The organism is Bacteriovorax sp. PP10, assembly GCF_035013165.1.
GTDB classification, from domain to species: domain Bacteria; phylum Bdellovibrionota; class Bacteriovoracia; order Bacteriovoracales; family Bacteriovoracaceae; genus Bacteriovorax; species Bacteriovorax antarcticus.
Genome location: NZ_JAYGJQ010000002.1, coordinates 1,319,642 through 1,550,327 on the forward strand (window position 1 = coordinate 1,319,642; position 230,686 = coordinate 1,550,327).

The following is a 230,686-nucleotide window of genomic DNA, read 5'->3' on the forward strand; positions in this document are numbered from 1 at the left end:
CTTGATTCACCTAGTGCTCTTAGTGTTCCGATCTCACCAGTTCTTTCTACGACAGTCATACTGACCGTGTTTAAAATTCCCAGGAACGTCAGTGCTAAAAGAATGGCTTCGATTAAACTGTTTTGAACTCCGTAGAACTTATCAACCTGACGAAAGAGAACGGCAAGTTCGCGCCATGATCTGGCAAAAAGATTTGGCTGAGAGGCCTTAAGCTCAGTATTAATTTTCTTAAGACTCGCTTCGGCCATATCAAGTTCTTTGAATTTTAAAACGGCGATATCCACCGCCTTTGTATCAAGAACTTCCTGAGTGACAGATAGAGGAAGGTACATAACTTGAGAGTCAATTTCATCGATACCGGCAGAGAAAACACCCGACACCGTTAAATCCATGGCATTCATGACACCATCAATTGTGTTGGTTAAAACCGTGATGTTATCACCAGGGTTGACGTTCATTTGTTTGGCCAGGAGTTTTCCGACAACGACTTCTTTAGATCCACTGTCATCAAAGAATCTTCCTTGAGTCAGAAGCATGCTTTTTTTGAACTCAGGTTCGCCAACAGGATCAACTCCGATAATTTTTCCACCAACAGAAAGGTCACCATTACTGATCAAACCGAAAAAACTAAGTCGTCCACTAAGGTGTTCAACCTGAGGGAATTTGCTTTTTAAATCGCCTAAGTCATTTAGTAAAAAAAGTCTTTCAGCTCTCGGCTCTTTTCCTGGGCTCCAGTATTTCTGGGCAGCGATCTGCATATTTCCGTACTGATTTTCTGCTGCAATAAATTTTAAAGCAGCAAGAGAGTAGGCAGAGAATCCTTGAAAGAGAATCATCGCAGCGACAGCACCGGCAATCATACTGATTGAAAGTAAACTTCTTAAGCGGTGACGGGTAATATTTCTAATGGCCAGTTTGAGTCTCATCATAAACATTACACACCTCCATTAAGACTAGACTGCAAACTATCACTTAGGATGTGTCCATCTGAGATCTTAATCTGGCGGTGAGTTTTAGAGATTAAATCCTGGTCGTGAGAGCAAAGCATAACTGTTACTCTTAAATCTCTTTGCAGCCCTTGAAGTAAATCAAAAATTTCTTCTGAGGTTTTTGTATCAAGGTTGGCCGTCGGTTCATCTGCAAGAATTAAAGTAGGGTCTTTAACAATCGCTCTGGCAATTGCCACGCGCTGGCGTTGTCCACCTGAGAGTTGTCCCGGTCTTCTATGAGAAAATCCATCGAGACCTACGCGCTTTAGTGCCTGGTGTGCGCGCTCAAGTCTTTCAGCTTCAGGGATATTTAAAAGCATAAGAGGGTACTCAACATTTTCAAGAGCACTTAAGAGTGGCAGAAGGTTGAATGATTGGAAAATAAAACCAATCTCCTGAGCTCGTATTAGAGAGAGTTGTTTATCACTTAAGTCTTTAATGTTGATGTTCTTAATAAAAAGATCACCTTTTGTTGGAGGGTCAATTAGACCGGCCACATTTAAAAGACTGGTTTTTCCACTTCCTGATTTGCCGGATAAACCGATAAATTCTCCTTTATGGATACTGAAATTAATTTTTTCAAGGGCCACGAAATCAACTCCATCAGAGGAGTGGATCTTGTGAATATTTTGAAAGCGTAGGACTGCTTCAGAGAGTTTTTCCATGGAAATCCTTATAATTGAAAATAATTCTTTATTCCAAAAAAGACATTGCTGATATTTTTAATTTTACTTAGCTGTGAATTTTGATCTCCCCAGTAAGTTTCTGCACCCACTCGAACTTCAAGAGTCGAGTTAACCGGCCATGTAAATAAGCTTTGAACCGCATGTCCATTTTCATTAAACTCGTGAGTGTAAGATAGATCAATGGTTTTTTCTGAGCCTAAGTCATATGAAACTTTTGCGATTGAGTAAGTTTGATTTTTTTCTCTGAAGGCCTGAGGCAGATCTTTTGATAATCTCGACGTTGCCAGAACCAGAACACCTGAAAAACTACTGTAAGTTGGAGTGTCGAGGCTTAGCACCACATTAGTCATATCAACTGGTGTATTGAGCAATGAAAATCCACTAACTGAATTAATTTTTTTATCTTGAGTATGAACGATGTCAGTTCTAAAAACAAAGTTATCGTAAAGAGTGCTGGCAACAGAGATTCCTGCTGTCTTAACTCTTGAATGGGTTTCATCCAGTTCGACATTTGTTAATGAGGCAGATTTTAAAACATAACTTGCATCACGGTCTAAGTAAGAAAAATAAAAAATTGAAGCGTCTATTCCCCAAAAGCTAGTTGAGAATTTTCCACCGTACTCATGCTTTTTGAAAAAATCAGGAGTGTCTTCCGTGTTGGTTTTTATATTAGTCTGAGGTAAAACCCCTCGGGTAAATAAATCGACGGGAAGTGCTCTGGAGAATCTTGGCTCGGGAGAGTAGATTAACTGCAACGACCCATTCTCAAAAAAGTATTTAAAGTTCACGAGAAACAAGGGAAGTCTAGAATCAGCGTAATCTGTGTAAAAAGTTTCTCGTAAATCCTTCGGGTTCACAATGTCAGCATAGTTAAAACCAAAAGCTTCGCCCCATCCGACATCCTGGTAACCAGTCTGCAGAACCCACGATGAACTTTTATACTTAAGATAGTTATCGCCCAGATAGATTTCACGGGTATTTTTATCGTCAGTAGACTGATTCTTTGAAACATCAGTGTAAAGTGATGAGTAAGTAAAACGCACCTGATTAACCAGGACAAAATCATTAGTGAATTTTGATTCCTGTTCTAGTTGAGCACGTGCTCTGGAGCCAAAGTTCTCTTCAGCATCGGCCGTATAATAATTCCCCTTAGCAGACAGGTATCCACGCACAGATGTATCAATACTCGCGTGAAGTGAGAAGGGTAGACACAGTGATAGTAGGGTTAGTTTCTTAATCAAAATTCTAACCTGTCTTTATTGAATAAACTTTCATCGAATTTTTGAGGTTTATGATCTGAAAAAACCATCACAGAAAATTTATCTTTTTGAAGATAATCACGAATCGTCACTTTAGTCGCGCGGCTCGCTCCCTGGATTTGTTTAAAGTCAGAGAACTCAGCACTCTTTAGTGCTTTACCTGAAAGAGCGTAGAACGTCGCTTCGATTGGCGTAAAGTCTTTTTTTGCCACGAGGTACTCAATGCGGCCGTAAGTGACTTTTTTATTTTTAGCTTTTAGTTCTAGCTTATAAACATCATCAGTGCCTTTTTTCTCAGTTGCAAGAATTGTGGCCTCATAATCTTCAGCGTAATTTGTTCTGGCGATATCGCCGTTGGCCACTTCACCTGTAAGTTTTTGCTCAAGAGAGATGCGTAGGGGCTTTTTAATATTTGGAGTGTAAAGCCAGATATCATAATCCTTCATCAAAAGCTTTCTTCCGCGAGCTCGCTCTGGCTCTGTCTGGTTTGTTAGTGAAGCATTAACGTCTTTAAAGTTAACCTGGTACACTTCGCGTTTATTATCCTGGTTCGTGATTGTGACATTGAAAGAGTGAGAGATATTTCCAAGTCCACGACGTAAATCTGCTTTTTTTACGATTTCATTGGGATCAAGATCCGCTGAGAAAAGTTTAAAACTCACAAGAAAAGAAGCCAATAAGACTTTCGAATACTTCATAAACCCACCTTTAATATAGATAGATTTATTTTAATGCAAAAGTTCAAGTATCAAAAGGAGGAATATAGTACAGGAGCAGTTTGGTCGGATTAGGCCTCTGTTTGATTAATTCCGCTTGGTGGAGATTCAGTTGCAGGAAAAATATTTCAATGATGAGAAATGCTGGACTTTTTTCATCGTCATATTGTTTGAGCATTAGATTTTGTGTTGATATTTTCTTCGGCCAATCTTGAGGCAATAATTTTTTTGAAGAATTTTTTATTACATAACTTATTGTCTTAACAATTTTAGTACGCGTGAGTAGTTGAGGAAATTAAAAATAAGACAATAGTAATAATTGAGATTGCATTTAGTTTGTTTATTTTTTTATCGTTTCTATTTAAATTTATTTTTCATAAATAATAATTACATTATTTTCATAATATTAACTTATGTTTATTTATTCTATTCCGAATTGGAGGACGTAAATAATTAGAAGGAGGATGAATGAAAAATTGGAGTTTAAGCGCAAAAATTTACTTTGTAGTTTTTATTATGTCGATAGGGCTTTGTACTGTTTCAGTGATTGGTATTTATCAAATGAGAAATATCAATACAATCTTAGAAGTCATCACGAAAGAAAGAATGCAGAATCTTATAAAAACTCACAATATCATGAGTCACTTTTACATTCAGATCATTAATGAAAGAAATTATATTCTTCAGGAATCAGTAGAAGCAAGAAAGACGAATAAAGGTTTTATTGAAAAAAGACATGGTGAACTTCAGGATATGATCGAGGCCAGAAAATTAACTTCAAGCCCTGAAGGCCTGAAAAATATCGTAGAATTCAAAAGTGTTTATGAGAAATGGGCGAAATTCAATCAGAATATTCAGGAGCTTGTTGACACCGGACACACTAAAGAAGCGGCAGTACTAGTTGCAGAAACGGGCCGCAAACTTCGTCTAGAAGGAGAAGAAATCCTACATCGTATTAATGTGCGCGATACAGAAAGGATGGCCGAGGAAACACAACTTGCAGCTGACACATATGCAGAAGCTAAGTTTATGGTCACTATTTCAAGTATCCTTGCACTTGCTCTAGGTCTGGGGTTAGCTGTGGCCACACTTCGAAAAGTCACACGTACAATTGATGAAGTTATCAATAATCTTTCTGATAACTCACAACAAGTGACTTCAGCAGCAGGGCAAATTGCCGCTTCATCAGAAGAATTATCTCAGGCCGTTACAGAACAGGCGTCTTCATTGGAGGAAACGGCTTCATCGATTGAAGAAATGAGTTCAATGGTTCAAAAGAATGCTGACAACTCAAGACAGGCCACTGAGATTGCTGATGGAAGTATGAAAAGTGCTACGAAGGGCCAGAAAGTTGTAGTGAATATGATTCATGCGATTGATGACATTAATAATAGTAATAAAAATATTATGACTCAAATTAATCATAGTAATGACCAGATTTCTGAAATCGTAAATGTGATTAAAGAAATCGAAACAAAAACAAAAGTCATTAATGATATCGTTTTTCAAACCAAACTTCTTTCTTTTAATGCCTCAGTAGAAGCAGCACGAGCAGGGGATCAGGGAAAGGGATTCGCTGTTGTTGCTGAAGAAGTAGGGAATCTTGCTCAAATGAGTGGGAATGCTGCTAATGAAATTTCTATGATGCTTGAAAGTAGCATTCATAAAGTAGAAGCTATCGTAAGGGACACAAAAGAAAAAGTAGAAGTGCTTATTAAAGATGGTTCAATGAAAGTTGAAGTTGGAACTCAAATTGCAAAAGAATGTGGTGAGGTTCTGGAAGAAATCGTAAAGAATAATGCTCAAGTGACAAAGATGACGGATGAAATTTCGACTGCATGCCAGGAGCAATCTCTGGGAGTTCAAGAAATCACTCGCGCTATGAACCAATTGGATCAAGTCACTCAAACCAATTCGACGACATCGGAAGAAACTGCGAGTGCAGCAGAGCAACTTTCAGCACAGGCCGTTTCTTTAAAAGGTGTGGTTGAATTACTAGTACTGACAATTAAAGGCGGAGAGAATGATCAGGCCAGAAGTATGGCCATGCCTATAAGAAAAGATCATACTGAAAATGTTGTTGCTTTTAAGGCCCCTGTTAAAAAAGTACCAACAGTGAAAAAAGCAACAACGACTCCGAAGCCACTGACAACTCAGTATAAGAAAGCTTCGGGTATGGAAGGAAGTCAGATCCCAATGGGAAATGACTCTCGATTTGAAGAAGTGTAATGGGATTATTCGAAAATAAAATTTTAACCGACGAAGATTTTCTCTACTTTAAAGAGAAAATCTTTGTCTCTTCAGGAATTAATCTTAATCTTTCCAAGAAGACGCTGGTTCAATCTCGATTGAATGCTCACCTTGATAGACTCAAGATTCCCACTTTTCATGAGTACCGCTCTTACCTGGAATCAAGGCCTGCCAATGATCCAGAGGTGCAAAGTTTTATTAATTTGCTGACAACTAATAAGACGGAGTGGTTTCGAGAGAATGAACACTTTGTTTATCTGGTTAATAAGTTTATTCCTGTGTGGAAAAAGCAAGGCAAGAAAAAACTGAAGGTTTGGAGTGCGGCCAGTTCAAGTGGAGAAGAGGCCTACACGCTTGCTGTGATTTTAAAAAACCTTCTGGATAAAACCGGGATTGATTTTGAAATCATTGGATCAGACATTGATACGAATGTTTTAGAGTTTGCTAAAAATGGCGTTTATAAAAAAGATCAACTTATCAATATTCCCAATGAGTATCATCGCTACTTTGACTTAGGAACTCAAGACATCAAAGAGTGGATGAAGATTAATAAAGCAATTAACCTCATGTGAGCTTCGAGCAATTCAACTTAAAAAATGGGAATTATCAGGATCTCAATAGGTCCTTTGATTTAATATTCTGCCGGAATGTGATGATTTATTTTACCCCTGAGACGATTGCGCAAATCGCGGAAGGTCTTTTTCAAAATGCAGCACCAGAGGCCGTTTTAATTATTTCTCATTCGGAGTCATTGCAAAACTTGAAGACGAATTGGAAAGTGAAGGGGCCGTCGATTTATACTAAAGGGCAGTTGTTTTTATAAGTAGGGCGGAAGTGATCCGCCCTTTTTTATTTGAGATTTAAATTTACACGTTTAATATCGGCCACTACCCAAAGAAGATCTCCCGCCTTTAAAACCATTCCAGAGTCTGGATTTAAAAAACGCTTTCCTTCTCTTTCAACTCCGACAATTAACCCTTCGATGCTTTCTCTGATTCCACAATCGCGGATTGTTTTTTCAATATAAGGAGAAAATTTTGAAAGGTGAAAACTCTCTAAACCATAATTAGCATGCTCTGGTGGCTCGGCATGAAAGTCTGTGGCCTCGATGACTCTCTTAGCTTCAGCTAACTCTGTATCGGATCCAATCAGGTAAAGATGATCATACGACATCAGTAAATGGTCTCTGCCTGGTGCCATGATCTTTTTATGCCCACGCTCAATCAGAGCGATCGTCACACCAAATTTTTCTTTTAGTTCTGACTCTTGCAATGTTTTCCCAATTATAATCGAGTTGGGTGAAACAATAAATTCCACCATCGCTGCATCCCATGGAGCAAGCTGGGGCTTTCTTTTTTGCAATTCAAGCTCTTCTCTTTCTTTTTCATTTAAGTTGTACATGAAGCGCTCTTCAATTGAATGATAGAAAGGCTCGATATATTTTCTAAGAACAATTGAAAGGATCACAATCACGATCAGCGCATATAAGTAAGAACTATGCATTGTCGTGAATCGACTGATCAATCCCAAAAGCAGTAAGAGCCCAAGGATGACTCTTGCGATTGTGACTCCGACCAGAAGGCCGCGAAGTTTGATAACATTCGCAGGGCTATTGGTTGAAGACTGAGCTGGAGCTCCAAAAATAATCGCCCATAAAAAAGGAGCGGCAATGACGATTGAGATAATCGCCCCAATTCCGGGAATGACTCTTGATTGAGTATTTAAATCGAAAACAAAATTTAAAATAACATGCTCGGTGAAAAGAGCGATGGCCACAACGACTGTGACGTTAAGAAGAATACGAATCCCGTAAGCTTCCCATAAAAGTCCAAAGACACCGACTTCACTTTTAGTTACAAATGTTGTTTCATAATGAGTTAGCTGCTCTTTGAATCCTTGTGGGATTCGTCCACTTATGACTTCATAAATTCGTTGGGAATTTCTGATTAAGTAAGGTGTCGTAAAAGTGGTGATTGCTGAAACGGCCACGGCTATTGGATAAAGAAAATCGCTGGTCACTTTTAACGTCACACCAAGAGTGGCAATAATGAATGAGAATTCCCCAATCTGCGCCAAACTCATGCCGGCATACATTGAAGTCTTTAAAGATTGTCCTGATAACAAAGCACCGATCGTTGTACTGAAAACTTTTCCAAGAATCGTGACTAGAGTGATGATAAGAATAATGTCTGCATACTCATACAGCGACTGAGGGTTAATCATCATTCCCACTGAAACGAAGAAGACCGCTGAAAAAAGATCTTTAATCGGATTAAGCAGATGCTCAATGTTTTTTCCTTCTTTGGTCTCCGCTAAAATAGACCCCATGATGAAAGCACCAAGCGGAGCAGAGAAGCCCACGTTCGTTGCGATAATAACCATCAGTAAACAAAGTCCAAGGGAGACGACAACTGTGGTCTCAGGGTTAAGCAGTTTTCTGATGGCATTTAAGAAAATAGGAATCAGATAAATTCCAACCAAAAACCAGATGGTAAGAAAGAAGCCTAATTTGAAAGTGGCCGACGCTAGTTCTGAACCAGACAGGGCATTAGAAACACCAACTGTTGTCAAAAGAACTAAAAGTAAAATTGCAATTAAGTCTTCAACAATTAAAATACCAAAAACTAAAGAAACAAATTTCTTTCCCTTAAGTCCTAATTCATCAAAGGCGCGCACGATAATCGTCGTTGAGGAAATTGAAAGAACTCCTCCAAGGTATAAACTGTCGATGCTATTCCAGCCAATAACTTTTCCGGTTAAAAAGCCAAGCCCGAGCATAAAGACGGCTTCAATGAAGGCCGTGATGCCGGCGCTTTTTCCAACGCGAGAAAGTTTTTTGAAACTAAATTCGAGTCCTAGACCAAAAAGTAAAAAGATCACCCCGATCTCGGCCCAGATGTGAACTGATTGAGTGTCTTGTACGTGAATGAAAAATGGAAAGTGTGGGCCTAGGAAAAATCCAGCTATTAAGTATCCTAAAACAACTGGCTGCTTGAGACGCTTAAACAAAAGAGTTACACAGGCCGCAGTGATAAGAATAAAGCCTAAGTCTCGGATTAGATCGGGAAGATGGTTCATAGATATCTTTGGTAAATTGTGAACGAAAACAAAGTAATGTCATCAAAACGCTAACTGAAAAATGTTGTTTTTTCAATACTTCCCGATGATATGAAAGGTGTTGTAAGAATGTATTGAATTTAATTTAAAAATAAAAAAAATCTTATCTAGTTACTCTAGTAATACGAACCTCAATGTTGTTTCTGACATTGGAAGTATTTGACTAAAATTTTTCGATTGCTCCTTTATTAAAATGGATTATGCTTTTAATAACTTTTTAGAAGGGGATTATATGAAAAAGTTATTAGGATTATTAATGGTTGTTCTTATCGCAACTTCTTGTTCATCAATCGAAAACGCTACTGAAAAATACAAAACACCAGACGCTCCAGACGCTGGTCTTGCTCCAGGGGAAAAGTCTAATTATTTAGAAAGCAGTAAGACAGAGACTCCAGCGCCAACTGAAACGAAGGCACCAGCTAAGAAAAAGAAAAAAGCAGCTAAGAAGTAAGTATTTGAGATTATAGCAGAGTTGCGATGTCGGGTATTTCTCGCGTTGCAACTCTATTAAATAATCCATTTAGGCCTTATAATTCTAGATAGATTATAAAGCTAAAAATGGATACGTATGAAATCATTATTTCTCTCTCTTTTGTTTATATGTACAGCAGGCCATGCTCAGTCGGGACCTCAATCAAAACTTATTACACCAGAACAATTGAAGGCCATTGAAGAGCAAGTCGATCGTGAACTTCTATCAAACAAACTTGATAACAAAAAAAAGCTAATCGCCAACTTACTTGCAGGAAGAGAATTTTATCAATACCGCTTTTTTGATAAATCTAAAAAGTATTATCAATCTGCTAAGACCATTGAAGTTAGAGAAAATAAAAGTGAAGCCTATATTAATTTAATGGCCATCGCTCTTTTATCAAAAGATAAAAAAGAATTGCAGACCGCTTATGCGGAAGCTGTTCAATATTTTAAAATGAATCCTGATTATTCTTCTGAGAGCACTCAGTATTATCTGCAGGCCATTGAAGGGCATTTAACTGGTAAAAGTAAAGAAGCCGTTAAGGGGTTCTATGGACAATTTGTCAGTGAGGCCAATTTGATTGAATTGGTGAAGAGCAAGCAATATGCTGAAGCTTTAAGTAAACTAAACCCTGAGAGAATGGGCGGCCCTGATAATACAAATCTAGAAACTATCATTTATGACTTACTCAATGTAAAACTCAATAAGACGAAAGTTCTTGCGTGTAATGAGGAGTATAAAAAGTACCCGAATGCTTACACCTATAGCATTCTCATTTGCGGCCTATTAAACGATTACGTGAATACATCAAAATTTAATCCTGAAAGACTTAAGCGTGCTGAAAAGTATTTTACTGAAGAAGCTCCTGATAAGTCCTACATGCTGGAACTTGTAAAGGAGATGAAATAATGAATAGAAATCTTCTTCTGATCGCAATGCTTTTACTTTTTTCTGCTTGTGAATCACAGTTGGGAACGACGATCACTGGGGCATTTTCAAATATTGTTTCGGGAAAATTTACTTCGTCATCAAGTGGTGATGAAGCTTATAGCGAAATGAAAAGTAAAATGCATTCAAAAGAGTCTTTCGAATCAGTAACTCCTACATGTGTTCCTGTGAGAAGTATTGATCCTATTTTAAGTACGAATACCAAAAATATGTCTCAAATTAAAGATAAGCTTTGTTCATGTTCTCCATGGGGAACATGTGATGCGAAGTCTTGTAGTTGTGAAAAATTATGCCCTAATGACTTTAGTATTTTTAAACCTGTAAAAGAGCTGGATGCACCGGAAGATACGTTATCTTTTACTAATTACAATAATAAGTTTTCAAGCGGGCTGACTTATAAGGGCTACTGTTGGGGGATTTCACTTCTTACTCAGCGATTTAATCGCATGGCCTCTTTCTCGCCAAAAAAATCCAAACAATTTACAACTGCTGGTCAGGATTCTAACAGAATCAGATTTTATAAAGGCATCATTAATCGCATAAATAATAATGAAGTCGTAGATATTCCAGGATTTGCCAACTTAAAAGAATTTTCTGAGGACCCGGAAGTAAAAGATCTTTTAGAAGATTCAGTTAAAGATCTTTGGTCGGAAAATGCCATGAGCTCACAGGGACTAGCAATGGTCGCAAGTGCTAAAACACCAGAAAAAGATGAACTTAATAAAATGTATGATGATATTGAATTTAGATTAAAAAATAATTTATCTCCATCCATCGTTTACAATCTTAGTGATGATAGAACAGACGCTCACGTTTTACTGGTAAGTGCTTCAGGAGTCAGGGCCGAAACAGGAGAGCGCTATTTATGTTTAAGAGACAATACATTTGTAGCGTCTATGAGCCAAAACTGTAATCTCAAAATGATTATCAAAAAAGATGGAACTCTCGTCCGTGAAATGGGCGATAATAAGTTGATAGACCCTAAAACTAAATTACCAGTGATCCCTCTAAAAGTAGGGAAGGTTGCGCTTGCTCATTCTGAAAATACAAACACAATGGAGCAAATCAGCAACCTTCGCGACAAATGTAGAAATGATAAGAACTGTAATGCCTCTGGAAATGACGTCAATAAAATTATTAAAGGGCGACATTAATTTTTTATTTTAAATTTTTATTTACGAAATCCCAGTTTGCTAACGCCCAAAATCCATTGATAAATTTAGGACGCTCATTTCTATAGTCAATGTAGTAAGCGTGCTCCCACACATCAACTGTTAAAAGAGGAGTGGCACCCGTTGTAAGCGGAGTCTGAGCATTGCTTGTATTAACGATAGCAAGTTTCCCATCTTTATTTTTTACAAGCCAAGTCCATCCAGCACCAAAATTTGCGACTGCTGATTTTGTGAACTCTTCTTTAAACTTTTCAAAGCTTCCCCATTCTTTAGTGATTGCTTCTAGAGCAGCACCAGTGGCCTCTCCGCCGCCTTTAGGGCTTAGTGAGTTCCAGAAGAATGTATGGTTCCAGATCTGAGCAGAGTTATTAAAAATCGGCCCTTCAGAGCTTAGGATGATTTCTTCAAGAGACATATTTTCATGTTTTGTTCCCTTGATGAGATTGTTTAAATTATTAACGTAAGCATTATGGTGTTTACCGTGGTGGTACTCTAGAGTTTCTTGTGACATATGTGGGACAAGAGCGTCTTTTGCGAATGGTAATTCTGGTAGTGTAAAAGTCATTGATTTCTCCTTGTGAACTTTGGTTAGCTCTAAGGTAACTGATCAATTGAATGCTTTCACTCAATTGTTAAATTATTAGATCTTTGCTAAGATAATAACAAGGAAGATATTATATGGACAAAGAGTTTGAGATACTTTCGCATAATCTGGCACATAATTTAATGGAGTTAAGGCAACGACGCGGACTCACGCAAGAAGCACTTGCGAAGTTAGTAGGATTGCCCAGGTCAACTATTGCCAATCTTGAATCAGGATTAGGTAATCCTTCATTAACCAATCTCGCAAGACTTTCATCAGCTTTGCACATTCCTATTGATAATCTTCTAACTCCTCAAGAAGTTGTCTGTAAATTTATTCCTGCATCTGAAATTCCTGTTCAGGTAAGAAGTCAGGGGGCCGTGCAAATTTATAAACTTCTGCCCGACTCACTTCCTAATATGGAAATTGACCGTATTGAAATCGAACCAGATGCACAAATGAAAGGGACACCTCATTCATCGGGAACGAAAGAATACTTTCATTGCATTCAAGGTGAGATGATGGTGAATGTTTTAGGGAATTCGTACGTGGTCAAAAAAGGGGATGTTTTAGCATTTCCAGGTGAGGCCAATCACAGTTATATCAATAAAGGCAGATCAAATGCGATAGGAATGAGCATCGTAGTGCTCAATCCTATCAGCGTATAAAAAATTATTTAATGAATCTATCAATAGACCATCTTCCAGCTCCACGAGCAAGGAAGACTAAAGAGATCACCAGATAGATTAGACCAAGCTCTTTCACATTAACTGGGTCAGCAGCATGTGCTCCAAACACTGCAACTAACATTGTAAAAGCAATTACAAATGCACTTGGGCGAGTTAAGAAACCAACGGCAAGGAAAACTCCTCCTACTAATTCAGCAAGACCCGCAAGCCATGCAAATAAAGAGGGAGCAGGGAAACCAAGGCCTGTCACTCCAGCGATTAAATCTGCACTTGGTGGAACTTTTCCGCTACCATGAAGGACTGCCAGTAAAAGACCCGCGACAACTCTTAGAGCTGTTATTGTTGCTTCGTTGAAAAGTGAATTTTCTTGAGTTGTTTTAAACATTAGCTTCTTAATCACTGATGACTCCTGTGGGGGGTGAATTTTTTTTGATCAATATCAAAGAATTTTTGATAAAATAATTTAGTAATAAGGTTAACTTGATTTCAGGAAATAAGAAATGCAAAAAGCTCTACTCATTCACAATCCACGTTGTTCAAAATCAAGAGGCGCAAAAGAAATTTTAGAAGAGCGTGGTATCGAATTTGATACTATTGATTATGTAAAAGATGGACTTAAAGAAAAATTACTTTCACACCTGCCAAAGCTTTTAGGAATTCCTTACGAGCAAATGGTGCGTAGTAAAGATGAAACTTATAAAGACTTGAAGCTTGCGGATAAAAAATTATCAAATAAAGAGTGGATTAAAGTGTTAATGGAAAATCCTATTTTACTTGAAAGACCTATCTTTATTAATGGCGATAGGGCCGTGATCGGAAGACCCCCGGAACTTGTGCTCGATCTTATTTAGCTGGTGCCACTCTAGCACTGGGGCCATTACTACATTCTGAGATTAATTTTTTGTTTACATTATTCCATTCACTTGACGCGTTTAAAAACTCAAAAATGAATGGCATACCAATTGCGTATGATACTCCTGCCAAAACTAAAAAGTAGTCAAAGGGGGACGAAATGGTATCAAAAGCACACATGCTGCTTGCGATTTTAATAATGTCATTATTAAACATCGCTGGAGCAGAAACATCAAAGTCATTTAAGTTCGAAAATCAAAGAGAAGAAATTTTTGATTTAGAAAACTGGTTAAAAGAAACTCGTTACAAAACAGAAACTCAGGATGCTACTTGCTATCGTCAAGAGCCTTATATTGAAAATGTGTGTAGAGATGTGACTCGTTACCGTCAACAATGCCGTACAGAACCAGGACGTCAGGACTGTCGTACAGTCTACGATCAAGTTTGTCGTACTGAAAATAGTTATGAAAATGAATGCCACTATGAAAGAGGACCACAAAGCTGCCGCGTAGTTGTTCGTTACAGACAAGAGTGCTCGCAAACTGGTGGAGGACAACAATGTCGTACAGAACCAGGAAGAGTTGAGTGTCACCGCGCTCCAAATGGAGAGAATAAGTGTGAAAAAATTCCACCAAGAGAAGTGTGTTCAGGTACTCCAAGTAGACAAGAATGCAGACAAGTTCCTTACGAAGAAAGAGAGTGTTCAGATGGACCTTCTCGTCAGGTATGCAACCAGGTAAACCGTCCACACCAAGTGTGTGAGAGCCGTCCTCGTCAACAGTGTGAGTGGATTCCAGCTCAACAGGTTTGTGAGCAAGTTCCTTACTCAGTTAATGAATGTAAAGATGAAACTCTTTATAACCAAATACCATATGCATGTAAAAAAGATGTTCAAGTTCCATACGTAGTAACACTAAGAACTCACCAGGCAAACGTTCAGGTTCTTTTTGATGCTAAATCAGCTGATGCTGCTTCAACTTTTAGAGTTGGATTAAGCGAAAATGGTGAAATGGAAATCGTAGGTAAAGAAGAAGCAGGAAGTAATGCAGTTGCTTTCGTAAAAAGAGATGTGAAGAATGCCCTTCAAGGTGACATCAACACAATCAAAGCTATCTACAAAGTTGCTCTATATAATAAAGCAGATCTTTTCAGCGTAAGCTCAAAAGGAATTACAAATGTAGACCTGAATAAACGTTCACTATCATTTGTAGTTAACGGAAAATTCGATAAAGCAAGATCAACACTTGCAGTAAGCATTGCTAAAAAAGATGAGTCGAAGTTTAACAAAGTTTTAAAACCAGCTCAGTTCACAGCGAAGTTTGATGGAACAGTGACAAGAGTAGATGTAGATCTGGAAAGCCTAGGAGCGCCAAAATTAGGTGGACTATTCAATAAGACTCACACTGTAAGCTTAAAGTTAAAAATGGATTATAGCGACGTTGGCGACCTTCTCCTTCCAAAGTTAGGAGAGTTATCGACATCGACAACTGTTGAAGCAGAGGTAGATTAATTACCCCCGGGCCGAAAGGTCTCGTGATGTCAGTAATGACCAAAAAGAAGGGCCGCTGTAAAGCGGCCCTTTTTATTTTAAATTTTTCCAGTTCTTAATAAGATTTCGAAGAGCTTCTGGTTTGTTGATTGGTTCCGGAAGATTATTATGTGTAACAGAGTTAATTCCATGGCAGCTGGCACAGGTTCTAATCTCTCCTGGAGCAAAACTAACCCAGACCCGCTCTCTTACTACTGCTTTCCCATCAGGATCAACCAGCTGCCAGCTTAAGGCCCTTCCGGCCGGAACAAAAGCGGCCATGGAACCATCGAGACCTAATTCAACATTTCCTTTATCAGTATAAAATTTTTCAATATCAGGATGAGTTAAAGTATTTCTTACGGGACGAGAATAAACTCTGCGTCCGGATTGTTTTAAATAGCTTCTGGTTAGTTCACCTTGAAAAAATTGCAGCTTTGAAATGTCATAAATTTTTCCACCGGTAGGAACGTTTTGTGTCCCGCCTGGAATGCGTAAATTAAAAGGCTGACTAACATCAGCGCGGTCTCTCATGGTGACATTTCTTGAAACAATCAAAGCGAGTTTTTTCTCCATCATCCATTTTTTTAATTCCTGCTCATCGACACCTTCTTCATCCAGTACTGATTTCTCAATAGGATTAGTCGCCATCATCTTAGCAATTGGACGCGGACGTGGACGAAGCTCGACCGCATCAACTTCATTTAAAGGCCCTAAGTACTCTTTTGGTTTTTCGGCATCAGTCCACCAGCGGATGTGTTTAACGATTCCACCCGTAAAAGGCGCACCGGCAATCATGTCTGCACCAAGAGGGTTAGGTATTAATTTTTTTAATTGGAAGATGTATCTGGGTCTAGTGGTTCCAGGGTCTATTGAATCGTCTTCATTCAAACGATACTCCGGAGTGTGGCTCACCAGAATTGTTCGATCAGTTAATCTGAGTGGATTTCTATAATGACCAGTCATGCTTGGAAGTTTTTCTGTCGTGCGATCCGGATAATAATCAAGAGTTGGATTGGTATAATCTGTCATCACAACTGTCTCTGGATTTTTTCCAGGAGGAAGATTGAACTCAACAATTCTTCCAGCAGTCTCACGCCCAAACTCCATGGCATAAGTTCCCATATAAGTTCCAGGATTATCGATATCTTCTTTTAACTGGAAGATTCCGGCATTGCCTGCAAAAGTTTCACGCATTTTTATATTGGCACTATACAGGGGAAGGCGATCAGTTAAGTTAGGGTCATCTAAAAAAACCGGCGGCATATAAGATCCACCGAACTCATGACGGCCGACGTGATTCATTGTTTCTTCTTCGGAGCCATCTTCATTAATCTGCCAGACAAAAAACTGGTTTAAGTTATTGATGGATTCATTGGGATCTTTAGTTGGATCTTTGATTGATCTTGCTTCAGGAAACAATTCATAGAGCACGCCATTTTTATCTGCAATGAGTTTTCCATTTTCATCAAACTCGGGGAAGCTCGTTTGTTTTGCATCAGGATTTTCATTTGGAAAATCAAAGGCCTTATATTTACCGTTATCATAGCGATCAGCATCGGCCTGCTGGTCACGTTTTAAGTGATCCCATTTAGTAAAAAGAATTCTTCCAAAACTATCGACATATAAATCAAATGACCCGCTTGGTGCATGTTGAATCATCGAGACCTTTTTAGCATTAAGGTCAATCTTCCAGATTCCCGTATTGGTAGGAGTTGACTCATACTCATCGAGTTGAGGGTAGGTGTGTTTCATGTCGTATAACGGAGCATCTGAAACAAAAAAGATATCGTCGTTAGCGCCGTAGACCGGTGAGAAGTTATTATACTTTGAAGACTGATAAGGAATTTTTCTAATCGTCACGACATCGTTTTCACCAAGCCCGAAGGCCTCATAAATTTGCCAGCGCCTTTCAGCTGCTCTATCAAAGCGCTCTTTGGGGCCACCGACGAGCATAGAAAAAATAACTTTATTTCCACTCCAGTGGACAGTAGGCTGCCTGACCGCAATAGGCTTTTTTCCTTCCTGTATGCCGCTACTCTTAACTCCGTATCCTGCAGATTCTGTAAGATTTTTTAAAGCGCCACTTGGGTAACGGATATATAAATCGCCTCCGGGGATAGAGTCGACAATGGATGTACCATGATTACCAAAAGCATTTAACTGTCCTTGCATGCTGACCACTGGAACTGTGGTGACAAAGACAATAGGGTTGCTGGTAATGATGATGGGATAAATGACGTTACCAATTTTGGGGCCGGTAGTTTCAGAGCTGTCGGGTCCACTACAAGCTGTGAAAATTATGAAAATAAAAAACCATGAATGTGTTATCATTTTGTGTATCATGCAATGTTTTTTATAGAGGAACTCCTTCACGATGAAAAGGCAGGATGCGTGGCAGAATATATTTAGAAAGGATACTAATGAGTAATTATTTTAAGGGTGACGAAAGATTGGAAACTTTTTTTGGAACTGGTGGTCTCATGAGAATGGGAGATATCACGAAATTAAATGTGCCGGATTTTGAAGTTTTAAGAAATCAAATTGTTTCTCATCAGTGGGATAAGGCGCTTGAGTATTTTAATTTTTTCTACACTCAAAATACTGGGATGATTCAACTTTTAATGGAATCTTTTCTTTCAATGCCTAAATTCTATGCAGAACTGACAAGTGTCGAAAACGAAAAATTACTAAGAAAAAAAGCGATTACTGATTACCAAACTCTGATTGACTTACTGAGGGACTCTTATCGAAATAAAGATGATCAAAATATTTTAGTTCAAGTTAAAAATTATTTTTCTGAAGAAAACTTACATTCACAAAATGCCGCAAAAATTTTGGGTGAAATGGAAATAACATTCAATAAAACATGTCAGGCCTTAAAAGCAAATGATGAATCAAAAGCACTTCATCTCGTTATTAATTACCATCACCAGGTATTAATTTACCATGATGCTTTAATCACTTTCTCATACTCTTACCCAACGACAGTTTTACAAGAGAGTGGTGAAGAAATCGCTCTTAGTGTTTGCAATGGAAGCATTGCACGCAATCCGATGTGGAATGGAATGTGGGAGCTGACAAAAATACTGACGCCAACTGACCTCGCAGCTTTTCTGGCCGAACATTTGCGCTTTCACTTTTCAGGTGCAGGCCGTGGAGGCCAGACTCAAATTGTTGAAGACGATAAAAAGATCCGCTTAATTTTTGATCCATGCGGAAGTGGTGGGGCCTTAAGAAGAAGGTTGAAAGATGATGTTGTTAATCTTCAGGAGAAACACCAACTGGGTTGGAATAAATGTGGTGAAGTGAATCTCTATTGCTCTCATTGTGCTTTAAATGAAAAAAAATCTATCGAGATGTTCGGTTATCCTAAACTTGTTGTAGAGTTTCAGGCCGATGAAAATAAACCTTGTGGATGGACCATGTATAAAGATGCAGCGGATGTTCCGGCAGAAGTTTACACTCGTTTGGGACTTAAAAAGTGAGTTATCTCTCGGCCAGTGAATCAAAAACAGTTCTTAAAATTTATGTTCAGCCAGGGGCCAGTAAAAATGAATTTGTGGGCCTCTACGGCGTCCCTCCAAGACTTAAACTTAAAATCAAGGCCCAACCACAAGATGGGGAGGCCAATGCTGAAGTCATTACTTTTTTGGCCAAAAGTCTTGGGATCAGTAAAAGCAAAGTGGAAATTTTTAGAGGGCACACGTCCAGACAAAAAGATGTACTCATCGATATGGAACTGAGTGCTGTGATGAAAATTATTCCAGAGTAAAACACTCCAAAAACACTATATACGTCTACTTATAAAACCGACAATCCCGCTCAGTGATCGAAATCTAATTTTATTTAATTTTACCAATCTTGAACCGATAAAGACTGGTAATAAAGGTTTGATTTAAAACTTGGGGACAATTGTGAAGACACTTTTAATTTTAGCTATTGGTTTGCTGCCATGTGTGGGGTTTGCAGAAATTCCAAAATGTTCAGCACAAAAAGTAAATATCATTGGAAAGTATGGTGAGAAAGGGGAAGTCTCTTCACCCATTCTTGATACATGGTCTGAAGTTTCGGGGAATCTGACTGCTTTTGAAATCAGAGCGAAGGAAGCTTTCACTAAAGCATTACTGGTTTTAAAGTCGGCCGATAATATCGTTCTTTTTAAATTAGAAATTCCAATAAAAAAGAATAGAGGAAGTGATTTTGACTTAATCGCTGAAATCAAAAAACAAAAAATTCAAGTTAAATCATTGGATCTGCAATTATATTCAGGAAATACAGCTCATGAATTCTGTCATGAGGAGACTGTAGTGACAGAAGTAGATGGTACGGGAGCGAGAGAGGTAAAAAATGATAAAGCAGTTAAATAAGTTTTTTTATTTGATCCTTATTCTTATGAGTTTCTCAGCCCCTGTGCATGCAGAAATTTCTTTTTCTTCAGGGTGGCAGTCGCTTCTGCGATTTCTTCACTTAGATATCAAAAAAGAAGTGAATAGTTATGTAACTCCGCCAGAGCGTCAGTGTACTGATCAAAATGTCGGAAGAGCTATTGCCAACACTCCACCGCCTGAACCACCGACAATGCCGGAAGAGCCGATCCTTACGGGTGCTGCTTCTGACGATGGTGCTTCATCGATGAGAGAAAAGATTATGGAAAACTACACCAAACTTGGTGGTGACCCGATTGCATTAGAGCAGTCTCTTTGTTTTTTTGATAAAAATAAAGGAGTCAAATTTAAAGCAGCAGGGGATCCAAGCCGTTCTGGTGGGATTAGTATCGATAACCAACGCTACATTACGATCAACGATTTAAACGTAACAATGTCTAAGTCACGCATGTTTGTAATTGATATGGAAACCGGAAAAGTGAATACTTATTTTTCTGCTCATGGATATGGCGGAAAAAAAGGTGTACCTGAAAGTGACATGATGGCCGAAGGTGTATCAAACGTAGATGGAAGTAATGCTTCTCCTCGTGGATTTTTTATTACTGGAACCAGAAGAGAAGGATCATCTGATCCACGCTGGAAGTTTTCAATGAAACTTCACGGTCTTCAGCAAGGGGTTAATGATAAATCGTTTTCAAGAGCGATTATTATGCACCCATTTCCTAAAATGCCGGAGGAGTCAGCTTCATCAGATGATCCGAATGTTTCAGGAGCGATCAGGTCAGAAGGACCATTTTCTTTAAGCCAAGGTTGTACGATGCTTTCGGAAAATTACGCCAGCGATATTATAAATAAAATTAAGACACCTTCAAATTCAAAAGGTGGAAGCCTTTATTACAACTATTCAGCAGAAGAAAAGTCCAGAGGGGCTTCATATTGTGGTGATGAAGGACTCATGAAGAAGTAGTCCTTAAATAAAGTAAGTTTGCTCAGTTATTATAAAAAAGAACCGATTAGAATAAAGTGAAAAGTTTAATCGTTGCGCTAATCATTTTTTCAACATCTGTCTTCGCTGAAACAGCGTTAACGAATCGTTTACGTAAAAATGATACGTACGATAAATTGTATTCAAAAATTGATACAACTTCATCAGACTCTAATGTCAGTGATTTTTCATCAAAAGTGACAGCTGCTTTTGAGGCGCAAAAAGAACTGGAATCAACAGAAAGTTCAAGAGCAAAATTATATTACCAGGAGGATGTTGATGCCAAACCCTGCGCAAGCTGCCCAAAATACCTGGATCTTGTTCTTCAGGTAAATCAGATTGTTGAAAAAACCAAAGATACTTCCGTTCAGAATGCTAACGAAAAGATGGTCGCGCTGACGAAGTTAAAATTTTTATACTACACTGTTAAATCGACTGATGAAGATAACAATGTAACTTGTAAAACCTACAATCCAATGCTCCCAAGTGAAAAGAAAAGTTATGAAAGAGGATCTCTTTCACTGGCCGCCGAGCAGGCCCTGGCCCTTCCTGATGTCAATAGTGTTCAGCTCTATGAAGGCAAAGGAAAAGAAGTTCATTACTTTTATAAAGGTGAAGGAAATGAAGCTGACAATGTCGTTGAAGTTGTTATCATGCCTGATGGGAAATCAATTATAAAATATTACAAATATGACAATGGATTAAATCTTCCAACAATGGGAGAGGCCCAGTTTAAAAAAATGAATTCCAGAGGCGACAATTATATTGATCTCACACCAACGGTGAAAACTGAGCACTTTGTTTTACCTACAGATATTGGTTTTGGTTCAATGGGAACAAAATATTCAATTAGTGATGACCTGGATTTAAGAAATAAAACAGAATTTGGTTTCAATAAACAAGGGACCAACGTAAGTGTTCTGGATAAAAGTGGTAATAAGTATTTAATCATTGAAGGTGAGAATATTACCGACGGTAAAAAAACAGTAGATGCCGTTGTTAATTACGATTTCGACTTATCTTCAGATTCAAAATTAAAACTTGGAACGAGTGTTGGTAATACAACTGAGACAGTGAGTGAAGATCTCTCAGATGGTGTGACTAATAAACAGTCTGTCAGAATGGGGATCACCGATCACAATAATGAGTATATTAAAGTCAGAACTTATGTTGATGATAAAGGTGTTTCATCTGTGGGTGTAGGAAATAAGTATAAAGTGGGTGAAGGCTCAGTGGGCGCTGACGTTGAAGTGGGACGCGATGGCTCAAAAAAATACTCGGTGGATGTTTTTGACCAGAATTATTTAAGCTCTGCTGGTTTTAGTTATGAACAAAGTATTTATAATGAAAGAAGTGTTGGAGTGAATGTTGGTGCCAATCTCGATCCTGAGAAGTCTTTGCGTTTAAGTACAGGATTTACAAGATCAGATACAGAGGGTTCAGCTGTCAAAGTCAATTTACAAAAGAAAATCAATGAAAACACTTCCATGGTCTTATCACTCGGAAAAAGTGAAAAAGAAGGGGCGAGTGTCCTTTATCAATTCGAAACGAAATTCTAATCTTATTTAAAGTAACGATCATTAATGTCCTGAATAACACCTTCTTTGCGAAGTTGCCTTAAGGTCTTTGAGAATTCCTGAGCGAACTTTTTATGATCGGGGCGGGCCTTAGAGAAGGCCACGTAAGAGGGAGTCTCAGATAAGACGTAAACGATTTCTAAGTCCTTCGAGTGCCCTAGCTTGGTACTTATGAATTTAAAGGCCTCTTCTGAGGCCGCTGCGACGTCCATTCGGATCTGGCCTTGGTGAGTCAGCTTGTTGATTTGCATTTCTTCTGTGCGGCTTATATCAACTTTGAGGTTGCTTTTGTAATTGTCAAACAAAGGCCCATAAGAGTATTGGTCGTTGATTCCTACAATATAATTTTGTAGATCACTCATTTTTTTGATTTTGATATTTCTTGCCTTGCGGGCAAAGATCACATTGCGGGTCTGGCTTAGGGGTTCTGTGGGAAAGTAAAGAAACTCTTCGCGCTCGCGCGTTTTGAGTGGAGGGAAGATGGCATCGACTTTTCCATTTTTAACCATGGAGACAGCACGCGGCCATGGGTATTGAACAAAGACAGGCTCAATTTTCATGCGTTTGCAGACGGCAGTAATAATGTCGATATATGTTCCGCGCAGTAGACCATTTTCCATGAAAACTTTAGGTGGGAGATTTTCAGGAGAGGCAAAAGTCATTTTTTCAGTAGAGTTTACAACTGGAAATAAGGTCAGTAATAAAAGCACCAGTATAAGAAAAATATTTTTAAAAGTTCTCGTCATTCTTAACTACTAATCCCGTTTTATATAAACCTTTATTCTAGTGAAGAATGGGGTCATATCCAATAAAAGATTCTAATAAGTTTATGAGTTTGACCACCTAACTACTTTGATTTTTTTTGTCTAAATTTTAGACACCCATGAAAAATTCATTCACTCCTTTGCTCTCAAGACCTCAATATGAAAAGAGTCTTTGTTGGAGAGAATATTGCTTTTAAAGCTCTAAATAAGTTTATTTAGGAGCTTGATAATGAGACATGGTTTGAATGTATCTTTATTACTGTCAGTTTTAATTATTACCGGTTGTGGTGGTAAGAAGAGCTCTGCTCCAAAACAAATGAGTGAGGCGTATAAGCTTGATAATTATTACGCTGTTGAAAATCCAAGTACATTAGACTACGAAAAAATAAAACAACTTCCTGAGACGGTTGACCTGAAAGATATGATGACACCGGTAAAAGATCAGGATGAAAGAGGGACATGCTCTTTCTTTGCAGGAATATCACTTGTTGAATCTGCTATTAAAAGCAAAATGAATGTAGAAGTTAATCTTTCGGAAGAGTATTTAAATTATGCCCTTAAATCAAAGCGTAAGGCCACAGGCGAAGGTGCATGGCCGGAGCAGAGTCTTTTTCAGGCGATCGATAATAAAGCAGGCTTTCTTCTAGAGCGTGACTGGCCTTATCAGCCATTATGGTTTGGGATAAAAGCACCATGTATTGATGTTAAAATGGATAATAAAGCTCCATCAGAATGTTATTCACATAATTCACCCCCCGAAGACATTCTGGCAAAAAAGATCTCAGGTGAAAATTTTGAACTTGAATATAACTCAGAGATTACGACCACTGACATTATTGGATCTCTTGCCTTGAATAAGAAGCCAATGGCCATTGTCGTTCCAGTCAATGCCAAAGGATGGAAAGATGATGGGACAGTTTCATATACTCAAGAATTAAAACAAGAATGTATTAATGATGGAAGTAAGTGTGGAACACACGTTATTGTCTTAACTGGTTATGATATCCCCAAAAAAGTTTTTTTCTTCAGAAATAGCTGGAATAAAAAATGGGGTAAAGATGGTTATGGAGAAATCCCATTTGATGTGATCGACAGAAATGCAGAGTTAGCAGTGACTATAGTGACTCTTAAATCAGATATTACACTGCCAGCTGATCATGCAAAAAATTATCTGGAGCTGGAGAACTTCAAGGTTTCTTCAAAAGAAGAAAAAGATCAATCTGTAACAATTAAAACATCGGCCCTGATTAGAAATAGTGGCGCTAATACGATCAAGTACGGATCGTCATTAATGGAAGTCGCTCCTGGTGTAACAGGGGAGATTAACGATAAAAATACAGAATACTTTGAGATGAGTGATGAAGATCATAAGTTATATGATGTCTGGGGAGTTTCAAACGGCACATTCATTTTTGCCGACTTAAAAACGCTAGATAAAACATGGTCTTTTGACGAAGGCGAAACTTATGTGGCCGCTACAAACTTAATGACATCCACTTCAGTAAAAAAGAGCTCAAGACTTTATTTCAGGACTTCACTTTATATGTATACGGATGACCAAAAATATAAAGTGCTTAAAAGATATTTCCATCCATTTAATTATAACTAAACGGTTTTGGCCCTCTTAGAAATAAGAGGGCCTTTTTATTTTAAAGAGTAATTTCTGCGCTAACCGGGCAATGATCAGAGATATGTTCATTGTAGTAAGCAAGATTTAGTAGCCCTTCACCTGTTGTACTTTCAGCATTACACATTTCAAAAATCTTTACAGGCTTCGTCGCTTTCATCGAATCACTAACGAAGAAGTGATCAAACTGACCTTGTCCGTAGCTGCTTCTGAAAGTGAAGAGGTCGTTACTTAATAATTTAACATTCAATTGACCTTGATTGAAGGCCTTCAGGATAAGGTCTTTATCGTTTTCAGTTTCTTTATTTAAAGGACTAAAATACGTATTAAAGTCACCGGCGATAACCACAGGAAGATTAGAGTGAACTTTCTTTAAGTAATCAGCAATGATTGCGGCCTGATCAAGTCTCGTTTTACTGTACTCTGGAGATGCTTTTAAGTGCACTCCTACAAGTCTGAATAATGCTTTTCCTTCTTTGTCAGTCACGATTGCCGTCACTGCCGGTCTGAGACTTCCTTTAGCGCCCGCTACTTCATCAATAATGTCGTTATCATCACTTGGCTCTCTTACAAATTTAAATCTGTCAGAGTGGCAAATTACAACGTGCTGGTGGCCTTCATAAGGAGCTTCGTAACTTAAGCATTCCCAGTTTGCGGGAAGGATATTTTTAATTTTTGAAGTGTTAACAATTTCTTCAAACACAATCAGGTCTGAAGCAGGAATAGATTTTTTTAAGAAGTCTTGAAGGTATGGATCGCGCCTTTCATCTTCGTGATAAGCGTAAAATTTAATATTGAAACTAGTAATGGTAAAAGTGGTTTTTGTTTCCTTAGCTTCAATGCCAGAAATAAAAAACATAAGTATCAGAACGATGCATGTTCTCAAAGGTATCATATCCGTGACTCCTTAATTATTGTAGGACAAGGAGAACATACATCTTTTAGATGAGTCAAATATAAAAATGAGATGTGAGAGTTGGAAAGAAAAATTAACCGCATCCTAACATTTGGATGCGGCCAATTTAATTATTGAACGGGGATAAGCTTTAAAATTTCTTCTGCGTCATTGTGAGAAGCTTCAACAAAGCGGGCCATTAAATCTGCAAGTGTGTTGGCCTTTGCGCCCATCGTTTCAGGAGTAGAGTTGCTGCTTAGGTATTCAAATACATCTTGAATAACATCATTTTTATTTCTCGTTCCAACGATGGCCTGAATATCTGCGATTAAGCGTTTTCCATCAGGAGTTCCCATTTCATAAGTGTGGATTGCTCTTTGTAATTTTTGGCGGTCTTTGCGTGTGATACCAATTCCACTTCTTTGTGGCCCATCTGGTTTATTGTTAGGGCTCGGAGCAAACCATCCATTCAAGTCACTTTCGATTTGAACTCCACCAGTCACAACTTTGCTGGTTTTTGCACTAACCGCAGAAATGAAAGTCACAGCAGCAAGGTCAATTTCCCAAGGGTGATTTCCTTGTTGAAGATTAACCATCAAGTGACGGTCAGCTTCAGCTGTATAGACCGTGAAGAAATCCGAAAGAACTGATTGTCCAAAATCTGAAACTTGCGCCCATCCAGAAGTGTCGCTGTTGGCCAGTGCCAGAATAATCGCGCGGTAGAATGGCTTTAAGTCTTTTGTTGCAAGCAGATATTTTCTTAGGTCTCTTAAGTATTCCGGGTCCGTTGCATCGGCCGCACCATGAGCAGGAGAGGAAGCAAAACTTCTTCCGCTCATAACTTCTTCATGAGGCTTCGTTTTACCTGTTTTATAAAGTACGTGGTAGTTGTAGTTGTTATCATCAAGCTTAACCTTTACACCAATCCCGCCAGTAAGAGCGTAGAGTGTGGCCAGGTCAAATGGAGCAGCGTTGATTTTTGCTTCTTTAAGCGCCAGGGACATATCGTTTTTTGTGTACCATGTTTTATCTTCACGTTGAAAATAAGTCAGCGAGTCGACAGTCGAGCGAGGCTTGATCTTTTTTAGAGTGTTGTAAACTTTTTCGATTTCATGATTTTCCAATCCACCTTCATAAGCTTTTTTCGTGCGATTCCATTTCGCTCCTTTATAGCTGCGAAGAGTTTTGAGATCCAGATGTTCAGATTGTGTTAGGAAAGCATTTGCCCCGATATTATCAAAGCCGCCGCCGCCACCATTTGATGAGTCACTTAGTTTATCAAGAGTGGGTTTAATTTTAGCTTTTAAAAAGCTGGTATAAGTTTTACCAAGATTGGTTCTTAAATCAAAAGTCGCAGCAGCAGGGTACTCGATACCAGCGTTTGAACTGGCAACCGTACGGACTGTTGAGGTATCAACTTGTGGAGCATTAACACTGGTATTACTAGGCCCCGTAGAGCAAGCTGTCGTGATCGCGAGCAGGATGAGTGAAAAAATTAATTGTCTTTTGTGAAGCATAATCGCGGGCCCCTTTTTTGGTTTGATCAACTTCATAAAGGATATCAATTGACTCATAAATCACAATGGTTGAAAAAAACTTCCCTGGATCAAAAAGATCGGATATTCAAGGTAAGTTATTGTTTTGATCTCAATTTTACGAGGCCTTTAAATAGATAATAAAAATATTATTTTAGAAGTGCTGCTAATTTCCAAATTTTCATCAAAAAAATCAGATTGTCTTACATCTCATAGTTTCTTAGGCCTTTTATAAAATTATATGGTTTAAATTTCCTATAATTTAAAAGGGCCTCTTGAATGAAATTTAATCCAAAGTTCGCGATCTTTTTCATTGTCACTCTTCTTGCCATCAGTGGATGCACCAAACCTGTTAATCTTATTGGTTCAGTCACTAATAAGCAGGTTATGGATCAAGATGATGTCGAAGAGAAAAGCGGCGACCAGTTAATTGTCATTCCAGAAGAACTCGACCGCCCGATCATTGAAGCGATTAAATCTGCCAGACATACGATTGATTTATCCAATTACCATTTATCAAACAGGTCAGTGGTCAGTGCTCTTATTGAATCTGCTAATACTGGAGTTCACATCAGAGTGATTTTAGACAATGGGGTTCTTACTGGTTCATCGACTGCAAAAAAAATCGTTAATAATTTAATTCAAAATAATATTCAGGTAAAACCCAGTTCAAAGTTTTTTTCCATCACTCACCAAAAGAGTTTTGTGGTCGATAATAAAACCGTTTTAATTTCTACGATCAATCTGGTGACCACTCTGGCGACAACCAGAGATTTTGGTCTGATTACTCATGATAAAAATGTCATCCAGGAAGTGAATGCTGTTTTTCAGGCCGATTGGGAAAATGCAGATACAGAAGGTGGAGTGACGCCGGAACTCAGTCAGGAAAGGCTGGTATGGAGTCCTATCAACTCACTTCCTAAGCTAGTCACATTAATCTCGTCTGCTAAAGTTGATATTAAAGTGATGGTAGAAAATTTAGGCAGCACTGAAATTCTTAAGGCCTTAATTGACCAGTCTAAAGCAGGCATCACTATTAAAGTTCTCACTCCGGGATGTATTGTTGGAAACGCAATGAGAAATAGACCTTTCATTAAGCAGCTTCAAGACAACAACATTGAAAATAAAGTGTCTCAAGCGGCACCTGATGCTGATCATCCCTATATTCACGCCAAAATGATCTTAGTAGATAATGAATCTTTCTTTATAGGTTCTGAAAATTTTTCTTTCAACTCATTAATGAAAGCAAGAGAGCTCGGGATTATTACAACGGACTTTGAAAATTCTAAAAAGATTTCTCAAGTCTTTGACCACGATTGGGGGAATTCTTTATCTCCAGAGCAGGTCACGGCCGAAGATTGTCAGAAAGCGAGCTGGAAGCCGACTCCACCACAGACACCTTAAAAATCTTATTTCCAAATGCCTTCAATCACTGGTGCTTTTGCATCTTCTCTTCCAAGATTGCCAATACCAAACTCATCTTCAATCATTTTTAACAAGGCCGTATGATTCATGGGCTGGGTATTTTGTGTTCCGGCCTTTATTTTTGCCCCTACAAGAACAGTGTAAACCTGATTAGTCTTTGAAGTGCCTCCACTTTCATCAAACGTAATAATGAAAAGGACGTCACCTAGTTTACTTGGATTTGAGATAAGCGAGCCAAATGTTTTATTTAACCATTTACCAGCGAAATCTACGCCAGTGTCATGACCGTCATTCTTCACATTAGGTATGTACATCGAAAACTCTGGCAGGCCTCCACTATTATAGTCAGAAAAGAAATTTGTTTCATCTTCGATATTCAAACATCTAGCGGAGTCTTGTGTGACATCAAGAAAGCTCATGAAAGGCACGTGCCTGCGAGCATACGGTCCTGAAGATTTTCCGATAAAACATTTACCAGGATAATTTTCAGCATAAACTTTCCATTTCATATGCGCTTTTTCCAGCAGGTCACCAACGTGAGTGTCTTGCAGGTTAACAACACTATCGTTGGTAACATTGAGTTTAGATCCTGCAATCATTGCAATGTAGTTACCTTGTGAAGGATGCGCTTCTGCAGTTAGATTTGTTAGTAGCACAGAGTTTTTAGTGAGTGCGCTGAAGTCAGCTTGTGCCAGTGCCTTTTCATAATCCATATTTTCAAAAACAACCCAGACAACTTTTTTGAAGTGATCTCCGGTTGATACCGTCTGTGCTGATAGCGATGAGCTCACAATGATCAATGTTAAAAAAGATGCGAAATATTGTTTCATATTTTCTCCCTAGGTTAATGCGCCTAACTTAGTGAGAATCGTCTGACCTGACAATGGGAATTCCAGCTTATTGCAAAATTGTAATGACCCTGCAAAATTTTCCCCTATGAAACCCATCTAAACTCCTCCTGTATTAGCTAAGTCTTAGCTTTTCTAATGTTTCTGCAAAGAGATTGTCAGAAGTTCCGCATGATCCAAATATCCATTCAGAACTATGTTATTTTTATAATAACAATCCATGGAAGGAGTGATGATGAAACTAGTTAGTTTGATGATTTTTTTGAGTCTATTTAATACTGCTTATGCTCAGTATGATTTCCTGGATGCGGGGGATGCTATTGGGCCATACCCGGCCAAAGGGTCTGTGGAAGCAAAAGAAGAGATTGAGCAGATGCTTTATTTTCAAGAGCACAGGACACAGGCCGATTGTGATGCCGCTGATCTTCAGGCATCAGCAAACTTAGAAACTTTGTTTGGTGGATCTTTAAGTGATGCTGAAATTAAAAAAGTAAAAAAGAAATTGAGGCTAGTTACAATTAAATCTGGAGTAGAGATCTATTTTACGAAAAGAGAATTTAAAAGACCAAGACCTTATCTTTCTCATCCCGAAATTAAGCCTTGTATCGAATTAGAAAAAAGTACATCTTATCCAAGTGGACATACAACTCTGGCGAGATTGTATGCAAGACTGCTTGCGGTTATTTATCCAGAAAGAGCAGATGTTTTTCAAGAGCTTGGTGATCAGGCCGCACTTAACAGAGTGATCGGTGGAGTCCATCATCCAAGTGATATTATCGCAGGAAAGAAGTTAGGTGATCTTCTTGCAGATGAGTATCTTTCAGATTCAAAATTTAAAAGAGAACTGGAAAAATTAGGTAAGAAGTAATCATTGGTTGACTAACTTTTTTCTTGCAAAGATAAATATGCTCAGTTCACTGATTCCAACAGAGACAAGTGTTGCTAATATACAGATGGCAATATCTATTGGGTGCATAAATGAGAAACTGAGCAGGGTTCTTGCCGAAGGAATATAAAGGGCAGCAATAAGCAGTAAGAGCGAAGTGATAATTATCCAGATGACAATTTTGTTTGGTTTTTTTGTCAAATTATTCAAGATAGAAACATTAGGTCCTCTATTTAAAAAGATTAAGAATGTATTAGATAGTATCAGTGTTGTCATAACTAAAGTTCTTGCATCGGCTTCGCCTTGATGCCTCCATAATGAAATTAAATAAACAACCGCGAGTGATAGAAATAAAATCGTTCCTTTCATAAAACTTGCATACCATAAATCGAAATTAAATAAAATTTCATCAGAAGGTCTTGGGGCCTGTTTCATTATATCGAATGGAGGATCATCGCCTTCAAATGCAATTGAAGAGGCGGGCTCAATGATTAAATGTAGAAATGCAATATGGGCTGGAAGTAAGACAAGGGGGAGATTAAAAATGACGGGGAGTACAGACATTCCTGCAATTGGTATATGTATTGAAAAAAGATAAATAAGAGCATTTTTTATATTTAGATAAACTTTTCGTCCGCATTTTATTGATTCAACAATTGAAGAAAAATCATCATTAAGTAATACGATATCAGAGGCTTCCCGGGCCACGTCGGTCCCTTTTTCACCCATCGCAATTCCAATGTGCGCACTACGAAGTGCTGGTGCATCGTTCACTCCGTCACCAGTCATCGCAACGATATCTTTATTCTTTTTAAATATCTCCACTAATCTTAACTTTTGCTCTGGCATGATTCTGGAAAAGACAGAAACATTTTTTATTAGTTCACATAGCTCAGTGTCTGGGATTTTATCCAGCTGGACACCTGTTATAACGTTATCCGGGTCATGAAGACCAATTTGTCTGGCAATGCTCTTAGCGGTCACTGGATGGTCTCCAGTGAGCATGACGACTCTTATCCCGGCATTTTTGCATTCTGCAATTGATTCTTTGATACCTGGCCTTATAGGGTCTGCAATACCTACTAGTCCTAGAAATTTAAATTCAAAATCATGTTGAATCGCTGGAAGTTTTTTATCAGGTGTATAGGATTTTGCCACCCCCAAAATTCTTAAACCATTTGAGGCCATATCGTCGGAGAGTTTTTGTATTTTATTTTTGTCTCCTTCATTCATATGGCATAAATCGATTATTGCCTCAGGAGAACCTTTGACTCCAATAACAAATCCATTGCTATCTTTCCCCTTCCACGCATGAGTGACGGAAAGCAGTTGGGTTGTTAGGGGGTATTCTTTTTCAAGATCCCAGTCATGGTGTAAATGTTCAGTGTCTTTTAAATATTTATTACCAGTAGATGAAAAAGCAATTTCCATCGGATCGAAGGGGTCTTTGCGACTGGCAAGTATTCCATACTCTAAAACTTCATGGAAGATTTCTGGCAATTGAGTTTCAAGATGTTCGGATAGGTCTATAGTTTGATCATTTGAGTATATTTTTTGTATGGCCATTTTATTCATTGTCAGTGTACCAGTTTTATCTACACACAGGACATTGATTGAGCCAAGGTTTTCAATGGATGAGATTTTTCTTGTTAAAACTTTATATTTTGAAAGCCTCCATGCGGCCATAGCAAAGTAAATGGTTAGGACTGCAGGTAATTCATTAGGAAGTATCGCCATCGCAAGTGAGATGCCCAGGAGTGGCCCTTTTATCCAGTCATGATTACTTAATGAGTAAATTATAATAACAAGTGCACAGAGTCCTAAAGCTATAAAAGAGAGCTTTTTAACCAGTAGACTGGTTTCTATCTCCAATCTGGAATGGTTAGATTCATCTTTGTCAATAATTTTGCCAATTCTTCCCAGGAAGGTATTTTGACCAATTGAATGAACAATCGCAATTGCATGCCCATTTACAATCGTTGTACCTGATAATAATTCTTCGGCAACTTCTTTTTTTACAGGAACTGATTCCCCGGTAAGGATTGATTCGTCAACTTCAACATTGATAGAGCTAATGAGGTGAGAATCAGCTGGGATATAATCGCCTTCATTTAAATAGACGATATCACCTGGGACGATATCGGTACCCGCAATGCGCTTTTGTTGACCATCTCTTAATGTCAAAGCTCTGGGATTTGAAATTGATTTCAGGGCCTCAATCGCATTTCCTGTTTTTTTCTCTTGGAAGATCGTAATTATGATAATTAAAAAAAAGAAAGCCAAAAGCATGGCCGCTTCACTGTGATCACCCAGAAAAAAGTATATACAACCACAAATGAACAGCAGATAGACCATGGGGTCTTTGAAGAGTTCTAAAAGATAGTTGTAAATTCTTTTGGGTTTTTGAGAGCGGAGTTCATTTTTACCGTGAATTTTTTTAAGTGCCAACACTTCAGAAGTCGTTAATCCGCCTTTAGAAAGAAAATCTTTCGCTGATTTTAAATCAAATGGAAGATCGTTGCTTTGATTTTTCATTTCATAATCATTTAAATCAAATTGAAAACTTTTTATAGTTTTCTTCAAATTTGTGTTTTAGGGATAAAGCAGCTTTGTTGTACTCAAATTTATCACTCCATAGTTGTTCAGCGCTTAGGTATACAGGGTCTACGTTGTCGAGTTCTATTGGAGTTTGGAGATTAAATATTTCATTCAGCTGAAAATTATTATCCTTAACGCCTTTTTGGATTGATCGAATACAGTTTCTAGTCAGCTCAAGTGGGTAGCGCGTACCTTTTCCATAAGGGCCCCCATACCAGCCAGTGTTGACTAACCAGACTTTAATGGGATTTTTTTCTAAGAATATTTTTAATAAGTCAGCATATTCCTGTGCTCGTCTCATCATAAAAGGAGCACCAAAACAATGTGAAAACGCAACTTCAATTTCTTTAAGTCCGATCTCTGTTCCAGCTAGTTTGGCCGTGTAACCAGTCAGAAAATAAAAAATTGCCTGTTCTGAAGTTAGTAAGCTGATAGCGGGTAAAACACCAAGGGCATCTGCACTAAGAAAAAAAATATTAGACGGTAAGGGGCCTCTGGAATCTATCGAGCAATTTTCAAGAGCTTTAAGAGAGTATGTAGACCTGCCATTTTCAGTTATGCTTTTATCTTTGAATAATGGTTTTCTAGTTAATTCGTCCAGGACTACATTTTCAAGTAAAGTTTTAAATCGATTAGAAGCTTTAAAAATCTCGGGCTCATTTTCTAAATTCAGGCCATAAGTTTTAGCATAACAGCCACCTTCGAAATTAAAAATTCCTGACTCTGATAGACCATGCTCATCGTCGCCAATGATGTTAAGTCCAATATCTGTGGAGAGAGTCGTTTTGCCAGTCCCTGACAATCCAAAAAATAAAGAGGTTTCTCCGTCATATGTCTGGTTTGCACCAGTATGCATGGGAAGGACATTAAGTTCAGGCAATAAAGTGTTTAATACAGAGAATATTGATTTTTTAATTTCTCCAGCATAGCCAGTACCAGCTATGATAATTTCTTTTGTGGAAAAATTGATAGCTATAACCGTTGTGGATCTTACTGGGTATTTAGTATTATCTACTAGAAAATCGGGGTCATGGTAAATTGTAAAACTCCCTAGAGGGTAGTCAAATTGCTCATTTCTAAAGATATTAGTGCAAAAAAGAGCATGTGCAGCTGATGGGGTAATTAGGATTACTTCTAGCGCATAAGCTGGATCAGCAGATGCACTTTTAGTTGTTACAAAGGTTAAACGGATTCCCTGATTAAATTTTTCAAGCATTTCAAGTTTGATAGAATTAAAATCTTCATTTGTCATCTTACGAATGTTATTTTTCCAGTCTATGACTTTTTCAGAATAGGGTTCAAGGACAACATATTTGTCATTGGCCGCTCTACCGGTAAAATTTCCGGTCTTTATTACTAAAGCGCCATCTTTGCTTAATTTATTTTCAGAATCTTGCTGTAGAGAGTATTCGACTAGCATGGCCTCGGGAAGATTGAGTTTAATTTTTGCCGACTCAGATAGACCAAAATTTAAACTATCAAGCATATTATCTCCACTGACATTAATGTAACCCAAATAAATCCTAGCGTACTAGAAACGAGACTTGCATGATCTTTATCATCATATAAATTAATTTTACCTCAAGAAGGTTTTTTAGTGCTGATATGGCCCATGTTTTTAAGAATAAGTTAGGCATATAGTTAACTGGGATTAAAAGAAATGGATCAATAGAATGAAAATAAAAAAAATGCAAAGCTCTAATGTTATCAAGTCAAACGGTGATATTGAGCGTTTTTCAATGAGAAAATTTAACAAATCGCTTAGGAGAACAGGTCTTGATTCAATGTATTGTAATCAAATTTCCAAGGCCGTCGCAGATAAAATACACCCAGGGATAAGAACTAAAGATATTTATAATGAAACATTTAAACTTATTAAGAAAACATCGGTCATTGCGGCCGTTCATTATTCTTTAAAAAAAGCAATTTTAGAGCTTGGTCCAACTGGATTTATATTTGAATTATTTGTAGCGAGATATTTTGAGTGTATCGGTTATAAAACATATGTTGGAACAACTTTACAGGGACAGTTTGTTAAGCATGAAGTTGATGTCGTCGCTGTAAAAAATAATTATATGGTTTGTGTTGAATGCAAATTTCATAATATGGTTCGAACTAAGAATGATATAAAAATAGTTCTCTATGTAAAATCCAGATGGGATGACTTGAAAAAGGGGCCAGATGGTAAATACTTAAGAGAGTTTTATGTTGCCACGAATACATCTTTTACAGGAGATGCTCTGATTTATTCTAATGGAATTGGTTTAAAACTTTTAGGGGTCAATGCACCTGAAGATGAATCATTTCTTGATAAAATCAAAAAGCATAAACTATATCCGATTACGTCTTTAAAAAGATTAAAAAAAATATATTGTCAGGAGCTTATTAGAGAAAAATTAATTTTGTGCTCAGATCTTTTAGATAAAAGAGCAATTCTTAAGAAGATAGGAATGAGCGATGAAGAAATTAGAAATTTATATACAGATATCAATAAATTAATGGAATGAATTATATGGAAATAGAATTTTTAGGTGCAATTGAAGGAGTGACAGGCTCTATGACACTATTGAGTGTTCCGGAAGGGAAGCTGTTAATTGATTGTGGCATGTTTCAAGGAGAAGAGGAAAATATTAAGAAAAATATTTCACCACTTCATTTTAACAGTAAAGATATAGATGCAATCATATTAACACATGCTCACCTTGACCATTCCGGATTTATACCAAGGTTAATTAAAGAAGGGTTTCGAGGAAGTATATATTCGACTAAGCCTACCATGAAGCTGGCACAAATTATAATGCTTGATAGTGCAAAACTTATTGGGCATGAAAATAATCCATTACATTCAATGTATGATTTGGAAGATGCAGTTAAGGCCAGCTCCTTTTTTAAAATAAAAAAATATAATGAGGCATTTGAAGTATTAGGACTTCAAATTGAACTGATTCCTGCTGGGCATATACTTGGAGCAGCTTCAGTTGTGATTAAAGGTAAAAAAACAATTGTGTTTTCTGGAGACTTGGGTCGATTTGATGATCCTATTATAAAGGAGCCTTCTTTTTGCCCTGAAGCCGACATGGTTGTTATTGAGTCTACTTATGGTGGTAAGAATAGAAGTGGGGATATCGAGCAAGAGTTAGGGCGTTTTTTAAAGTTAGTTAAAGAGGGGGCAAGGGTAGGTATTATTGCAAGTTTTGCAGTTGCGAGAGGTCAACTTCTTATCGCAATGATTTCGGAGTATTTTACTAAATATCCTGAAGAGAAAATAAGAGTCGTTATTGATAGTCCAATGATGGTTAGTGCGAATAAAGTTTATAGAGAATTTGCTGACTCAACTCGAATGCCACTGGTCTTAAATAATGCTCTCAGTGAAATTGAAGTCATAGACAATGAAAGAGAGTGGGTTTCTTTGCAGAAAATAGATGGGCCACTCGTCATTATTAGTTCAAGTGGAATGGTCTCAGGAGGAAGAATATGGAGGCATTTGGAGAATTGGCAACGTGATAGTAATGCAATACTTTTTTTGCCTGGATATCAAGGAGCAGGTACAGCGGGCAGACTTCTAGCGGAAGGTAAGAGGATTATTTTTAGCGAAGAAGGGGTTAAGATCCATTGGCATGGGGAGGTTATGACCTCAGATGCATTTTCATCTCATGCAGATCAAGAAGAACTTTTGTATTGGTTAAAAGACTTGAAGAAAGAAACGGCAATATACTTGAACCATGGAGAGGAAAAATCAAAGGAGATTTTAATGAAGCTTCTTAAAGAAAAAAAATATACAAATGTCTACATTGCAGGAAATGAGAAAGTAAAACTTTATTAATAACCAATTAACTCATAATCTTATTTACGAGATCAATTGCTATTTGTGTCTTGGTTAGAAAATTATCATAACTTTCAATGTCCACATACATCGGATGATCTTTCCAGATATCAGCGATCTTATTATCAATTTCTCTAGCTGTTAAAGCATTTTCAATTCGAAGTGGATTGATGTTATTATACCCTTGAGTTTCAGTTGGTGTCCGTAAATGAATAATAGCAGCATATTTGGATAGTTCTTTTGATAAGCTTGTGTGATTCATTTTCCAGAAGAGGTCTTCATCATAGGGCCAATAGGCAAGACCATCTAGAGTTCCACGATCACAGAGAGCAAAATTCCATTTATTCTCTTCTTTGACTAGAGTTTCCATTTCATTTTGTACATTAAAAATGGCCCTTTGAGCTGAGGCCCGACCAGATTTACTTGGAAGTCTCCAAAATCCACCAGTGAACAAAATAGACGCAGCTTCTGGTAAAATTGTAGTATTCAGCAGATTCATTTTTTTGATCATTTCGAGGACTGCTGTTTTTCCTGCTCCAGGACCACCTGTAATGACTACGTATTTAATATTAAAATCCATAATTTTTTCTTCTTAAGACAAATGGAAATACTTATCAAAGTAATCTTTAGAAAATTTTAATATTTCGGATCTTCGAGGATGAGATCTCATTGGTATTGTTGAAACTATCTTATGTGCCAATTTCTCATGATTATGTGATTCACAATGATGTTTAAATTCATCTTTGGCCGTTCCTGGTCCGAGAATGAGAACGTGATCTGGGTTGCCTAGTTCGTTTGCGATAGCATGATAAAACATTTTCTGATGCTCTTTTCCATGTGTAAACTTTCTTGGAGACTCAATTTTCTTCGTATCTGCTTTTTTTGTGAAATATTTTTCAAACACTTTATGTTGCGATGAAAATTCGTAAATATAGGCCTGTTGATGATCTATCCAAATTGTTTTGTAAGTCATAAAATCTCCTTAAAAGTTACATACCTTTTACCATGTTATGAAAAAAGATATCATCAAATTGAGTTTTTTGTAATTTCTCCATTGGAGCGATTACATCTCTTGCCTTAGCAATTGAGGCAAAACCATTATCTATTCTATCTTGATCAAGTTTTAACAATCTCTTTTTTAAAATTTGATATTCTTTTTGATCCATCTTTGGTTTTAATATTGTTTGAATCATAACAATTTTAGTTTTTTCAATTTCATCTGTGATTCGAGTGTATTTATCCCTATTGTTTTCTTCTATTATTAAAAGTTTTTCTTTTTGAGTTGGAGTTAGTTCAGCAGAGCTTAGTATCAATTCTCTCGGAGTAATAACAACTTCTTCATGGTATTGAGTTGGGACATTTTGTATTTCGGCCACAACCTTTTTTTTAGCTATACTGTTTTCAGCACACCCCGTAGTGAGGATGAGTAGCAATATAGTCGGAATAAAAATAAGTCTCATGCTGTTCTCCTGATTTTATATTATTTCAAATATCAAACTCGATCACTGATTTTAATCATCTTAATAATATATTAAATTCAGTGTTTCTAGTCTTCGTGACGATAATAAGTGGAGCTATTTAGAATTGTTTTTGCAAATAAAGCAGTAAACATTGCAAACAATGCCATGCCTGTAAGCATTAGAATGATGCCGAGAACTTTTCCTTGAATTGTAACTGGAGTAATGTCCCCATATCCGGTTGTGGTTGCTGTTGCCATTCCCCACCATAGAGCATCCAAATAACTATGAATTTTAACATTGTGATTTAATTCAAAAAAATAAAATGCCAGACTGAAAGTACCTATCATTACGTTACCTAATATTGTAAGTAATGCGAAAACAGGACTCTTGATGAGTATAAAGATTTCTGCGAGAAAAAAATTTAGACTCATAAGAATTAATCTGTGCTTTTTTTCTTTTGTAGCGTTTTTCATTATTACCCTATTGGGAATATTAAAATTTAAACGATTGCTCATTTAAAATTACAACATTGGGATTTTGTCACGATATGGTTATGAAAGAACATGATTTATATTAGATAATTCATTTTTTGTTTTATAAGTATTACTCAGCATATAATCTAACCTCAATTTAAAACTATGATATTTATTACATCTTTATAACGTGTATATGATTGGTTCAATTATGTGTTGGAGGATTTATGAGTAATGCCAATTTCGAAACTTCTAGTTTGGTATCTCCAAAATTAAGTTTTGTTGTAGAGGATTCAGAAAAAAAAGCGAAGGATCTCTTGCATGCTATAGACGAATCTTCGATAGTTGCTTTTGCTGATCTATCTGGAGAAATTAATTATGTTAACGATAAGTTTTGTGAAATATCAGGATATCGCAGAGAGGAGCTAATTGGCAGACAACATAATATTATTAATTCAGGATATCACTCAAAAGAGTTTTTCGTCGATTTATGGAAGACCATTAGGTTGGGGAAAATTTGGAAGGGTGAAATTAAAAACAAGGCGAAGGATGGCAGTTATTACTGGGTCTTTACAACGATCGTTCCAATTTTAGATGAGAGCGGGAGACCTCGTGAATTTTTGTCAATCCGTTACGATATAACTGAAAAAAAGAGATTAGAAGACGAGAATATAAAAAATATTCAAGAAATTCTTGAAACTAAAATAAATCAAGAAACGAGTGAGCGATTTGTATCATCTCTCACTCATGATATGCGGACTCCTCTGACTGCTGCAAAACTATCAGCACAAATGATTTTAAGAAATATGGATAATCGCGAATCAGTAAAAAAATTTGCTTCAATGATTATAAATAATCTGAATCGAACGGATGAGATGATTATTGATCTTCTGAATGCAACCAAAATTAGGGCCGGGCAAAAAATAGATGTTCAGATGGAGTTATGTGATGCCAACGATATTGCAAAAAAAACAATCGACGAACTCGTTGCAGTATATGGGGAACGATTCGAGTTATATATTCATGGAGATGGAGTTGGTGTCTGGTCATCATCAGGAATTAAGAGAATTATAGAAAATTTATGCATCAATGCAATTAAGTATGGCGATAACCGAAAAATAAAAGTTGCTATTATCACTGATGCAAAGGAATTGAAGATTCAGGTTCAGAATTGGGGGGAGATTATAAAAAAAGATGAGGCGTCTAACTTATTTAATTATCTTCAAAGAACTTTTTCAGCGCAAAAAAGTCATAAGAAAGGCTGGGGGATTGGGCTTACAATTGTTAAAGGAATGGCAGAATCACATCATGGAGATGTTGTCGTTACGAGTACCCACGAAAATGGTACAATCTTTACAGTAAGGCTTCCGAAGCAGACAGCAAGTGATATAACTTAAGTCATAAAGTAAATTGTTAGTGAAGTGGTTGAGAAAGTTAGTTTCAGAATAGTTCTATATAATCCTATGTAGTGCATATAATTCATATTCAGTCTTATTTGATAAATCTTTTTTAGATCCCTCCAATATATATAAAATATTTTTCTGAAATATGACAATTGTTATATTGAAAATAAAATATCTAAGATATTTGTTATGGCAACTGCAGGTTTGCAGTTGGGATTAATGTTTTCTTGGATTGAGATATGATCATTGTGAGAGGACTTAAAGATAAAAGATAAACCTGTTTATCAGGGCATATTTATAAATCATTATCCAAACAATTAATAATAAGAGTTTGGTATCAAGGAGGACCTATGCATTTAACGCCGTTTAAGCACAGAAACAAAGCACCAGTGACTTATAATCCCAGATTCGGTTCGGATTTGAGTACTTTACAAAGAGAAATGAATTCTTTGATGAACAACTTTTTTGATTTGGGGGAGTTTTCATCACCTTTAAATTTCTCCTCGAGTGTTTATCCCACAATAGATATCAAAGAGGACGAAAACAAATATTTAATAGATGCAGATGTTCCTGGTATGAGTGATAAAGATATCAATCTAGATGTCCGTAATAATATTCTAACGATTAGTGGAAAAGTAGATACTGAAACCAAGGATGAGAATAAAGGGTATGTCTGCGTCGAGCGTAGTCACGAATCTTTTAGTCGAGATATTTATCTAGCAAGTGATGTTGATATGGATAGTGTAAAGGCCGAATTAAAAAATGGAGTTTTGCATATTGAAATGAATAAAAGTGAGTTGGCAAAGAAGAACCATAAGAAAATTGCGATTAAGCATTAGTAAGTTTTTAATGGGCCAGTATTGCCTTTGGCAGTCCTGGCCTTTGTTTTGTCATTCTTTCAAATGATAAAAAAGGGCGTTTTCTAAGTATGGAGTCTTTATAAATCAGACTACATTTAAAAAAAGTTTGAACGTCTTTAGCTTAAGCATTTTTGGTATAGGGACTATTATTGGAGCAGGAATTTATTCTGTTACGGGTATAGCTTATGGCCATGCGGGCGGGACATTGTGGATTAGTTTTATCCTGGCAGGCTTCGCTGCAGTTTGTACTGCTTTTTCCTATTGTGAATTATCAACTATGTATCCGTCGGCCGGCGCAGAGTATATCTATATTCGTAATGCTTTTCCAAAAATTCCTTATTTGAGTTTTATCATGGCCATGATGTTATTTTTTGGAGGCGCAGCTATTTCATCAACAGTTGCACTTGCATTTGCTGGATATTTGCAATTTTTTATTAATGTCCCTATCTATTTGGTTGCAATTGGCCTGATGCTAATTTGTACTTTGATTAATAATTATGGAATTGAACAATCCAATCGGGTTAATATACTTTTTACCTTTATTGAATTAATAGGAATTTTATTAATTATTTGGGTTGGTTTTAATTTGAATGGCCCTGTCTCCAAACCAATATTTAATATCCACAAAGGTACTTTAATTGCAACATCACTCATCTTTTTTATCTATCTGGGATTTGAAGAAATTGTTAATCTCTCTGAAGAGGCCCGGGATCCAAGCAGAGATATTCCCAAGGCCATTTTTTTTAGCCTTGGTATAACGACTGTACTTTATTTGGCCGTGAGTTTTGCCGTCATAAGATTAATAAGGCCTGAAGTCCTTGTATTGAGCCGTTCTCCACTTGCGGATGCTGTTAGCAATGCTGCTCCTTCATTGAGTAGAGTTATGGCAGGCATCGCCTTATTTTCAACTGCGAATACTGTTCTAATTACGATGTTAGTTTTATCACGAATGGTTTTTAGTATGGGACGCGAAGGGGATTTGCCACGTTTCTTAGGGAAAGTTCATAGTTCCCATATGATCCCTCATATTGCCTCATTTTTTGTCTTGGTTATTTCTTGCGGTTTTCTGTATTTAAAAAATCTTGAAATGCTTGTTAGCTTTTCATCATTTGCAACTTTGGTGGCATTCATATCAGTCAATATAGTGCTGATAGTACTTCGTTATACTAAATCCCATTTAAAACGTCCTTATTTAATTCCCCTTAATATAGGATCATTCCCATTAATATCATTTTTAGGTATTCTTATTTGTCTTGTAATGTGTATGCAATTTGAAGTCATAATCTATGTGACTGCACTTTTGATTGTTCTCATTAGCTCAGGCTATTATTGGGGAATAAGACTCTATGCTAATTTAAAAAAATAGGATTTATGTATTAATTATTTTTTGCCATAGATATTAATTCTTTTTCCTTGAGGATGTAGACTATTTTTTGACCTGAAATAATTCCCATTTTTTTTAGCTCAGAAAATGCACGTATGGCCGTTTCAGGGGCCGTCCCTATTAGCATCGCCAGTTCTTCCCGGTTTAGATTCAAGTCTATCTTCCATTTTTCATTCTCATACGAACCTACATTTTTTTTGAAATCTAGCAGAAGCTCAGATAAGCGTTCAATAACTTTCTTTTGATGACAAGAGCAAATATGTTCTTCAGCTTTTTTTAATACATCGAGCGTTTTTTTTAATAGATTCAGACCGATGTTTCTATTGTTAATAAGTTTGCTAAATGATTTTTTATCAATGTAGCAAACTACAGCATCTGAAATTGCAATGCCCGTTTTATCAAACTCATTATTCTCCAATAATATGTCCTCTCCAATTATATCTCCAGCATTTGCAATTCTTAAAATTGTTTCGTTGCCATTGTTGTTAGATTTTACGACCTTGATATTTCCTTTTTTAATGCAGTAAATTCCATTGAGAGTCGCATTCTGAGTAAATAGACTTTGTCCTTTTTTTAAATATAGCTGCCTTTTTTGTATTGGATAATCACCTGGCCCCGAATTATGCTGATTACAAAATATGCTTTTTTTTAGCGCTGGACAATTTTGACAACTTTCCATTTATTTCTCCGGTTGTGCTTAGTTCCGTTATATTTTATATAAGATATAAATGTCTCCTTCACCTTAAGTTAATTTAATTTTAATAATTTATGATTATTGTCATTTCTCTATCCATGAAAAATGTGCAAGCTTTATTTAATTATAATAACACTAGGTGAATAATGAAAAATTTAAAATTAGATTATCAAAAAAATGAAGAGTTTAAGAAAGGTGTGGCATGTGCTTTGGCCGTTAATGTTAAGTTGAATGATGCTAAGTTGAAAGTTAAAACTATTTTGCGTAAAAAAAATAAAGCAGTAGTTGTTCCAACTTCTGCATCAATTAGAGATGATCAGGGGCCGGAATAGATAATTTTTACCCAGCTGATTAAGTAAGTGAGTAAAAGTAAGTTTATTGCAATGAAGATTGTTTCAAATGAGTGCAGCCAAACACCATAATATAACATGAGAGAAGCAAGTGTTTTACATAACAGAAATAGGATTTCTTGATTTTCTTCTTTGGGAGCAATAAAGGAGAATTTATTTTTATTAAATATTAGTGATGTCGTAAATGAAAGAATTCTAAATAAAACCCAGGCACTAATCGCCCAAAATATTTTATTTTCCCAAATGTAATATATAAAAATACAAAAACCTAATATGTCGATTGATAGACTCGAAAAAATTATACGGTTTGAAGTGGAAATATTGTGAATAGTATAAAATTTATTAATATTTACATTCATAATGTTTTCTTCCATTTAATTGTCAGGATTCTGTTGATAGATTTGGATTCACTTTTTTCCACCCACATAAATGTCCAAGAAAAATGATACTTACACTGAATAATAAAGCTTCTACCGAGTGGTTCCATACGCCTATAAGATATATTCCAAAACCAAATAATTGGATTAGTAAATTTACAGGATGTAGATGCAATAGCGCTATTTTTCCAATAAGAGTATGAGCAATATTGTCAGTGTTAACATTATAAACGGATACAAATGAAAGTGTTTTTGTTAGAAGCAATACAATTAAAGCATATGGCCATAAGTGGTACCATAAATAATATGTAATCCAAACAATTCCAATGATTTCAAAAATTATTGAAATAGGGTGAGATTTTTTTAAAATATAAGTTTCGATTAGGTTATAATTTTTGAAGCTAGAAATTTTATAATCACGAATTAATGTATAGTTCATTTTCTTTTCTCCCTTGTCTCGCTTTGTTGTCTACAGCGCTTGCTCCATTAAATAGTAATTAATTTATTGATTTATAAATATGATCGAAGTCATTTTTTTAAGTTCTTTAAGTGCTAACTGTAGTGAGGCAGTTGAGATTTATTTTGTTGTTACCGGCAGACCAGCATCTACCCACGAACTAAATGCCCCCAAACTTAAAACTTTATGCCCCAGTTTTTCAACCTCAATACCAACGAGCTGGGCCCTTCTTCCTGAAGCACAATAGACAACAATTGTTTTATCTTTTGGAATTGCGCTTATCTCTTTTTCGAATAGAGCGCGATTATGATTCATCACAGACATTGGTAATAGCAATGCCCCTTGGATAATTCCAAAGGATGTTTCTTCTGGTTCTCGGACATCGATGACAATGGCCTGCTTGTTGTCTAGTAGCATTTTAGTTTTAATCGGATCAATCTTTTCGATTGCCGCAGCGAAGGCAAGTGAAATAAAAAGTAGTATAGATATGATTTTAATAAATACTCCATTTGGTTAAATGTCTCATCTATAGAGATGCATAACTAATGCCGAATAAAAAATAATTATCAATCTGACATTTGTCATTTGGGAAGGTCGTGATTCAAGGTAATTTGAAATGAGAATCAATTTTAATTAAGGAGAGCAAATGAAAAATACACTAAAAAAACCATTAAGATCACTTAAAGCAAAAATTTTTAGAGATGAAACGGAAGCCGATAAAAAGAAGAAGAATTCATTGATTGATAAATCATTTGATAGTGCTTATTCAGGATCTTCGTATAATGCAAAAGGGAATCCTGATCACGGAAAAATTAAATCTAATAAAAAAAGAAGATAGTTTTCTTGTCGATAATTATATTGATTTAATATTTATACGTTTGGAGGCAAGAATGTCACTACAAATGGAAGTCGATACGGACTTAAAAGAGATTAACAATTCTAATGATATATTTACGGTAATAAAAAAAAGACATTCAGTAAGATCTTATACTAAAAAAATGGTTTCAGAAGGACTTATCAAGATGCTAATTGAGCTCGCAACTCGTGCGCCAAGCTCGATGAATCGTCAGCCTTGGGGGTTTATAATTGTTTCAAATTCACAATTGTTAGAAAAGATTTCTCTAAAATCTAAAGCTCATTTTTTAAATTCATTAGATAAAAATGAACATAAAATAGGCGAACTGAAACCTCTTCTAGAAAATGAAGAATTTAATATATTTTATAATGCTCCAGTTCTTATCATTATATGTGCACGTGAAGATGAGAATATTTCAATGAAAGAGGAGACTAGTCCAGAGGCCGATTGCTTCTTGGCCGGTGAAAATCTTATGCTGGCTGCAATTGGAATGGGGTTAGGAACCTGTCCTATTGGGTTATCGTTGCCTGTCCTTCGAACAAATGAAATAAGAACGACATTAGATATTCCTAAGGGCTATTTGCCCGTTCTGCCTATCGTTGTTGGTTATCCATCTGATAACGAGAGTTATGTTGAGAGACAGCGTCCATTAATTAAATGGATTCATTAACTGTCCTCTTACCGAGTTTAAATTTTGAAAAACTATTTAGTTTTACCTGTCATTTATTCTCTTTTTTTTCTTCTGATACTTATTGATGTTTGGGTAAGCTTTTATCAATTTATATGCTTCCCGGTGTATAAAATTGAAAAAGTCTCTCGCGTGCACTATATCTTCTTTGATAGAGGTCGTTTGCCGTATCTTAGTTATTTTGAAAAAATAAATTGCAATTACTGTGCTTATGCTAATGGCCTGATTGCTTATATTCGAGAAATTGCTTCGCGGACTGAACAATATTTTTGCCCTATAAAGCATCTTCAAAAAATTATTGATCATCACAATTATTACAAAAATTTTTCTGAATTTGGTGATGAGAAGAGTTACAGAGAAAATTCGCAGGAATTGCGTAATTATTTAAAGGGTAAAAAATAATTACAAGAAATGAATGCAATGTAGGTATATTAGGAATGTCTTTGGAAAAAAGGCAAAAAAAAACCTTCTTATTTCTAAGAAGGTTTTTATAACCAAATGTGGTGCCCGAGGACAGAATCGAACTGCCGACACAGGGATTTTCAGTCCCTTGCTCTACCGACTGAGCTACCCGGGCAAGACCATTTTTTGGAGTCTAAAAAATAAGTGATCTGAGTGATTTCGTCAAATGATTTTTAACAAAACTCTTCATATTATTGTAATTAAATTGATTTTTTAATGTTTTCAGATTCCGGACAAAGGATATCACGAGCTGTGTTAAATGTACGTAAAGGTCTCATTCCCCCAATGAAAAGGAGATTTTTTAAAGCAATTTTTCTAAGTTATTTCACAAAAAATAAAGGCATCGTTCCTAAACTTGAAAACACTAGAGTAAGAGACAATACACCATCTTTTTTGTAAAATGCCGGCATGAAGATTTTAAAAGACTATCTCCCTTACTCCGACCAAAAAACCAACGTCATGTATTTCCTTCCGGATCTTACGGAAGAAGTAAAACCAACTTTCGTTGTGATGACCCACGGATATACTGCTGATAAAAGTTCAATCATTAATTGGGCCATTCGTTTAAGTGAAGTAGGCGTCTCGTGCGCGCTATTTGATATCCCCGGGCACTATCAGGGAAATTACTCCGAGGTGAACGACTTCGAATATTTTAAGTCTCATGCTCATGAATTATTTTTCGAGGCCTTTAAAGGGCTAACCAGCGCTTTTAAAGAAGAGTTTCCGCTAAACGAACACTTCCTTGAACCAGCGAATATGAAACTGGCCCTTGCGGGTCACTCATTAGGGGCGATGCTTTCATTAAAAGCAATCACCATGAAAGAATTTGAACTTTATGAAAAACGCGCTATCGGTGTCGGTCTGGGAATGGCACCAAAAGGTGTGGTCCATTTATTTGATACTCCTTTTTATAAATCTACTTTAAAAGTGCGCGAGCAATTAGTGTCTCCGGAATTAAAACCAGACAATGTTTTCCCTTGGATTAAGGACGAAAAAAATAATATCGAAATTACGAATCAGGAAATTCATTTAATCAGCGGTGACGACGATCTTGTTGTTGGCGGTGATGGAATGGAGCGCTTTATGGAAGCGCTGATCGCTAAAGGAAATATTGTGACAATGGAAAAACCATCAAGACTTCCTCACCACGAGCCTGCTTTGGGGGCGGCCCACGTTAAAAAATATTTAAAGAAGATCAACTGGATCTAATCCAAGATAAGATTTACGTTATTTCAACTGATCATGGCGTGAGTTCAATAACTTATCCTGTGAAATTATTTCATCCTCACTTTCTTAGTGAATATTAAATGTTAATTTGCGGCCAATCACGACCTAAACAGGAGATTCGCATGAAGATATTCGCTGCACTTTTAATTTCTACACTTAGTTTTTCAACATACGCTGGTACTTGCCAACTTTACCAAGTAACTGGTGGAGCAACTGACCTTGATCCAGTTCTTACAGAAAGAGTGGAAAGAGAAGTTTTAAATCCAAAAGGATATGACTTAGTTAAAGTTGAAAAATTAACTCCAGAACTTCCATACGCTCTAGGATTCAGAACAATCATTATTACTTCTGAGTCAGCTAAGAAAACGGCCAAGACAACTCTAACTTTTGCTAAGTATTTAAAGAAAGCGAAAGGGGCGGATCAGGTTTACACTTATTCTGCAGACAAGAGCTTCCGTCATGCTGCTCAAGATAAGTTAATTGAATCAATGGTGGCAAAGCTTCCAGTTTGTTCTAACGATTAATTTAGACCTTTTTGGATAAAAAAAATCCCCTTCTCAATAGGCTAAAGAAGGGGATCATCCTAGGAGTCACATGCGTGGTCTAGAAAAGTGCTCTTAAACTTTTCCAGTACGCATAGCTTTTGATACACATTTTTTAAGATCTTTCTTTGAAAGCTCAGCGCCTTTAGTTGTCAGGCAAAGTTCACGAGCTTCTTCTTTAGAGATTTTAGCTGTTTTTTTATGTGATACTTTTTTTGCTTGAGCAACGTTTAAAGAAAGTAATAAAGCAGATGCTAGAAGGACATGTTTCATCGTAAAACTCCATTTTCATGATTAGTTCACAGCATAACATTCGCTCTAAAATAATTGTAGAACTACAAAATAAAATTTTCCTTATCTTTAAATGACGCGAATTAAGTCGTTAAATTTTTTGTAAATTTAATAGTGATAACTGTGCCATTTGCCCCTGATTGAATATCAAGATTCCAGTTATAGATTTTTGTAATTGTGTTAATCCACGCTAGTCCTAAACCAGAGCGTTTGTGTTTTAACTGTGGAAGTTGTGGCCCGCAATTAAAAGGCTGGCCGATCCTTTCAATAACTTCAGCGGGGATTCCGCTGCCTGAGTCAGAAACTCTTAGCATGTTGTCAAAAGTTTCAATCAAAACTTTTGAATCACTCGGCGAATAATTTAGCGCATTAGTTAAAAGATTATTAATGAGCTGCTGAAGATGTTGTGGATTAGAGATCACCATAAAATCTTCTTTAGTTTTATAGATCAGTCTTCCCGGATAAATCCTCTCCAGTCCTTCACATTGAGTCTCAATTGAGTGGGCGATTCTAAGTGCGAAGAGATTATCTTTTTGCTGAGTATTCTCAACACTGGCCCATTCAAGAAACTGTGAGACGATGATGGAGATGCGATCGATTTGATCTTTCATCGAATTAATCAGAGTTTTATCTTTTAAGTCTTCATCGGATAGCGATTCAACATCAAAGCTCAAAATAGAAAGTGGTGTCTTGATTTCATGAGCAAGCTGGTAAGTCCAGGGTTTGGTCATTTTGTAATTGATGTTAATTCTCTCGAGCAAATTGTTAGTGTTTTCAACCAAGGTAGAGAATTCATCATTGTTCATGATGGATTTTTTTGTGTACTTAAAAAGTTTTTTCGGAAGACTGGGAACAGGTTTTAATTCCTGCATATCATGGGTTGCCAATTGTAAATGATTGGCCATCAGCTTAAGAGGATTTAAAAGATAATTTGTCAGCGCCAATGAAAAAATAAAAATAGGGATGATGGTAATAAGTAAGTAGATCACCAGTTTATTAGACATCAACCCCCAGTCAAAAAGACTTGGATCAAGAACGGCCCCAATTTGCAGAGTTCTTCCCGGGCGCTTCGGAAGTTTTAAATTTAAAATACGGACAGTTTGATCTTTGACATCATAACTATAAGTCTGCGGCGATCTCGGTGGGTCAATATCCATTAAAGAGGCACTACCTGATTTAAAAAGAATTTCATCATTATCATTTCTGATAATAAAAACTTTCCCGATTCGATCACTTCCTAATTCTTCAGAAATCAATTGTTCAGCTTCAGAGAAATTAATTTTCTTAATATCTGAGAGTTCAGAGTTAACTAAGGTAATGGCACTGTCTCTTAACTGCAAATCTAAAAGCTCAAGCCTGGAAGCATTGAGGTAATAAGAAAAAGAAATAGAAAGAGAAATTCCTACAGCACTTAATGAAAAAAGAAGAATGAGAAAAAATCTAGATTTCAATCCAGTATCCTACGTAACGGGTATTTTTAATTTGAGCTTTCGCTCCGGCCTGTTCAAGCTTACGTCTTAAGCTGTTAACCGTCGACTCAACCACATTCGTTTCATTTTCCAGCGAGAATCCCCAGATGGATTCAATCAACTGATTTTTACTATAGATTTTTCCGATACTCGAGCAAAGGGCATGTAAAACTAAGAATTCTTTGGCCGTTAAATTTAAGACCGTGCCTGCAACAGAGACACTTCGTTGAATTAAATCCAGTGAAATATTGGCCACTTCATAATTTAAATTGGTAGCGGCAGATCCTGATCTTCTGACTAAGGCCTTAAGTCTTGCCTGGAACTCCGTCGTCTCAAAAGGTTTAGCGAGATAGTCGTCAGCACCACGGTCAATAAGTTTTGCTTTTTCCAAAGAAGAATCGATGGCCGATAAAATAATGATCTTTAAAGCAGGGTATTGCATACGCAATGAGGCCACATAATCGGCCGAATCCGAGCCACTCATCATGCGATCGAGGACCACAATATCAAATTGTATTTTACTTGAAGACAGAGTCTCCAGGAGGTCGGGAATATTATGAACGACTACCGGACTCCAGTTTAACTCTTCAACTAAGAGTTTTACTTTTCCAGCAATAGTGGGTTCATCTTCAGCGATCAAGATATGAAATATTTTATCCATGCATAGATGGTAGTCATAAAGATGAGAGAGGGCAATTTGAAGTGTGAAAATGAGGGCGATTTAAGATAAAATTAATTATATCCTCGAGTGAAAAAGCAGATATCTGATTGATTTATTTGTTTTTGAAAAAATTGGTGGTCTCTAAAAAAAATACATTGAAAAGCATTTTTTTCCGATCTGATTTATAGTGAGGTTAACGAAGCCCTTCGTACACCTCATAAACACTAGTGGGTCAGTTACCCCAAGAATTGGCCCACTAGTGTGTTTTACTTTTTACTTAGAAAGCCAGACTTTAGAATCGCAGTACTCAAGATCACCATCCATCATTTCGGCCATCAGTTCATAAACAGGTTTACCGTTTAAAACTTTGCGATTGTAAATTAAGATCATTCCATTTCCACCACCAACACCAATGTTTAAGCGGAATAGATCAAGACCTTTGAATGTTGTGCTTTCAATTTTATCTGCCGTAAAATCGTCAATCCCGATTGGCATTTCAGATCCAGTGCGAAGTCCACCAGCGTCTGTCAGTGCAGTTTCAAGTACCGCTGTCTTTTTTAAGAATTCTTCTCTTGATAGTCTTCCATAATCAGAATCAAAATATTCAACCAGAGTTTCTTTATCCAGGTAATTGATTCCAACTTTATCCGGGTGGATTGAGCATTTACCAACATAAACAACTGATCCGTCTGCTTGCTCTTTATAGACGTCGTCAGCTTTTTCAGTTCTCGCCATATTTTTTGCATTCGCTGTGAATGAAAGTAGTAAAGAAAGAAGAATAAGTGATTTTTTCATATGTGCCCCTCTAATAATTTTTTATTAAAGGGGTTATAGTTCGATAGATGTGGAAAGTATTATACAATTATTAGATGTATTCTATTTAGAAGAGAGGATTAGTGTCCTTCAAAAGAACAAAGACAGAAAACCTTATGGCCCAAGTTCTGAATTTTCTTTGCTCCACCCAACTCTGGAAGATCAACGACAAAAGCAGTCTCGACAATTGTCCCACCAGCTTTTTCAATTAACGTAATAGCACCGATTGCAGTTCCACCAGTTGCAATTAAATCGTCGATTAGAAGAATCTTTGATCCTGAAGCAAACGAGTCTTCGTGAATTTCAATTGTGTCTGAACCGTACTCAAGATCGTAACTTTGAGTGATTGTTTTACCTGGCAGTTTTCCTTTTTTCCTAACAGGAATGAATCCTTTGTTAAGAGCGTAGGCAAGAGCAGCACCTAAAATAAACCCGCGGGCCTCAATTCCTGCGATATAGTCGATGTCAGTATTTTTGTATTTTTCAACCAACATATTAATTGTTGTTTGAAATCCTTTTGGATCTTTAAGGAGAGTAGTGATATCGCGAAACATGATCCCGTCTTTAGGATAATTAGGGATTGTTCTGATTAGTTTCGTGATATCACTCATGGTCTTCTCCGTATAGGATAGGCCGAACTCTTAAGTTCGCAGTCAAAATGCTAGCGCATTTTGTCGGCCTATTTTTTAGTTTTTAGCGTTACAGTCAATTGAACATCATCATTGATCATTTTGTCACCTAGACCTTGAAAGAATTTTCCAGATCCGTACTTAACGTCATATTTTGTTCTATCGAAAGAAATAACTGCAACTGCACCATCTCTAGTCACTTCAACGCTGAAAGTTTCACCATCTTTTAATGGAAGTGGGTGAGTTTGCCCTTTAATTGTAAGGTCACCAGTTACAGCGTACACGTCACCTTTAACTTTTTTAACAGTCTTAGTTACAAGTCTAGCTGTTTTGAATTTAGCTGTAGCAAAGAAATCGTCGCTGTTCATGTGAGTTACAAATTTTTTGTTGTATTCAGCATCTGTAAGGTCAGTGTTATTGATTGTTGTCATATCGATAGTGATGTCTGCACCTTTGAATTCTGCACCATCAAAGTTCATTGTTCCGTTTGCAATTTTTACTTCACCAGTATGTTGACCAGTTACCTTTTTACCAACGTAAACGATTTTAGAAGCAGCAGGGTCTACCTGAAGCGTTTCAACTTTAGCGAAAGCTGAAACTGAAGATAAAAGAGCAGAAGCAATAATCAATTGTTTTAACATACGTCCTCCTAAGGATCTGATTAAATATTCTTGTCAAAAATCCTAACTTAGGTTTGTATAAAAACAAATTATAATTTATTGATTAATTCAATAAATATAAATGATCATGTTGGTCTCAAAGTAACTAATAAGTATCCACGGAGATTTCTTCCAATGACACTAGAACAGCTTCTAACAATTGATGCCATTGTAAAAGAGGGAAGTTTTAAGGCCGCGGCCGACTACCTTCATAAAAGCCAGCCATCAATCAGCATGGCCGTCAAAAAACTTGAAGAAGAGTATCAGATCAATTTGTTCTCTCGCGATGAATACCGCCCAAGTTTAACGGCAGATGGAAGAGTCTTTTACGATAAAGCAAAACTACTTATTCGTGAGTTCAGAGAGCTCGAAGCTCTCGCCGAGCAAATGAGTAAGGGAGTGGAAAGCGAAATCCGTGTCAGTATCGACGCCGTTAGTCCGGTATCACTTGTTCTAAAGTTCCTTAAAGACTTTTTCTCTAAGCACCCGGCTACCCGCCTGACTTTGAAGTTTGAAGTGCTCTCTGGGACGATTGAGAGGCTTATAGATGGAGATGTGAACATTGCCATTACTCCGAAGCCGCAGGTTGAGTACACTTTTGATTCAAGAAGCATTACGATGACGAAAATGATCACCGTGATTAGCACTCAGTTAATTAAAGATGAAGAAAAAGTCACTGATGTTTTTTTGCGCTCACATAACCAGATTATTCTGGCCGATTCGGCGAGAAGAATTGCAAAAATAAACAGCGGCGTTCTGGCCGGATCAAAAAGTTTAACTGTCACTGATATGGGATTTAAAAAAGAATTGATCATGCAAGGACTCGGATGGGGTGGACTTCCCTATGGATTAGTGAAAGATGAACTTGCTTCTAAAAAACTCACACGCATTGAAACTGCATTGATAAAAGACCGCGATATTGAGATTTTCATTGTGAGAGATGCCAGTAAACCGATGGGGCCAGTGATGAAAGAATTGTGGGAGAGAGCAGAAGAAGGGGCGATTGGTTAAATTTAAAATGATAAAAAAATCGACGCTTCAAAATCCGTTTTTACGCGTCGACCATCAACGTGTATATCCGTTTGTCTCTATGGGTAAATACTAGGGGGTGATTGGATTTTTTAATAGAGGTTTTTTCTTACAATTCATTACTATTTTCTGACACCTGAGTGATAGAAATCAGGCCATGCTGCAAGTGCTCGTAACTGCTCAAAATAAAATTTTCTATATCCGTCATTCTAGTCAACTACTTCTTATCAATAATAGTCTGATAAACAAATTCGCCATTAAGAGCACGTATTATAAACTCAGAATATTTAGAAACGAATACGGGATTTTCACGTTTACTTTTTTCCATAAAATTTCTAATCGCTGTAATGCTTAAAAGAACATCTTTCAACATCCTACTTTTTACTAAGCTTCCCAATACTGATTTTGGTTTTACGTATGAACGGTATCTCATTAGCGTTTTTCCCTCGTAAAATTGGAAATAAACACTGCCTTTAACATCTTCTGCAGAGCTTGACTCCAGCATATACCACTGAACTTCATAATCATTTTTGTGCTTAAAAAGTTTTGCACCATGAATGTAGTGAGCATTGGAAATAGGAAAGGGCATATGCAGTTCGTAATCTGTGAGAACCTCAGTCGCTGTGAGATGTTTAACAGGTGTCGATTTGATGACGTTGGGAACATAATCTTTTTGAGCATCGTAAGCTGCAAAGACTCCGGCCGCTTCCAGAGGACTTACTCCGACGATGGCGTAATAAGTGATTTCCGGCCAGACTGAACCCGGGAGTTCACGGGTTTTGAGGACAAACTCGTGAGCTGTGATAGCTTTTAGATCGGCCGGACTCAGTTCTGTCTCAAGATTCTGCGCCCATACATAAGTCGTGGAGAATAAAGTAACCAGAATAGTAAAAAAGTAAGTCTTCATGCACACCTTAATTTACAGGATTGAGAATTTATTATAATAAATGCATATGAAAAAGCATACAGGCGAGTCAATCAGGATTTTCAAAAATCCAATTTTAGAATCTTTCACTCACGTTCATCCGATCGTGCCACTATTATTGTGGACACCGGTTATTATGTTTCTTCTTTACCGTGGTGCCACAGTTTACAGCATAAGTGCAATTGAATTCGGTGGACTCTTTGTCTTTGGATTAATTCTTTGGACGTTTATGGAATACATGCTTCACCGTTTTGTTTTTCACTGGGACGCTAAAAGTGCAGCTGGTAAATACTTCGTGTTTTTATTCCACGGTCTTCACCACGATGACCCTCAAGATCCAACTCGTTTAGTAATGCCACCAGTTCCTGCTGTTTTAATTTTCATGGTTCTTTGGGCGTTTTTCGCTTTGATGTTCCCGGAAAAATACCTGGGCGTTATCATGGCCTTCTTCATGGTGGGCTACCTTTGTTACGACTACATTCACTATGCAACTCACCACTTTGCGATGACCTCAAAAGTTGGAAAGTACCTTAGAAAATACCACCTACAACACCACTATTCAGGTGAGCGCAGTAAGTACGGTGTAAGCAATCCTCTTTGGGATTATATTTTTAGAACAACGACAGGACCGAAGGACACTCACTAGAAAATGAAAAGATTTTTATTTATCTCTCTCGTCTCTTTGTTTTTTAGTAAAAATATTTCTGCCGCTGACCTCGATATGCAGACTTCCTGGAGTGGGTTAACGTCGTCACTGACTTATCTTTACCAAGGCTCTTACTTACAGTTCACTGAAAAAAACAATCTCTATTACGCAGCGGCGGCAGCACCTTCGCTTTGGTATTCATTTGAAGAAGACAAGCGAATTTCGGCAAACGCCAGAGCCAAAAATATTCCCAAGTATATGCAGATTTCCAGCGACCTGGCACCGGTCCTGAGTTTCCCGATTATCCCCATCGCTTTTTTTAGTTACGGTGTGAAAAAGGACGACGACCGTGCGGTACAGTTTGCAAAAGAAAGTTTTGCAACAATGTATCTGGCACTTCTTGAGTCTGCGGCCCTAAGTGTTATTCACATTCACGAGCGACCGGATAAAGAAAAACTCTCACAATGGGAGACTAATTTCAGAGGATCATCGTCGTTTCCTTCGGGGCACGTAATTCCATACGCCACTTTTGCGCTTAAAACATTTCAGTTTTACGGGCCTTATTACGCAATTGTCCCGTCGGCCCTGTTTGTTGCTACGTCAATCCAAAGAGTCAGAGATGGTAAGCATTATCTTTCGGATATTGTCGGGGGATTCTTTTTAACCGCCTTTGCTTCGGAAGGGGTAAGAAAAGCAGCTGATTACAAGGGAAACAATGTCGTTTACCGCTCGTTATTTGAACATAACTTCAGAGTAGGTTACACAGCTTACGAAGGTGCTATCGGTCCTCGCATCACGATGGACTGGTAAAACCAAAAAGATTTACGAGATCTTTTTGTTTTCTTGATTTTCGCTTCTTAGCAATCAATGTTATTTTAGATGCCTCATGACAAAAGACAAAAGCTATTTTGATCGCTTCAGTATCACACAGGAAATTACCATCGCAGTAGTTGCTGTGATCTTTTTGATGATTTCTGTTTTAGGGGTCATCGTGGCCAAGGCCCTGATCAAAAATAATGAAGAGAAAATTGCCTGGCAGAAAAAAACCAATCTACAAATTGCGACAAGCTTGCTTGCTGATCCTATCTGGACTGTTGATACTAACAATATCAAAAACGCAGCTTCGACTTTCGTAAAAGACGACAATCAAATTATCGCCGTAAGAGTTCTTGATGAGTACGGAGACATCCTGGTTGAAAACCGCGACTCTTCAATGCCTACCGGGAATTTCAAAGACCTCTTAAAAGTAAAAAACAGATTCTTAGATACGGGTGCCATTCGCCGTAACAACGAAAAAATCGGAACGGTTGAATTTATTTATTCAACTCAAAAGTTTAACGATGAGTTGAGCTGGCTGATTATTAAACTGGGTATTTCTTTTTTAGTGGTAGGTTTAAGTTTTGGGGCCCTGATTTTATGGCGCATGAAAAAAACCATCACCGAGCCGGTTAACCGTATCGTTGAGACTTCTAAAAAAATTGCCGAAGGAAATTATCAGTTCCAGGTTCCTGAAGAAAACGTTATTGAGTTTCAACTTATCGCTGAAGCATCAAGTGCGGCCGTTCGTGCGATTAACGAACGTGACCTGGAACTAAAAAGACAAATCGCCAAGGCCGAACAGGCGACAAAAGCAAAATCAAATTTCGTATCGACAATGAGTCACGAGATCAGAACACCGTTAAATGCCATTATTGGTTTAACAGAATTAACCCTTGATTCAGATCTAAGTGGCGAGCAAAGAGACAATCTGGAGACAGCTAAGCTTTCTGCAGACTCGTTACTATCTATTATCAACGACATTTTGGATTTTTCTAAAATTGAAGCGGGGAAACTTGAACTTGAAATGGTGGACTTTGATCTGATTGCCCTTTTAGAAGAGTGTGAAAAAATCCTGGCCTTGTCTGCTAAAAAGAAAAATCTTAATTTTAGATTCCACTATCGCACTGAAGATAATTACTTCTTCAGAGGCGATCCACATAGACTTAAGCAGATTCTTCTTAACATCATCAACAATGCGATTAAATTTACCTCAGAACAAGGGGAAGTTAATGTGCACTTATCAGTCATACATAGAGAAAATGGTTTTGCCCTTATTCGTTTTGAGATTCAGGATACGGGGATCGGAATTGATAAAACGAAAAGAGATAATTTATTCGAGGCCTTCAGTCAGGAAGATCAGTCTACAACCAGAAAATTTGGTGGAACAGGTTTGGGTCTTTCAATTTCTAAAAAACTTATCGACTTAATGGGTGGAACGATTGGAGTGGAGAGTGAAGTAGATGTCGGAAGTACTTTTTGGTTTCAGTTGCGTCTAGCAATTGGAGACAAAAAAAGATGAAGATTGTCATCGTTTTGTTGTTGAGTGCATTTTGTTTTGCCACTCAAGCAGAATCTTTAAGAATCGCGACAGGTGAGTACGTCCCTTATACTGGGGAAAATATTCCGAATCAAGGAATAAGCAGTATGGTCGTCAGGGCCGTATTTAAAGAACTCAAACAAGACATTCATCTTGAATTCATGCCATGGAAGCGAGTGATGATGCTGGTTGAAAACGGGACCGTCGATGGGTCATACCCCTGGAGTGCTAATAGTGAACGCTTGAAGAATTATTACTTTTCAACACCTATTCATCAATACCGTATTTTTTCTTTCACTAAAAAAGGCAACGAATTTAATACTGCAAAGAGTTTAACTGGGAAAACAATCTGCATTCCCGATGGTTGGGACAAGTCCCCTTTTAATTCTTTGATAGAAAAATCGAAGATGAAAGTATTCAGTCCAGGAACAGTTGAGTCGTGTTTTGGGATGTTGGCACTCGGACGAGTGGATATTATTTTTATCAATGAGCTGGTTGGTAAGTATGTTGTGGATAAGCTTTTTGGAAAGAAATCTCCTCTAGTGGCCAGTGAAAAAGATTATCTACGTGAGGGCAACGAGTTGCACTTCATGGTTTCTAGGAAGTCACCGAATGGGAAAAAAATCATTAGTGATTTCAATCGCGGTTTGGAAAGAATAAAAGCGAATGGAGTTTATGATGCTATTGTTAGTGTTATATCCACTTGCGTGACTTGTAATCAATTAGGGTCATTGTAATCGTTCGTTCCAGGTCATAGTTATAAACCTGTCCCAACTCTTTCTCACTTTTACTTCCATCACATGTCCAGTTTGTTGCTGCCAATTCATGGTACTTGTCTGGAGTCAGGCGAAGATTGTGCGGAAATAACCTGTAGAAGAAATTTAAAACCATTGCCAGTAAGCGCACTAAAATAAGTGGAAGTGGAAGATAGAGAATCCAATTTTTCTTCAACTGCTTTTTAATTTCACTGATCAATTGTTCAAAAGAAACCACCTGCGGGTTAGCACTAAAGAAGATCCCTTTCTTTTTTTGAACAGCAACGAGAACAATTGTTTCAACCAAATCAAACACGCAAACAAAACTATAAAGTTTCGTTTTTGAGTTTTGTCCTGGAAGCAAAATCACTCCACCTTGAACCATCTTGAAAATATCCAGCACGGCCGGATCGCGGGGACCGATAACCATCGGAGGTTTAATCACTGACAGCTGCCACGAAGTGGGTGCATTCATTGCTAAAAGTTCTTCAGCTTTTTTCTTAGATCGCCCGTAAACGCTTACAGGAAAATCCATATCAAGTTCAGAGCGCGATGATGTCCCAAGGCTAGGCCCTGAAGCAGCGAGCGACGAAATCAAAATGAAATGAAGATTGATAAAACGTTGCTTTAAATTTTTAACCAGGTTTTCAGTTCCACCGGCATTCACGCGGTAGAACTCAGAAGGCGAATAAGTGTGAACGATTCCTGCCGTATGTATGCACGTCTCCAGGTCTGCTGGAAGAGACTCAACCCATGAGAGAATCTCTTGATCAAGATCACCTTTGATCACAGTTAAACGAGAATTCTCGGCCACCGTAAATTTATGAGGAGATCTGACTAAGGCAAATACATCGTGCCCGTCTTTAAGAAGTTTTTCACATAAGTGAGAACCCACAAAACCATTGGCACCAGTGATTAGAATTTTCATTTTTAAAGGGCCTTTTCAACCAGACGGTAGCGCTTGTAAGCTTCTCCTGACATTCTGATTAACGGCTTATTCATTTCGAGATTGCTCTCTAAAATCCAGCTAAGCTCGACATCTTTAATTTGAGGAGTTTTTAAAAGAGTTTTTTGCGTGTTTCTATAAAGAAGAGTTTCAAGTCCCATTTTACGGTATTCTTTTTTAATACCCATCATGATGACTCGAGCGCGTGTGATGCGTTTTTTAGGTGTCATCAATTTATAAATCGCCATTGGACTTAGGTTTCCGCTCGGGATGGTCTTGAAGATCTGGTTTAAATCCGGAATCGTTAAGATGAATCCTGCTTCAACACCATCAACCATGGCGAACTGAATAAGTTCCGGGTTAATGATCGACTTCATATCTTTGGCCGTATGTGCAAATTCTTCCTTCGACATCGGAACAAATCCCCAATTAGATTCCCAGGCAGAGTTGTAGATATCAAAAATAATATCCAGTTCAGCATTCCAGTTTTTTAAATTAACTGTTCTGTAAGTGACTCTTACTTTCTTCTCAGCACGTTCAGCAATATCTAAAATGAGTTTTGGTAAAACATTATGCGGATTAAAATTATAAGCAAGTAAGTCCATTGCTTTGACGAAACCTTTATTTGTTAAAAGAGTTTCATAATAAGCAGGATTATACGTCATCATCACTTGAGGAGCGTCGTCGTATTTATCAACTAAAAGTCCGCACTCATAATTCGTTCCCGGATTCATCGGGCCTTGAATAGAAGTCATGCCTTGAGCTTTTAAATAAACAGCTGCCGTATCAATTAAGGCATCTGAAATTTTTTGATCGTTAATCACTTCGTACAAACCGAAGTGACCAACTTTATTATTTTCGTATTTATTATATGAGAAATTGTGGATGGCCATGATTCGGCCGACAACGACATTGTCTTTAATAGCGAGCCACGCTTTCACGTGGGCCGTTTTATAAAATGGATGTTTAGCAATGTTTAGAAGATCATTCACGGCCATCTTTAAAGGAGCTACCCAGTGTGGATCATTTTTATAAATGCTCCAGGGTAATTCAACAAAGGCCTTTTTGTCTTTTTTGTTATTGAGGTCAATTTCTTTAATTGAAAAGCTCATAACAAAACCTGATCCCTAGTGTAGATGCGATGGAATTTCGAAAACTTTTTTAGCTTCAGCGAATACTTCAAGAACTTTCGTTAAGTCAGCTCTGTCGTGAGATGCCATGTAGCTTGTTCTGATTAGCGCTTCCCCTTTAGGTACTGCAGGTGGAAGAACCGGAGTAGCAAAGACTCCTTTAGACTCAAGATATTTTGTCATCTTAACCGCTTTCATATCGTCACCAACAAATAGTGGGATGATAGGCGTTTGAGATCCGTAAGTATAAAATCCTAATTCCTGGAAACCTTTTCTCATGAACTCAACGTTCGACCAAAGGTTAGCTAGGATTGAATCATCTGAAGTCACTACGTCGATACAAGCTGAAACAGTCGCAACTGCAGCAGGTGGCATAGAAGCAGAGAACATGAACGAGCGAGCAGAGTGACGAACGTAATCGATTGCGTCTGCTGATCCAGAGATAACTCCACCAATAGATGCGAAAGATTTAGAGAACGTTCCCATGTTGAAATCAACGTCTTTTGTTACGTCGAAGTGGTTCATAGTTCCGCGTCCCTGATGCCCCATAACTCCAAGTCCGTGAGCATCGTCAACGTAAACGTATGCGCCGTACTTTTTAGCAAGAGCAACGATTTCCGGAAGACGAAGAATATCACCAGTCATTGAGAAAACACCGTCAGCTACGATGATCACGCGGTTAAAGCGTGAAACGTTACTTTCTAGTAATTCTTCTAATGAAGACATGTCATTGTGTTTGTATTTAAAAGTTGTACCGATTGCTAGTCTTGAAGCATCGATAATAGAAGCGTGGTTTTCAGAGTCAAAAAGCATTAAATCTTTTGGACCGCAGATAGCTGAAAGCGCACCAAGGTTTGCTTGCATACCTGTTGAGAATACGATCGCTTTTTCGTGACCTAAGTACTCAGCAAGTTTTACATCTAGTTCGTCGTGGATATTAAGGTTACCGTTTAAGAAACGTGAACCCGTACAACCTGTACCGTATTTTTCGATCGCTTTAATAGCGGCTTCTTTAACAAGTGGGTGGTGAGTAAGGCCCAGGTAATTGTTAGATCCGATCATGATTTGCTTCTGACCTTTTACAGTCACAGTCGAAGCTGCCGTTTCTTCAATAGCTCTAAAGAAGAAGTATAAATCATTGTCGCGAAGTAAGTTCGCACGCTCAATGATCTTGCTATCAGAGAAAGGCTTTCTCATAGCACGTTTAATAGTAGAGTCCATTTCTTGGCCTTGAAGAGTTTCTTGTGTGTTGTGTTTCATAGGACGCAAAATTACTCCTATAGACCGGTATCGTCAATTATTTATGACCATATATGAAAATTATACCGAACTAAATTGGCGTAAGAAGTAACCAAAGCACTTGATAACATTGAGTGTAAATTTAAGGAGTAGGCCATTAGGCCTTTTTGGAAAGGATCGTGTCGAACTTCTTTTTCATCTCTTCACCACGGGCCTCTGTGGAGATTTTTATGTAAAGCTCGTCCTCAGTTTTACGTGGCAGGTCTTTAAAGGCGATACCGATTTTGGTGCGTCCATCGGACATCGGGATATGGGCCGCAATCTGGGCGATGGGTACATGATAATTTTTGCGGTCAAAGCGCAGGGTGCACTCAGTATAAAGTTTTCCTTTCGGGAAGCGCTCACATTCAGCTGCTTCAACGATAAAACTCGTTCCACTGATAGAAATATCTAAAGCATCAAAAACTTGTTCATCAATTTTGAATTGAATAGGGATCACGTCGCTGGCATTCAAGCGGAAGTTTCCACGGGCCTGGCTCTTATAGATCTCTTGCTGAATTTCGATGGTGTAACTTAGGTCTTCAGGGTGAAATTTTAAACGTCCACCAGTGAAGTAATTGATCTTGTCTTCGACAGGAATTTTTACCAGGACTTGTTTTCCGGCCTTCGTGCTACCCGTGATTTTAGTCATGAGTTTACCGGTAGGGCGCAGTTTTATAATCCTAGGATGAGCGAAATACTCTACGGCTTCATAAATTTCTGCCAGCTCTTCATCTTCGCCTTTTTCCCACACAGTTAGTGGAGGTGAAGACTCAAGAGTACAGTGCATTAACATGCTCTCCACGAATTCTTCGTGAGACGCAACTTGGAAGTAATGCTTTTTGTTTGGGTCTTTTTTCTCGGTCATACCTTATTAATCGGTACTTAGGTCCTTTTACTTTAATCTCAAAGCTAATGGCCTGAAAATACTGTGACGAAGCCCGAGACACTTTGTATAATTGCCCCCTATGGAAAATTCAAGTTTCAATCTCGATAAAATGGAAGTCGAACTTATAGACGGTAAGGCCATCTATAAACTTCAAACGAATTCAGGCCTAATCATCATGAATGATTTGATCGGAAAGACTTTTAAGATTCACTCCGGAAAGGAAATCAACTGCTGCAACTGCGGGAAGAAGACCGCTAAGAGCTACTCAGGTGGTTACTGTTATCCTTGCTCATTAAAGCTTGCTGAATGCGATATGTGCATTCTTAAACCTGAGCTTTGCCACTTCGACAAAGGAACGTGCAGACAGCCTGATTGGGGGCTACAACATTGTATGATCCCTCATTATGTCTACCTGGCGAATTCTTCAGGACTCAAAGTCGGGATCACTAGAACGTCTCAGATTCCTACCCGCTGGATTGACCAAGGTGCAATTCAGGCCTTGCCTATATTAAAAGTAGGAACTCGTTATATGTCAGGAGTTTTTGAGAAGCTCTTGAGTACTGAGATCAATGATAAAACTGACTGGAGAAAAATGCTCAAGGGCGATCCGGATGAGATTGATCTCGAGGCAAAACGCGATGAGCTCTTTGAACTCTTCGGCGAAGATCTGGACGATTTAGAAAACCGCTTCGGTAGCGACAAGGTTTCTATCCTTGAGAGCGAGCTGGTTGTGGACATTAAGTACCCGGTTGAGGTTTACCCTGAAAAGGTGGCTTCGGTATCACTCGACAAAGCGGAGGTGGTAGGTGGTAGACTGCAAGGTATTAAGGGGCAGTACTTAATTTTTGATGTTGGTGTTATTAATATTAGAAGCCATACTGGCCATAAAGTTCATCTAGAACTGTAAATTATATTCGAGGAAAAAACTCATGAAAACAGATGCTCCAAAAGTGATTAAATTAAGTGAATACAAACAACCAGACTATTTGGTTGAGACGATTGATTTAACATTTCATTTAGATTCTACAAAAACTCTAGTTCAATCGAAGATGACAGTTTCAAAAAATACAACTGATGCAGCTCCTTTAGTTTTAAACGGAGAAGAGCTGATTTTAAAATCAGTAAAAATTAACGGTGAGGCATTCACTGATTACAAGCACGATGAAGAAGTTCACACGTTAACTTTAAATAGAGTTCCAGCTGGAAGCTTCACGCTTGAAATTGAAAACGAAATTAATCCTGAAGCTAACAAGACTCTTGATGGTCTATATAAATCAGGAACAATCTTCTGTACTCAAAACGAGCCGGAAGGATTCAGAAGAATCACTTTCTATGTTGACCGTCCAGACAACATGGCAAAATTCACGACGAAAATTATTGCTGATAAAAAACTTTACCCAATTCTTCTTTCTAACGGTAACCCGATCGCTAAAGGTGACCTTGATGGCGGAAAACATTTCGTGACTTGGGAAGATCCATTTAAAAAACCTTCTTACCTGTACGCTTTGGTAGCTGGGGATTTAGGATTCATTAAAGATACATACAAAACAACTTCAGGACGCAACGTTGCTCTAGAAATCTATTGCGATAAAGGAAATGAAGATAAGTGCCACCATGCTATGGAGTCGCTGAAAAAATCGATGAAGTGGGATGAAGATCGTTTTGGTCTTGAGTACGATCTGGATATTTATATGATCGTTGCTGTTGATGCTTTCAACATGGGAGCAATGGAGAATAAAGGTTTAAACATCTTTAACTCTGCTTACGTTTTAGCTGATCAAAAAAGTGCGACTGATGGAAACTTCTATGGAATCGAATCAGTAATTGGCCATGAATACTTTCACAACTGGACAGGTAACAGAATCACTTGCCGTGACTGGTTCCAGTTAACACTTAAAGAAGGATTAACAGTTTTCAGAGATCAGGAATTCTCTGCTGACATGAACTCAAGAAGTGTTGAGAGAATTCAATCAGTGCTTGGTCTTCGTGCTTCTCAGTTTGCTGAAGATGCAGGCCCTACATCTCACCCGATTAAGCCCGCGACATACATGGAAATTAATAACTTCTATACAGCTACTATTTATGAAAAAGGTGCTGAAGTTATTCGTATGATCCAGACTCTTTTAGGAGTGGATGGATTCAGACGTGGTATGGATAAATATTTTGAGTTATTCGACGGACAAGCAGTTCGTACAGAAGACTTTATTCATGCAATGAGTGTTGCAAACGATAATTTTGACTTTACTCAGTTTAAAAACTGGTACGGACAAAACGGAACGCCATTACTGAAATCAACTTCGAAGTATGATGAAGCTAATAAGCGTTTAACTTTAACATTGACTCAGTCGTTCCCGGCAAACGCTCCAAAGGATGCGAAGCCATACCATATGCCAGTAAGAGTAGGGTTAATTGGAGCTGACGGAAAAGACGTTGCTTCAAAAGTTTTAGAATTAAAAACACCAACTCAAGACTTCGTGTTTGAGAATATTTCTTCGAAGCCAATCACTTCTGTGAACCGTGATTTCTCGGCACCGGTTAAATTAACAACTGACTTAAGTTTTGATGACCAGTTATTCTTAATGGCCCACGATTCAGATTCGTTTAACCGTTTTGAAGCAGCTCAGGTTGTAGCTCAAAAACTTATGCTTGATTTGATTCAAGATGCTCACGCTAAAAAACCACTTGAGTTGAACGCCAAATACGTTGCTGCTTTTGGGAAAGTTTTAGCTGATACAACTATCGATGAAGCTTTCAAAGCATTGTCGATGACAATTCCAAGTGAAGGAATTCTTCACCAGGAATTAGCTGAAATTTACTACCCTGAAACAGAAGCTGTAAGAGATTTCGTGATGAAAACTTTAGCGACTGCTCACCAGGATATTTTATTAAAACTTTTCACTTCAATTGATCAAAAGGGAGAGTATAAACTTGACCCGAAAGCAATGGGACAAAGAGATTTAAAAATTAAAGCTCTTAATCTTTTATCAATGGTTGATGGAGATAAATATAAAACTCTGGCATTCGATCACTTCAAGAGTGCAACGAACATGACAGATGAAATCGGAGCATTGAGTGTTTTAATTAACTCAAACTCTAGCTTCAAAGCAGAAGCACTTAAGTCGTTCTATACAAAATGGAAGAGCGAAACTCTTGTTATGCAAAAATGGTTATCGGTGCAAGCAGTTGCATCTGATGATTCAGCTTACGATAATATCCTGGCACTTGAAAAAGACAGCATCTACGATCGTACGATTCCAAATCTTGTAAGAGCTCTGCTTGGACAATTTGCAGCGAACAACAAAGTTCAATTCAATCATCCATCGGGACGTGGTTATAAATTAGTAGCAGATCGTATGTTAGAGCTTGATAAGTTAAATCCTCAAGTCGCTTCTCGTCTTGCTTCTGGATTTAAAGACTACAGTCGTATTCCGAAAGATCTTCAAGCGAAGATGAAACCGGAACTAGATCGTATTATCAAAACTGATGGTCTATCTAAAAACGTTTACGAAATTGTTTCTAAGATTTTAGCTTAAAAAATAATGACCACTGTTATATTCCAAAAGAGATAACAGTGGTTTTCTTAACAAAAGTAAACCATTATCAATTGTTCAAAACTTGTTCAATAGTTAATAAGTAGATCAAATTAACTCCTAATTAACTAAATATTCACTTAATTAACTCATTTTAAAGGCAGATTTGAGACGTAGAGGTCTTAAATAATTTTCTAAGTTATTGGTTTCTGACTGCCGATAAGCAGGTGGGTACTTATACCTTAGAATGAGATTTAGATGAGATACGCAATTTCAATTTTAGTATTAGGGTTTATTGTTTCAGGATGTGTTCCTGCTGCTAGTAAACTTTCTATTAGTGGAAACAAGAAGGACTCAAAACAAGCTTTAACTGCGAGCGTTTCATCAGTTCATTTTATCAATAATCAACTCGTCATCAATGGAGCAGGTCTTGTTAATGTTCAAAATGTAAAAGTCAGCGGGCATTCGCTTTCTGAAAATTTTACGATTGAATCACAGACTGCCACAAAAATTATCGCCAATTCAATTCATGGTTTTTCTTTTGATGTTTCAAAAGTTTTTGATCTTATTTTATCAGACGCAAGTGCCAGTGCGACTTTCGCCATTGATTTTTCATTATGTAATGCAAGTTTAGGAACAGCGGGATTTGATTGCACAACACCGTCTAATAATGATGTCCTTAGTTTTGATACAGCATCTAATAAATGGATTCCTAAAGCGCTTAGTGGTTTAAGTTATAGAGGTGTCTGGGATGCCAATACAACTGAGCCCGTCTCAACGATTGTCGGACAATACTACATTGTAGATACGGCCAATCTTCCAACTTATAAAGTCGGTGACTGGATTGTGTGGAATGGAAGTGCTTACGATATCGTGGCCCAGTCTGCTGTGGCCGGTGTGCCAACAGTCTTTAGTCGAACAGGGGCGATTGTAGCGACGGAAGGTGATTATAAGTTAGATCAATTATTTGATGTTGATTTAACAGTCGCACCGACAGCAGGACAAGTTTTAAAATTTAATGGTACGAAATGGATCGCTGATACTGATACGGCCGGTGCTGCTGGTGGAGCAGGGTCGGTGACAACAACTGAGCTTGCCGATGGATCAGTGACCGGTACAAAAATTGCCAATACGACTATTACAAATGCAAATATTTCAGCAACGGCCGCTATTGATTACTCGAAATTAAATATTTCTGCGGGGGCCATTCCTTATGCAAAATTAAGTATTGCGAACGGAGATATCCCTTATGCAAAACTAAACGTTGCTAACGGAGATATTCCTTACGCAAAATTAAATATTGCTGATGGTGATATTCCTGCCGCTAAAATCGCGGGCCTTCCTTCTGCTGCGGCCATTTTAGCTACGACAATTACAGATGGTGATACAACTCATGCACCGGATGGAAATGTTGTGTTCGATACACTTGCGACGAAATTAGATAAGACTGGTGGAACAATCTCTACGATCTTAAATGTACCTACACCGGTTTTAAATACTGAAGCGACGACCAAGCTTTATGTTGATACTGCAGATAACTTAAAAGCGAATAAAGCCGGGGATACGTTCTCTGGTATATTGACACTGGATAATGATTTAAAAATTAAAGGTGGATCAAATTACGTAACAGTGAAAGGAAATGCGGCCAGTGCGGCCTATACTTTAACATTACCTATTAATGCCGGTGCTTCAAATCAGGTGTTAACAACCAATGGATCAGGAGTTCTTTCCTGGTCTAATACAAGTGCCGTGGTGAGTACTTTAGATGCCGCTAATATTTCTACAGGAACTGTAAGCAATGCTGAGTTTAACTGGCTCGATGGAGTGACGAGCTCTATTCAAGATCAATTAAATGCAAAAGAGGCGAGTCTTCCAACTGGTGGAACAACTGCACAGTATTTTGCCGGTGATAAAACTCTTCAGACATTAAATACGGCAGCGGTACCGGAGAGCGGAACAAATTATTATTTTACAGACATAAGAACGAGAGCTGCGACGCTAACAGGATTGTCATCGGCCTCAGGGTCTATAGCAGGAACTGATACTGTTCTTAGTGCTTTTGGAAAACTGCTAGGAACTCAAGGGGATTATGTTTCGAAGTCTGGCAATACAACTGTTTTAGGAAAAATTACAATTGATAATACAGTTGGTGAGCTACATGTTCCAACTCTTCCTACTGTCGGAGCGGATCTTACTCAGGCAGCAAGCGCTGGTTATGTTCAAAATGTTTTAGGAGCTGTAGGTCAGTGGATAAAAACAGCTTCTGATCTTGGGTACACGGCCGGGAATGTGGGAATTGGTGTAGCTGTTCCAGGGGCGAAGTTGCATGTTATGAATGGTGCAACTGCATTTGAAAAAACGAGTGCTGATACTTCAGGTCCAACTTTTAGTTTTTGGAAACATAGAAATTATGCGGCCACTGTCAGTGGTGATGAATTAGGATTTATTTCTTTTTTTGGTCATGATGGAACTGGCCTTGCCCGTTCTGCTTTTATCTTAGGTAAAACGGATGGAGCTCCAGCAGCAGGATCTGTTCCTGGGAGTCTTGGGTTTTATACGACGACAGCAGGAAGTGCTGACAGTACTGAAAAAATGCATATCTCTGCAAATGGAAATGTGGGTATTGGAAAGCCATCGCCAGGCAGTGCTCTTGATGTTGCAGGACAGATTACTGCTGATGCATTTCTTCTTAGAGGAGAAATGTACACCTTTGGATGGGATGCTACTGTCTATACAGGTTCAAGCTCTTCCATGGGAATTCCCCAGGGCCCAGGTGTTCATATAACGAACGCTAATACGGCGGATGGTACTGTGAGTATGTTTACTGGTGCCAGTCTAAATACCTTAGGTGTCACTCAAACGTTTTATATGGGTAGTGTGGCAAACACTGCAGGTTATGCTCCGACAATTGTTTTTGGTCAAAGAACTGGTAATACGGCCTACAATGAAAGAATGAGAATCGACGCTTCTGGAAATGTAGGAATTGGAACATCAAATCCTCAAGCAGCACTGACGGTTGCTGGTACTATTGCCAGTACGCCTCCGGCACCATTTGCAGGAGCAGCAGTTGATCTTTCAAAAAGTAATACGCAAGTTTTAACCAATGTTGGGCAAGCGGCGATTACTTTATCGAATATGGTTCACGGTGGATCTTATACTTTAATTATTCAAGATACGACTTCAAGAACTTATACTTTCACTGGATGCACGACGAGTAAATTTCAACCGGCCAATATTCCAACGATAGCGGCAACTCATACTATATATAACATCATGACTGTTTATAATGGAACAAACTATGACTGTTATATAACGTGGTCATCAGGTTATAATTAAGATGAAGTCTTTTCTTTTTTTACTCTTATTTATTTCTTCTATAAATTTTGCCGATGCGCAAATGTTCAATCAAATGACTGGCCTTCTCACGCAGACAAAAAAAACTCGCTGTGGAAGCTTTTCTTCTAATTGGACACCTGGAATGAATAGCAACATCGTTGGGTATTGGAAAATGGATGGGGCCTTAGGAGCTGCTGCAGACCTCTCGTCCGTTCCTGCAACGACTGGTAGTAATGGTACAATTCATGGAACGACTGGCTCATATGTGGCCGGGGCTATTTCTCAGGCATTAAATACGACTGGAGCAAGTACTTATGTAGAGGTTCCTGCTTATGCTGGGATTAATGATCTTGCGACCATGACATTAATGACCTGGATTAAAGTTTCTGCTAACACTGCTGGTGGGCTTTTTTATAAAAGTGATAACAATACTAGCCAAGGCTGGTACTTTTTTATCAACTCTGGAGATTATAGATTATTTTTTAATGCTGTCGCTGGAACTAACTTGAAATATAAAACTCATAACGATACTTCTTTGATCGCTGGTACCTGGGCACAAATCGTCTTAACATGGGATGGAGTTGTGACATCATTCTCTGGTGTTCATATCTATGTTAATGGTGTGGAATGGGGAACTGCTGGTTCTGGGTTCACTCAAAATGGCGCCGGGGCACACAATTCAGATGCGGCCCAAAAGCTTTTTCTTGGCTACGGTGGCAGTGGAGTTCCGGCCCATTTTACAGGTGCTATGGATGAAACCGCAATTTGGAACAGGGTCTTGAATGCAGCAGAAGTCGCACATCTTTATAAAAATCAAAAGTGTAATTAAGTAAGGGCAGGACTTGGCTTCTATGAACTTCAGACAAAAAATCCTTTTTAAAATAATGAACTTCTGGCCACCATTTTTGGGAGCAGGAATTCATATTGATCATATTTCAAAAGATTTTTTAGAAATTGATGTTTCGTTGAAGCTGCGATTCTGGAATCGAAATTACGTAGGAACTGCTTACGGAGGATCTCTCTATTCGATGTCAGACCCCTTTTATATGCTCATGCTGATCAATTTGTTAGGGAAGGGCTATATTGTCTGGGATAAGGGCGCTACGATACGTTTTAAGCGTCCAGGAACGTCTAAGGTGTATGCTCAGTTTAGATTAACGAATGAGCAGTTGAATGCTTTTAAAGAAGAACTGAAAGGTAAAAATAGAATCGAACCTGTTCTCACTGTTTATATAAAAGATGAAGAAGGCGAGGTTATCGCTGAAGTGGATAAGGTTCTATATATTAAAAAGAAGCTATAGCTTAAATCGAATTTTTCTTTAGCTTTATTATTCCAATCGATAGTGAACCAACAAAGTTCGGTACTGTTCAGTTCGTGTTCCAGAAGCTAGACAATCTCTTTAGTAATGTAAAAGAACACAATAAGTTGTCACTTTTTCCACTTCATAGACTTGTATAAGTAGTTAAGTACTTACAATTAAATACCGATAAATTAATTAGTTTTAATCAACATAAACTGGTTATGAATGAAAATTTATTGGTGCTTTTTTTTATTGATCCTTTTCATTTTTGCCGGTTGTGTACCGGGCAAAAGTGATTTGGCCGTTAGTATAAATAAGAAAAGTAACGCCTCAACAACTAGTGCCAGTGTCTCTTCAGTTCAAATCATTAACAATCAATTAATCATCAATGGTATCAGTCTTGCGAAAGTTTCAAATGTTAAAGTAAGTGGCCATTCACTCAATGAAAACTTCTCTATTGAATCACAGACTGCTACAAAAATTATCGCCAATTCAGTTCATGCTTTTTCTTTTGATGTTTCAAAAGTATTCAGCTTAATTTTATCGGACGCTAATGCCAGTGCAACTTTTCAAATTGATTTTTCATTATGTAATGCAACTTTAGGTGGAGCAGGTTTTGATTGCTCAGCTCCGGCCAATAATGATGTACTGGTTTATGATCAGACATCAAATACATGGATGCCTCGTGCACTTGCAGGAATTAGTTATAAAGGGACATGGGATGCTAATACGTCTGAGCCAACATCTACAATTGTCGGCCAGTACTATATTGTTAATGTGGCAAACCCTCCAACGTATAATATCGGTGACTGGATTATCTGGGATGGGAGCGCGTACGATCATGTGGCCCAGTCTACAGCGGGTGGAGTCTCAACTATTTTTGGAAGAAGTGGGGCAGTGGTTGCTGTAGAAGGTGATTACAGTCTTGATAAATTACTTGATGTCGATTTAACAGTCGCTCCGACGGTAGGACAAGTTTTAAAATACGATGGAGTGAAGTGGATTGCTGATAATGATATCGCAGGAGCATCAGGTGGAGCTGGATCAGTCACAACAACTGAGCTGGCCGATGGATCAGTGACAAATATTAAAATTGCAGATGTTGCTGCTACTAAAATTACAGGCGCTATCACCAGCGCTCAAATTACAGATGGGGCCATTGTCAATGCTGACATCAATGCGGCAGCAGCGATTGATTATTCAAAATTAAACATTCCAGCAGGTAGTATTCCTTACGCAAAATTATTGATTGCGGATGGTGATATTCCTGCAGCTAAAATTACAGGACTTCCTTCTGCTGCGGCCATATTAGCAACGGCAATCACTGATGGTGATACAACTCATGCACCAGATGGGAATGTGGTTTTTGATACACTTGCGACGAAATTAGATAAAACAGGTGGAACAATTTTAACAATCTTAAATGTTCCAACTCCAGTTCTGGGAACAGAGGCCACAACAAAAGATTATGTTGATACAGCTGATAATTTAAGACTGCTAAAGGCCGGCGGAGTTATGTCTGGAATTTTAACTCTGGACAGTGATTTAAAAATTAAAGGCGGAAGTAATTACGTTACTATCAGAGGGCATGCGACTAGTGATGCTTATACTCTGGTTTTACCTATCGATGCAGGAGCTAACAATCAAGTCCTGACGACGAATGGTTCAGGTGTTTTAACATGGACGACTCCGGCGTCAGGAGCAGTGGCATTAACAGGTGACGTCGGTGGGACTTCAGGTGCAACTGCCATTGGTACAGGTAAAGTCACGGCAACACATATTCTTGATGGAACAATTATTAATGCTGACATTAATGCTGCAGCGGCAATTGATTACTCAAAACTCAATGTTCCGGCAGCAGCGATTCCGTTAACAGCATTGAATGCAACTGGAACAAAAGATTCAACGAAATATTTAAAAGGTGATAATACGTGGGCCACTTTAACGACTGATGTGCTGGGAACGGCGCTGACAGGATTAACGCTCACGAATGCAGCAATCACTGCAAGTGATACAGTCATTTCAGCATTTGGAAAATTACAAAAACAAGTGACAGATTTTTCCGGGGCCACAATGAGTGGAGACCTTACAGGAACTCTGCCAAGTCCTACAGTTGCAAAAATTAGAGGTGTCACTGTCTCAGCAGCGGCCCCAACTGATGGACACTTTTTTAAGTACACGACAGCAGGAACTAACTGGATATCTTCATTTGTGACGGCGACGGATTTAAAATCAACGGCCTTAGGAAATTTATTTCCAGGGACAGGATGTGCTGCCAATCAGACATTGTATTATTCAGTTGTAGGTGATGCTTTTTCTTGCGTGAATATTGATTCACTTGATGGAGATAAAATTACCACAGGGACAATTGCAGCGGCAAGACTTCCAGCTAGTGCAAGCTACTGGGGAGCAGCGACAGGTGGGATTAATTATGCTGGTGGAAAAGTAGGTATAGGAACAGCTTCTCCAATGATGCCGCTTCATATCCATACGGCGGCAGGAGCAGATCCAAATATTCTTTTCACCGATGGAGATCTATCGCATCCATTCTCAGTTTTTAGTTCAGTGATTCCAACTACGGCTTCGGGCTACATCGGTAACATTAATGGAACTGGCGGTGGGTTAGGTTTAACTGGAGTTACGTCAAATGCTACGACAAGCGGAGTGGGGTTGATTGCTTACTTAGGTTCAACGGCACCAACTGCTTCTGCCTTTTATTTACAAGCTACCAAGTCTAACGGTAGTGGTAATATTGCTGCGCTTGGAAGTAATGAAACTGTGCTAAATGTGACAAATGCGGGTACTTCAGTTCTTACAGTTATGGGCTCAGGCAATGTCGGGATTGGAACATCAACACCTAACGCTTATTTAAATATCGCTGGAAATAAATCTCAGGCCTCATGGACAACGACGGGAGCAAATTTTGCAATCAGTGCAAATACATTAACCGATACGTCGGGAAGTGGAACAATTGCGACTCGTGCAGTTTCTTCTATTGGGATTCCTACACTTGCTTCTTCAAGCGCAACAACTTTAACTACAGCTTCTAATTTATATATTGCAGGAGCACCAGCTGCTGGAACAAATACAACTATTACGAAGGCCCTTGCTCTACAAGTTGCGGCCGGTGATACAAGTTTTGCAGGTAACGTCGGGATTGGAACAACTACTCCAATCGGAAAATTAAGTATCGAAGGAACAGGCGCAGTTGGGATGCAGATCAAATCAACAGGTGCTTCTGCTATTGATACAATGAATTTAATTAATGATTACAATGCGCTTGGAAATTTTTGGTTTGCTAGAGGGACTTCTGCATCAGCAGCTCCTGCCGCTACAGATAAATTGATGAATTTAACGAATGAAGGAATTCTTGAAATCTATGGACAGCAAGTAAATGGGGTGACAGATAAATCAGGTGTTCTTTCTTTAAAGACATCACCATCGGGTGTTAACGGAACAAAGAATGAAGTTTCAATGGGGTTCTATGCTGATCGTACCAGCTTAAATACGATGTCAGGATATTTTGGATACGAAAGCGGAACAACATTTGATATGACAATGATGAACTCAAAGAATGGAAACATTATTTTGGGAACTAATAATACAGAAAAGGTAAGAATTACTTCTGCTGGATATGTGGGAATTGGAAATAATAATCCAACGAAAGCTCTAAGCGTTAATGGCGATATAGAAGCGCTTACTTTAACGGCCAATACACTTTCAGGAGCAGCTATTAATGCAGGAATTTCAAATGTTTCATCGGGAAATTCCGGGTGGGTTCTTGGTGGTTTTAGAAACACTGCGGCCGATGGTTATTCTGGATTTCAAATGCTTGATGATGGTGGTGGAACTAAAGGTTTTATGGGCTTTTCTAACTCTGGAGCAACTTATCTTCCGAACTCTATTTTTTATACATCAGAAGGAGCGGGAGTTCCCGTCATTTTAGCAGCTAATAAAATTGAAAGAGTAAGAGTTACTGATACAGGAGTTGGGATCAACGGTAGCAACAGCACTTATATGTTTTATGTAAATGGGACAGCAGGGGGAACGAGCGCTTACGTGAACGCCTCAGATCGTCGTTTGAAAAAAGATATAACAACGATTCCAAATGCATTGGAAAAAATTAGTCAGATCAGAGGGGTCACTTATAACTGGAATCACGATGTTCATCCAGAACTGGTTTTAGGCCATAGAGAAGAGATGGGAGTTATCGCTCAGGAAATTGAAAAAGTTTTTCCAGATGCGGTGACAGAAGATAAAACCAACGGGATTAAGTCAGTGGCCTACACTATGTTAATTGCTCCGCTTATTGAGGCAGTTAAGACTCTTAGTAAGTTGGTAACGGATCTTTTCAGTACTACAGAAAAGAACACGAGAGAGATCGCTTCAGTTAAATCTGAGCTGAGTGCCAAAGATCAGGAAATTAAAAAACTGCAGCGAGAAAATGCTGAGATGAAAGTCCGTTTGGATAGAATGGAAAAAATGTTAATGAAGAAATAGATTTCGTTTTATAAACTCTTAGCGCATTCACCTTTTTTCTCTAGATTGATCCCTGTGTCTTTTGGATTCATAGGATCGGGTAGGCGGAATTCAGTCTTGATAATTTTCTCAGCAAAACCTTTTGTTCCATCAAATTTCTTATTTAAAAGAGCTGTGACTGTGACGGGCCTATTACTAAAGGCCGCTAGTTGAGACGACTCAGGAATTGTCGTGGTAATTTTTAACTCAGACTTGGTCTTTTCATTCACAACGATTGTGATTCCATCTTTTAAAGGACGGATAACGCCTTTTATTGTGTACTCTCCGCATTCGCTTAATTCGTTAGCGTGAAGGGTTGTAGAGACAAAAAATAGGAGAAAGAAAAATTTCATAAATTGAGTTCCTAAAAAACAATCTGAGCGCAGGCATCATTAGAATTTCCATTTTGCTTCTTACGGTAAAGCTCGTTATAGAATTTCTTTTCCTGCAACGTAATACTGAAGACTGCCTGATAGTTATCTTCCATTTGGGCAATGAGTTTTTTACTCGTTTCATCAAGTTTACTCATCGACGGATATTTTCTAAGTATTTCGGCCTTTTTTAATTTAACCTGATTCCATTTTTCAATAATGGCCGCATAATCTGCCTTCTCTTTAGCGTTTTTTGTTTTTTTTGATTGCTCTTGAAAGTATTTAATTGTTCCATCCGGGTCAGATGTTGCAATCAGTTTCCAGCTGAGTTGTAGTGGATTTGAATCTGGGCCACTTTTTTTCTCGATAAAAGTTTCAACAGTATCCGCAAGAGATCCACCCATTTGATTCAAGGTCTTGATCATTTCATCTTGCTGAGCTTTGTATTGTGATATTAATCTTTTTAACTCTTGACCGCTGTAGCCGTTTTTTGTTCCATTGGCAGCGGCCTCTAATGCATTAATTTTCGCAATCAATTCGTTGAACTGATTTTCTCTCTGACAAATGAGTTGATCGCTTGAATTGGTTTTAATGTAATTAGTAAGCTTGTCTGAAATAGGGCTCTTGTAATACATGTAAGGAGTGATGGCCTTATAAACTTCACTGTCAATTTCAGTGCCAGCAGGTGTAGAGATCATTGGGTAACCATTATCTCTTGCGTTTAAGCGCGCTTCTAAAAAGGCCTGCTCAAGGTTTACACCTGGTTTAAAGCTGTTCCATAACTGGCCATTAAAAGTCCCAGCACCCGCGAAGCCATAATGCTGAGGCCCTGTAGAAGTCACAATGCATGTATTGGGAGCATTTTGTTTAAGTGCCTGCGTATTTCCTGAGTGGCAACTCATATCGATAATGCCGAGCTTGATTCCTTTTTGATTTGTTAATTTAACAATTTCTTGAAGATCATCTAAGCTGACAGTGTCTGAACCTGACAGATTGTTAAAATCTGTAATACCTCGATTAGGTGTTTTTTTTGCAGAGTTGACAGCGATTTGGTGAGTGAGTGATTTATCTGATTTTTCCGCACCATGAGTGTCGATAACAATAACTAACTGATCACCAGAAGCAATTTCACCGGACATAATTTTTGCTTTATAGTCCGCTATCATTTTTTTATAAGTTTGTTCATTGAAGGGAGTCGTAGGAGCAGTTGGTCTTGAAAAATTTGTTGCAATGATTGTTTCTGTTTCAGAGTGTCCGCCATTGAATGCAACTTGATACTTCCACTGATTACTTGCTTGCAGATTTTTACCTAGCATCTCTGCCGTACTATCAAAAATAGTTTTAGGCCCATCAGGATCGCCACTACCGCCCATAAGAACCATATGGTTTGCTGCAAATAGAGTTGATGATGAAAATGCGAGAACTGCCAATGTCAGATTTTTAATTATCATTAGATTATTTAAACATGAATTGGGTATTTCGTTCAAGAAAAGGGCATTATGCAAAAGCTTCCTAGCAGTGATAATTCTAAGTTCTGAATATTACGTGATGATTTCTAGTACTTTTCAAGCGTTTCTGCATTCCTAGATTTTTGTAAAAAATTATCCAGGCCATCCAAAGGGGTCTCTTTTTTCTGCTCACATTTATTTTTCTTGGCCACTTCACTGGCACGAAGAAGTGTCAGTGCGTGTTGTTTTAGTGACTCACATCGTATTTGAAATTCTGCAACTGTATTGAGTTTTAATGAATCGGTACCTGCTGCAAAATCAGAGCATTCTTTATAAATTTGATCAACCAGCATTTTAGGTTCTATATCTTCCCAACAAATCTTGTTAAAAAAACTCTCCATTTTATTCTGAAAAAGTTCGTGGGAGAGTTTATTTAAAGTGACATCAAACTCTAAGAGAGCTTTTCGGCTCGGCCTTTCACATATTGGTTGATTTGTAATTACGATCGCAAAACTATTAAACGAAATAAATAATGTAATGAATGTTAAAATCTTTTTCATACAAAATCCTATTTGCTTAATGTGCTTGTTGGGGGAGGAGGTAAGCGCTTTTCACCACTCACTTCTTTAATTTTATCTCGTCCTGAACTGTCGACGACTTCAACCTTATCGCACCTTGGAGTTGTGACCAGTCCTGCAATGTAAACTCGAATAAATTGAGCATTCTCTTTGCAGAATCTAGATAAAAGAGAGTAGGTGTGGCCGATGCCTTTATCAATGTCTTTGGCCGGCAGAGATTCGTTACATTCTTTTATAAATGTTTCTAAAATTTCATCAGCATCTACTTTAGAGGTATTGCAAATAGGATTCATTTTCGCTTGCATTTCTGTACTCATCCGAGCAAGTTCTTTATTTGTTATTTCTTCTGATTCTTTTTGTGTCAGAACATCATTGGCAGGAACAGAATCTGTTGTTGTAAACGGGTTTGAAAAAGTTAAATACTTATTTGTTGAAATATCAATACAAACATCATTGAATGCAAAAGCATTCACCGAAAAAATAAGCGAGATTAATGTCATCAAAAATTTCATAACGACCTTTGATCTCTTGATCAATAATGTGTTTTTTTGTTTATCGGACATATAATTCATTTACGTTAGTACGATGAGAATAGGGGTCAAAGCTTTGATTAAGTTGTTGAAATTGAGACTGGCATGTCGTTTCGTGAAGTATGTTTGTCGGGTATCTTTTTTAATAGAAACCCCTCGGAAAAAGCTTTCGCTTTTAGGGAGGGGTGAGAAATAGCAACTTATTGAAGTAGAGATTTACCAGTCGATTTTAAGTCATCACAAGCAGTAGCAATTCTTTCAGTCATGCCTTTTTCTGCAATTTTTCCCCATTCACGTGGGTCGTAATGTTTCTTCGATCCAACTTCTCCATCGATCTTTAAAACTTTGTCGTAATTTTTCATCATGTAATCAACAACAGGTCTTGTGTAAGCGTATTGAGTGTCAGTATCGATATTCATTTTTACAACTCCGTATCCAAGTGTTTCATGAATTTCATGAAGCTCAGACCCAGATCCACCGTGGAACACGAGGTAGTGTTCTGCTTCTTTACCAAATTCTTTTGCAACAGCAGCTTGTCCGTCACGAAGAATCGTTGGTTTTAATTTTACGTTACCTGGCTTGTAAACTCCGTGAACGTTACCAAAAGTTGCAGCGTACATAAATGTCCCGATAGGGCGAAGGACTTTTGCGATTTCTACCATCTCTGCAGATGAAGTATAAAGTTTATCAGCAGGAGCATGCTCATTGCTGTGTCCATCTTCCTCACCACCAACAACACCAGTTTCAACTTCTAGAATTAAATCTGATTTAACAAATCTTTCTAAAAGCTCTTTTGATTTTTTAATGTTTTCAGCAAGAGGAAGTTCTGATCCATCAAACATATGTGAATTAAATAAATTTGGAAGTCCTGCTGCTCTTCTTTTTTCTGTTTCAGCAACTAATGGAAGCATGAAAGAGTCCACGTATTGAGGGTGGCAATGGTCAGTGTGAAGTGCGATTAATACATTGTATTTCTCGGCCATTAAATGGACATGTTGAGCAATAGAAATGGCACCTAGGGCCATATCTCCCACAGATCCAGAAGCGAATTTTCCACCGCCAGTAGACACTTGAATGATACCATCAGACTTTTTATCTGCGAAGGCCTTCAGTGCAGCGTTAGCAGTAGACATTGATGTTACGTTAATAGCTGGAAAAGCATATCCGCCCTTCTTCGCACTCTCTAGCATTTGTTTATATTGTTTAGGTGTCGCTACAGGCATAAAAATCTCCTTACACAAGACGTTAAAAAAATTATCCAAATTGTAGAATGAAATCTTTTTTGTTACTATCTAATTTCTTATATTTTTTATGACTTGGGGTATCTATGCTGAAAAAAGTAGAAAAGAAGTACTCGGCCAAAAAAACGCCGAAAGCTGAACTAAAAAAATGGTATGAATTAATGACTCTTGGGCGCTTACTAGATGAACGTGCGCCAAATTATTTAAAGCAAGCAGTTGGATGGTCTTACCATGCACCGTATGCTGGACATGATGGAATTCAATTAGCAATCGGACAAACTTTTGTAAGAGGAGAAGATCATCTTTTCCCATACTACCGCGATATGCTAACTGCAGTGTCTGCTGGTGTTAACGCTGAAGAAATTATCTTAAACGGTATTTCAAAAGCAACTGACTTAGCATCTGGTGGACGTCACATGTCTAACCACTTTGCCAAACCAGAATGGAACATTCACAACGTATCATCGTGTACTGGTAACCACACACTTCACGCTGTTGGTGTTGCTCGTGCAATGAAGAGATATAAGCACAAAGGTGTTGCGATTTCTTCTCAAGGTGAGTCTTCTGTATCAGAAGGTTACGTTTACGAAGCAATCAACGGAGCTTCTGTTGAAAAACTTCCAGTTGTTTTCGTTTTCCAAGATAATGGCTACGGGATTTCGGTTCCAAAGCGTGATCAAACGGCAAACGAGCGAGTTGCTGATAACTTCACAGGATTTTTAAACCTAACAATTATTCACTGTGACGGAAAAGATGTTTTCGATTCTATGTCAGCAATGGATGAAGCTAGAAAAATCGCGATTGAAAAAAGTGAACCAGTAATCGTTCACGCTGACTGCGTTCGTATTGGAAATCACTCGAACTCAGACAAACACGAATGGTATAGAGATGACGCTGAAATTGCAGCTGCAAAAGCGCAAGATCCATACCCACGTTTTAGAAAAGAACTTTTAGATGCAAAAGTTTTCACAGAAGCTGAACTAGCTGCTGTTGATGAAGCGATGAAAAAAGAAGTGCTTGATGCCCATACAAAAGCAATGAAAGCACCAAACCCGGATCCAGCTTCTATTTATGATTTCTTATATGCTGAAGCTCACGTTTCAACAAAATACCCACAAGGTACGCATAACGAAACTAGTGAACCAGTAAAGTTCATTGATTCAATCAATGGAACTCTTAAAGCTGAATTCCGTCACAACCCAAATACTTTTATCTGGGGTCAGGATATGGCCAACAAAGAAAAAGGTGGGATTTTCAACGTATCAAAAGGGATGCAACAAGAATTCGGAATTGACCGCGTATTCAACGGGCCAATCGCTGAAGACTTTATCCTTGGAACGGCAAACGGTTTCTCTCGTTTTAGAGATGATATCCGCGTGTGTGTTGAAGGTGCAGAATTCGCTGACTACTTCTGGCCAGCTATGGAACAATACATCGAAATGTCTCACGACTACTGGAGATCTAACGGAGCGTTCTCACCGAACGTTGTTATCCGTCTAGCTTCTGGTGGATATATCGGTGGTGGTCTTTACCACTCACAAAACCTTGAAGGATCTCTAGCTGCTATTCCAGGTATCAGAATCGTTGTTCCAGCTTTCGCTGACGACGCTGCTGGATTACTTAGAACTGCTTTCAGATCAAAAGGACCAACTCTTTTCCTGGAGCCAAAAGCTCTATACAACTCAAAGTCAGCAATGACTCCTGTGCCTGAAGATTTCGAAGTACCATTCGGAGTTGCTCGTACAAGAAAAGAGGGGAAAGACCTTACAGTATTAACTTACGGAAACACTGTTCATATGTGTCTTGAAGCTGCTAACAGATTAGAAGCTGAAGGGTTCAATGTTGAAGTTATCGATTTACGTTCAATCGTTCCTCTAGACGTTGATTCAATCGTTAAGTCTGTTAAGAAAACAGGTCGCTGCCTAATCGTTCACGAAGATAAAGTTTTCGGTGGATTCGGTGGAGAGCTTGTTGGTGTTGTTAACGAAAAAGCATTCGAATACCTTGATGCTCCAGTGAAACGTATTGGTTCAACTAATACTCCAGTTGGATTCAACCGTATTCTTGAAAAAGCAATCCTTCCAAATACAGATCGTATTTATACTGGAATGCTAGACTTACTAAAATACTAAGTTACTGTTCAAGAGGCCGCTTTTTGCGGCCTCTTTTTTTTCCTGATTAATCTCCTTAAATTGCCTCTCGTACAAAAATCATTGTGTGCTATTCTTGTTTAGTTAGAAAATATTTTAATTCTGGACTGCCTATGAGTAGAACTCTTGTCGTTTGTGATAATGAATTTTTGAGTGTGTTGTACGTGATGAACCTTGAGGTTTATCTTGCCACTTCTGTGGAGCTTGTAACTTCTGCAGAGGCCGCTATTGCTGTTCACAAAAAGAAGAAGAACTTTGATCTGATCATCTCACTCGATATAATTAATAAGCAAGATGCCTTCCAGGAAATAAACGCGTACCGTGGATCATATGGTGTGAAGACCCCACTTATTAAAGTAGGAGCGGATGCAGACCAAGATATCGATGCTAAAACATTTGCTGTTTCTTCTCGCTATAATATCCAATCACTTTTAAAAAAATCTGCTTCTATTTTGAATGTTACGGCCAAGCAAATGGCAGAGCTACAAATGGGAGACTATTATCCTATTTCGATGACTCCAATTGAAGGGCTCTCGAAAGCTCCATGCAATCTTTATTACGAAGTGAACTCGCAAAAGAAAATGTTGGCACGTACTGATGATGCCATCGAAGAAAGTTTGAAAAATATTAAATCCCTCGGTGTTGATCAGGTTTATGTAAAGAGCTCTGACCGTCTGGTTATCGTCAATAATGTTTCTATTAAGTTAATTGAAAAAATTACTTTAACCCTAAAGAATTTATCAGGTGAATCCACAGAAAAGAAAGTTGAAGTGTTGAATGATGGTTATGAATTTGCCATGGCCAATTTATTTTCCAGTGAGGAAGTGAAGCAGGAAATGGCAGAGATTGCAACGGCCTCTTCTAAAGTTATGACTGAAGTTGTGAAAGAGAATATCCAACTAAAAGGCCTTATTTCTACACTGATGAATAATAAAAGTGGTTATATTTTTATCCACTCGATGATTACGAGTTATGTGGCCAATCATATTATTAAGAATGTGACTTGGGGTGGAGACGGGCAGGCGGATAAGATTAACTTTGTTTTATTTTTTCATGATATTTACTTAGCACCTTTGTATTTGAAATACCCTGATTTGAAATTTGAGAAATCCCTTTTAAATAGTCCGTTATTGAATGAAAAAGAAAAAGATATAGTTATGAACCATGCCCGCCTTGCTGCTGAGTTGGTTGTGGCCTATAAGCGCTGTCCGATGGGCGCAGACATCTTGATTAAACATCACCATGGGATGAAGAAAGGTTCGGGCTTTGCCAGTAAGTACCCAGAGGATCTTTCACCGTTGTCGAAAGTCTTGTTGGTTGCAGAAGCGTTTGTGGAATTGTTTGTTGAGATTACAGATAAGAAAGAGAAACCTGAGATGAAATTGATAATACCTAAGTTGATTGAGGAGTTTAGTTCTCCGTCTTATATGAAAATCGTACAGACGTTAGTGAATATGCCAATCTAAAAAATAAAACAGGAAGGCCCATCTATGATAAATGGGGCTTCTTGTTTTAAGTATTAAAATCTAGATTATTTTTAATAATATAACTTATTGGCAAGTTACAATTTGTATTTCGCCACAGCCGAAAGCGACCTGAGTCTCGTGTAAAGCACTGTACTTAGCTTCAGTTAAATTTCTTCCTGTACCACCACGCGTGTATCTATTATCTACACCATCGAAACCAACACAGGCAGCTACACAGTAATTTGAGTTTTTTTGTGAAGTAACTGTAGCGGATTCTACAATTATAGGTCCTCTTCCTCCACATCCAAAATTTAATTGAACATTATAAAGTGCACTGGTTTCGGCTTCAAGTTTCGTCCAACCTACACCATATGCAATAGCTTTTAAATTTGCTCTACCGGTCATATCCTTACAAGCAGCATAACTGAATACGAAGGGCCCTGGATCCTCTGAAGAGAAAGATGGTTGGATCGTTGTAATGGCAAGAACTAATAATAAACTCTTCATAAAAACTCCTTAGACATTAGTGAATATGCCAATCTAGAAGACCCACGATGACCCACATCAAATGATGTGAGTTATCGTAAGCGTATAAGCAGATCTTTTTTATTTTAGTTCAGCATCACTACAAGTCACTTCACCTTTGAATACGAAAGGCTTTTGAAGTTTAACTTCTACATCACTCTGTAAGTTTTTACCTTTTTGATCTGAAACGAGCTGAGTGAAAGCAATCTTTTTTTCCAATATTGCTCCATAGTCCCCAGATTCATTCCCTGTTAGAACACCAGCTATTTTGCCTTTCTTGTTTTGAGAAAAATCATTAACGACCGCAAGGAAATTTTCTTGGATTGTCTCGTTAATCTTAACTTCTATATTTTGAGCATCCGTAAGTTTTATTGCGATTGATTGGTCAGTTGAGACAACACCGAATTCTGCTGCATTCCAAATGTTTCCTACGCCGACACAATTTAATGTTTTTAATTCCTGGCCTTGAGACTGGGCAAAAAGTGGGAGAGACATTGTGGCCATTAGTGAGCAAAGGAAAAAATACTTTTTCATATGGATCTCCATGAGGTTTGTGATCCTATGGTGACATGCCTAAAATATTTAAGGTGGATTGTGTAAAAGTAACAGGAGTGTGGAAACCATTAATATTATGAAATATAGCTTCAAAAATAAAAAAACCACACCAGAAGATGCGGTTTTTTTATGTTACTTCGACTTGTGAGTATAAGATCCATCCCAATTCGGCGCCGGTGGAACTTCAATAAAGTCCGCACACATCTTCAGCATCCTCTCAAAACTTGGATCTTCAGGAAACTTCTGCGCAAGTGATTTAAAGTTTGCAGCAGCATCAATAAACTTCTGACTTAAATACATCTGGAAAGACTGCTCATACATCTCCAGAGCTTCACGCTCATTAATCAGTGGGTGAGTCGAGTGCAGAACTTCATAAATCGTTACCGCGTTTTCTTTCCCTTTAACTTTTACTTTATCCAGAGTTCTAAATGTGAACTCCTTTTGAAGATCAGCAGGAATTGAATTTTTTGTGTACTCTGAAATATTTAACTGAACACCATAGTACTTACAAAGCGACTCAAGACGAGCACCAAGGTTCATGTTGTCACCTAAGGCCGTATAAGAAAAAATCTGATTCGATCCCATGTTTCCAACTGAGCACTCACCAGTGTTTAAACCGATACCGTGTTTGAATTGTGGGAATCCGTCGCGCTCGAATTCAACGTTGATGGCCGGAAGCCTGTCGATCATCTGCAAGGCACCTTTAACGGCCCAATACGGGTGATTTTCAAGGTCAACGGGTGCTCCCCAGTAAGCAACCATGGCGTCACCGATATACTTATCTAGTGTTCCGTTATGCTCGAAGAGTGTATCCGTCATCATCGTCATGTACTTGTTCAAACATAGAGTCAGCTGTTCGGGAGTCAGGCGTTCTGAGATGCTGGTAAAGTCACGAACGTCAGAGAAGAAAACGGTAATATTCTTTTTCTCACCACCAAGACGAACTTTGTCCGGGTTTTTAAGAAGGTCGTTAACGATTGAAGGAGCAAGGTAGCGAGAGAATGTCCCGCGGATCTTTTTCTTTTCTTTATTAGAAGCGTAGAAATGCAGAAAGGTTGACCAGGAGTAACAGGCCAGTACGGAGAAGAGACAAAAGAATAACCGGGTATTGTAGCCCCTAGGTATGAAATAATAAGTATCGAGATAGAAGAGACCTGTAAGAATTAGAATGACTGCAAAGAAGTCGAAGATAGGGTTTCCTAAAAGCATGACACAAATAATGGCAACACTTCCACCAATTAACATGACCCATGAGATTTTCGCTGATTCATCTTCTGAAACTAAAAACTTTCCTTCAAGCAGCATGTGAACCATGTTCATGTGGAAAATGATCCCAGGAAGAATTGGATCAACAGGTGTATTTCTTAAATCGTTAGCACCGTAGGCAGTTGATCCGACAAAAACCAGTTTATCTTGAAAAACTTTTTTCATCTCAGCATCGTTGTCTTTTGCTTCAAGAATTTCCCAGACTGCTTTTGCAGGGAAGTGATCAAGACCTCCAAACCATCTAACTTTTGCTTCTCCATTATAGTTTACAAAAAGATTTCCTTTTTTTGTTTTAATAGAGGCCGATTCAGGAGAAGGGATGTTGATAACAACTTTGTCGCCAGAAAACATTTCATAGGCCTGAAGGGCAAATGAAGGGAAGTATAAAGACGTAAGGTTCGCAGTCACAGGATAGTGTCGAAAGACTCCATCAGTGTCTGCTTCGGCTTCAATGTGGGCAAGACCCGTTTCTGCATTTGTTAAAACTTCAATTGGGAAAACTTTTTTCTCTGCTACATACTCCTGAAGATTACTTCCTTCGGCCTGTCTGGCATCCATCATATAGTTTAGTAATGGATCAGGAGCATCTTTGAAATAATTGGCTTCATCTTCTGAGTCTTTATCTTTTTTCCCTACAGAAAAAGGCAGGATAATTTTGCGGCCAGGAGTGGATTGAAATTTTTTAAAAGTTTCAGCAAGAAGTAAGTCGGGAGACTCAGCATTACAAGCGAGTTCTGGTTCTGAAAAGAAAACGTCGAATGCCACAACTTTAGCACCAAATGTATCCAGCTTATTAACCAGTTTTACCAGTTCGTTTCTGCTCCAAGGCCAGCGTCCGATTTTTGAAAGAGATTTATCATCAATAGCAGCTAGAACCAGACGGTTGTCTTTTTTATCTCTATCAATCGTCAGTTTCATTCTTAAATCGAAAAAACGATCTTCGAAAAATGAAGCGTAATTGTAAATAAAAGACTGATTGGCAAAAGCATTAATCTCTCTGGCATTAGTAGAGAGGAAAATGCTGGCTGCACTGAACATGATAATCGCTAAAATTCCCAGGTACTGGAAGATTCTAAAAAGCATGATTTACACTCCACTAAAAACTATAGCGATACTCTGTTGTGAAAACACTTTTTGTATAAGCGTAGTTAGGATCGTCTGATGAACTCTTAGTGAAGTCATAGTTAATACTAATTTTGCTCTTATCACTTAAATCTTTTGCCAGATCAATTGAAGGATTCAATGAAACTTCCGTTCCACGAGTGGTTCTTTGATCAAGAGTGTCTGTCATCGTTGTTGCTAGTGCCAGTCCCAATGTATAAGTCGGTCTGATTTCCGGGATGATGTAGTCCAGGCGAAATAGGAATGTATTGGTGTTAGTTGCTGTATTGTTAAAGTTGTCGATAAAATCCGCTTCAAACATCGCGACAATTAAATGCTGGATAGGTAAGAAGATGGTCTGGTCTGCGCTGAATGCCGTCGTATGGTTACTGATGGCCTCGCTAGCACCAACGTAATTTTTTCTTTTCAATTTAAACGTTGTATCACCAAAATCGAAATAACTAAAACTCTCCCCGAAAGTGAAAGTTGTGGCCTTTGCATAAAATTCTTTTTTCTTTTGTGCCTGCCAGTCTTTGTTAGTTTTCGAGTAATCAATATCAAATAGGAAACTTGCAGGAAGCTCTCTTATTTTGTGCTCATATTTATTTTTAAGAGCGAAGTTCATCACGAAAGAGTCGTTTTGATAAACTTCCGGCTCTGTTCTGTCAGAGTGCTGAGTATAAGTCAGTCTGGCCTCAGGTGAGATGATATAGCGTTTATTGATAATGAAATCATAATTACCGTAAGCTTCGGTTTCAAAAATAAAAGAAGCTTTCTTCGTTTGTTGAACGTTGTTTTCTTCGTTCACCAAAGAGATGTTGTCGTCGTGACGAATCTTTTGAGATACATAAGCATTGTAGCGCTTAGGGTTTACTCTTCTGCCGTTAGCAAGCAGGTTAGGATCGAGGTTAAACTCTACCATCACTTCTGAAATCCTGTGATCGATGTCTGTCGCAAGAGATGACCTTTTATCCAGGTTATAAGCAGAGTTCATCATAGGTAGAATGAATTTTTCCACACGACGTTGCAGATCTTCTGGTTGAGCTGATTTTTCACGGGCAATCGAAAGCAGGGTTTCACCTAATTGAAACTGTGCAATTTGTTTCATCTTGTCGTCTGATGCTTTATCTTTGATGGCCTTGATGAAATATACTTTGGCCACTTCATGTTCTTCTAAAATTTGTGAAATGTGAGCGACATAATAAAGCGAAGCGGGACCATTGAATTTATTATTTGCAGAAGTCTTGAAAGCTTCACGCGCTTTTTTTAATTCATTGGCAGCGTAGAGTGCTTGCCCGTATTCGTAGTAGAGGTCGCTGCTGGTATTTTTTTCACGAATAGCAACTGCAAAGTTAGCAGCGGCCTTATCGTATTCCTGCATCTTAGAATAAGTTAAACCAAGCAGGTAAGACTTAGTTCCCAGTGTGCTGTCTTTCATGTTGTTTAAGGCTTCAAGTGCTTTCGGATATTGTCCGGCCTTAAAACTTTTGTAGAATTCTTCCTGAGTGTTGGCGAAGGCGCTTGAACTCATAAGAATAAGCGCAGCAGAAGCTGTGATCGATAAACGATTGAGAATCATTGTTACATCCCTATAACAAAAAAAGCACCCACTAGGGGTGCTTTAGTAATTTGTGTTCTCAATAATTATAAGTGATATTTAATTACTGTGCATTGAAAATAAATTTTACCTTACTGCTGGTAGGGACTGTAACCCCACGGTCAGTAGCCGTCTGTTTTGCTGCGGCATTTTTTTCAAGAACCGCAGCTGCTTTAGCGGCCAGATCAGCGGCAACGTTAGGTGGAAGAGTTGTTGTCGGCGGTGCTGAGCTTGCTGGAGCTCTTGAAGGTGGTGCTACCGGCTCAGCATGTGTATCGGCGAAAACCTTGGCTTCACCACTAAGTACTACTGGAACTTTGATGTCTGCAGCTGGAGCAGTACTTGCCGGCGCTCTTCCATCTGTCCCTTCAGTCGTAGTTGCACTCACATCTCCTTCTTTTTTAGGAGCATCTTCTTTCTTTTGTTCTTCTTTTTTATCTTCCTTCGCAGGCTCTTGAGCTTTCTTAAAAGCATCAGCATCTACTACGGTAAACTTACCATCGGCACCTAATTCAAGACCAGCTGGTGCTTTATATTCCCCAGTAACTTTATCGATTTTACCAAACGTTTCCGGAACAACATAAGTTCCAGAGTTGCTATCAAACACAGCATTGGTTGGAGGAGGGATGATGTTAACAGTGTTAAGGTCGATAATACTTCCCGCTGGAAGTTTATATTCACCAGTATCATTGTTAAAAAATCCTTCAGGTGCTGCTGCTTTCTCACTAAAATTTGTTGGCATTGCTTTTACAGAAATACCCATTTTAGAAACTTCTTTATCTAAATCAGGAGACGTATTAGAAAACGCTGCCCCTTCTGCTCCAGGAGGAATCGGGTTTCTAAATTGTTTTCCACTATCTGTTTCAGATGATTCTTTAATCCCAGTCTCGTTACCTTCAAGAGCTTCAATTTGTTTTGTCCCAAGTTTTGTAGGAACCATTGCTCTTTCGGCCACGTTTGAGTTAACGGCAGAAACTTGTCCTTGTGTGACGAATACGGCCTTGTCACTTGAGACCACTCGCTCAAGATTTTGTTGGTCAAATTTATTTTCTCTAATGTCCTTTCCAATGTGGGCCATGGCCACTTTACCTTCGAAAGTAATTAAAGATGTGTTTTGGTTGTCTGGATTGTAGTTAACCTGGAAATCAGTTCCACGAATACCCATCGCTGCAGTTTTTGTTTTGATATAGAGTTTACTTTTACTCTTATCATCCATTTCCATATAGTCTTTTGTAACCTGTGATCTGATTTGTCCTTTCACCAGTGTGATAATCCCAGCTTCTTTTTTAGGAAAAGCGTTGATGATCATTTGTGAATTTGGCCCTAAGTTCATTTGTGATTTATCAATGAAGAGAAGCTTCACGAAACTTTTTTCTGCAGTTTGAACGACAGCACCTTCTGGGATTGATTGATCAGCTTTTACATCAATGATGGTTCCATCAAGAAGTTTTGCTTTAACCATTCCTCGCATGACCACAACCTTCGCAACGTTTTCTGCTGCAAAAGAGTTGAAGGCAATAAAAGTGACAGTCAGGGTAGTAAATAATTGCGATTTGAGTTTCATAAAAATCCTTCATTTAAAGGCGCTTATCAGTCATCTCATCGTTAATTATAGGTTACTTCTTTAGGAGAGTTTTACTTTACGCCAACCCATTAATATTGGGAGAAACAATAAAAAATGCCTTTAAATAATGGCCATAAAAATTGCTAAGAAGATTTTAAAAGACTGAAATTAGAGGAGACGAAAAGTCAGGTATTTAACTACTTTGAGACCCATATTAAAAAAGGGCCATTCCCGCACGAACGATAATGTACTGGCCGGAGAAATCGTTTGAATCACCTTCGGATAGAGTGATGACATTTGCTGAATTGCTGGCATCTAAAATAGAAACTTTGTAAGAGTGCATGTAGCTGTAACCAACTTCTAAAAAGATAGGGTGCATTTCTTTGAATGGTTTAATTTCTTCGAAACCAATAAAAAGTGATCCACCGTAATTTTCAAAACTCACTCTTTTTTTATCGTTAAATCCACCAGTGGTTATTGGATGTCTAAAGACAAATGTTTGCAGTGACCATGATGGGCCGAAACCAAAGTAGATGTTTGCTAAATTTAAAATCGAATAGGGTGTGTAGTATTTTATCTGTGGGCCGATACTGACAAGTCGGAAGTGACCACCACCTCTGATTGTATTGCTGCTGTTGTAATTAAAACTTACATCAGTGAAGCCTCCGAAGATCACATCGCCGGCCATGGCGAATTCCCAGTTGTCATAGCGGTATCCAATACTGGTTACAAACCCCAGACCGACGGTCTTGGTTTCATCTTCAGGGTTTCCATCGTCTTCGATTTCGGTATGGTCGATCAGGCGGTCAGTGTGAATTTGAGTCAGGTTGAATGATAGTCCCGCGCGTAGTGTGAATTTATCTGAAGAAAAAATATCAGCACTGGCCGTATTAACCAAAATGAAACTTAAAATAAAAAAGAGAATGAAGTTTTTCATCAGAACATCAACTCCACTTTTACCATGGCGCCTTTATCTTCCGGTTCAAACTTGGGAATGATTAAGGTTCTGCCTTCGTACAAAGGAAGAAGTGTGGCCGGGTTGATAAGGTGTCCGACAATTTTTCCGGCCGTAGTTCCAGAATTAAGAAGAGACATTGAAAAGCTTTCAATTCCAAGTCCCAAAACTGTTCCCAGGATAGGAGTCATATAAAGATCCTGCACGCTGGCAGGTTCAGTTAAAATTTCGACAGTCAGTTCAAAAAGAGTTGAGCTGATTGTGGTTAAACCTAAAGCACTCATGCGCGAGTAACCTTGAGCTCGGTATAAAAGAAAAAGTTGTGATCCACTGATCGGGTGCACGAAAAAATTCCAGACCGGCTCATCTTTATCAAATACGAGCTTCCCGAAATTATTTTTGTATTGATTAACACCATCATGAACTTTGAAAACTTTTGGTTGAATCAGCGGATAGAAAACCCAGGTAAGACCGTAAACGACCCCGACATTTGTAACTGTTTCTTGAACACTGTGAGTTCGCTCAGTGTAGCCGTAATGATAAAGGTTTGTGCGACGTCCGCTGACCGGATCCACAATGACGTCGTTATCAATGTAAGGTTTTGCATCACTATTATCGGCCGTTTCCGCACGAACTTGACTGACTTCAGTCAGTGAAAATAAAAGCATCAGCGTAAGGACAAACTTAGTCATATATGGTATTAATTATTATCTTTTTAGGGCCTTATATTTATAGTCCAGTTTTAACACATGGACCCCTCGAATGAAAAGAAGACATGGGAATAATTATGCAAGATTTAGAGACTAAAAAAGTTGAGTTTCATCGTTATGTGAGAGCACTTCAAGACGAAATTACTATGGCACTTTTTGATGTCGATCCTAAATTAAACTTAGAAGAAGACAAATGGGAACGCCTTGATCATACAGGGAACCCCGGAGGCGGCGGGATCACTCGCGCTTTTACAGGAGAGATCATTGAAAATGCTGGAGTGAACACTTCAATGGTTTTTGGTGCCATCGATCCGGCCTTTGCTGGTAAACTCGGAGGAACCGGGGACCAGATGTGGGCCGCAGGTATCTCACTTATCATTCACCCAAGGAACCCACGTGTTCCTACTGTTCACGCAAATTTTAGAATGATCCACGCTGGTGAAAAATTCTGGTTTGGCGGTGGGGCAGACTTAACTCCATACTACCCGCACGTCGAAGACTTCCAGTATTTTCACGATACATGGAGAGAGGCGATTACTCCTTATGGGCATTATGAAGAGTGGAAAAAAACGTGTGACAGCTACTTTGTGAACACTCACAGAAATAATGAAATGAGAGGAGTCGGAGGTTTTTTCTACGACCATTTTAATACGACAGATATCGACGCTGATCTTGAAATGGTAAAAGACATTTCATCAAACTTCATTGATTCTTATTTCCCGATTGTTGAAAAAAGAAAGGATGAAGCTTTCGATGCCGAAGACGAAGACTTCCAACTTCATAGACGTGGCCGTTATGTTGAATTCAATTTACTTCACGACCGTGGGACAATGTTTGGTTTAAAAACCAATGGAAGAACGGATTCAATTCTCATTTCTCTTCCAGCTCGCGCGAAGTTCTCATACAAGTACAAACCAAAGGCCGGTTCAGTTCACGAAAAGATGATGGAGTACTATTATCCTCGTGAGTGGAATTAAGAGATGTTTATAAACATTCTTCTCTTAGTTTTCGCTACTGCAATCTGGGGATACGGATTTGTCGCGACCAGATGGACGCTGGTTGCTCTTGATCCTTATTGGGCCAATGCTCTTCGCTTTGCCGTTGCAGGAATTTGCTCAACACCCTTTTTACTTTATAAAAAATCATTCACGAGAAAAGATAATATCCTTAAAAAAGCTTTTATCAGTTCGATCTTTTTATTCGGGATCATGCTTTTTCAAACCATTGGTTTGAGTCTTACGACTGTGGCAAAAAGTGGATTCATCACAACTTTATACACGCTTTTTATTCCGGTCATCACGATGATCGCTTTCAAAAAAAGATACCGTCCGACATTCTGGCTTCTGCTTCTTCTGGCGATGTTTGGAATGGCCTTAATGTCTAACCTGGAAATCAAAGATTTAAATCTTGGAGACTTCTACACGCTGATATGCGCAGTCTTTGGTGCCTTACATATTATTTACGTAGGGAGAGTGGCCAATCATATCGAGTCACCGGTTGAGTTTAATTTTCTTCAGAACTTTTTTGTGGCCCTGATGTCGCTTGCAGTCGCTTTTATCATGAAGGGCAGTGTGGACTTGAGTGTGGTCATGGATCCAGCTCACAACGTGCTTATCGGCCTTCTCTATCTGGGAATTTTCTCCAGCATGATTTCTTTTACCGCTCAGATTGTTGCCCAGAAAAAAATCCCGGATCATATCGCTGGATTGATTTTTTTAATGGAAGCTCCATTTGCCGCAATGTTTGGTTATATCGTTTTTAGTGAGGCATTGAATGTGATGAATCTGCTAGGGGCGGGAGTGATTATGGTGTCGGTAATCTTGGTTCCAATTCTCGGAAGAGAAGTGACCGCGAGGCTTAAAGCACCAAGCAGTCACTAAGATTATCGTGTAAACCTAACTCTTGAAAAAGTAAGTTCATCTCATTCATCATTCAAACCTAGTAAAAATGCTACGCATTTTTTAGGTTTACTGATTAAATTTTTTGTACACGTTCATGATCTGAGACTTAACTTGTCCTTTCATATCTAACATAAGAAGAACACCTGAGTTTTCTCCGTTAGTATCAGCTCCAACGATAGAAACTGTACCTGCTCTTTTGTCACCAATGTAGTATCTAAAAGATGCGATTGCTCCATCAACACCAACTTTAGTTGGAAGGAAGATACCAAAAACATCTTTACCAACAAATAGGCTCATGTTGTGGAATTTTTCAATTGAGAAAGCTACAGCAGGAAGAGATCCTGAAGTAATCCCTGGAAGGTTTCTTCCACCAGGAAGTTTCGCTGGAGGAAGAGCATCTAATCCACCATCAACGATATCTTTTAATGAAATAGAAACTGACATTAAAGTTCCTGCAGATTCTAGATCTGGAGAAATTTCAATGTATGAGTATTTATATTTTGGAATGTTGTAACGAAGACCACCGTCTAATTGAACGTTATCAAAAACCGCAGAGATCATCAGGTTGTCCTGAAGAAGAGATACTGTCGGCCCTTTCACACCAGCGATCTGGATATTTGTTGCATCGTTTTTACCACATGAAGTAGTAAAACCTAGAGTCATAATAGTTGCAGCTGTTAATACTGACGTTTTCCATTTTGATAACATAAAAATGTTCCCCTGTTAGTTTGAGTTCGGATATTTTTATGTCCATTCGGAAATGGTTTTAAAAAAATTAGGATCTATTTTCGATTGAAAATTTAATTTTTATGAATTCGATGATTTCTTCATCGTTTAGGTTCGGATGTTGAGTTTTTTGATCAGCGATGATCGACTCAATTTTACTAAGAATAACTAACAGGGGATTACAATTTTGAATGATCATTAAGATCCTCCTGTTAGTATTGTAGATTAAATGTTTGAGTAGTCAAACTCTATTTCAGGGAGTTTTGGGAAAATAAGATAAGTGCATGAATATGCAAGAGAAAAGGAGGGCCTGAATTTTAGAATTCAGGCGCAATATAAACTTCAATCTCTGGGTTCAATTCATCACGTAGGATGGCCTTAATCGCCTCAAGAGTCCCCGTTGTCGAGCTTGGGCATGTCCCACAGGCCCCTTGGTACTTAACCATCAGAATGTTGTCTTGATAAGTTAGTGCCTGGATATCTCCACCGTCTCCTTGAAGACCGGGGCGAATAGTTTTATCAAGAATCGCTTCGATCTGTTGAAGCTCAGGAGATAGATTTTTTCTTCTGTCTGCTTCAGGATTTGGATCGTTGTAGTTTGGATTGTGAGTCGGCATAAATTCTTTTAATGCTTTCATTACACCCGTTTCAACACTGTTCCAGTCTTCGTAAGAAAACTTTGTAATAGCGATAACGTTTTCAAAAAAGTGTAGTTGATCAATTCCTCTTACCTTGAATAACTCAAGAGCAAGTTGGTTTTCTCCACATTCACTTGGTGACTTGTATGTTGAATTTCCTTCCATCTTCACTGGAATGTTCATGATGAACTTCAGTGCATTTGGGTTCGGTGTAGGTTGAATGTCGATATCAAGTTCAGTTTCCATAATGGCTTCACTCATATAATTGTCCTTTTAATTATAATAAAAATTCTTTTGCTTTCTTTATAGCTGCAATAAACGTGTCGACGTCTTCTTTCGTGTTGTAGAAAGTAAAACTTGCGCGAGCACAGGCCGTAATTCCAAAACGCTTCATAAGAGGTTGAGTACAATGGTGACCAGTTCTGATTGCTACACCTTGTTTATCTAAAAGTGTTCCCAGGTCGTGAGGGTGAACACCATCAATAACAAAAGACAGTACACCTGATTTTTCTTTTGCTTCACCGATAAGTCTTACACCGCTGATCTTTTTAAGTTCGCTTGTCGCGTACTCAAGGAGCTCAGTTTCATAAAAGTTAACTGCATCCAGACCAATTGATAATAAATAATCAATCGCTGATTTGAAGGCGATCACTTCAGCAATTGCTGGAGTTCCTGCTTCAAATTTATTGGGAAGAATATTGTAAGTTGTTTTTTCAAACGTCACTTCAGAAATCATCGCTCCACCACCTTGGTAGGGAGGCATTGCATTTAACAGGTCTTCTTTTCCGTATAAAATTCCCAGACCGTTTGGCCCGTAGATTTTATGAGCAGAAAAAACCATGAAGTCACAGTCTAAATCCTGGACATCAACTTTTTGATGAGCAATTGATTGAGCAGCATCAAGCGCAAACTTAGAACCGTTTGCGTGAGCAAGTGCGGCCATTTCTTTTACCGGGTTTGTAGTCCCCAGAGTATTTGAAGTATGAACGACTGATACGATTTTCGTTTTAGGAGTTAAAAGTTTTTTATACTCATCCAGAGAAATTTCACCAGCATCATTGATCGGAATCATGACAACTTTAGCGCCTTTTTTCTCGGCAATCATTTGCCATGGAACGATATTTGAATGGTGTTCCATTTGAGAAAGAAGAATTTCATCTCCCGCTTTTAAGTATTGTTCTCCAAAAGAGTTTGCCAGCAGGTTGATCCCGTCAGTTGTTCCTTTCGTGTAAATAACTTCGTGAACATGTGCCGCGTTGATTAAATGTTGAACAGTCACTCTCGTTTCTTCGAATGCGCGAGTCCCCATTTCTGAAAGCGTGTGCACGCCACGGTGAACGTTCGCCACATCCTGACTTAAGTGTTTTGTCATCTCATCGATCACAACTTGAGGCTTCAGTGTTGTCGCCGCATTGTCGAGATAGACTAAAGGTTTATCATTCACAGTCGTACTTAACTGTGGAAAGTCCTTTCTGATTTTTGCAACGTCTAGTGTAGATTTCATAAATTCATCTCACTTAAGGCCGTTCTTTCAAAGTTTTCTTCAAGCACTTTTAAAGCACGTTCTTGAATAGGTTTGCTCTCAATTAAATAAAGAACGTCGGCCGCGAATCCGTGGCATAACATTCTTTTTGCTTTATCTTTTTTGATCCCGCGAGACTCAAGATAGAATTCTTCTTCCTGAGATAATTGTCCGACAGTTGCTCCGTGAGCACATTTAACATCGTCAGCAGCTACTAAAAGTTGTGGGCGAGTGTCGATATGAGCTTTTTTCGAAAGCATTAAATTCTTATTTAACTGGTTAGAGTTAACTAACTGAGCGTCTTTGGCGATGATGATTTTCCCAGTGAAAGCACCGTGAGACTCTCCAGCTAAGATCCCTTTGAATAATTGATCAGAGTTAGTATGAGCGGCATCGTGGTGAATATTTGAGAAGATGTCAGCGTGCTCAGATTTTGTTAAAGCGTAAAGGCCGTTAACGTGAGCTTCTCCACCAGTTCCTACAATGTGCACGTCGATATTGTGACGAGCTACTAAAATTCCCAGGTCAATAGTCATTGATTTAAACTGAGCATCTTTTTCAACTGTGGCAGAAGTTAATCCGATATGAGTTGAAGCGATGGCTTCGTTTTGGAATTTTACGTGTTCAACAAAAGCATTCTCTAACACATCAAAGTGAATCGAGCTGTTTGTTGTATATTGGAATAATAAGTTCTGAGTCGAAGTGAAAAACTCAGCGATAGAAACTTTAGAAAATGGTTCTGCCACAACAGTGATGCGTGGAGAGACGATTTTATTAACACCAGCATCATCCACTAAGTGAACAATTGTGATCGGGAAGTCTATAACCGTGTTCTTTTTAATTTTTAAGAAAAGAGGTGATAGGGCCACACTAAAGTTAAGTGCATCGAAAGTATCGAAGAACTTCTCACTTGGTCTTTGCTGATCAATCACAATTCCTTCCGGAAGAACTGATTGATGACGGTTGAAGACTCCGTTATTTAGAATAATCATCCCTCGGCGGTCGATCACTTCTTTCGGAAGGTCATGAACGATTTCACTGGCACGAGTGAAAAAGCGTGGAGAAAGATTCTTAGAAATATTTGTGTAAATCCAGTCTTCGTGTTTTTTTGTAGGGATCCCCAGTGTCTTGAATTGTTCAAGAGCATTTTTCATCGCCTGATTGTAACTGGCACCAAGTTCTGTCGTTGCCGTATAAACGTCAGCAGAATTTTTCACTAGTTCATTTAATAATACGTTTTCCATATATTCTCTTTAAGCTACTTTAGATTTTATTTGCGTGTTCTTTAATCAGCCACTCGTAACCTTTTTCTTCAAGTTCAAGTGCGAGCTCCTTTCCACCAGATCTAATAATTTGTCCTTGGTATAAAACATGGACGTGATCTGGAACGATGAAGTCTAGTAAGCGTTGGTAGTGAGTTACTAAAATAGTTGCATTGAAGCGCGATCTAAGAGCGTTCACACCTTTTGCTACGATTTTTAGAGCATCGATATCAAGACCAGAGTCTGTTTCATCTAATAGGGCAAGACGTGGGTTTAAAACTGCCATCTGAAGGATTTCATTTTTCTTTTTTTCTCCACCTGAGAATCCAGTGTTTACCGGACGGTCAAGGAAAGCTTCGTTCATTTCTAAAAGATCTAGCTTTGGTTTTAAGAACTTTCTGAAGTCTTCAGCGTTCATTTCCGGAGCACCGTTGTACTTACAAGTTTCATTGAATGATTCAAGTAAGAAAGTGAAGTTTGAAACACCTGGGATTTCTACCGGGTATTGGAAACCTAAAAAGATTCCGCTTTTTGCGCGCTCATCAGCTTCTAGTTCAAAAAGGTTTTTATCTTTTGCATTGATTTTGTAAGTGATCGTTCCTTCCGAAACTTCGTACGAAGGGTGTCCTGCAATCACTTTTGAAAGTGTACTTTTCCCAGAACCGTTAGGTCCCATGATCGCGTGCACTTCACCGGCCTTAACTGTTAAGTTAATTCCTTTTAAGATTTCTTTGTCGCCGATTTTGGCGTGGAGATTTTTAATTTCAATCATAATGATCCTTTTACCCGATGCTATTTTCTAATTTCATTTCAATAAGTTTTACTGCTTCTACCGAGAACTCTAGAGGAAGTTCTTTAAAAACGTCCTTGCAGAATCCGTTAACGATCATTGAGATACATTTCTCTTCTGAAAGTCCACGAGACTGAAGATAAAATAATTGCTCTTCAGAAATACGTGAAGTCGAAGCTTCGTGTTCAACAACTGCTGTATTATTTTTTACGTCAATGTATGGGAACGTGTTCGCGCGAGCTTTCGCTCCGATTAACATCGAGTCACACTGAGAGTAGTTACGAGCACCAGTTGCACTAGCGTTGATTTTTACAAGTCCACGGTAGTTGTTTTCTGATTGCTCGGCAGAGATCCCTTTAGAGATGATTGTCGACTTGGTATTTTTACCAATGTGAACCATCTTTGTTCCAGTATCTGCTTGCATGAAGTTGTTAGTTAGAGCAACTGAGTAGAATGCTCCTTCAGATCCATCTCCAATTAAATTACAAGAAGGGTATTTCCAAGTGATGGCTGAACCAGCTTCAACTTGCGTCCATGAAATTTTTGAATTCTTTCCAAGACAGTTTCCGCGTTTTGTAACGAAGTTATAAATTCCTCCCACACCTTTTTTATCGCCGGCGTACCAGTTTTGAACTGTAGAGTATTTAATCTCAGCGTTGTCCATTGCGATTAACTCAACGATAGCAGCGTGAAGTTGATTTTCATCTCTTTGCGGAGCTGTACAACCTTCAAGGTAGTTTACGAATGAGCCTTCTTCAGCAACGATCAGTGTTCTTTCGAACTGTCCTGTTTCTTTGGCGTTGATTCTGAAATACGTCGATAGATCCAGCGGACATCTCACACCTTTTGGGATGTAGACGAATGACCCGTCAGAAAATACAGCAGCATTTAGAGCAGCGTAAAAGTTATCAGAGTGGGGAACAACTGTTCCCAAATATTTCTTCACTAGTTCAGGACGCTCTTTAACAGCTTCTGAAATAGAGCAGAAGATAACTCCAACTTTTTCCAGTTCTTCTCTGTGAGTTGTCGCGACCGAAACTGAATCAAATACCGCATCAACAGCAACACCGGAAATACGTTTTTGCTCGTTAAGTGGAATTCCAAGTTTTGCGAAAGTTGCTAGAAGTTCAGGATCGATTTCATTAAGATCGGCCAGGGCCTCTTTTTTCTTCGGTGCTGAATAATAGTAAAGATCTTCGTAATCGATTTCTGGAATATCAAGCTTTGCCCATTTAGGGTGCTTCATTGTTTTCCAATGGCGGAATGCTTTCAAACGGAAATCCAGAAGCCATTCAGGCTCCTCTTTTTTCGCTGAAATCATGCGAACGATATCTTCGTTCAGACCCTTCGGAAAACTTTCCGTTTCGATGTCTGTGAAGAATCCATATTTGTAGTCAGAATTTAAAATATCTGTGCTCATGCGTGCACCTCTAAAATTTTAGCCTGGTTGAACTCAGTACCTTGAAGGAGTTCAGCAAGCGTTAAGTTTTCTAAAAAAGCGTTTAGTTTGCGGTTTAGGTTTTCAACCGGAGTTGAGATGTTACATTTTCCTAAAAGCTCGCAAGTTCCTTTGTGGTTAGTGCAAACGCGACCGATTTCTTCGCGGCCTTCGATCATTTGAACTAGTTCCATATATGTAATAGCGTCTAAATTTTTGTTAAGAGAGTATCCACCTTTAATTCCTTTTACAGATTTTAAGATGTCGTGACTGTTCATCACTTGCATCACTTTTGCTGTCGTATCAAAGGGCGTTTGAAACACGTCACAGATTTCCCTAGCAGACACAAGTGCTGCATGATCATTTTTGTCGGCCATGAATTTCAAGGCCATCAGTGCGTATTCAACTTTCTTATTAATTTTAAGCATGACAGTTTCCTCTTAGTATCGTTTTTGAGTCCACTATTTCCATTATTCAATTGTCCGCTGTATAGGCCCACCATATCCCAATATACGCCAAAAATAAACCTATTTATGATTTGAGGGCATTTTTCCTTTTGGATCTTAACGAAATGCTCCAAAAAACCGATACAGTTGTGAATGAAAAACATGGGTATCATGAAACTCAAAATGAATTATTTAGTCATAGCAATTCTGGCACTTTCCATTGGGAAGGTGTGGGGAAATTGCCCGGAATTTGAGACGGCGCTTGAAAAAGCGATGGCGAAGGTTACAGCGAGGGAAGCAAGTAAGAGTGTTGACGCCGACTGGAATACTCCTGAAGCGAATGCTTTTAAGCTTAAATACAACACCGAAGTCAGAGGGGCGGCAGATAACCGCAAGTTTATGACTTTGATGGAGCAGGATAAAAAACTAGGCAACCGCGATGTTTTGTATTTTGACGTAGAAAATTCTGTGCAAAAAAAGCTCAATGACTCCATTGTCGGTGACAAGGAAATGGTCGATGCCATCAATAATTCTTTCATGGCAAAATTCAATAAAAACCTGAGTGCCAGTCCGGAAATTATGAAAAGACTGGAAGGGCAGTATCAGGATTTTAAGCCGATTCGCTTAAGGCTAAAACTACAGGCCGGCGATGACCGTGCTTTATTAGAAAAAAAGTTAGATGAAATTTACAGAAAGACTAATGCTGAATTTGTGGCCGAGTTTGAGTCGAGTGGAATGACAAAATTAATTCCACCAAGAACAGATGAAGTAGTTGATCCGAGTAACTGGTTTTTATCTGGTTCCGGAGAAAATGCACTGGAGGCCAACATGGCCGCTCGTGGAGCAAGAAGTGCTGGCTTTGCACCTGGACAAGCAAAAACATTAGGGTTCAAAGAACAGGTTGATACCATCCATGCAGACTTAAATTCAATTGAAGGTCTCAGGTTATCACTCGTCCAAAATGAAGCGCTTTTAAAAAGCGGAATCATGCTTAAAACCTCTACGGGCGAAATTGTTCCGTCCAGAGATATGATTGGCGTTTTAAGAAAAATTAAAATGGCCGATTGTCAGAGTGTTGCCGAATACAATGCCAAAATAAGGGCCAAAGTGAAGACGCTTTTTAAATCGGATATCAGCGATAAAAACATTGAAGAGCTGACAGTTTACTTTAAAAAAATAGACTCCATTTCGCCGCCACTATTCCAACGTCAACGTACGGTGATTAATCTTGGCGAAGCAAAAGGCGGAATTGTTTCAGTGGATTTTTCGGGAGTCGGAGTTGATAATGCTTTTGAGCAAATGCGCGCACTCTCAGCAGTGAATTATGCTCAACAAGACAAACGACTCTTGATTAAAGATGCCTTTGAAAAAGTTCAAAATAATGTTGATAAGGTGACAGATGACCTGAATATGGCCAAACGTGCTTTTAATAAGGCCAGCAATGAAAATAATTCGACGAAGTTCTCCGGAGATGACGGAATTCTGATGCCAAATACCAAGTGGGAGAAGGCAAAAAAACAAGAATTGTTAAGAGAGCTCTCAAGAACATCTGATCCTTCTAAGTTTCGTGTGACGTTTGTAAGGACAGAATTCGATAGTGGGGTTAGTATTCCGGCAATGGAGAGATCATCGCGGGTCGTGCGAGCTGAAACGATCGAAAAAAGTCTGAGAGATACAGTTGTTGGTGCAACCAAGATTGACAGCAGCAGGGCCCGAAAAATGATTTTTGCCATTGATTCAATTCCTTCAGTGACAGGCGGAAGATTCAACCTGATCATAGGTGGAGAGAAACCCACAGCTGCAGAATTGAAAATGATTGAAGCAGCTTTTAAAAAATTAATGGATAAAAAAGATGGCGAAGTTTTCGGTGAGATTATTGAAGCCTACTAATTGGAAAAATATATGATAGTGGTCGGCGAACTTCGCGATAAAAAAATGATTGATCTGATGAGAGACGAGCTTTTCGCTATGGGGATTAGTGCAGCTTCTCATTACGATGAAAAAAACGATATCTACTTTCTGACAGTGGAGGATCAAGCTGATCTGGCCCGCGCTCAGGATTATTATCGTGTAAAACTTGGCTTCAGAAAGCCTATCGAAGTTGACGCTGAATGGATTAAAATTAAGACTCTTCCCAGAGGAGAGACGACATTTGCCATTTTAATTGCCTGCGTGGTTCTCTTTGGACTCAGTTATCTCGATATGGGAAAACGGCTGCAAGATTTGCTCTTTATGGGCTCACCTGAAACAGGTTTTTTATACGAGATTTTGCACGGGCAATTGTGGAGATTAATCACTCCGATTTTTATCCATTTATCTATCCTGCACATTTTATTTAATATGCTTTGGTTTAAAGACCTGGGGTATTTAATTGAATTTAAATTTGGAAGAAAAGACTTGCTCACTCTCATTGGCATAAGTGGAGTGCTTTCAAACTTACTTCAGTACTGTATCAGCGGCCCGCAATTTGGTGGGATGTCAGGTGTGCTCTATGCAATGCTTGGCTACGTTTGGGTCTATAAAAAGATCCATGACGAGTTTGATTACGCTCTCCCGGCAAGAGATATCACCATTATGGTGGGATGGCTTTTACTGTGTCTGACAGGCTTCCTGGGACCTATTGCTAACGGGGCCCATGCCGGTGGATTATTCGTCGGGATGTTATACGCCGTGTATAAGGCGCCCGAGAAGTGGGGAAGGCTGCATTTTAAGTATTTTTCGCTCGCTTTTATCTTTTTAGCTTTCACAATTGGCGTCGAAGGGTTAAAGCTCGGTGGACGTTATTTTATATTACTTTGGATGTAAGGATTAGGGACAATGGCAAACGCACGCGTAACAGAATTAACAAACTCATTTAAGGAAAAAACTCCTAAACAAATGAGAACGATCAGAAACAGTTTAAACAACCGTATCAAATCGTTTGAAGATGAAATGAAATTTGGAAAATCGCTTCCAAAACTAACAGCTTCACATATGTTTTTTGAACTTGAACTAAAAGATCTTAACGAGCTTAAAGAATCAGCGATGAAAAAAATCAGAACTGATGAAAAAGCAGAAAAGGCAAAAGCATAATAATGATGAAGAATGTTTTTACTTTCATTCTTCTTTCGATTTCAGTGAAAGCATTCGCTGAAGAGGCCGCGCCGGTAGTGATACCCGCGGCCAAGTTGAATGAAGAATTAATAGAAACAAGAAAATCTAATTATCAGCTTACTAACCGCTACAAAGGCGGCCCTTACTTGGTCTATGACTGTGAGGGAGAGTTCTATGCTTGTGTCGACGTGGATGGCAGTGAGAAATGCCGTGAGAAGCGCGATGAGAGTATCAATAAAAAAGAAACACGACTTCCGTGTGCACCACTAAAAAAATTCGAAGATAAAAAGACCTGTCTGCAAAAGAACTATGAAGTTCTGGAGTCGCTGGCCGTTAAAAGGTTTTGTTTTCCGAAATAGCTAACTCCTCATTTTTTACTTGAGTCGCCGTCATTTCAAAAAACTGCGTGCTCAGGCAATACACAGCATCTTTATTTGGAAAGCTTTCAAACTCCTTCATTAAATCTCTTCTGAAGTGCTTAATTCTCTCTTTGGCCTTACTCAACTGCTCTTTGTTAAGCCCAAAAACAGCAATTGAAAAATCGCGGTTTGAGACATCCTGAGCGCGTAGTTCAAGCGCGGCCTTCTTGAGAATTTGTTCGTTGAGCTGCTTTACACTTTCTGTCGGAATATCCATGGCCGACTCACGATTAGCGTCACTGATAAAAAAACCGTTAGAATGAGGAGTCGCACTAATAACTTTCATTTCAAGCAGTTCATTAATCGAATCCTCGGTAATTTCTAATGAAAGGCCTAATCTTTGAGCAAGCTCTTCAGTAGAAAGATTATGTTGGATTGCAATGAGTTCAATTAAGGCCAGGTGGTACCAGTTAGAAATTTTACTACATTCAATTTCAGTGTATTTATCAAAAAAGTCTGTGATTTGATTTTGTGATTTCTCTCTTTGGGCCGGGCTTCTGTCGTGTTCGGCCTGAACTAAGTTAATAAAAAAGCCCTTATCCTTTTCATTTAATTGTAAAACTTCTGCGATCTCAATGGCCCGCTTAACAGAAATACCAATTTTTCCTTTTAAGATTTCAGAAAACCTTGAAGCAGGAATATTGAGTTGACGGGCAAAAGCACTCATTGTGTAAGCAGGGTTTCTTGCCTGGCGGGCCTCAAGAATACTATTAAGATAACCTTCAAAAGTTTTAAAATTTTTCATAGTTTATTGGTATTGATATCCACATTTAAGTATTGGCGTATTTGTATCATCGTTAATATTGAAACCTGCGAGTGTCGATTGAAGCCGTTTTGACTGCTGTAATCTTGAATTAAGTACTGTTAGCGCTTTTTCTTCATCATGTGAAAGAATCAGATTTTTTATATCATCCGAGATCAAGCATTGAGGTAAAACATTAACGTTACCTGTAGTGTAATTAAGAAGTGCGATGTAGCTATATTTAAAAGACTCATTTTTTGTTGGAGCAATTATTAAGCTTGAGGCAAACGCATAGGCATGGTCTTGGGGGGAACCAAAAAAATCAGTGTAATAGCTTAAATAAAGTTTTGAAAGGATCAGAATGGATTCTCGAGAAATTATTTGTGAGAGAACAGGGGCCGCAGGGTTAGTCTTTTTATACAGCTCAACTTCTTTCGTTATGACAGCATTTAAACCCCATGTCCTGTTATGATAAATTTTTTCTAATAAGGAGTAGAATTCAAAAATAGAGTTAGCACTATTTTCTTCTAAGTACTGTTGAAAAGCGTATTCAAGTCTAAGCATTTCTTTGAGTGATTTTACGTTTGCCGAAAGCCACATTGACTCATGAAAAAGAATGGCCATTTTCTCAATCGGTTTTAATAAAAAGAAATCGGGTAAAAGCAGTGTCTGTTGGGTCTGAGTATTTGTAATCGCAAAAAGAGTAATATCTTTAAGATCAAGTCCTGTCGCTTTTTGATACTCTTCTTTAATCTTATCAAGAGTTTCTTTAGAGTTTTGATCTGTTGCTCTGAAGTATTTTCTCGAAATTGAAGGAGCAATGTTTTGAAGTATTGAAAACTTTGTTTGTGAGTCAATTTTCAGTTTATAAATTTCTTGATTGAGCATCTGAATTTCATCAAGGCCTTCAATTGGATCAGGATCAATTTTAATTTTTGCACTAAAGAATGTGGCAACTGTTCCGTTGACACTTAATCCGCCGCCGCCATTTTGAATGTCGGTCCCAGCAAAGCCACAAAGAGCGTAAAAACTCACGAAGAAGAAGCTAAATAAAATTTTCATAGAATTAATCTAGCTTGAGAGATTTGAAGTGTTAAGTACAAAAACCATGAGAGTTTAATTTACTGCCTTAAAGGCAACTGTACCTCGAGGATGTAAGTATAATCTTACAGATAGGCGCTTATGTATATTGATGTATTAGAATTGGCGGAATGCTTCCTTCTTCAATTATATATGAGACGAGTGGCCCTTTATCATTTCGTTTTATTAATCTTAGAATTAAGCTTCGTACAAATCTCTTCTAATTCCTTAAATTCATCATTCTTTCTAAGTTTAAAATCTCGGGTCGTACCATCAAGACTCTCGTTGAGGTATTTTTCTAAAGCATATATTGGGCCAGCGACTCTGTGAGAGAGAATGACTCCTGTGATAAAACCAGTAAGTGCTAAAAAGAGTAATATGATAAAACCACAAATAAAGTAGTAAGAGATGAGGGAGCTATTAGAATCTTCTTTGAAAAAAGCAAAACCAAAAACAATGAAAACAACTCCCACCATGAAATTCATCATTCCCAGAAGAAGTCCTGAGCGTAGCTGAAGGCCTGGTTTGATTAAAATTTTATTCCTAAAATCCTGCGTCGGCCACCAGTGGACAGAGTCTTGATAGATTCCATAGGCAATGAAGGCGTATCCCAACCATTGAAATAAATCGGCAAGATTATAAAAGGGAGACATTCTACTAATGAAATGAAAACTAAAAAAATCGACGACAGCAAAACCGATCAGGCGATCAGTGACATTGCCGACAATTCCTCCAGCTAGTAGGGATAGACCCATACGTAGCCATTTTGAATGTATTGGAGCAACGGCAAGGATTAAGATATAAAAACTCAAAATCACCGCCCCCATGGTTGCGAGGATGGTGGTTTTCACATGGTCTGGAAGGTGAGAAAGCCATCCCATCATGATACCGTGGTTATAAACTAAATCGAATTTTAAAAAAGTAACCGAGAACGAATCCTGGAGTGTTTCGGCCCAATTCTTAGAGAGACGATCCAGACCCCAGACAAAGATAAAGGGTAGGAAGGCGTATAAAAGCTCATTTTTAGCACGGTCTTTTAGATGTAATAACTTTAATGAATTCATAGTTAAGGTATCGGTCGGTGGGCCATCGTTGTTGAATTATTATGAGTGCCAACAATCAGTGGGGGGCTCAATTAAATATGTATAATCATGTATATCTTTTAATGTCTTAATTTCATTTAAAGCTCTTTTTTATCGTCAAAACATCAATAAAAAAATTCACATCTCCGATAGAATGGCTCAACAGGAAAAAATTGCAGAATAGTTGGAGCTTAAATGAACAAAAATAAAAAATTATGCATGATTGGATTCGCCGTAACGGGTGGAGTTCTGTTTACTGCTTTTCAAAATTTTACTGATGTTACGAATCCAGGTGCTAAGGCCTGTTCAGTTGCTAAAGTGAATGAACTACTTGAACCAGCAACTGATACAAAGTGGATTGTAAAACTTAATTGTTCAACAAAACTTCCTGCAGCTCAACAGATTACAAAGCAGATTATTTATGAAGGAAAGGCCGCTTCGGGGGCAACCCTGGATTGTGCTGGTAGCACGATTTATAAAGCTGGTGCAGATGCACTGGTTATCCGTTCTAAAGTTGTGATGAAAGATAATGTGAAAACATGGGAGCGCCCTGAAAATGTAACAGTAAAAAACTGTAACATTCAAGGGGGAGTGAGAATTTACGGTATGGCAAAAAATGGTGAAGGATTAGACTTGAGAGAGTCTTCGCGCCAGGATGCAAATCATTCAAAAAGAGCGAAAGATAATGCCCCTAAAAATATTATGCTCCATAAAATTAAAATCGCTAGTGAAGGACGTATCGCTCTGTATATATCACCGGGGGTAACTTTTGTAACATTACAGAATTCTTCTATTTCCGGAAATTCTCCACTTGCAGTGTATCTTGATGCTGAATCAGCAAATAATTCTTTTTTAAATAATTCGATCAATACTGTAACTGAAAAACGTGAGTTGTTTGCGATTGATGGTTCGGCCAATAATATTATTCAGGGAAATAAATTCTCAAGCTTAAGTAACGGTGGAATTTATGTTTACAGAAACTGTGGAGAAGGTGGGACTATCCGCCATCAAACACCTTCGGGAAACAAAATTCAGGATAATATTTTCTATTACAATAAATACAAAGGTGGAAATCCTTCAATTTTATTAGGATCAAGAAATGGTAATAGAAAATACTGTGATCTTGACAATGGCTTTCCTTGGGGAAGTAGTGTGAACGACGGCGACTATGCTAGAAATAATATAGTTACAGGAAACAAAATTTACGTGAGAAGTGTTAACGATATGATTGTTTCAAATCACTCGAGCAACCAAGTCAATACAAACTATACTGTGACTGCTGCAACAGTAAATAGTGTAGGTGCACCACCTGTTGTAACTAAGCCCATCGTAACGTCACCAGGGAATTCATGTCAGGCGATTTCAAAATCATGTGGATACGATATGGGCCTTTACCGTGATGGACAAAGAGGAGGCGTAAAAGGGTATTTAAAACGCGATAATAAATGTAATTATTCTGTAAGAGTCACTGCAAGTAAAAATGGCGCAGACTCTGGTTTTATCAATGCTAAATCTGTTCAAGTGGTTGGTGATCGTGGATACCGTTATACGGCGAAGATTGCGAATAATGAATTTGTGGTAACGTCATCTGCTGGTCAGGAAGTTTGTCAGATCAATCTATAAGTATTTTTCTAAGTCCGGGGTAAAACTCGGACTTAGATATTTTTATACATCAAAACATGCATCCCAATTCCTTCAATTTCAAACGGCTCAGCACTGAACGTTTTGAATCCTACTTTTTCGTAAAATCCAATCGCTGTTACACGGGCATTACACCACAATAACGTGCAAAAGTTTTGTTTGATAACCGGGAAGGCCATATTCAGAAGTTCTGAACTTAAACCTTGTCCCTGGAATTCCGGGAGAGTGGCCATACCACGAAGTTGGTATTGGTGAAGGTCGGGAAAGTTTGTATTTCTGTCGTAGTAAAAACTTGCAACAGAAACTAATTGAGATTCAATGAAAGCACCAAGGTGAAATGAAATATCTTCATCTTCATCGTGTTCAAACTTTGATTTTTTTAGATCATGGTCCGGAGTCAACACCTGTTGCCTGATCGGATATGTATCTGATGCATTTAATCTTAAAACTTTCATATTAAAATTTTATAATATGCTTTTATGGCATTGTCATTTTTTGTTTTGTTTAATGACTTAACGTGTTTGAGAGTCTAAATAATCTTTCCATGGTCATTTTTGCTAATGTTTGAGAAAAGAATTCAAAGACTACATTGGGAAAACCTGTGTGTTTACCACTCCAGTCCGCTTTACTATAAAACAGACAGCGATTATCAATTTTTTCGACGTATATTGTACCCTTTAAATCTTTTAAAATTCCTTCCTCAAATACGAAGGGATAAGCACCTTCTTTTGTAATGCGCGGAAGTTTAAAAATAAGGCGCATATCATAGGGAAGAAGCACGTGTGAGAGCAGGAAATTAATCTCTTGTTTTTGCTCGTCATATTGGCTCGATTTCACGAAATCTAAGAATTGAGAGTAACTCTCGTACAGAGAGAGTTTTTTTAAGGCATAATCACAGCTTTTTTGATGAAAACCGGCGATTGAAAAATGCAGTTCCTGAATCTCCTCAGTTTTTGGGCCTTTTCCTAAAACCAAGCTTTTAACTTTTGATTCGGAGAATATTTCGTCCGCGAAAATTTTTTCTTTTAATTTTTTTTTATACGGCAAAACGTTATGATTTTGATCCGCTCCGTAGAGGGAAAACGAGACTATCGACGTCAAAATTAACAAGAAGCATAATTGAGTTTTACGACGCATTGTACCTTTTCTAAGACCCGGTGTGGTCTTTAACCTAGTGATCGAAAGTGACTATTATTTCCCAATATTTAGAGATTGAAAAGGATGCATAATGAGTAGTGTAGGCCCGGTTGTCAGAAAAGGCAGCACCAAAGACGCCTTAATTGAAAGTAAAGATCAGCGCTGGCACGTTAGAAATCGTGTTACGTTGGTGTTCGGCAGTAACGATGTAGAAGATTTAGAAGCTTATATCTATAAACCTAATGGTATTGAGTTCAAAACTATTAAGTTTCACCAAGCAAAATCAAAGGCCGTTGAAGAGATTTTAGATAACAGTATCGACGAGTACTATCGTGGACATGTTACTGAAATTCATACGACGCTTTCACCTGATAAAAAGACGGTAACTGTTACTGATAACGGAATTGGTTTTCCGGTTGATAAAGTAGCGCAAGTTTACACGGAATTTAGAACAGGTTCGAAATTCAAAGACGAAGAAACAGATGAGAAAGGGTTTTTATTCAGAACATTAGGACAAAACGGTCTTGGTGCAGCTGCGACTTGTTTAACTTCTGACTCATTCGTTGCCACTGTAAAGCACTACAATTCGAAGATGGAACAAACTTACGAATTTATCAATGGTGCACTTACAACAAAAAAGACAAAACCAAAGCCTTTCAAAGGCGCTTCTGGTGTAAGTGTTACGTTAACTCTTTCGAAAGAAGTTTATAAAAACAACGAAATTTCAGAAGATTTACTAAGAAAACGTATCATCGATTTAGCTTATAACAACCCGGGATTAACGTTCTATTTTAACGGTGAAAAATACCTGTTTAAGAAAGGACTTTTTGAGCTTGCTCAAAGAATTGATGCCGCTTCTGCTCAGCTACTTGGTGAAGACGTCTATATTTACGAAACAGAGAACGCAAAAGGTAAAAAAGTTAAAGGGAAAATCGATTTTCACTTATCTTTGACCCTTGATAAACGCTCAGAAGAGCGCGAAAAGTTCATTTCTTTCGTGAATAGTACACCTACTTTTGACGGTGGATTCCACCACGATAGAGTGAAGAGAATTTTCATTAACACTGTTAAAGAAAAGATCGAACGTGCAGCTAAAAAAGAGAAAATTTCTGTCGTTGATAACGATGTTCTAACGGGAATTACATTTGTAATGGGAATTACAATGCCAAATCCACGTTTCGAATCGCAAACGAAGAGAAAATTGGTTCGTGACTTAAACCTTGAAAAAGGAATTGAGTCATTCATGGCCGACAATATCGAGAAATTCCTTAGAAAAAATAAGGAATTCCTAGAGCTAGTTGTTGAACGTGCTAAGTCTCGTCACCGTTTCCAGGAGCTAAAAGACGCTTCTTTAAAAGGTAAAAAAGCTAAAAAAATGAGAGTTGAAAAACTCCTTGATGCTAACGAAAGAAAGGACAGAAATCTTTGTACACTCTTCATTTGTGAAGGGGATTCAGCGATTGGTGGACTTCGTTCTGCCCGAAATAAATTATACCAAGGTGGTATCGCCCTTAAAGGGAAACCGATGAACGTTATGCAAGCGTCGATCAACGACGTTCTTAACAATCAAGAGTTCATGGATATCATGTCGTCGATTGGTTTAACTATCGGTCAAAAAGCAGAAATCGATTCTCTTCGTTATTCGAAGATCGTTTTCCTTGCTGACTCTGACGTCGATGGTGGTCACATCAACACACTTTTAGTGAACTTCTTCTTCACGTTCTGGCCGGAAATGTTCGAGCAAGGTGCAATTCAATTTGCAAAAGCTCCACTGTTCGAGGTTATCACTGATAAAGAAACACTATTCGTAGAAAGTGAAGATCAACTTGAAAAACTGAAGAAATCGTCAGTGAAAATCAAGGAAATCCAAAGAAACAAGGGACTAGGAGAGATGTCTCCTGAGGCCTTCAAGCACACACTTAACCGTGAAGAGTTTACGAAAATTAACGTAGACAATCTCTCAGCTGCTAAGCACATGCTGGATGTTTGTTTTGGTAAAGATACAAATTTAAGAAAAGAACTTTTACTTGATACGGACTCTACAGGTTTTGGTGATGGGGAAGAAATTCCTGATCACAATGCTAAAAAATCGACAGCGAAAGTTGCGAAGTCTACGGCAAAAGCAAAACCAGTACAGAAAGCTACTAAAAAGAAAAAATAAGAATTAAGAAGGATTGAACTAGATGGAAGAAAGATATCTTCATTCACTTGATACCGTTTCTCTTACAGAAGTTGTAAAAGAAGAATACAGAAACTACCAGATTTATACTCTGATGGACCGTGCGATTCCATACCTGCAAGATGGTTTGAAGCCGGGACAAAGAAGAATTCTTTTTACGTTATGGAAAAACCAATCGAAAGGTTTAATGAAAGTTTCATCGGCTACCGGGTTAGTATTAACTCTGCATCCGCATGGACCTGCTTCAGTTGAATCAGCGATTGTTAACATGGCCCAGGATTATACTTTCTCGAACAACTATCCTTTGATTGATAAGAAAGGATATTTCGGAGAGAGAATGGAAACTGCTCCGGCAGCTTCTCGTTATATCGAATGTAAACTTGGGAAAGTTGCGGACTTTTTATTGTTCGACGACATGAACCAGGTTGATATGGTTCCGAACTATGATGAAAAAGTTATGGAGCCGGTTTGTCTGCTTCCAAAACTTCCGATCATGTTGCTTAACGGAGCTGAAGGTATTGGAACAGGATTCTCTTCTGTTATTCCAAGCTTCCACCACTCGGATTTAATTAATTCAATTATTCAATTCGTAGAAACTGGAAAAGCAAAAAAACTTAGATCATATGTTCACAATTATAAAAATAAAATTGAAACAGATGAGAAAGGCCGTCTTGTCTTCAGCATGAGATTTGAAGAAATTCACGGATCAATCTACATTACAGAAATTCCTCGCGGATACGATGCAACGAAGATCTACCGTTACTTAACGAAATACATTGATGAAGATTATATCAAAGACTTCATCGACTCTTCAGTTAACAATGATATCAAGATCGAGTTGATTTTCAAAAAAGGGCAACAGCCAAAGCTGAAAGATGTTATCGAGAAAATGGGCCAGAACTCTACAATGGTTCCAAACTACACGCTGATCTCTGAGCGCGGGGTAAGAATTTTCTCTGCACCGGAAGAAATCATTGAGATCTTCGGAGCAAAAAGATTAGAAGTTGTTAAGCGTCGTTATGAATTGATGGTTGAAGATCTTGAAAGAAAGATTCGCCAGAACAATGAAATCATCCGCTTCATCAAAGATAAAGAATACGAAGTGGCGACAAAGTCAGCTAACAGAAAAACTTACGTTGAGTATCTTGATAAAAAGAAATTCACGTTTGCTGAGTACCTGGCCGACATGCCAATTTATCGTATGACGAAAGAAGAAGTTGAAAAACGCATGTTGATGGTTAAGGACGATACGAAGTCGATGGCCGATTACGACAAGATCGCGAAGTCTAAAAACCTGGTTGAAAAGAAATTGATCGAAGAATTACGCGAAGTAGATGAAAAACTAAGTGCGTGGATTAAGCAAAAAGACTCTGAGAAGATTAATTTGCAGAAAAAGATCGAAAAAGAGACGATTAAAAAGAAGGTAAAGCGTAAATAACCGAGTAAATAACTCTGCTAAACGTAATTGCTTGAATATTTTTATAGATAAAAATAACCTTCTTTGTTAACCTATGAATATAAGGTTTAAAGGCGCACTTTAATTTTCATGGAGGAAGATAATGAGTCTTACGAAGGCCGATATCGTTGAGCGAGTATACAAAGAAGCTGGTTTCTCAAAGAAAGAAGCAGCAGATCTAGTTGATCTTGTTTTTAAAGTTATCAAAGACACTCTTTCTAAGGGTGAGAAAGTAAAAATATCCGGCTTCGGAAATTTTTCTATCAGAGACAAAGCAACACGTGTAGGGAGAAATCCACAGACAGGTGAAGCGATGGATATTTCTGCTAGAAGAGTTCTGACATTTAAGCCTTCACAAGTGCTTAAAGAAGATGTCACAATCAGATATGCACATCGCCTTGATGAAAAAGGTAACGAGAACAAATCTCTTCCACCAAAAGAAGGAACTGCGAGAGCTCTAAGCTCTTTCATGTCGAATACTGATGATGGTGAAGACGATGTAGATTTTTCTCCGGAAGATGAAGATAACGATTAGACTTTAGTTTTAGACTGAAGCGGAAACAGGAAAAGTTGATGTTTGGACCAATTGAAATTCCCAACAAATCTTCCTTCAAGATCAATGAAGTTTGTGCGCTCACTGGTGTAAAATCTTACGTTTTACGTTTTTGGGAGTCAGAGTTTACAGAAATTGCTCCGATGACTTCTTCTTCAGGACAAAAGCTTTACGAACATCGCGATATCGAAGCGATCCTTCTGATAAAAAAATTACTATTTGAAGAAAAAATGACAATAGAGCGCGCGAAGGCAGAGATGAAAATTCTTATGCCTCGCGAGTTTCTTGTTGAACAAGGTTTTGCTGAAAACTTTTCTTTCGAAGACGATGGAAGAGATGACGGCAGAATTGATGAAGATGAATTTTTAGGGACCTCTGAAGTCGAGCTACCGGAAATTCCTGCCTACCCAAGTCGCGAATCAATGACAAAAAGAGTGTTGATTGAGTCTGACTTCCAAAAACTTATGCTGGCAAAATCTAAATTGGTGGAAATTCTAAATATCACCGAAAGTTTGCATCATAAGAATCACTGGAGCTAAATCCAGCTTTCCTTTTAAGTGCGTATCGATGATTTTCTTGTTGGGAGCAATAAGAGAGAGCATTTTTGCGTAATAATCTTTAACGATCTTATCCGTATTCGATAATTTTAAATCTTTTGATAATTTTGCGAATTGCTCTAAACCTTTAAGAGTTTCTTTATAAGACTCTTCGGGGAAGTGTAGCCACGGATTTACATCCAGCTCGTGTTCACTTAATTCACTTTCTGCTAATTCACTTAAGTCATCGATCAATTGAAAATTTACGCCTAGAAGCCTTGAATACTTCCATAGCTTCTTTTCACGACTGTAGTCGGACTTTGGGTTGGCAATAATTGCACTTCCTAAAATCGCCACTTGAATCAGTCTGGCCGTCTTTAGTTCATGAGTGCGCAGAGTGTTTTGGAAATTCTCGGTCATCTCGTGAGCTAGATCCATCACCTGACCGTGGATTAATCCTTTCGGTCCAAGTGCCCAGCTGAATAATCTAAAAAGATCCTGAGATCTCGGGTGATTTATTTTTGAAAGTAGTTGATAAGAAATATTTAGTAGGCCATCTCCTGCGAGTAACGCCTGCCATTCGCCGAAGGCAATATGCGTGCACGGCTTTCCACGTCTTGTAAGGTCATTATCCATGCAGGGAAGATCATCATGAAGCAAAGTGTATGTGTGATGAAATTCAACGCCAGAAGAGAGTTTAGAGTGGTTAGAATTTAAATCTAAGTGAGATGTCTGATACAGTTCAGGATTCAAATCTTGAAAGACAGACCAGACCAGGTGCGGACGAAATAATTTCCCGCCAGGAAGAGATGCGTAAAGATACACATCCAAAACTTTATGGTTAGGTAGGTTTCTGACCAGGTGATGGGTCAGCATCTTTTCGATTTGTGCTGATTGCATAATTTTCAACTAGAGTGACTTAGAGTATCTGAGGTGCCCCAGGATTTCTCAGTGGCCCGTTAATCTTCACTTGATAATTACCACTTGTGTTACTTTCAGGCAAGAATAGTTTAATGAACGAGAAGTTCAGAAGAATGTACTGCGAAAGTTTCAGATTACCGTTGAGATTCAGGTTCGAACTCATGAAGTCACTTTCATTGATTTTCATAATGCCTTTCAGGTTTAATTCGATCGGTGCATTGGCCTTTCCGATTTGAATTCTATCTACTGAAAGTGTTTGAGCGTCAGAGAAGTGAGCTGAAATTCTAAGAGTTTCAAGGTTGAGCTGAGTGAGCTCAAACCCTTTGATGTTTTGTGATGGCAGAGAAAAGTTTTTTGAAACGATATCGAGATCGCCGTCAACAATAGCTCCTGACTTGAATTCAAAAAATCCTTCGATACTTAACTGGCCTGAGATCGGAGAAAGATTGGCCTCAGTCATCGGTGCAAAGATTTGTGTATCAACAACGGTCTTTTCAATTTTTACATTTTGAGAAAAAAGAGAGATGACAGGGTATAAATTGATATACGATTTTCCGCTTGTTGCTTCGATATGCAGTCTTAATCCTACTGGGTAGAAACTAGGTGAGTGAAAACCCACTTTGATATCCCTGAATTCAAGACGATTGTTGAATTGTCCAAAACACGCGCCCATGATCACTGGCTTTTTCATTGTCAGTTTAGGCATGAAGTAAGAAAGCTCGGCGCGCTCGAATTGAATCGGGCATGCCTGGTTATTTCCAAGAGTTGTTTGAAGGTATTTATTCACGCGGTCTTCAAGAGAGAAGTTCACTAAAAAACCAAGAATTAAAAGCACGATCCCGATTAAAACGAGACGAGGCTTCGTCCAGTATTTTGGAGCGTATGTTTCTTCGTTGATTTCGTTATATTGAATGCGTTTTCTTTTCATTGTTTTTTATAGCTCTGGAGTTATTGCGTTTTGTCCCATGTGCATTAGGGAGATAGTACCTTGAAGCAAGTTGTTTTCTTGATTTTTAGTCAGGTCAACTTTAATAATCTTTAAACGTTCACGCTCAACCAGAGTTCTCATAAAAGATGAGAAGTCATTAGTTCCAAAGTTTCTAAAATTAAGGTCCGCCTCAACTTTTGCAACTGTTGATGAAGTCGAAGTCGAGTGAAAATTACTCACTGTAACTTTTTCCTGATCAATCGCATTTTGTGAAAGGATATTTCTGATCCTATTGTCTAAATCTTCCTGGCTGCTGATGGCCGTAGGAGAGAGATAGTTTGTACTGATGTTAGTAAGCGCACTCTGGTTTCCTTCATAGAGAGCGATCTGTTCGATAATTTGCTTTTTGATATCCAGAGTCTTTTTCGTTTGAGAGTTTCCCCACCAAAGAACAAGTACGAAAATAAAAGGCAATAAGATAAAAGCAAACGTTGTTAACTGGGCCACAAGTTTTTGTTGTGACTCTTCTAAGTTTGAAAGCCCATCATTGAATTTTTGAAAGACACCATCATTTTTCAAGAGATCGAGTTTCTTGAAAATAAAATCGTCAATTTTAATAAAGATGTTAGAAGCCTTTTCCATTATTGTCGGTCCTCAAATTGAATGCTTAAAGTTTTTTGACCTGTTTGGTATGAAACTTTTAATCCAGGTAGTCCTGAGCCGCGAAGAACCGTGCTCATCTTTTCCAGTTCGGCAGCATCTTCAGCTTGGAACAAGGCCGTCACTTCATAACCATTGCTGGTAAATTTCTCAAGGCTCACTAATGGGTTATTGCTGATAGTTTTACTTAAAACTCCCAGCGGGCGAAGAGCGTTGACTGATTGAGAAGAGAGAATTGAGCTCACTTCATCTTTCACGATTTTATTTTTCTTTTTCATTAAGCTTAAAATCCTGTTGGGATTTTTTTCATAAGCTTTTCTATCAGGAGTGCTGATGTTGAGGTTTGATCTCTTCATCAAGGCCTTAATCTTTGTATCTGTTGTCGTGTTTTGTTTTTGTAAGAAGATAAATCTCTCGCCAGCTAATCCTAAGATTAAAAGAAGGGCGATAAAAGTTGTTCTTACCCAGATAAACACGGCCGAGTGAATCGAGATGAAAGCATTTGAAGCTGTCTGGAATTTACCCGATAAAAAGTTAATGATCGACGATGGAATCTTTTGAGAGACGGCCATCATCTTTGCCATATAGAAATTTTTATCTGTCGCTGTGTAGTCGTTTTTTAAATCAAGAATCGGAGGGAGTGTCTCCACTTTGATTCCAGTATGGTAGTGAATAAAATTATCAAGGTTATTGATGTTGCTTGATCCACCGAAGATATAAAACTTATCGATGTTCGTTCCGAATTTTACACGGTGACCGATTTCCCAGCGTCTTAAATCTAAAATAAACGGATTAAAGATCTGCTTCATTAAAAGAGCGAACCCTTTTTGTTCTGCTGATACGTCATCCAGTTGATCATCGTTCAACATGAAAGCGTTTGCATGTTTATAGATAATCGCATTTTCCATTGAGATTTGATAAGTCTTAGAGATAACTTCATTGATCGCAAGTCCCGCCACATACGAAGTGTGGTTGGAAACAATCTGGCGGTCCTGAACAAAATAAACTTTTGTCGTCTTATGGCCGAAGTCGATAATGCAGCAAGTGTCGTTCATTTTGATATGATCGATATAGGCCTGCATGATTGAAACTTCACTCGTCAAAATTGAAGGCTGAGCTTCTTTATTTTCAAAGTATCCAAAAAAATCTTTGAAGACACTTAGTTGAGTGATGTTACTTAAAACAGAAAAACTGCTGTTTTTCTTATTAATGCGCGAACTAAAGTGAGCATTGTTAAGAGCGTATGGAAGATTCTCTTCCAATTGGAAAGGAATGATCAATTCTGTTTTTCTTTTTGATGTACCAGGAATTTCCAGGTAACGAGTGGTAAGCATCTCGTTAGGCATTTGGAAAATGATTTTGATATCACTGGGTTTCTTCTGAATATAATTAATTATAATTTCTTTCTGCAGATCAATGATGCTGCTGATGTTGGGGTAATGTGGTTTTACTTCATCAAGAATGATTTCCTGTTTTTCAACCAGTACATAATTTTTTCGCTCAGGTCTTACTTCAATAAACTTAACTGAGTACGACCCGATATCAATGGCCAATATATTCATATCTTTAAGTTTATCTAGAAAGGTGATTTCCGCATAGGGAAATATATTACCAGTTGGGTATTAAACGCGATGACCGACTATTCTAGTCGCATTTCAATGACTCTTGGAAGAAGAAGTTCAACCGGCTGAGGTTTATCTTCTTTATCAGCACCTGGCTTTCCACCTTCAGGAGTTGTAACACCTGGTTCGTCCGGAGCAGTAGTACCCGGTGTTCCAGGAGTTTTCGGCTTTACCGGAGTAGGTTTGATTGGCAAATCGATATAGGCAACGACATTGTAAACGGCATTGTTGAAGACTCCACGGCTGTTTACCTTGTAGAGTTTCCCGGCCGTATCAATTGTCAGTCCCGCTTGTTTGAGTTCAGTCATGCGTTCCTGGTATTCAGTGTCGCTGACAATATTTAAAGTAGAGACCACAACATTTTTGAAGTCTTCAGCATTTTTAAATTTATTTGCTTTAATTTTTTTATCAGGATCCCCATCGCGGTACTTAAAAAATTCTTCCACCTGAACATCGTTAACTGAAGGAAACAGGATTTTTAAATCCTGGATCGTTAATTCGTTAATTGAAATAACATTCACTTCGTGAACACTCATGCGGTCTTTAATCAGGTCAACTAAAGCATCATCCCATGAAGGCAGAAGATAAAGCTCATCAATAGACGCAAGAGGTCCGTGCTTCGCCGTAATATTTTTTTGCGAAAACTTAGACTCAATTTCGGGTTTCTGGCTGTCATTGAATTGAGCAGAGTCGTTCACGTAATACTTTAATTCTTTAACCAGGTAGGCCGGGTCAACGTTTGAGTACTTCGAGTGGAAGTCTTCATCCACATCACTTTTATCTTTTAGAAGTCGCTGAAGTGTCTCAGTGATTTTCTTTTCAATAATGACGTCAGCGCGTTCACCTTTTTTCTTGTCTGCTGGAGTTCCCGGTGTCGTAGGCGTTTTATCATCTTCTTCATCATCTGGTTCTTCAAAGGCAGCATCTTTCTGTTGGTCTAGACCAGGTTTAGTGGCCTTAAGGCGAAGTCCATTGGGATTTAAAAATCCTGAAATTTTAGTGAAGGTGACAGAAACTTCACCGCGGAACATGGTTTTTTTATTGAATTCTTCCAGTGCCGTTTTCTGGATAATACCGGCCCCTTTAGGAGCGGGAATAGGGTACATGAAAGGCTGGATAATAATGGCCTCAAGATCTGAAGTAGGAAAAGCACTCTTGATGCTTTCGTCTTTTTCGATCTTGTTTCTTCCTTCCTGATACATGCGAAGTTTTGCCAAAGCAAAGTTCAATCCTGATTCAGCATTTAGTCTCGCCTGGATTTTATCCTGTTGATTATAAACTTTGATCTTGTTGAGTTTGGTTTCAAAAGTAAAATCGGCCAGGAGGAAAGTTAATAGAGCGATAACACCCATAACCATCATAAGGGCCATACCACTATCAGAGTTTAGTGTTTTTTGAAAAAATGTACGACTAGATTTACTAATCATCTTCTTCCTCTGCTGGGTTAATCGGCGTATTGGGATTAGGTGTTCCCGGAGGCTGAGTTCCGCCGCCGTAAGCACCACCGGCTGCGCCTGTTGCCAGGTCATCTTGTTTTGTATTGAAGTACGGATAAAGAACGCGGAAAGCTTTTTCAATTTTCTGTTCATTATTGTCGTCATCAATCCACGTTATATTGACTTTCAAAGAGCGGATAAGATTTTTATTCTCATTGAGCTCTTGAAGAGACGTCGTGTATTTTTTAGAGCGTTCATCCCAGAAAGAAAATTCCAGATTCTTGATTCTCTCCATCACTACTTGAAACTTTGGTTTTGACCAGTCTTGAGTAGGATTGAAAATATCAGTAGCAATCGTCTGGCGGACTAATTCATAAAGGCCGGCAGTTTTATCATCAGGATTATCCGGATCCGGCTCCATCGAGCGCATCGAGTATTTTACCCATGCAAAACGTGACTCTTTGGTATCGGCCATCTTGCGACGGTTGGCCAGAGTTAGAAAAATGATTGTCGATTTATCTTCCGATTTAAATTGCGGGATAAGCGCACCCGTATTGGCCTTGCCATCAAAAGCTCCATTGGCATTTGAAGTATTGTCGGCGTAAATATCAGAGCTCGATCCATTGGCCGTAGGGGCCAGTTTAGAAGAAGCAAAAAGTGGGTTATAGATTTGTGAAATATCAGTATCAAGTCTTCCAATCGCGGTAAGCGTTTGAACAGTCTGGCGGTCTTCTTTAACAACGCGGTCTTTGGTGTCGGTATTCGTATTCACCATTCTAAAAGTGGCGTAAGAAATAAAAGATAGGATGGTAATTGAAATCATGACTTCAATTAATGTGAAGCCTTCCTGATCTGAAAATTTTGGATGAAGATTAGAATGTTCCAATTTTTACATCCGCGGCCGGATTATAAATCCAGGCATCTAAGACAAGAGTCTTACTTGTCGTTTTATTTTTTACCGTGACTTCAACCTGCCAGATCATCTTCTCCATATTTTCTTTGAAGACAGCAAAGATCCTTTTTTCCATCGCCGCTTGTTGGTTGTCTTCATCAGTGGGAGACTCTCCAGCGGTTTCAGCAATTTTAGTCATGTCCGGAACGAAGAATTTTTTATACTCAACGATGGTTTGATAGTTCGGATTATTTTCAATGTCTTTTGTTTCTTTAGTTAAAGTCAGTGAGTCGGCAAGAGTCGGAGGATTGGTGATGATGTCGTTGATTTTATTTTCAGCAAAATCTTTGAGTAAAATATCTTCTTTTAAATTTCCGGAGTCGAGTAGGTTGTAGCCGAAGCCCGTGACAAAAACTGTCGAGAAAATAGCAAAAATAGCGATCGCAATCATAACTTCCATTAACGTGAAGCCGGATTGATTCCCTTTTAAAAATTTAGGAGCTACTTGTCTTTTAGCCATGTCTCAAAAATCTCTTTTGCCTTTTCTGCCTGCAAATCACTTAGTTCTCTGGTCCCAACTGGGACAATCTTAAACTTCTTTTTTTCAATTTTAGAATTGAATGGGTTTATCTCCAGGGAGATAACCTCTTCATCATTGGCAAGTATGATCAGAGCGTCGTCTTTTTCTCCTGTAGGGAAGGAGTAAACCGATACATCCCCAGTGGACATAAACTTCTCAGAACTAGCGTTACCAACACCTAATATTTTAACATTATCTGAGACTTCTGTGTTGGAATCTTGAAACTCCTGCACTTTATTGAATTTCAAATTGATTTCTTTGGTCTGCTTTGCGGCCTTTTCTTCTTCTTCTTTGGTAAGAATTTTGATGGCCGTATCGCTTTCAGGAGGAAGAATAAATGAATCACTCGGCCCATATTCAATGGCGTATTCTTGAGGGGCCTTATTTAACATGAAGTGGAGTCTGACGACAGCGTTTCTTAGAGCAGCTTCATCACTCATAAAGCGAACGGCCCGCTCTAGATTATTACTTTCCTTTTCCAGGTCTGCACCAGTATTAAAAGTATCGGACATGGCCATGGTAAGAACGAACAGAATCAAAACAAAGGCGATCAAGATCTCAATGAGCGTGAAGCCTTTGTTTGATTTTAAAAGTTTTGGTTGAATAAAATTACTCAGCAGCTGGCGCTTCTGCACCAGCTTCAGCTCCTGATCCACCACCAGCAGCAGCGCCACCTTTTCCAGCTTTCAGATAAATATCTGAGTCTGTTCCTTCTCCGCCTGCTTCTCCATCCGGCCCATAAGAGTAGATGTTGAAAGTTTTACCGTCAGATTCGTAAATGAAGTCATTATCCCATGGATCCTTAGGTACTGATTCACCATCGATGAATCCGTTAGCAGGATAATCTTTACACTCACGACCACCAGTTGGTTTTGTCATTAGAGACTCAAGACCTTGTTCAGTTGTTGGGTAAAAACCACATTTTCTTCTGAACTCTTTTAAACGGGCATCAAGACCATTCATTTGAATTTTTGTTGATTTAACTTGTCCTTCATTTAGTGTGTCCATAAAGCGACCAACTACGAATGTACCTGCAACAGCAAGTAGAGTAAGGGCAATTAAGATTTCAATAAGTGAGAAACCTTTTTGATTTTGAACGAGAGCTTTTTCAAAAGACGTGTTTTCCATTGGATCTCCGAAAGGAATTTAAATTTATCTATTTAGATTTTACTTTGTCACATTGTTAAGATCAATAAGGGGAACTACTACCGAGAAGATAATAAATGCCACTACAAGTCCCATAACAACCATCATTATAGGTTCTAACACTGATGTTAGTCCACTAAGTTTTGTATTGACCTGATCTTCATAATTTTCTGCGACAATCTGAAGCATTGGCTCCAATTCACCCGACTTTTCCCCAAGTTTAATCATGTGAGTAACCATTGGAGGAAAGAGTTCTGATCTGATTAACGGGCCTGTGAGCGAAGCTCCTTCGGAGACGCTCTGACGAGAGTCTTCAATGGCCTTTTTCATGTGAACGTTTGAAATTAAATTTGAAACAATTTTCATTGAGACAAGAATTGGAACACCTGACTGAAGTAGTGTGGCAAGTGTTGAGCAAAAACGGCTGACATTGATCATCGTGACAATTTCAGCAACCACCGGCACTTTTAAAACGAAAGCGTCGTATTTTGATCTTCCTGATGGTGTGGCCTTCCATTTTTTAAATGACTGCCATCCAAGGACAGCGGCAATAATTAATAACCACCAGTAGCTAATTAAGAAGTTTGATATCCAAATACAAATTTGAGTCTGCAGAGGGAGAGTCTTTTTCATACTGATGAAAATTTTTGTAATTTTCGGGATTACAAAAACGAAAATGATCCCGATCATCCCACCACCGGCACCCATCATAACAACAGGGTAGGTCATGGCACTCTTAATTTTATTTCGTAGTTTCAACTGGCCTTCGGTAAAGTCGGCAAGTTTTAATAAAACGACTTCCAGTGTCCCCGAAGTTTCACCGGCATCAACCATGTTCACATAAACGTTATCAAAAATTTTCGGGTAATCACCAAGAGCTTTCGCTAAAGATGATCCTTCGTTAACTTTTTGGCGGATTTCTGAAAGGGTAATTTTTAAATTCGGATTTTCTGTCTGATCAACTAGGGCAGTGAATGCTTCTACAACTTGAATTTTTGCACGCAATAGCGTGGCAAGCTGTCTAGTCATTAAAGAGAGGTCATCAATCGATACAGCACTACCAAAACTAAAGCTGGCATTCTTTTTTACTGACCCGGAAGTCTGCTCACTGATTTCTGTCAGCATAATGCCCATAGAGCGCACGCGAGATTTAGCAGCGACCAGACCTTCAGAATTCACTGTGCCTTTAACTTCGCTTCCTGACTTATCGAGACCTTTATAATTATAAATTGCCATTAGTGTTGAACGTCCTCATCTTCTTCGTTAATCGCGCGAACCATTTCTTCTACTGAAGTAATCCCTCTGAAAACTTTTTCCAGGGCATCCTGACGAAGAGATTTCATTCCGTTTTTCATCGCCATTTTCTTAACAGTGTTTGCGTCTGCTTTCTTTAAAATAAGCGGGCGGATGTCATCGGTCAAAATTAAAAGTTCAGACACGACAGTCATACTTCCGTAACCCATGTAGTTACATTTCGCACAGCCTTTTGGTTTGTACAAAGTAGCACCTGGTGGAATTGAATGTACATCGAGCATTTGGAAATCGTATTCAGTTGGTTCGTAAGACTCTTTACATTCATTACATAAAGTTCTGATCAATCGCTGAGCAAGAACTGCAGCAAGTGAAGAAGCAATTAAGAACGGCTGAACTCCCATATCAATTAAACGGTTGGGAGCAGATGAAGCGTCATTCGTGTGAATCGTAGATAGTACAAAGTGACCTGTAAGAGACGCTTGAATCGCCATCTCGGCAGTTTCTAAATCTCGTGTTTCCCCGACCATGATAACGTCCGGGTTTTGACGAAGAATAGAGCGTAGTGCTTTCGCGAATGTCAGGTCAATTTTATGGTTAACCTGGATTTGTGAAATACCTTGCAGCTCATACTCGACCGGATCTTCAACTGTGATAATCATTTTATCAGGAGTATTGATACGATCTAACATGGCAAAGAGAGTTGTCGTCTTCCCGTGACCAGTAGGCCCTGAAACGTAAACGACTCCGTGCTTTCTTTTTGATAATTCATCCAGAGCTTTTAAGTTCGCTCCATGGAATCCTAAGTTTTCCAGAGTTAAAATGTTGTTGGACTTTTCTAGAACCCTCATTACGATACGTTCACCGTTTTGAATCGGAACAACAGAAACCCTGATATCGATATCTTTTCCGGCCATCTTAATCTTGATACGTCCATCCTGTGGAAGACGTTTCTCGGCGATGTCCATAGACTTTGTCATAACTTTTAGACGTGATGTAACAGAAGCTTGAGTTTTAATCGGCTGGCGTAAAATTTCACGCATAACTCGGTTAACACGGAAGCGGTACACAACTTCTTTTTCATAAGGCTCGATGTGAATATCTGAGGCACGCTCTTTAATCGCGCGGAAGATAATCGAGTTAACAAAACGAATAACTGGTGCTTCATCAGCTCCAGCTTCAAGAATATCAATTGGCCCGTCTAGATCTAAGTTTTCATCGAAGTCACCTTCGATATTGTCTACAACGTTTCTATTGGCACGTTCGTAAATGCGGTTAATCGCATCCTGAACTTTAAGAGGTGATGAGACCACCATCTTAACTTCTTTCTTAAAAATTTCCTGGATGTCGTTGATAGCATCGAAGTTGAACGGGTCAGTCACTAAAAGAGTGATCGAGTAATCAGTTTCTAAAATCGGCAGGACCTCGTGAGTCTTGGCGTAGTTGATACTGATGTTCATCGTCAGGTTCGGGTCGATTTCATCGAGTTTTAATTCTGTCACATAGGGGATGTCCACCTGATGACAGATTACTTTGATAATATCGTGAGGATGAATATAGTTTTTCCTCAGGAGAATTTCTCCCAGGAGCATTCCTGATTCCTGCTGAATCTCCAGCGCTTCATCTAACTGGTCTGTAGTCAGCGAAGTGTGTTTCAAAAGCAGCTGGCCGATTTTTTCTTTCTGGCCTTCGACTTTTTCCATCATGTGATCAGTTATTTTCACTCAATAATCCTTAGTCTTTTTTTTACTGTACTGTACTTGCCGTTTCTTTAGCTTCAGATTTTTTTACAATCTCAACGTAATCAGGAGTCGAGTCTACAGCATCAATTGAGTTAGAAGCTGAGTCCAGGCCATTGATTGCATCGTTTCTTGATTTGTACTTATCCGATTCAGTTCTATCGTATAACGGTCCTTCTTCCTGTTTTTTTGCCTTGTCGTATAGACCTTTAACAGTTGTAGCAAATCCATCATCATCACCAACCATATTCTTTAAGTGGGCCTGACGACGGTTAAGAAGGTCTTTTACATTTTCCGGGTTTGTCTTTTCATACGACGCCAGAATTTTTGGTGTCATGAAGAAGAGTAGGTTAACTTTTTCTACTGTCTTCGTTGTGTTTTTAAACAACCACCCTAGTACCGGAATATCTCCCAATAATGGAACCTTGCTGACTGTTCTTGATTCTTTATCGCGCATTAAACCACCCATCGCGATGGTGTCTTTATCACGAACAACAACTGTCGTCTGGATTTGTCTTAGAACAGTCCCCACACCACCCTGAGTAGAACTTAACTCTCTACCAGAGAAATCTACAATCTTCTGATCGATTTTAAGTTTAACAAAGCGAGTGACCTTGTTGATCTGTGGAGTGATTTTTAAAGAAAGAGAAACTTTTTGCATCTTAATAGAGTTCGTAGTCGAACCGTTTGTTGCACTTGTTGTTTCAGTCGTAGGAACTTCTTCCCCTGACTCGAAAGCACCTTCAACGTTATCCATTGTTAAGATTTGTGGAGTCGCCAGAACGTTTGTCGAGTTTTGTGTCGCAATCGCTGTGATTAAAGCGTTAACAGAGTTTACTTGTAGAGGTGTTCCACCGGCCGGGTTTGGAAGTTCAACTTTTCTTCCAATACCACCACCAACAAATAAACCTGAAAGGTTTGTAATATTGTTTGTCATAAGAGAAAGAAGGTCGTTTGTTTTTCCGTAACCAGCTTTTTGAGATCCACCAGAACCATAAGCACCAATTAAGCTAATTCCGAATCCATTTGTTTTACCAACATTTGTTTCCATCATTAGACCTTCAACATAAACCTGGTCACGTGGAATATCCAGCTGAGCGATAACTGCTTTTACAGTTTCATAGTCAGTAGGTGAAGCCGTTACAACAAGCGCGTTGTTGTCTTTATCAGAAGTGATTTTTACTTCGCTGTTAAATAATGTCGCAGTTGTAGCAGTGCCACCAACCGGACTTGTAAAACGAGTTAATCCTCCAGCACCACCAGATCTTGGTGCATTTCCTACCAGAGAAGAAAGTGTTTTAGAAAGGGCCTCAGAGTCACCGTAGTTCAGATAATAAACGTGAATTTGTCCAGAGCCAGCAGCTACAACTTTTACGTCTAGTTTTTCAATCAGTCCTCTTAGTTCGCGTGCCCCTTCAGAGTTTGCCATAGCGATAATTGAATTCGTTCTTGGCTCAGCAATGATACGTGAAATATTTGATTGAGAAGTTGATCCTGTTCCACCAGCAACACTGCCAGTTCTCGCAGCACCCGCAGCTCCAGCTCCACCTTTAAGAATTTTATCTAATAGGGTAGCGATCTCTTGCGCAGAAGAATTTCTTACTTTAATAATTTGCAGAGACTCTTCGTGACCTGGGATATCGATGAACTTAATAAGCTTCATTAAACGATTGATGTGCGTTCCAGTTTCCTGAACGATAACCGTGTTCGTTTGCTTGATCTCGATAATTCTTCCGTAACGAGACATGAAAGGTCTAAATGAGTTCGCTACTTCTCTAGAGTTTACATACTTCAGAGGGATAATCTGCATCACGTAGTTTTCAGTATTAGGAGTGTATGTTCCCGTATACATCGTCGTTGGAGAGTATCTGATATCGCGGTTATTAACGATTGTGTAGAATGCCCCTGATTTCACCAGAGAGTATCCGTTGATTGAAAGAGCTTGAAGGTAAGCTTTCCACGCATCTCCAATCGTAATTGGAGTAGGGCTGGAAATCGAAATCTTTCCTTTGATATCCTTATCAAGGATTAAGTTTAATCCCGTAAGTTTTTGCATGTGTTTTGTTAAATCAAGGATTGAAACGTTTGGAAAATCAAATGATGTTACAACTTCAGGGCCGAATGCTGTTTCTGGATTTAAGTTAACAAACTTTTTATCTGACTTGTTAGGGTTAGCTGATCTAACACTTTTTCTTCCGAAAGTATCAGCTCCACTACCGCCAGATGATCCTGGAATATCAGCGCTCTCGCTGTCGTCACCACCACCAGCAGCAATACCTTCATCGTCATCACCTTCAAAGTTGGTAGTGTCTTGAGCAGAAGTGTTGTTTAAAAGTGAGCTCGCCGATTTGCCAGTATCTGGAATAGAGATATCAGCAGGAGTGTTGAGCTTTCCAGGTACACCTGCACGGGGCCTGCTAAACTTAGTTTTGCTCTTATACTTATCAAACTGAGCTCTTACCTCAGGAGATAATCCCGCTGATAATAGCAAAGTGGCCGTAAGTACTTTAGAGAGGTAAACATTTTTTTTCATTTTTTTTCGTCCAAATAAATATTTTTATTCAAAGCCGTATTCTAAATTTTCGTTCATTCCATTACGTTTTAAACCAATTTGAAAAGCATCGATGTCTTTAATTCTTCCCATTAAAGTCATAAGCTCATTCAGGTTTTCAATCTTCTTACCGTTGATGCTGGTAATGATGTCATCGTTTTGGATATTAAGTTGAGAGTAGATACTTCCCGGCACAACTTCAGTCATCTTAAATGAAAGAGACCCATCCGGATTTGTGATCTGGATTGCTTTTGCCTGAGTTAAGACTTCACTCATGTTGCTGATCATCTTGTCTCTGAACTGGCGCTTAATCTTAAAGTTGTTCCCGGCATTTTTAATCATCGGGTTTGTGCTCTTAAAGAAAGACTTAGCTTGTTTCTTAGACATGATCTGGATATTTGGCATTTGCGCCGGAGCTTCTTCATCTTCACTTGCGATATACTCGCAGTCACCTGTCGTCAGGTTCTTTAAAATAATCTTCATGCGGTTAATTTTTGAAACTTCTACCGCGTTGTTGATTTGTTCACCTTCACGAACATTGACCAGGTCACTTGATCCACGCACCTGAACAGAGGCCACCGACTTCACCGAGTCTTGTAAAACGATTGTGTCTAATAACTTTAGAGGTTCAGCTGTTGGTTTTTCAGCATCAAGACAAATGATACTGGCGATATCTTTTTGTTCTTTTTTCGTTTCGTTTCTATCGCTTTCTTTAATGTTGAAAAGGTTTGTCGAAGAAATTCGGTTAATATCCTGAAGCGTGGTATCTGTTTTTTCAATCGGCATTGTAATGTTGCTCTTTACAGTCGTTACAACTGGAGTAGAGCGCCCTAAAAAGAGTGCAGTCCCTTTACCGATTAAATAAGTAAACGTTACAACTAAAAGGATAATAAATACGCCGTGAACTTTTCCTCTTGTATAAGGTGAGAAAAGTTTTAAAACAAAGTCGTTCCAGCTGAATTTATCCAGCGATTTCATTGGAGAACCAGAAAAACGATCTTTGAGATTTGGCCTGTCAAATGAATCAGTTGAGTCGTATGATTTTCCAAATTTTGGAAACTTAATTTTAAAGCGTGATTTCGTTTTTTCAGGCGGAGTAGTAGGAGACGCGCTTTTTCCCATTTCCTCGAAAGTCATATTTGTATCAGTTGCGTCTTCACCAAGATTGTCGTTAATCAGGTGCTGATTTTCTTCTCTGAACTTATCTAAGTTGAAGTTACTAAGGGTTTTTTCAGCAAAGTCTTCAGGGTTATCGTCAGAGAAACCTTCTTCTTCAAGAATTTGTGATTTAGTTAAGGTCGCATCTTCTGAGTGTTTTGTACGAGGCATTTCTTGAAATGCAAAGTTCTCCTCCTCTTCATTAGAGGAGTCATCATTAAGATCATCGACCTGTGATTCAATATCATCAGATTTTGTTTTCTTAAACCTATCAAGGAATTTAAAATTGAAATTAAATTTTTTCATACTTGTTTCACATCCGTTTGAAACAACGCCAGTAGATCTTTCAAATTCACCTTCCATGGTGGATCAAAATTATTCTTATTCTTCTATTCTAAGAAGTTAGCGGACTCATAGCAATAAGATTCTTTAATCCGACAAAAAAAATTGGTTTTTTGATTTCATTTCTCTTTTTGTAAAGTTTGAGTATCCTAGTACATGTATTCTCTTTAACTCAGATAAAATTAAAAGGTGATCAAAAATGGCAAGTAATCCAAACGGTAATTTTGAATCAGTAGTGGGTTCTTTCTTCTTTGGAGAAATGAACGAAAGTCTGGTTTTCCCTTATCCACAATTCTCAGACTCTCAAGTTGAAATGGCAAAAGAGATGACTGCAGCAGTTGACCAATTTGCTAAGGATAACTTCCATAGTGAGAAATTTGATAATGAAGGAAAGCTTCCAGAATCTATCATTAAAGGACTTTCTGAAATGGGTCTTATGGGGCTTGGAGTTCCGGAAGAGCTAGGTGGATTAGGATTAGACTACTCATTATACTGCCGCGTATTTGGACAGCTGGCGAGTAAAGATAGTGCGATCGCGACAATGGCCGGAGCACACCAATCGATCGGGTATAGAGCATTACTTAACGAAGGGAACGACGAACAAAAAAAGAAGTGGCTTCCGAGATTAGCATCTGGTGAAGTGATTGCTGCTTTTTGTTTAACTGAACCAGGATCTGGGTCAGACGCTTATTCAATCAAAACGAAAGCCGTCGACAATAAGGATGGTACATACACTATCACTGGTCAGAAATTATGGATTACTAACGCAGGTCTTGCAGGATTTTATTCTGTTTTTGCAAAAACTGAGCACATGATTGACGGAAAAAGTGTGGAAAAAATTTCCTGCTTTATCGTTGAAGGTGGAATGCCGGGACTGTCTTTCGGTGAAAAAGAAAACAAAATGGGAATTCGTGCCAGTGAAACTCGCGCGGTTTATTTCGATAAAGTTGTTGTTCCAAAAGAAAATATTCTTGGTGAATTAGGAAAAGGATTTAAGATCGCGATGAACGTTCTTAACTCTGGACGACTGTCTCTAGGAGCAGGTTGTGCGACAGGAATGAAAATGATTCTTGATCTTGCTACTAACCACGCAGCTAACAGAAAACAATTCGACCGTCCGATTGCTGAGTTTGGATTAATTCAGGAAAAATTAACAAAGATGGCAGCTTCTACTTATGCAGTAGAAAGTATCGTTTACCTTACGACTGGAAACATGATTAAAGGAATGAACGACTACTATATGGAAACTGCTGTATGTAAAGTTTATGGTTCAGAAAATCTTTGGTCATGTATCGACATGGCAATGCAAATTGCTGCCGGTAACGGTTACATGAAAGAGTATCCTTATGAGCGTTTAATGAGAGACGTTCGTATCAATATGATCTTCGAAGGAACGAATGAGATTCTTCGTTGTCTACTTGCTCTATCAGGAGTGAGAGGTCCATCTGAAGATATGAAAGAACTTGGAAAAATTTCTGATGTATCTTCAGCACTAAAAGCACCGATTAAGTCACTTGGGGTTTATACAAAATTTGCCCGCAAGAGAATGTCTAATATGATGGGATCAAAACAGATTACAAAAGCTCACCCTGAACTAAAAGAGCAAGCTGCGAAGTTCTCTTCAATGCTGGGAAGATTTGCGATCGCAGTAGAAGATTCATTAATTAGATACGGTAAAAAAATTATTGATAACGAAATCCCTCAAGGACGCCTTGCTGATATGGCGATCGAGCTTTACGTTATCCTTGCTTGTATCTCTAGAACGACAGCTATTTTAAATGGAACAAAGGCGACTCAGGAACAAAAAGACCAGGCCCTTCGTTTAACAAAATACATCTGTAACGATTCAGGAAGAAAGATTAAGAGAAACCTTAAAGCAATGTCTAAGAACAATGACAAAGCTGTAGCTAAAATTTCTGAATCAGTCGTAAAAACTGGCGGGTACGGATTTGATATTATCGATTTCTAAAAAACATTCATTTTTACTGGCACTCCTGATTGTACTATCAGGATGTGCCGATAAAAAAATCAGACCTATCGTTGACGTTGGCGGCCCTCGCGAACAGTCGATTCCTTATGATATTAACCCTGTTAAAGCTTCCGGAAATTATGCAGGTGTCTTCGTCGATAAGACTGAAGAGTATGGACTCAAAGGCATTCAGGCCGTTCATATGTATGCTGTAGATGTTAATAACGATGGTGCCACTGACCTGGTGGTATTGGATGACTTTCTAGCATCTCCAAAATTTTACTTCTTCAATAAAAAAGAAAAAAAATTCCAATTAGGGCCAAGTCCATTTAGTGAACTTGTCCGTGCCAGTTATTTAAATTTCATCGACCTTGATCACGATGGTGTCCTGGATGTGATCGTTGGAAACTTAAATCAAAAAAGTGAAGTCACTCAATACCCCGCAAGAGTTTTTAAGGGGATTGTAGCTGGTGGAAAAGTTTCCTATGTTCAAAAGGCCACACTGCCAACAGGAATTCTTCCAACGGCGAGCATTGTTCCTTTTGATTTTAATCTTGATGGTGAAATTGACTTGTATCTTGCTAATTGGTTTTCTCAAAAAGATCTTAATCCCAAACCCGTACCTGATAGTTTATTGCAGGGAAAGGGTTTTGAATTCACCAATATCAGCACTCAGCTGCAAGGTGAGTATGAAGTGAGTCGCAGTGACAAAGGTTATCCAAATGCCACTCCAACTTTTGGAGCAAGTGTTTGTGATGTCGATAAAAACGGCCTGCCAGACATTATGACGAATAACTCTAATGGTTATTACAATAAGTTGTGGCTCAACGTTGATGGAAAAAATTTCACTAACTACGGGACCATTACAGGGTACGCTGCTGACGGTGAGGGAACTGCAGAAACAAAAGGTGGAGGAAACTCTTTTTTTAGTTTGTGTGGTGATTATAACAACGACGGTTTTGTCGATATCGTAGTTGGTAATCTTGCAAAAGACAGCGATGCTGAAACTCATGACAAATCTGCTATCCTCACAGGCTCTACAGGGACATTCCCACCTAAATTTTACCGCACTGAAATCTTCCCAGAAGAAAAAACGGATAACTGGTCAGAAGGCAATAGAAGAGGGATCTGGCTTGATTACAATCTTGATGGACGCATTGATTTATTAATCGCCAACTCAGGATTTCCTCCTTCATCGAGAATGTTATTTTACGAACAACAGGCCGATCATGAATACATAGACCGCGCTCGCGAAATGGGAGTCAACCTGATGAACCCATCGGGAATGGTGTCTATTGATTTGAATGGCGATGGTGTGATGGATTTTATTTCGGGACAAAGCAAAGTGCGCGCAGGAGATATCAGCAGCCATGTTTATGTTTTTGAAAATCAAACGAAACGCCAAGGCAGAGGATCAATTCGTTTTCATCTTCAAGGTAAAAAAAGTAACTATCACGGGATTTCTTCAACGCTAACTTTTAGAACGACGAAAGTGGCGCGTTTTGGTGAAGCTAATTACGCTTACGGATCTCTTCCGTCACAAAATGAAGAAGGCGTATATTTTGCGTTCGGCACTGAGACTCCAAAAAATGTCGAAGTGAGATGGAGTATTGGAAACAGCGATCGCTTAGGAAGGATTTCACCACTGGTAAAAACCTATAACTTACAAAAACTCTCAGGAAAAGGTAAGCATCTGGAACTAAACCTTTGTGAAGATGGAAGAGTGTTACCGAAATCAAAAAAATGCTATTAATTCGTAACTAAAATCATCCGATGAAATGGGTATGAAAACACTTCTACTCATTATTGTTTCCTTATCATTTTTCAGCTGCTCAACGCCTCCCAAGGTGATGGAGTCGGGTGATCGAGAACCCGCAAGTTTTCAATCATGCCTTGAGGCCATGGGCCAGATCATGAACTACAAACCATTCTATGGCCCTGGAGCGAATGTTTTTTCCAAGGCAAAAAACTACGCTGAACTAGAAGCTCTTTATGGTGGAGAGAATTTAATCGAGATTCAACGAAGAATGTCGGACTCTGAAATCCTGGCCAACAATGCAAACGTTAAAAAAATCGCCTTAGAGTCTTATGAGGTTCAAGCGATTCCAGGCAAGAACACAAAAGTCACAACGGCAGACACGAATGTTATTTATAATGCGACTTCAAATTCACAGGTTAATAAAAATCATTATTGTTATGATACAAAAGGCACGATTGGATTTTGTTTCGGTAGAGCAACGATCACTCACATGGAAGCTATCGTAAGAGACATTCATCCTGATTTAGTAAAAAAGATCTGGATAGCCGGCGACATGGGCGTGTGGGGTCACCACGTGGCCACAATGCTCTACACTGAAAAAGGCTGGATGGTTTTAGACACAAACATCGGACATGCTGTGCCGGTAGATTACTGGATCGAGTACTACATGCCTCAAAAGCAAAAAGGCGCCAAAGAGATTATGGTTTTTATCACTCAGGCCGGACGTTTTGGCCCGTATGATAACCGTCCCTACAATGCGGTTGATTTATTCAATACCCAAAGTGAAGACTTCAATAAGGCCGCTGACTACTTCAATGGTTATTTCCACGACTATTTTAACAGTCTGGATAACGTAAGAAGTAAGCCTTTGTTCCAACAATAATGTCGTTTTATTTCTTTTTTACAATGTCACATAATGCCTGAATTCGTTCGGGCATTTTTTTGTAATTAAGTGTCGAAAGATAAATTTGTGACGACGGCAGTCCCGGAAACTCCTGAACTTTTAGCTGGTCTTCTTTTCTGATCAAATGATCAGGAACAACCGCGATACCCACATCATTTTTTACCAGAGAGATGATTGAAGAAAATGAATCCACCATAACGATTGATTCACTCTTTGTTTTAGACAATTTAAACAAATGATCGTTATTAGAAAAAACAACCCATCTGCTTTCATTTAATTTTTTACGATTGATTTCATTCTTAGAAATAAGAACCAGTTTTTCTTCAAACAATTTTAGTGAAGTCACGAGTTCTGATTGAATGTTTTCCACACCGAAAATCACGTCGAATTTGCTTTCTTCGATTCCTGATTTTAATTCCGGCATATCTGCGACGTGAACAGTGACGTCACGTTTTTGATTTTTTAAATAATCAGTAAGCAGTGGTGTGAACCAGTTTTTAAGAAGTCCTTCAAGGATTCCGATTGAAAGTGGAAGCTGGTCTTCACGTTGAAAAATTTGAAGAGATGTTTTCTCAAAGCTTTGTGAAGCCTGATAAAGCTCTTTTCCTTTTTCAGAGAGAATAACTTTCTTGCTTGATCTGATGATCAACTCTTCTTGAAGTGAGTCTTCCAGAAGTTTAATCTGGCGGCTGACAGCTGATTGAGCAATATTTAATTCTTCGGCCGCTTTTGAGAAGCTTGAGTATTTGGCCGTTAACATGAAAGCTTTTAAGTAACGGAAGTCGAGCATCTTAGATTCCTTCTTTTACAGGTGGCGTTTTTTCAGGATTTGCTCTCCAGAATTTTCCTTTAAATTCAGACTGTGAGTGATTTGTAATAACAAACCCTTCAGCATCCTGATTAAAATCCTGAATGAAATCTACAGAAGCTTCCTGTAAATAGAAGGCAGCAAATGGATCGATGACGACAAAAATATCGTCTTCAGTATTTGCGATACGAACTTGAAAATCTTCATCTTGAAGGTCAGTAAAACCTGCTGCGTATGTAAAACCTTCGCAGCCTTTTCCACTAACTACGATACGAAAATATTTACCCGCCAAGGTAAAGTCATTATCGATAATTAGCTTCAATTGAGAAAGGGCGCGTTCAGTAAACATGATCACAGGTGGTAAAACCAGGTCTTTGTTAACGGTATTTTGTTTAAAGGCCATGTGAAAATCCCATGCGGAAGTATGTCGTTAGTGTTATTGTTGATGAGTCCAAGTACTATCCAACCAAAAAAGAATTTACAAGTCAAAAAAGGAATTATTTTATGAAACTGACATATAAATTAATTATCGAAACACCTTCGACGCACCAAGTTCGTGTCATCATTACCGGAAAAAAAGAAAGTTCAGAAAACGTTTTAGATTTTTTTCTACCGCGTTGGTCTCCAGGATCTTATTTAATGCGCGAGTATTCTCGTCATTTATCTAATATTGTTGCGACGACTGCTACAGGAGAGAGACTCTTTCTTGAACAAACAGATATTTCAACATTTCATATTGACTGGAAAAAGAGTGAGCTAAAAAATTCCAATAAGGATGCTGATTTCTTTACAATTTCTTACAACGTTTTTTGCCATGAGCTAACTGTCCGTACATCACACGTTGATGATTCACATGCATTCTTACATCTTCCAACATTGCTAATGGGAGTGCAAGGAATTGACATTGTTAACCCAACTATTGAATTAGCTTTTCCTGCATCATGGTCAAAAGTGACGACTGGATTAAAAGATATTTCTGAAAAAAGAGAAGTGTTTTTATATGAAGCTAAAAACTACGACGACCTGATTGATTCACCGATTGAAATTGGTTGTCAGGAAACTGATGGTTTCGCTATCGATGGAATTCCACACGATGTCGTATTCTACGGAGCTCAATTACCACACAAAGAAAATATTAAAGAAGATACGAAAAAAATCGTCGATCATATTGCAAAGTTCATGGGTGGATTTCCTTATGAAAAATACTCATTCATCACGCACTTTGTGCCAGGACTTTACGGCGGATTAGAACACCACAATTCAACGGCCCTACAATTTTGCCCGACACAAATTACAAACCGCAAAGGTTACATCAATTACCTGGCGTTAGTTTCACACGAATACTTCCACACATGGAACGTAAAACGTATCCGCCCGTTCGAGCTTGGACCGTTTAATTATTTAAGAGAGGCGACATCTAAACTTCTGTGGCTTGCTGAAGGATTAACTTCTTTAATGGATGAATTATTTATCTATAGAGCAGGGATGATTACTCTTGAAGAATACTTAGAAATGCAAAGAGATAACTTAAACCGTTATTACTCAGTACCGGGAAGAAAATTTCATTCACTAGATGATTCATCTTTTAATTCATGGATTAAATTATACCGTCCGGATGAAAACACAAATAACTCAAGCATCAGTTACTACTTAAAAGGTGGAATTGTTTTCTTTGCTTTAAATATTTTACTGGCAAAGAAAAACAAAAGTATCAACGACGTTTTAAGTGCTCTTTGGAGTGACTACCAGGCCAATCCTGGACGCGGTGTAAATGGTGAGCAGGTTTATAAAATTATAGAAGATGTTGGTGGAGCTGAAATCCGTGAAAAATTCGAAGTGATGACTTCAACGACTGAAGAGTTGGATCTTGAATCGATCTGTCTTGAGGCCGGATTAAAACTAGAGTGGGACAATTCAGACGTTCCTTGGTTAGGTCTGGATGTTGAGCATAGTGGAGACCGCGTGATTGTCCGCACTGTTATTTTAGATGGGCCTGCCTATAAAGCGGGAATCAATGCAGGGGATGAGATCATCGCTGTTAATGGAATGCGTATTCTAAAAGACCGCTACTCTGAATTTGCAAAATTTATGAGAGTCAATGAGACATACACAGTAACGATTTCAAGACTAGCGTCGCTTGCGACTGTGAACTTAAATGTAGGTGTAACTCCAGCGAAAATTCGCGCTATTTCAGTGGTGAATAAAGATCTTGCCGTAAAAGTATTAAATCCTTCAAAGTAAAAAAGTAAGGCGCCTTCGGGCGCCTTTTTTATTTATGAGATCTTTGAATAACTTTCCTGAATAAACTGACAGATAGAAGTCGATAGTTTTTTTGAGTCTGTACGCCTTCTAAGCCACCATACACACATTTTCCTATCCATTTCGATCTCACGCTCCACTTCGACGATTTGTTTGCTCTTGATCAAATCAAGCACCAGAATTTTTGGAACAATACTCCAGCCAATTTCGTGCAAAACGGCCGAGCGGTTGGCAATTAAATTATTCACAGTAAGGGCCGTGACTTTTCCCAATGCAGCTGCATCGAGATGAAAGATATCAGGATTAATTTTATCGTGTCTGACAAAAGGTTTTTTTAACAGTTCATCAAAACTTAATTTGTGTCCTTTAGATTTCCAACTAGCAGGTGCAACAACGGCCCACTCTTCTTTAAAGAGTGACCGGTGAGCAATCGCCGGGTCTTCAGGAGGATGGCAAACAATAACGAAATCGCATGCCCCTTCAGTTAAGTGAGTCTCAAAATTTTTATCAGGAGTCGTGAGCTGAAAATTAATATTAGGGCCAAGCTTCTTTTTTAAGTCCGATAAGTTGGGAATAAGAAACTCTTCAGCAAGCCACATAGTCGAAGCAATGCGTACCGAAGTATTTCCAACCAGCACTTTTTTTTGAGTGGCGATACTTTCTTCCAGCCATCCCACTAAATTAGAGCCAGCTTCTGTGAGTCCCCATTTGCCTTTAATCTTTTGAAGCAGTCCATGCTCTTCAGATATGCGCTGGGTTTTTCTCTGCAATCCGGCCGGATCACAATTAAGTAGTCTGGCAGCTTCACGCAGGGAAGTCGCGTCTTTATAGGCGCGGAGAATAAGACAGTCATCGGGAGAAATAATAAATTGTTCCATGTTGATATTTATCCATCTTAATGTTGATATTCGTCAACATACATTTTTTGTCATTTGCGGGATGTTCAATGGACTTGTATTCCCAATAGGAGAGGATGTATGAAATTTCTAGTAATTATGGCCTTGGTAATGACTCAAAATTTAATGGCCGAAACTTTTAATCCTAAGTATTTTGCCAACGAAGCAGTTCAGAGACTGGCACCAGAGGCCTTTGCGCTTCGGCCGGAAGCTGCAGCTTTTCATTCGGTCTCTGGGAAAATCTCTCTTAAAGAAAGACAGGCACTCATTAAACTTATTAATGAAAATCCAGAATTAAAAGCGGAAATTGTGAATTTTAAAAATTTGGATTGGGAGAAAAAAGAAAAAGTGTTAAAGACGGTCTTTGCTCTTGAAGTGAAAGCGCTAAAGATTCAGGCCCCGATTTTAATCATCGATTCGAAACGTATCAAAGGCGAAGCGTACTTTGACTTTGATATTCATAACCCCACTCCAGGAACTGTTATTATCAATCCTGAGGCGATTGCCAAAGATTCTAATCCCTATACGGCACTACTATTGTTAGTACACGAAACAAGGCATTCTGCTCAGTTTCAATTGGCCTTCATGTCTGACAATTCGGATAACCCGATGGCCAAATCCTATAAAGCGGCCTTCATTGCTCAGAAAGAACACGCTACCGAAATTGTTTCGTTCTGCGACTTCTTAACACTCATTAATGAGTATGAAGCGTTTCAGTTTGGAAACTACGTTATTTCTTCTTTAGTGAGCGGAGATGTCGACACATTAGGAATGGGAACTTATGCCAGCCAATTCAATCAAGATTTCACATTGAAAATTGATTTAGGGAAACTTTTTAAGGACTATGAAGGTGGGGAAAATAAAGAAACGATTCTTAACACTTTTAATGGTTTAGAGAAGGCCCAGTATGACATTCTTATAAAGTAAAAAGACCTTTTTCGAAGCGTCGTTTTGCCTCTTTTGACTTGCTGAGTTTAACATTTTTTGGCATAACAAGTTTTACAAACCAATTTTGTCAGGAATTCAAACTAATGCTACCAGAAGAAATGCAAGCGACGCTCGGAACTTTAATTCTCTTCATCGCGATGATTACTATGATGTGCCTGAGAACTCTCTAATCTCTTTAGAAAAAATTACGACAAATTATCTTTATCAAGCAGCAGTTTAACTTTACAATCTCTTCGTGCCAAAAATTTATGGTAGTTAGGGGAGAATGTATGACAATGACTGATCTCAAAGAATCTGTATCGAGTTTACGTAACCGCGCGACTAGTAGAAATCCAAGAAAATTCACTGTTCCTCTGGACAACATGGGACAAACAAAACGTGTAAGTGAATACTACGGCGAACTTACGTTTGATTTCAAAACGTCAGAAGATATTTCTGATACGACAAAAAGAGAAATCATTAAAGCACTTGATGAAGGTCGCGGGATTAAAAAAGAACACGCTGAAGCCGTGGCCAAAGCTGTTACTGATTGGGCCGTTTCAAACGGGGCCACACATTTTTGCCACTGGTTCCAGCCATTAACTGGTGGAACAGCAGAAAAGCACGATGCCTTTTTCTCTTTCAATAAAGAAGGAAAAGCAATCGAGCGTTTATCAGCTTCTCAACTTATGCAAGGTGAGCCTGATGCTTCTTCATTTCCAAATGGTGGATCACGTTCAACTTTCGAAGCACGCGGATATACAACTTGGGATTTAACTTCCCCAATGTTTTTAATTGAAACAGTTAACGGAAGAACTCTCTACATTCCAACTGCTTTCGTTTCATACTTAGGCGAGTCGCTAGATATTAAAACTCCTCTTTTAAAATCTATTTCGGCACTAGGCCCTGCTGCTACAAAATTTTTAAAACTTGCTGGTCACACTCAGTCTTCATCAGTGCACGTTACGTGTGGTGCTGAACAAGAGTACTTTTTAATTGATAAAGCTTTTTACTATGCAAGACCTGACCTTGTTATGACTGGTAGAACTCTTTTTGGAGCTCTAACAACTCGTAACCAACAGTTAGAAGATCACTACTTCGGTCTGGTTCCTGATCGTGTTCTTGCTTTCATGCAAGAGTTTGACTACGAACTTCACCGCTTAGGAATTCCTTCTAAAACTCGTCACAACGAAGTTGCTCCAGGGCAATTTGAAATGGCGCCAATTTTTACAGAAGCTAACGTTGCTTCAGACAACAATCAAATCGTTATGACTACGATGAGAAGAATTGCTGAAAAACACGACATGATGGTTCTTCTTCATGAGAAACCATTTGCAGGAATCAACGGTTCTGGTAAACACGTAAACTGGTCAATGAGTGATGACACTGGATTAAATCTTTTAGAGCCAGGGTCAGAGCCACAATCAAACCTACGTTTCCTTGCAACGGTTGCTATCATTGTTGAAGCACTTCATAGATATGCAAACCCTCTAAGAATGGCGATCTCTGGAGCAGGTAACGATCACCGCTTAGGAGCTAACGAAGCCCCTCCAAGCATCATCTCTGCTTACCTTGGAGATACAATTGATAAAATTTTCCATGCCATCATGGAAGACAAGTCTTTCGAGCCAACATCAAACAACGTTCTTAATCTTGGAACTAATCAATTAGCGCACCTTTTAAAAGATAACACTGATAGAAACAGAACTTCTCCATTTGCTTTCACTGGAAACAAATTTGAATTCCGTGCTGTTGGATCAAGCCATGCTATTGGTTTACCAATGACAATCTTAAACGCAGCTGTCACAGATATTTTTATTGAGGCCAACTCATTCCTTGAAACTGAACAAGGTAGAGGTCAAACTGTTGATCAATCTTTAATGAGCTTGATTAAAAAATTCATGACGACTTCACAAAAAGCAGTCTTCAATGGTGACGGTTATTCGAAAGAATGGGTAGCTGAAGCAGCTCGTAGAGGACTACCAAATCTTCGTACGACACCAGAAGCTCTAAAGACGATGACAGACAAGAATGCTTATAGCTTCCTTGTTAGAAATGGAATCTTCCACGAATCAGAAATCGAAACTCGCTACAACATTCTTCTAGAGAGATACATCAAGATCAGAGAAATTGAATTTGAAACAATGATCGATATGATTCACCAATTCGTGATTCCGTCAGGACTTGAATACAAAACAATGCTGACAAAAATTATTAAAGGGCAAAAAGAAATGGGAGTTCCTGCTTCAAATTTCGAAATGGACGCTTATAAAAAAGTATCCGCGAAAATTGATGAGGTCTATGTTCTTGCTGCTAATCTTTATAAAGAACTAGGTGAAGACCATTCTAATCACCAAAAGTACGCAGAGAAAATTGCGACTGAACTTATGACGACTGTAACAACTATGGCCGGAATCTGTAATGAACTTGAAGACCTGATTCCTAATCAGTTCTATACACTTCCAAAGTACTACGACATGCTTTTCTTAAGATAATTTTTATTCTTCAAAGGCCGCCTTCGGGTGGCCTTTTTTATTACGGGAGTTTTTACAATGATTCATGCGGGTGGATGCCATTGCGGTAAGGTGAGATTTGAAGTTGATATGGAACTAAACAAGGCGATGGCCTGCGACTGTACTATTTGTACAAAAAGAGGAAGCTTGCTTGCTTTCGTTCCAACAACAAAATTTAATGTTTTGTCTGGGGAAGAGGATTTAAAAGTTTATCTTTTTAATAAAAAAGTTATTGAGCATAAGTTTTGTACGACATGTGGGATTCTGCCATTTGGGTTGGGAGCTGCACCGGATGGGACGAAGATGGCCGCGATTAATGTGAGATGCCTGGATGGTTTCACGATGGATCAGGTGACGGTTTTTAATCATAAGCACGATCACTAGTCATAACTTCTACATAACTTAAATTTGAGTTATGTAGAAGTATCATGTTGTTTATTTCAATTTACGCCAAAGATAAGTGAACTCCAAGGCCCCTTTTAAAATCCCTTGCTCTAAATTGGCCGCACCACCGTGTCCACCTTCAGTATTTTCATAATAAAAAAGTGGGTGACCTTGCTCTCTCATTTTCGCTACCATTTTTCTAGAATGGGCCGGATGAACGCGGTCATCTTTTGTACTAGTATAAAAGAAAACTTCGGGGTATTTCACGTCAGCTTTCACATTTTGATAAGGAGAGTATTTTAAAATCGCTTCACGCATTTTTGGATCTTCAGGATTACCGTATTCATCCATCCAACTCGCACCAGCTAAAAGTTTATGGTAACGAAGCATATCTAGTAGAGGGACTTCACAAACAACAGCATTGAAGAGATCAGGTCTTTGAATGAATGTTCCACCAACAAGCAGACCACCATTTGATCCACCCATGATTCCTAAGTGAGCTGGAGTCGTGACTTTATTTTTAATCAGGTCATTTGCAATAGCGATAAAGTCATCAAAAACGATTTGGTGATTTTCTTTAACTGCGGCCATGTGCCATGCTGGTCCGAATTCACCGCCGCCTCTGATATTGCTCATGATGTACACGCCACCTCTTTCTAACCAGCTTTTACCAATACCACCTAAGTAGTAAGGTTGCATCGAGACTTCAAAGCCTCCGTAACCGTAAAGAAGAGTAGGATTTTTACCATTATATTTCATGTCTTTTTTATGAATGATGAAATAAGGGATCATGACCCCATCAGTGCTTTTTACGAATCTTTGTTCACTGATAATATTCTTGCTATCGAATTTCTCAGGAGCTGTTTTGATTTTTGTAAGCTTAAGTGGAACCGCGTTTGTGTTACCAATGTACATTGATGTTGGCGTAATGAAATCATTGTAAGTCACAGAGAAGTTATCATTATCGATTTCAGTCGACATGACAGAGGCCACACCATTTTTTCCTAAATCAATATTTTGAAGTACCCAGTTGTGTGGTTCTTTGAAAGTCACCTTAACAACTTTGCCCTGGATGTTATCAATGATATTTAAAAGAATATGATTTTTAGTTGTTTCTAGAGATTCTAAGAATACTTTATCAGTTGAGCCAAAGATTAATTCTAAATCCGCCAATGTTGAATCAGTAATTTTATCAAAAGGAAGAGCTACTAAGCTTCCGGCCTTAAAGATTTGTTTTTCAGTTTTTAATTCTTTTTTTAGAATGAATAAAACATATCCTTTGAAGTACCCATAAAAATCTGATTCAGTTGGCATTTGAATCAAAGTTTTTACACCATTTTCAAAAGACCATATTTTTGTCTGAAAGAAAGAAATTCTCTCTGATAAGAAATGGTATTTTCCTGTCTGCGTGTGCTCAACGTAGGCAGAAGCTGACTGCTCATTTTTATCTACTTCAAAGATAACAGGTGCCTCACTTAACTTTTGTCCACGCTTTAAGTATTTTACAGTTCGTGCGTAACCAGCATTTGTAAGAGAGTCAGGGCCATTATCTGTGGCCACATAAATTGAATCCTGGTCAATCCATTTCACGTTTGATTTCGCTTCAGGCAGCTCAAATCCATTACGAACAAAAGCTTTTTCTTTAAGATCAAATTCACGTACGACACTTGCATCTTTTCCACCGCGGGATAAAAAGATAAGGCATCTTTCATATCTTGGAGGAAGGCACTGAGATCCATGCCATACCCAGTTGTCATTTTCTTTTTTAGATAATTCATCCAGGTCCAGAATGACTTCCCATTTAGGATTCGTTTTTCTGTACTGACTTAAAGTTGCTCTTCTCCATAATCCTCTTGCATTTTTTTCATCACGCCAGAAATTATAAAAATAACCTTTCATCGGATTGGCCCATGGGATGCGGTCTTTGGCGTAGGCAAGCTTTCTGATGTCTGCTTCAATGGATTTATAGTGAGGGTCATTCTGTAATACTGATAAGGTCTTCTCGTTTTCAGCTTTGGCGAATTCAAGTGACTTCGGCGACTCAACATCCTCTAGCCATAGATAAGGATCATCAGCAGTTGTATTTGAAACTTTCTGTGAAGAGCATGAAGCAGCAAATAATGTAACCGCGACTAAAATAAAATATTTAAGCACTTTAGAACTCCAAGTAATGAATGTAGGTAATAGGGTAGCCGGATTATTTATGAAGGGCAAGAATGCCGAGGTTTCTTGGTGAGAGAGCTTCATCAAAATACTGGTGTAGTGAAACTTCGTAACCATGCTCTTCGAGATAAAGACAACGATCGACTTGTAAATAAACTTCGAGAGCGCGTCCTAGTTGCCAACGAATGATGTTGCACAGGAACATAACACGAAGTTCTCTTTGAAGAGCGGGGTCATCGTAAAAGTTATCGAAATACTCGTCGCTGAAATTGTGTTCAAGGTTTAAGTGTTTCAATTTATCTGAGATGTAGAAATGAAAAGGCTTCCAGTACATACTCAGATGGCATTCACCCACATCGGTATATGTTTTATTGTTGAAGTGTCTCATTAAGAATAAGTGCAGGGCATATCTGTAATTTTTCACTCGCTCTTTGGTTTGATAAGTGTCGAAAGTCATCTCTGCGTGAGAGCGAGTGGCAAGTGTTAATCCAAAAAGATTAAGCACTGGGAATTTATTTTCTTTATAAAAATTTGAGAGAGGAAAATCTTTTTCAGATTTCATTTTATGATAACAACAACCAAAACTTAAAAGACCCTTCGTTTGATAATCGATAGTCGCTTCAATTAGAGTGTTTGCTAGTGGACCACAAGTATGAAGCCCAAGCCCCAGTGAGTTTTCATGGAACACTTTTTTAAGATCGGCGCTGTCTTCATCCTTACCAAAAGTTAAATTCATAAAGACTACATTTTCTGCACCATCAAGTTTTCTAAACTTTTGCAGGCGCATTTTTCCAATTTCCTGGAACTCAACATTTTGATCAATAGAAACTGAAGGAATCTGATGATAGTGAGAAAGCACTCGAGAAAGATGGCCAACGCCACCACCAATATCAACCACGCGATCAAATTTTAATTCATCACGGACTCTTTTTAAGACGGGAACAATTTTTTGAATCTCATGACGCTTTTTCTTTTTCACACCCTGGAAGGCCCAGTCTTCCAAAGGGAGTTCGGGAGAAAAGGGAATGTTCGGAATATCTGTCAGGTCTTTGATGGCCTGCATGAATGCTTCAAAGCTTGAGTCTTTTAACTTTTCAACTGGTCTTTTGCAGTCCACATCAAAAAGTTCCTGCTCGTTGAGCGAGTCAAGAAGAGTTATCCACTCATTGGGATAATCATTAATTGTTTCGGGGTATTCATTCATGATTTCCTCAATCCAGATAGGCGAGTATTTTGAGATGAATTCCGATAAAGCTAGCGCGTGACTTTTAAAGTTCATTGACTATACTTTTAGCATGTTTAATTTAAAAAATAAAAGAATTGCAGTTTACGGGATGGGAGTTTCTGGACTTTCGGCCCTTCGTTTTATTAAGGCATTAGAAGGAGAGATTATCGCCATTAATGGTGGTGAGCTTTCAACTTGGGCAAAGTCGCCTGGTGTATTAGATTTTGTGTCAGCTGATCAATGTTTTTCTGAAAACGATGCAAGCTTACCAGCTAAATTAAATTCGGTTGATATTGTCATTTTGAGTCCAGGAATTCCTCGCGACCATAAACTTTTAAAACCATTACTTGAAAAAAATATCCCGATCTGGGGAGAGATTGAATTAGCTTACCGCTACCTTGAAGCCAATAATTCACTAGGCCCTTTAATCGGTATCACCGGAACAAATGGAAAGACGACGACGACAACTTTCTTAGGAGAGATGATCGAAGGTGACAACAAATCTGTATTTGTTGGTGGAAACATCGGTGTTCCATTTTGTGATTATGCTTTTGATATTTATTCAAAGAAAAAGAAAGCTGATTTTATTTTACTAGAGCTTTCAAGTTTTCAATTAGAGTCGATCGATCATTTTCATGTGAACATCGCGATCATTTTAAATCTTTATCAAAATCATGGTGAGCGCTATGAGCATATTGAAGATTACGGAAGATCAAAATTCTTCATTACAAATAAATTCACGAAAGATGATGTTCTGATTTACCCGGAAGATTTCGCTATCATTAAAAATTGGGCAGAAACTCAAACGGGAAAAAAGATTGCCATCAATACTACAAAACCAGAAATTTCAATGGATACAAATTCGTTTAAACTTCCAGGGATTCACAATCTGGTAAACCTTGCTTTCATTATTAAAGCAGCAGAAACAATTGGCCTAACGAAAGAAGCGATTCAAAAATCAATCAACACTTTCAAAGGTGTTCACCATAGAATCGAATATGTCGATGGTGTAAAAGGACTTCCAAAATTCAAAGCATTCAACGACGCTAAAAGTACAAACTGGGATGCAACTATCACAGCTGTTAAAGCGATGGAAGATTTCAAACTTCCGATTCATTTAATCATCGGTGGAAAAAAGCGTGGGCATGGAGATTCAATCTTGCCTCACATGGATTTCTTAAAAACTCATGTCGATACATTTTATCTGATTGGTGAAATGGCAGCGGAAATTGAAGGAGAGATCAAAGGACTGGTTCAATATAAGAACACTGGGACTTTGGAGGAAACTTTGAAGATTATGAGAGCGAAATTTGGCAACGCAGAGGGAGTCTTACTCTTTTCACCGGGCTTTCCATCATTTGATCAATTCCAAAACTATGCACAGCGTGGTGAGCATTTCGTAAAACTTTTAACGACGTGAGTATTTAGCGGATAGCTCTTTTCGTTAAATCTACACTCGCAACCGATCTTTCATTGGCATTATTTGTTGCATGAAAGCGAAGATTATCGATGATTCCAACTTTAAAAAGGAACAGTCCGATAATTATGTAAACTGGATTGAGTTTTGATTTCATATGCTCTCTGTCTTGGGTTATAATGATGACGCTTCATCGGCATTTAAATGAAAAAACTTAAGTAAAAAGGTATAGTTTATGGCAAAAACAGGATTCATCTCGAAAGAGCAATTAAAATCAAACATTAACGCTTTGAAATCATTCATGAAATCAAAGAAGCTTGATAGCTTCTATATCTCTAGCGCGGACATTTTTCTTAATGAATATGTACCTCTGGAAGACTGCCACCGTTATTACGTATCAGGTTTCACGGGGTCTACAGCTGAGTTAATTGTTCCAGTTGAAGGCAAAGCGATCCTATTCGTTGATGGCCGTTATTATGAACAAGCTGATCTTGAAATTGATCCATCACTAGTGCATGTTTTTAAAGTTCCTTATGGAACTGGATTAAGACAAGCAATGAGAGAAGTGATCACGGCGAAAAACTTCAAGCACATGGGTGTTGAAGGGGATCGTATTGAACTTTCTTTATATAATGACTTCGGAACAATGTTAAAAATTCTTCCATTCAACAACTCTGAGCTTTCAAAAGTGTTAGAGTTTAAAACGTTAAGTGTTGAAAAGAAACTTCATGAAATTCCATTGTCGCTTGTTGGTGAATCAACAAAAAGCAAACTTGCTCGCATTGTAAAACCAGGTGAAGCTTTTTTCGTAAGCGCACTTGACTCGATCGCGTGGCTTACAAACATGCGCCGTTATGAAATGCCTAATCAATCAACATTCAGAGCAAAAGCGCTACTTATAAATGAGCGCGTTTATTTACTAATGGAAAATGTTGAAGGCGATATTAAGAATGAATCAGTTGAAATTAATGTCGGGAAATTTTCTGAACTGGAAAAATTCTTAAACCTGATAAGTGAATATGAACAAGAATGGTTAAGTAAAGCAGGAGTTAAAGCTCCTAAAATTGAAAAAGTTTTCTATTCATCAAATTCAACAAACGCAGCAGACTTTTTAAAACTGGGCGCTCATTTTGGTGAAGAAAAGTTAGTTAACAAACCAGAAGGTCTTGTTCCATTCCATTCTTTAAAAAACAAAGCAGAGCTAGAAGCAATGCTTGATTCATTTAACAATGGGGACAAGGCGATTTTCGAAACCATTTCATGGGTAAAAGAAAGTGTAAAAAATGGTGTGAAGTTTTCAGAACTTGATTTCTATAACAAGACAAATGAGTTTTACCAAAAGAACGGTGCCCTTGAGCAAAGTTTCAATACAATCTCAGCGATCGGTGCTAACGCATCTATCATGCACTTTAGTAGCCCAAGTGCAGACGTTATGTGTGAACCTGACCAGCTACTTCTTCTTGATTCAGGTGGATACTTTGAATCAGGATACGCAACAGATACGACTAGATCATTCTTAAGTGGCGGAACTGCAAATGCTCGTCAGAAAGAAATGTATACATTGGTATTGAAATCTATCCTTGCTGTTCAAAACGCTGTGTTCCCTGATGGGTCATGGGGATCAGTAGTTGATGGTGTGGCAAGACAACCCATCTTCAAAGCAGGATTCAACTACAATCACGGTACAGGCCATGGTGTTGGGATTAACGTTCACGAAGGTGGATTCCGTTTATCAACAACATCGAACATTCCATTGAGAGAAAATGTCGTAGGGTCTATTGAGCCAGGAATTTACATTCCAGGTTTCGGTGGAGTTCGTTTAGAAAACGTTGCCGTTGTTGAACGTCACCCTGAGCATAAGAGCATGCTTCACTTTAGAACGATGGTGTATATTGGGTTTGATCACGATATGATTAACTTTGATATGTTAAGTGAAGAAGAGGAAAACTGGCTTGAGAATTACGAGCAGGAATGTGCTAAACGTGGAAGAAGTTTCAAATACACTAAAAAATAAGAAATAAAAAATGCAGCTTCGGCTGCATTTTTTTTATGCTTGAATTTGTTTTGATCCTTTTCTTTTTCGATAAATTTCGGCCAGTCCAATAATCGAAAATCCAATGAATAACCCCGGCCAAGATCCGTTTTTACCACCGGACATATCAACCGTTCCACAACCACTTATAGGTTGTTGCTTCGGATACAGATAACTGATCCCATCAATATCATCACGGCCTAAGGCCTTTCTTTGAGACACTGTCGCATAGTACATTAATGAATCCTGCACAGGCGAGTGTCCAAGTCCAAATGCATGGCCGATCTCATGAGCAAGAATCGCAACTTTTGCATCATCAGATTTGGTGTCAAATTGTGTGTCAGCTTTATCGTTAATTAAAACTAAAGACCCAACAATTCTCGTTCCAGCGATATTATTTGGAATTGTAATTCCTAGAATTGATGATGACGGAAAGTTTGTGGCATTCAGGTTACAAGAAATGAGAATATCACTATCAACAGCAAGAACCGGATTCGGGTCACAGTTTGTTGAAGCAGTACAAATAGAATCAGAGTGAAAACGGGCATCGACGTTAATGACACTTCCTTTTCTAAGTTTCAATCGACTGGTTGGAGATTTATTCCAGAAATTATCAACGGCCTTACCGACAAGCTCTAACAACTCAGCATCAGTGATTCCAATGTTAGTACATCCACTGGCCACGTTAACTTTCACTTCATCTTCAGTGAAGACCAGCTTTGCAGTATTGTTTAATGTGAAAGCATTCGCTTTAAAAGATAGAAGTAGAATGAAGAGCGAAAAAAGTGTTCTCATAGAACTTCTCCAAAATGGTAAGAGATAGTTGCACCCACGCTGACAGCGCGATCCTCAGATTTAAGTGCGTTGAAGACATAAGTGTAAAGTTCACCAGACCAGTCTTGATTGAAGTCCAGGCCTAGTCCCAGGTTCACGATAAAGTTGCGAGAGTAAACCGCCTCTTTAGGAAGTGGGAAAGAGTCAGTGCTATTGCCGTTATTTAATTCTTCTTCTCCACCAGGCCCTGAGATTCTTGTGAAGTAGAAACCAACGCCACCAAGAAGGTTTACGTAGCTTGTTTTATACTTCATATTGGCCAGAGCGAAAAACGTCATGCGCTTGATGTTGTCATCAGCGCCGGACTTAGGCATTGTAAGGCCAATTTGCGGTGAAAGAGCGAACTTGTGAGTAAGGTAGTAGTCGAGACTGCCTGAGAGAGTTGGGAGGAAGCTACAACCGTTTTTAGTACCCTCGTCATCTGTCTGGTATGTGCCAATATACTCACACAGATTTCCCAGTGAGATACTAAGATCACTGGTGTTAACTCGTGACTTTATTTTTTTTGCGGCCGCTTCGGCGTTAAAAGAAAAAGTGAATGCAACGAGCAAGGTAAAGATACTGATCTTAATGGTCGGGTAATTTATTTTATTCATAATCGTTTAGTATTCTTTCGTATCTTGGGCCATAATGTCTATGTAAATTTGCTTTCGAGTTCATTAATCCCATTCCAAGGAAATGTTATGTTTGATAGTTTCGAAATCCCAAAAGAACTTATTCCAGCTGACCCGCGTTTTGGCTCAGGACCGTCATTGGTTCCGACTGAATTCCTAGAGAAACTTGCTAAGACTGGCCATGAATTTATGGGAACAAGCCATAGAAAAGCTGGTGTAAAAAATGTTGTAAAAGAAATTCAAGAAGGACTTAAAAAATATTTCAACGTTCCGTCAGACTATTTAGTAGTACTTGGGAATGGTGGAGCAACTCTATTATTTGATATGATCGCTCTTGGATTAGTAGAGAAAAAAGCGACTCACTACACATGTGGAGAGTTTTCTGAGAAATGGTACAAGTCGACAAAACTTGTTCCGTGGCTTGCTGCTGAAAACGTAAGTGTTCCATTCGGAAAAGGAATTAACGGTAAAGCAGTTGCAGGATCAGATTTAATTGCAGTGACATTAAATGAAACATCTACTGGAGTTCAGCTTTCAGAACTTCCAATTGTAGACGCAAATACTCTTCTGGCGGTTGATGCAACTTCAGGAGCAGGTCAGTGTCCATGTGATGTTTCAAAAACAGATGTGTTCTTCTTTGCTCCACAAAAAGTTTTCGCAAGTGATGGGGGATTATGGATTGCCATCATGTCACCAAAAGCTCTTGCTCGCGCAGCTAAAATCGCTGGAGACAAGTCTCGTTATATTCCAGAAATCATGAGCTGGACTCATGCGATTTCTAACTCTGAACAAAACCAAACTTACAATACACCAGCGCTTGCAACACTCTTCATTATGAATGAGCAAGTTAAGAGAATGAACGAGCAAGGTTATGCAGAAATTCAAAAACTTTCTCAAAAGAAAGCTGATCTTCTGTACTCATGGGCAGAATCGAAGCCATACCTTTCTTGTTACATCGAAGAAAAACAATTCAGATCAATTGCAGTAGCGACAATCGACGTTGATGCAAAAGTAAATGTTGATGATGTGATTAAATTCTTAGAAAAGAAAAAAGCAGTTTACGGAATTGATGGGTATAGAAAATTAGGAAGAAACCAATTCAGAATTTCTATGTTCCACAATATCAGTTATTCCGATTTGGATAAGTTAACAAAGCTTCTGTCTATGATGATCGAATCTAAACTTTAGTATTCTATTTTACTTTTAGTACGGTATCCTTCCTTGAGGTGCCGTACTACTTTTCTTAGACAAAAAACCTCATTTACCTCTAATTTCTGGCATTAATTGCCTAAACCATTTCTTACTTAGTGTTTACAAATGTTTAATAATCAAGTGTCGAAAAGCTTACAGGGATTTGTCCCTTAAGATGAGACTGTGATGAAAAGGTGTTTTTTATTTTTATTAACGCTACTTAGCCTTGTCAGCTGTATTGCTGAAAAGGGTGAGATTGCTATTAATATAAAAAGAAAAGCAACAGCTGGATCATCACCTTCAAGTATCACTAGTGCGAGTGTTTCGTCTGTCCAGGTAATCAATAACCAATTGGTCATTAACGGAGCAGGGCTTAGTGATGTTTCAAGTGTTGTCGTAAATGGAAATGCACTTAATGAAAATTTTTCCATTGAAACAAAGACAGCAACAACAATTATCGCCAATTCAATCCGCGCATTTAATTTTGATGTTTCAAAAGTTTTCAATCTAATTTTATCTGATGCTAGTGCCAGTGCGACTTTCTCTATTGATTTCTCACTTTGTAATGCAACTTTAAATGGCAAAGGGTTTAACTGTGCGACTCCAGTATCTGACAAAGATGTTTTATCTTACGATGCTGTTTCAGGAAAATGGAAGCCTCGTCCTGCCTCAGGACTAAATTACCTTGGAACCTTTGATGCTTCATCAAACCCGGCATCAGGGCCTGCTATAGGGACGTCTGGGGCCTATTACGTCATCAGTGATGATGGTCTTATCGGTGCAGTTAGTTTTTCAGCAGGTGACTGGTTAGTTTCAAATGGATCTGCATGGCAAAAAATTGATAACTCTACGGCCGTCCTTTCTGTCTTTGGCCGCAGCGGCGCCATCACTGCTCAAGAGGGTGATTACAATTTAAATCTTTTAACTGATGTAAATATCCCGACAACTCCAGCGACTGGAAAAGTTTTAAAGTTTGATGGAACTCATTGGGTGGCCGGAGATGATTTATCCGGTGGAGGAGCAGGCTCTGTTACGACGTCGGCCATTGCTGATGGGTCCGTGACAGATGCAAAGATTGTAACTGTGGCCGCTTCAAAGATTACTGGGGCAATTTCAAGTGCTCAAATTGCAGATGGCTCAATTGTAAATGCTGATATCAATGCAGCAGCAGCGATTGATTATTCAAAATTAAACATTCCGGCAGCAAGTATTCCATACGCGAAATTAAATATCGCCGATGGTGATATCCCTGCGGCTAAAATTAGTGGACTAACTTCGGCAACTTCAGTGCTTGCGACTACTATAGTAGATGCTGATTCAACACATGCTCCAGATGGAAATGCAGTGTTTGATGCTCTTGGATTAAAGTTAAATCTGACAGGTGGGACACTTTCAATTGGAACAATTAGTGGGGTGCCAACTCCAACGAACAGTGATGATGTGGCCAACAAAGGCTACACTGATACACGTGATGCTCTAAAGCTTACTAAGGCCGGCGATACAATGTCTGGTGTTTTAACATTAGATAGTGATTTAAAAATTAAAGGTGGATCAAATTATGTGACAGTAAAGGGTCATGCAACGAGTACTGCCTATGATTTAGTTTTACCGGCCAATAAAGGAACTAGTGGTTATGTCTTATCAACCGATGGAAATGGAAACACTTCATGGGTAGATGTTACGTCAGCTGTGACAAGCTTAGATACTGATGATGTGGCGGAAGCATCAAGACTTTATTTTACAGAAGCAAGAGTTTTAGGAACAGACCTCGCTGGATTAAATACCGGTGTGGGCGGTGCCATTGCGGCCGCTGATACAGTTCTTGGGGCAATGGGAAAATTGCAGTATCAAGTGACTGATTTAAAATCCAAAGGTCAGTGGGATAAAAACGTAAATGATATTTCTTATGGAGCAGGTAATGTTGAGATCAACACAAAGCTGCGCTTAAAAGATACGGGAAGTAATTTTGTTGAATTGAAAGCTCCGGCGACAGTGACAACAACATACACTCTTACATTGCCAGCTAATGACGGAAACGTTAATCAAGTTTTAAGAACTGATGGAGCTGGTGTACTAACTTGGGTAGACGTGACAGATGCTTCTGTGCAAGCTTTTGCAAAAGCAGCTCTTCCAACATGTGCCGGCGGTGAAGTTTTAAAATCAAATGGAACAAGTTTTTCTTGTGTGGCCGATAACGCTGGCGCAGGAGCATTTAGTGGAACTGCTAGTAAAGCTGTTGTAACAAATGTTGGCGGAACATTAGATGTAAGTGCCACAACTTCAACAGAGCTTGGATATGTGAGTGGTGTGACTAGTTCTATTCAAACTCAATTAAATAATAAAGAAGCAGCGATCACCGCAGGAACTGCACTTCAGTACTTAAATGGACTAAAGAATTTTGTTACTTTAGATACACTTGCTGTTCCTGAAAATACCAGATTATATTTTACTGAATCAAGAGTTCTTTCAACAGACCTGAGTGGATTTGTGGCCAGCAATTCTGCCATCACCGCGGCCGACTCAGTTTTATCTGGATTTGAAAAATCTCAAGGACAAATTACCAATTTAAATAATGTAAAGGCCAACGTCGCTGGGGATACTTTCACAGGTGATGTAACTTTTAATACTCAAGTCAGATTAAAGGATGGAGCAGCAGGAGCGTACGTGACGCTAAAAGCTCCAGCAACAGGTACCGTTTCACATACACTGACTCTTCCTGGAACAGTCGGAACCAACGGACAAGTTTTAAGCATGACGGGAACAGCAGGTGTTCTGGCATGGACAACTCCATCAAGTTCATCTGCGCCGAATGGAGCTGCCGGTGGAGATTTAAGTGGATCTTATCCGAATCCAACAATAACCGGTTTAGATGCAACGAAGCTTGCAACTGGATTGGTAGATAATACTGAATTAAATTATCTCGATGGTGTGACGTCATCAATTCAAACTCAATTGACTGGTAAACAATCATCAGATGCAACTCTTACAGCTCTAGCTGGATTTAATACCAACGGTATCATGGTTCAAACGGCAGCAGATACATTTGTTGGAAGAAGTATTGCTGGAACGGCCAATAGAGTTGCCGTGACAAATGGAGATGGAGTTGCTGGAAATCCGACTGTAAATATTTCAACGACACTACTGCCTTCACCAGTTGTCGGTGATGTCGGGAAATTTTTAAAAGTAACAGCGGCCGATACGTCGGTGTGGACGGCACTTGGTTTATCAGACATTACGACAGCACTGGGATTTACTCCAGTCAGTAAAGCGGGTGATTCACTAACAAGCGGTACATTTACTTTTAGTGGTGCTGCTCTTTTAAGAACACTGGATCCTGTAGGCCCTACCGATGTGGCCAATAAACAATACGTCGATAGCTATGGGCAATGGTCTAAGACCGGAAGTGATCTTTATCGATTGACTGGTAACGTGGGAATTGGAACAGCAACTCCTGGAGTCGCTCTGGATGTTGTAGGTACAACAAGCACAACTAAATTACTGGCAGGTGATGGAGCTTTTAATGCACCTTCAATTACATTTGCAAGTAATCCTAATACAGGTTTATCTACCGACGGAAATTTAAGATTTTCAGTGTCTGGTGGATTAAAGATGATACTAACTGGTTCGGCCCTTGATTTCAATGCAGGTGGTGCAGGACCAAAAATACAACAGACAGGCGGAAATGCGGCCTTGCCTTCTTATGCATTTAACTCTGACGCTGATACCGGAATGTTTAATCCAAATTCTAGTGGTGGAAGTAATGAGCTTGGATTTTCAACGGCAGGTGTAGAGAGAATTCGTATCGACCCTACAGGACTGGTTGGAGTTGGAACAACTACACCAAAATCTAAATTAGACGTTAATGGAGCAGTTCGTGTGGGTGTTGATGCAACAGCATGTTCGGCAACGATTGCAGGAGCGATGAGATTTAACACTCCCAACGTAGAGTTTTGTAACGGAACTGCCTGGGCAGCATTTGGAACGAGTGGAGCAGCTGTTGCATCTTCTCAAATTACAGATGGAACGATTACCGATGCAGATGTAAATGCAGGTGCGAACATTACAGCAACTAAATTAGGAACTGGTGCAGTTGATAATACAGAATTTAATTATCTCGATGGTGTGACGTCATCAATTCAAACTCAGTTGACTGGTAAACAAGCATCTGATGCTACTCTTACAGCACTTGCAGCTTACAACACGAACGGAATTTTAGTTCAAACAGCTGCTGATACTTTTGTTGGTAGAAGTATTGCGGGTACAGCAAATAGAGTTGCTGTGACAAATGGTGATGGAATTTCTGGTAACCCAACAATTAACGTTTCAACAACGCTTCTTCCATCTCCTGTTGTAGGAGATGTTGGTAAATATTTAAAAGCGACAGCGGCCGATACATCAGTATGGACGGCCCTTTCATCTTCAGACATCACAACTGCTTTAGGATTTACTCCTATAAATAAAGCAGGTGACTCACTAACAACAGGAACGATTACTTTAAGTGGTTCGGCCGTTTTAAGATCTCCTGATCCAGTTGGATTAACGGATGTGGCAAACAAGCAGTACGTTGATAGTTATGGGCAATGGACAAAAAGTGGAAGTGATATTTATCGCTCTGGTGGGAAAGTCGCTATCGGTACAACAACACCAGTTGGAACACTTAGTGTTGAGGCGACACTACCTTCCATTCAGATGAAAAAGTCCGGGGCCGCTGCAATTGATACAATCAACTTTGTTAACGATATGGATGCAACTGGAATTTTTTGGATATCAAAAGGTGCAGCAGTCACTGTTCCTACAAGTCCTAATAAACTTATCTCTATTACTAATGAAGGTAACGTTGAAATTTATGGGCAGCAAACCAATGCCACAACAGATGCTTCCGGTGTTTTAGCTCTTAAGACTCAGGCATCTGGAGATGGTGGAACTAAAAATGAAGTATCTATGGAGTTCTATGCTGACCGCACGAACTTAAATACAATGTCTGGTTATCTTGGATTTGAAGGTGGAACCGCATTCGATATGTCTTTAGTAAATACAAAAACCGGCAATTTAATTTTTGGTACTGACAATGCAGAAAAAATGAGAATTTCATCTACTGGATTCGTTGGTATTGGATCAAATAATCCAACATCTAATTTGTATCTTATTAGAACAGCGGCCACAACTCCTCTTGCTACGTTTAATGATAATACAGCTGCAAATAATTTTAGTGATGTTGAAGTTGAAGCTTTTCGACCAGGTGTCATTCTACGAGATAAATCAACTTCTGCTGATGATTTCAGAATTGGTGCAGACGAAGGTAAACTTACTTTCTCAGCAGACTTAAATGATGATGCTTCCAAGGGGGCTGATTCAAATTACAATGATTCGACCATGATGACGATTATGTCATCTGGAAATGTGGGAATTGGTACAAATGTACCTGCAGCGACTTTACATGTTCAGGGTACATACCAATACAATGAAGGTGGCTCTAGTTATTCTGGTTGGGGAGCTTCGGGGCCAAGTAATGCTCTGTCAGTTAATGACTTAGACTACAATAGGGCCGCTGGAAATTCGATCTACAGGATTAATAATCATACAGGTATTTCAATGTCTGCCCACACATCTTATGGTGGGATTCGTTTTTACAATCAAGGGTACGATGCAGGACAGACTAACCCTTATCTAACAACCTTGCTGAGTCCGCCGTCACTGGTTATGGCGCTGACAAATGGAAGAGCAGGAGTAGGGACAACTGCACCTTTAGCAAAATTACAAGTTAATGGGACTACAACTGCTGTTGGGTTTGAGGGAGTTGGAATGGCCATACAGGATACACAAACTGTTGATGGTGGATGGGCCCGTGGATTGGGAATAGGGATGAATAATAAAAACTTTGCAAGGATAGGAGTTTTAGGTGGCCGAACTTCTGGCGTAGATTCATTAGGCTATCTTTATTTCAGCGTTGATGAAAATACCGTTTCCCCATGGACAGCAAATGCGATGGTTATTAAAGCTAATGGGTTCGTCGGTATTGGGACTACTTCTCCTGATGATAGATTTGTCGTTAATAATGGATCAACTATCGGGCGCTATACAGCTGCAGGCTGGACTCATTCATCAGATGTCAGGCTTAAGCATGATATAAAAACATTAGATAATTCACTTGAAAAAATTCTTAAACTTCGTGGTGTGAATTATGTATTAAATGCTGATCCTGAAAAATCAAAGCAAATCGGATTTATCGCACAGGAAGTTGAACCACTATTTCCTGAAGTCGTTAAAACTGATAAAGATGGATATAAGTCCATGGTTTATTCAAACTTAATTGCTCCTTTAGTAGAAGCATTTAAAGATCTTTATAAAAAGATAACAGAGTCCTTTATTAAAACTGAAAACAACACCAGAGCAATCGCTTCAATAGATCTAAAAGTTAAAAAATTAGAAGAAGAAAATGCAGTGAAGGCAAAAGAAATGGCAGCGTTAAAAAAAGAAAATGCGGCCCTTAAAAATGACTTGCAAGAAATTAAAAAACATCTAAAAATGAAGTAGAGTGATCATATCACTTCGCTTTTTTATCTATAATTTTTTTATCTAATATTGCATGTAAATGCTCTTTCATTTCCAGCTCATTATCTCGATTTTTTATTCTCACTTTCTGAATAATCTTACGATCTTTTTTTCCTTTTTTCATTTGACCTCCACTTAGGTAATTGCATCTCATATGCCAGCATATTTGGGACAATTTGACTCAAAAAGACCGCTTTTTCATTGGTATTTACCTTGCAGTCTAAAATGCAGGCGGGAACTTTTCACTTCTGCCAGGGAGTTACTTATGAAAATGCTACTACTATTCTTGAGTCTTGCAATGTTGTATTCCGCTGCTCAAGCACCATTCAGAATTAAAACAGCAACTATTTATCAAGGAAATGTCATTGATGTTCTAGATCCGAGCAGACCTAGAATCGCTTAAATATAGTTGATCTTTAACATTCAAGAGGAGTATATGAAAAACCTATTCATCTTAGTTCTCGCAACCTTTCAACTGAACGCATTCGCGGCTTTCCAGGAAAACCTTCTGGATGATTTGGACCCGAGGTCCCCGGATATTGAAGAAAGGTTACAAGAGTTTGATGAAGCGTATTTCAAGATGACTGGAAAATCTCCTTTTGTTGAATCAACCGAAAAAGGCGATTGTTATAGAAATGCTTGCCCGATATGGGCGAGAGTCAATCTTGCCGAACAATTCATGTATATTTATATTGATGGAGAGTTGAAATATCTCTGGCTCACATCAACCGGAAAACCTGGCTACAGAACCCCTTATCTTGACGAAAATCCCAACGGAAGAATTTATGATCGCTACACATCAACTGCTTATCCAGGAGGCGACTACAACGGACTAGGTAATATGCCTTATGCCGTCTTCATTAGAGGTGGTTACGCCATCCATGGAACCGGTCAATCAAACTGGCCTAATCTCGGTAAAACAGCTTCACATGGCTGTATTAGACTTCATCCAGATAATGCTTTTATATTTAATAGATTTGTAAGAGCTGTTGGTGTCGCCCAAGCTTGGGTGAGTGTCGAATAATATACTAGGGCCGTCTAAACTTTGGACGGCCATCCAATCTAATTAGCTAAAATCAAAAGATACTTTCTTGGTCTCATACTTGCTCTCTTAGTCTCTAATATATGAGGCACAAGTTTATGAGAAGAATAAATTCTTTATTTTTGATGATGGCGATTTTCGCATTATCTACTCAACAGGTTTTTGCCTGGGGTAGTACAGGGCATGCGTCTATTCCAAAACCAACTCAAGCTCAAATTGATGCTCAAATCAAACAAACAATCACGGATTCAGAAGGTAATACATTTAAAGTCGCGCTAATTGAGTACAAGAATCAGAATGATGAAATGGAAGTACGTATAGAAGCATCTGCGATACCACGCTTTGCTTCGAAAATAAATCCACTACTTGGTTTTGGTCGTGACTTAGATGGGAACGGAAAAATTGATATTTGGTTTTTAGTCACTCAAAACGGACTGGACCTGGTTGAGAAAGAAGGAAAAGATTCGAAAGGTAGAGATGTCCTTGGCGACATCTTAGTTGAAAAATACCGTTCAACTTTTTTCATGTACGTAAACGCTGCTACGACAAGTATCTTTAGTTATCTACTAATGTCATTCGACGCGAGTATTACTTCTTACGAAGACTACTACCGCGATTGGATGGACTTAGAACAAGTACGTCTTACATTTGAAAAAGATCAAAAGAATTTAGGTTCAACATACACACGTGATCAAATCGCTTTTCAATACGAACTAAGAGAGATTGGATTAAAAGAAATGAACGATCGCATGGCCCGCTTTGAAAAAGCAACATTTTGGGGATACGCCCTTGCTGATCTTGGTTTATGGGTTACTGGCGGAATCATCTTTAAGTGGGGAGCAAAAATCCTCGCAAAGATCGGAGCTGTAACTTCGGAAACTGCTTTTGCTACTGCAGTAAAAGACTCATTCTTTGGTTTTTTTGAAAAACAAAAGGCAGCAGTGGAGAGTCGTTTAGTTGCTTTAAAGGGCAAAATACCAAAACCTAGAACACGCAAAGAAATTGCTGCGGAAATGTCTGCTGTTACACTTACAAAAGAAACATATAAACAAGCTATAACAAGCACGATTAAAGCTCAGCAGTCGAAAAGTAGACTTCATGCTGCTTTAAAGAAAGTTTTAAAAATACCAAAAGATGTATTCCTTGGTGCAAAATCTGAATGGCAATACATTGCCTTGAACTCAGGTGTGCAAATATTATCAGAAGGTGTTGCTAGATATGACGACATCTATGATGCAAACCCTGCTGTTATGGCAGAAAATCTGTTAACGAATCCTGAAGTTATCGAGAACGTTGGCTTCATGTCAGCTGATACGATTTTAATGACAGGTGTATCGAAAAGTTTAAAGACAACAAAAGCAAGATTCATGGCCAGTGGAGCGATTGCTTTAACAAATTCTTCTATTATGAACTTTGCAATTAAAGACAGCGCGGACTTAACTCGTGTTGCTTTTGATACAGGCTGGGAAACAATTATTGGTAACGGTCAGGTTCAGCTTGATTTAAAAGCGCTGGAGTATTTTGAAAAGATGGCGCAGAAAAAAGGAAATCCTAAGATTAAGTTAGTTGGATACGTGATTGCTCTTGTTGATATGGGAGTAGGGTATGTGACTTATTCGAAAGCGACGACGAAGCTTGATGAGTATGAAGCGAAGAAGCAAGCTGAGAAAGATAAAGAAAAGAATGAACCTAAAATTATGTTAGTTCCGGTATTGGCGGAACAATAGATTTCTTAATGGAGAGGGCCCTAACCCTCTCCATTTTTATTTTAACCCGGTTTTTTTACTAAGTGATACTTTATTTAAAACTTCCAATTTCCTTCAATCATTGCCGGCATAAAGTAAAACGCTCCGATGAATGAATTTTTATCTTTGAAATACGTTCCAAAACATAATTTTTTAGAAAGATTTTCGTCGATGATAATTAAGGGCTCATCATATGAAAAATCATAAGCTGGTTTAAAACTATTAAAAGAATTAACAGTAAATTCTTTTGTCGTTAAAATATATTCTTTGATTTTAGCATCATCTAATTCTAAATTCTTAATTATCAGACCTTCGTTTTTTCTCTCAGTTTTTTTCTTTCTGTAATCTCTTACTAAGGCACAAAATAATGCTTTTATTCCCTGGTTGGATTTGAGCATTTCGGGGGTCGTCTTCTTTAAATACTTTGCTACAAGATAATCTTCATCTTTAACTAAAGGCTTAATTTCAAAGTATTCTTGAAATTTTGTAGCAGTAATTTCGTATTCTTTATTAGAACCATCTTTTAAAACATAAAATTGATTTCTTTGATTTTCAGGGATGAGAAAATCAACAATTTTGAATTTTGCGCCAGCTTCAATAGTGTTAAATTTAGTCGCTATCTTAAAATTAGCTGGTAAATCATTTGAAATGGAAAATAATTTTCTGCTAAATATATCAAATTCTTTAATGAATAAGCGATTGCTTTCTTTTCTTGTAAGATTGTTCATTTCGTTATCTAAAAACGTTCCTCCTGAAGAGAAATTCTCTACGATTAAAAGCCTTTGCTGTGCGACTACTTCTTTTCCAACTTTATTTCTGTCATCAGCAAATTTGTTTGCAGCTTCTTTTTCTTTTGTTTTTTGACTGATACGATGTTGAATTTCAGACCGCATTAGTGATAATTCACGCGAAGTCTTTTCAAAGTTTTCTTGTGATCTTTGTATTCTTTGATCGAGTGTCATAGAGTTTGCGGTTGCCTCTGATATGAAGAGAGTTAACATACAAACTAAAGACATTCTCAAGAATTTGATATTTTTACACATTTTTTCCAACTTTTTAACTTATTCCTATCGTAATTTTTTAAAATCAATATACTACTATCATGAAATCAAAAAAAATTATTGCAATCTTTTTCTTAGGATTTGTTACAAATTTATTTGCCAATGACTGTGCAAAACTATTATTGGAATCGAATTCAAAAAATCTTAACAAAGTTATTAGTTGTGGTTTTTCATGCAATAAAGATGAAGAATGCGAAGAGGCCAATGTCTGTAATGATGCATATGCCGTTAATAAAAATTATACTCCTGTCTTAAAAAAATACTTAGAGCAGTTTTATGAGATGGGATGTGTTAGTCGAGGTCAGTGGTATAGTGCAGAGAGGGTTTGTTTTGAAGCTAAATGTATTGCTAATAAATGCATAAGAAAAAGTACATCGTGCAGTGTGAAAGTAGCAAATGAACCTGTACCTAATTTCGGGGGACAGGTCATCAATTTACCTATTGATAACAAGCCTAAGAACTACATTTATCCACACTTTAAGAAAGATCAAAAATGTGTAATAGAGTTAAGTGATCTTGATAAAATGATCCCAATCGTGAAAGTAGAGCCAACAGATTCATCCTATAAGACTCTTATCGCATTGGCCTATGCTGAAGAGCAAATAGCTAAAAAAAATAATGACGATAAAGTTTACTGTGCGACTGTTCATCTTATAAAAACACCAGTTACTTTAACAAATGGTAATTTAACATTTAAGGAGTTATATCCCGATGTCTATAATAAAACATTATCCTATTTGATTAAGTTTTTTTCTTATAGTCCAGTCATAAACAAAGAAATATTTTCTAATGCTGTTGATGGAGAGTGGTATGGATTCTTGATGAGGTTTAATGGAGAAATCAAGTTTCTCAATGTGCTTCCAGAGCATATTCTGAAACCTATCTATACTTCTAAATCTTCTATTAAATGGAATGAAGAAGAGGCCCTGTTTTACATTAATAATATCTTTTTAAAAGGAATCCAGGTCCGGCCGCCTCTTAATTTGGGAACATGGCTTGAAAAGAGTCCAGATTTTTACAAGAAAAATGTTATACCAATAATCAGCAGTACAGATATAAAAGTAAATGATTCATTTGATTCATATTCATTTGCACCTTCGTTCTTAACTAAAAATTTAATAAGCCAAAATCAAGAAGAGTTAATAAAAGTATTGAATTCAGAAGGCGATACTAAAATTAAATGCTACACAGGTATTCAGGTTATAAAATATTATTCAGTTTCTACAAAACAAAAAAGTTATTTGAGCCTTGAGAACAGTAAGTCTCCATGTATAAAAAAGATTGCTGAAAACATTAGTTCTTTGACTCGTGTTGAGAATAATGGTTGTTCATCTTTTTCATTTGGTACATTTAATTTATCAACTGAACATTTTGCACAGTTAAAGTTCATTACTGATTCATGCTATCTTCAATGCAACGTGAAGGAAGATTGCAACTATATTCAAAAAGATTGTTTTTCCAATGTTCCAGTCAATAAGAATTCAATGCAATCTCAGCTGAAATTACTAGAAGGTACTATTAGTAAATGTGATAAAAAATTTCCTTCATCTATACAGATGGATTGCGTTTCGAATTATTGTCGAGAAGTCGTTACGAAATGCGAATATAATGACTTTAAAAACGAAATAAGTTCATTTGTTAAGCTTAATTCAATGGATACTTGTAACTCCAATGAAGATTGTATCGTCTTCTCGTACACAACGAATAATATTAAGCCAATTTATTTAAGTTTTAATAAGAATATTCCTGAAGGGCAAAATCAAATTTGGAAATTTGCCAATAAAATAGGATTTAAATGTGATGATCAAGGGACGCCACCATGGCAAACTTCGGCACGAAGTGTTTTGTATGTGCCACCACCAAAATCTGCCTGTACACAAAATAAATGTATGTTAATTAATCTTTGATGTGGAAAGTTTTATGAAAAATGAATTATTAGGTTTTGCCTTGTTGCTTAGTGTCAATACATATGCCGCAGACTTTAGTGAAGAACTTAAAAAACTTACTAGCGATTTGAATTTTATAAAAGCATCAGGAAATCTTAAAGATTCACTTAGTAATTTTGTAAAAAATAAAAATACTAATTTGGATAAAGATCTATATCAAAAAATTCATAATAATAATTTATGCACATTATCTTTTGTAACTTTAGACGAATTACCCAAATACACCATTGTTGTGAGTTTAATTCAGGAAAACCTCATGGATTTAAAAGACTTTGAACAAAGATGGGAGATGATTGAAGAACTGAAAAGTGCAGATAAAGAACTAGATACTTCAATAGTGACAAATAGAGAAAAATTACGGACCTACTGTACATTTAAAGTTGAAGCGAAGAGCTTAGAAAATATGTCTTCTAAAGAAAAAGAAAATAGTCAGATTGTTAATGAAGACTATGCTGCACTAATGAAAGCAAAGTCTAGTGGCCACCCTGATCTCGTTAAAATAATTGGTGAAACTGAAAGTATTTTAGAGAGAAAAATTCAAACAGAGACTAATGCCGTAGGTGAGCTTTACAAGAAGTTAGTATTTACAGCATTTTCTCAGATGTTTTCGATGCAAGATATAATGGTGAGAGCTAAACTCGATACTGTTTTAGTTGGAGATTGTTTAAAATTAGCTGAAACTATTTATGAAAAACAATGTGCATCTAAAGCAACCTATGTGGATTTTCCAGGTATCGGTTTAAAAAGAAGAGCTTGCTTTAGTGAAAACGTACAGTTATTTCAACCTAAATGTAAGTATGAAAAATTCTAAAGATTAATAAGGAAATGTAATAAATCACCAATACACTTTTTTATATTTGATGAAGCAATAAAGGTATCTTGGAAGCATTTTTACGGAAAATTATGGATATTGGGAATACAGGAATTTCAATCGCATTATGAAAACTATCTAAAATCTCATCAAGATAAAATGCGATAAGAAAATTGTGAAAGAAAAGAAATTTTCACAATGTATTCAAAATTTTTGTAATTAATATTTAAAATAAGTTCTAAGAAAGAAAGTGGGCGAGGACTAATCCTCCCCACCCGTATCATCACTCGAATCATCTTTCTGATAATTAGCAAAAAACTCTTTCTTATAATCCAAGAATCTATCTTCAAGAATCGCCTTACGCGCTCCTTCAGCTAAACCTTTATAAAATTGAATATTATGCGTAGTCGCAAGAACCTGCCCCAAAATCTCATTCGAATCAAATAAATGTTTCAAATAAGCACGAGTAAAGTTCGTACAAGTATAACAAGGACAAGAGTGATCAATAGGATAAAAATCACGTCTATAATTTCTATGGCGAATTCTAATCTTCCCACGTGAAGTGAACAGCGTCCCACCACGAGCAAACTTAGTTGGAATGATACAGTCACTCATATCAATTCCATTTTCCCATAACATGAAAAGGTCTTCCGGATTACCAATCCCCATCGCGTAACGAGGTTTGTTCTCTGGCATTAACGGAGCAGCGTAAGAAACAATCTTCTCCATCCACTCAGCACCTTCACCAACTGATACACCACCGATCGCGTAACCTGGAAGGTCGCGCTTCACTAGTTCATCAATACATTCTTTACGAAGGTCATTATATGTTGATCCTTGGATGATTCCGAAAAGCGCTTGCTTTGGGTTCGTCCAAGTTTCGATACAACGGTCAAGCCATCTGTGAGTACGGTCCATTGACGTTTTTGTGTACTCGCGAGTTGCTGGGTAAGGGATACATTCATCGAAGGCCATCATGATATCTGATCCAAGGTTTTGTTGGATCGTGATTGATGTCTCAGGAGATAGAAGAATTTTTTTACCTTTTTGATCGGCGAATTCTGCTCCTTCTTCTTTGATGCTTTTTTTCTGTAGTGAGAAAACCTGGAATCCACCTGAGTCAGTAAGAATCGGGCGAGGCCAGTTCATGAACTTATGTAGTCCACCAGCTTTTTTGATCAGGTCTGAACCTGGTGTCATGTGAAGGTGGTACGTGTTTGAAAGAATAATTTTTGTATCCATTTCTTCAAGAACTTTTGGTTGAAGCGCTTTAATCGCTCCGTGAGTTCCTACAGGCATGAATACGGGAGTTTCAATAACACCATGTGGAGTTGTAATCGTTCCGGCGCGGGCCTTACAATTTTTATCAACGTGGTCTAGTTTAAATTGAAAATGTTCTTTGACTTGGTCTTGAATGCGGTCACTCATCGTTTCTCTCCAGGTTTTTCCATTGGCGCGAGTTGGTTTTTAATGTCGTTAAAAGATTTATAAACATTTTTGTTTTTTATAAACTTTTGAACCGCTTCTATATTTCTTATGACAGCGAGCTTCGCTTTATCAGTCAGGTCAACTTCGGCGTGTATTATCTTAACGTTAGAGAGACTATTAGCAATGCCGACGTAATAAGTCAAAAAGGTTTGTTCATCACCGTGTAAAAATGCATCCTGTGCTTCAAGCAAGGTTACGTTTTGGTTGTTAGGCTTCAGAGGATTGTTGTCTTGGATGAGTTTAGTAAAAACAGACTGCTCGAAGACAGTAACCAGAGAACCACGATGAATAGAATCAGCTACAAAGCGTCTCATGCGTTCAGGGCCGAAGAGATAAAAGAAATCTTGTTGAGTGCTGCTTAAAAATAGAACTGGAGTTTCCGGTAAGTAGGTTTTTAAAACCATATCGTTTTTAAGGTTACTGTTCATCAAAGATTCTTTTACGAGAACACCACTTCCAAAAAATGGGCCTAGGGCCTTAGCACTTTCTTTTAAATTGATTGGAGAGAGTAGAAGTACACTTTCAACCAAGGCCTTCTTTTCTTTTAATGTCGAATCAAGGAGAGGGGATTTATGAAGAGTGCTGTAAAGAGGATTCCCGTACTCAAGTTGCTCTTCAAGACTTTCATAGCTGATGTCATCAACCTCTTCAACAATGAGCGATTCGCCGGCCTTTAAATCGATTAATTGAAAAGCTCTCTTTGTCGCATTCACGACTGTCGGTAAGAGATAATACCTGAAAGGAAGCTCTGCTGAGAGGCTTACGTTTAAATCTTTTGAGTAACTCATGATCGTTCTTGTATGAAGCTCTTTTAGGCCTCGCTGGTCGTTAGTGACTAGAGTTAAATTTGAGTTGTAAGGTGAGGGAAGTAAAAAAGGTGCAATCAAAATGAAAAGTAAAATGATGATGATTCCAACTTTTCTAATACCTTTAAAAAGCAGAGTGTTTTTCACTGAGTTTTGAGCAGGAAGAAGAAAAAGTGAATAAACAAAAGTTTTCATTCTGAAGAACAGGAGTTTTCCAAAAGTGTTATCCGGATTGTTTCTTAATCCTAAAATTGATTGACCGAAAGTTGTTCCGAACACTAATGTCTGAGCAAAACTTAAGAGATACCAAGCGACGAAAAAACTAAAAAATGAATGAGTATTATGAGGAAATACCAATGAAGAAAAATAATTAAAAATGCTAAGAGCAAAGCTGTCAGCAAAAACTAAAGGCAGGCCTACAACTAAAATTAAATAAGTGATAAAAGCATCAACGACAAGAGTGTAGAGCTTGATGACCCATAAAGAGAGAAGTGATCCTCGATCCATTTTCTCAACGATATTGGGGCGAACGTGAATTTGCCTTTTCATTGAGCCGGTTGGATTGTCTTTGTATAGGATGCTGTCTTTTTCTGCTTCAGGTGTGAGTTCGCTCATTGAATTAAAGATCACTGGCTTTATTTTTTGAGTTTCATGGACGTGAACCAACTCACTTCTGATAATGATCTCTGCACCAGTTAACTGAATTTTGTCTCCAGGTTCCAAAAGATAGGTCTTGTTTTCTTCCAGCGGTAGGGAATTCAGGAAGGTTTGATTGGTATTTCCGAGATAATGGAGAGCAAGATTTTCCCCTTTTTTCTCGAAAACCAAGTGGCGATTTTTTATTTTATTCCCTAAGAGTACCAAATCATTTCTGGGGTCCATACCCGCAGTTATGGAGTCGACCACATCGATTTTCATCGGAGTCTGGTTTTCTAGGCGTACATCTAAGCGGTATTGATTTGTTGATTGATTCATTCTGATAACATTATTGAAAAATTCTCGGGGTCTTGCAATCAAAAGATAAAGTGTACGGCATCCCTCGGGCATAATGCTCTTTACAATTTTTTACCCTTTAATAAGATAGGTGTAATAGGAAATTTACTTCGAAAATCAAGGAAGATTGAAAAATGAAATCAACGAGAGCTCTTGCACTAGGTTCTTTACTCGTATTTTCTTCAGCGCATGCTTATGACGTTGTTGAAAGATACAAAATTATCGACGATAAAATGAAAACGGAAGCGATGTTAAGACCTATCGGACATGATTTCTTCTTTGATGTGTCTGCGGCCATGAACAAAAACCTTACGGAAGTTATTGATGATGTTAGTAAGGCGTCTAAGTATCAGGGCGATGATAATGCTAAGTTAGCAGAGGCTAACCGCGTTCTAACAAAATACGATAAGACTGAGCAGACTGTAAAAATCAATCTTGGATTGGGATTTCCACTGCCATCTTTCTCGGCCTGGGACGTAAAATTCAAACCAAATTTCAGAGCACTTGTGGATGTTGGAGCGAATATTGGTATTAGAAATCAAAAATTAACGAATCAAGACTTAATTGACCTATTCCGTGATCAAGTTCCAGCAGAACTTCAAAGCTTTATTTTAACTATTGATCTTGTAGCGAACGCTAATGCAGACTTAAAAACTTTATGTCTTGCTAAATTCCCGGACACAAACTCTGCTCCAAATATTTATTGTACAAGTTTAGAAGATGGGAAATATAAAATCCCGGATAATACAAATCCAACAATGACTCTTCTTGCAAAGGCAGACGCGAAAGTTGGTTTTTTTAACGACTATACTTACGGCGAACACTTCTTTGGTAACTTCAACCTATACGGAATGGGAAGGGCCGATCTTTACCAATTCGTAACTGGAACTCAGATCGCTAAAGGGGATTCAATTGATTCTCCAAAAAAGATGAACACTGAAATGACTCTTCAAGCGGACTACCGTTTAGGGTACAGAAACACAAACTACAGCATCTTCGGAAGTGTGGAAGAGTTAAAATTAACTAAGCTAAGCGACGCAAAAGAAGGCTCAAAAGAGCATACTTACGGATATGACCCTTTAATGAGACTCCATGCAGACGCGACTTTTAGAGCAAACGCGTTCTCAATCCAGCCTTTCGTTGGTGTGCATAAGAGATCGGGATACGGTTTTGGGGATGGCGCATACCTGGGGACAATGGTCGGAGCTTACGTGTGGGGAGACAGAATGGGGCTTCAACTACGCGGAATGGTCGATAAACAATACTTAACTATCAGCCCAAGAGTGAAATTATGGCTAATGCAGCTAGAATACTCGCTTAAAAAGCCACTTAAGGCCGAAGTTGACGATGTTAAGCTTACAGCTATCCATAGTTTAGATTTCCGCATTTTCTTTTAATAGCATATCTCTCGTGGTAGGCTAGCAATAATTAATTATTACTAGCTTACCTCATGAGACCACTATGAACTTTGACAAAATCTTATCTCACCCTTCAGTCCTTGCTTTTTTAGCAGAACAAAAAATTAAAGAAGCGACAACAATCCAATCTTTAGTTATTCCAGATTTCTTAACAGGTAAGTCTGTTAACGTAATCGCTAAAACTGGTTCAGGAAAAACATACGCCTTCGCACTTCCGATTATGGAGCTTCTAAAAAACTCTGAAATGGATAGACCAGTAGGCGATCCTAAAAAACAATTCGGTAAACCACGTGCTGTTGTTCTTGCTCCAACAAGAGAGCTTGCACTTCAACTTCACAAAGTTTTCAAATCAATCGGCCACCATGTGAAACTTCGCGTTCGTATGCTTGCTGGTGGTGAAGCAGCTAAGACTAACCATCTTCTAGCTCGCGACACTTTTGATATTCTTATCGCAACGCCAGGACGTTTAAGTTCAGCGCTTAGAAGAAAAGAGATCAATCTTAAAGAAACAAACTACATCATCATGGATGAAGCTGATCAGCTTTTAGAAATGGGATTTAGAAAAGACTTAGAAAACATCTACGGATCATGTGACGCTAGTTTAGTTCACGTTGGATTATTCTCAGCAACTCACTCAGAGTCTCTGGATGAATTCTGTAAAACTATTTTCAACGCTATTGATTTCGCAAGCTACAACAGCGAAGACAAAAACAAACTGACTCAAGCAGTTCGTACATACAACATCTACTTAAAAGACGAAGAAAAAATCCAAATGACTGAAGCCTTCATCAAAGGTCAGGCGAAAGGAAACGGAATTATCTTCGTTAACAAGCACGATACAGTTAACAGCTTATTTGCTGATTTACCTGCTAAGTTCCCTAAGATGAAGTTCCACGCTCTTCACGGAGAGATGGAAGCGAAAGCTCGTAAGAAAGCTTACGATTCATTCTTAAAAGAAGGTGGGATTTTAATTTCTACAGATATCACTGCTCGCGGAATGGATATTGATGACCTGGTTTGGGTTATGAACTTCGATCTACCGTTCGAAGCTGTGTATTACATCCACCGTTGTGGACGTGTTGGTAGAAGACAAACTGAAGGGTTTGCTTACAACCTTGTGACACCAAAAGACGTAAACATTATCGCAAGAATCAACGAAGCGATTAAAAATCAAACGGCGATCAGATTAACTTCTTTTGATGAGAAGAAATTCTCTGCTGTAAAAGCAATCAAAGCAAAAACGATTGAAACGAAACTTGATAAAAAGAAAAAGCAGCTTGATACACTTAAAGAAAAAGTGAACCCAAGAAAGAAAACTGAAAGAAAAGGTGTTAAAGTTGTTAAGAGCACTTCGACTCCAAGATATAAGAGAGAAGAGCTTAAAGCTACTAAGAAGCCGACTCGTAATACAGACGGAAGAACAGATAAATCAGCTAAGCCTTACTCAAAAGGGAATGCTAAGCCAAACGCTAGAACAAACCCTAAATCAAACACGAACACTAAAAAGAGAGCACCTGATACTTTCAAGAGTGCTCCTAGACCAAAAAAGGCAACTAGAAGATAGTTTATGGTTAAAGTTTTAATTCTTACTCTAAGTTTACTAATCACCCTGGGCTGCTCGAAAAAAGAAGTAGCTCCGGTGGTTTTATACACGCAGGAAGAATTCGATACGATCATAAACACAACTAGTGCGACTCCCGACAAAAACAGCGCTAATGCCATTAACTATTCTGACTATTCTCCTGGAGTTGACCGAGTTAACTCAAAGGCGATGATTTATGAAAGATTAAGTTTTGCAGCGATTGCTTTTGAAACTGAAAAACAAGCAAAAGACGAAGCACTAAGATTAAACCAGTATTACTCTCGCAATTGGCTTTTTGATAAAGTTGAAGGGGAACCGATATTAGAAGATCTAGTGATCTCGAGATTCCATGCGGTCAATCCAAAGCGCAGAACTCAGAGAAAACCAGTTAACATTCCTCCAATGGAACATCATGAAGGCGGCGGCGGTGGCGGCGGACACTAAAGATATAGCGAGCATTACATTCAAGACTGCTCATCCAGAAGACTCCCAAAAAATTTCTGAACTTGTTAATTCGGCCTACCGTGGAGAAGACTCCAAACAAGGCTGGACCACTGAAGCTGATTACATTGGCGGAACAAGAACAACTCCTGAGCTTATTTTATCTATGTTAAAGACTCCGAAGGCGCAAATCGAGATGGCCTTTGATGAAGTAAATAATCTGATCGGTTGTGTGTACATTAATAGAGAAGGGACTGAGCGTCTTTATTTTGGAATGCTGACAACATCACCACAATACCAAGGCAAAGGGCTAGGGAAGACGATGATTTCTCACGTCGTCGACATCGCAAAAAAAGAATCTTTTACTGAAATGAAAATTACAGTTTTAAATGTCAGACCTGAATTGATTGCATTTTATGAACGTCGTGGATTTAAGGCGACTGGTGATTTTGAAAAATTTCCTGACAATGATCCGGCCTATGGAATCCCGAAAGTTGATGGATTAAAACTTTTAGAATTTATTAAGAAGGACTTTTAAACATCATAGGATGTGATTTAAAGCGCTCTTCAAAAAACGCAATTCTCTTCTTCCATTCAGCAGTGATAAGCTGAATTTCGGCCAATTCGGAGGCTTCGGCCTGAGTTTTAAACTGCTCTTCCAATTCATCCAAAGTCTTATGAAATAAAACAATCCAGCGGCCAAGCTCGCCGCGTTTAATCCCTAATTGAAGGTGAGTGAAGAGAAGTTGAAACTGCTTGCCTTCCAGAGGCCTTGTAACCTTCCCAGTAAGCTGCATTTCCCAAAAAGTCGTAATACGCTCTAAGTGAGAGGCCAGGTATTCAGGGTCTCTAAAACGGGCAAAATGATAGCCTAGAAGCACATCATTGATGGCCTTCTGGTAAAAGGACTCGACCACTATATAAATCAGCTCTCTCATATCTCTATTATGCCCTAAACCCTTAAAAATTAATATCAGAGTAAAAAAGTAAACTTATTTTTTCAATATCCGATAGGACTACTAAAGTAAACCTTATGAAGGACTGTATCAATGGGATTATCCCGTTTTTATAAATTCATGCTCTCAATATCGCTCTCACTGGCATTTTCCAGTGTGGCGATGGCCGAAGATGCGAACGTGCAGACACTCTCTGAAGGGGCGTGTTGGTATGAGCAAGGGGAGTTCTTAAAAATTGCGAGCTTTAATGACCGTGAATCACTTTTTATTTCTCGCGACGATATAGAAGAGCAGGTTTCAGATTTATTAAATCCATCAAAGAAAAAGAAAACTCTAACTAATGATTTATCACTTCATTGTGGTGGATACGGTTCTAGTTTAGTTGTGAAAACAGAACTTGATCACAAACCAGTTTGTTTGTGGGTGAAGTTTGTGAAAGGAAAATTAGTCATGAGATCTCTTGGCGGTCTTGAAGCTAATAGTTCAGACGGAGATATTTGTGATGGATATAAGTGGGGAGAGTTGATTGTCGGAGTGAAGACTCTGGATCAAAAAGAACTCCTTCAATCAGAACATTTTACATCGATAGTAAAATCGGTGAGCACTATTAGTGGGACGACGTTGAAGGTAACGTTACAACCACAGTTTCATGGTAAGGAAGTCGAAGCGATGAGTGAATTGAAGAAACAAGTGGATCTTCGATACATTGAACTCAATCTCTATCAGCATCCTGTCGGTGAAGCAGCTTCTCTAAAATAAAAAAGGCCCGCAATTGCTTGCAGGCCTTTTTATTTTCAATTCAAATTTTAACTTAAATTAAATTAACGAATAGTATCGTGAAGAGCTCTTCCCAATGACTTTGATTTTTTATCAAAGAAATTGTTGTTCTCTGCCATTTCCGCTTCTTCTTTGCAAGCGATGCAAAGTTCAGCTGTCAGGCGAGCACTTAGTCTTTCAAATCCGATTTCTCCATCACATTCTTCGCATAGACCGTAAGTTCCACGAGTCATTGCTTCAAGCGATTTATTAACCTTCTTTAAATAGAAGTTTTCACGATTAATGAAACGAATATCGTGAGAAGTTTGTGTGTTAACACTTGCTTCATCTAAAGGATCAGAAAGTTCATTTCTGTCCAGTTGGTATTGCTCGTGTTCCATTTTTTTGTTCGAAATACGCTCTTTGTCCGCTAGTAACTTTTCTTTCAAAATTCCGATTTGTTTGTCTGACAGATAAGCATTCTCTCTTTTCATTCTTACTCCTGAAAAATACTGCATTTATCCTCAATGATTAAAGCAGTGGCAAACATTCTAAAGAACAATTAATATTGTGTTTCTGGAAATTGACAATACAGATGCGCGACTAATCTAGTAAATTATTAAAATCTAACAAAGCTTAACATCTTACTAATACAATCATTAAGTTTTACTTAATACCATTGGGAAAAGAGGCTTCGCAGTAAGGGCAGAAGTGCCAGAATTGTATATCAACGTCGGTCTTGCATGACGCGCAAGTTATGATGTGCTCTAGGTCAACAAAGTCTTCTCCACCCATAAATAGATCTTTTCTCATTGCTCGGATTGTCACAGGGTGAGCGCGAAATTTTTTTGGATCGAGTTTATCTGGAATAAACGCAGCAGGTGCAACATTTTTATCTGGAATGACATTTACCTGGTGAGTTTCGTGATAATCCGTCTCGAAAAGTTGCAGGTTCGCAGCATTTTTGTACGTAGCTAATTTTTCCAATTGAGATTGAGGATCGTGGTTTTTTTGTAAAAATTTTCTGACTTCTTCTTCGTTATAATTTTTAACCATGATTTATTACCCTAACATTCTCTTCCATTCTTTTTCTAAATAATCAATCAACTGCGAACTCGCTTTTTGGTGTTGATTAAAAATTTTCATAAGACCTGGTTTTGCGGCCAGCACTTCTTTTTTTAGTCTAAGACTAAGCGGCCCCATCGTTTCAATTGTTCTAAGAGTCCATTCTTTGACTTCAGGATTTTTACTCATTAGGAGATTCTTTAGTATTTCAAAATACTCCATCGAGATCATTGTTCCGTTTTTTAATCCGTCAGCGATCACGTGCTTTTGTGAAGCAGAAAGAGCATAGACGATCATTTCATGGTCTTTAATTTCTTTGAGTGTCTTAAAGAAGAGTTCATTCAATTCGCTGGTGGTTGTTTGTGAATTATCCAGAATGCACAAAATCTTTTTTAGCGTTTCATTTTGAAGAACTTTGTCAGTGCCATTGGCGAGGGCACGGGCCCATTCCTGCTTCAATTCAGCTAAAAGCTCAGGCGTGAGCTTAATCTGTGGTCTCTGACCGTTTTTGAGTTTCTCGATAGTATCCAAGTATATTCGTTGGTAATTTTCATTCATAAGACCATTTTATCACCTTTTTTGAGCAAAAATACTGAAAAATCTACCTGTTTAACCTTTGGAGTTTGACGCTTCCACGGCATCCCTGTAAAAAATGCGATTACATGAAAGGAAATCACCTCATAAATTCTATTTACCGTGCCACCGAAGGGGAAGGCGTCTTTGTTGGACGTCCGCAAATCTTCGTGCGCTACCAAGGCTGCTCTGTTGGTTGCATTAACTGCGATTCAAAAGACACGTGGGAATTCGATAAAGAGATGGGGATTGATGTTGAAGAGATCCTGGATCGCGTTCATTCTGAAGGCCATAACGGGTCTATTAAGAACGTTTCTATTACTGGGGGAGATCCACTTCACCCAAGTCACGTGCCTCACGTTTTAGCGTTAGTTAAAGCGCTTAAAGAAAGAGGGTACTTCATCAATATCGAAGCGGCCGGAACAAGAGTCGTGGATGAGATCTTTGATTTAGTTGATTACATTAGTTTTGATTATAAGACGCCATCGACTGGTGTGCGCACTCCGCTTAAAAATATTCAGAAGATGAACACTCAGTACAAAAATAAGTTTCAGTTAAAAGCTGTTATTTCTGACCGCACTGATTTCGATTCAGTCATGGATGCATTCAAAGGTCTTTCAGGGACTGAGAGTTCGCTTAACTTTCCATGGGTACTGACTCCTTGTTACAACACAAAAGAAGAATTTCCTCTTGATCGTTTTATTAATGTTCTAAACTGGAACGAAGAAAACGGTGGTCACTTCCGCGTGATTGGTCAGCAACACAAGTGGATTTTTGGGCCGGATAATAAACTCGTCTAGAATTTCTTCAGTACTCCTAATTATTTCAAAGTAAGAACATGTTACAACATTTCCGTTGCGAAAGACTCGCGACAGGCGCGGAATTAGAGAATGTAAATTTCTCTCCCATTTTCTTTATCAAGGAATGAATATGAAAAAATGGATTGTCCTCGCAGTATTAGCGTTAAATGTCTCTGCTCAAGCTTCTAGCATCTCAGTTAACTCGATCAACTCTCTTATTCAAAAAAACAAAGGCGGATGGATTGCCCGTGAGAATAGAATTTCTCGCTTAAGCGATTTTGAAATCAAAAGGCTTTTAGGATCAAAGGATCTTCCGGAAGGAAATGGTCTATATGAAGACAGGACCAGAGCACTGGAGGCATGGGACTGGAGAAATGTTGAAGGAGTCAATTGGCTTGGTTCAGTGATGGATCAAGGGAATTGTGGCTCTTGCGTGGCCTTCGCATCAGTGGCCACTTTAGAAGCTCAGTACAGAATTAATTCAACACTACCATGGTTGACTCCAACATTTTCACCTCAGCAGCTTTTCAACTGCGGTGGTGGAGCTTGTGATATGGGATGGTTTCCAAGTTCAGCAGCAAGTTTTTTAAAGAATAAAGGAGTCGTAGACTCTTCATGTGCACCTTATGCATCGGGATCAACTGGTGAAGACGTTCAATGTAAAAAGAACTTCTGCCAGAACCAAACAGAAAGAACATACAGAATCGCCAACTTCAATTCACCAAGTGGTGGCGGTGGAGTTTCTTCAAAAGTAAAAGAGGCACTTAAAAAAGGGCCGCTGGTTACAACACTTACAGTTTATGAAGACTTCATGGTTTATAGCTCTGGTGTTTATAAATCAGTAAGCAACAAACGAGTTGGTGGCCACGCCGTTTCTCTAGTGGGATTCAACGATGAAGGACGCTACTGGATTGTCAGAAACAGCTGGGGCCCGGATTGGGGAGAAAACGGATTCATCCGCGTTTCTTACGATGATAAATCGGGGATTGGAGACAGCACATGGGCCTACCAGACAACTCCGGAAGATAACTATATCTCAATTGCGAACCCAACAGACCATCAGTATGTAAGTGGAACAGAAACGATCCAGGTTAAATTAGCAAAACCTGCTGCCAGTGAAGTGGTGATTGCTGGAGATACAGATACGATGAATGTTGTGTCTTGCCAGGGAACATCTACACAAGAGTGTGGGATGACGATTGATACTCAAAAATTAAAAGACGGCCGTTATGAAGTGTATGCAAAGAGTGGTGATAAAAAATCTCAAGTCAGAGAGTTTTTAGTTGTAAACCATGAACCGCAAACAACGATTTCTTTTGCCGGTGTCCGTGGTGTTGATCTTAAAAAACCACAGAAAGGAAGAATTGAATTTGATATTGATGTGAAAGCAGCACCGGTTATTCCTCAACGAGTGACTTTTATTATTGAAGACTCAACTGGAAAAGTGATCGTAAAAAGAGTGACTGATCAGGTGGTAGAACATATGCGTTTAGGGTTTAGAACAAATACTATCGCTAATGGAAGTTACAAAATTTACTACACTGCTGAAACTCCTTTTAATGGGAGTATGGCAGAGGCCAGATCTAACGTCGAAGTCATGACAACTAAGAACTAGTTACAAATAAAAAAGGGAGCCTAGGCTCCCTTTTTATTTTTAATTATTTTCTTAATCTAAATTTTGTTTCCGTGTGACAGTCCACTTCAGTTTTCACACCATTAATGACAAATGGATCATTAACATAATCACCAGTTTCTTCGTCGTATTCCATCTTCACTTCATTTTCAAGATCGATAGACTCTAGAGATGTCGTAAAGTCTTTATCAGATTTCATAGAGAAAACATGAAGTTCACTGGCCGTTTTAACTCTATACTCATTTCCTTTCATTATTTCACTGGTAACTGGTTGACCGTTGATTTCGAAAACTTGCGTTCCAAACATACTTTTTGAAGAGTCAAATGTCATATGAATTGACTTACTACCGTCTAAACTTACGCACTCAATATTCGTAAGGCGTGCAACGACGACAGCTTGTGATGAGAAAGAAATAGCTAGAAGGGCAAGTGCTAAAAAACTTTTCATTATAGACTCCATGAGGGGGTGTTTTCTATAGAGTAACTTAGATTAGCGGAGGTAGGGGAGTGAGTGCAAAGATTACAGAGGCGTGTTTAAAATTTCAACACGCCTTGATGATTATAGATTTAATTTGTGCAGTAACTATTATCAACTTTAGAGCTATACATAATGTCATTGGTTTTAGATTGCTTAAAACACGCTCCTCTAGTTGAGCTATAGTAGTATTGATTTTCCAGAGCACAATATTTGTCATCTAAGCGGGAGCTGTACATAATGTCATTAGCGTTTGAAACCTGATAACATTTCTCACGTGAAGTGCTGTAGTAAGATGTGTCTTCTTTGGCGCAGTACTTATCGTTTACGAGTGAGCTGTACATAATGTCATTATATTTTGAAACCTGATAACATTTTTCACGTGAAGTGCTGTAGTGAAAAGTGTTTTTTGCCGCACAGAACTTATCGGCAACTCGGTCGCTATACATAATATCATTACCTTTTGAAACCTTGAAGCATTCCTTTCTCGATGTAGAGTAGTGATACTGTCCTGCCTGGAAACAAAAGTTAGAATTAACTTTTGATGAGTACATAATAGTATTGTCCTGGCTTACTGGAAAACATTTCTCTTTTGAAGTACTGTAAAAATATTGTTTACCATCATTGAATCTTGAGTACTCATTGTCGTCTTCTTCGGATTCATTGTCGTTTACTTCAGATTCATTGCTGTTTTGTTCAATTCTTTCTGATTTGTTTTTAATTTCAGGTATATCTAATAGTTCAATCGTTTTCTTCATTTGTTTAATGTTGGCAATTGCTTGAGCATCAGACACCTTCTTTGAAGGTAAAATTTTAAGTGCATTGTTTAGCTTAACAATTTGTGCAGCATAAGTTGTATTGTTTAGAGATCTGTATAAATCCCACTGTAGCCATTCAAGAGAAATTCTTTGAATTTTGTACTGAGCAGAAGCATCGAAGATTGATTTGTTTAAATCATTTAAGAAATTAAAGTAGTCAATACCGAAGATCTCAAATGGCATTACCGTTTTATTCGTTAAGCTGTTAAGATCAATATCGTAATACTTAATCGCAAGTTTTGCTGACGTTAAAAGAACACGTAGTTTTGTATCGTTAGATCCAACGGCGTCGCGGTCAGTTTCAGCATCTAATGTTTCTGTAATAACCAATGAACGATTCAAGATATATCTCATGAATAGTTCTGATTTTTTTGGAGCGCTTTCGCCAACTGTTTGTTTAATCCCATCAGTTAGTCTCTCGATCTTATCATTCGTATTCAGGCCTTGTGTACTTGAAATTAAATCAGCAAGAAAGCTTTTTGAATTTTTTGCCCAAGGAAGAATAGATGCAATCTGTTCAGCAGTTAAAGTTTGCTGAGTGCCTTCTAGTAGTACATCTGGTTTTTTTACTACTGGCATATCGATATCATCTGCAAAAATTGCTGTTGATAACAACATTGAAGATAGGGCGATTAGAATTAAGTTCTTTTTCATAAATACTCATTTGAAATAATTTTAGTTACCTCACGATAAATGAAATCTGGATTGGACTCAATTTAATCAGGACGTTGTGTAAGAATTACGGCCTACTGTAGTCAGCATGTACAGGTGTTAATGTCTTGAAAATATAAGGTTTCTCGAAAGAGAAATGGAGATTGTTCAAGAGAAGGGGTTGGCAGGCTATGAAAGAAGCAGGGTTTTTCCAGACTTATTGCTTACCCCAGGTTTAATACTTAAATTTCTTCCAGACTCAATTCCGGCCGCATTTGCACCATGGTGATGAGTGCCAGCACTCATGGAAGAGTGGCCAATTCTCGAGTAAACCGTCTTCATTTGCGCCGCTAGATTCTTTTCAATAATAGCGAGCTCAAAACTCTGCGCTGTTTTCTTCTTCTGCGTTTCAATCTTTTCAACATATCCTTTAGAGACACCTCTGAAAAAAGAATTTTTAGCAGTAAGGCCTTTGAAGGTCGGATTTTTTTTTGAGGCATCCTTCCACATATTTTCTAATTCTAAATCTAAAAAGTGCGCGACGTACTCAGCAAGTTCAACACTTGTTTTGTCACCGATAACTTCCAGATAAAAAATACCACGGCCATGGTTAAAAACAGGGGATACGAAAAATGTTTTTAGAATTTCATAGATCGCTACGTGTTTCGTTTGTTTTCTAGAGGCTTCCAATACACGTTTGACGTACACCGTTTCATCTTCAACGTGAGTTTGTCTGGTCATGTCCAGGTTATGCTCTAATAAAAGCTGATTGGCCTTTAGAGTAGCAAGTTCACGCTCATGAGGGTTATCACTGCTGGTAAGAGCGAGAAGTTTTTTTAAGCGCTCTAATAGTTTTTCAGTTTTAAGGTCGCCTTCGATTTTATCGTTTTCTAAAACGACGTTTCCGTAAGCGCGCTCAACTTCAGTATCCCATCCGTAACTTCTGCAGATGTTTTTGAATTCATCTCCGTGCATGACGTGTGTCCCGTGCAGGATGTAAGCAACGAAGTGGGCAAGCTCGTGGCGGATAATGTTTTTTAGGACTTTATCTTTTGCCTGGAACATTAGTTTTTTAGAAAGGCCTAATTCATAAGTGCGCGAGTCGAAATACCCTAAACGAGAGTTGTCCTCAAAGACGACAATGTTTAGTGGATATAAAACACCTTTATAAAGAACGCGGCTGCGGTCCATTTTTAAATTCATTTCGGCATTGATGATTTCACGCACGTCTTCGCGGACGCGGGCGATGAAGGCCTTAATGGTGTTGGAGTATAAAAACATTCCTTATAATCGTTTAGCTGCTATCGATTATCAATACTCAGGAGGCAAAATATTGGCAGTAGTGAGAGGAAAATAATGGAATAAGTCACTGATAACTCTAAAACGTTATGGTGAGGCGATGAACTCTATTATAGTTCCTTAAGAGGTTTTATGAAAAAGATCCTGATGTTCGCAATGTTTTGTTTATCTCCAAGCGTTTTTGCCGAGGGCGATTTTTGTACTGAACAAAAAGGTGTTTTAGAGACTTCAATTGGAACTTATAAATTCAAAACGATTGAGTATTGTCAGTTGGTCTACAAGAGACTTAAAAAGTGTCAGGATGATAATGTCTTGTTGGGAGAGAAGATGTTACCAAGGGTAGAGTGCTCGGATATTTTACAAGGGCTTATTGATTCAGGTTCAAAAAATATTGAGAAAGTTAACGATCAGTAAAAAAAAGGGCCTCCGAAGAGGCCCTATCATTTGTTCTACTTTCTAGCAGCGAATAACCCTCTAACAACTCCACGATTCATACGTGCGATGTTATCAAGTTTAATCCCTTTCGGACATTGAGCTTCACACTCAGCTTCGTTCGTACAGTTCCCGAATCCAAGCTCATCCATTTTTTCAACCATAGCAAGAGCGCGAGTCTCTGCTTCAATTTGTCCTTGTGGAAGAAGTGCAAGTTGAGAAACTTTCGCCGAAACGAAAAGCATTGCAGAAGCGTTTTTACAGCTCGCTACACATGCTCCACAACCGATACAAGCAGCAGCGTCCATCGCTAGTTCTGCTTCGTTTTGACCGATTAGGATTGAGTTTCCATCTGGTGCGTTTCCAGTGTTAACGTTAACGTATCCACCAGCGGCCATGATTTGGTCCATTGCTGTTCTATCAACCATTAAATCTTTAATAACCGGGAATGCTTTTGCTCTCCATGGCTCAATTACGATTTCATCACCGTTTTTGAATTTTCTCATGTGCAGCTGACACGTTGTCGTGTTTGCTTGAGGGCCGTGAGCTTGACCATTGATCATTAGAGAACACATTCCACAAATACCTTCGCGGCAGTCGTGGTCGAATGCGATCTGATCACCTTTTTCAGTAACAAGTTTGTTATTTAAAATGTCTAGCATTTCAAGGAAAGACATATCAGGAGAAATTCCATCAAGGTTGTAATCAACCATTCCACCTTTATCTTTTGCGTTCTTTTGTCTCCAAATTTTTAACTTTAGGGACATTGTATCTGTACTATTTCCACCCATGGTGAACTCCTTACTTGTAAGATCTTTGTGTTAATTTAACGTATTCAAACTTTAGTTCTTCGATGTTACGAATTGGTTTAACACCTTCGCCTTGGTATTCCCAAGCAGCAACGTGTGCGAAATTTTCATCGTCACGTTTTGCTTCACCTTCTTCAGTTTGAGACTCTTCTCTAAAGTGACCACCACATGATTCTGTACGCTCAAGAGCGTCTAGTGCCATTAGTTCTCCCAGTTCTAAGAAGTCTGCTACACGACCTGCTTTTTCAAGCTCAGTGTTTACGTCAACATTTGTTCCCGTAACTTTTACGTCTTTCCAGAATTGCTCTCTGATAGATCTGATTTGATCGATGGCCTTTTTTAGACCAGCTTCATTTCTCGCCATACCAACGTTGTCCCACATTACGTGACCAAGTTGTTTATGGAAATGATCTACAGTCTTCGTTCCGTTTACAGCAAGTAGACGGTCGAATTTTGCTTTTGATTCAGCTAATGCTTTTTCAAATTCGTGGTGAGTAAGTTCAAGTTTTTCGAATTTGTTTGAAGCAAAATAATTTCCGATTGTGTACGGAAGAACGAAGTATCCATCAGCTAAACCTTGCATTAGAGCAGAAGCTCCAAGACGGTTAGCACCGTGATCAGAGAAGTTTGCTTCACCGATAACGAATAGACCTTCAACGTTACTCATTAAGTTGTAATCAACCCATAGACCACCCATTGTGTAGTGGATAGCAGGGTAGATCATCATTGGATTTTTGTATGGGTTCGAGTCAGTGATCTGCTCGTACATTTCAAAAAGGTTTCCGTATCTAGCTCTAATTTTATCTTCACCTTCGCGCTCAATTGCTGAAGCGAAATCTAAATAAACAGCAAGACCAGTAGCTCCTACACCAAAACCAGCATCACACATGTTCTTTGCGTTTCTTGAAGCAACGTCACGTGGAACAAGGTTACCGAATGATGGATAGATTCTCTCTAGGTAGTAATCTCTTTCGTTCTCTGGAATTTGAGAAGGTGGACGTTTGTCTCCCTTCGCTTTTGGAACCCAAACACGTCCGTCGTTTCTTAGTGACTCAGACATTAGAGTAAGTTTTGATTGGTGATCCCCAGAAACCGGAATACAAGTCGGGTGAATTTGCGTGAAACATGGGTTTCCGAAATAAGCACCTTTTTTGTAAGCGCGGAATGCTGCTGATGCGTTTGATGCTTTTGCGTTTGTAGAAAGATAGAACACGTTTCCGTATCCACCAGTCGCAAGAACAACAGCGTCTGCCATATGTTTTTCGAATTCACCAGTGATCATGTTTCTAACGATTACACCGCGAGCTTTTCCATCGATGATAACTAGTTCAGTCATCTCACGACGAGTAAGTGATGTGATTTTTCCGTTGTGAACTTCTTTCATCATGGCAGAGTATGCACCTAATAAAAGCTGCTGACCTGTTTGTCCACGAGCATAGAATGTACGTGATACTTGAGATCCACCGAATGATCTGTTTGAAAGTGTTCCACCGTATTCACGAGCAAATGGTACCCCTTGGGCCACACATTGATCGATGATGTTGTTGGCAACTTCAGCAAGACGGTGAACGTTTGATTCACGAGCTCTATAGTCACCACCTTTTACAGTGTCATAAAATAAACGGTGAACAGAGTCACCATCATTAGTATAGTTTTTTGCAGCGTTGATACCACCTTGAGCAGCGATCGAGTGAGCGCGTCTTGGTGAATCTTGTACGCAGAAAGTTTTTACGTTGTATCCAAGTTCAGCAAGTGAAGCAGCGGCAGATCCACCAGCAAGACCAGTTCCCACTACGATAACAGAGTACTTTCTCTTGTTAGCAGGGTTAACGATCTTCATGTGAAACTTGTGTTCGCTCCAACGTTCAGCGATTGGACCAGTAGGAGTTTTACCATCTAGTTTTTTAATGTTTGGATTTGTAGCAGACATATTATCTTACTCCTTGGAAATAGCAGAAAACAGCTAGAGCAGAAAATCCGCCACCAACTAGAATTCCAAATGCCCATGCAGCACATTTTAATTTTGGCATGTATTTAGGGTGGTTAAGACCCAATGATTGAAACGCTGACCAGAAACCGTGGCTAACGTGAACACCAAGAGAAACGACAGCGATAACATAAAATAGAACGTGTAATGGATCCTGGAAGTATTCAATTGTTGTTTTGTAAAGATCTCTCATTACAACACCGTTTACAGTTGTTTCGTAGTAGGCCCCGAATTTTAATCCTAAGATGTGAATGACAAGAAAAATAAGAGTTAAAATTCCTGAGTACACCATAGTTGAAGAAGCAAACGTAGCACCTCTTCCTGAATGCTTTCTAGCGTAAGCATAAGGTATTGGACGAGCAGCTCTGTTTTCAAGGATAAGTTTGATGGCAAATCCAATGTGAGCAAGGAAGACGGCCAATAGACCTGCTTCAGCTAAATAAATGAGTGGATTGCTCGCAAGTGTGTGTGCATATTTATTGAATGCGTCTGATCCAATAAAAAGCGTACAGTTTCCGAGAAAGTGTGAAAGAACGAAGCCGCATAGTAATAGTCCCGTAATACCCATGATCTGTTTTTTTACGACAGAGTTGAGAAACGAGCTCGAAGGTTTAGAACTCATAGGAAAGTGCCCCTTGGAAAATAGTGATTGTCTAAATGTGACGTTAACGATGTTAATTCTAACTTAGCGGAAACGAATGGTTAAGCAGAATATTGTCTTTTTAAAATAGGTTAATTTTAGCCTTGTTTAAAAGATGAAAAGACACTATTTTTTGATGATTGGCCGTGGCAGTATTAGGTAAGATTTATTTGAGGATTTAATGAAAGAACAAAAGACCGATTTAGAATTTGTGGGGTGGCGTGAAACTGTTAGCCTACCCAAATTTAAGTTAAAAGAATTGCGAGCGAAAATCGATACAGGTGCAAAAACTTCAGCACTGCATGCAGATAAGATTGAATTCATCACTGTCAAAGGTGAGCAGTATGTCCGTTTCCTTTTTATTACTGAAGATGGCAAACATCATTATATTAAATCGCCGCTAATAGAAGAGCGCTCAATTAGAAGTTCCAATGGCGACAGAACCGTAAGGCCTGTTGTGAAAACAGAAATCAAAATGGGACACCACCGTTTTGAAATTGAAGTGACTTTGATCAACCGCGATTTGATGGGTTTCAAAATGCTTATTGGGAGAGAGGCCTTAAATGGAAGGTTTCTTATCAACCCGTCAAAACACCATATGTTAAAAACTAAAAAGGAAAAACTTCAATGAAAATTGCCATTCTTTCTAGGAACTCAAGTCTGTATTCAACGAGACGTCTTGTTGAGGCCGGCAAAGCAAGAGGCCATGAAATTGAAGTTATCGACACATTAAAGTGTTATATGGATATTACATCGACTAAACCGATGGTGCACTATCAGGACAGAGCTCTTGAGGATTTTGATGCGATCATTCCAAGAATTGGCGCGTCAATTACATTTTATGGAACGGCCGTTATCCGTCAGTTTGAAATGATGGGTGTTTTTTCATTAAATGAAAGTGTGGCCATTGCACGTGCCCGCGATAAACTGAGATCACTTCAGATATTATCGAGAAAAGGACTGGGTCTTCCTGTGACAGGTTTTGCTCACTCTACTAAGATGACGCAAGAACTAATTAAGTTAGTTGGTGGAGCTCCTCTAGTAGTAAAACTTTTAGAAGGAACTCAAGGTAAAGGCGTGGTTCTCGCTGAAACAAACTCAGCAGCAGAATCGGTTATCGATGCTTTCAGAGAAATGGATGCAAACATTCTTGTTCAGGAATTTATTAAAGAAGCACGTGGATCAGATATTAGATGTTTTGTTGTTGGTGACGAAGTTGTTGCGACAATGATGAGAACGGCGAAGGCCGGAGAGTTTAGAAGTAATCTTCACCGAGGTGGAACAGCTAAGGTTGTCGAGATTACTAAAGAAGAAAGACAAGCAGCACTGGACGCAACTAAAGCGTTGGGATTAAACCTTGCTGGTGTGGATATGCTTCGCTCAGAGCGCGGACCTCTTATTATGGAAGTGAATTCAAGCCCGGGATTAAATGGGATTGAAACAGCGACTGGTAAAGATGTTGCGGGAATGATCATAGAGTATTTAGAACGCATCGATAAAAATTCAACAGAGACCAAAGGTAACGGATAAGTGAACATTACAGAATTTCCCGCAGAATATTTTATTAAACTCGACGGCCAGGATTTCCTTGTTGGCCGTCTGTCGATTAATAAAATGAATTCAAGTTACTGGGTAGAAATCGATATTGTCACGAAAGAGTCTAAGAAGATTTTTGCTCATGTGGGCAACCTTTATAATACCGCTGATCTTGATGAGGCCGTAAACAGGTCTGTCGAGATGCTGGCCAAATATGTTAAGCCTAAGAATTAATTCGCTCAGGTATTAAATCCCAAAAAGTTGACATTCACCTAACACAATCCGTTTTACTTAGTGTTAAAATAATCACCAATGCGAATGTACGTCCTGCTTATTTTTACCGCCATCCTGCTGTCTTTTTCGACGGCCTATTATGCTATTAACCTTTCTAACAAATCATCGGCGAGTATTTCGGAAATAGAAGAGATTCAGAAGTATAAAAAAGAGTTCTATAAACAGGGTCATCCTATTTTAGAAATCGATTTAAGCTCGATGTATCCTTCGAGACTTTTTTCTCAGCTATTGCAGCCGCAAAACGTTTTTGCCCGCGAAGCAAAGACTGTGAAAACATATTTTTCGAAATCCTGTAACAATACATTCGAGAGAATGAGTAAGCTTTATTTTGATAAAAGTGAAACATGGGAAGACTTTCGTTGTAACCGTATCACCAGGCTTCCTCCGGGCTTTTTTGAAAACGCGCCACTGGTTCATGAAACTGGTGTGAGTTATGCGTTCCTGGCCTTTTTATCGGGGAGAGAGCCGTTTTTTACTCATGAATGGGTGAGAAATAATTTAAATCTTTTTCACATGTATGAACTGGAAGAACTTCCACCTAAAAGTCTTGAAGGGAATTTTAAAATCCTCTCTCAACTTAATAAAAATGAACTTGAGGCCCTGGTAAAAGGCAGCAATTATATTTTGACCAATGATTATCTTTTGGTGAGAAATCGTAAAAAATTCAATGTCACTTATAAGATTTTTACCAAGCTTGAGTTTGAACAGTATTTAAAAGAAAAAATCTTCTACCTTCGTCCTTATGAAGAAGGGGCGCAGTGTTTTTATAGAGAAGATCATTTCTGTTGGGAAAAGGACGACAGGACTTTAGTTCAGATCTTCATGCAGTCATCTATTGTTGTTTTCGGTGGCTCGCTTGTCGTTCTCCTTCTAATTGCCGTGATTCTTTATAGAAAGATTAAGCAGCAAGGTTTTGAAGAAGAAAGGAAAAAGCATGCGCTGCGAGTTTTAACTCATGAGCTCCGAACTCCGATTGCGAATTTAATGTTACAAGTTGAGCAGATCAACAAACAGTCTGACTTAATCCCAGCGAGTATTTTAGAAGAATTTTTAAAGATGGAAGGCGAGGTCTATAGGCTTAAGAGATTAGCCGAGAAGAGTACGAGTTATCTTCAAACGAATGATGGCAAGTCTTTGCTGGCCATTACTCTTCAGGAAGTTCCATCGGTGAATGAACTCATTATTGATATGATTCATGACTACACTGAAAAGGGTGTAGGGTTTACAGCTTCACCAACTGACGGGCCATTTAGAATGGATGTCTATTGGTACGGAATTTGTGTAAAGAATCTTTTAGAAAATGCCTTTCATCACGGAAAGAGTCCGGTGATGGTGAAATGGACGCTTGTTAATGATGAGCTGACATTAACGGTGACTGATGCAGGTGTATGCCCTTATAAAAATCTGGAAGAGATCTTGTCGTCTGATCGCACAGGGAAAAACTCCAGAGGGCTAGGGCTCGGCATGAGTATCGTGCAAAAAATTATGCAGGAGATGGATGGAAAACTTTCCTACCAGCAAACTCCTACAACCTTCTCTCTTTTTTTAAGGAATAAATAATGAAGCAGGTTTTAATTGTTGAAGATGATGAAAATTTAGGAAAATCGTTGAAAAAAATTTTGGAGAGTGAAGGGATGAAAGCGCAACTGGCGCCAACTCTCGAACTTGCTCGTACACTATTGTCCAAAGACCTGGATGTCATCGTTTTAGACTGGATGCTACCTGATGGACAGGGGATAGATTTCTTGCGCGAAATTCGCTCAAAAGAATTCTCTATGCCGGTTATTATGCTGACGGCGAGAACAGATCTCATTGATAAAGTTTTAGGACTGGAAACGGGCGCTAATGACTATATGACAAAACCGTTTGAGTCCCGCGAATTAATTGCGCGTGTACGCGTTCAATTGAGAGAGAAAGTTGCAGTGATCGCCCGCTCTGAAAAAGTTATGGTGGGAAAGTTAATGATTAATGATATGGAAAAAGAAGTTCTCTATGATGGACGTAAAGTTACATTTACGAAAATGGAATATGAATTAGTAAGACTGCTTGCAGAAAATCCACGTCAAACATTCTCGCGTGAGAATCTTTTAGATAAAGTTTGGGGGTATGAGAATTTTCCAACGACCAGGACTGTCGATACACACGTTTTACAAATCAGACAAAAAACGGCCGATGATATTATCGAAACGATCCGCGGTCTTGGTTACCGATTAGGAACCATGTCGTAGACGTCCCAATGTCAACTCGAATTGACAATCAATTTACCAAAAGCTGACTCATATATTTAGGCCTCTGCTACGATGAGAATACCATCAGGAGGACCTAATGAAACAAATCACACTATCACTTGCTGTACTCAGTTCTGTATTTTTAATGGGCTGTTCGTCAGACAAGGACATCAAGGCGCAAATCTCGAAGGCCTTACAAGAGGATCCAACGATCCTGACTAAAGCAATCGAGCAACACCCGGCCGAATTCATTACGGCGCTCCAAAATGCTGCTAAAAACGCTCAAGAATCGATGGCAAAAGTAAAAGAAGATGAAGAAAAGAAACAGCTGGAAGAATCTTTCAGCAAACCGCTGATCGCCGAAATTCGTTCTGATGAGGCGATCCGTGGTCCTAAAGATGCGGTTCTTACACTGGTAGAATACTCGGATTTCGAATGTCCATTCTGTTCACGCGGTAATGAGACAGTAGAAAAGCTAATGAAGAAATACGAAGGGAAAATTAGATTCGTCTATAAGCACCTTCCATTAAGCTTTCATGAAAAGGCGATGATCTCTGCTCAATATTTTGAAGCTATCAGAATTCAAAATAGCGACAAGGCCTTTGCTTTTCATGACGAAATTTTTAAAAATCAAAGTAAGTTAAAAGAAGGTACGGCGTTCTTGGATTCTGCAGCCAAGAAAGCTGGTGCCGATATGGTTAAACTTAAAAAAGATCTCAACTCAGATGCGGTAAAAAATAGAATCGCAGCTGACGTCGCAGAAGCAGGTAAATTCGGAATGTCGGGAACTCCAGGGTTCCTTATCAATGGGGTGCCAGTAAGAGGGGCGTATCCGGCCGAATACTTTGTTTCATTAATTGAAGAACTTCAAAAACGCGGACAAGTTAAGATCTAAAACAACAACATTTCAAGATTGATTGGCCTTAAGAATTTAGGGCCAATCGAGCTTGGAGTTGGCCTTTCCTTTTCTGACAGTCATTACCAATTCAAATGTAAGAAACAGTAAGAGTAATCCGTCATTTTAATGACTTACTAAACCACTTTATCGTCAAATTAGTGACTTATACAATGTAAGTTTAGTTTCCATATATCAAGTACTTAATAGGCTTATTCACACTATTAGGCTCACTAATGGCACCTTTTAAACTTGGCACGAGCTGTGCAATTAGTATTAGTGTGTGTGTGGAGAAACTATTAAAAGGATTTTTTTAGCTCTCCTGTGAATGTCTCTCAAAAAGCCCATTGCTGAAATATGCACTGGGCTTTTTTGTTTTAGGACTCTTCTTTTACAATTACAATCAATACTGTTTTAGAAACTCAACCAACATTGGAATCCACAATGAAAAAATTAATTTGTCTTTTATCTTTAGTGCTCTCTACAAATCTTTGGGCCGCTGGTGGCGCAAATGGATTAGGTATTGTGCTTGGTGATCCATCAGGGATTACGTTTCAACACAAAATCAATGAAAGACAATTTGCTGACTTTTATTTTGCTTACAACTGGGATGATGAAGTGATGTTTATGGGTGACTATAAATTCCGTCTTCCAGGACTTTTCCCGTCAGATGTTCCAGTCATGCCTTACGTAGGTATTGGGGCCTTCTTAAAAATTGAAGATCACAAACATAACGACGATCTGGCCCTTGGTGTTCGTATCCCATTAGGGGTTGAATGGAAGATTCCAGAAGCACCGATCACAGTGTTTGGAGAGCTTGTCCCTGCGCTTAAAATTATTAAGAGAACTGATGGTGACTTCCAGGCCGGTGTTGGAGCAAGGTACTTCTTTTAATGAGTCAGTATTTCGAAAATAATATCTTCAACGCTGAAGATTTCTCCCACGACTCAAGCAGCAGTGCTGAGTTTGTGGGATGCCAATTTATTGGCATCGACTTCAGCGAGTTTAATTTTAGTAAACTCAAATTTTTAGACTGCACTTTTTCTGAATGCAATTTGAGTAACGTCAGCTTAAAGAGCGGAGTCTTTCGAGGTGTGAGTTTTAAGAAATCAAAACTCATAGGCCTTAACTGGACAGAGACGACAACTTTAGCGAGCTGTACTTATTCTGACTGCATAATGGACTACGGTGTTTTTCAATCGATGAATTTAAAAGGCTTCAGCTTCACTGATTGTAAAATGATGGAAGTAGAGTTTGGTGATTGTCAGTTGGTGAAGGCGAGTCTCAGGGGTTGTGTGCTTCGAGGGTCGTCTTTTAATAAAACGAATTTAAGTGAAGCTGATCTTCGTGGTTCGACGGAATACTTTATTGATGTTCGGTATACTAACATTAAAAAGGCCAAATTCAGTATGCCTGAAGCACTTGGTCTTTTATCTTCATTGGATATTGTCCTTGAGTAGGCTTCGTCTACTAGGCAGAAGAATCTCAATTTGAAGAATTTTGCTTAAAATTTTCCTTGGCGCATAATGATCATATGCGTTTACACTATTTAAAATTTTTATCTTCTTTCGTTCTCTTTTTTTGCATTAGTTTTGTTTCAGCAGCAGACAAAATAAGCATTAGAGTCGGGGGTTATAATTTCCCTCCATTTGTTGAACAAGATGGTCAGGCCGGAATGGTAAACGACCTGCTAAAAAAGTTAAATAGTTCACAGGAAAAATTTCAATTTGTTTTTGTCAGCACAAGTGCGAATCGAAGATACCGTGATTTGAAAGATAAAAAAATGGATTTGATCTTCTTTGAAGATGAGAGCTGGAGTTGGGATGGCCCGGACACTCCTCATCTTAAGACCGGAGTTATTGTCAATGGTGGTGAGATGTTCGTCGCCCTTAAAAAGAAGTCTCGTGATCAAAAGTACTTTGATTCTTTTAATCGCAAAAAAATCAGAGGGATTTTTGGTTATCATTACAATTTTGCCAATATGAAAACAGACCCTGAATTGTTGAGAAAAAAAGGTATCAGTCTTGGCCAGAGTAATGAGGAGAATTTAAAAGATCTTCTCGAGGAACGTATCGATATCATCGTTATGAACTCATTTGTTATAGAAAAAAAGTTAAAAGAAGATCCAACACTGAAAGAGAAGTTATTAATTAGCACTAAGAAAGATCAAACTTATCAATTAAGAATCATGTTGAATCCCCAATCTCAGATATCAGCAGAAGAGATTGAAAAACTTACCTTGGCGAATTTAAAATGAGACTTACCAGCAAGCTTGTGCGGGATGCATTCATATTCTTGGTTGTGATCTCACTTCCGGCCTACTTTTTTGCTTTTAACTACACTTTGAATAAAAATAAAAGTGAGCGAGAGCAAACGATCGTGAAGCATATATTAAGTTTTAAGGGCTCTTTAAGTGAAGCTCTCTGGTTTGGTGACTATCCTTACACAAAACAAATCTTAAATGCCTTATCGTATAATGATGGTGTGACTCAAGTCAGTTTGATTGATGAGAGCATGAAGATGGTGTTTGATGTCACTTCAAAAGGGCATACGCATTCAGCAGAGCTTCTAAAGAAGAAGGAGCAATTTTTAAAAAGTCATTCTTATGAAACAGATGGAGTTAAGATCATTCCAGATGAGAAAGCTCTTAGCAATTATCTACTCATTTCCCTGTCAAAACAAAATGAAGATAAACTTGAAAAACTTGGAGTGCTCCATGTTCTTTATCACTATGATGATTTAAAAAAAGAGGCCCGAGTTACTGCTATGATTATGATTGCAGTCCTACTGGTTGTTTTTCTCTTATTTTTCCTTTTTGAATATTTATACCTAAGAACCTTGTTAATTAAACCGTTATCAGATCTGGAACAAGCGATCGGCAAGATGAATTCTTCTGGAGATATTCGATTGCCTGTAAATCAAAATCATATTTTTGAAATTGCGAGTCTGACAAAAACTTTTAATAAAATGGGTGAAGAACAGCAGCATAGTGCGAGCATTATCAATGCCCAGCAGTCGAAGATGATCAACATCAGTAAGATGTCTTCTTTGGGAGAGATGGCCGCCGGAGTGGCCCATGAAATCAATAACCCATTGATGATCACCAGAGGGTATTTAGATAAAATTCAAAAAACAGTTAATACTGACTTGGAAAAATACTCTGAAATTGCAGTTCCCGTAGAAAAGGCCATTAATGGAGTTATGAGAGTTGCAAAAATAGTTTCAGGTTTGAGAAGCTTTGCCCGCAATGGTAACAGCGATCCTATGGCCAGTGTCGATCTTGATAAGATACTTTCTGAAACTTTAGAGATGTGTTTTGAGCGCTTCAAGCATGGAGAAATAGCATTACAGACAACGAATACGGTTACAGCTAAAATCCTTTGTAGAGAGTCTCAGATCTCTCAAGTCTTTTTGAATTTACTGAATAATGCCTTCGATGCAGTGACCGAAAATGAAGTCAAAGAAAAGTGGGTCAGGCTTCAAGTCGAGGAAGATAAGACGGCCAGTGGAAAAATCGTTATTCGTATCATTGATTGTGGAAATGGGATTCCTGAAGAAGTCGCTAAAAAAGTTCTCGAGCCATTTTTTACCACAAAAGAAACGGGCAAAGGAACAGGTTTAGGCCTAAGTATCTCGGTTGGGATCATTGAAGATCACAATGGGAGATTATACCTGGATGCAAAACACCCCAACACATGTTTTGTTATCGAATTACCAGTTGGCACTTAATTCTCATGATCCATAATTTTATAAATCAAAGAAGCTAGTGTGCGTGCTCCTTTTTGAGAAAGATTGTCGTAAACCGGATTGTATTCGTAAAAACCATAATGCTTCACTCGTAAAACATCCTGAGCATAAGTCAGAAGTTCTTCGACAAAGTGGTAGGGAAGACCGCGGTGATTAACGGCGCTCACTCCTTCCATAATTCCAGCATCAAGAGCGTCAGCATCGAGACTGAAGAGATAAAGAGCTTCGTGATCGTAAGGCATCATGCGCTCGAAGAGTTTTCTATTGTTCACAAAATTTTGAGTCAGGTGTTTTAAGTCGTCATAAGTCGCGACCACTTCTTTTGCTCTCCCTAATTCATTCATCGTCGTTTTTGAATTAGCAAAGTCGTGGATCCCAAGTTGGATCAGTTCGAACTTACCTTCAAATTCGTTGGCAAATTGTCTGAATGGAGTTCCAGAGTTGTGAAACTCATCAATTCTCGTGTCGAGGTGAGCGTCGATATTGATGACTTTGATTTTTTTATATTTTGTATTCAGTGCTTTCAGGAGTGGGTAAACGTGATCGTGGCCACCACCAAGGTAAATAAATTTTCGCGCTTTTGGATAGCTTCCAAAGGCCGTTGCCAGCGTCGTCGCATATTCGCTTTGCGCATAAGAAAAATCTTCCTCTTCCAGACGAGGATTTGCCACCTCAATATCGGACCAAGTCTGTTCATTATGCAGGGCCAGCTTCTTCACAATATTCAAAATAGCTTCCGGGGCAAAGCCTCCGCCACGTCTTCCGAAATTCCTAATTGTCCCTATGTCAGAAGAGGATTTGAAAAAAAGAATGTCAGCTTCAGAAGGTTTGGTTCTGTTAGTGATCACGCGTTCGCTGTCTCTAGTGCTGGCGTTTTCAAGAATTAAATCTTTTTTCACGGGTGTTCCTTAATTTGCGGTTTACCAAAATGGCGATGTGAGTATATCATTAAAAGATCAAATGAATAAAGACTGGTTTATATTTAAAGGTACTCACCATCTCGGTCCGTTTTCTTTAGAGGAAATGGAAGAGTTTTTCGCTGTGGGCGAAATCAACGCTCAGTCGTTGGTGTGGCGCGAAGGCGCCGAAAAATGGGAAGCGCTTGGCAAAACCCGTGACCTGGCCTTTTTAATCAATAAAACAAAGGCCGCTGCAGCTGCTCCTGTTGGGCTTCCGCCGTTGCCAGATGAAGATGATGACCTTCCACCGCCAGCTCCGCCAGTGTTGCCGCATTCTACCGGAAGTGGCCCCGTAAACGATGAACCACCACCGATTCCACTGGATGCGATTTTAAATCCAAAAGGAAGGACGTTTAATAAACCACAAAGTTCATTAAATTCTCCGAAAGTTCTACTGATCGTACTTGCGACTTTTTTTGTGATCGTGATGTGCTGGTTCTTTATGAACGAGAAGTCTTCAGCGATTCAATTGCGTGTAAAAGGTGTGATGCCGGTTTACGTAGAAAAGCTGCAAGAAATTGCCGCGCAAAAGACTCCGTCAATTTCTGTGGCCATGGCCTTATCTCTTGATGGCAAGACTCTTTACGCTTCAACTAACAAAGAAGGCGAGATTCTCTCAATCATAAAACTGCAATCGCTTCCAAAAAGAACGCTGGGAACTGAAGACGTTGAGATCATGGTTAGAGGAGCGATTAAAAATCACCTTGGTGAGTTTGCAAAAATGCAGTTAACGAAGGGCACTCAATTTGTTCCAGGTGAATACAATGTGGACTTCACTGGCCGCAAGCTTCACTTCTTAAACAGAAAATTTAAATTTTTAAACAAGTACGCTTTCTTTAAAAAATTAAACACTGACTATACTTATACAACGTCAGCTTTAATTTATTCAGGGACTCCAAGAGAGTTTGAAAAGAAGATTAACGAGTATAAAGATACGATCGTGAACGAGAAACTTAAGCCGTTAACGGATAAGTTAGAGCGTATGCAAACTTTTCTATCGATCTTAAATAAGACGGTTGAAGACTATCTTCTGGCGCTTGAAAGCTTGAAGAAACCGAAAGATATTTCAAAGTACGAGTCTCAGTATATTAAAGAAATTTCTCCGATTATTCAGTCGTTGGTTTTAGCTGCCGTTGATTTACAAAAGAAAACGGAGAGTGACGAAGATGATACGAGAAATAGACTCGCTTCTTATGGAACTCAAGTTCAATTAGGTAAACAGATCGGGGAGCTTGGCTCAGATATGATTACTGAAACAGAAAAAATGAAGAAGATTACTTCGTCTGAGAAGACTTTTTTAAAGAATAAATTTGAACAACGTTATAAGTTTATTAAGAGTCAGGTTGATAGTCATATTACAAAGCTTCAAGCTGAGATTCAGAAAATTTCTAATTAATCATTGGAAGGAGTTTTGAGTGAAAAAGATTTTAAGCGTTCTTATTTTAATGTCATTGTCTTCTTGTTCTAGTCTTCTTCCAACAACCCCAAAAGTTCTTCCGCCCTTTGATCAAAAAGTGAATTGCACTCCGAAATCGCTAATCTACCTTGATCAAAATATTCAGACCGGTAAACGTTCTGTAACTGAAAAAATTAAAAGTCATCAGCGCTATAGAAGCTTTGTGAAGACGAAGCTGGATGCAGCTCATGCTTGTTACTTGAAAGAAGTCGAACAGCATAAGGACATTGATTACAGCTACAATGTTTGTATGGTGGTTGAGCTCAATGAAGAAGGGAGTGTTTCTTATCTTGATATTGAAGATAATAACAATCCACTTCCAGCATCGGTTTCAAAATGTCTTTATGATATTTTTGAGATTATGGATTATAAGAAAGTCGGTAGCGCTGGGATTTTTAGTCAGGCGCTAAGATTCGAAAACAAGAAAACTTCAAAATAGACCTTTTTGATAACCTTGAATAAGAAGTTCCATATTCAAGGTTGTTCTATTAACCTTGAATATGGCCATCTGCAGGCACCGAATATGCAGACCTAAAATAAACCTAATATAAAAAATGAGCAGTCGATTAAAGAAATTTGATGGGCACCCATTTTTACTTTTTAAATATCGTGTACATGGATTTTGCTTTGTAATTATGAATGAGCAATAAGACCGTTTAACGATAATTCAACAAGTTACAAAGAATTCTTAATTGATTGAATTTATTTGATTTTCTCTTGTTTTATGTAACATATATGTTGCAATAGTTATAGATATGGTACAGTGGAGATGATATGGCAAGCGATGACATTTTTAATGCTGGAGTTCCAAAAGAGGTTGAAGAAGATGCAGAGTTTGTTGATTGGTCTGATGATATTGATGGAAGCCAATTAATACTTATTGAGGCGGCAAAAGAAAAAATTAAAAATCTTGGCGTCGTCAGTAGTACTAAAGATTTGCAAGATGGCCTTTATGAAAAGAAATGGAAAAATGGACTGCGACTTTATTTTGCTGTGATTGAAAATAGTAAAGGGCAAAGAACATTGCTTCTATTAGGTAGTGGCAAAGGATTAGAGCAGGATAAAGCGATTAGAAAATCGAGAGAGATTTTAAAAAAATACAAAGTCGTTAAGACAAGTATCAAAATACCTTAACAGGAATTTTTATGGCAGTAGCAAATTTAGTAAAAGAAAAAAAAGCTCCTTCAAGAATTGAAACAAAACGTATAGGGATTAAAGAGAAATTCAGCAATCCTAATTTCATATATAGTGAGCTTATGAAGTTATTCGCTGAAGGAGACTTTGCTTCAACGACTGATTTAATTTCGGCCTATGTGGCCAATAGCCATAAATATAAAAATCAAGAAGAGTTCGCAGAGGCGATTGGTACAAATAGACAAACATTACATCGCATGCTTTCAAACGAAAATGTATCTATGAATCTTTACTTTAAAGCACTTGAAAGGATTCACGACGATCAAGAAGATAATAAAAATAGTGTAGGGTAATTAAATGAAAAAATGTTCTCTTGTTTTGTCTTTAATGATTTTGTCTGCATGTTCTACAGTGGTGACTAAAGATAATACTATGACATATCAAAAAGACTATTGCTCGAAAAGGGCACAGGAGTATTTGGGAAGTTATGAATATAAAGTTCCAAGAGATCGTAATTCTACTCAAAAAAAATTATATGAAATGATACTTGAAAAAAGCAATAACGTTCAGCCATGTTATGTGGAACATGTTCGCAATAATGAAGTTTATAATGTTTGTATTGTTGTAGGAACGGATAAGAAGGGCGTGCTATCTTTTATTGATATTGAAGATGCACAAAAACCATTGTCAAAGGCCTTTGCGAAATGTTTAGTCGATGTTTATGGATCAATGAGTTTAAAATCTTTTCCAGATACAAAGGTCATGCAGCCGTTGCTTTTAGACCCTAAAAAATAGCGTATGCTGGTTTTGCCTCGTAACTTAATTTTTCATCACAAACAAAATCTCCCTTCTCATTTTTCTTAACTGTCGACCCAAAAAAAAGTGGGTCGTGTTCAAAAATCATCGTCAGATGTTTTGAATTAATGAACTCTAAAAAATTCTTCTTATCAACAGTCGTCACCCCTGGAGAAATGTCATACCCCATAACCCAAGGTATATGCACATGATTAGAAGTCGGAATCAAATCGGCCATATAAATCATCTTCTCATCATAAGCATGAAGCAGATAAGGCGTGTGCCCCATCGAACATTTAAACTTAATCCCTGGAAGAACATCTCCTTCCATCCCATCAATAAAATGAACTTTATTATTGTCTTCATACCATTTAATCACCGGCATAAAATATTCAATCTGAAATGACCCTTCATCTCTCACCGTCGGATGCTGAGAGTATTCAAAATGTTTTTTATGAAGATGAATTGTCGCATTTTTTAAAACAGGTTCAATCTTCCCATCAACCATTTTCCCAATTCCACCAACGTGATCGAAGTGAAGGTGAGAGATAATTAAATCTGTAACGTCTTCCGGCTTCATTCCAATTTCAGCAAGTGATAATTCAAGTGGTGATTGTTTTCCAACAACACCAAAACGCGAATCCCATTTTTCACCATGGTAATCACCAATGCCTGTATCGATTAAAATATTCTTCGAACCGTCTTTAATTAAAATTAATCGAAGAGCTAACTCAATTCTATTTTGTTCATCGGCCGGATGAACTTTATTCCATAAAGGTTTAGGAATAATCCCAAACATGGCCCCGCCATCAAGCTTAAAGCGCGCAGGTTCAAGGGAGAAATATTGTTTACTTTGCATATCGTTAAGTCCGGGTTTAGAGGGGAAAACGAAGGAATTCCTCTTAAGAGTAAAAAAAACTTTTGATTTTGGCATTTTTTTTCTCAAAATGACCGATATTGGAAGCGTTGTTCCTTTAAGGACTTAGACGCGGCGATTATCATCATCGACGTTCACTGTTAAAAAGTCCAAACACACAAAACTCTTAATGAGGAGAATCTATGAACGTCCATGAGTATCAAGCAAAAGATTTGATGCGCAAATTTGGTATTAAAGTATTAAAAGGTGAAGTCGCAAAAACTGTTGAAGAAGCAGTAAAAGGTGCGGAAAAACTTGGTGGAAAAATTTGGGTTGTTAAAGCTCAGATCCATGCAGGTGGTAGAGGAAAAGCTGGCGGTGTTAAACTTGCTAAGTCTCTAGACGAAGTAAAAAAATATGCAACTGATATTCTTCATTCAACTCTGGTAACTCACCAGACTGGTCCTGAAGGAAAAAAAGTAAACACACTTCTAATTGAAGAAGGGTGTAACATCGCTAAGGAATTTTACTTAGGGATCGTACTAGACAGAAACACTTCTAAAGTTACATTCATGGCCTCTAAAGAAGGTGGAGTGGAGATTGAAGAAGTTGTTCACAACAATCCAGATGCAATCGTAAAAGTTGCTGTAGAGCCAGGTGCTGGATACCAACCATACATTGGAAGAATTCTTTCAAACGCTCTTGGATTAGATGCTGCTCAAGCAAAAGAAGCAGACGCTTTCTACAAAGGTTTATACAAACTTTATGTTGAAACTGACTGTTCAATCGCAGAAATTAACCCACTGGTTTTAACTGCAGACAACCAAATGATCGCACTAGATGCGAAATTAAACTTTGATGAAAACGCAATGTTCAGACACCCTGATGTTGCTGCTTACAGAGACCTAACTGAAGAATCAGCTAAAGAAGTTGAAGCTTCAAAATACGGTCTTTCATACATTGAACTTGATGGAAACATCGGGTGTCTTGTAAACGGTGCTGGTCTTGCTATGGCAACTCTGGATATCGTTCAACTTAACGGTGGAAACGCTGCGAACTTCCTAGATGTAGGCGGTGGAGCAACGAAAGAAGCTGTAGAGCAAGCATTCAGAATTATTCTTTCTGATGAAAACGTAAAAGCAATTCTTGTTAACATCTTCGGTGGGATCATGAAATGTGACATCATCGCAGAAGGTGTAGTTGCTGCTGCAAAAGCTGTTTCTCTAAACGTTCCACTAGTGGTTCGTCTTGAAGGAACAAACGTAGAGCTTGGAAGAAAAATCTTAAATGAATCTGGATTAGCAATCACTGCTGCGAAAGATTTAGGCGACGCTGCTGTAAAAGTAGTTGCTGCTGCAAAGGGAGCGTAATCAATGGCAATCATGATCGATAAAAATACACGTTTAATTACTATCGGTATTACTGGTAAACAAGGAACTTTCCACACGAAGCAATCTCAAGAGTACGGTACAAACGTAGTTGGTGGGGTTACTCCTGGTAAAGGCGGAACTGTTCACGAAGGATGGCCGGTATTTAACACTGTTAACGAAGCTGTTAAGAAAACTCAAGCTAACGCTGCGATGGTTTTCGTTCCACCTCCGTTCGCTGCTGATGCAATCTTAGAATGTATCGAAGCAAAAATGCCAATCATCATCACAATCACTGAAGGGATTCCTATTTTAGATATGGTTAAAGTAAAAGATGCCCTATCAAGAAACCCAGAAGTAAGACTTGTTGGTCCGAACTGCCCAGGAGTAATCACTCCAGGACAATGTAAAATCGGAATTATGCCAGGTCACATTCACCTTCCAGGAAGAATCGGGATCATCTCTCGCTCTGGAACACTTACTTACGAAGCCGTAGGACAACTTACAGCTCGTGGAATCGGTCAATCAACTTGTGTTGGTATCGGTGGTGACCCAGTTAATGGAACAAACTTCATCGACGTTCTTGAAATGTTCAACAACGATCCAGACACTGACGGTGTTATCATGATCGGAGAAATCGGGGGATCAGCTGAAACTGATGCTGCTAGATGGATCCAAAAGAACATGAAGAAGCCAGTTGTTGGATTTATCGCAGGGGCCGCAGCTCCAAAAGGAAAGAGAATGGGTCACGCAGGTGCTCTAATCTCTGGAGAAGACGATACTGCTGCAGCGAAGTTTAAAGTTTTAGAAGAATGTGGTATCACAGTGGCAAGATCGCCAGCTGACCTGGCCTCTAAGCTTGAAGAAGCGATGAAAGCAAAAAACGTTACGATTAGAAACAAATAATATAGTACGGCTCCAGCAGACTTATAATAATAAATCTGCTGGAACCATCATTCTAAGGGGAAATAAAAATGGAAAGAACTTTTTCAATCATTAAGCCAAACGCAGTAGCAGACAACAACATCGGAAACATCATTGGACGTTTCGAGAAAGAAGGTCTTCGTATCGCTGCACTTAAACTTACTCACTTATCAAAAGAAAAAGCAGAAGGATTTTATATCGAACACAAAGATAGACCATTCTTTGGTTCACTTGTTGGTTTCATGACTGAAGGACCAGTAGTTCTTATGGTTCTTGAAGGTGAAAACGCAGTAGAAAAAAACAGAAAGATCATGGGAGCTACAAACCCAGCGAACGCAGAAGAAAACACAATCAGAAAGCTATACGCTAAATCGATTGAAGCTAACGCTGTTCACGGATCTGATTCTCAAGCTGCAGCTGATCGCGAGATCAACTACTTCTTCGACAAAAACGAAGTTAAAGCTAGATACTAATTTTTTTGAAATAAAAAAGTTAAAATAAGAAGGCCCTCTTTCGAGGGCCTTTTTTTATTTTTTAACAATAATGTCACTATAAATATTGATCACTTCATCTAACGAAATGTCTTTAGCTACTTCTTGATCTCTATCGAATCCACCATTAGAAAAACATGTGAATTGAATTTTTCTCTCATTTGAAGCATCTAGTGCTTTTAAAACAAATAATTTTCGAGTGTAGAATTTCCCAATAAAGGGTGCGCCGATTAGGCTAGTGCTCTTAGTAGTTGTTAAAAATTTAATAGATGTACCAGCTTCATAAGTAGCAGCTTCAACAAAAGCACGATCCATAAGGTGAACTGTACATAGGAAGTCTCCTACATCTCTACGAAGATCAGCACTATTATTATCAACAAGGTGTTTACCTTTCTTTGTCGTTTCAATCTTTGAAGTTAAAATAAGTTCATCACCAAGATCAATCGCCATGGCCGGTGCTGATAATGATAGGATAGATAAAATCATAACAACGTTTAATAGTTTCATATGTGCTCCTTGAGTGTGAATTAAATAGAATTTATCATAGAGAAATGTCGGCAGTTATGGCATTGAAGTATTTACATGTGCCTGTTTATTTTTTAGACACTCTTTAACAATTTAAAATGAGTTTAGTAGGGGATTTTCTGTTAAACTCTCTTCCTTATGAAAGAAAAAACCAAAGTCGTCGTCTATATCTTCCGTAATAACAAACAAGAAATCTTAGTTTTCTCTCATAGAGATATCCCTTCGGCCGGAATCCAAGTAGTAGGCGGAACTGTAGAGCCTTTGGAGGACTTCCCTTCTGCCTTAATTAGGGAGATAATAGAAGAATCAGGACTGCATTTGGAGCTGTCAGAACTCCAAAAAATCGGCGAGACTAAATACCTCCGTAAAGATCGACCAGAGGTCAATTTACGACATTATTATGAAATTTCACCCCAAAACCTTCCTGATTCATGGGCACACGTTGTGCATTCTAATGGCGAAGACAACGGACTAGTCTTTGATTTTTTCTGGCTGGAGATTAATGAGGCGAAGACGGTGTTGACCGGAAATTTCGGCGAACTCTTACCCTGAAAATCTCTTTAAATTAAGTAGGATATGTAAAGATTACACGACTCATTGTGGCGAAAGCTTCAATGCGTTACCATGACTAGTAAGTATTAAATCGGAGGTCTAAATGTTTTCAATTGGCGATTATGCAGTCTGCCCCGGGCACGGTGTCGGTCAGATTTGTGACATTGAAGAACGTGAAATGGGCGCTCAGACGAAGACGTTCTACATCATTAAAATTCTAGCTAACGGTATGACTGTTATGGTCCCTACTGATAGTGAAACGGGTATTCGTGGCCTTGTAGGTGAGCCGGATGTTGTTCAGGTGTACACATTGCTTGAAGATCACAATATTAAGGTCGATAACTCGACTTGGAACCGTAGATACAGAGAATACTCTGCAAAGATTAAGACTGGTTCTGTAGTAGAAATTGCTGAAGTTCTTCGTCAGTTATTCCTTTTAAAGGAAAAGAAAAGCCTAAGTTTTGGTGAGAAGAAGATGTTAGACCAGTGCCGCGAACTGCTGGCGCAGGAATTTTCTTTAACTAACCAAATCGACAAAAATTCAATCAACGAAAAAATTAACTCTTATTTCCAATAATTGGCGAAAGAAATAGTCCTTAAGGACTATTTCTACTTCGCGATGAAAAAATCAAAAAAACAATCTACGTATTTTCGAGTTTCGCCAATCTTATGTTATTCTATGTCTGTCTAACGTAAGACCTATTGGGAAAAGTCATGGAAAAAATTACTGTATTTAACAATCTTACTCGTTCAAAAGAAATTCTAAAACCGATCGATGGCAACAACATTAAGTTTTATAGTTGCGGCCCTACAACTTACAATTTTCTTCATGTCGGAAATGCTCGTGCAGCTGTAGTTGCAGATCTTTTTCACAGAACACTTAAAGCATCAGGCTACAATGTGAAGTTCGTTAGAAACTTTACTGATGTCGATGATAAAATTTTAGAAGCGGCCAATGCTCGTGGGATTCATCCAAGAGAGCACTCTCAAGAATTTATCAGAGAGTGTTTAACTGATTATGAATGCCTGGGAATGCTTCCGGCCCATGTGACTCCACTTGTAAGTGAAACTATGCCTGAGATCATTGAGATGATTCAGGATTTAATTAAAAATGGATATGCTTACACTGTTGCTAAAGAAGATGGTGCGTCTGAAGTTTTATATAATGTTCCTATGTTCAAAGAGTACGGAAAATTATCAAAGATTCAATTAGAGTCTCTTCAGCACGGAGTTCGTGTTGAGTCTGACGTTAATAAAAAACATCCATCGGATTTCGTACTATGGAAACCTGCTAAAGCAAGTGAGGGCTGGAGCTGGGATTCTCCATGGGGGAAAGGTCGTCCAGGATGGCATATTGAATGTTCTGCTATGGCAAAAAAACATTTAGGAAAAACAATCGATCTTCACCACGGTGGAGTGGATTTAATATTCCCTCACCATGAAAATGAAATTGCTCAGTCTGAAGCCGCTAACGGTTGCCAGTTCTGTAACAATTGGGCCCATAATGAATTCTTAAATTTTGGTTCAGAGAAAATGTCGAAGTCGCTTGGCAACGTTGTCACGATCAGAAAATTTACTGAAACTTATTCGGGGTCAATTCTTCGTCACATTTTATTGTCTGTTCACTACCGCTCAAAACTTGAGTGGACGGAAGATTCAATTACAAAAGCGATTGGAGAAATTGAGCGTATTCATGAATTCACGATTCATTTATTTGGTGATCAAAAAACTGGAGCTGCGGATCCTGCTGAATTAGCTAAAGTTCAAAAAGCTTTAGTTGATATTAAACATGAGATGGCAAACGACTTCAACGTTCCAGGAGCGATGGGGATTTTCTTCGGTGTGATTAAAGACTACAACCGCATTTCTAAAAATGGTGTTGATGCTCTTTACACGCACGCGATTATTGAAATCGTAAACTTTATGAAAGATGCAACGGGATTAGTTCATGACTATCCGGAAGAAGTTCTTCGTCAGCTAAATATGGCGAGAAAGCATTTATCAGGAACGGACAACGCTGGTGGCGACGCTGAAATCGAACAACTTTTAGTTGAGAGAAAAGAGGCGCGTGCGACTAAGAATTGGGCGAAGTCTGATGAAATCAGAGACCGCTTAAATGCCTTAGGTGTTGTTGTAAAAGATAACCCGGATGGAACAGCGACTTGGAGTTATAAATAGTGAGTGAAGTGATCTCTCTCATAAAAATGACTGAAGACGAGTTCAATGTTTGGTGCAAACGTAGCATTGAAAATTACCGTGATGAGCATATCAAAAACGGTTTAACATTCGCTGAAGCCCAAAAAAGATCTGATGATGATTTTGGAAGACTTCTTCCAGATGGAGTTAACAGTGTTGATCAACACGTCTTCACGATTAAAGAGAATGGATCGAAATGGATCGGGACTCTTTGGTTTGGTGTTCGTGGAGCGGCCGATAATCGTAAAGCTTTTATCTATGACATCATTTTAGATGATGAAACCAGAGGAAAAGGTTACGGAAAAAAGGCCATGCAGTTATTAGAAGACGAAGTCAAAAAAGTTGGTCTTCGCCATATTGGTCTGCATGTTTTTGGACATAATAAGATTGCTCGTAGTCTCTATGAAAAGTTAGGATACGAAACGACGAACGTGAATATGGAAAAGACTTTATGAGCGAACCTAAAAACGTTTTCACCGATATGGATGGGAAGTTTGAAGGCAACGATGCTTTTCAAAAAGAGGGTGGGACTTATTTTAATCCTGCTGAGTTTAGAAAGTTGGTTGAAGCTAGAAGATCTGTTAGAAAATACACTGAAGAAAAAATCCCCGATGACATTGTGAATGACTGCCTGGATCTGGCGCTTTTAGCTCCGAATTCATCTAATTTACAGCCTTGGGAATTTTATAGAATTAAAAATGCTGATGTTAAACGTGATGTCGTCACGGCCTGTTTTTCTCAATCAGCAGCGAAAACCTCGGCAGAGTTAATTGTTTGTGTGGCCAGAAGAGATACCTGGAGAAAACACAGCAAGCAAATGCTCGCAGAGTTTGCAAAACTTCCAGTTGAAACTCCCAAAGTTGCACAAACTTATTACGGAAAACTCGTTCCATTTGTTTACACGGTGGGATGGTTTAATATTTTAACTCCATTGAAGTGGCTTTTTAATACCATCGTTGGAGTCTTTAAGGTTGTACCGAGAGATCCTATCAGCAGCTATGGAATGAACGTGTGGGCCGTTAAGTCGACTGCCCTTGCCTGCGAGAACCTGATGCTTGCTTTCCGTGCTCACGGCTATGATACGTGTCCGATGGAAGGATTCGATTCCTGGAAAGTTAAAAAGGCAGTCGGACTTCCTTGTAAGTCTGAAATCGTCATGATTATTAGTGCGGGTAAGAGAGCGGATGGAGGAGTCTATGGACCGAGACTTCGTTTCCCAAATGAGCAATTTATTAAAACTGTTTAAGGATGAACAATGAAATACTTATTTTTATTTCTAATATCGACTAATGTCATGGCCGCGGATGCGGATTCAAATTTTTACAATCTTTGTAAAACGACATTACAAAATAATCCTAAAGCACTTCCAGTGTGTGAAACGATTTATCAGAAATTTTTTGTTAAAAATAATACCTCTGACATTGTGAATATCCAACCTTCGGATGTGGGAGCACCTGCTTCTCCGATTGATAGCAAGGTTCAATTTTTTATCTTTAATGATCCCAATTTTGTTTCGGGAATGGCGTACTGCTATTTCGTCTATAGAAACTGGATTACGCCGTCGAGTGTATCACCTGATACTCTTGCTATGAGTGCTTCAGGATTTTCGATTTTAAACGAAGAAATTCCTGCTTATCAGAAATGGTTAGTGTCAGCAGTTGAAGGAAAGAAGTGCAAAGCGACTGTCGAAAAAGAAGCTGAAGTGAGTGTCGCAAATCTAGAAAATGCTCTAAAAGGAAAAGTGGCCTTAATTGGATTGAATCCTTTTGCGCTTATTAATTCGCCGGATATTACCAGTGACAGTGTGATGAAAGAGATGACATTAACTGTGAATCACGAAAGAGTTCACGCTTATCAGGTTGCTTGCCCGGAATTTGAAAAGTGGTCGATTAAAGAGTGGGAGAAGCTTCCCTTTGCTACAAAAAATACTTATATCAAAAAGTACCCGAGCTACACGTGGAGTATTCCAAAGGTGGCAGGACGTGAGTACATTGCTTTCTTATATGAAAATGCACCTGCAAATGTTGGTGAACATATTACGAAGTGCAAATTCTAAATTAGAAAATCCAGTTTAATTTAATTGCTAGAAGAGTTGAACTTCCTACGATAATCCATAGGAAAACTCCAAGTAGAAGTGGTTTTAATCCTACTTGCTTAATCGATTTAACATTGAGATTCATCCCAATGAAAAACAGAGTCAAAACTAAAAGTTTTTTAGCGAAATCAGAAACGCTGTGACCGATTGAGCTTAGTTCCGGAATCCATGTTACAAGAGCTGCCACTAAAATAAATCCAAAGATAAACCATGGCATTTTAATTTTGCTTTTTGATTTCATGAAGAAGGCAAGCAGTAGACTTACCGGGATAATCCATAGAGCGCGGGCAAGTTTTACAGTCGTCGCAAGCTCTAGAGCTTCTTTTCCGTATTGCATGGCCGCTCCAACAACTGAGCTGGTATCGTGAATAGCTAGAGCACTCCACAATCCGAACTGGTGTTGATCAAGAGAAAGCGCATGTCCGATTGGTGGGAAGATAAATAAGGCCAGAGCGTTTAAAATAAAAACAACTCCAAGCGAGATCGACATTTCTTCGTGGTCTGCTTTAAGAATTGGGCCGGTTGCGGCGATGGCACTCCCACCACAAATTCCCGTTCCGATTGTGATCAGCATTGAAAGTGTTGCGGGAGTTTTAAGAAGTTTTGTTAATAAGTAACCAATGATTGCTGTGAAAGCAATTCCAGTAACGGTGTAACCAATCCCTTGGACACCGACGACACCAACAACTTTTAAATTCATCCCAGCACCAAGTCCCACAACTGAAATTTGCAGGAGTGTCGAAGTGTGTTTTTTAGTGAACTCTTGGAATGGATTGCCAAGCGTACTTGCGAGAATAATCCCGGCCAGTAAAGCTAAGGCAGAAGATCCGTAAGGACTTAAGCAAAAAAGGACTAAAAGGAAAAAGAGAACTTTGGCAGCTTGGTTTTTCATTAAATAAAGTACTCTGTTGCGATTTGTCTTTCGTTATAAGTTGAGGCCATTGTTTGTCCGTAAGCTCCAACGTTATCAATAACGACCAGGTCTCCGGCATTTAGTTTGGGAAGTTTTCTTCCTGTGCCGAAGCAGTCAGAAGTTTCACAAATAGGTCCCACGATATCAGTTTTAATCATCTGCTTAGAAGTCTGAGCAGGCAAAACTTCATGGTAAGCTTCATAAAGAGCAGGTCTGATCAGGTCGTTCATTCCAGCATCAATGATGGTGAAGTGGTTTGAATCAGAAATTTTTGTACGAACAACGCGTGAAACAAGGACACCCATTTTTCCTACGATAATTCTTCCTGGCTCAAAAACGATGCGTGGGCAGTGGTCTGTTTTAGAATAATAGTATTTTTCGAAAGCGTCTGAAACGGCCTTCATGTAAGTATCAATTGAAGCTAGTTTTGATCTCTCTTCAGCTGTGTAGTCAATTCCAAGACCACCACCAACATCTAAAAACTCCAGTGGAGTTTCAAGTTTAAGAGCAAGTTTTGAAAGCTCTTCAATCGCTTTAATTGTTGCATTTAATTCTGTTAACTGGCTTCCAATGTGAATACTTAATCCTACAAGATTAGTGTTCGTCCACAGAGCGGCCACATCCATGGCTTCAAGGATGTCTTCTTTTAAAAGACCAAATTTATGAGTCTTATTTCCAGTTGAAATATGTTTGTGAGTTTTAGCATTTACACGCGGGTTTAATCTGAAGGCCACGCGAGCTCTGGTTTTTAATTTCTTAGCGATTGAATTGATCATGTCCAATTCTTCAATCGATTCGACATTAAATGAGTAAATTCCTTTTTTTCCACATTTAAGAGCAAAGCGAATTTCATCTTCAGTCTTAGCTACACCTGAAAAAACGATTTTCTGTGGATCTATTCCAGCTTTAAGTGCCTTTTTAAGTTCACCAACTGAAACGACATCAGCGCCACTTCCCATTGTTTTTAATGTACTTAAAACATCTTTATTTGAATTAGCTTTCAGTGCGTAACAAACCAGTGGTGAAACTATTCCATTTTTGGCCGCACTCTTGCTAAAATATTCATAGTAATGGCGTAGCGTCTTTTTACTGTAAAGATAAAATGGCGTACGCTTATTTCTTGCAATAGTATCCAAACGAATACCTGCGAAATAAAGAGTATTATTTTTGTATTGAAGTGGACTTGGTAGTATATTTTTCATAGCAATATTATAGAAGTGAAAACATCAATGAAGAAAGAAAATAATAAAGAAAAAAGCTCAGTATTTAATCTAGTCATGCCATTTCAGGCCGGAGGCGATCAGCCCAAGGCCATTAAGCAACTGGTGGATGGATTCAATGAAGGGAAAACGAAACAAACTCTTTTAGGGGTGACGGGTTCTGGTAAGACTTTTACCATGGCCAACGTGATCCAGGCCTTAGGGAAAAAGACCTTGGTTCTGGCCCACAATAAAACCCTGGCAGCTCAGCTTTATTCAGAGTTTAAGGAATTCTTTCCTCACAATGCTGTTGAATACTTCGTGTCTTATTACGATTACTACCAACCGGAAGCTTACGTTGCCGGCTCAGATACTTTTATTGAAAAAGACTCCGCAGTTAACGAAGAAATTGAAAAGCTTCGTCACTCGGCCACGAAAAGCTTGATTGAAAGAGACGATGTGATCGTGGTGGCCTCTGTTTCATGCATTTATGGTATCGGTTCAAAAGAAGAGTACGGTGGAATGAAGGCCATGCTTTCAGTGGGAGAGATCCTTGACCGTGATGAATTTTTAAAAACACTCGTTGCTATTCAATACGAAAGAAATGATATCGATTTTTCCCGCGGGTGTTTTAGAGTCCGTGGAGACATCGTTGAAGTTTTCCCGGCCAGTGAAGAAAGTAACGTGGTTCGCGTAGAATTCTTTGGTGATGAAGTTGAAAAAATTTCTATGGTTGATCCACTTCGTGGAAAAGTCATACAAACTCTTTCAGCAGTTTCTATTTTTCCTAAGTCTCACTACGTAGTGAGTGCAGGAAAGCTTAAAGATGCTTTGGGAAATATCAAAATTGAGCTTCGTGAGCGTATTCAGGAATTTCTTCAAGGTGAAAAATTACTTGAACGCCAGCGTATTGAGCAGAGAACATTATACGACATCGAAATGATGGAAGAGCTTGGCTACTGCTCGGGGATTGAAAACTACTCTCGCCATTTAACTGGTGCACAAGCAGGGGATCCTCCTCCAACACTTATTGATTACTTTGATAAAGACTTTTTAATGATTATTGATGAGTCCCATATTTCTGTTTCTCAGGTCGGCGGGATGTATCGCGGGGATAGAGCTAGAAAAGAAAATTTAGTCAATTATGGTTTCCGTTTACCGTCAGCTCTCGATAACCGTCCATTGAAATTTGCGGAGTTCGAAGAAAGACAAGATATCGTCATGTACGTTTCTGCAACCCCTGCTGCTTATGAATTGGAAAAAACCAATGGAGAGTATGTTGAGCAGATTATTCGTCCGACAGGTCTACTAGATCCTATTATTGAAGTGAGATCAGCTGAAACGCAGGTTGATGATCTTTTAAAAGAAGTTCGTCTGACTGTTGCTAAAGGCGACCGCGTTCTTATTACGACACTTACAAAAAAACTCGCTGAAGAGTTAACGAAATTTTATACATCGAGTGGGATTAAAGTTAAGTACCTCCACTCTGATATTGATACTCTGGAGAGAATGGAAATTATCCGCGATCTTCGTTTAGGTGAATTTGATGTTTTAATCGGGATCAACCTTTTAAGAGAGGGTCTGGATATTCCGGAAGTTTCTTTAGTAGGGATTTTAGATGCTGATAAAGAAGGTTTTTTAAGATCTGAGAGATCACTGATTCAGACCATTGGTCGAGCGGCCAGAAACTCTGATGGACGAGTGATTCTTTACGCTTATAAAACAACTAAAAGTATGGCGATCGCTATCAGTGAAACGGCCAGAAGAAGAAAGCTTCAGGAAGAACACAATGTGAAAAATGGCATTACTCCTAAGACAATTAAAAAGTCGGTGAGTGGTGGTGTTATTGAAACTCTTCGTGGATCTAAGGGCGTTAAAGGACCGAAGAAAAAAGTTACGATGGAGCTGGTCAGTGCAGAGGCCATTGATAAGCGCATTGAAGAGTTAAAAAAATTAATGAAGGAAGCTTCGCGCGACCTGCGCTTTGAAGATGCCGCAAAAATCCGCGATGAAATTAAGACGGTGACTGATTTAAGAATTCTTCTATGATTTGTGTTTTTGAGTGATGAGTTTCGACGTCAGCCTCGAAATTCTCACTCTACAGTCCACTGAACTTACATGATCCAGTAAAATTTCCTGCAACTCTTCACCAAAACCTAATTGATAAGCAAAATCGTCAGCTTCAATCTGAGCTTGAAGAGTGTCTATTTTATTTTCTGTATGCTGATAATAAATATGGCCTAATTCGTGGGCCAGGATGGCGACACCGTGAACTGAGCTTGCTGACCTTAGGATCTGCAACAGTTCAGGGAAAACCAGGATTAAATGGTGATTCTGGGTTCTACCGATGGCACAGCTTAAATGGGCCTGACAAGGGATCAGATAAGTCGGGTGTTTGGTAAAAAAGTCGATATGCTTTTCTTGTAGTGAATCAATCAACATCGTCACACCTCTTCTGATCATACGATCTTCAGCGATCCAGCGGTGATTTCCATCACTCATAAAACTTTTTAAGAAGTTTTCTTTTTTAGTTTTTAGGTCGGACGTTTTTGTTTTTTTGAAGAAGTCTAGCATGCTGGACTTATCGGATGAAAAGGCAGGGAATTAAGAAAAACTAAGTAGGTGAGTGTCTTACTCCGGTAAACAATGACTACGACTGTATAACTTCCTAAAATTTGATAAAATCATGGGAAAGAGGTCATATGTTAAAAGCATTTTTCGGAATACTATTTTTACTGCAATTATCCAGCAATGCTTTTGCTATCGAGTCCCTTGATGGATTTTTAGTGAGCGCTTACGATGACCGCTTCAAAGTCATTTCACCTGAAAAATTCAAACCGACAATGGAAGTTGTTATTGAGAATAAAACACTGGTGAGACTGATTGGAAAACTTGTGATCAATCGTTCGACTAATGCCAGTTATGTTTCGGTTGAACCGGAAAAATTTCAGAAGGCGAATGTTAAATTAAAAAAAGGGGATGTTCTCCACTTTGTTCCGCTTTCACCGGCGTTTCAGGAAGTAGAACTAATCGTAGGAAATAAGAATTATGACATTCCTCCAAAAAAGTAATATTAAAAAAACCATCCTGGTTATTTCGGATCTGCACTTAGGTGCAGGATTGATCGTTAATAAAAGAAAGAATTTTCTGGAAGACTTTCATTACGATAAAGAGCTCATTGAGTTCATCGAATACCACGGAAGCATGCACTACCAGGAAAGAGAAGTTGAGTTGATTATCAATGGCGACTTTCTGGATTTATTGGCCGTGCCGTTTGTTCCTTATTTTGATGATGAATTCTGGAGTGAGCAGGCCTCGCTTGATAAGTTGAAGATGATTGTGAATGCCCATCCTGGAGTTTTTGAAGCTTTAAGAAATTTCTTAACATTTCCTAACAATCGTCTGGTGTACATTATTGGTAACCATGATGCGGAATTAATTTTTGAATCCCTTCGCCAATATATAGTCGATCAATTTCCCAAAGAAGATCAGTTTAAATTTAAGATTTTACTAAATACTGAAGATGTTTATATTCCCGAAGAAGGTGTTGTTTTAAAACACGGGCATGAATACGAACTAGCTCATCATTTTGACCCGATAACCAGCATTGCAACTGATGTTGAAGGGAAGAAGTACTTCATTCCACCATGGGGATCTTATTATGTTACCAGAGTGATTAATAAGTTTAAGGAAAGCCGCGATTACATCAATGCCGTTCGCCCTATCAATAAGTTCATGATCAATGGGATCATTTATGATTCGCTTTATACAATGCGATTTGCTTTTGCGAACTTTTATTATTTCCTGATGGTTCGTTTTGTTATGATTTTTAAGCAAAACAAAAAAACTCTGGAAGTTTTAGAACTAGTCAAAAAAGAAATTCAGTTATTCCAAAATTACGAAGCTTTAACTGAAGAGTTTGTTACTGGAAACGCCGATGTTCACGCTTTGATCGTGGGCCATACTCATGACCCGATTTTTAGAGAATACGACGATGGGTCGATCTTTATTAACACTGGCACATGGACGAAGATGTACAATCTGGATTTTGGTAAAAATTTTTACGGTGCACGGTTAACGTTTGCTCGCGTAGATGTAAAAGAAAAATCTGAGGAAGCTGATGGCGTTGTTGTGGAGAAATTCGATCATTTAGATATCAGTCTCAATGAATGGAGAGGTAAAAGTGACCTTCCATTCAAAGAGTTTAGATTTTAGAATTTATTCAACGTTAGTAGCGTAACAAAGTTCCATAAAAAGAGGGCCGTGAGCTGATTCAAAAGGAATCAAGACCACAGTCGTTCCTGCTGGATACTTTATAGAGTGTCCTTTGCCTTCGATAAGTGAAGGGATGGCCATGTTAGAAGAGTATCCAAGAGTTTTAAGGTCTCTCTTAGCGTTCCCCATAATCATGTTTACAACTTCTCCACCAAGGTCATGAATGTCCGGGTGATAAGTTGTGTACGTCTCTCCAAGCATAGCACTGGCAACTTTGAAATAAGTCTCATAAGGAAATGCTAAAACCAGCATCGCTTTATAAGGCGTCTTTTTTCCGTCTTTTTCAAGATCACCTGACAAACCAATAACCGCAGTGATATCACCACGAGACTGACTGTCAGATTTTATTGTTGGTTTTTGTGCTTCAAGGTTGCACATAACCATTGTGCTGAAGATATTTTTACATGCATCCACGAAGGGACGCGAGAAATCAATAAAGTTAGATTCACCGGCCATATATTCTCCAATTAAAGTCCCAAACTTTGCATTAAATCATCAATAGAATTCTGAGAAAGGTTACCGTTCGTTTCAATGGCACATGAAGCGCGGTCAATGTCCTTAAACTTAGCTGACAGCCAGTTTAAGCGAGTACCAAAAGCTTTGGTATTCAGGTTTTGCATTGAGCGGTCATTGCCTTCTTTTAAGGCCGTAATCATTTTTCTAAGCATGTGAAGAGAGTCAAATAAAATCGCCACTACAACTTCAATCAAAGGAACATCTTTGATCTGTGATGATTTATACCCAATAACTTTTCCAAGTTCACAAAAAGTAGCAATTTCACTTGCACCAATTGATTTGGCCGCACCCATGATTCTGTCGATGATCTGGCCGAATTTTTCCAGCTCTTTGGTATTGCCAGGGTTTTCTTCAGCCGCTTCAAGCGAATGCTCGAGCTGATCGAAGAGCCCTTCTGCTTCTACGCAAAAATCTAAAATAATTTCCTTCATCGAAGGATCATTAAGCATCGACATATAATCTCTCTACTTATTTAAAAATTTTATCAATTTTTTCTTTTAGTACTGCTGCAGAAAAAGGCTTAACAATAAAATTACTTACACCGGCCTTAACAGCAATAACGACGTTCCCTTGTTCAGCTTCAGCTGTAATCATCAGGAAGGGAAGTTTTTCAAGTCCTGGTGTTGCTCTTACTTTTTTAAGTAGATCAAGACCTGACATTTGAGGCATGTTCCAGTCAGAAACGATAAATTCGTACGGAGCACCTTCTTTGATAGCATTTTCCATCATTGGCCACGCAGTCGCACCATCATCTGCTTCAGTAATATTGGTGAAACCAATTTGTCCGAGCATGTTCTTAATAATCTTTCTCATTGTCGACATGTCATCAACGACAAGAATTTTAATATCCGCTTTTAGTGGCATCTAAGTTACTCCTGAATGAAATAAAAAACTTATGCAGCTTTTTTGCTTTCTTTATTATCTTCTTTTGTTTCAATTTTATCGGTATTTATTAAAGTAATTATAGACTGAAATACCTTTTCTCCAAAATCAAATTCTAGGCCCGGCAAAAATGATTTTGATTTCATCGCAAGGATGATGGCCTTCATTGATTGTTTTCCACCGGTAATTTTCCCGCTTGAGTATTCAAACAAATGAGAAACTGCCCCGACGATTTGAGAAAGGGTTTCAATTTGGTCTCCATACTTCATTGAAGGATACCCGTTTCCAGAAGCTCTTTCATGGTGATCGAGAATAACTTTTTTACAGCGCTCGCTTAAATTTATTTGGCTCTTCTTGATCAGATGGTGTCCTAAAATAGTATGTTTTTGGAATAGGGTACGCTCCTTTTCAGGGAGAGTATTATAAGGAGTCCTCGCAATTGTCAGTGGAGTTTGTGTTAAACCCAGGTGAGCAAAATAGGCCCCGCAGATTATATCTGCAAGTGCATCCTGATCTACGATGTTACAGTTTTTTGCCAGTAGGTATGAAACTGCGACGATGCGATTGATGTAGGTATCTTTTTCTAAATGTGTTTTAGCAAGATGAAGTGCAAGAGAAACAGTCGGGGACATGGTCACACTAAAAGTGAGAATCTCCACACGAGCATTTTCAATAATCGCTTCAAAGTTATCTGTCTGACAGGCCAGTTCAAATTCCGTTTGTAATGAAAAGGCGCCGCGCTTTTCTTCATACATTTCTTTGAGCTTCATATTCATAATGCGCTCTTTTTCAAGCGGGTGAAGCTCGCGCTCTTTTAGTGAAGGGATTTCTGAAGCATCAGTTTCCTGAGCAACAAGAAATGTTTTTCTCTGATTTTTTAAGACTGCCAGTTTTCCACCGCGCTCAAGAATATAGTCCAGGAAGTCATTATGCTCTTTTGTCAGAGGGCGATTTCCATTTAAAAACATAGAGTATTTTTTATGAGCAGGATTGAAGATATAGAGTTGAAAAGGAAAAGTTTTTTTCGCTTTTAAATGCTCTTTATCAATGATGAAAAAATCGTATTCTGTCTTCATCTTTTAACCTGCCTTCCTTTTGCCGAATAATCCGCCAAAGAAGCTTAGAACGTTTTTCTTTTCTTCTGCTGCTACAGGTGCAACTTCAACTTCTTTTTCTTTCACTGGCACTACCTGATAGCGCTGGATAGTATCAAGGAAGAGTGTACGGGCCATTTCTAAAACCGTCAGCAGTCCATTGGCCGTCTTTGGATCAAGTCCATCAGGGAAGAAGACAACAGCAAGTCCCATGCGATCAAGACCGTCAAAATACGGGAAGATCAACTCAACTTGTTTTGTCTTTAATTCCTGCTCGGCCCATGTCGGAAGTTCTACGTCTTCCCATACAACGCCTTCATTCATGATTTCCGGGCATCGCCAAGTCGTCATGGATTTAGACTGGTAATGCTCAAAGAGAAGCGTGTCTTTTTTAAACTCACTCCACCAATTAACTTTTTCATCAGTCATTCTTGGGGCCTTTACTTCATTATATGTGTTAAAGACTTCCGTGAATTTCTTATCGCTTAATTTATAGGTATAGAAGACAGGGTAGCAGTGGTAGTTATTCAACAGCTCATCTGTAATCATGGCAAATATTTGTTTCGCCTTTAAGTCTTTATTGTAAATTGAATTAACGATGGCGATAGAGAAGTCCAAACTTTTTGGGTCAATCTCTACGACTTTAAATGAGCCGTCATCGTCATTGTTTTTAAGATTAGTATCGCTCGCTGTTCTAAAGGCCCCTGATTCAGTGAAGGATCCACCAGAAGACATCATATCGAATTCTTCTTTTAGCTTGCGGTAGTCAATAGTCGTTTCGCTTTGATCCTTACTCGCCGCCGCTTCAGTGCTGAAGCCATTTGTTTTAGGTTTACCAGGAAGAAGTTCCAGGTTGGTCTTTTTATCTGTCAGATTGTCCCAGTTTTGTTCAGGCTTCTTATTGGATTCACCACCACGATAGAAAGTGTCGATTTTATCGACTTGTCCATCATGAGTCTGGTTGCGATCTTTCTTTTCTTTAATACCTGAACTATTTCTTGAACGAAGATCCAGCTCATCATCTTCTTCAGAAGCTGAGGCCTTTCTTTCTTTGTCTTCTTTTAATTTTTCTAATTGCGCTTGTCTTTCGCGCTCGCGCTCAACTGGATCTGTCGATTCATCAGTTTTCTTTTCTTTATCGCCAGGGAGTAGGTTGAGTTTAGTCTGAGCTTGTCTAAGCTCTAGCTCTTCTTCCTCTTCTTTTTTAGCAAGCTTCTCTCTTTCTTTTTTTGCACCAGCTTCAAGATCTAGAGAGTCGGATTTTTCTTCTTCCTCATCCTGGCCTTCTGCGCGTTTTGCTTTTTTTCCGTAGAAGCTCAGACCATTTTCATCTTCTTCTTTAGGCATTGCATTTGGATCAGAGATCCCGTTCATTCTTGTGCGGATTTTATCAACAATTCCTTCGTTGCCAATCATGTTGCCGTCGATTTGATCAACTTCACCTTCATGGACATTATCTTCCAGACCTTCATCGTTATCTTTTTTCTTAGCTTTTTTATCGCCAGCTAATAAATCGAGATCGTAGTCACCAGCGGACTCATCTTTTTCCAGCTCTGAATTATCATAGTCAGCTTCATCTTTAAGTTCAGGTTCCAGGTCAGCACCCAGCTGTTTTGAAACTTTGCCTTTAAGGTATCCACCAAGGTCATCTAAATCCACGTCACGGGTCTTAGCTGCTTCCTCTGCGGCTTCAGCAAGGCGGGGACGGTTCATCTTCAGGTCGAGACCTTCATCTTCAATATTGTCGCGCTTTTTATCTTTTTTAGAACCTGCAATAAGATCCAGCTCAACTGAAGATTTTTTTTCTTCGGGAGCGAGAGCTTCATCCAGATTGAATCTTTTTTGCTTCATGCTGCCTTCGTCAATAACGTCGGCATAATTACTTTTTTTACCTGGAAGATCTTCAGTCTCAACTGTATCGAACTTTTTTATTTTTCCGAATTCGTCTTCAACCGGTTCCATCAGGTCATCAATCTTTTTGCGTTTACCACGGTAGTACATATCAATACTGGCAAGTTCTGACTCTGCGGCCATGTTTTCTTCTTCAGTACTTTCAGTGGCAGCGTGTTTTTTTCTATCTGACTTCCAGTTCGTATCAATACTTTCATCCTGAGGTTTAATTTTTCCCTTCATTGGATTTCCGTAATCAATCGTTTCACCAGAGTCATCGTTTTTCTTTTTCTTGCTGGTTTCCATGTCGATGACATTTTCTTCAGCAGTTAATTTTTCTTTTACTTCGCGATCGTTTGCTTCTTCACCTTGAGCTTTTCCATTTTCAAGAGACTTTACTAATTTCTCAGCATCTTCTTGCGGCTTGGCCGTTTTAATTGAACGAAGAAGTAATTTTACTTTGTATAAAAATGTTTTTGGGGGAGAGTTCTCTAAGATACTTTCTGTCAGACCAATCTTAGTAAATTTAACAAGGGTCTTCGCAGGGATTTCCTTAGGAGTAAAAAGAATAGTCTTGCAATGGCTCTTTGCCAGCATGACTTTATTATCTTGCAGGAACGTCGCACACTTTTTTGCGTTCGAGGCAAGGATCAGGCACTGGCCTGTCGTTGCAATGAACTGCGAGAGTTCTTTCAGGTCGTCGATCATAGAGATCTCGACGTTTTCGTCTGCAGAGATGCCCTCTAGAACCTCATTGAGCTTCTTCAGTGCCTCTGACATTGGGGGAATGATAATAAGTTGTTTTTTGTTTTCCATACGCCATTCTTTTCGTCTTTTCGTATAAAGAGATAAGTTAATATTGGCCAAATTTTGCATATAAAGTAGAAAAGATACCTGAGTGATCTAGTTCAGTGAAAATATTTAAATAATTGGAAAAAAAGATTAAAGCTTTGGTGTACGTCGACGATAGGTGAGTCAATCAAAGGCTGAGTCACGGTGACGAAGCTTGAATACCAAATTCAGTTGAACAGTATGTTCGTTGAGGCGGCCCAAAAGGCACCACAAAACCATGGAAGGATAACCGAAACTACACGGAGGATCTCATGGGTTTACGTATTAACACGAACGTTACTTCTCTAGCAGCACAAAGAACTCTTAGTGCAAACAACACAGAACAAGCTTCGACATTAGGAAAGTTATCTTCAGGGACAAGAATTGTTAAGTCTGCTGACGATGCTGCCGGTCTAGCGATCTCGGAAAAATTAAAAGCACAAATCAGAGGTGTAAATCAGGCGGAAAGAAACGCTAATGATGGTATCTCGATGATCCAAACTGCAGAAGGTGGTTTGAATGAAACTTCAAACATTCTAGTTCGTTTACGTGAACTAGCTGTTCAATCTTCTTCTGATACAGTAGGTGATACAGAAAGAAAATATACTGACCTTGAATATCAAAACTTAAAGCAAGAGATGGAAAGAATTTCTCAAGTTACTGAGTTTAACGGTAAGAAACTTCTTAACGGTTCAGGTGACAAGTTTGACTTCCAAGTTGGTATTAACAACGACGATTTCCAAGATAGAATTAAGTACGACGCTGCAAAACAAAACTCAAGCCTAGACGCTCTTGGAGTAGCTGAATTATCTGTGAGCTCAAAAGAAGGATCTCAAGCTTCTTTAGCTAAAGTAGATATGGCCATCCAAAACATCTCAGGACAAAGAGCAGAACTTGGTGCGGTTCAAAACCGTCTAACTTCTACGATTAACAACCTTCAGACATCGTCTGAGAACTTGTCAGCTGCTAACTCTCGTATCAGAGATACAGATTTCGCTGCTGAATCAGCTAAGAACACTAAGATGAACATCTTAACTCAAGCTGGTACTTCAGTTCTTTCTCAAGCGAACTCTCAAGGACAAGCTGCACTGAAACTTATCGGATAATTTTAAGCTTAAAACGCTTAGAAACTATAAAGGGGCTCGCCAGAATGGCGGGCCCTTTTTTATTATATAGGCATGTAAAAATTACATCATTCAAACCTATTTTTTTTCCTTTCATTATAATAACCAGAAATAAGGTGGTCATTATGAAAGCTCTTCTCATTTTAACGTTAGTTTTAACTGTCACTGCTTGTGGAAAAAAAGGCGTGGTCATGGAGCCTAGTTCTATGGGAGTTGTCGATTCACTTACAGGTAAAAAAGACTTTGAATTTCAAAAAGTCGTGAATGAAGTGAACTGTATTGATGACATGTTGAAGGCCGAATTAGGTGAAAAAGAGACAATCAAAAAAGTTCTAACAGATTCAGATATCAATTACTGTAATGGATTAAGAGTTCGTGTAAAAATCTTCAAAATCAGTGGTGATAAAATTCGCGCTTATGGGTTTGCGGAGAGTTCATCTGGAAAAAGTAGCTGTATTAAAGATGGAAGTGATTTCAATAAAGCACTATTTCGTGGATATGAAGGAACACTTCATGGAGATGGAATTACCATCTCACTTGGCGGACATACTTACAATGGGACAAAGCTTATTAAAAGTGATGGCCGTAAAACAAAATACGTTGATTTTGATATCGCTAGCTTCTCAGGTGAAATGGGATTCTTCGAAAATAATAAATTAAAATGCTGGGCCACAAACTAGGAACTTAGAGTTCCAGTGATGACCCAGGCTTAATTGTTTTAAAATTATTCACTTTTAATTTATCAAGTGCCATTGATAAGTCTTTTTCCGGGGCATCGATCGCTTCATCTGTAAGCTGAAATGTCCCGAAATGCATTCCCACACTTAATTTTGATTCTAAATCCAGGTGAGCAAGCACTGCTTCTTCCGGATTCATGTGCATTCCTTTCATAAACCAGCGTGGTTCGTAAGCTCCAATCGGCAAAAAAGAAAGAGTCGGAGTACCTAAACGCTTATGAATTTCTGCAAAGTGCGGCCCATGGCCAGTATCACCGGCGAAATAAATTTTTTCTTTTTTAGAATCGATATAAAAGCTGCCCCATAAGGCTTCACTTTTATCGGCAAGCGTCCTGCTCGACCAGTGCTTTGCTGGAGCAAGTGTTATTTTGAAATCAGGATTAATCTGTAAACTGTCCCACCAGTCTAATTCTACAATATTTTTAGCACCGAAAGATTTCATCTTTTCGATGTTCGCCAGCGGAACGATGAATCTTGGAGAGAATTTATCTTCCAGCATTTTAATCGTTTCACTGTCCATATGATCGTAGTGATTGTGCGAGATAAGTACGATATCAATTTTAGGAAGTTTATCGAATTCAATTCCCGGAGGATGAACCCTTGAAGGACCTGCAAAACTAAATGGGCCAGCTCTTTTACTCCAGATAGGATCAGTTAAAATATTGAGGCCATCGACTTGAATTAAAAAACTCGCATGATTCACGAAAGTGACAATCAACTTTTCACTGCTGGCAACTGGTGTTGCCTGAGCATAAGGTGGATCAATTTTTTTAGGCCAGTCGGCAGCGGAACTTGTGAGTTTCCACTTTATAACACTTAAAAAACTTTTAGGAGCTTCGTTGTCACCAGTGTTAAAAAATTTTTTTCCATTATAGTGATCAGAGATTTTATACTCAGTGCTTGAGCTGCATGCCATAGAATAAAAACCTATTAGTGCTATAAGAATAAATTTCATTAATTAAAATACCTTTGCCTTAATAGCTGCAGTTCTGGCCATCATTCGGTCCATGTATTTTTGAATCGGTGGATTGTTAGTGACCAGATAATCCTGAGCACCAGGGATAACGGCCGCAAGCATGATATCAGCTGCAGAAAATCCACTTTGAAGAATATAGTCTTGCTTTTCAAGAATAGGATTTAAAACCAGTTTAAAGAGTTCAGATTGCTCTTTCACAAACTTATGAGTGACAGCTGTTTCTTCAGGCGTGTTTACATGAGTAAACATTCTGGCGATCACACATTCAAGTGTTCCCACTGAAAAAACCATCCACTTTGTGTATTCAGCGCGAAGACTTACGTCTTCCATTTTAGGAGCAAGAGTTCCATAGCTATAGCGGTCGGCCAGGTACATACAAACGGCAGCAGACTCACTCAAGATGATGTCGCCATCAACAATAGTCGGAACGCGTCCCATAGGATTTAATTTTCTATACTCAGGAGTGTTCATTTCGCCGGCCGATTTCTTTAGCCAGTGATTAGTGTAGGGGACCCCCATTTCTTCTAAAAGCCATCTCACTCGATCACTTCTGTCTTGCCAGCCCATTGCATATAAGTCGATTGGTTTTGTCATAAGAATCCTTTCTTAGTTTTTACACAGTTTAGTTGTATTAATTCCGTTTTGATTGAAGTTAACAGTGATCATTCCGCCGCTGAATTCTTGCCCTCTTAAATGAGAGTAAGTGAAGTCATCTGCAAAAGTTAAAACAAATCCACGGTTGGTATTTGTTTCATCAGCAAATTCGATTGAGCCGATTTTATGAATCGTGATTTTTTCTTTCAAGTCATAAGTCGATTTTGACCATTGGTCATCAATAGGACTGAAGCTGCACATTTGCTCGCCTGTAGAAGTTGTCTGGCATCCTAAGAGTGCCTGGACAGTTGTTCTAAGTGAGAGTGTCCCGTCAAGATTGAAAAAAAGAATGACTCTTAAATAAAGATCGTATTCTTCATACTTTTGATTAAGAGGGACTTTGTAGAATCTCATTGCTGAAAAAGCGAGATTGTTGGTCTGGCAGCTGCCTAGTTCACGGCTTGTTATAATCTCTTTTAAATCGGCCGCCTGAGCGACCGATAAAAAGATTGTAAGAGATATTAACAGTGATTTAAAAAATAGCATCAAGCCACACTTTCTTTTCACGTTCATTACAGTCTGATTCCCAAACGTGACGAACTTCAAGGTAGCTCATAATTCCTTCCGGCCCCATTTCTCTTCCAAGACCAGATTCTTTGAATCCACCAAATGGCATTCCTGGATTTAATAAATGGTACTCGTTGATCCACACAGTCCCAGCTTCAAGTTGAGAAGCAACCTTGTGAGCGCGTGCAGAGTCTTTTGACCATACTGCACCTGCCAGACCATATTTTGAATTGTTGGCAAGAAGAACAGCTTCTTCTTCCGATCTAAATTTTGTAATTCCAACAACTGGTCCAAAAATTTCTTCCTGGAAGATTGTATGTTTTGGAGTGATTTCAAATGCAGTTGGTTCAATGAAGAATCCTTTAGCAAATTCACCAGTCGTAATTCTATTTCCACCAGCAAGAAGTTTTCCGTCTTCTGATTTCGTTTTTTCAATGAATCCTAGAATCGTCTTCATTTGTTTTTCATTAACTACCGGACCATATCCTGCGTTTGGATCTGTCGTCGGAGCGACTTTTACGTCTTTGATTCTCTCCAGGAATTTTTCCATGAAAGCATCGTAAATTCCTTCCTGAACCAGTAGGCGAGTTCCTGAGTCACATGCTTGTCCTGAGTGGTATAGGAAAGCGTAAAGAGCGCCATCTACAGCGATTGATAAATCAGCATCGTCTAAAACGATGTTTGCTGATTTCCCACCAAGCTCCATCGTTGCAGTTGTAATATTTGGAGCAACCGTTTTTAAGATTTCTTTTCCAACAGCAGTTGAACCAGTGAAGGCCACTTTTTGGATTTCACGGTGTGATAATAGAGCGCGACCTACGTCAGCTCCACCTGTAATGATATTTACAACACCAGCTGGAACTCCTGAATCGCGGATGATCTCAGCTAAAATAGCAGCAGATGCTGGAGTTTCTTCAGCAGTCTTTAATACTGTTGTACATCCAGTCGCTAGAATTGGCCCTAATTTCCAGCCGGCCATAACCAGAGGGAAATTCCATGGAATAATTTGAGCACATACTCCAACCGGAGCGTATTCACGTGAGTTGATTGAAAAACCAGCTCTCGTTGCTGTCTCATCTTTTACACTAAGTTTTAATTCACGTGCAACTTTGCTCATGACTTTAAAAAAAGCAGCAGTGTTATGAACGTCAGCTTTTGCTTTTCTCAGAGTAGAACCTGAGTCTCTTACTTCAATATCAACGATTTCTTTTGAGCGCTCTTTTAGTTTTTCAGAAATTTTAAGCAGGATATCCGCGCGAGCGTCCTGAGACATATTTTTCCATTCAGGATTGTAGAAAGCGTCTCTTGCAGCTGTTACAGCTTCATCCACGTCTTTGCTTGATGGAACATGATACTTTGCCACTTCTGCACCGTTAGACGGGTCATAAGACGTTCTAATTGTCTTATCTGATGAGTCTTTGAATTGTCCGTTGATGAATAGTTTAATTTCCATTTTTAATTCCTTCGTTATTTATAAGACTTTTGTAGTTGTTCAATATGTGTTGCTTGTAATTTACCGTTTCTCGAGCACATGATGTTGTTCACGTCGACTTCATAGTAGACCATCGATTTTTCAGATGTGTCGTAGAATTCAAGATAACAATCCTGAAAACCAATAACGTGTCCGTACTCGTGGCGAATGGTATATTTTTGATCTTTTGTTTCGATCGGGTATTCCGCTTCCATCGTAATTAAGTTACCACCTAATTCATTAACGTGAGCCGTGACACCTTCTTTGAATTCAATGCGAGGGTAGTTCGACATATTCTTTTTATAATCGATCACCAAATTGAAGCCGGCACCTTGCCATTCGTCTTCAATATTTTCTTTAAGCCACTTCTGAACGTCAGTGCGCTCAGGAGTTTGAAAAGGTGAATTCAAGATCGTACGATCAGCATTCCACTTAATTTCTGCGCGTGTTTTCTTTAAAGTAAAAAACAGGTCGTGCATACTCTGACCGTATTTTAGAAAGCGATTATAGAAGTTAAATAATTTGTTGGTTCCAACATATTTATCTAATTCAACTTTACAATCAGCAGGCCCGAAATCTCCATTCTTACAAAGTCCAAAAAGCCATCCGTAGTATTTCGCTTTATCTTCAGTTGAGAGAGTTGGATAAGAGTTTAATGTCTCTTCAAGGTTTGGAGTGTTCTTTAAAAAAGTAAATCCTCTAATGTCGTAAATTGCTTTATTGATGTACCAAGCTTTGTACTCGCGCTGACCGGCCCATCTGATTGTCGATGAGTAGATACGGTCAAGTGTTCTTAACGTAGTGACAAATTCTTCATCACTCACTGGTGGGTTAACTGATAGCTCTTGAGAGCTTGTCACAACATCAGTGATAAGAGGTGAGCTCTTTGCTAAGAAATCATTATAAGATTTCATAATAATTTCAGTGCTGCTCTTTATTGGATTATCCATTGGGATACCACCAGATGACCCAGGACTTGATAAATCAAGTTTTTGTCCAACTGGTCTTGCTGTATTAACAACTTCAATCCACTTGCTGGCCTTTTTACCAACTGCAAGAAGCATGGCAATTTGTTGGTCTTCAACTGACTCCGCACCTTTGTCACTGTCCTGAAGTTTTCTTTCAATTAATTTTTCAACTCGATAAATTTCAATCTTACTGAAGTGCCCGCCAACAGGGCCAATGTGAGGAGGTTCAGTGACAGCATGAGCGCTCGCTGAAATAACTAAAAGAGAGAGTAGTAGGGACTTAATCATAAATAATCCTAAACGTTTTTAAAACTTACAGCGATCCCTTGGCCAACACCGATACACATTGCTGCCAGACCTTCTTTAATGTTCTTATTTTTCTTCATCTGATGAGCAAGAGTCGTCACGATTCTTGTTCCAGAACTTCCAAGAGCGTGACCGATAGCGATTGCTCCACCATTTAAGTTCACTTTACTTGGATCAAGTTCTAATCCTTTGATACATCCAATTGACTGAGCAGCGAATGCTTCGTTCAATTCAATTGCATCAAAATCAGAAATCTTTTTATTGTATCTTTGTAGAAGAGTTTTAACTGCTTCAACCGGCCCGATTCCCATAGTGTTCGGATGAACTCCACGAGTCGCTGCTCCTGTCACTTCCATCATCGGAGTCAGGTTATGTTTTTTCATAAATTCTTCACTAACCATAAGAAGTCCAGAGGCCCCATCGTTCATCGGGCTTGAGTTTCCTGCAGTCACTGAACCATCTTTTCTGAAGACTGGTTTTAATTTTGCCAGAGCTTCCATTGTTGAATCAGATCGAGGGCATTCGTCTTTTGCAAATACGAATGATTCTTTTTTTAACTCAACTGTAACCGGAAGGACTTCATCAGCGAAATCTCCTCTGTCCCAAGCAGCGATTGCTTTCTTGTGAGAGTTCACTGCAAATTGATCTTGCTCTTCGCGAGAGATTTTATAAAGGTTAGCTACTTCTTCCGCTGTTTCACCCATCGTAAATAATGGAAACATTTTTTCCATCTTAGGATTAGCAAATCTCCAACCTAGAGTTGTATCGAACATTTTTTGATCGCGTCCGAAAGCGTCTCCAGCTTTTGATAGAACGTAAGGAGCGCGAGTCATGCTTTCAGCTCCAGCGATGATTAAACAATCAGCGATACCAGCTTGAATACGTCCGAATCCATCAATAACAGCGTCTAGGGAAGATCCACAAAGACGGTTGATCGTTGTTCCTGGAACAGCTAATGGAAGTCCGGATAAAATAACGGCCATGCGGGCAACGTTTCTATTGTCTTCACCAGCTTGGTTAGCACAACCAACGATGACGTCGTCAATTAACGTTGGATCAAAGTTGATATTGTTTTTGATGTCTGTAAAAACGTGCGCCAGAAGATCATCAACTCTAACTGTTGAAAGTTTTCCGTTTAGTTTTCCAATCGCAGTTCTTTTTGCATGAACGATAAATGTTCTTTTCATATATATTTTCCTGTCAGTTTTAATGCTGTTGATATTCTGTAGCGAGGGTCTTCAGTGATTTCTGAGTATTCAGAAAGCAAATCGATGATATGTTTCAATCCAATTTTTTGTCCCCATTCAATAGGTCCCATTGGATAGTTCACACCGTTTTTCATAGCGAGGTCAATTGATTCAGGAGTCGCCAGGTTTTCACCAAGAGCGAAGTAGGCTTCGTTGACGATCATTGAAATAACTCTCGGGTAGTGAAAACCAAGTTTTAAATCCTGATGTTTAACGCCGGTTTTTCCAAGTTTCTTGAGAAAGTCTTCTATTTGTTTTTGTGCTTTTTCAGCAGGAGCGAAATACTCAACACTATTTGTAGGCGAGAAAAATAAAAGAGAGATGGCCCCAGTGACTTTAGGAGTGTGTTTTAAAACCATTTCTCCCCAGCAGTGTGTCAGGTCGCTGATGATTTCTGCTTTCGTTGTTCTTGCCAGCTCTTTTAGAAAAACGATTTTAGCTTTCGTCTTTAAGAGAGTTAAGTCTACAACCAGATCGTAAGTTTCAAAGCTTGCTAGCGCATCTTTAGCATTGCGGGTTTCGTATTGAGTTTTTATCAATTCAAACATTGGATGAACGTCATCGATAATAACTAAAATATTTGGTTCATTATTCATAACTATAAAATCCTTTTTTAGTTTTTCTTCCATATCGCTTTCCATCAACCATCTCTTTTTGCAGACGGTGAGGTTTAAAGCGTGGTTCATCAAAAAAAGCTTTATAGACAGATTCAGTTACACTTAAGTTAACGTCGATTCCGATCAGGTCCATTAGTTCAAATGGCCCCATCTTAAATCCACCCACTTCACGCATAACCTTATCTACTTCTTTTATTTTTTCTAAGTCATAAGTTTCAACCGCACGTAGAGACTCGCCATAAAAATTGCGGGCCACGCGGTTGACGATAAATCCTGGAGCATCATTGCACTCGCAGGCCACTTTTCCTTTTTGGTTAAACCAGGTAATCAACTCTGTTGAGATTGAACGGTCTGTTTCCAGTCCATTGATCACTTCAACTAGTTTCATGATTGTTGCCGGATTAAAAAAGTGCAGTCCTAAAAAGCGCTTCTGGCGGGCATCGCTTAAATCTTTCCCCAGTTCAGTAATAGGGAAAGACGACGTATTGGAAGCAATGATTGCGTTGGGCTTCATCATTTCATCAAGTTTTCTAAAAAGATCTTTCTTAGCTTCCTTGTCTTCATAAATAGCTTCAACAATTAAATCTGCCTGTGGATCAATTTCCGCCAGATGTTTCACCTGTAAGCGCGGTTTAAATTTCTCTACATCAGCAGACTGCAGTTTGCCTTTGGTCACGAGTGTATCAAGCTGATCATAAATCTTAGCTTGCCCTGCTTGAGCAAACTCAAAGTTACTATCAACCATTTCTACAGTAAGTGACTGTTGCAGGAACCATTGGGCAATTCCTTGCCCCATAGTTCCTGTTCCAATAACGACGACGCTTTTTATTTCCATTTAGTTTTCTTCTTAGTGTTTTTTGGCTTCTCTGACTGGTTGATCTTCTTCTCTGTACTCAGGGATTGTTAATCCTGCTTCTTCACACATTTCTTCGATTTCTTTAACGAATACCGCGCGGATTTCTCCGTTCGTTCTTTGTTTTAAACCAAGGTTAACGTAAAGGTCGTTTGAAGCACCTTGAGTTGAACCAAAAATGTTCATAACTCTTGGCCACCAAAGGTTAAGTCTTTCTTGAAGGAATTTCTTTTGCTCAGGATCTTTTGACAGAAGGCGAACCCACTTATCTCCGTGAGCTAAGTGCATAACTTCTTCTTTGTAAATTCCTTCGATCGCTTTCTTCCATGGCATGTAGCTTGAGTTGAAAGTGTCTTGTAGTTGGTGACCAGCAGCTCTATCCATTAAAAAGTTGAATAGGATATAGTCAGTCCAGTACTTGATGTCGTAGTAAAAAATATTTACACGGTAGTCGTCTTTTAATCTTTTGAAACCGATGTTGATTTGGTCTTCATCAAGTTTGTACCCAAGATCAGTCTTAGCGATGTGCTCAGTTGTGTTTTGTCCAAGTTCTTCAAGAAGCTTGTAAATAACTGAAGCGTGTCTCATTTCATCTTTAACCATTTGAGCAACTAAAACTTTCTCTTGAAGAGTTGGAGCTTTCTCAATGTATGGCATGTATCCAAGAGCTCCAGAGTATTCTGAATCTCCTTGCATCCATAAAAGGTTTAATAAATGCTTGCGGTAGAATGCCGGCATGTCATCAGTTGCTTCGAAAGTTCTTCCGTCTTTGATTTCCTGGAAAAGTTTTAGCTCTTCTGGTGCGTACGAACGTGCTGTAGTTGTCATAAATTCTCCTTAAATATGCTAAGCGGATCTCTGGTTAAGTTGTTTATCTTTTTATTCATTCAAGCGAAGTAAAAATGCAGCTGCGGCTGCATTTTTTCCGCTTAGTTACCCGTAAACTGTGGTTGTCTTTTTTCTAAAAATGCCGTCAATCCTTCTTTGTAGTCTGAGCTATTTCCAAGGAAACGTTGAACGTGGGTTTCGCGCTCAATTGATTCGTTATAATTTGAATCAAGAGACGCTTTAATGTTTTTCTTAATCATCTCAGTTGAAAGAGGTGAGAGCTTATTAATGTTTTGAGCGTACTCATTGGCCTTTGCCAAAGGATCATCACTTAAAGCATTAACTAAACCAGCGGCATGTAGTTCTTCTGATGTAAGAGCTTCACCCATTAAGAAAAATTCCATGGTCTTCTGGTATCCAAGTGCACGTGAAAAGATATAAGTCGATCCAGCATCTGGAGCTAATCCAAGTTTGCTGAAAGCTCCTACAAATTTCACTGCGGGTTTACTTACAATCAAATCGCAAGAAATCGCTACTGAAATACCGGCACCAGCGCAAACTCCATTAACCGCAGCGATCACGATTTTTTTTGAATCACGAATAGCTGTGACTAACGGGTTCCATTCTGTTTGCAGAGTGTGACCTAAATCAATTGCATTATTTGAAGCTTGAACGCTTCTGTCGTTTAGATCCTGACCAGTACAAAATGCTTTTCCTTCGCCCGTTAAAATAATCGAGTGAACGTTAGGGCTTTTGTTGGCCTCGCGGATTGCCTGAACAATTTCCATCTTTGCTTCTGCATTTAGCGCATTGTAAAGCTCCGGACGATTCATAGTAATCGTCACAGTTCTGTTGTCTTCGACATATTTAATAAACTTAAATTGAGACATGTTTAGTTTCCTTGATAGTTTGGAGAACGTTTTTCCATGAAAGCCTTCATTCCTTCTTTCTGATCAAGAGAAGAGAAAGTTAAATAGAAATTCCTACGTTCGAAATCCATTCCATCTTTTAAAGTCATTTCAAAAGATTTGTTAACAGCTTCTTTTGCCAGGCGAACAGCTACAGGAGCACGATCAGCAATTGTTTTAGCTAATTCAAATGTCTCTTGCAGAAGAGTCGGCGCAGGAACAACTTTTGCCACTAGTCCCCAGTCACATGCTGTATTGGCATCAATCATGTCACCAGTTAAAACCATCATCATCGCTTTTGATTTTCCAATCGCGCGAGTCAGGCGTTGTGTTCCACCGGCACCAGGGATCGTTCCGATTTTAATTTCCGGTTGAGAAAACTTCGCGTCGTCACCAGCAATAATTAAATCGCATGACATCGCCAGCTCACATCCACCACCAAGAGCAAATCCGTTAACGGCAGCAATGATTGGTTTTGTGATTAAACGTAACATTTCCCAAGTACGGAAACGGTTGTCGTTAATTTGATCGATAGGAGACGCTGTCACCATTTGGGCGATATCCGCACCAGCAGCAAACGCGCGCTCGTTACCAGTTAAGATAATCACGCGGACACTTGGATTTTGATCCAGCTCCAGCATGCAATCAACCAGCTCGTTCATTAAATCAGTTGAAAGAGCGTTTAGAACTTTAGGACGGTTAAGTCTGACTAAAGCAATGTGCTCGTTATTTTTGTAAGGGTACTCTAGTAAAATGTTTTCCATTTTTATTAAACCTTAATTGTTTCTTCTTCAGCAAAGTGAACTGAAACGATGTCTTTGTAGTTTGTGAAAGCATCTTTTCCGCATGCCATGTTTTCTGGAGAACTCATTGCCGTTTTGAAATCTTCTTTTGAAGCAAATAAAAGGTCAGTGATTAAATGCAGGTCACTTGGACCACGAGGGCCACCAGTAATTTTTGTCACTCTGATTTCTTTTGTAAGAGGAACTTTTTTAACAAGTTCAGTATGAGCTGCAAACCAATCAGCAAATGCATTAACGTCAGATGGAACTTTGTAAATCGCAGTCATTTTAAACATGAGTTTTTCCTTGGTAATTTCATTAAAAAAGTTCCAAAATAGTAACATTAGCATTTTGTATTTAGCAAATAACGAAAGATAAATTTAAGAGGAAACTTTATGAATATTTTGGCAAATGGATTCGTGGTTTTAGTTGCTGTCTTGCACCTATATTTTCTTTATCTGGAAATGTTCATGTGGACGAAGCCTTTGGGGATGAAAACTTTCAAAAATGACGCTGAGTTTGCAAAAAGAAGTGCGGTTTTAGCGGCTAACCAAGGATTATATAATGGTTTTCTTGCGGCCGGTCTTTTATGGTCGGTTTTTGCTCCAGAGCATATGGCATTGCCGTTAAAAATCTTTTTTCTAGATTGTGTCATCATTGCAAGCTTGTACGGATGGTATTCTGTAAATAAAAGAATCTTTTTTATCCAGGGAATACCTGCAATCGTCGCACTGTTATTTTGCTTAATATGAATTTTATGAGACTCTTTATTTCAAAAAATTAATTTAGAGTGAGCATAGATAAGAATGACAACTGAAATTCTCAACGGCAACGAAATTATTATCCAAGGCGCACTGGAGGCCGGATTTCATTTATACACCGGATATCCTGGATCTCCGCTAGCGGATTATTTCAATATTCTCTATGAAAGAAAAAACGAGTTTAAAGAAAAAGGCATTCGTGTCGTAATCGCCAACAGTGAGGCCAATGCCGCTGCGATGGCCTCTGGTGCAAAACAAGCTCACAAAAATGCACTTGTTGCGATGAAATCCATGGGACTTCATGTGGCGGCAGATGCTCTTTCGGTAGGTAACTTCGCAAATCCCGGAACTGGTGGCGTGGTTGTTGTTGTTGGAGATGACCCTTGGTCGATTTCTACCTCAAGCCCTGCTGACTCAAGATATTTATTTAAACATTTACACATTCCTTTTCTAGATCCATCAACTCCACAGGAATTGAAAGACTGGATTAAAGTTGCTTTAGAAATTTCTCTGGAAACTTCGGTTTATCAGGGATTACTACTGACAACTTTTATGGCCGAAGGTGGTGGGCGTGTTGAAATTGGAGAAGAAGTAAAAATCGATCCAACGTTAATTGAACTGGACCCAGCGACTTTTGATCTTTCAAAAAACGTTATGGTTCCACCCAATTCATTTAAAGCTGACGTGGCA

At 38.6% G+C, this 230,686-nt stretch carries 222 protein-coding genes and 1 tRNA gene (2 of these 223 cut by a window edge); 107 read left to right on the plus strand and 116 right to left on the minus strand.

What is annotated here, in order from left to right:
• The 4 genes in view from SHI21_RS16405 to SHI21_RS16420 are tightly spaced (at most 8 nt apart) and all read right to left on the minus strand, a layout consistent with a single transcriptional unit that may run on beyond the window.
• Positions 1–929, minus strand: the 5' portion of a protein-coding gene (locus tag SHI21_RS16405) for an ABC transporter permease (RefSeq protein ID WP_323577974.1). It extends 289 nt beyond the left edge of the window; 929 of the gene's 1,218 nt are visible here — the first part of the coding sequence; it begins with the start codon at positions 927–929; its stop codon lies beyond the left edge, outside the window.
• Positions 930–934: 5 nt separating this feature from the next.
• A complete protein-coding gene (locus SHI21_RS16410) occupies positions 935–1,654 on the minus strand; it encodes an ABC transporter ATP-binding protein (protein WP_323577975.1) in 720 nt (239 codons plus the stop codon).
• Between the two features lie 8 nt (positions 1,655–1,662).
• Positions 1,663–2,916: a hypothetical protein gene (locus SHI21_RS16415; protein WP_323577977.1), complete on the minus strand. Its 1,254-nt coding sequence runs from the start codon at positions 2,914–2,916 to the stop codon at positions 1,663–1,665.
• Positions 2,913–3,632 carry an outer membrane lipoprotein-sorting protein gene (locus SHI21_RS16420; protein ID WP_323577978.1) on the minus strand — a complete coding sequence of 240 codons (720 nt, stop codon included), beginning with the start codon at positions 3,630–3,632 and terminating at the stop codon, positions 2,913–2,915. Before SHI21_RS16420 ends, SHI21_RS16415 begins: the two co-directional genes overlap by 4 nt.
• A gap of 486 nt (positions 3,633–4,118) precedes the next feature.
• Between SHI21_RS16420 and SHI21_RS16425 the strand changes: the two genes are divergently transcribed.
• The 3 genes from SHI21_RS16425 to SHI21_RS16435 are packed head-to-tail and all read left to right on the plus strand — an operon-like array spanning position 4,119 to position 6,723.
• Complete coding sequence (locus tag SHI21_RS16425) at positions 4,119–5,879, plus strand: HAMP domain-containing methyl-accepting chemotaxis protein (RefSeq protein ID WP_323577979.1); 1,761 nt, start codon at positions 4,119–4,121, stop codon at positions 5,877–5,879.
• Entirely contained in the window at positions 5,879–6,472 is a 594-nt protein-coding gene (locus SHI21_RS16430) for a CheR family methyltransferase (protein WP_323577981.1), read from the plus strand. Before SHI21_RS16425 ends, SHI21_RS16430 begins: the two co-directional genes overlap by 1 nt.
• Complete coding sequence (locus SHI21_RS16435) at positions 6,469–6,723, plus strand: CheR family methyltransferase (RefSeq protein WP_323577982.1); 255 nt, start codon at positions 6,469–6,471, stop codon at positions 6,721–6,723. The genes SHI21_RS16430 and SHI21_RS16435 overlap by 4 nt, the downstream gene beginning before the upstream one ends.
• Positions 6,724–6,749: 26 nt before the next feature.
• Here the strand turns inward: SHI21_RS16435 and SHI21_RS16440 are convergent, their stop codons facing one another.
• Complete coding sequence (locus tag SHI21_RS16440; protein WP_323577984.1) at positions 6,750–8,978, minus strand: cation:proton antiporter; 2,229 nt, start codon at positions 8,976–8,978, stop codon at positions 6,750–6,752.
• A 271-nt stretch (positions 8,979–9,249) separates the two neighbouring features.
• Between SHI21_RS16440 and SHI21_RS16445 the strand changes: the two genes are divergently transcribed.
• The 3 genes from SHI21_RS16445 to SHI21_RS16455 all read left to right on the plus strand — a co-directional run bounded on the left by SHI21_RS16445 (position 9,250) and on the right by SHI21_RS16455 (position 11,594).
• Positions 9,250–9,468, plus strand: coding sequence for a hypothetical protein (locus tag SHI21_RS16445; protein WP_323577985.1), 219 nt, complete (start codon positions 9,250–9,252; stop codon positions 9,466–9,468).
• A 117-nt stretch (positions 9,469–9,585) separates the two neighbouring features.
• Positions 9,586–10,401: a hypothetical protein gene (locus SHI21_RS16450; protein ID WP_323577986.1), complete on the plus strand. Its 816-nt coding sequence runs from the start codon at positions 9,586–9,588 to the stop codon at positions 10,399–10,401.
• A complete protein-coding gene (locus tag SHI21_RS16455; protein WP_323577987.1) occupies positions 10,401–11,594 on the plus strand; it encodes a hypothetical protein in 1,194 nt (397 codons plus the stop codon). Before SHI21_RS16450 ends, SHI21_RS16455 begins: the two co-directional genes overlap by 1 nt.
• A gap of 4 nt (positions 11,595–11,598) precedes the next feature.
• Here the strand turns inward: SHI21_RS16455 and SHI21_RS16460 are convergent, their stop codons facing one another.
• On the minus strand, positions 11,599–12,177 hold the full coding sequence (locus SHI21_RS16460) for a superoxide dismutase (RefSeq protein ID WP_323577989.1): 579 nt from the start codon (positions 12,175–12,177) through the stop codon (positions 11,599–11,601).
• 113 nt (positions 12,178–12,290) lie between these two features.
• Between SHI21_RS16460 and SHI21_RS16465 the strand changes: the two genes are divergently transcribed.
• Positions 12,291–12,863, plus strand: coding sequence for a helix-turn-helix domain-containing protein (locus tag SHI21_RS16465; protein ID WP_323577991.1), 573 nt, complete (start codon positions 12,291–12,293; stop codon positions 12,861–12,863).
• A 4-nt stretch (positions 12,864–12,867) separates the two neighbouring features.
• Here the strand turns inward: SHI21_RS16465 and SHI21_RS16470 are convergent, their stop codons facing one another.
• Entirely contained in the window at positions 12,868–13,284 is a 417-nt protein-coding gene (locus SHI21_RS16470) for a DoxX family protein (protein ID WP_323577993.1), read from the minus strand.
• A gap of 100 nt (positions 13,285–13,384) precedes the next feature.
• Between SHI21_RS16470 and arsC the strand changes: the two genes are divergently transcribed.
• Positions 13,385–13,735: an arsenate reductase (glutaredoxin) gene (gene arsC / locus SHI21_RS16475; RefSeq protein WP_323577994.1), complete on the plus strand. Its 351-nt coding sequence runs from the start codon at positions 13,385–13,387 to the stop codon at positions 13,733–13,735.
• Between the two features lie 161 nt (positions 13,736–13,896).
• Complete coding sequence (locus tag SHI21_RS16480; RefSeq protein WP_323577995.1) at positions 13,897–15,246, plus strand: hypothetical protein; 1,350 nt, start codon at positions 13,897–13,899, stop codon at positions 15,244–15,246.
• A 72-nt stretch (positions 15,247–15,318) separates the two neighbouring features.
• Here SHI21_RS16480 and SHI21_RS16485 read toward each other — a convergent pair whose 3' ends face one another.
• Entirely contained in the window at positions 15,319–17,598 is a 2,280-nt protein-coding gene (locus SHI21_RS16485) for an HzsA-related protein (protein WP_323577996.1), read from the minus strand.
• An 89-nt stretch (positions 17,599–17,687) separates the two neighbouring features.
• On the opposite strand from SHI21_RS16485, the gene SHI21_RS16490 reads away from it, so the two are divergent.
• The 5 genes from SHI21_RS16490 to SHI21_RS16510 all read left to right on the plus strand — a co-directional run bounded on the left by SHI21_RS16490 (position 17,688) and on the right by SHI21_RS16510 (position 22,196).
• Positions 17,688–18,752 carry a hypothetical protein gene (locus SHI21_RS16490; protein WP_323577997.1) on the plus strand — a complete coding sequence of 355 codons (1,065 nt, stop codon included), beginning with the start codon at positions 17,688–17,690 and terminating at the stop codon, positions 18,750–18,752.
• Positions 18,749–19,039 carry a DUF167 domain-containing protein gene (locus SHI21_RS16495; protein ID WP_323577998.1) on the plus strand — a complete coding sequence of 97 codons (291 nt, stop codon included), beginning with the start codon at positions 18,749–18,751 and terminating at the stop codon, positions 19,037–19,039. Before SHI21_RS16490 ends, SHI21_RS16495 begins: the two co-directional genes overlap by 4 nt.
• Before the next feature lie 142 nt (positions 19,040–19,181).
• Positions 19,182–19,634 carry a hypothetical protein gene (locus SHI21_RS16500; RefSeq protein ID WP_323578000.1) on the plus strand — a complete coding sequence of 151 codons (453 nt, stop codon included), beginning with the start codon at positions 19,182–19,184 and terminating at the stop codon, positions 19,632–19,634.
• Between the two features lie 25 nt (positions 19,635–19,659).
• Entirely contained in the window at positions 19,660–20,619 is a 960-nt protein-coding gene (locus SHI21_RS16505; protein ID WP_323578001.1) for a murein L,D-transpeptidase catalytic domain-containing protein, read from the plus strand.
• A 56-nt stretch (positions 20,620–20,675) separates the two neighbouring features.
• Positions 20,676–22,196 carry a hypothetical protein gene (locus SHI21_RS16510; RefSeq protein ID WP_323578003.1) on the plus strand — a complete coding sequence of 507 codons (1,521 nt, stop codon included), beginning with the start codon at positions 20,676–20,678 and terminating at the stop codon, positions 22,194–22,196.
• A gap of 2 nt (positions 22,197–22,198) precedes the next feature.
• On the opposite strand, the gene SHI21_RS16515 is transcribed toward SHI21_RS16510, so the two are convergent.
• Complete coding sequence (locus tag SHI21_RS16515) at positions 22,199–22,960, minus strand: substrate-binding periplasmic protein (protein WP_323578004.1); 762 nt, start codon at positions 22,958–22,960, stop codon at positions 22,199–22,201.
• 247 nt (positions 22,961–23,207) lie between these two features.
• Between SHI21_RS16515 and SHI21_RS16520 the strand changes: the two genes are divergently transcribed.
• The gene (locus SHI21_RS16520) at positions 23,208–24,587 is read left to right on the plus strand and encodes a C1 family peptidase (protein ID WP_323578005.1); all 1,380 of its coding nucleotides are present in this window, start codon (positions 23,208–23,210) and stop codon (positions 24,585–24,587) included.
• Between the two features lie 40 nt (positions 24,588–24,627).
• On the opposite strand, the gene SHI21_RS16525 is transcribed toward SHI21_RS16520, so the two are convergent.
• Together SHI21_RS16525 and SHI21_RS16530 are read right to left on the minus strand one after the other, a co-directional pair.
• Positions 24,628–25,500, minus strand: coding sequence for an endonuclease/exonuclease/phosphatase family protein (locus SHI21_RS16525; RefSeq protein WP_323578007.1), 873 nt, complete (start codon positions 25,498–25,500; stop codon positions 24,628–24,630).
• A gap of 131 nt (positions 25,501–25,631) precedes the next feature.
• Positions 25,632–27,017, minus strand: coding sequence for a hypothetical protein (locus SHI21_RS16530; RefSeq protein ID WP_323578008.1), 1,386 nt, complete (start codon positions 27,015–27,017; stop codon positions 25,632–25,634).
• A gap of 297 nt (positions 27,018–27,314) precedes the next feature.
• Here SHI21_RS16530 and SHI21_RS16535 point away from each other — a divergent pair, with 297 nt between their 5' ends.
• Complete coding sequence (locus SHI21_RS16535; protein WP_323578009.1) at positions 27,315–28,439, plus strand: phospholipase D-like domain-containing protein; 1,125 nt, start codon at positions 27,315–27,317, stop codon at positions 28,437–28,439.
• 5 nt (positions 28,440–28,444) lie between these two features.
• On the opposite strand, the gene SHI21_RS16540 is transcribed toward SHI21_RS16535, so the two are convergent.
• Positions 28,445–29,290 carry an alkaline phosphatase family protein gene (locus tag SHI21_RS16540; protein WP_323578011.1) on the minus strand — a complete coding sequence of 282 codons (846 nt, stop codon included), beginning with the start codon at positions 29,288–29,290 and terminating at the stop codon, positions 28,445–28,447.
• A gap of 253 nt (positions 29,291–29,543) precedes the next feature.
• On the opposite strand from SHI21_RS16540, the gene SHI21_RS16545 reads away from it, so the two are divergent.
• Entirely contained in the window at positions 29,544–30,176 is a 633-nt protein-coding gene (locus SHI21_RS16545) for a phosphatase PAP2 family protein (RefSeq protein WP_323578012.1), read from the plus strand.
• Here the strand turns inward: SHI21_RS16545 and SHI21_RS16550 are convergent, their stop codons facing one another.
• Together SHI21_RS16550 and SHI21_RS16555 are read right to left on the minus strand one after the other, a co-directional pair.
• Positions 30,177–32,777 (minus strand): cation-translocating P-type ATPase, encoded by a 2,601-nt coding sequence (locus tag SHI21_RS16550; RefSeq protein WP_323578013.1) that lies wholly within the window; start codon positions 32,775–32,777, stop codon positions 30,177–30,179.
• The gene (locus SHI21_RS16555; RefSeq protein ID WP_323578014.1) at positions 32,746–34,278 is read right to left on the minus strand and encodes a phosphoenolpyruvate carboxykinase (ATP); all 1,533 of its coding nucleotides are present in this window, start codon (positions 34,276–34,278) and stop codon (positions 32,746–32,748) included. Before SHI21_RS16555 ends, SHI21_RS16550 begins: the two co-directional genes overlap by 32 nt.
• A gap of 187 nt (positions 34,279–34,465) precedes the next feature.
• Here SHI21_RS16555 and SHI21_RS16560 point away from each other — a divergent pair, with 187 nt between their 5' ends.
• Together SHI21_RS16560 and SHI21_RS16565 are read left to right on the plus strand one after the other, a co-directional pair.
• Entirely contained in the window at positions 34,466–35,299 is an 834-nt protein-coding gene (locus SHI21_RS16560; RefSeq protein WP_323578015.1) for a PDDEXK family nuclease, read from the plus strand.
• A gap of 5 nt (positions 35,300–35,304) precedes the next feature.
• Positions 35,305–36,615: an MBL fold metallo-hydrolase gene (locus SHI21_RS16565; RefSeq protein ID WP_323578016.1), complete on the plus strand. Its 1,311-nt coding sequence runs from the start codon at positions 35,305–35,307 to the stop codon at positions 36,613–36,615.
• A 7-nt stretch (positions 36,616–36,622) separates the two neighbouring features.
• On the opposite strand, the gene SHI21_RS16570 is transcribed toward SHI21_RS16565, so the two are convergent.
• The 4 genes from SHI21_RS16570 to SHI21_RS16585 form a co-directional block, all read right to left on the minus strand.
• Entirely contained in the window at positions 36,623–37,195 is a 573-nt protein-coding gene (locus SHI21_RS16570) for an AAA family ATPase (RefSeq protein WP_323578017.1), read from the minus strand.
• A 12-nt stretch (positions 37,196–37,207) separates the two neighbouring features.
• Positions 37,208–37,588: a hypothetical protein gene (locus SHI21_RS16575; RefSeq protein WP_323578018.1), complete on the minus strand. Its 381-nt coding sequence runs from the start codon at positions 37,586–37,588 to the stop codon at positions 37,208–37,210.
• A 16-nt stretch (positions 37,589–37,604) separates the two neighbouring features.
• Positions 37,605–38,075 (minus strand): hypothetical protein, encoded by a 471-nt coding sequence (locus tag SHI21_RS16580; protein WP_323578020.1) that lies wholly within the window; start codon positions 38,073–38,075, stop codon positions 37,605–37,607.
• 86 nt (positions 38,076–38,161) lie between these two features.
• Positions 38,162–38,548: a potassium channel family protein gene (locus SHI21_RS16585; protein ID WP_323578021.1), complete on the minus strand. Its 387-nt coding sequence runs from the start codon at positions 38,546–38,548 to the stop codon at positions 38,162–38,164.
• A 227-nt stretch (positions 38,549–38,775) separates the two neighbouring features.
• Here SHI21_RS16585 and SHI21_RS16590 point away from each other — a divergent pair, with 227 nt between their 5' ends.
• The 3 genes from SHI21_RS16590 (at position 38,776) to SHI21_RS16600 (ending at position 42,177) form a co-directional block, all read left to right on the plus strand.
• Positions 38,776–39,945, plus strand: coding sequence for a PAS domain-containing sensor histidine kinase (locus SHI21_RS16590; protein WP_323578022.1), 1,170 nt, complete (start codon positions 38,776–38,778; stop codon positions 39,943–39,945).
• 356 nt (positions 39,946–40,301) lie between these two features.
• Positions 40,302–40,790 carry an Hsp20/alpha crystallin family protein gene (locus tag SHI21_RS16595; protein WP_323578023.1) on the plus strand — a complete coding sequence of 163 codons (489 nt, stop codon included), beginning with the start codon at positions 40,302–40,304 and terminating at the stop codon, positions 40,788–40,790.
• A gap of 127 nt (positions 40,791–40,917) precedes the next feature.
• Positions 40,918–42,177, plus strand: coding sequence for an APC family permease (locus tag SHI21_RS16600; protein WP_323578024.1), 1,260 nt, complete (start codon positions 40,918–40,920; stop codon positions 42,175–42,177).
• A gap of 10 nt (positions 42,178–42,187) precedes the next feature.
• On the opposite strand, the gene SHI21_RS16605 is transcribed toward SHI21_RS16600, so the two are convergent.
• The gene (locus SHI21_RS16605; RefSeq protein WP_323578026.1) at positions 42,188–42,874 is read right to left on the minus strand and encodes a Crp/Fnr family transcriptional regulator; all 687 of its coding nucleotides are present in this window, start codon (positions 42,872–42,874) and stop codon (positions 42,188–42,190) included.
• A 161-nt stretch (positions 42,875–43,035) separates the two neighbouring features.
• Here SHI21_RS16605 and SHI21_RS16610 point away from each other — a divergent pair, with 161 nt between their 5' ends.
• A complete protein-coding gene (locus tag SHI21_RS16610) occupies positions 43,036–43,221 on the plus strand; it encodes a hypothetical protein (protein ID WP_323578027.1) in 186 nt (61 codons plus the stop codon).
• Positions 43,222–43,620: 399 nt separating this feature from the next.
• Here SHI21_RS16610 and SHI21_RS16615 read toward each other — a convergent pair whose 3' ends face one another.
• Positions 43,621–44,055, minus strand: a complete 435-nt coding sequence (locus tag SHI21_RS16615; protein ID WP_323578029.1) for a hypothetical protein — start codon at positions 44,053–44,055, stop codon at positions 43,621–43,623.
• A 138-nt stretch (positions 44,056–44,193) separates the two neighbouring features.
• Positions 44,194–44,490, minus strand: coding sequence for a rhodanese-like domain-containing protein (locus SHI21_RS16620; protein WP_323578030.1), 297 nt, complete (start codon positions 44,488–44,490; stop codon positions 44,194–44,196).
• Positions 44,491–44,719: 229 nt separating this feature from the next.
• On the opposite strand from SHI21_RS16620, the gene SHI21_RS16625 reads away from it, so the two are divergent.
• Together SHI21_RS16625 and SHI21_RS16630 are read left to right on the plus strand one after the other, a co-directional pair.
• Positions 44,720–44,911 carry a hypothetical protein gene (locus tag SHI21_RS16625; protein ID WP_323578031.1) on the plus strand — a complete coding sequence of 64 codons (192 nt, stop codon included), beginning with the start codon at positions 44,720–44,722 and terminating at the stop codon, positions 44,909–44,911.
• Positions 44,856–45,599 (plus strand): nitroreductase family protein, encoded by a 744-nt coding sequence (locus SHI21_RS16630; RefSeq protein ID WP_323578033.1) that lies wholly within the window; start codon positions 44,856–44,858, stop codon positions 45,597–45,599. The genes SHI21_RS16625 and SHI21_RS16630 overlap by 56 nt, the downstream gene beginning before the upstream one ends.
• Before the next feature lie 519 nt (positions 45,600–46,118).
• On the opposite strand, the gene SHI21_RS16635 is transcribed toward SHI21_RS16630, so the two are convergent.
• Positions 46,119–46,194 (minus strand) — tRNA-Phe (locus tag SHI21_RS16635).
• Between the two features lie 293 nt (positions 46,195–46,487).
• Between SHI21_RS16635 and SHI21_RS16640 the strand changes: the two genes are divergently transcribed.
• Positions 46,488–47,288, plus strand: coding sequence for an alpha/beta hydrolase (locus SHI21_RS16640; protein WP_323578034.1), 801 nt, complete (start codon positions 46,488–46,490; stop codon positions 47,286–47,288).
• Between the two features lie 140 nt (positions 47,289–47,428).
• Positions 47,429–47,830 carry a hypothetical protein gene (locus SHI21_RS16645; protein ID WP_323578036.1) on the plus strand — a complete coding sequence of 134 codons (402 nt, stop codon included), beginning with the start codon at positions 47,429–47,431 and terminating at the stop codon, positions 47,828–47,830.
• Positions 47,831–47,923: 93 nt separating this feature from the next.
• Here the strand turns inward: SHI21_RS16645 and SHI21_RS16650 are convergent, their stop codons facing one another.
• From SHI21_RS16650 to SHI21_RS16675, 6 genes are all read right to left on the minus strand, one after another.
• On the minus strand, positions 47,924–48,121 hold the full coding sequence (locus SHI21_RS16650) for a hypothetical protein (RefSeq protein WP_323578037.1): 198 nt from the start codon (positions 48,119–48,121) through the stop codon (positions 47,924–47,926).
• A 101-nt stretch (positions 48,122–48,222) separates the two neighbouring features.
• Positions 48,223–49,590 (minus strand): HAMP domain-containing sensor histidine kinase, encoded by a 1,368-nt coding sequence (locus SHI21_RS16655; protein ID WP_323578038.1) that lies wholly within the window; start codon positions 49,588–49,590, stop codon positions 48,223–48,225.
• On the minus strand, positions 49,580–50,269 hold the full coding sequence (locus tag SHI21_RS16660; RefSeq protein WP_323578039.1) for a response regulator transcription factor: 690 nt from the start codon (positions 50,267–50,269) through the stop codon (positions 49,580–49,582). Before SHI21_RS16660 ends, SHI21_RS16655 begins: the two co-directional genes overlap by 11 nt.
• Positions 50,270–50,542: 273 nt before the next feature.
• A complete protein-coding gene (locus tag SHI21_RS16665) occupies positions 50,543–51,064 on the minus strand; it encodes a hypothetical protein (RefSeq protein WP_323578040.1) in 522 nt (173 codons plus the stop codon).
• A 98-nt stretch (positions 51,065–51,162) separates the two neighbouring features.
• Positions 51,163–51,693 carry an adenine phosphoribosyltransferase gene (locus SHI21_RS16670; protein ID WP_323578042.1) on the minus strand — a complete coding sequence of 177 codons (531 nt, stop codon included), beginning with the start codon at positions 51,691–51,693 and terminating at the stop codon, positions 51,163–51,165.
• A 68-nt stretch (positions 51,694–51,761) separates the two neighbouring features.
• Positions 51,762–52,352 (minus strand): YceI family protein, encoded by a 591-nt coding sequence (locus tag SHI21_RS16675; RefSeq protein ID WP_323578043.1) that lies wholly within the window; start codon positions 52,350–52,352, stop codon positions 51,762–51,764.
• 153 nt (positions 52,353–52,505) lie between these two features.
• On the opposite strand from SHI21_RS16675, the gene SHI21_RS16680 reads away from it, so the two are divergent.
• Complete coding sequence (locus SHI21_RS16680; protein ID WP_323578045.1) at positions 52,506–53,381, plus strand: LysR family transcriptional regulator; 876 nt, start codon at positions 52,506–52,508, stop codon at positions 53,379–53,381.
• A 235-nt stretch (positions 53,382–53,616) separates the two neighbouring features.
• On the opposite strand, the gene SHI21_RS16685 is transcribed toward SHI21_RS16680, so the two are convergent.
• Positions 53,617–54,306, minus strand: a complete 690-nt coding sequence (locus SHI21_RS16685; RefSeq protein ID WP_323578047.1) for an SRPBCC family protein — start codon at positions 54,304–54,306, stop codon at positions 53,617–53,619.
• Between the two features lie 46 nt (positions 54,307–54,352).
• Here SHI21_RS16685 and SHI21_RS16690 point away from each other — a divergent pair, with 46 nt between their 5' ends.
• From SHI21_RS16690 to SHI21_RS16705, 4 genes are all read left to right on the plus strand, one after another.
• Positions 54,353–54,970: a sterol desaturase family protein gene (locus SHI21_RS16690; protein ID WP_323578048.1), complete on the plus strand. Its 618-nt coding sequence runs from the start codon at positions 54,353–54,355 to the stop codon at positions 54,968–54,970.
• Positions 54,971–54,973: 3 nt separating this feature from the next.
• Positions 54,974–55,780 carry a phosphatase PAP2 family protein gene (locus SHI21_RS16695; RefSeq protein WP_323578049.1) on the plus strand — a complete coding sequence of 269 codons (807 nt, stop codon included), beginning with the start codon at positions 54,974–54,976 and terminating at the stop codon, positions 55,778–55,780.
• Between the two features lie 76 nt (positions 55,781–55,856).
• Complete coding sequence (locus SHI21_RS16700) at positions 55,857–57,308, plus strand: ATP-binding protein (RefSeq protein ID WP_323578050.1); 1,452 nt, start codon at positions 55,857–55,859, stop codon at positions 57,306–57,308.
• On the plus strand, positions 57,305–58,063 hold the full coding sequence (locus SHI21_RS16705) for a substrate-binding periplasmic protein (protein ID WP_323578051.1): 759 nt from the start codon (positions 57,305–57,307) through the stop codon (positions 58,061–58,063). Before SHI21_RS16700 ends, SHI21_RS16705 begins: the two co-directional genes overlap by 4 nt.
• Here the strand turns inward: SHI21_RS16705 and SHI21_RS16710 are convergent.
• The 4 genes from SHI21_RS16710 to SHI21_RS16725 all read right to left on the minus strand — a co-directional run bounded on the left by SHI21_RS16710 (position 58,020) and on the right by SHI21_RS16725 (position 62,303).
• The gene (locus SHI21_RS16710) at positions 58,020–59,009 is read right to left on the minus strand and encodes an NAD-dependent epimerase/dehydratase family protein (protein ID WP_323578053.1); all 990 of its coding nucleotides are present in this window, start codon (positions 59,007–59,009) and stop codon (positions 58,020–58,022) included. The genes SHI21_RS16705 and SHI21_RS16710 overlap by 44 nt on opposite strands.
• A gap of 2 nt (positions 59,010–59,011) precedes the next feature.
• Entirely contained in the window at positions 59,012–60,139 is a 1,128-nt protein-coding gene (locus SHI21_RS16715) for a hypothetical protein (protein ID WP_323578054.1), read from the minus strand.
• A gap of 15 nt (positions 60,140–60,154) precedes the next feature.
• Positions 60,155–61,417 (minus strand): serine palmitoyltransferase, encoded by a 1,263-nt coding sequence (spt, locus tag SHI21_RS16720; protein ID WP_323578055.1) that lies wholly within the window; start codon positions 61,415–61,417, stop codon positions 60,155–60,157.
• 136 nt (positions 61,418–61,553) lie between these two features.
• Positions 61,554–62,303: a PilZ domain-containing protein gene (locus SHI21_RS16725; RefSeq protein ID WP_323578057.1), complete on the minus strand. Its 750-nt coding sequence runs from the start codon at positions 62,301–62,303 to the stop codon at positions 61,554–61,556.
• Positions 62,304–62,403: 100 nt separating this feature from the next.
• On the opposite strand from SHI21_RS16725, the gene SHI21_RS16730 reads away from it, so the two are divergent.
• The 6 genes from SHI21_RS16730 to SHI21_RS16755 all read left to right on the plus strand — a co-directional run bounded on the left by SHI21_RS16730 (position 62,404) and on the right by SHI21_RS16755 (position 74,991).
• Entirely contained in the window at positions 62,404–63,231 is an 828-nt protein-coding gene (locus tag SHI21_RS16730; RefSeq protein ID WP_323578058.1) for a DUF2797 domain-containing protein, read from the plus strand.
• A 22-nt stretch (positions 63,232–63,253) separates the two neighbouring features.
• Positions 63,254–65,857, plus strand: a complete 2,604-nt coding sequence (gene pepN, locus SHI21_RS16735; RefSeq protein WP_323578059.1) for an aminopeptidase N — start codon at positions 63,254–63,256, stop codon at positions 65,855–65,857.
• 255 nt (positions 65,858–66,112) lie between these two features.
• A complete protein-coding gene (locus tag SHI21_RS16740; protein WP_323578061.1) occupies positions 66,113–69,190 on the plus strand; it encodes a beta strand repeat-containing protein in 3,078 nt (1,025 codons plus the stop codon).
• A 1-nt stretch (position 69,191) separates the two neighbouring features.
• Complete coding sequence (locus tag SHI21_RS16745; RefSeq protein ID WP_323578063.1) at positions 69,192–70,019, plus strand: LamG domain-containing protein; 828 nt, start codon at positions 69,192–69,194, stop codon at positions 70,017–70,019.
• A gap of 22 nt (positions 70,020–70,041) precedes the next feature.
• The gene (locus SHI21_RS16750; RefSeq protein WP_323578064.1) at positions 70,042–70,491 is read left to right on the plus strand and encodes a DUF4442 domain-containing protein; all 450 of its coding nucleotides are present in this window, start codon (positions 70,042–70,044) and stop codon (positions 70,489–70,491) included.
• A 297-nt stretch (positions 70,492–70,788) separates the two neighbouring features.
• Positions 70,789–74,991 carry a tail fiber domain-containing protein gene (locus SHI21_RS16755; RefSeq protein WP_323578065.1) on the plus strand — a complete coding sequence of 1,401 codons (4,203 nt, stop codon included), beginning with the start codon at positions 70,789–70,791 and terminating at the stop codon, positions 74,989–74,991.
• A gap of 8 nt (positions 74,992–74,999) precedes the next feature.
• Here the strand turns inward: SHI21_RS16755 and SHI21_RS16760 are convergent, their stop codons facing one another.
• From SHI21_RS16760 to fbaA, 5 genes are all read right to left on the minus strand, one after another.
• Entirely contained in the window at positions 75,000–75,362 is a 363-nt protein-coding gene (locus SHI21_RS16760) for a hypothetical protein (protein WP_323578066.1), read from the minus strand.
• Positions 75,363–75,373: 11 nt separating this feature from the next.
• Entirely contained in the window at positions 75,374–76,831 is a 1,458-nt protein-coding gene (locus SHI21_RS16765; RefSeq protein WP_323578067.1) for a hypothetical protein, read from the minus strand.
• 104 nt (positions 76,832–76,935) lie between these two features.
• Positions 76,936–77,388 (minus strand): hypothetical protein, encoded by a 453-nt coding sequence (locus tag SHI21_RS16770; RefSeq protein WP_323578068.1) that lies wholly within the window; start codon positions 77,386–77,388, stop codon positions 76,936–76,938.
• A gap of 8 nt (positions 77,389–77,396) precedes the next feature.
• Positions 77,397–77,918 carry a hypothetical protein gene (locus tag SHI21_RS16775; protein ID WP_323578069.1) on the minus strand — a complete coding sequence of 174 codons (522 nt, stop codon included), beginning with the start codon at positions 77,916–77,918 and terminating at the stop codon, positions 77,397–77,399.
• 218 nt (positions 77,919–78,136) lie between these two features.
• Entirely contained in the window at positions 78,137–79,159 is a 1,023-nt protein-coding gene (gene fbaA, locus SHI21_RS16780) for a class II fructose-bisphosphate aldolase (protein WP_323578070.1), read from the minus strand.
• A gap of 104 nt (positions 79,160–79,263) precedes the next feature.
• Between fbaA and SHI21_RS16785 the strand changes: the two genes are divergently transcribed.
• Together SHI21_RS16785 and SHI21_RS16790 are read left to right on the plus strand one after the other, a co-directional pair.
• Positions 79,264–81,309, plus strand: coding sequence for an alpha-ketoacid dehydrogenase subunit alpha/beta (locus SHI21_RS16785; RefSeq protein WP_323578071.1), 2,046 nt, complete (start codon positions 79,264–79,266; stop codon positions 81,307–81,309).
• Positions 81,310–81,440: 131 nt separating this feature from the next.
• Complete coding sequence (locus SHI21_RS16790) at positions 81,441–82,793, plus strand: HD-GYP domain-containing protein (protein ID WP_323578072.1); 1,353 nt, start codon at positions 81,441–81,443, stop codon at positions 82,791–82,793.
• Between the two features lie 84 nt (positions 82,794–82,877).
• Here the strand turns inward: SHI21_RS16790 and SHI21_RS16795 are convergent, their stop codons facing one another.
• The 7 genes from SHI21_RS16795 to SHI21_RS16825 all read right to left on the minus strand — a co-directional run bounded on the left by SHI21_RS16795 (position 82,878) and on the right by SHI21_RS16825 (position 91,048).
• Positions 82,878–83,300 (minus strand): hypothetical protein, encoded by a 423-nt coding sequence (locus SHI21_RS16795; protein ID WP_323578073.1) that lies wholly within the window; start codon positions 83,298–83,300, stop codon positions 82,878–82,880.
• Positions 83,301–83,399: 99 nt separating this feature from the next.
• A complete protein-coding gene (locus tag SHI21_RS16800) occupies positions 83,400–83,852 on the minus strand; it encodes a hypothetical protein (RefSeq protein ID WP_323578074.1) in 453 nt (150 codons plus the stop codon).
• 153 nt (positions 83,853–84,005) lie between these two features.
• Complete coding sequence (locus tag SHI21_RS16805) at positions 84,006–86,222, minus strand: CHASE2 domain-containing protein (RefSeq protein ID WP_323578075.1); 2,217 nt, start codon at positions 86,220–86,222, stop codon at positions 84,006–84,008.
• A gap of 13 nt (positions 86,223–86,235) precedes the next feature.
• Positions 86,236–87,819: a tetratricopeptide repeat protein gene (locus SHI21_RS16810; RefSeq protein WP_323578076.1), complete on the minus strand. Its 1,584-nt coding sequence runs from the start codon at positions 87,817–87,819 to the stop codon at positions 86,236–86,238.
• A gap of 82 nt (positions 87,820–87,901) precedes the next feature.
• Complete coding sequence (locus SHI21_RS16815) at positions 87,902–89,401, minus strand: FecR family protein (RefSeq protein ID WP_323578077.1); 1,500 nt, start codon at positions 89,399–89,401, stop codon at positions 87,902–87,904.
• Positions 89,402–89,615: 214 nt separating this feature from the next.
• Positions 89,616–90,338 carry a hypothetical protein gene (locus SHI21_RS16820; RefSeq protein WP_323578078.1) on the minus strand — a complete coding sequence of 241 codons (723 nt, stop codon included), beginning with the start codon at positions 90,336–90,338 and terminating at the stop codon, positions 89,616–89,618.
• Entirely contained in the window at positions 90,338–91,048 is a 711-nt protein-coding gene (locus SHI21_RS16825; protein ID WP_323578079.1) for a DUF3943 domain-containing protein, read from the minus strand. The genes SHI21_RS16820 and SHI21_RS16825 overlap by 1 nt, the downstream gene beginning before the upstream one ends.
• A 95-nt stretch (positions 91,049–91,143) precedes the next feature.
• Between SHI21_RS16825 and hemF the strand changes: the two genes are divergently transcribed.
• Together hemF and SHI21_RS16835 are read left to right on the plus strand one after the other, a co-directional pair.
• Positions 91,144–92,043, plus strand: coding sequence for an oxygen-dependent coproporphyrinogen oxidase (gene hemF / locus SHI21_RS16830; RefSeq protein WP_323578081.1), 900 nt, complete (start codon positions 91,144–91,146; stop codon positions 92,041–92,043).
• A 3-nt stretch (positions 92,044–92,046) separates the two neighbouring features.
• Positions 92,047–92,946 (plus strand): DMT family transporter, encoded by a 900-nt coding sequence (locus tag SHI21_RS16835; protein WP_323578082.1) that lies wholly within the window; start codon positions 92,047–92,049, stop codon positions 92,944–92,946.
• Between the two features lie 87 nt (positions 92,947–93,033).
• Here the strand turns inward: SHI21_RS16835 and SHI21_RS16840 are convergent, their stop codons facing one another.
• From SHI21_RS16840 to SHI21_RS16875, 8 genes are all read right to left on the minus strand, one after another.
• Positions 93,034–93,675: a hypothetical protein gene (locus tag SHI21_RS16840; RefSeq protein WP_323578083.1), complete on the minus strand. Its 642-nt coding sequence runs from the start codon at positions 93,673–93,675 to the stop codon at positions 93,034–93,036.
• A gap of 67 nt (positions 93,676–93,742) precedes the next feature.
• The gene (locus tag SHI21_RS16845) at positions 93,743–93,892 is read right to left on the minus strand and encodes a hypothetical protein (RefSeq protein ID WP_323578085.1); all 150 of its coding nucleotides are present in this window, start codon (positions 93,890–93,892) and stop codon (positions 93,743–93,745) included.
• Positions 93,893–94,010: 118 nt separating this feature from the next.
• The gene (locus tag SHI21_RS16850) at positions 94,011–94,592 is read right to left on the minus strand and encodes a NifU family protein (RefSeq protein ID WP_323578086.1); all 582 of its coding nucleotides are present in this window, start codon (positions 94,590–94,592) and stop codon (positions 94,011–94,013) included.
• Between the two features lie 16 nt (positions 94,593–94,608).
• On the minus strand, positions 94,609–95,835 hold the full coding sequence (locus SHI21_RS16855; protein ID WP_323578087.1) for an aminotransferase class V-fold PLP-dependent enzyme: 1,227 nt from the start codon (positions 95,833–95,835) through the stop codon (positions 94,609–94,611).
• A complete protein-coding gene (sufD, locus tag SHI21_RS16860; protein WP_323578089.1) occupies positions 95,832–97,097 on the minus strand; it encodes a Fe-S cluster assembly protein SufD in 1,266 nt (421 codons plus the stop codon). The genes SHI21_RS16855 and sufD overlap by 4 nt, the downstream gene beginning before the upstream one ends.
• Before the next feature lie 19 nt (positions 97,098–97,116).
• Positions 97,117–97,887 carry a Fe-S cluster assembly ATPase SufC gene (sufC, locus tag SHI21_RS16865; RefSeq protein WP_323578090.1) on the minus strand — a complete coding sequence of 257 codons (771 nt, stop codon included), beginning with the start codon at positions 97,885–97,887 and terminating at the stop codon, positions 97,117–97,119.
• A 10-nt stretch (positions 97,888–97,897) separates the two neighbouring features.
• Positions 97,898–99,325 carry a Fe-S cluster assembly protein SufB gene (gene sufB, locus SHI21_RS16870; protein WP_323578091.1) on the minus strand — a complete coding sequence of 476 codons (1,428 nt, stop codon included), beginning with the start codon at positions 99,323–99,325 and terminating at the stop codon, positions 97,898–97,900.
• On the minus strand, positions 99,322–99,771 hold the full coding sequence (locus SHI21_RS16875) for an RrF2 family transcriptional regulator (protein WP_323578093.1): 450 nt from the start codon (positions 99,769–99,771) through the stop codon (positions 99,322–99,324). The genes sufB and SHI21_RS16875 overlap by 4 nt, the downstream gene beginning before the upstream one ends.
• Before the next feature lie 201 nt (positions 99,772–99,972).
• On the opposite strand from SHI21_RS16875, the gene SHI21_RS16880 reads away from it, so the two are divergent.
• Genes SHI21_RS16880 through SHI21_RS16895 form a run of 4 tightly spaced genes read left to right on the plus strand, consistent with a single transcriptional unit; the run spans position 99,973 to position 103,241 of the window.
• A complete protein-coding gene (locus SHI21_RS16880; RefSeq protein WP_323578095.1) occupies positions 99,973–101,679 on the plus strand; it encodes a hypothetical protein in 1,707 nt (568 codons plus the stop codon).
• 12 nt (positions 101,680–101,691) lie between these two features.
• Positions 101,692–102,594: a rhomboid family intramembrane serine protease gene (locus SHI21_RS16885; protein ID WP_323578096.1), complete on the plus strand. Its 903-nt coding sequence runs from the start codon at positions 101,692–101,694 to the stop codon at positions 102,592–102,594.
• A gap of 12 nt (positions 102,595–102,606) precedes the next feature.
• Positions 102,607–102,861: a hypothetical protein gene (locus SHI21_RS16890; protein ID WP_323578097.1), complete on the plus strand. Its 255-nt coding sequence runs from the start codon at positions 102,607–102,609 to the stop codon at positions 102,859–102,861.
• A 2-nt stretch (positions 102,862–102,863) separates the two neighbouring features.
• On the plus strand, positions 102,864–103,241 hold the full coding sequence (locus tag SHI21_RS16895) for a hypothetical protein (RefSeq protein ID WP_323578098.1): 378 nt from the start codon (positions 102,864–102,866) through the stop codon (positions 103,239–103,241).
• Here SHI21_RS16895 and SHI21_RS16900 read toward each other — a convergent pair.
• The 3 genes from SHI21_RS16900 to SHI21_RS16910 all read right to left on the minus strand — a co-directional run bounded on the left by SHI21_RS16900 (position 103,216) and on the right by SHI21_RS16910 (position 106,187).
• Positions 103,216–104,046 carry a TIGR02147 family protein gene (locus SHI21_RS16900; RefSeq protein WP_323578099.1) on the minus strand — a complete coding sequence of 277 codons (831 nt, stop codon included), beginning with the start codon at positions 104,044–104,046 and terminating at the stop codon, positions 103,216–103,218. The two genes, SHI21_RS16895 and SHI21_RS16900, sit on opposite strands and share 26 nt — an antisense overlap.
• Positions 104,047–104,049: 3 nt before the next feature.
• Complete coding sequence (locus SHI21_RS16905; protein WP_323578101.1) at positions 104,050–105,105, minus strand: hypothetical protein; 1,056 nt, start codon at positions 105,103–105,105, stop codon at positions 104,050–104,052.
• A gap of 191 nt (positions 105,106–105,296) precedes the next feature.
• The gene (locus SHI21_RS16910; RefSeq protein WP_323578102.1) at positions 105,297–106,187 is read right to left on the minus strand and encodes a signal peptidase II; all 891 of its coding nucleotides are present in this window, start codon (positions 106,185–106,187) and stop codon (positions 105,297–105,299) included.
• A 213-nt stretch (positions 106,188–106,400) separates the two neighbouring features.
• Here SHI21_RS16910 and SHI21_RS16915 point away from each other — a divergent pair, with 213 nt between their 5' ends.
• Positions 106,401–107,828 carry a right-handed parallel beta-helix repeat-containing protein gene (locus SHI21_RS16915; RefSeq protein ID WP_323578103.1) on the plus strand — a complete coding sequence of 476 codons (1,428 nt, stop codon included), beginning with the start codon at positions 106,401–106,403 and terminating at the stop codon, positions 107,826–107,828.
• A 32-nt stretch (positions 107,829–107,860) separates the two neighbouring features.
• On the opposite strand, the gene SHI21_RS16920 is transcribed toward SHI21_RS16915, so the two are convergent.
• Both SHI21_RS16920 and SHI21_RS16925 read right to left on the minus strand, forming a co-directional pair.
• A complete protein-coding gene (locus SHI21_RS16920; protein ID WP_323578105.1) occupies positions 107,861–108,301 on the minus strand; it encodes a GNAT family N-acetyltransferase in 441 nt (146 codons plus the stop codon).
• 49 nt (positions 108,302–108,350) lie between these two features.
• The gene (locus SHI21_RS16925) at positions 108,351–108,683 is read right to left on the minus strand and encodes a hypothetical protein (RefSeq protein ID WP_323578106.1); all 333 of its coding nucleotides are present in this window, start codon (positions 108,681–108,683) and stop codon (positions 108,351–108,353) included.
• Between the two features lie 391 nt (positions 108,684–109,074).
• Between SHI21_RS16925 and SHI21_RS16930 the strand changes: the two genes are divergently transcribed.
• The 4 genes from SHI21_RS16930 (at position 109,075) to SHI21_RS16945 (ending at position 113,710) form a co-directional block, all read left to right on the plus strand.
• Positions 109,075–111,144, plus strand: coding sequence for a toprim domain-containing protein (locus SHI21_RS16930; protein WP_323578107.1), 2,070 nt, complete (start codon positions 109,075–109,077; stop codon positions 111,142–111,144).
• Positions 111,145–111,166: 22 nt separating this feature from the next.
• The gene (locus SHI21_RS16935) at positions 111,167–112,600 is read left to right on the plus strand and encodes a DNA gyrase subunit A (protein WP_323578109.1); all 1,434 of its coding nucleotides are present in this window, start codon (positions 111,167–111,169) and stop codon (positions 112,598–112,600) included.
• A gap of 121 nt (positions 112,601–112,721) precedes the next feature.
• Positions 112,722–113,153, plus strand: a complete 432-nt coding sequence (locus tag SHI21_RS20700) for an integration host factor subunit alpha (protein WP_410198824.1) — start codon at positions 112,722–112,724, stop codon at positions 113,151–113,153.
• A 38-nt stretch (positions 113,154–113,191) separates the two neighbouring features.
• Positions 113,192–113,710: a MerR family transcriptional regulator gene (locus SHI21_RS16945; RefSeq protein WP_323578111.1), complete on the plus strand. Its 519-nt coding sequence runs from the start codon at positions 113,192–113,194 to the stop codon at positions 113,708–113,710.
• Here the strand turns inward: SHI21_RS16945 and SHI21_RS16950 are convergent.
• From SHI21_RS16950 to SHI21_RS17010, 13 genes are all read right to left on the minus strand, one after another.
• Positions 113,666–114,607 carry a polyprenyl synthetase family protein gene (locus tag SHI21_RS16950; RefSeq protein WP_323578112.1) on the minus strand — a complete coding sequence of 314 codons (942 nt, stop codon included), beginning with the start codon at positions 114,605–114,607 and terminating at the stop codon, positions 113,666–113,668. The genes SHI21_RS16945 and SHI21_RS16950 overlap by 45 nt on opposite strands.
• Before the next feature lie 19 nt (positions 114,608–114,626).
• On the minus strand, positions 114,627–115,556 hold the full coding sequence (locus tag SHI21_RS16955) for a hypothetical protein (protein WP_323578113.1): 930 nt from the start codon (positions 115,554–115,556) through the stop codon (positions 114,627–114,629).
• A 6-nt stretch (positions 115,557–115,562) separates the two neighbouring features.
• Positions 115,563–116,198: a hypothetical protein gene (locus SHI21_RS16960; RefSeq protein ID WP_323578114.1), complete on the minus strand. Its 636-nt coding sequence runs from the start codon at positions 116,196–116,198 to the stop codon at positions 115,563–115,565.
• Positions 116,198–117,778 carry a pilus assembly protein PilM gene (gene pilM, locus SHI21_RS16965; protein WP_323578115.1) on the minus strand — a complete coding sequence of 527 codons (1,581 nt, stop codon included), beginning with the start codon at positions 117,776–117,778 and terminating at the stop codon, positions 116,198–116,200. The genes SHI21_RS16960 and pilM overlap by 1 nt, the downstream gene beginning before the upstream one ends.
• A gap of 77 nt (positions 117,779–117,855) precedes the next feature.
• Positions 117,856–119,265, minus strand: a complete 1,410-nt coding sequence (locus SHI21_RS16970; RefSeq protein ID WP_323578116.1) for a hypothetical protein — start codon at positions 119,263–119,265, stop codon at positions 117,856–117,858.
• Positions 119,258–120,160, minus strand: coding sequence for a PulJ/GspJ family protein (locus SHI21_RS16975; protein ID WP_323578118.1), 903 nt, complete (start codon positions 120,158–120,160; stop codon positions 119,258–119,260). The genes SHI21_RS16970 and SHI21_RS16975 overlap by 8 nt, the downstream gene beginning before the upstream one ends.
• Positions 120,147–120,686, minus strand: coding sequence for a type IV pilus modification PilV family protein (locus SHI21_RS16980; protein ID WP_323578119.1), 540 nt, complete (start codon positions 120,684–120,686; stop codon positions 120,147–120,149). Before SHI21_RS16980 ends, SHI21_RS16975 begins: the two co-directional genes overlap by 14 nt.
• Positions 120,668–121,381, minus strand: coding sequence for a pilus assembly FimT family protein (locus SHI21_RS16985; protein ID WP_323578120.1), 714 nt, complete (start codon positions 121,379–121,381; stop codon positions 120,668–120,670). Before SHI21_RS16985 ends, SHI21_RS16980 begins: the two co-directional genes overlap by 19 nt.
• Positions 121,356–121,874 carry a type II secretion system major pseudopilin GspG gene (gene gspG, locus SHI21_RS16990; protein WP_323578121.1) on the minus strand — a complete coding sequence of 173 codons (519 nt, stop codon included), beginning with the start codon at positions 121,872–121,874 and terminating at the stop codon, positions 121,356–121,358. The genes SHI21_RS16985 and gspG overlap by 26 nt, the downstream gene beginning before the upstream one ends.
• A gap of 39 nt (positions 121,875–121,913) precedes the next feature.
• On the minus strand, positions 121,914–123,128 hold the full coding sequence (gene gspF / locus SHI21_RS16995) for a type II secretion system inner membrane protein GspF (protein ID WP_323578122.1): 1,215 nt from the start codon (positions 123,126–123,128) through the stop codon (positions 121,914–121,916).
• Entirely contained in the window at positions 123,128–124,867 is a 1,740-nt protein-coding gene (locus tag SHI21_RS17000) for a GspE/PulE family protein (RefSeq protein WP_323578123.1), read from the minus strand. Before SHI21_RS17000 ends, gspF begins: the two co-directional genes overlap by 1 nt.
• 22 nt (positions 124,868–124,889) lie before the next feature.
• Complete coding sequence (gspD, locus tag SHI21_RS17005) at positions 124,890–127,415, minus strand: type II secretion system secretin GspD (protein WP_323578124.1); 2,526 nt, start codon at positions 127,413–127,415, stop codon at positions 124,890–124,892.
• Positions 127,416–127,439: 24 nt separating this feature from the next.
• The gene (locus tag SHI21_RS17010) at positions 127,440–128,954 is read right to left on the minus strand and encodes a hypothetical protein (protein WP_323578125.1); all 1,515 of its coding nucleotides are present in this window, start codon (positions 128,952–128,954) and stop codon (positions 127,440–127,442) included.
• Between the two features lie 178 nt (positions 128,955–129,132).
• Between SHI21_RS17010 and SHI21_RS17015 the strand changes: the two genes are divergently transcribed.
• Genes SHI21_RS17015 through SHI21_RS17025 form a run of 3 tightly spaced genes read left to right on the plus strand, consistent with a single transcriptional unit; the run spans position 129,133 to position 133,544 of the window.
• Complete coding sequence (locus SHI21_RS17015) at positions 129,133–130,902, plus strand: acyl-CoA dehydrogenase family protein (protein ID WP_323578126.1); 1,770 nt, start codon at positions 129,133–129,135, stop codon at positions 130,900–130,902.
• Entirely contained in the window at positions 130,883–132,655 is a 1,773-nt protein-coding gene (locus SHI21_RS17020) for an FG-GAP repeat domain-containing protein (RefSeq protein ID WP_323578127.1), read from the plus strand. The genes SHI21_RS17015 and SHI21_RS17020 overlap by 20 nt, the downstream gene beginning before the upstream one ends.
• 31 nt (positions 132,656–132,686) lie before the next feature.
• A complete protein-coding gene (locus tag SHI21_RS17025; RefSeq protein ID WP_323578128.1) occupies positions 132,687–133,544 on the plus strand; it encodes a hypothetical protein in 858 nt (285 codons plus the stop codon).
• A gap of 7 nt (positions 133,545–133,551) precedes the next feature.
• On the opposite strand, the gene SHI21_RS17030 is transcribed toward SHI21_RS17025, so the two are convergent.
• Together SHI21_RS17030 and SHI21_RS17035 are read right to left on the minus strand one after the other, a co-directional pair.
• A complete protein-coding gene (locus SHI21_RS17030; protein ID WP_323578130.1) occupies positions 133,552–134,355 on the minus strand; it encodes a LysR family transcriptional regulator in 804 nt (267 codons plus the stop codon).
• 1 nt (position 134,356) lies between these two features.
• Complete coding sequence (locus SHI21_RS17035; protein ID WP_323578131.1) at positions 134,357–134,776, minus strand: HesB/IscA family protein; 420 nt, start codon at positions 134,774–134,776, stop codon at positions 134,357–134,359.
• A 101-nt stretch (positions 134,777–134,877) separates the two neighbouring features.
• Between SHI21_RS17035 and SHI21_RS17040 the strand changes: the two genes are divergently transcribed.
• On the plus strand, positions 134,878–136,614 hold the full coding sequence (locus tag SHI21_RS17040; RefSeq protein ID WP_323578133.1) for a M61 family metallopeptidase: 1,737 nt from the start codon (positions 134,878–134,880) through the stop codon (positions 136,612–136,614).
• A 32-nt stretch (positions 136,615–136,646) separates the two neighbouring features.
• On the opposite strand, the gene SHI21_RS17045 is transcribed toward SHI21_RS17040, so the two are convergent.
• Positions 136,647–137,510: a substrate-binding domain-containing protein gene (locus SHI21_RS17045; RefSeq protein WP_323578134.1), complete on the minus strand. Its 864-nt coding sequence runs from the start codon at positions 137,508–137,510 to the stop codon at positions 136,647–136,649.
• 99 nt (positions 137,511–137,609) lie between these two features.
• Here SHI21_RS17045 and SHI21_RS17050 point away from each other — a divergent pair, with 99 nt between their 5' ends.
• From SHI21_RS17050 to SHI21_RS17065, 4 genes are all read left to right on the plus strand, one after another.
• Positions 137,610–138,455, plus strand: coding sequence for a hypothetical protein (locus SHI21_RS17050; RefSeq protein WP_323578135.1), 846 nt, complete (start codon positions 137,610–137,612; stop codon positions 138,453–138,455).
• Between the two features lie 85 nt (positions 138,456–138,540).
• On the plus strand, positions 138,541–138,696 hold the full coding sequence (locus SHI21_RS17055; RefSeq protein ID WP_323578137.1) for a hypothetical protein: 156 nt from the start codon (positions 138,541–138,543) through the stop codon (positions 138,694–138,696).
• A gap of 49 nt (positions 138,697–138,745) precedes the next feature.
• Positions 138,746–140,950 (plus strand): glutamine synthetase III family protein, encoded by a 2,205-nt coding sequence (locus SHI21_RS17060; RefSeq protein ID WP_323578138.1) that lies wholly within the window; start codon positions 138,746–138,748, stop codon positions 140,948–140,950.
• A gap of 57 nt (positions 140,951–141,007) precedes the next feature.
• Complete coding sequence (locus SHI21_RS17065) at positions 141,008–141,352, plus strand: GFA family protein (protein WP_323578140.1); 345 nt, start codon at positions 141,008–141,010, stop codon at positions 141,350–141,352.
• 51 nt (positions 141,353–141,403) lie between these two features.
• Here SHI21_RS17065 and SHI21_RS17070 read toward each other — a convergent pair whose 3' ends face one another.
• Entirely contained in the window at positions 141,404–143,506 is a 2,103-nt protein-coding gene (locus tag SHI21_RS17070; protein ID WP_323578141.1) for a prolyl oligopeptidase family serine peptidase, read from the minus strand.
• Between the two features lie 43 nt (positions 143,507–143,549).
• Positions 143,550–144,794 carry a methyltransferase gene (locus SHI21_RS17075; protein WP_323578142.1) on the minus strand — a complete coding sequence of 415 codons (1,245 nt, stop codon included), beginning with the start codon at positions 144,792–144,794 and terminating at the stop codon, positions 143,550–143,552.
• A 16-nt stretch (positions 144,795–144,810) separates the two neighbouring features.
• On the opposite strand from SHI21_RS17075, the gene murD reads away from it, so the two are divergent.
• Entirely contained in the window at positions 144,811–146,160 is a 1,350-nt protein-coding gene (murD, locus tag SHI21_RS17080; protein ID WP_323578143.1) for a UDP-N-acetylmuramoyl-L-alanine--D-glutamate ligase, read from the plus strand.
• A gap of 4 nt (positions 146,161–146,164) precedes the next feature.
• Here murD and SHI21_RS17085 read toward each other — a convergent pair whose 3' ends face one another.
• Entirely contained in the window at positions 146,165–146,314 is a 150-nt protein-coding gene (locus SHI21_RS17085) for a hypothetical protein (protein WP_323578144.1), read from the minus strand.
• 78 nt (positions 146,315–146,392) lie between these two features.
• Between SHI21_RS17085 and SHI21_RS17090 the strand changes: the two genes are divergently transcribed.
• Complete coding sequence (locus SHI21_RS17090; protein WP_323578145.1) at positions 146,393–148,171, plus strand: M24 family metallopeptidase; 1,779 nt, start codon at positions 146,393–146,395, stop codon at positions 148,169–148,171.
• Between the two features lie 33 nt (positions 148,172–148,204).
• On the opposite strand, the gene SHI21_RS17095 is transcribed toward SHI21_RS17090, so the two are convergent.
• Positions 148,205–148,984: a matrixin family metalloprotease gene (locus tag SHI21_RS17095; RefSeq protein ID WP_323578146.1), complete on the minus strand. Its 780-nt coding sequence runs from the start codon at positions 148,982–148,984 to the stop codon at positions 148,205–148,207.
• Positions 148,981–149,619 carry a hypothetical protein gene (locus tag SHI21_RS17100; RefSeq protein ID WP_323578147.1) on the minus strand — a complete coding sequence of 213 codons (639 nt, stop codon included), beginning with the start codon at positions 149,617–149,619 and terminating at the stop codon, positions 148,981–148,983. Before SHI21_RS17100 ends, SHI21_RS17095 begins: the two co-directional genes overlap by 4 nt.
• Before the next feature lie 87 nt (positions 149,620–149,706).
• Between SHI21_RS17100 and SHI21_RS17105 the strand changes: the two genes are divergently transcribed.
• Positions 149,707–150,825 carry an aminotransferase class V-fold PLP-dependent enzyme gene (locus SHI21_RS17105; RefSeq protein WP_323578148.1) on the plus strand — a complete coding sequence of 373 codons (1,119 nt, stop codon included), beginning with the start codon at positions 149,707–149,709 and terminating at the stop codon, positions 150,823–150,825.
• Between the two features lie 189 nt (positions 150,826–151,014).
• A complete protein-coding gene (locus SHI21_RS17110) occupies positions 151,015–157,362 on the plus strand; it encodes a tail fiber domain-containing protein (protein ID WP_323578150.1) in 6,348 nt (2,115 codons plus the stop codon).
• A 10-nt stretch (positions 157,363–157,372) separates the two neighbouring features.
• On the opposite strand, the gene SHI21_RS17115 is transcribed toward SHI21_RS17110, so the two are convergent.
• Positions 157,373–157,504, minus strand: a complete 132-nt coding sequence (locus SHI21_RS17115; RefSeq protein WP_323578151.1) for a hypothetical protein — start codon at positions 157,502–157,504, stop codon at positions 157,373–157,375.
• Positions 157,505–157,645: 141 nt separating this feature from the next.
• On the opposite strand from SHI21_RS17115, the gene SHI21_RS17120 reads away from it, so the two are divergent.
• From SHI21_RS17120 to SHI21_RS17130, 3 genes are all read left to right on the plus strand, one after another.
• Positions 157,646–157,783 carry a hypothetical protein gene (locus SHI21_RS17120; protein WP_323578152.1) on the plus strand — a complete coding sequence of 46 codons (138 nt, stop codon included), beginning with the start codon at positions 157,646–157,648 and terminating at the stop codon, positions 157,781–157,783.
• Between the two features lie 33 nt (positions 157,784–157,816).
• Positions 157,817–158,404: a L,D-transpeptidase gene (locus tag SHI21_RS17125; protein ID WP_323578154.1), complete on the plus strand. Its 588-nt coding sequence runs from the start codon at positions 157,817–157,819 to the stop codon at positions 158,402–158,404.
• A gap of 116 nt (positions 158,405–158,520) precedes the next feature.
• Positions 158,521–160,149, plus strand: a complete 1,629-nt coding sequence (locus tag SHI21_RS17130; protein ID WP_323578155.1) for a hypothetical protein — start codon at positions 158,521–158,523, stop codon at positions 160,147–160,149.
• 74 nt (positions 160,150–160,223) lie between these two features.
• Here the strand turns inward: SHI21_RS17130 and SHI21_RS17135 are convergent, their stop codons facing one another.
• Positions 160,224–161,129, minus strand: coding sequence for a hypothetical protein (locus tag SHI21_RS17135; RefSeq protein ID WP_323578157.1), 906 nt, complete (start codon positions 161,127–161,129; stop codon positions 160,224–160,226).
• A gap of 140 nt (positions 161,130–161,269) precedes the next feature.
• On the opposite strand from SHI21_RS17135, the gene SHI21_RS17140 reads away from it, so the two are divergent.
• Both SHI21_RS17140 and SHI21_RS17145 read left to right on the plus strand, forming a co-directional pair.
• Positions 161,270–163,135 (plus strand): hypothetical protein, encoded by a 1,866-nt coding sequence (locus SHI21_RS17140; RefSeq protein WP_323578158.1) that lies wholly within the window; start codon positions 161,270–161,272, stop codon positions 163,133–163,135.
• A gap of 13 nt (positions 163,136–163,148) precedes the next feature.
• Positions 163,149–163,985 carry a hypothetical protein gene (locus SHI21_RS17145; protein WP_323578159.1) on the plus strand — a complete coding sequence of 279 codons (837 nt, stop codon included), beginning with the start codon at positions 163,149–163,151 and terminating at the stop codon, positions 163,983–163,985.
• Between the two features lie 261 nt (positions 163,986–164,246).
• Here the strand turns inward: SHI21_RS17145 and tgt are convergent, their stop codons facing one another.
• Together tgt and SHI21_RS17155 are read right to left on the minus strand one after the other, a co-directional pair.
• A complete protein-coding gene (tgt, locus tag SHI21_RS17150) occupies positions 164,247–165,413 on the minus strand; it encodes a tRNA guanosine(34) transglycosylase Tgt (protein ID WP_323578160.1) in 1,167 nt (388 codons plus the stop codon).
• A complete protein-coding gene (locus tag SHI21_RS17155) occupies positions 165,410–167,254 on the minus strand; it encodes an FHA domain-containing protein (protein WP_323578161.1) in 1,845 nt (614 codons plus the stop codon). Before SHI21_RS17155 ends, tgt begins: the two co-directional genes overlap by 4 nt.
• Before the next feature lie 152 nt (positions 167,255–167,406).
• Between SHI21_RS17155 and SHI21_RS17160 the strand changes: the two genes are divergently transcribed.
• From SHI21_RS17160 to SHI21_RS17175, 4 genes are all read left to right on the plus strand, one after another.
• On the plus strand, positions 167,407–168,669 hold the full coding sequence (locus SHI21_RS17160; protein WP_323578162.1) for a hypothetical protein: 1,263 nt from the start codon (positions 167,407–167,409) through the stop codon (positions 168,667–168,669).
• 64 nt (positions 168,670–168,733) lie between these two features.
• Entirely contained in the window at positions 168,734–170,254 is a 1,521-nt protein-coding gene (locus tag SHI21_RS17165) for a DEAD/DEAH box helicase (RefSeq protein WP_323578164.1), read from the plus strand.
• Between the two features lie 3 nt (positions 170,255–170,257).
• Positions 170,258–170,716, plus strand: a complete 459-nt coding sequence (locus SHI21_RS17170; RefSeq protein WP_323578165.1) for a hypothetical protein — start codon at positions 170,258–170,260, stop codon at positions 170,714–170,716.
• A complete protein-coding gene (locus tag SHI21_RS17175; protein WP_323578167.1) occupies positions 170,685–171,251 on the plus strand; it encodes a GNAT family N-acetyltransferase in 567 nt (188 codons plus the stop codon). The genes SHI21_RS17170 and SHI21_RS17175 overlap by 32 nt, the downstream gene beginning before the upstream one ends.
• On the opposite strand, the gene SHI21_RS17180 is transcribed toward SHI21_RS17175, so the two are convergent.
• Positions 171,235–171,651, minus strand: a complete 417-nt coding sequence (locus tag SHI21_RS17180; protein WP_323578168.1) for a globin family protein — start codon at positions 171,649–171,651, stop codon at positions 171,235–171,237. The two genes, SHI21_RS17175 and SHI21_RS17180, sit on opposite strands and share 17 nt — an antisense overlap.
• A 111-nt stretch (positions 171,652–171,762) precedes the next feature.
• Here SHI21_RS17180 and SHI21_RS17185 point away from each other — a divergent pair, with 111 nt between their 5' ends.
• On the plus strand, positions 171,763–172,428 hold the full coding sequence (locus SHI21_RS17185) for a hypothetical protein (protein ID WP_323578169.1): 666 nt from the start codon (positions 171,763–171,765) through the stop codon (positions 172,426–172,428).
• A gap of 62 nt (positions 172,429–172,490) precedes the next feature.
• On the opposite strand, the gene SHI21_RS17190 is transcribed toward SHI21_RS17185, so the two are convergent.
• The 3 genes from SHI21_RS17190 to SHI21_RS17200 form a co-directional block, all read right to left on the minus strand.
• Entirely contained in the window at positions 172,491–172,919 is a 429-nt protein-coding gene (locus SHI21_RS17190) for a TraR/DksA family transcriptional regulator (protein WP_323578171.1), read from the minus strand.
• Between the two features lie 172 nt (positions 172,920–173,091).
• Positions 173,092–173,481, minus strand: a complete 390-nt coding sequence (locus tag SHI21_RS17195; RefSeq protein WP_323578172.1) for a hypothetical protein — start codon at positions 173,479–173,481, stop codon at positions 173,092–173,094.
• A gap of 6 nt (positions 173,482–173,487) precedes the next feature.
• Positions 173,488–174,048 (minus strand): hypothetical protein, encoded by a 561-nt coding sequence (locus SHI21_RS17200; RefSeq protein WP_323578173.1) that lies wholly within the window; start codon positions 174,046–174,048, stop codon positions 173,488–173,490.
• A gap of 104 nt (positions 174,049–174,152) precedes the next feature.
• On the opposite strand from SHI21_RS17200, the gene SHI21_RS17205 reads away from it, so the two are divergent.
• Positions 174,153–174,863, plus strand: a complete 711-nt coding sequence (locus tag SHI21_RS17205; protein WP_323578175.1) for a 7-carboxy-7-deazaguanine synthase QueE — start codon at positions 174,153–174,155, stop codon at positions 174,861–174,863.
• Positions 174,864–174,993: 130 nt separating this feature from the next.
• Positions 174,994–176,478 (plus strand): C1 family peptidase, encoded by a 1,485-nt coding sequence (locus SHI21_RS17210; protein WP_323578177.1) that lies wholly within the window; start codon positions 174,994–174,996, stop codon positions 176,476–176,478.
• 43 nt (positions 176,479–176,521) lie between these two features.
• On the opposite strand, the gene SHI21_RS17215 is transcribed toward SHI21_RS17210, so the two are convergent.
• The 3 genes from SHI21_RS17215 to SHI21_RS17225 all read right to left on the minus strand — a co-directional run bounded on the left by SHI21_RS17215 (position 176,522) and on the right by SHI21_RS17225 (position 179,721).
• Positions 176,522–176,944 (minus strand): hypothetical protein, encoded by a 423-nt coding sequence (locus SHI21_RS17215; protein ID WP_323578178.1) that lies wholly within the window; start codon positions 176,942–176,944, stop codon positions 176,522–176,524.
• 119 nt (positions 176,945–177,063) lie between these two features.
• Complete coding sequence (locus tag SHI21_RS17220) at positions 177,064–178,443, minus strand: hypothetical protein (RefSeq protein WP_323578180.1); 1,380 nt, start codon at positions 178,441–178,443, stop codon at positions 177,064–177,066.
• Between the two features lie 186 nt (positions 178,444–178,629).
• A complete protein-coding gene (locus tag SHI21_RS17225) occupies positions 178,630–179,721 on the minus strand; it encodes a DUF2786 domain-containing protein (protein ID WP_323578182.1) in 1,092 nt (363 codons plus the stop codon).
• Positions 179,722–179,871: 150 nt separating this feature from the next.
• Between SHI21_RS17225 and SHI21_RS17230 the strand changes: the two genes are divergently transcribed.
• Complete coding sequence (locus SHI21_RS17230) at positions 179,872–180,153, plus strand: hypothetical protein (protein ID WP_323578183.1); 282 nt, start codon at positions 179,872–179,874, stop codon at positions 180,151–180,153.
• Between the two features lie 35 nt (positions 180,154–180,188).
• On the opposite strand, the gene SHI21_RS17235 is transcribed toward SHI21_RS17230, so the two are convergent.
• The 3 genes from SHI21_RS17235 to SHI21_RS17245 are packed head-to-tail and all read right to left on the minus strand — an operon-like array spanning position 180,189 to position 183,589.
• Positions 180,189–180,938 carry a succinate dehydrogenase/fumarate reductase iron-sulfur subunit gene (locus tag SHI21_RS17235; RefSeq protein ID WP_410198830.1) on the minus strand — a complete coding sequence of 250 codons (750 nt, stop codon included), beginning with the start codon at positions 180,936–180,938 and terminating at the stop codon, positions 180,189–180,191.
• Positions 180,939–180,972: 34 nt separating this feature from the next.
• The gene (locus SHI21_RS17240) at positions 180,973–182,910 is read right to left on the minus strand and encodes a fumarate reductase/succinate dehydrogenase flavoprotein subunit (RefSeq protein WP_323578186.1); all 1,938 of its coding nucleotides are present in this window, start codon (positions 182,908–182,910) and stop codon (positions 180,973–180,975) included.
• 1 nt (position 182,911) lies between these two features.
• A complete protein-coding gene (locus SHI21_RS17245; RefSeq protein ID WP_323578187.1) occupies positions 182,912–183,589 on the minus strand; it encodes a succinate dehydrogenase cytochrome b subunit in 678 nt (225 codons plus the stop codon).
• A gap of 199 nt (positions 183,590–183,788) precedes the next feature.
• On the opposite strand from SHI21_RS17245, the gene SHI21_RS17250 reads away from it, so the two are divergent.
• From SHI21_RS17250 to SHI21_RS17295, 10 genes are all read left to right on the plus strand, one after another.
• Positions 183,789–184,238: an ATP-dependent zinc protease family protein gene (locus SHI21_RS17250; RefSeq protein WP_323578188.1), complete on the plus strand. Its 450-nt coding sequence runs from the start codon at positions 183,789–183,791 to the stop codon at positions 184,236–184,238.
• Entirely contained in the window at positions 184,235–185,137 is a 903-nt protein-coding gene (rimK, locus tag SHI21_RS17255) for a 30S ribosomal protein S6--L-glutamate ligase (protein WP_323578190.1), read from the plus strand. The genes SHI21_RS17250 and rimK overlap by 4 nt, the downstream gene beginning before the upstream one ends.
• Entirely contained in the window at positions 185,138–185,377 is a 240-nt protein-coding gene (locus SHI21_RS17260; protein WP_323578192.1) for a hypothetical protein, read from the plus strand. It begins immediately after the preceding gene.
• Positions 185,378–185,455: 78 nt separating this feature from the next.
• Positions 185,456–186,997, plus strand: coding sequence for an ATP-binding protein (locus tag SHI21_RS17265; RefSeq protein WP_323578193.1), 1,542 nt, complete (start codon positions 185,456–185,458; stop codon positions 186,995–186,997).
• Complete coding sequence (locus SHI21_RS17270) at positions 186,997–187,665, plus strand: response regulator transcription factor (protein ID WP_323578195.1); 669 nt, start codon at positions 186,997–186,999, stop codon at positions 187,663–187,665. Before SHI21_RS17265 ends, SHI21_RS17270 begins: the two co-directional genes overlap by 1 nt.
• Positions 187,666–187,762: 97 nt before the next feature.
• Complete coding sequence (locus SHI21_RS17275; protein WP_323578197.1) at positions 187,763–188,560, plus strand: DsbA family protein; 798 nt, start codon at positions 187,763–187,765, stop codon at positions 188,558–188,560.
• Positions 188,561–189,004: 444 nt separating this feature from the next.
• Entirely contained in the window at positions 189,005–189,454 is a 450-nt protein-coding gene (locus SHI21_RS17280; RefSeq protein ID WP_323578198.1) for a hypothetical protein, read from the plus strand.
• Entirely contained in the window at positions 189,454–190,020 is a 567-nt protein-coding gene (locus SHI21_RS17285) for a pentapeptide repeat-containing protein (RefSeq protein WP_323578200.1), read from the plus strand. Before SHI21_RS17280 ends, SHI21_RS17285 begins: the two co-directional genes overlap by 1 nt.
• Positions 190,021–190,094: 74 nt before the next feature.
• Positions 190,095–190,817, plus strand: a complete 723-nt coding sequence (locus SHI21_RS17290) for a substrate-binding periplasmic protein (protein WP_323578201.1) — start codon at positions 190,095–190,097, stop codon at positions 190,815–190,817.
• Positions 190,814–192,289, plus strand: a complete 1,476-nt coding sequence (locus SHI21_RS17295) for an ATP-binding protein (RefSeq protein WP_323578202.1) — start codon at positions 190,814–190,816, stop codon at positions 192,287–192,289. The genes SHI21_RS17290 and SHI21_RS17295 overlap by 4 nt, the downstream gene beginning before the upstream one ends.
• Here the strand turns inward: SHI21_RS17295 and SHI21_RS17300 are convergent.
• Positions 192,286–193,206 (minus strand): arginase family protein, encoded by a 921-nt coding sequence (locus SHI21_RS17300; RefSeq protein WP_323578204.1) that lies wholly within the window; start codon positions 193,204–193,206, stop codon positions 192,286–192,288. The genes SHI21_RS17295 and SHI21_RS17300 overlap by 4 nt on opposite strands.
• 37 nt (positions 193,207–193,243) lie before the next feature.
• Between SHI21_RS17300 and SHI21_RS17305 the strand changes: the two genes are divergently transcribed.
• The 5 genes from SHI21_RS17305 (at position 193,244) to SHI21_RS17325 (ending at position 196,651) form a co-directional block, all read left to right on the plus strand.
• Positions 193,244–194,662: a GYF domain-containing protein gene (locus SHI21_RS17305; RefSeq protein ID WP_323578206.1), complete on the plus strand. Its 1,419-nt coding sequence runs from the start codon at positions 193,244–193,246 to the stop codon at positions 194,660–194,662.
• Between the two features lie 19 nt (positions 194,663–194,681).
• The gene (locus SHI21_RS17310; RefSeq protein ID WP_323578207.1) at positions 194,682–195,161 is read left to right on the plus strand and encodes a hypothetical protein; all 480 of its coding nucleotides are present in this window, start codon (positions 194,682–194,684) and stop codon (positions 195,159–195,161) included.
• A gap of 335 nt (positions 195,162–195,496) precedes the next feature.
• Complete coding sequence (locus tag SHI21_RS17315) at positions 195,497–195,856, plus strand: hypothetical protein (RefSeq protein WP_323578208.1); 360 nt, start codon at positions 195,497–195,499, stop codon at positions 195,854–195,856.
• Between the two features lie 11 nt (positions 195,857–195,867).
• On the plus strand, positions 195,868–196,209 hold the full coding sequence (locus SHI21_RS17320; protein WP_323578210.1) for a hypothetical protein: 342 nt from the start codon (positions 195,868–195,870) through the stop codon (positions 196,207–196,209).
• Between the two features lie 4 nt (positions 196,210–196,213).
• On the plus strand, positions 196,214–196,651 hold the full coding sequence (locus SHI21_RS17325) for a hypothetical protein (RefSeq protein WP_323578211.1): 438 nt from the start codon (positions 196,214–196,216) through the stop codon (positions 196,649–196,651).
• On the opposite strand, the gene SHI21_RS17330 is transcribed toward SHI21_RS17325, so the two are convergent.
• A complete protein-coding gene (locus tag SHI21_RS17330; RefSeq protein ID WP_323578212.1) occupies positions 196,641–197,510 on the minus strand; it encodes an MBL fold metallo-hydrolase in 870 nt (289 codons plus the stop codon). The genes SHI21_RS17325 and SHI21_RS17330 overlap by 11 nt on opposite strands.
• Positions 197,511–197,710: 200 nt before the next feature.
• On the opposite strand from SHI21_RS17330, the gene sucC reads away from it, so the two are divergent.
• The 3 genes from sucC (at position 197,711) to ndk (ending at position 200,271) form a co-directional block, all read left to right on the plus strand.
• Complete coding sequence (gene sucC / locus SHI21_RS17335; RefSeq protein ID WP_323578214.1) at positions 197,711–198,877, plus strand: ADP-forming succinate--CoA ligase subunit beta; 1,167 nt, start codon at positions 197,711–197,713, stop codon at positions 198,875–198,877.
• Positions 198,878–198,880: 3 nt separating this feature from the next.
• Positions 198,881–199,780, plus strand: a complete 900-nt coding sequence (sucD, locus tag SHI21_RS17340; protein ID WP_323578215.1) for a succinate--CoA ligase subunit alpha — start codon at positions 198,881–198,883, stop codon at positions 199,778–199,780.
• Positions 199,781–199,842: 62 nt separating this feature from the next.
• A complete protein-coding gene (gene ndk / locus SHI21_RS17345) occupies positions 199,843–200,271 on the plus strand; it encodes a nucleoside-diphosphate kinase (protein ID WP_410198831.1) in 429 nt (142 codons plus the stop codon).
• A gap of 54 nt (positions 200,272–200,325) precedes the next feature.
• Here the strand turns inward: ndk and SHI21_RS17350 are convergent, their stop codons facing one another.
• Positions 200,326–200,796 carry a hypothetical protein gene (locus SHI21_RS17350; RefSeq protein WP_323578218.1) on the minus strand — a complete coding sequence of 157 codons (471 nt, stop codon included), beginning with the start codon at positions 200,794–200,796 and terminating at the stop codon, positions 200,326–200,328.
• A 156-nt stretch (positions 200,797–200,952) separates the two neighbouring features.
• Between SHI21_RS17350 and SHI21_RS17355 the strand changes: the two genes are divergently transcribed.
• The 6 genes from SHI21_RS17355 to SHI21_RS17380 all read left to right on the plus strand — a co-directional run bounded on the left by SHI21_RS17355 (position 200,953) and on the right by SHI21_RS17380 (position 205,618).
• Positions 200,953–201,366: an NUDIX hydrolase gene (locus SHI21_RS17355; RefSeq protein ID WP_323578220.1), complete on the plus strand. Its 414-nt coding sequence runs from the start codon at positions 200,953–200,955 to the stop codon at positions 201,364–201,366.
• A 103-nt stretch (positions 201,367–201,469) separates the two neighbouring features.
• Positions 201,470–201,943, plus strand: coding sequence for a CarD family transcriptional regulator (locus tag SHI21_RS17360; protein ID WP_323578222.1), 474 nt, complete (start codon positions 201,470–201,472; stop codon positions 201,941–201,943).
• 137 nt (positions 201,944–202,080) lie between these two features.
• Entirely contained in the window at positions 202,081–203,544 is a 1,464-nt protein-coding gene (gene cysS, locus SHI21_RS17365; RefSeq protein ID WP_323578223.1) for a cysteine--tRNA ligase, read from the plus strand.
• A complete protein-coding gene (locus SHI21_RS17370; protein ID WP_323578224.1) occupies positions 203,544–204,017 on the plus strand; it encodes a GNAT family N-acetyltransferase in 474 nt (157 codons plus the stop codon). Before cysS ends, SHI21_RS17370 begins: the two co-directional genes overlap by 1 nt.
• Positions 204,014–204,808, plus strand: coding sequence for a nitroreductase family protein (locus tag SHI21_RS17375; RefSeq protein WP_323578225.1), 795 nt, complete (start codon positions 204,014–204,016; stop codon positions 204,806–204,808). The genes SHI21_RS17370 and SHI21_RS17375 overlap by 4 nt, the downstream gene beginning before the upstream one ends.
• 9 nt (positions 204,809–204,817) lie before the next feature.
• On the plus strand, positions 204,818–205,618 hold the full coding sequence (locus tag SHI21_RS17380) for a hypothetical protein (protein WP_323578227.1): 801 nt from the start codon (positions 204,818–204,820) through the stop codon (positions 205,616–205,618).
• A gap of 1 nt (position 205,619) precedes the next feature.
• Here SHI21_RS17380 and SHI21_RS17385 read toward each other — a convergent pair whose 3' ends face one another.
• Positions 205,620–206,549, minus strand: coding sequence for a YeiH family protein (locus tag SHI21_RS17385; protein ID WP_323578229.1), 930 nt, complete (start codon positions 206,547–206,549; stop codon positions 205,620–205,622).
• Positions 206,549–207,772, minus strand: a complete 1,224-nt coding sequence (lysA, locus tag SHI21_RS17390; protein WP_323578230.1) for a diaminopimelate decarboxylase — start codon at positions 207,770–207,772, stop codon at positions 206,549–206,551. Before lysA ends, SHI21_RS17385 begins: the two co-directional genes overlap by 1 nt.
• A 27-nt stretch (positions 207,773–207,799) precedes the next feature.
• Here lysA and uvrB point away from each other — a divergent pair, with 27 nt between their 5' ends.
• On the plus strand, positions 207,800–209,818 hold the full coding sequence (gene uvrB, locus SHI21_RS17395; protein WP_323578232.1) for an excinuclease ABC subunit UvrB: 2,019 nt from the start codon (positions 207,800–207,802) through the stop codon (positions 209,816–209,818).
• Here uvrB and SHI21_RS17400 read toward each other — a convergent pair.
• Positions 209,813–210,343 (minus strand): M48 family metalloprotease, encoded by a 531-nt coding sequence (locus SHI21_RS17400; protein WP_323578233.1) that lies wholly within the window; start codon positions 210,341–210,343, stop codon positions 209,813–209,815. The two genes, uvrB and SHI21_RS17400, sit on opposite strands and share 6 nt — an antisense overlap.
• 128 nt (positions 210,344–210,471) lie before the next feature.
• On the opposite strand from SHI21_RS17400, the gene SHI21_RS17405 reads away from it, so the two are divergent.
• Together SHI21_RS17405 and SHI21_RS17410 are read left to right on the plus strand one after the other, a co-directional pair.
• Positions 210,472–210,840, plus strand: a complete 369-nt coding sequence (locus SHI21_RS17405) for a hypothetical protein (RefSeq protein WP_323578234.1) — start codon at positions 210,472–210,474, stop codon at positions 210,838–210,840.
• The gene (locus SHI21_RS17410; RefSeq protein ID WP_323578236.1) at positions 210,818–211,984 is read left to right on the plus strand and encodes a metallophosphoesterase; all 1,167 of its coding nucleotides are present in this window, start codon (positions 210,818–210,820) and stop codon (positions 211,982–211,984) included. Before SHI21_RS17405 ends, SHI21_RS17410 begins: the two co-directional genes overlap by 23 nt.
• Positions 211,985–211,987: 3 nt before the next feature.
• Here the strand turns inward: SHI21_RS17410 and SHI21_RS17415 are convergent, their stop codons facing one another.
• Genes SHI21_RS17415 through SHI21_RS17435 form a run of 5 tightly spaced genes read right to left on the minus strand, consistent with a single transcriptional unit; the run spans position 211,988 to position 217,242 of the window.
• Positions 211,988–212,500 carry a chemotaxis protein CheX gene (locus SHI21_RS17415; RefSeq protein WP_323578237.1) on the minus strand — a complete coding sequence of 171 codons (513 nt, stop codon included), beginning with the start codon at positions 212,498–212,500 and terminating at the stop codon, positions 211,988–211,990.
• 11 nt (positions 212,501–212,511) lie between these two features.
• The gene (locus tag SHI21_RS17420) at positions 212,512–213,015 is read right to left on the minus strand and encodes a hypothetical protein (RefSeq protein WP_323578239.1); all 504 of its coding nucleotides are present in this window, start codon (positions 213,013–213,015) and stop codon (positions 212,512–212,514) included.
• Positions 213,016–213,028: 13 nt separating this feature from the next.
• Entirely contained in the window at positions 213,029–213,424 is a 396-nt protein-coding gene (locus SHI21_RS17425) for a response regulator (protein WP_323578241.1), read from the minus strand.
• Between the two features lie 29 nt (positions 213,425–213,453).
• Positions 213,454–214,518: an HD-GYP domain-containing protein gene (locus tag SHI21_RS17430; RefSeq protein WP_323578243.1), complete on the minus strand. Its 1,065-nt coding sequence runs from the start codon at positions 214,516–214,518 to the stop codon at positions 213,454–213,456.
• A 3-nt stretch (positions 214,519–214,521) separates the two neighbouring features.
• Complete coding sequence (locus SHI21_RS17435) at positions 214,522–217,242, minus strand: hypothetical protein (RefSeq protein WP_323578244.1); 2,721 nt, start codon at positions 217,240–217,242, stop codon at positions 214,522–214,524.
• Between the two features lie 287 nt (positions 217,243–217,529).
• Here SHI21_RS17435 and SHI21_RS17440 point away from each other — a divergent pair, with 287 nt between their 5' ends.
• Complete coding sequence (locus tag SHI21_RS17440; RefSeq protein ID WP_323578246.1) at positions 217,530–218,363, plus strand: flagellin N-terminal helical domain-containing protein; 834 nt, start codon at positions 217,530–217,532, stop codon at positions 218,361–218,363.
• Between the two features lie 143 nt (positions 218,364–218,506).
• Positions 218,507–219,061 (plus strand): hypothetical protein, encoded by a 555-nt coding sequence (locus tag SHI21_RS17445; RefSeq protein WP_323578247.1) that lies wholly within the window; start codon positions 218,507–218,509, stop codon positions 219,059–219,061.
• A gap of 4 nt (positions 219,062–219,065) precedes the next feature.
• Here SHI21_RS17445 and SHI21_RS17450 read toward each other — a convergent pair whose 3' ends face one another.
• From SHI21_RS17450 to SHI21_RS17505, 12 genes are all read right to left on the minus strand, one after another.
• Positions 219,066–220,034 (minus strand): MBL fold metallo-hydrolase, encoded by a 969-nt coding sequence (locus SHI21_RS17450; protein ID WP_323578250.1) that lies wholly within the window; start codon positions 220,032–220,034, stop codon positions 219,066–219,068.
• 42 nt (positions 220,035–220,076) lie between these two features.
• Entirely contained in the window at positions 220,077–220,688 is a 612-nt protein-coding gene (locus SHI21_RS17455) for a glutathione S-transferase family protein (RefSeq protein WP_323578252.1), read from the minus strand.
• Positions 220,689–220,700: 12 nt separating this feature from the next.
• Positions 220,701–221,234 (minus strand): hypothetical protein, encoded by a 534-nt coding sequence (locus SHI21_RS17460; protein WP_323578253.1) that lies wholly within the window; start codon positions 221,232–221,234, stop codon positions 220,701–220,703.
• Complete coding sequence (locus tag SHI21_RS17465) at positions 221,221–222,708, minus strand: aldehyde dehydrogenase family protein (protein ID WP_323578254.1); 1,488 nt, start codon at positions 222,706–222,708, stop codon at positions 221,221–221,223. Before SHI21_RS17465 ends, SHI21_RS17460 begins: the two co-directional genes overlap by 14 nt.
• 14 nt (positions 222,709–222,722) lie before the next feature.
• Positions 222,723–223,982: a hypothetical protein gene (locus SHI21_RS17470; RefSeq protein WP_323578255.1), complete on the minus strand. Its 1,260-nt coding sequence runs from the start codon at positions 223,980–223,982 to the stop codon at positions 222,723–222,725.
• 8 nt (positions 223,983–223,990) lie between these two features.
• Positions 223,991–225,187, minus strand: coding sequence for a thiolase family protein (locus SHI21_RS17475; RefSeq protein ID WP_323578257.1), 1,197 nt, complete (start codon positions 225,185–225,187; stop codon positions 223,991–223,993).
• Positions 225,184–225,843, minus strand: coding sequence for a 3-hydroxyacyl-CoA dehydrogenase family protein (locus SHI21_RS17480; protein ID WP_323578259.1), 660 nt, complete (start codon positions 225,841–225,843; stop codon positions 225,184–225,186). Before SHI21_RS17480 ends, SHI21_RS17475 begins: the two co-directional genes overlap by 4 nt.
• Entirely contained in the window at positions 225,836–226,699 is an 864-nt protein-coding gene (locus SHI21_RS17485; RefSeq protein ID WP_323578261.1) for a 3-hydroxyacyl-CoA dehydrogenase NAD-binding domain-containing protein, read from the minus strand. The genes SHI21_RS17480 and SHI21_RS17485 overlap by 8 nt, the downstream gene beginning before the upstream one ends.
• 12 nt (positions 226,700–226,711) lie before the next feature.
• Complete coding sequence (locus SHI21_RS17490) at positions 226,712–227,545, minus strand: 1,2-phenylacetyl-CoA epoxidase subunit PaaC (RefSeq protein WP_323578263.1); 834 nt, start codon at positions 227,543–227,545, stop codon at positions 226,712–226,714.
• Positions 227,546–227,646: 101 nt separating this feature from the next.
• Positions 227,647–228,435, minus strand: coding sequence for an enoyl-CoA hydratase/isomerase family protein (locus tag SHI21_RS17495; RefSeq protein ID WP_323578265.1), 789 nt, complete (start codon positions 228,433–228,435; stop codon positions 227,647–227,649).
• Between the two features lie 2 nt (positions 228,436–228,437).
• Positions 228,438–229,217, minus strand: coding sequence for an enoyl-CoA hydratase-related protein (locus SHI21_RS17500; RefSeq protein ID WP_323578266.1), 780 nt, complete (start codon positions 229,215–229,217; stop codon positions 228,438–228,440).
• 5 nt (positions 229,218–229,222) lie between these two features.
• On the minus strand, positions 229,223–229,531 hold the full coding sequence (locus SHI21_RS17505; protein ID WP_323578268.1) for an EthD family reductase: 309 nt from the start codon (positions 229,529–229,531) through the stop codon (positions 229,223–229,225).
• A 99-nt stretch (positions 229,532–229,630) separates the two neighbouring features.
• Here SHI21_RS17505 and SHI21_RS17510 point away from each other — a divergent pair, with 99 nt between their 5' ends.
• Positions 229,631–229,987: a DUF1304 domain-containing protein gene (locus SHI21_RS17510; RefSeq protein ID WP_323578269.1), complete on the plus strand. Its 357-nt coding sequence runs from the start codon at positions 229,631–229,633 to the stop codon at positions 229,985–229,987.
• A gap of 54 nt (positions 229,988–230,041) precedes the next feature.
• Positions 230,042–230,686, plus strand: partial view of a 2-oxoacid:acceptor oxidoreductase family protein gene (locus SHI21_RS17515; protein ID WP_323578270.1) — the beginning only. It continues 2,712 nt past the right edge of the window; 645 of the gene's 3,357 nt are visible here — the first part of the coding sequence; it begins with the start codon at positions 230,042–230,044; its stop codon lies off the right edge, out of view.

Excerpts from the sequence above, each read along its gene's own strand:
- SHI21_RS16410 (WP_323577975.1), bottom strand. The coding sequence starts at position 1,654 with ATGGAAAAACTCTCTGAAGCAGTCCTACGCTTTCAAAATATTCACAAG.
- SHI21_RS16420 (WP_323577978.1), bottom strand. The coding sequence starts at position 3,632 with ATGAAGTATTCGAAAGTCTTATTGGCTTCTTTTCTTGTGAGTTTTAAA.
- SHI21_RS16425 (WP_323577979.1), top strand. The coding sequence starts at position 4,119 with ATGAAAAATTGGAGTTTAAGCGCAAAAATTTACTTTGTAGTTTTTATT.
- SHI21_RS16430 (WP_323577981.1), top strand. The coding sequence starts at position 5,879 with ATGGGATTATTCGAAAATAAAATTTTAACCGACGAAGATTTTCTCTAC.
- SHI21_RS16440 (WP_323577984.1), bottom strand. The coding sequence starts at position 8,978 with ATGAACCATCTTCCCGATCTAATCCGAGACTTAGGCTTTATTCTTATC.
- SHI21_RS16445 (WP_323577985.1), top strand. The coding sequence starts at position 9,250 with ATGAAAAAGTTATTAGGATTATTAATGGTTGTTCTTATCGCAACTTCT.
- SHI21_RS16450 (WP_323577986.1), top strand. The coding sequence starts at position 9,586 with ATGAAATCATTATTTCTCTCTCTTTTGTTTATATGTACAGCAGGCCAT.
- SHI21_RS16455 (WP_323577987.1), top strand. The coding sequence starts at position 10,401 with ATGAATAGAAATCTTCTTCTGATCGCAATGCTTTTACTTTTTTCTGCT.
- SHI21_RS16460 (WP_323577989.1), bottom strand. The coding sequence starts at position 12,177 with ATGACTTTTACACTACCAGAATTACCATTCGCAAAAGACGCTCTTGTC.
- SHI21_RS16465 (WP_323577991.1), top strand. The coding sequence starts at position 12,291 with ATGGACAAAGAGTTTGAGATACTTTCGCATAATCTGGCACATAATTTA.
- arsC (WP_323577994.1), top strand. The coding sequence starts at position 13,385 with ATGCAAAAAGCTCTACTCATTCACAATCCACGTTGTTCAAAATCAAGA.
- SHI21_RS16480 (WP_323577995.1), top strand. The coding sequence starts at position 13,897 with ATGGTATCAAAAGCACACATGCTGCTTGCGATTTTAATAATGTCATTA.
- SHI21_RS16485 (WP_323577996.1), bottom strand. The coding sequence starts at position 17,598 with ATGATAACACATTCATGGTTTTTTATTTTCATAATTTTCACAGCTTGT.
- SHI21_RS16490 (WP_323577997.1), top strand. The coding sequence starts at position 17,688 with ATGAGTAATTATTTTAAGGGTGACGAAAGATTGGAAACTTTTTTTGGA.
- SHI21_RS16505 (WP_323578001.1), top strand. The coding sequence starts at position 19,660 with ATGAGTTTCTCAGCCCCTGTGCATGCAGAAATTTCTTTTTCTTCAGGG.
- SHI21_RS16515 (WP_323578004.1), bottom strand. The coding sequence starts at position 22,960 with ATGACGAGAACTTTTAAAAATATTTTTCTTATACTGGTGCTTTTATTA.
- SHI21_RS16520 (WP_323578005.1), top strand. The coding sequence starts at position 23,208 with ATGAGACATGGTTTGAATGTATCTTTATTACTGTCAGTTTTAATTATT.
- SHI21_RS16525 (WP_323578007.1), bottom strand. The coding sequence starts at position 25,500 with ATGATACCTTTGAGAACATGCATCGTTCTGATACTTATGTTTTTTATT.
- SHI21_RS16530 (WP_323578008.1), bottom strand. The coding sequence starts at position 27,017 with ATGCTTCACAAAAGACAATTAATTTTTTCACTCATCCTGCTCGCGATC.
- SHI21_RS16535 (WP_323578009.1), top strand. The coding sequence starts at position 27,315 with ATGAAATTTAATCCAAAGTTCGCGATCTTTTTCATTGTCACTCTTCTT.
- SHI21_RS16540 (WP_323578011.1), bottom strand. The coding sequence starts at position 29,290 with ATGAAACAATATTTCGCATCTTTTTTAACATTGATCATTGTGAGCTCA.
- SHI21_RS16545 (WP_323578012.1), top strand. The coding sequence starts at position 29,544 with ATGAAACTAGTTAGTTTGATGATTTTTTTGAGTCTATTTAATACTGCT.
- SHI21_RS16555 (WP_323578014.1), bottom strand. The coding sequence starts at position 34,278 with ATGCTTGATAGTTTAAATTTTGGTCTATCTGAGTCGGCAAAAATTAAA.
- SHI21_RS16560 (WP_323578015.1), top strand. The coding sequence starts at position 34,466 with ATGAAAATAAAAAAAATGCAAAGCTCTAATGTTATCAAGTCAAACGGT.
- SHI21_RS16565 (WP_323578016.1), top strand. The coding sequence starts at position 35,305 with ATGGAAATAGAATTTTTAGGTGCAATTGAAGGAGTGACAGGCTCTATG.
- SHI21_RS16570 (WP_323578017.1), bottom strand. The coding sequence starts at position 37,195 with ATGGATTTTAATATTAAATACGTAGTCATTACAGGTGGTCCTGGAGCA.
- SHI21_RS16575 (WP_323578018.1), bottom strand. The coding sequence starts at position 37,588 with ATGACTTACAAAACAATTTGGATAGATCATCAACAGGCCTATATTTAC.
- SHI21_RS16580 (WP_323578020.1), bottom strand. The coding sequence starts at position 38,075 with ATGAGACTTATTTTTATTCCGACTATATTGCTACTCATCCTCACTACG.
- SHI21_RS16585 (WP_323578021.1), bottom strand. The coding sequence starts at position 38,548 with ATGAAAAACGCTACAAAAGAAAAAAAGCACAGATTAATTCTTATGAGT.
- SHI21_RS16590 (WP_323578022.1), top strand. The coding sequence starts at position 38,776 with ATGAGTAATGCCAATTTCGAAACTTCTAGTTTGGTATCTCCAAAATTA.
- SHI21_RS16595 (WP_323578023.1), top strand. The coding sequence starts at position 40,302 with ATGCATTTAACGCCGTTTAAGCACAGAAACAAAGCACCAGTGACTTAT.
- SHI21_RS16605 (WP_323578026.1), bottom strand. The coding sequence starts at position 42,874 with ATGGAAAGTTGTCAAAATTGTCCAGCGCTAAAAAAAAGCATATTTTGT.
- SHI21_RS16610 (WP_323578027.1), top strand. The coding sequence starts at position 43,036 with ATGAAAAATTTAAAATTAGATTATCAAAAAAATGAAGAGTTTAAGAAA.
- SHI21_RS16615 (WP_323578029.1), bottom strand. The coding sequence starts at position 44,055 with ATGAACTATACATTAATTCGTGATTATAAAATTTCTAGCTTCAAAAAT.
- SHI21_RS16620 (WP_323578030.1), bottom strand. The coding sequence starts at position 44,490 with ATGCTACTAGACAACAAGCAGGCCATTGTCATCGATGTCCGAGAACCA.
- SHI21_RS16625 (WP_323578031.1), top strand. The coding sequence starts at position 44,720 with ATGAAAAATACACTAAAAAAACCATTAAGATCACTTAAAGCAAAAATT.
- SHI21_RS16630 (WP_323578033.1), top strand. The coding sequence starts at position 44,856 with ATGCAAAAGGGAATCCTGATCACGGAAAAATTAAATCTAATAAAAAAA.
- SHI21_RS16640 (WP_323578034.1), top strand. The coding sequence starts at position 46,488 with ATGAAGATTTTAAAAGACTATCTCCCTTACTCCGACCAAAAAACCAAC.
- SHI21_RS16645 (WP_323578036.1), top strand. The coding sequence starts at position 47,429 with ATGAAGATATTCGCTGCACTTTTAATTTCTACACTTAGTTTTTCAACA.
- SHI21_RS16650 (WP_323578037.1), bottom strand. The coding sequence starts at position 48,121 with ATGAAACATGTCCTTCTAGCATCTGCTTTATTACTTTCTTTAAACGTT.
- SHI21_RS16660 (WP_323578039.1), bottom strand. The coding sequence starts at position 50,269 with ATGGATAAAATATTTCATATCTTGATCGCTGAAGATGAACCCACTATT.
- SHI21_RS16665 (WP_323578040.1), bottom strand. The coding sequence starts at position 51,064 with ATGAAAAAATCACTTATTCTTCTTTCTTTACTACTTTCATTCACAGCG.
- SHI21_RS16670 (WP_323578042.1), bottom strand. The coding sequence starts at position 51,693 with ATGAGTGATATCACGAAACTAATCAGAACAATCCCTAATTATCCTAAA.
- SHI21_RS16675 (WP_323578043.1), bottom strand. The coding sequence starts at position 52,352 with ATGTTAAAACAATTGATTATTGCTTCTGCTCTTTTATCTTCAGTTTCA.
- SHI21_RS16680 (WP_323578045.1), top strand. The coding sequence starts at position 52,506 with ATGACACTAGAACAGCTTCTAACAATTGATGCCATTGTAAAAGAGGGA.
- SHI21_RS16685 (WP_323578047.1), bottom strand. The coding sequence starts at position 54,306 with ATGAAGACTTACTTTTTTACTATTCTGGTTACTTTATTCTCCACGACT.
- SHI21_RS16690 (WP_323578048.1), top strand. The coding sequence starts at position 54,353 with ATGAAAAAGCATACAGGCGAGTCAATCAGGATTTTCAAAAATCCAATT.
- SHI21_RS16695 (WP_323578049.1), top strand. The coding sequence starts at position 54,974 with ATGAAAAGATTTTTATTTATCTCTCTCGTCTCTTTGTTTTTTAGTAAA.
- SHI21_RS16700 (WP_323578050.1), top strand. The coding sequence starts at position 55,857 with ATGACAAAAGACAAAAGCTATTTTGATCGCTTCAGTATCACACAGGAA.
- SHI21_RS16705 (WP_323578051.1), top strand. The coding sequence starts at position 57,305 with ATGAAGATTGTCATCGTTTTGTTGTTGAGTGCATTTTGTTTTGCCACT.
- SHI21_RS16710 (WP_323578053.1), bottom strand. The coding sequence starts at position 59,009 with ATGAAAATTCTAATCACTGGTGCCAATGGTTTTGTGGGTTCTCACTTA.
- SHI21_RS16715 (WP_323578054.1), bottom strand. The coding sequence starts at position 60,139 with ATGAGCTTTTCAATTAAAGAAATTGACCTCAATAACAAAAAAGACAAA.
- spt (WP_323578055.1), bottom strand. The coding sequence starts at position 61,417 with ATGAAACACAACACACAAGAAACTCTTCAAGGCCAAGAAATGGACTCT.
- SHI21_RS16725 (WP_323578057.1), bottom strand. The coding sequence starts at position 62,303 with ATGACCGAGAAAAAAGACCCAAACAAAAAGCATTACTTCCAAGTTGCG.
- SHI21_RS16730 (WP_323578058.1), top strand. The coding sequence starts at position 62,404 with ATGGAAAATTCAAGTTTCAATCTCGATAAAATGGAAGTCGAACTTATA.
- pepN (WP_323578059.1), top strand. The coding sequence starts at position 63,254 with ATGAAAACAGATGCTCCAAAAGTGATTAAATTAAGTGAATACAAACAA.
- SHI21_RS16740 (WP_323578061.1), top strand. The coding sequence starts at position 66,113 with ATGAGATACGCAATTTCAATTTTAGTATTAGGGTTTATTGTTTCAGGA.
- SHI21_RS16745 (WP_323578063.1), top strand. The coding sequence starts at position 69,192 with ATGAAGTCTTTTCTTTTTTTACTCTTATTTATTTCTTCTATAAATTTT.
- SHI21_RS16750 (WP_323578064.1), top strand. The coding sequence starts at position 70,042 with ATGAACTTCAGACAAAAAATCCTTTTTAAAATAATGAACTTCTGGCCA.
- SHI21_RS16760 (WP_323578066.1), bottom strand. The coding sequence starts at position 75,362 with ATGAAATTTTTCTTTCTCCTATTTTTTGTCTCTACAACCCTTCACGCT.
- SHI21_RS16765 (WP_323578067.1), bottom strand. The coding sequence starts at position 76,831 with ATGATAATTAAAAATCTGACATTGGCAGTTCTCGCATTTTCATCATCA.
- SHI21_RS16770 (WP_323578068.1), bottom strand. The coding sequence starts at position 77,388 with ATGAAAAAGATTTTAACATTCATTACATTATTTATTTCGTTTAATAGT.
- SHI21_RS16775 (WP_323578069.1), bottom strand. The coding sequence starts at position 77,918 with ATGAAATTTTTGATGACATTAATCTCGCTTATTTTTTCGGTGAATGCT.
- fbaA (WP_323578070.1), bottom strand. The coding sequence starts at position 79,159 with ATGCCTGTAGCGACACCTAAACAATATAAACAAATGCTAGAGAGTGCG.
- SHI21_RS16785 (WP_323578071.1), top strand. The coding sequence starts at position 79,264 with ATGCTGAAAAAAGTAGAAAAGAAGTACTCGGCCAAAAAAACGCCGAAA.
- SHI21_RS16790 (WP_323578072.1), top strand. The coding sequence starts at position 81,441 with ATGAGTAGAACTCTTGTCGTTTGTGATAATGAATTTTTGAGTGTGTTG.
- SHI21_RS16795 (WP_323578073.1), bottom strand. The coding sequence starts at position 83,300 with ATGAAGAGTTTATTATTAGTTCTTGCCATTACAACGATCCAACCATCT.
- SHI21_RS16800 (WP_323578074.1), bottom strand. The coding sequence starts at position 83,852 with ATGAAAAAGTATTTTTTCCTTTGCTCACTAATGGCCACAATGTCTCTC.
- SHI21_RS16805 (WP_323578075.1), bottom strand. The coding sequence starts at position 86,222 with ATGCTTTTTAGAATCTTCCAGTACCTGGGAATTTTAGCGATTATCATG.
- SHI21_RS16810 (WP_323578076.1), bottom strand. The coding sequence starts at position 87,819 with ATGATTCTCAATCGTTTATCGATCACAGCTTCTGCTGCGCTTATTCTT.
- SHI21_RS16815 (WP_323578077.1), bottom strand. The coding sequence starts at position 89,401 with ATGAAACTCAAATCGCAATTATTTACTACCCTGACTGTCACTTTTATT.
- SHI21_RS16820 (WP_323578078.1), bottom strand. The coding sequence starts at position 90,338 with ATGAAAAACTTCATTCTCTTTTTTATTTTAAGTTTCATTTTGGTTAAT.
- SHI21_RS16825 (WP_323578079.1), bottom strand. The coding sequence starts at position 91,048 with ATGACTAAGTTTGTCCTTACGCTGATGCTTTTATTTTCACTGACTGAA.
- hemF (WP_323578081.1), top strand. The coding sequence starts at position 91,144 with ATGCAAGATTTAGAGACTAAAAAAGTTGAGTTTCATCGTTATGTGAGA.
- SHI21_RS16835 (WP_323578082.1), top strand. The coding sequence starts at position 92,047 with ATGTTTATAAACATTCTTCTCTTAGTTTTCGCTACTGCAATCTGGGGA.
- SHI21_RS16840 (WP_323578083.1), bottom strand. The coding sequence starts at position 93,675 with ATGTTATCAAAATGGAAAACGTCAGTATTAACAGCTGCAACTATTATG.
- SHI21_RS16845 (WP_323578085.1), bottom strand. The coding sequence starts at position 93,892 with ATGATCATTCAAAATTGTAATCCCCTGTTAGTTATTCTTAGTAAAATT.
- SHI21_RS16850 (WP_323578086.1), bottom strand. The coding sequence starts at position 94,592 with ATGAGTGAAGCCATTATGGAAACTGAACTTGATATCGACATTCAACCT.
- SHI21_RS16855 (WP_323578087.1), bottom strand. The coding sequence starts at position 95,835 with ATGAAATCTACACTAGACGTTGCAAAAATCAGAAAGGACTTTCCACAG.
- sufD (WP_323578089.1), bottom strand. The coding sequence starts at position 97,097 with ATGGAAAACGTATTATTAAATGAACTAGTGAAAAATTCTGCTGACGTT.
- sufC (WP_323578090.1), bottom strand. The coding sequence starts at position 97,887 with ATGATTGAAATTAAAAATCTCCACGCCAAAATCGGCGACAAAGAAATC.
- sufB (WP_323578091.1), bottom strand. The coding sequence starts at position 99,325 with ATGAGCACAGATATTTTAAATTCTGACTACAAATATGGATTCTTCACA.
- SHI21_RS16875 (WP_323578093.1), bottom strand. The coding sequence starts at position 99,771 with ATGCTTAAAATTAATAAGAAAGTTGAATACGCACTGATGGCCTTGAAA.
- SHI21_RS16880 (WP_323578095.1), top strand. The coding sequence starts at position 99,973 with ATGAATTATTTAGTCATAGCAATTCTGGCACTTTCCATTGGGAAGGTG.
- SHI21_RS16885 (WP_323578096.1), top strand. The coding sequence starts at position 101,692 with ATGATAGTGGTCGGCGAACTTCGCGATAAAAAAATGATTGATCTGATG.
- SHI21_RS16890 (WP_323578097.1), top strand. The coding sequence starts at position 102,607 with ATGGCAAACGCACGCGTAACAGAATTAACAAACTCATTTAAGGAAAAA.
- SHI21_RS16895 (WP_323578098.1), top strand. The coding sequence starts at position 102,864 with ATGATGAAGAATGTTTTTACTTTCATTCTTCTTTCGATTTCAGTGAAA.
- SHI21_RS16900 (WP_323578099.1), bottom strand. The coding sequence starts at position 104,046 with ATGAAAAATTTTAAAACTTTTGAAGGTTATCTTAATAGTATTCTTGAG.
- SHI21_RS16905 (WP_323578101.1), bottom strand. The coding sequence starts at position 105,105 with ATGAAAATTTTATTTAGCTTCTTCTTCGTGAGTTTTTACGCTCTTTGT.
- SHI21_RS16910 (WP_323578102.1), bottom strand. The coding sequence starts at position 106,187 with ATGAATTCATTAAAGTTATTACATCTAAAAGACCGTGCTAAAAATGAG.
- SHI21_RS16915 (WP_323578103.1), top strand. The coding sequence starts at position 106,401 with ATGAACAAAAATAAAAAATTATGCATGATTGGATTCGCCGTAACGGGT.
- SHI21_RS16920 (WP_323578105.1), bottom strand. The coding sequence starts at position 108,301 with ATGAAAGTTTTAAGATTAAATGCATCAGATACATATCCGATCAGGCAA.
- SHI21_RS16930 (WP_323578107.1), top strand. The coding sequence starts at position 109,075 with ATGAGTAGTGTAGGCCCGGTTGTCAGAAAAGGCAGCACCAAAGACGCC.
- SHI21_RS16935 (WP_323578109.1), top strand. The coding sequence starts at position 111,167 with ATGGAAGAAAGATATCTTCATTCACTTGATACCGTTTCTCTTACAGAA.
- SHI21_RS20700 (WP_410198824.1), top strand. The coding sequence starts at position 112,722 with ATGAGTCTTACGAAGGCCGATATCGTTGAGCGAGTATACAAAGAAGCT.
- SHI21_RS16945 (WP_323578111.1), top strand. The coding sequence starts at position 113,192 with ATGTTTGGACCAATTGAAATTCCCAACAAATCTTCCTTCAAGATCAAT.
- SHI21_RS16950 (WP_323578112.1), bottom strand. The coding sequence starts at position 114,607 with ATGCAATCAGCACAAATCGAAAAGATGCTGACCCATCACCTGGTCAGA.
- SHI21_RS16955 (WP_323578113.1), bottom strand. The coding sequence starts at position 115,556 with ATGAAAAGAAAACGCATTCAATATAACGAAATCAACGAAGAAACATAC.
- SHI21_RS16960 (WP_323578114.1), bottom strand. The coding sequence starts at position 116,198 with ATGGAAAAGGCTTCTAACATCTTTATTAAAATTGACGATTTTATTTTC.
- pilM (WP_323578115.1), bottom strand. The coding sequence starts at position 117,778 with ATGAATATATTGGCCATTGATATCGGGTCGTACTCAGTTAAGTTTATT.
- SHI21_RS16970 (WP_323578116.1), bottom strand. The coding sequence starts at position 119,265 with ATGATTAGTAAATCTAGTCGTACATTTTTTCAAAAAACACTAAACTCT.
- SHI21_RS16980 (WP_323578119.1), bottom strand. The coding sequence starts at position 120,686 with ATGGCTAAAAGACAAGTAGCTCCTAAATTTTTAAAAGGGAATCAATCC.
- gspG (WP_323578121.1), bottom strand. The coding sequence starts at position 121,874 with ATGGAAAACACGTCTTTTGAAAAAGCTCTCGTTCAAAATCAAAAAGGT.
- gspF (WP_323578122.1), bottom strand. The coding sequence starts at position 123,128 with ATGGCAATTTATAATTATAAAGGTCTCGATAAGTCAGGAAGCGAAGTT.
- gspD (WP_323578124.1), bottom strand. The coding sequence starts at position 127,415 with ATGAAAAAAAATGTTTACCTCTCTAAAGTACTTACGGCCACTTTGCTA.
- SHI21_RS17010 (WP_323578125.1), bottom strand. The coding sequence starts at position 128,954 with ATGGAAGGTGAATTTGAAAGATCTACTGGCGTTGTTTCAAACGGATGT.
- SHI21_RS17015 (WP_323578126.1), top strand. The coding sequence starts at position 129,133 with ATGGCAAGTAATCCAAACGGTAATTTTGAATCAGTAGTGGGTTCTTTC.
- SHI21_RS17025 (WP_323578128.1), top strand. The coding sequence starts at position 132,687 with ATGAAAACACTTCTACTCATTATTGTTTCCTTATCATTTTTCAGCTGC.
- SHI21_RS17030 (WP_323578130.1), bottom strand. The coding sequence starts at position 134,355 with ATGCTCGACTTCCGTTACTTAAAAGCTTTCATGTTAACGGCCAAATAC.
- SHI21_RS17035 (WP_323578131.1), bottom strand. The coding sequence starts at position 134,776 with ATGGCCTTTAAACAAAATACCGTTAACAAAGACCTGGTTTTACCACCT.
- SHI21_RS17040 (WP_323578133.1), top strand. The coding sequence starts at position 134,878 with ATGAAACTGACATATAAATTAATTATCGAAACACCTTCGACGCACCAA.
- SHI21_RS17045 (WP_323578134.1), bottom strand. The coding sequence starts at position 137,510 with ATGGAACAATTTATTATTTCTCCCGATGACTGTCTTATTCTCCGCGCC.
- SHI21_RS17050 (WP_323578135.1), top strand. The coding sequence starts at position 137,610 with ATGAAATTTCTAGTAATTATGGCCTTGGTAATGACTCAAAATTTAATG.
- SHI21_RS17060 (WP_323578138.1), top strand. The coding sequence starts at position 138,746 with ATGACAATGACTGATCTCAAAGAATCTGTATCGAGTTTACGTAACCGC.
- SHI21_RS17065 (WP_323578140.1), top strand. The coding sequence starts at position 141,008 with ATGATTCATGCGGGTGGATGCCATTGCGGTAAGGTGAGATTTGAAGTT.
- SHI21_RS17075 (WP_323578142.1), bottom strand. The coding sequence starts at position 144,794 with ATGAACTTTAAAAGTCACGCGCTAGCTTTATCGGAATTCATCTCAAAA.
- murD (WP_323578143.1), top strand. The coding sequence starts at position 144,811 with ATGTTTAATTTAAAAAATAAAAGAATTGCAGTTTACGGGATGGGAGTT.
- SHI21_RS17085 (WP_323578144.1), bottom strand. The coding sequence starts at position 146,314 with ATGAAATCAAAACTCAATCCAGTTTACATAATTATCGGACTGTTCCTT.
- SHI21_RS17090 (WP_323578145.1), top strand. The coding sequence starts at position 146,393 with ATGGCAAAAACAGGATTCATCTCGAAAGAGCAATTAAAATCAAACATT.
- SHI21_RS17095 (WP_323578146.1), bottom strand. The coding sequence starts at position 148,984 with ATGAGAACACTTTTTTCGCTCTTCATTCTACTTCTATCTTTTAAAGCG.
- SHI21_RS17100 (WP_323578147.1), bottom strand. The coding sequence starts at position 149,619 with ATGAATAAAATAAATTACCCGACCATTAAGATCAGTATCTTTACCTTG.
- SHI21_RS17105 (WP_323578148.1), top strand. The coding sequence starts at position 149,707 with ATGTTTGATAGTTTCGAAATCCCAAAAGAACTTATTCCAGCTGACCCG.
- SHI21_RS17110 (WP_323578150.1), top strand. The coding sequence starts at position 151,015 with ATGAAAAGGTGTTTTTTATTTTTATTAACGCTACTTAGCCTTGTCAGC.
- SHI21_RS17115 (WP_323578151.1), bottom strand. The coding sequence starts at position 157,504 with ATGAAAAAAGGAAAAAAAGATCGTAAGATTATTCAGAAAGTGAGAATA.
- SHI21_RS17120 (WP_323578152.1), top strand. The coding sequence starts at position 157,646 with ATGAAAATGCTACTACTATTCTTGAGTCTTGCAATGTTGTATTCCGCT.
- SHI21_RS17125 (WP_323578154.1), top strand. The coding sequence starts at position 157,817 with ATGAAAAACCTATTCATCTTAGTTCTCGCAACCTTTCAACTGAACGCA.
- SHI21_RS17130 (WP_323578155.1), top strand. The coding sequence starts at position 158,521 with ATGAGAAGAATAAATTCTTTATTTTTGATGATGGCGATTTTCGCATTA.
- SHI21_RS17135 (WP_323578157.1), bottom strand. The coding sequence starts at position 161,129 with ATGACACTCGATCAAAGAATACAAAGATCACAAGAAAACTTTGAAAAG.
- SHI21_RS17140 (WP_323578158.1), top strand. The coding sequence starts at position 161,270 with ATGAAATCAAAAAAAATTATTGCAATCTTTTTCTTAGGATTTGTTACA.
- SHI21_RS17145 (WP_323578159.1), top strand. The coding sequence starts at position 163,149 with ATGAAAAATGAATTATTAGGTTTTGCCTTGTTGCTTAGTGTCAATACA.
- tgt (WP_323578160.1), bottom strand. The coding sequence starts at position 165,413 with ATGAGTGACCGCATTCAAGACCAAGTCAAAGAACATTTTCAATTTAAA.
- SHI21_RS17155 (WP_323578161.1), bottom strand. The coding sequence starts at position 167,254 with ATGAATCAATCAACAAATCAATACCGCTTAGATGTACGCCTAGAAAAC.
- SHI21_RS17160 (WP_323578162.1), top strand. The coding sequence starts at position 167,407 with ATGAAATCAACGAGAGCTCTTGCACTAGGTTCTTTACTCGTATTTTCT.
- SHI21_RS17165 (WP_323578164.1), top strand. The coding sequence starts at position 168,734 with ATGAACTTTGACAAAATCTTATCTCACCCTTCAGTCCTTGCTTTTTTA.
- SHI21_RS17170 (WP_323578165.1), top strand. The coding sequence starts at position 170,258 with ATGGTTAAAGTTTTAATTCTTACTCTAAGTTTACTAATCACCCTGGGC.
- SHI21_RS17175 (WP_323578167.1), top strand. The coding sequence starts at position 170,685 with ATGAAGGCGGCGGCGGTGGCGGCGGACACTAAAGATATAGCGAGCATT.
- SHI21_RS17180 (WP_323578168.1), bottom strand. The coding sequence starts at position 171,651 with ATGAGAGAGCTGATTTATATAGTGGTCGAGTCCTTTTACCAGAAGGCC.
- SHI21_RS17185 (WP_323578169.1), top strand. The coding sequence starts at position 171,763 with ATGGGATTATCCCGTTTTTATAAATTCATGCTCTCAATATCGCTCTCA.
- SHI21_RS17190 (WP_323578171.1), bottom strand. The coding sequence starts at position 172,919 with ATGAAAAGAGAGAATGCTTATCTGTCAGACAAACAAATCGGAATTTTG.
- SHI21_RS17195 (WP_323578172.1), bottom strand. The coding sequence starts at position 173,481 with ATGGTTAAAAATTATAACGAAGAAGAAGTCAGAAAATTTTTACAAAAA.
- SHI21_RS17200 (WP_323578173.1), bottom strand. The coding sequence starts at position 174,048 with ATGAATGAAAATTACCAACGAATATACTTGGATACTATCGAGAAACTC.
- SHI21_RS17205 (WP_323578175.1), top strand. The coding sequence starts at position 174,153 with ATGAAAGGAAATCACCTCATAAATTCTATTTACCGTGCCACCGAAGGG.
- SHI21_RS17210 (WP_323578177.1), top strand. The coding sequence starts at position 174,994 with ATGAAAAAATGGATTGTCCTCGCAGTATTAGCGTTAAATGTCTCTGCT.
- SHI21_RS17215 (WP_323578178.1), bottom strand. The coding sequence starts at position 176,944 with ATGAAAAGTTTTTTAGCACTTGCCCTTCTAGCTATTTCTTTCTCATCA.
- SHI21_RS17220 (WP_323578180.1), bottom strand. The coding sequence starts at position 178,443 with ATGAAAAAGAACTTAATTCTAATCGCCCTATCTTCAATGTTGTTATCA.
- SHI21_RS17225 (WP_323578182.1), bottom strand. The coding sequence starts at position 179,721 with ATGTTTTTATACTCCAACACCATTAAGGCCTTCATCGCCCGCGTCCGC.
- SHI21_RS17230 (WP_323578183.1), top strand. The coding sequence starts at position 179,872 with ATGAAAAAGATCCTGATGTTCGCAATGTTTTGTTTATCTCCAAGCGTT.
- SHI21_RS17235 (WP_410198830.1), bottom strand. The coding sequence starts at position 180,938 with ATGTCCCTAAAGTTAAAAATTTGGAGACAAAAGAACGCAAAAGATAAA.
- SHI21_RS17240 (WP_323578186.1), bottom strand. The coding sequence starts at position 182,910 with ATGTCTGCTACAAATCCAAACATTAAAAAACTAGATGGTAAAACTCCT.
- SHI21_RS17245 (WP_323578187.1), bottom strand. The coding sequence starts at position 183,589 with ATGAGTTCTAAACCTTCGAGCTCGTTTCTCAACTCTGTCGTAAAAAAA.
- SHI21_RS17250 (WP_323578188.1), top strand. The coding sequence starts at position 183,789 with ATGAAAGAACAAAAGACCGATTTAGAATTTGTGGGGTGGCGTGAAACT.
- rimK (WP_323578190.1), top strand. The coding sequence starts at position 184,235 with ATGAAAATTGCCATTCTTTCTAGGAACTCAAGTCTGTATTCAACGAGA.
- SHI21_RS17265 (WP_323578193.1), top strand. The coding sequence starts at position 185,456 with ATGCGAATGTACGTCCTGCTTATTTTTACCGCCATCCTGCTGTCTTTT.
- SHI21_RS17270 (WP_323578195.1), top strand. The coding sequence starts at position 186,997 with ATGAAGCAGGTTTTAATTGTTGAAGATGATGAAAATTTAGGAAAATCG.
- SHI21_RS17275 (WP_323578197.1), top strand. The coding sequence starts at position 187,763 with ATGAAACAAATCACACTATCACTTGCTGTACTCAGTTCTGTATTTTTA.
- SHI21_RS17280 (WP_323578198.1), top strand. The coding sequence starts at position 189,005 with ATGAAAAAATTAATTTGTCTTTTATCTTTAGTGCTCTCTACAAATCTT.
- SHI21_RS17285 (WP_323578200.1), top strand. The coding sequence starts at position 189,454 with ATGAGTCAGTATTTCGAAAATAATATCTTCAACGCTGAAGATTTCTCC.
- SHI21_RS17290 (WP_323578201.1), top strand. The coding sequence starts at position 190,095 with ATGCGTTTACACTATTTAAAATTTTTATCTTCTTTCGTTCTCTTTTTT.
- SHI21_RS17295 (WP_323578202.1), top strand. The coding sequence starts at position 190,814 with ATGAGACTTACCAGCAAGCTTGTGCGGGATGCATTCATATTCTTGGTT.
- SHI21_RS17315 (WP_323578208.1), top strand. The coding sequence starts at position 195,497 with ATGGCAAGCGATGACATTTTTAATGCTGGAGTTCCAAAAGAGGTTGAA.
- SHI21_RS17320 (WP_323578210.1), top strand. The coding sequence starts at position 195,868 with ATGGCAGTAGCAAATTTAGTAAAAGAAAAAAAAGCTCCTTCAAGAATT.
- SHI21_RS17325 (WP_323578211.1), top strand. The coding sequence starts at position 196,214 with ATGAAAAAATGTTCTCTTGTTTTGTCTTTAATGATTTTGTCTGCATGT.
- SHI21_RS17330 (WP_323578212.1), bottom strand. The coding sequence starts at position 197,510 with ATGCAAAGTAAACAATATTTCTCCCTTGAACCTGCGCGCTTTAAGCTT.
- sucC (WP_323578214.1), top strand. The coding sequence starts at position 197,711 with ATGAACGTCCATGAGTATCAAGCAAAAGATTTGATGCGCAAATTTGGT.
- sucD (WP_323578215.1), top strand. The coding sequence starts at position 198,881 with ATGGCAATCATGATCGATAAAAATACACGTTTAATTACTATCGGTATT.
- SHI21_RS17350 (WP_323578218.1), bottom strand. The coding sequence starts at position 200,796 with ATGAAACTATTAAACGTTGTTATGATTTTATCTATCCTATCATTATCA.
- SHI21_RS17355 (WP_323578220.1), top strand. The coding sequence starts at position 200,953 with ATGAAAGAAAAAACCAAAGTCGTCGTCTATATCTTCCGTAATAACAAA.
- SHI21_RS17360 (WP_323578222.1), top strand. The coding sequence starts at position 201,470 with ATGTTTTCAATTGGCGATTATGCAGTCTGCCCCGGGCACGGTGTCGGT.
- cysS (WP_323578223.1), top strand. The coding sequence starts at position 202,081 with ATGGAAAAAATTACTGTATTTAACAATCTTACTCGTTCAAAAGAAATT.
- SHI21_RS17375 (WP_323578225.1), top strand. The coding sequence starts at position 204,014 with ATGAGCGAACCTAAAAACGTTTTCACCGATATGGATGGGAAGTTTGAA.
- SHI21_RS17380 (WP_323578227.1), top strand. The coding sequence starts at position 204,818 with ATGAAATACTTATTTTTATTTCTAATATCGACTAATGTCATGGCCGCG.
- SHI21_RS17385 (WP_323578229.1), bottom strand. The coding sequence starts at position 206,549 with ATGAAAAACCAAGCTGCCAAAGTTCTCTTTTTCCTTTTAGTCCTTTTT.
- lysA (WP_323578230.1), bottom strand. The coding sequence starts at position 207,772 with ATGAAAAATATACTACCAAGTCCACTTCAATACAAAAATAATACTCTT.
- uvrB (WP_323578232.1), top strand. The coding sequence starts at position 207,800 with ATGAAGAAAGAAAATAATAAAGAAAAAAGCTCAGTATTTAATCTAGTC.
- SHI21_RS17400 (WP_323578233.1), bottom strand. The coding sequence starts at position 210,343 with ATGCTAGACTTCTTCAAAAAAACAAAAACGTCCGACCTAAAAACTAAA.
- SHI21_RS17405 (WP_323578234.1), top strand. The coding sequence starts at position 210,472 with ATGTTAAAAGCATTTTTCGGAATACTATTTTTACTGCAATTATCCAGC.
- SHI21_RS17410 (WP_323578236.1), top strand. The coding sequence starts at position 210,818 with ATGACATTCCTCCAAAAAAGTAATATTAAAAAAACCATCCTGGTTATT.
- SHI21_RS17415 (WP_323578237.1), bottom strand. The coding sequence starts at position 212,500 with ATGGCCGGTGAATCTAACTTTATTGATTTCTCGCGTCCCTTCGTGGAT.
- SHI21_RS17420 (WP_323578239.1), bottom strand. The coding sequence starts at position 213,015 with ATGTCGATGCTTAATGATCCTTCGATGAAGGAAATTATTTTAGATTTT.
- SHI21_RS17425 (WP_323578241.1), bottom strand. The coding sequence starts at position 213,424 with ATGCCACTAAAAGCGGATATTAAAATTCTTGTCGTTGATGACATGTCG.
- SHI21_RS17430 (WP_323578243.1), bottom strand. The coding sequence starts at position 214,518 with ATGAAGACAGAATACGATTTTTTCATCATTGATAAAGAGCATTTAAAA.
- SHI21_RS17435 (WP_323578244.1), bottom strand. The coding sequence starts at position 217,242 with ATGGAAAACAAAAAACAACTTATTATCATTCCCCCAATGTCAGAGGCA.
- SHI21_RS17440 (WP_323578246.1), top strand. The coding sequence starts at position 217,530 with ATGGGTTTACGTATTAACACGAACGTTACTTCTCTAGCAGCACAAAGA.
- SHI21_RS17445 (WP_323578247.1), top strand. The coding sequence starts at position 218,507 with ATGAAAGCTCTTCTCATTTTAACGTTAGTTTTAACTGTCACTGCTTGT.
- SHI21_RS17450 (WP_323578250.1), bottom strand. The coding sequence starts at position 220,034 with ATGGCATGCAGCTCAAGCACTGAGTATAAAATCTCTGATCACTATAAT.
- SHI21_RS17455 (WP_323578252.1), bottom strand. The coding sequence starts at position 220,688 with ATGACAAAACCAATCGACTTATATGCAATGGGCTGGCAAGACAGAAGT.
- SHI21_RS17460 (WP_323578253.1), bottom strand. The coding sequence starts at position 221,234 with ATGCTATTTTTTAAATCACTGTTAATATCTCTTACAATCTTTTTATCG.
- SHI21_RS17465 (WP_323578254.1), bottom strand. The coding sequence starts at position 222,708 with ATGGAAATTAAACTATTCATCAACGGACAATTCAAAGACTCATCAGAT.
- SHI21_RS17470 (WP_323578255.1), bottom strand. The coding sequence starts at position 223,982 with ATGATTAAGTCCCTACTACTCTCTCTTTTAGTTATTTCAGCGAGCGCT.
- SHI21_RS17475 (WP_323578257.1), bottom strand. The coding sequence starts at position 225,187 with ATGAAAAGAACATTTATCGTTCATGCAAAAAGAACTGCGATTGGAAAA.
- SHI21_RS17480 (WP_323578259.1), bottom strand. The coding sequence starts at position 225,843 with ATGAATAATGAACCAAATATTTTAGTTATTATCGATGACGTTCATCCA.
- SHI21_RS17485 (WP_323578261.1), bottom strand. The coding sequence starts at position 226,699 with ATGGAAATAAAAAGCGTCGTCGTTATTGGAACAGGAACTATGGGGCAA.
- SHI21_RS17490 (WP_323578263.1), bottom strand. The coding sequence starts at position 227,545 with ATGACAACTACAGCACGTTCGTACGCACCAGAAGAGCTAAAACTTTTC.
- SHI21_RS17495 (WP_323578265.1), bottom strand. The coding sequence starts at position 228,435 with ATGTCTCAATTTAAGTTTATTAAATATGTCGAAGACAACAGAACTGTG.
- SHI21_RS17500 (WP_323578266.1), bottom strand. The coding sequence starts at position 229,217 with ATGGAAAACATTTTACTAGAGTACCCTTACAAAAATAACGAGCACATT.
- SHI21_RS17505 (WP_323578268.1), bottom strand. The coding sequence starts at position 229,531 with ATGTTTAAAATGACTGCGATTTACAAAGTTCCATCTGACGTTAATGCA.
- SHI21_RS17510 (WP_323578269.1), top strand. The coding sequence starts at position 229,631 with ATGAATATTTTGGCAAATGGATTCGTGGTTTTAGTTGCTGTCTTGCAC.